A 230,686-nucleotide genomic window follows, 5' to 3' on the forward strand; every position below is an offset into this window, starting at 1 on the left:
TCGCGGGTTTTCCTCCGTGTTCGAATCGTTGTTTGAAGATCTGTCCGTCCCGGTGAATGATGACATCTAACCATTCAGAAAGCGCATTTACAACGGAAGCTCCAACACCGTGAAGTCCGCCACTCGTTTTATAGCCGCCTTGGCCGAACTTTCCCCCAGCGTGAAGGACAGTCAATATGATTTCTGTTGTAGGTCTTCCCGTTTTATGGGTACCCGTTGGCATGCCACGTCCGAAATCCCGGACGCTGATGCTGTTATCAGAGTGGATCGTGACATTTATTTCAGATCCGAATCCACTAAGTGCTTCATCGACCGCGTTATCGACAATTTCGAATACAAGGTGATGCAATCCTCTTGCATCCGTTGAACCGATATACATTCCCGGTCGTTTGCGTACCGCTTCCAAGCCTTCAAGCACTTGGATTGAATCATCATTATACACATTCAATTCTTTTTGTTTCGTCAAGATGAAACCTCCATCAAACAAATGTTCTTATTTATCTAATGATACGTCGCCAAATTTTTCATGTCAACAAGACACGTCGGCGCTTTGCTTAAATAATTGTATAGAAGAAACTCTTTTATTGCAATGACCGGCCTAATAGGATTTATCGGTAATTGTTGTTCAGTGCCGGTTCTGCTAAAATGAAAGGGATACATATTTTTTCACGAAGGGGCATGTCATGGAAATCATTTTATTACTGGTACTCGCATACTTAATGGGTTCTCTCCCGTCGGCGCTTTGGATTGGAAAACTGTTTTTTAAAACAGATATACGAGAACATGGCAGCGGAAATATGGGAGCAACCAATACGTTTCGTGTTCTTGGCAAGAAAGCCGGAATTGCCGTCACTGTGTTTGATATTTTAAAAGGAACAGCTGCTGTACTTCTAGCATCTCTCCCTTATTTTGCTGATACGCACATTCATCCGTTAGTCGTTGGTGTAGTTGCAGTCGTCGGTCATATGTTCCCTGTTTTTGCAAAGTTTAAAGGCGGTAAAGCCGTTGCGACTTCAGGCGGTGTGCTGCTTGGTTACAGCTGGCCGATCTTTGCGCTGGTTATACTCACGTTCTTACTCGCATTGAAAATTACCAAGATGGTTTCCCTGACATCCATGATTGTCGCAGTAATGGGCGTTATCTATGGAATCATTTACTATTTCATAACAGGGGATTTCTACTTGGCATTGGTCATCTTTTTAATGGGAGCATTCATTTTTTATCGTCACCGAGCCAATATTGCACGTATCAAAGCAGGAACTGAGCCAAAAGTGAAGTGGTTGTAATATAATTTAAGGCATTCCAGGAAGGCGGGTTTCAACTATGGATATACGCATTTCAAACGAAGCAGCTCAGTGGTTTATTGAAGAAATGGATGTTGAAGCTGGAGATTCCATACGATTTTTCGCAAGATATGGCGGCAGCAGCCCGCTGCATGAAGGGTTTTCCTTAGGCGTGATTCGTGAACAGCCGGATGAAGTCGCAGTAGAAACCGTTTTGGACGGCGTCCGCTACTACGTGGAATCTCGTGATCTCTGGTATTTTGACGGGCATGATTTGCAGGTCGGTATGAATCGTGACCTTGAAGAATTGCAGTATGACTATGTAAAGCCGGAGTGAGTTGGCGGGTTTTACAGCAGCCCCTAACTAGACAGATAATTCTTCTTTTGGTATAATAGTCATGAAAAATGGATATTGTAAAAAGACCAAGAAGATGTGATGATCTTCTCGGCCTTGTAATAGAATAGCGTTCGCTTCAAAGGCGAATCGCACAGTGCGAAGTAAACCGCTCCATTGCTTGGAGGCTCATGGGCGGTTTACTTTTTTCTTGAAAAAGTATATGACAAAGCAAGAATGGCCACGATCAGGCTTCCAAAGCCGATCATGAGACTCAGTGCTTCAAATGGTGTCATACGCATCACCTCCTCCCGTTCCCTGATACGTTCTTTCAGGAAAATGGGATTGCAGATCTGCGAACCGCCTATGAGCTCGTGCTATTCTAGTACATGCTTAAGTATAACATATTTTGATAGTTCGTACATATGTTCTTGTTGGCCTGGATAGGGCATTTGTTTACGGATTACACACCTCGAATTGGGTTTTCGGGGTGTGTTTTTTTGTATGGCTGGGATGTGATTACATTTTGGGGATTTATGAGCGGAGATTACGGTGTTATGATCAGATTTCGAGGTTTATGAGCGAAATCCCTGGCTTATGATCATATTTTGAAGTTTATGAGCGGATCCACAGACTTATGATCACATTTTGAAGTTTATGAGCGGAATCCCTGGCTTATGATCATATTCCGAAGTTTATGAGCGGAATCCCTGGCTTATGATCACATTTTGAAGTTTATGAGCGGAATCCCTGGCTTATGATCACATCCCGGAGTTTATGAGCGGAATCCCTGACTTATGATCACATTTCGAGGTTTATGAGCAAAATCACAAGTTTATGATCACATTTCCAGTTTTATGAGCGAAATCTGTAAGTTATGATCACTTCATGCTTCCCTGCCGCCACGTGTGCATACAAAAAGGCTCCCTGAGCACTCCAGGAAGCCTTTTTCTTTAATTAATCGACTCTTTTTGCGATTTCGGCATACTTTGCATCCCATACGGGGTCTATTTTTCGCAGCGAAACGGGTCGGAAGGTGTCTTTTCGTACCACAACATGTTCCGAAATTGCGGTCGCTGCCACCGTGCCGTCTGGGTGCAGGATTTCATAGCCATATGTCGTGCGTAATTTGCCATGGGATTCAATCCATGTACGAACAGTGGCGGTCCCGCCATACCGCATAGCGGCTTTGTACTTGATGGATAGATCTGTGACGGGTGATAAATACCCATCCGCTTCCAGACCCGCATAAGTAAATCCTAGGTCCTCAATCAGCTTCGTTCGGCCAATCTCCATCCATACTAAGTAATTTGCATGGTATACGACGCCCATTTGGTCGGTCTCTGCATATCGAATTTCAATTTCCTTTTCACTGACAAACATTTAACGTCACCTCTTCTATATAGCCAAGTATACAAAAGTCCGACAAAAAAATCAGGCATCAAGATTCTAAAAAACCCCTTACTGACCTGAGTCAGTAAGGGGAAAATATCGATGATGATCAGCCTTTCATCTTGTCGCGAAGTACCATCTGAAGAATGCCGCCGTGACGGTAGTAGTCGATTTCGACTTCTGAATCGAAACGCGCGAGCGCATCGAATTCCGTTATAGTGCCATCTGCAGCAGTTGCAGTCACTTTCAAGATGTCGCGTGGCTTAACGCCTTCTGCGATGTTGACGCTGATTGCTTCTTCTCCTGTTAAACCAAGAGATGCTGCACTTTGTCCGTTAACGAACTGAAGTGGAAGCACACCCATCATCACAAGGTTAGAACGGTGAATCCGCTCGTAGCTTTCTGCGATAACTGTTTTAATGCCTAGAAGAGATGTACCCTTCGCAGCCCAGTCACGTGAAGAGCCCATTCCGTAATCTTTACCAGCGATGACTGCAAGACCTGTACCATCTTGCTGGTACTTCATGCATGCGTCATAGATTGGCATGATTTCTTTGTTTGGCCAGTAAGTTGTGTAACCGCCTTCTGTGCCTTTTGCGATTTGGTTACGGATACGGATGTTTGCAAATGTACCGCGCATCATTACTTCGTGGTTACCGCGGCGTGAACCGTATGAGTTGAAGTAACGAGGCTCTACGCCGTTTTCACGCAAGTAGATGCCTGCTGGTGTGTCTTTGCCGATTGCTCCTGCCGGTGAAATGTGGTCCGTCGTAATGGAGTCGCCAAATTTACCAACAACGCGCAAGTCTTTTAATGCACCGATGTCTTCTGGCTCTTTTGAAAGACCTTCGAAGAATGGCGGGTTTTGAATATATGTTGAGTTCTCATCGAAATCATACAATGCATCATCCGTAGTTTCGATTGCGTTCCACGCTTCGTTTTCAGTGAAGACGCGTGCGTATTCTTTACGGAAGAGTTCAGGAGTGACCGTTTTTTCGATCATTGCCTTTACTTCTTCAGTTGAAGGCCAGATGTCCTTGAAGAATACATCTTTGCCATCTTTAGATTTACCGATAGGTTCTTTTTTGAAGTCGATATCCACTGTTCCAGCGAGTGCATATGCAACAACTAGTGGCGGTGAAGCCAAGTAGTTCGCTTTTACGAACGGGTGAATACGTCCTTCAAAGTTACGGTTACCGGAGAGAACGGATGAAACGAGCAAGTCGTTGTCGCCGATTGTTTTCTCGATTTCCGGAAGCAATGGACCGGAGTTACCGATACATGTTGTACATCCGTATCCAACTGTGTTGAATCCGATTTGGTCGAGGTACTTATCAAGACCAGAGTCTTGTAGGTATCCTGTAACAACTTTTGAACCAGGTGCGAGTGAAGTTTTCACATATGCAGGCGGTGTTAGTCCAAGCTCAACTGCTTTTTTAGCAACGAGGCCGGCACCGAGCATTACGTATGGGTTCGATGTATTCGTACATGAAGTGATTGCTGCAATCGCTAGATCGCCTGTTTTCATCTCCATTTCCGTACCGTTTGCGAACTTGATTGTACCGCTCTTCTTCATCTCTTTCGGCGTAAGTCCGAATCCTTGGTTGCCTTCAGGTGCGACAACTGCATCATTGAATTCACGCTTCATATCTGAAAGTGGAATCATATCTTGCGGACGTTTCGGTCCAGCAAGGTTTGCTTCTACTTGAGTTAAATCGATTTCGATACACTCTGTGTAAATTGGATCTTCTTTGTCTGTCGTGAAGAACATGTCGTTTTCTTGCAAGTACTTTTTCACGACATCGATATGTTCTGAGTCGCGGCCAGTCAAACGCATGTAGTTTAGTGACTCTTCGTCTACTGGGAAGAAACCGCATGTTGCGCCGTACTCAGGTGCCATGTTCGCAATTGTTGCACGGTCAGCAAGCGGCAATTGTGGAACGCCTGGTCCGAAGAACTCGACGAATTTGCCAACTACACCGTGTGCACGCAATGTTTGCGTCACTTTTAGTGCAAGGTCAGTTGCAGTTGTTCCGTTTGGAAGTTCACCTGTCAGCTTCACACCGATAACTTGTGGAATTGGGAAGTAAGAAGGCTGTCCAAGCATTCCTGCTTCAGCTTCAATTCCGCCAACGCCCCATCCGAGTACGCCGATTCCGTTAATCATTGTTGTGTGAGAGTCTGTTCCGACTAACGTATCTGGATACGCTTCGAATGACCCATCTTCGTTTTCGATTGCATGGACAACACTTGCCAAGTACTCAAGGTTTACCTGGTGAACGATACCAGTTGCTGGCGGAACTGCACGATAGTTGTCGTATGCTTTTTGTGCCCAGCTCAAGAACTGGTAACGCTCAGCATTACGCTCAAACTCGAGTTCCATATTTTTCTGAAGTGCATCTGAAGTGCCGTAGCTGTCAACTTGAACCGAGTGGTCAATGACAAGGTCTACGGGAATTTCCGGGTTAATCTTATCTGGATCTCCACCCATTTCTGCCATTGCAGAACGGAGAGATGCCAAATCGACAACAACAGGAACACCTGTGAAGTCTTGCAAGATTACGCGGGAAGGTTTGAAGGGTACTTCCGCATCCGCATCCGCGTCCTTGCCCCATTTTGCCAGGTTGTTTACATGATTGTCTTGGATGACATATCCGTCATGCTGGCGCAGGACAGATTCTAACAGTACTTTGATCGAGTAAGGCAATCGTGAGACCTTTGCAATGCCTGCGTCTTCAATCGCTCCAATGCGGTAGTAGTTGTACTTTTTACCGTTCAGATCAAACGACGAGCGGCTGTTATGAAAATTGCTCTTTGTCATTGTTGAATTCCTCCTTTACGTACTGAAAAGGCTCTATAAATAAGCATCTTTTCTCTACTCCATCATATAACAGCAAAGTCTATAAGTAAATTACATTAAATTTATAGTAATCCATAAGAAAACACGATAGATAGTTCAAGAGAAGAATAGATGCATATTTTCCCCTGTCTGTGCATAATGGAATCAGAACATGGAAAGGACGTGCTTACGTGAAGAGAGCGTTATTGGTGATTGACTATACGGAGGATTTTGTTGCAGAAGATGGGGCTTTGACTTGCGGGGAACCTGGAATTGCTTTAGAAGCGTATATTGAGCAGCTGACTAAGAAGTTTATCAACAAAAATGAGGCGGTCGTATTTGCAGTAGACGTTCATGACGAAAATGATCCGTATCATCCGGAATCACGTCTTTTCCCTCCGCATAATTTACGCGGAACTGCGGGGAGAGAACCCTTTGGATCGCTGAAACAGCTATATGAAGAAAACCGCGAAGCGATCTATTGGATGGATAAAACCCGGTACAGTGCATTTGCAGGGACCAATCTTGAAATTTGGCTACGCGCGCGCGGGATTCAGGAACTCCATTTAGTAGGTGTCTGTACAGATATTTGTATCCTGCACACTTCTGTAGACACCTATAACAAAGGGTTTACAACAGTGATCCATGAACGGGGTGTTGCAAGTTTCGACGCGGCCGGACATGACTGGGCACTGCGTCATTTTAAAAATACACTGGGAGCTGAGATAATTCGATAAGTCTGTGTAAAATCCGATCATTCTATGCAAATAATTTTAGCGAATATGTTTCAACTAGGTCAATTACGGTTATTATAAAGACTAGAACAGACATACTATATAGCTAAAAGGAGAGGATTTCAAATGAGTATCATTTGGTTCTTAATTATCGGAGGAATTATTGGTTGGGTTGCCGGACTTATTCTAGGGAAAGATATCCCAGGTGGAATTATTGGTAACATTATTGCAGGTATCGTAGGTGCATGGGTTGGCGGAATGCTGCTCGGCTCTTGGGGACCTAAAGTTTCGGACTTCTATCTCGTACCAGCAATCATCGGTGCTGTCATTCTTGTCTTCATCGTCAGCCTCATTATGAAAGCTATGCGTAAAGCTGCATAACAAAAAGGACTTCGCTCTTCGCGAAGTCCTTTTATTTTTGCGCTTGCTGGGTTTGCTGTGCTTCATATTCTTCGAAGAACCAAAGAACATCTTCTACATATTTATCACTATGATTGTAGTGGAAAATGGCCTTCTCGATTTGCCCATCAGCTGCCCCGCTTTGTGCTAAGTAGTTAGCAGCGCTATAGATGGCATCTTCTAGGTTGTATGGATCTGCAATTCCATCCCCATTTCCATCGACTCCGTATCCGCCATATTTTGCAATGACATCTGGATTGGTTTTATCGTCTTCAGGGATATTTCCTTTGCCCAGGTCTGTACAGCCGGGATAGCCCCAGCCAACGAACGTGCACGGCATGAATTGCATATGCCCTTCGGCTCCTGTTGGGGAGACCATAGTTTTCATTGTAGAAAAACGTGTTTCCACTCGATGATGTGCAGCTAACAGCGTCCATGGAATGTTGTATTCCTCCGCTGCCGCTTTGTAAATGGGAATGTATTCGTCGGGAATCGTCAGCCCGCCATGCCGTTCGTGCAAGTCCATCAAAGTACTGGCGGATTTTTGAATCACATCCGGATGGCGAATGCTTGTCCAAATAATCGCAGTTAACGTGAAGAGGACGACTGAAACAGGAATCAGCAGCACGATTAGCAAGATTTTAGCTTTCGCCGTTAGGCTGCGTCTCTTTTTCTTCACTCGTCCCTCTCCTCTTTTGTGTGACTTAGTCTTTTTTATTTAGTGCTTTCATGTCTTTTACAATTGTATCATAGGGAACGTCTACATTACCCGGGTAGGATTTAACGACTTTTCCTTCTTTATCGACCAAACCAAATCGGGATCCGTGAATCACCTGGTCAGAATTTGGATCGTCAATAACAGGCATTTTAAAGGACTTCACTGCAAGATCACTTATGTCCTCCATCTTATAACCCGTGAGCATTTCCCATTTGGATGAATCCGGAACATCGAATCCTTCCAAGTATGTGCCTAGTTTTTCAGGAGTATCGACATCAGGGTCTACACTGAAGGATACGATTTTGTAGTCTTCAATCCCTTTAGCTTCCAGCTTTTCTTGAATCTCCGCCATGTTGGACATCATAGGCGGGCAAACAGTCGTACATGTAGTGAATACAAACTGTGCTAGCCAGATTTCACCTTTTAAATCATCCAATGAAACTTTTTCGTTGTTTTGGTTCGTGAATTCGAATGGCGCGATGCTGTAATGATGATCCGCTTTGAATCCGCCGGAGCATGCACTCAATACAAGTGCCATCATGAATACGCCAAAAATGATTGCTTTTTTCTTCATTACACTTCCCCCAAACCTATTGTGTTTACCTTATCATATTCTACAAACGAACGCCAAACAACCAGGGAATCATGTGTTGTTTGGCGTTTGTTTGTCGGTTATGTGAAGACTACTTCACTTTTAGCGTAACGAGCGCTCCGTGGATTGCTTCCAGCTTCGTTTCCAGGCGGTGGAGCAGGTAGAAGGAAACAAAAACCGGAAAGCCCACCTCTTGGATGAATCCCATTGTTTGTTCCAACAATTGTTCCATCACTTTCGCCTCCTTTAATTGTGTATGCCATGCAAGTTTTATGAGATGGTTTTAAAAAAGCCGATCCCTGTCAGCTGACGAGGGACCGGCTTACGTGCTTTTTTCGTATTATTTGCTGCTGATCAGGTCGCTTACCGAGCGATCGATAATCCGTGCGCTTTTGACAGCGGTAAGAACGTCCCCATCTTTTTTGAACACGCCGGAAGCAATGATCTGTTCCATCGCGGTCTTCACCTCAGCGGGTGTAACCCCCGGACGCGGTTCATCGACAGTTAAGACAAAATCTTTTCCATCTGATTTCGTAAATACGAGTTGAAGTGTGAGTGGCATTTCGAATTCCTCCTTTTCCTGTTAGTTAGTTTGTGATTTCGGATGTGACGATTTTTTCATAAGACATGACCGTCATTGCTGACAGTTGGCCAAGTGAAGCAAGTGCAAGCTGTAAATTGGCGGGTGTTGCGTTTTGTTCGACGAAACGGTAGCTTTGCGACTTACGGATAAGACGGCCATCTGGTGTTGAACCTGCGTTGTAGAAAATTTTGCCGACCGCTGTTTGAAACTCAAGTGCTGCTGCCATGTGCGTTCCCCTCCTTTCACAGTCTAGATAGACGAAACTTGCAGAAAAGGATACAATGTTCGTGAAAGTTTTTAAGTTTACGGGTACAATTGATAGCGTAGAGAGTCATAAAGAGGTGAACGTATTATGCCAGGCTGGTTTATCTGGTTTATTGTATTTTGGTGTGTCGTCCTAATCGGCTTGTTTGCGATTGGCGGATTTTTCATGTTCCGTAAGTTCCTGAAAGTGTTCCCAAAGGAAGATGGCAAATCGACATTAGATTGGGAAGAATACTACGTGGACCGTTCGCTTCATCTCTGGAATGCTGAAGCCAAGGGATTATTGAATGAACTGGTGCAGCCGGTTCCTGAACTTTTCCGTCCGGTAGCGAAGCAGAAGATTGCGGGCCGTATTGGTCAAATTGCTTTGGATGAGCATGCGAAGACGATTGAATTCGATCATATAATTCGCGGCTACATCGTGGCAACGCCGAAACGCGACCACAAATTCTTACGTAAGAAGCTCACGACGATGGATGTCGACATGACACCATATGAGCATCTTTTTTAACACAAAAAGAGAGAGACTTGGTCAGTTGACCGTGAGTCTCTCTCTTTTTTTTAGGTTGTTGTATTTGATGAGCATTCCAATTCGCCATGGGACGATCATCGCAAATGCGAGGATGAAGAACATACCGGCAAGTTCCCCGACGTCGATGGAATTGCTGAGAATCAGTTTTGCGACCAGTCGGAAGATGAGCAATGCCGCCAAAATGACGATGAATGCTTTCGATCGTTTCACAAACAATTGACCATTCTTATGTTCAAAGTTTGTTGTAGCAATCAAAATCGTCGAAAAGAGCAGCCCAACAGCTGCGGCTTCCATCACCTGACTCCACGGAACCTGAAATTGAGTAAACAAAAACATGAGCATTCCGGAAGACATAAATAGGGGCGGCAGTATAATACGAATCGGTGAAATCGGGCGTTCTGCCGCTTTTGAGCGGACAATGAACGCTAAGATTCCCATGAAGAAAAAGGCAGCGGTTGAGCCGACGATTAAATAGACGGGCGGGATTTCATTGAAAATCATATCAATCCATTCTTGAAGCTGACTCATCCGCGCGCCTCCTTCAGCTCGTCCAATCGTTTACGAAGTTGCTCCATTGGAACAAACCTCGCAAACCGGGTCGTTTCTTTTCCATGTTTGAATAACAATACAGCAGGCGCTGCAAATAAAGACAGCTGCCCTGCCATTTCAGGTACTTTCGCGACATTTACATAATAGAACGGAAATGGATACTGTTCAGTCAACACTTCCACTTGTGGATATAGCCCATCACATACAGAACAATGATCGGTTTTCACGAATAATAGCATCGCCTCATGTTGTGTTAAAAGTTCTTGCCATGCTTGAAAAGACATAACTTCGTTCATTGTTCAATCCTCCTTGATGGTCAAAAACCTTGGAAATCTCCAAAGATCGGGCTAAGTAAGCTGATTAAGAATGTCATACCGTCGAAGAATAGCACGATACCGAAAACAATCATGAAGGCTCCGCCAATCCGCATAATCGTCTGGTTGTGTTTACGAATCCAGCCAAGACGAGTGACGAAGAACGACAGCACAAAGAATGGAATCGCGAATCCAAGGACGTAGGTCATCATGTAAAGCATACTGGAGCCTGGATTAGATGCTGCGAGTCCGATGATTGCTCCGATGATCGGTCCCATGCACGGCTGCCAGCCTGCTGAAAATGCAAGTCCGATAAGTGCAGATCCTAAGTAACCCGAAGGCCGGTTCTTAAATTGAAGTTTGCGTTCTTGCATTAAAAACTTCGGTGTAAAAATTCCGACTACCATTAAACCGAATAACACGATGAAAATGGCGCCAACCTGCCGAAGAATATCCATGTATTCGATAAAGAAACGACCAATGAATGAAGATCCGAATCCAAGGAAAATGAATACAACAGAAAATCCTAGAAGGAAAAATAACGTATGTAACATTCCGTTTCGGCTCATCCGTTTCTTGTCTGAACGTAAATCATCGATTGACATCCCAGTAATGTAAGAAATGAATGCCGGATACAGCGGCAGGACACATGGGGAAATGAAACTTAAAAATCCCGCTCCGAATGCAAGGAATATGTTCACATCTGTTGCCAAGGAACTTCCCCCTTTTATATTTTTTTCTATCTCCTCTTCATGGTATCAGAACGAGTCATTCAATATGTACTTTTTGTCTGTGAACAGTTTATGACACATTACAAAACCGTACGGCTGATATCGTGTACGGTTTTGTAAGCATTTGTTTAATCAAGCTGTCTGCCCATTTTGAAGCTGATACATTTTATAGTAAAGTCCTTTCATACTTAGCAATTGCTGATGGGTTCCTCGTTCAGCAATCTCTCCTTTATGCAGCACTAATATGAGTTCTGCATCTTGAATCGTACTAAGCCGGTGGGCAATGGCAATAGTAGTCCTTCCTTTTCGCATCTTTTGTAAACTGGCTTGGATTGCAATTTCCGTTTCTGTGTCAATATTGGCGGTTGCTTCATCAAGTACAAGGACCTTCGGATCGACTGCCATAGTTCGTGCAAATGCAATGAGCTGCCGCTGTCCGCTTGATAGGGTCGATCCGCGTTCCATCACTTTGTGTGCGTATTCACCTTCTAACTGTTCAATGAACTTATTGGCTTGGACAAATTCCGCTGCTGTCCTTACCTTTTCTGATGTCATCGATTCGTTATGCAGACGGATATTGCTTTCAATATCCCCATAAAACATGAATGGGTCTTGAAGGACGAGCCCGACTTTGTTCCGTAATTCCTGCATTGGATAGGACTTCAGTGATCGTCCGTCAATGGTAATAGAGCCATGCTCGTACTCATAGAACCTCATAAGCAAGTTAATGATTGAACTTTTTCCGCTGCCTGTATGTCCGACCAGGGCGACGGTTTCACCGGCATTCGCCGTAAACGAAATATCTTTCAATACATCGGTTTTGCCATCATAACTAAACGTAACGCCGTCAAAGATGATAGTTCCTTCTGTAATTTTTGAATCCTTTTCCAGCAGCTGAACAGGCTCCATGTCCGGTTCGTCAATGAGTGTGAAAACCCGTGATGCTGAAACAAGCGCCTGCTGGAAAATAGACATTCGGTTCATCACTTGCTGGACGGGCTGGAACAATCGGCTTAGCAATGTCGTAAATGCATAGATAATCCCCACATCGACCGCAGTTGAAAGCGAAGTGAACCCAAAGTATGCCAGCGTACAGACCACTGCTGCCGCATATAACAAGTCGATGAACGGTCCAAGCAGAATACTGTCGAACTTAATGTTTCTTATTCCCGCTCGATAGTGCCCGTCATTGATTGACTTAAATTCATCTGCAAGCCTCTCTTCTTGGCGGAATGCTTGGATCATGCCCATTCCTGAAAGGGATTCGGATATCTTTCCATTCAATTGACTGAGTCGTTCCCGGATATCTTGATAAAAGTCTGCGCTGTAATACCGATAGACCGATATCAAAATTATAAACAGCGGCAGCAAGACCATTGAATACATCGCAAGCTTTGCATCCAGTGAAAATAACGCAATGTAAACGCCGATGATTCCGAAAATCGCCTGCAAAAACGTGACAACAACACTCACAAACATTTCTTTTATGGCTTCTGTATCGTTTGTCACACGCGAAACGATTGCACCGGCAGGCGTTTTGTCGAAATAGCGCATCCCGAGTCCATGCACTTTAGTAAAGGCATCGATTCGTATTTGCTGGATGATTTTAAGCGCGATTCGCTGAAAGCGCAGCGATTGGAAATAGGAAATGACTACGACTGTCACTTGAATTGCAACATAGGAAACGAGTAAGCGGATAATACTCGTGCGTTCGAAATTCAACGTGACGAGATGATTGTCGATGAATGATTGAATGAGAAGCGGACTTACGATGCTTCCAGTTATCGTGAGCGCTAGGAGCAGCAGCGCAATCGCAATCGACAGTTTATGAGGCTTCAAGTATTGGAGAAGACGAACAAATACTTCCCATTGTCCCCGAGCTGATAGTTTTGTCTGCTTCACTTCTGCCATTACGCCCCGCCCCCTTGTTCTACAGACGCTTCAAGTTGTTGCAAATCGTACATTTCTTTATAACTCCCGTTTAGTGCCATCAATTCTGAATGGGTTCCAGACTCTGCTATTGTCCCTTCGTCCATGACAATAATTTGGTGTGCATGTTGAATGGCGCTTAACCGGTGAGACGTAATGATTGTTGTTTCTCCGCTGCGTGTTTCTTTTAAAGACCGAAGAATCGCTTCTTCGGTCTTTGCATCCACTGCAGAAAGAGAGTCGTCTAAAATAAGCAGCTCAGGCTGCATGAGCAATGCCCGGGCAATCGATATCCGCTGTTTTTGACCTCCGGATAAGGAAACGCCCCGTTCCCCTACAATCGTACGATAGCCTTCTGCAAACCCTTCAATATCTTCGTGGATGTGGGCAAGGCGTGCAGCGTTGTGAATCTCTTCGGACGGAACCGTTGGATTCGTAAAGGCAATGTTTTCAGCCAGTGTCGTTGAAAATAAGAAGTGATCTTGCGGGACATATCCAATCGATTCCCGCAGCCGCTGCTGTTTGTATTGATGAATCGAATGTCCGCCGTACGATATGATCCCTTCATAATCATCAAATTCCCGCAGCAGCAGCTTCAAAATGGCGGTCTTTCCGGAGCCGGTTTTACCGACAATCCCGAGCGTTTCTCCTTGTCTCAGCGTAAAGTGAACATCACGGAGTGCCGGGTTCGGATCCCCGGGGAACGTGAAGCTGTCAATGTCGACAGAAAGATCTCCCCTTGGCCGCTCATCAATTGCACCTTGTACATCAACTACTTCTGGGTCCACTGAGAGCAATTCACGAATTCGCGTATACGAAGCGCTTCCCCGTTCTACAATATTGAAAAGAAATCCGAACGCGAGCATTGGCCATGTCAACAATCCAAGATACGTACTGAACGCAACTATATCACCTATACTCATTTCCCCGGCATTGATAAAGCGAGCACCAAAGATAAACGAAATAATAGAAGAAATCGCAAAGATCCCGCCGATCGTCGGGTCAAACAGTGCATCTACACGGGCAACCCGCATGTTCTTCTCTACAACTTCCTCCGATAGTTCCGTGAAGTCTTCGATGTCCTCTTTTTGCTGTCCGAACGTTTTAATGACTTTTACGCCTGAAATGCTCTCTTGAGTCTTATCGTTCATGCTGGAAAAGGCTTCTTGAGCAGTGCGGAAATGACGGCGCAGCAATTTACCATAAAAACTTGTCAATACAATCATGATAGGAATCGGAATAAGTGCAATCAACGTCAACTTCCAGTTAATCGTTAACGCCATCGTCAAGATAACAAAACCGCCTGTTGAAATGGAATCGAACAACGTCAATACACCCATGCCTGCAGTTTGCTGAACTGCACTCACGTCATTAGTTGCGTGGGCCATTAAATTGCCTACTCGGCGTTTTTGATAAAAAGCGGGTGACATCTTTAAAAAATGATCGAATAATTGCTTGCGGATCGTACGTGCAAGTACAATCGATGAACCGAAAATCATGACCCTCCAAAGATAGCGGAATGCGTACATTGCAATCCCCGCGACTGCAAGAATGACGAGCCATTTCGTCAGCTGGGAGCCAGTTAACGTTCCTTTCGTAATGTCATCGACGATATAGCCGATGATTTTAGGCGGCAGCAGCTGCAATATTGAAACAAGTACAAGTGCTGCAATTCCAATTGCGTATTGCTTTTTTCGCTGTTTAAAAAACCAGCCGAGCTGAATGAGTACGTTCAATAAATTCCCCTGCCAATCTATATAGGACTTCGAATAGTTTAGCAGACTCTTACATAATTCGGAAAGTATTTGTTTCGAATTATCCGATTTCAGAAATAGTTTCAATATCCAGGAGTGAAAGAATACGTGCTCGGCCGTCAATCGTTACAACGCGCAACTGTTTTCTCTCTGGTTCTAGACAATGAACGTAAAAGTCATCGGTTGCGGGTTTATCGGTTTGCCAATGCGTAATGGTGATGGCTCGATGAGTCTCCATCGCACTAGCGATGATGTAATTCCATTCCTCCAATTGCTGTTCATCAGGTTCGCTTCGCACCTGAATTGCATCTTCTGCCTGCCATGCGCGCAATCGCTCAACGTGTTCGGGCAGCATCAGTGCAGTCCATTTGATTTTCCCGCGATCTCGTAGCATAGTATCATCTCCTTCCAGCTGCCAGGTATCGCTACTTCACATGCCCGCCAATCAAACCGGCCCGATGACGCGCTGTTCCCGCATCGGTATACGAGACTGCACGTAAAACGGCAGCAGATCCATATTTACTGCGGAGTTCATCCACCGTCTCACCAAGCTTTCGTTTCTTCCATTTATGCTGGTCAAACAAGCTCAGCTGCATCGAATGCTCTTCAACTAAATTGGATAAGCTCAACGAAAGCTGGCGAACCGGGCGTCCATCGTGAAATGTGTCGAATAGTTCTGTACAAAGTTTGTAAATCTTCATCGTATCGTTCGTCTCTTCTACAAGGGATTTTGAACGGCTGAATCCCCCTCCTAACGCATTTTTAGAGTAGCCAACGGACAAATGGACTGTGCGGCCAGCGCGCCTGGCAGTGCGGGCCCGCATCGCGACGTCTTCACACATTTCAAGCACTACGGCAAGCACATCCTCACGGCGGCAATAATCCCGGAAAAGAATTTGCCCTTTGCCGTAACTGACCTGCCCTTCGATCAAAGGCGCCCCAAGATCGGACATATCAATCCCATGGGCATGATGGTAAAGCTGATTCCCCATGACGCCGAACTTCTCTTCCAGCTGAATAAGTGAAGCGTGTGCGAGATCACCAACGGAGTAAATCCCCATCTCATTTAAAGTGTGTTCAGTTCTTCTCCCGATGCCCCACATTTCACTAAGCGGTGCGATTGGCCATAATTTCGCTGGCACATCCTCATACCCCCAATGAGCAAACCCTGTTTTCTTTGCTTCCAAATCCAGCGCAAGTTTGGACAGCAACATGTTGGGCCCCATTCCACACGCAGAGTGCAGTTGGAATTGGCGAAGTAAATCATCTTGAATGCGCGCCGCGGTTTCTCTTGCGGAACCCCAGAGTTTCTCTGTTCCATCCAAGTCGACGAAGCTTTCATCAATGCTGTACACATGTATCGCTTCTTTTGGAACGTATTGGTTCAGCAGATGAGTGATCTCCATTGAGACTTTTATATAAAAGTCCATTTTAGGTTCAATCAATTGTATGGAGGGATCATCTGGTATTTCAAAAAGGCGCATCCCCGTCTTAATACCAAATCGTTTTTTGAGCGGAGGCGATGCCGCAAGCACCACGCCCCCTTTGCGCTCTTTGTTCCCAATAATGGCGATTGGCGTTTCCATCACATCCAATCCTTCCATCACGGCTGCACAACTTGCATAAAAGCTGCGCATATCGATGCAAATAATTTTACGTTCAGGCAGCTGTTTCATAACGTCTCCTCCTAGGAACATCTGTTCCCTTATTATATGACGAACAAACTCGTTATACAACAGCCATTCTCTGCCAATTGCAGTGAGACGTTGAGATTCAGCTTCCAAACTTCCCATAATTTATTTTCGTTTTTTAGGGAAATGACATGAAATTGCCACCCCTTTATATAAAAAACTATTGACTCAGAGTGGTGATAATGATTATCATTGAGAAAAAGACGGAAAGTAGGAAACAATCTTATGAAATCACACGCCTTGCTCGCTTCACTACTCGCAACAGGTCTCATCCTCTCTGGATGCGGTTCTGATAAAGCAGCAACTGAGAAAGAACCAGCAGAAACCGCAGCTGCAGCTCCAACTGATCTACAACAAGAAACAGATGCCTATAAGCAATTCGCTTTGGAGCAGATGGATCAGTTTGTTGTCGAAACAGACAAATTTGTCAGTGCTGTAAAAGAAGGCAGAATTGACGACGCAAAGGCAATCTATCCCCTCGCCCGCATGTACTTTGAACGTTCTGAGCCGATTGCCGAAAGTTTCGGAGACCTCGATCCGCGTATTGACGCACGTCTCGCGGACTTGGAAGACGAAGGTCAAGGTGAAGAAGAATGGTCTGGATACCATAAGATTGAATACGGCTTATGGGTCGATAATACAACTGAAGGGTACGAAGACGTTGCCGATCAGTTGTTGAAAGATGCAAAAGAATTGCGTGCGCGTGTAGAAACCGTTGAAGTTGGCGCGGATTTGATGATCACAGGCGCTGTTGACCTGCTTAACGAAGTCTCTACATCGAAAATCACGGGTGAAGAAGAAATCTTCTCTCACACCGACCTATATGATTTCAAAGCAAACGTTGAAGGTGCAGAAGAAATCTTCCATATCTTCGAAGCGGTCATCAAACAAAAAGATGCGCAGCTTGCGACTGATTTGACGAATAAGTTCTCAACATTGAATGGACTTCTTGCAAAGCATGAAGATGGAAACGGCGGTTATATTTCCTACGAGGAATTGACGAAGGAAGATACGAAGCAATTAGCAGATGCAGTAAATCAACTCGGTGAACCATTGAGCATGATGGGCATCGTAATGGAGTGAGAATCTAATGGCAGAAGAAAAGTTATTTGATAAGAAAATCTCCCGGCGTCAAATGCTGAAACTGACAGGCGCTGGAGCTGCAGGTGCAGCAATTGGCGCTTCCGGACTCGGTGGTCTTCTTAATGTATTTGGGATGACGACGGAAGAGGATAATCCTTCGTCCAAAAACAAAATTAACTTTTATGGTGCGCATCAGTCCGGCATCATCACGCCTGTGCAAACTCACGTCTATTTTGCATCACTTGAAGTTCTTGTGAAATCCCAAGGCGAACTGAAAGAGCTGTTCCAGCAATGGACACCGATGGCGGTTCGTTTAATGAATGGCGAACCCATCGGAGAACTTTCTTCCAATGGATTTATCCCAGCAAAAGATACAGGCGAAGCGGGCGGGCTCGATGCCTCTGGTCTTACGTTGACGTTCGGCGCAGGCCCTTCCCTATTTGATAAAAACGAACTGGGGCTTTCATCGAAACGTCCTGCAGAACTCAAGGATCTCCCCCACTTCCCGAAAGATCAGCTCGATCCTGCGTATACAGGAGGAGACATATGCATTCAGGCATGTGCAGAAGATCCGCAAGTAGCGTTTCATGCAGTGCGCAACTTGATTCGCGCTGCTTCAGGAAAAGTCCGGTTGAAATGGTCTCAAGCGGGTTTCAACTCTTATCCTGAAAAAAACAAGAAACGCGAAACGCCGCGGAACTTGTTTGCCTTTAAAGACGGTACTTCAGGACCTGACGCTGCGAGCAAACAAGCGATGAACGATGTTGTCTGGGTGCAGCCTGGCGAGTCAAAAGGATGGCTTGCTGGAGGCAGTTATATGGCAGTCCGCCGCATTCAGATGCACTTAGAGACGTGGGATCGAACAGCGCTCAGTGAGCAAGAAGCGACATTTGGCCGTCACCGTGAAACAGGTGCTCCTATTGGATTAAAAGGCGAACACGATGAAGTTCCGCTTGACCAGAAAGATGCATCAGGTGCACCCGTGATTCCCGTCGATTCCCATGTGCGTCTTGCGAAAGAAGCGAAAGCACAAATCCATAGACGTTCTTTCTCCTACTCTTCCGGGACAATGGATGCAACGGGTGCATATGATGCCGGTTTGCTATTCATCTCCTATCAAAAAGATCCGGAGCAATTTATCGCCATCCAAAAAAGTTTCGGCCGTGCCGATAAATTGAATGAGTACATCACACACCGCGGCAGTGCCTTATTTGCCTGCTTCCCTGGTGTTCAGAAAGGAAGCTATATCGGTGAAGCGTTATTCAAAACTTTGTAAGCAGGCACTGCTCATCGCAGTCCTGCTTTTGTCTCTTTTACCCGCATCCCTTGTTCACGCGGAGGCACCTTCTTATAGTGACTTGTATATCGCAATCGGCGACGCCATTATGGCTTCCAAGCAAGACGATAAGCAGGCCGCAGAGACCGCGCTAGAAGAATTCAAGGCTGCATGGGAGCAAGAAGACCACCCTGCAAAAGAAAGTAAGCAAGTCGAGAGTACGCTGAAAGAAGCGGAGCAAGCAAAAGGATCTGCGCAGCGTCTGGAGGCGTTAACAGCACTGTCAAAAGCACTGCATGCATTAGAGAAAGCTGAAAACCCAGTGGATGAGCAAGCGGAACGTCTCGCGTTTGAAAAGGCAGTTACGCCGGATCTTGAAGAGCTCGGAGACGCCATTCATTCAGGAGATATGAAAGCAATCCGGGCTTCCGAAAAGAAATTTCTAGCTACTTGGACACGTAACGAACGCCCAGTGCGCGAACAAAGTATCGCGGCTTACGGGACAATCGAAACTCAAATGGCGTTCTTGCGCATTGCACTTGCAGAAGATGCTCCAAGTCAGACAGATCTAGAACAGACATACACGGCGCTCGAACAGGCCGTTACATCATTCGCAGCAGGAGAAACGGCTCAAGGATCCGCTCCTGTTACGAAAGACTCACTAGATACGCTGACTTCCCTTTTAGCAGATAGCCGTACGGCGCTTGCTAAAGATGATGCAGATACAGCGGTCGCGAAACTTCGTGAATTCATCACAAGCTGGCCGAATGTAGAAGGTCAAATCCGTACAAAAGATGCGGCACTTTATACGGAAATTGAAAGTCAAGTGCCGTTGCTGGCAGGAAAACTTACGAGTGAAAAAGCAGATGTTAAAAAAATATCGGGTGAGATCGCCAGTCTGCAACAGCAGATCGAACTCGTTAAAGAAAGTACATCGTATACATTTTGGGATTCAGCACTTATTTTACTGCGTGAAGGATTAGAGGCACTGCTCATCATTATCGGTCTGGTTGCATTCCTGAAGAAAGCCGGACAACCTCAGCTGGCTAAATGGATCTACACAGGGTCGGCCGCAGGGATTATCGCAAGTATCGTTGCAGCCGTCCTGATGACGACCATTTTAAACTCCGTGACGATTGGAAGCAGCCGTGAAATCATGGAAGGTGTAATCGGACTCGCTGCCGCTGCGATGATGATTGGAATGGGCGCATGGCTTCACCGTAAATCGTCTGTAACCGCGTGGAATGACTATATCGCGCGTCAGATGGGGACAGCCGTTTCCAGTAAAAGTGCTTGGGCGATTGGATTGCTCAGTTTCCTAACAGTGTTCCGTGAAGGTGCAGAAACCGTCGTGTTCTATGTAGGAATCGCGCCAAACATGAAATTGTCCGAGTTTCTGCTCGGCATCGCTGCAGCGTTAATCATATTAGTCGCTGTTGCTGTTGTGTTATTAAAAGCCGGAAATCGTATTCCTATTCATCGATTGTTTGCGGTGGCAACGGTATTCATCTATGCTCTCGCGTTTAAAATTATTGGTGTAAGTATCCATACACTTCAATTAACGGATATCTTCCCTACTTCTATTGTGAACGGACTTCCTGTCGCAGCAGCAATCGGATTTTATCCGACATGGGAAACCATTGCAGGACAGCTGGTGTTAATAGTAACCGCAGTAACAATATTTGCAATCAAAAAACGATTGCCTGCTCGAAATGCCGTTTCCTCTTAAGGGAGCGGTATTTTCAATCTTCGATAGAATTCGAGCATAGATATTGACCGTAACTTCCAAACTAAGGTACACTTCGCTAAATAAGTAATCAATACATACGAATAGGAGAGAACCGATGTTATCGAAAATATGGCGTGGCTATCGTGATAGCTCATTTGTACTTAAAATGTCCATCGGATTTATTGCAGGAATTGCAAGCGGTCTAGTTTTCGGACAAAAGATGGCCTTTTTCCAGCCACTGGGTACATTACTCATCAATCTACTTAGTCTCGTTGCCATCCCAGTGATTTTTTTAACTGTTGTACTTGCTGTCGATCAAATGAGCATGAAACAGCTGGGGCGGATGGGCTGGAAGCTTATTCTTTACTATATGGCGACCACAGCGGCAGCCGTTGGAATTGGTGTCGGTCTTGCCCTCTTGTTCCAACCGGGCCAGTATTTAACTCTTCCCAATACACAAGTGGATACACCAGCAGCACCAAACTTCTCTGATGTCTTATTGCAAATGGTTCCGTCCAATATGTTTGAAGCCTTTTCCGGCGGTAATGTAATGGGTATTATTTTCTTGGCTGTCATCATTGGACTAGCTATTTCAGCAATGAAGTTTTCAACAGAGAACGAGATGCAAAAGCATGGTCTATTGTTAGACCGAATTATCATTGCGCTAAAGGAAATGTTTTCAAAACTTCTAACGGGAGTTTTACTGTATGCACCAATCGGCGTGTTTGCGATCAGTGCGACTGCATTCGGGAGTCAGGGATGGGAAACGTTCAAGTCCCTGCTTACATTCACCGGAGTATTTTACTTGGGTGTGGTCCTTCTCTGGTTGTTCGTCTATACAGGATTCCTGCGGTTATCAGGGAATTCCGTTTCTAATTTCTTCCGTTCAACTAAAGAAGCCTATACAACGGCATTTTTCACATCTAGCAGTATCGCGTCTTTGCCGATTGCCATCAAAGCAGCGCAAAAGGCAGGTGTCTCTGAGCGGACAGCAAACTTTGCGCTCCCTCTTGGCGCTGTTTTCAACTCAGATGGCGGTGCGCTCCGTATGGGTGTATCGATTGTATTCGCAGCAAACATTACAAATCTTGAACTCTCCATATCGCATTTTTTCATAATTGTGATCATCGGGACACTGTTGTCGATTGGAACTGCAGGCGTCCCTGCAGCTGGCTTAGTAACCCTGGCAGCAGTATTGACGATGTTCGGCCTTCCGCTTGAAATCGTCGCCCTCATCGCTGGCGTAGACGCGATCATCGGCATGGGTGGAACTGCTTCGAACGTTGTCGGTGACATCGTAGGTGCAGTCGTAGTAGACAGTTCGGAAAAGAAACGAGCGACGACTTAAACATGAACTCCAACTATAAAAAGACCGCTAATTCAATTTGAATTAGCGGTCTTTTTGGGTTGAATAGGTTTACCCTGACGTTCCAATGCAAGTTACCTTGCGATACATGCAACACACCGGAATTGTATTGTAAGCCCCCAATTAAATAACGCATAGGCAACGCAGCACCCCGCTTGGTACGATATTCGTATCAAACAGGAGGTGCTTTCTTTGTTTTTAAACCCTTTAACGATAGTCCCCGTTTCCTTACAACCCACCAAAAGTGAACAAACTCCAGCAAATCCAACGAAGACCTCCGGTCACTGTCAAATCAAGATTGGTAGCGCTGAAGTCACACTCCAGAATGGCGTGGATGAACGGATTATCCAAGTCATTATACGGGAGCTGATGAACCAATGAGGCAAGATTATACAGATGTTCAGAATATCTATATTGTCTGCGGAAAAACAGACATGCGAAAAGGAATTGATGGACTCGCTACACTCATTCAAGATTCCTTTGATTTAGATCCATATGGTGATTCTATTTTTCTGTTCGCAGGTGGAAAAAAGGATCGATATAAATGTCTATATTTCGATGGTGATGGTTTCGCTATGTTGTATAAAAGACTCGATGCCGGAAAACTTCAATGGCCACGTAGTGAGCGGGAAGTGAAAAATCTAACGCAGCAAGAACTTCGTTGGTTGCTCGAAGGGTTAGCTATTCAGCAGCCAAGAGCGATTGCTCCTTCATTAAAAAGCTCCTTTTAAAAACTTCTGTTCATGGGCTCCGCTATCCGGTATACTACGTTCAACAAGAAAGAAAGCGGTGAAGGAAATGGCCAATCGTACCTCTGAACAAGCATTGGAAAAAGTCATCAGTATGTTGGAAGAGCAATTGGCGCATTCCAATCAACAGAATGAACAGCAGTCCAAGCAAATCGAAAAACTAACTGAGCAGGTTCAGCACTTGACGAAGATGCTTTTTGGATCAAAATCCGAGAAATCAAGATACAATGTGCCCGACGGGCAAAGCTCTTTGTTCGATGAGGAAGAGGACCCTTTTCACGATTCTGAGCAAACAGAAGATCAAAGCCAACAGGTGATTTCTTACACTGTTGTTCGTAAAGCATCGAAGAAGAAGCGGAATGACCATTTTCATGAAGGTGTGGAAACGGAAGTTGTTCATCATTATCCTGACCTACTCACCTGTAGCTGTTGTCAAAATGATTTGGCAAGAATCGGTGGGATAGTCGTTCGAGAAGAAGCAGAATTCATCCCTGCCAAACTGAAACGTATTCAGCATATGGAGCACTCCTATGAATGCAAACACTGCAAACTAGATAGTTCTATAGCAGCCAACATCGTGCGCGGAAAGGCACCTCAACCGGTGATTCAACGGAGTCTCGCAGGTCCAAGTGTGCTAGCCAAGGTCATATCAGACAAATATAATCTTTATCTTCCTCTATATCGTCAGGTAAAAGAATGGCTTCGTCATGGGTTGGAAACGAATGATAAAAATCTATCCAACTGGGTGATCAAGGTTTCAAATGAGTGGCTATTGCCTTTATACCAACGGATGACTTCACTAGCGATGCGAAGGACTGTCCTACATGTTGACGAGACAACAGCGCAAGTGATTTATCGGCCTGATGGAAAGCCTGGGAACACGAAGGCATACAATTGGGTCTACAAAACTGTTCCCTGCCAAGGACCTGTGATGGTGCTTTTCCATAGTTCGCTATCGCGAGCACGAGAAGTTCTGAAGAACTTCCTTGGTGATTACAAAGGAACAATCATTTGTGATGGCTATTCTGCATACGGCGGTTTACCAGGTGTCACCTTTGCCAACTGTTGGGCGCATGTTCGTCGTTATTGGCTGAAAGTCGACAGTAAGAATGGTAGGATTGGCGTCGACTATTGCAATCAACTCTATCGACTTGAGAACAAATTCAGAGAAATGCGTCCTGGCAAAAGGCGACGAATGCGAAAGAAGTATTCCAAACCGATTGTGACCGCCTTTTTTAAATGGATAGAAGAAAGTCATTTCTATGGGAAGAATGCGATTGCCACTGCAACTGACTATACATTGAAAAGAAAAGATGAACTCCAACGTTTTCTTTTCGATGGGCGGATTGAAATTGATAATAATCCAGCTGAAAATGCCATCCGTCCCAATGTTCTGGGTCGGAAAAACTGGCTTTTTTCTGTCAGTGAAGCAGGTGCTCAAGCAAATGCGATCTGTTTGAGTTTGGCTGAGACTGCAAAAATCCATGGAATCGATTTCTATGCATATTTGAAAAAAGTATTAACGGATTTGCCGTCTCTTCATTTCCAGCAGACTTCTGAACTATTGGATGCTTATTTTCCGTGGTCGCCGCAAATTCAAGAAACATGTAAATTGAGATAGCCCTTCGTCTTCAAATTATTGAAGAGAAGGGCTATTTGTAGAGCATGCCGAAAGGCTGTGCTTTTTTATATTACGGGCTTACATTGTATTGTTCTCCACTTGATGAAATGGTACGATTCATCAGATTAATTAAAGGATTTTTTCCATATGAGTTTAAAGAGCAGCTGAAAGATACGTTTTTAAAGGGAGTCAGTAAAAACTGCATTGATTCCGCTTCACGTTTTATATTTCCAAACTGTCGAAGCTAATGCTGCTGCCTTTATGAAGCGAAAACGATCTTAACAGGTCAATGTCTAAATCAGCATGACAGTAGAAAACAGACAAAGGTCTTCTGCAACATCTGCCTTAAAAGACTTTAAGAAGAATCGGCACTGGTACAAATATGCCGCTGTTATTTCTGGTTCGCGCCTATAAAGTTAAGACTTGATTGAATCCAATCAAAAATGGCACATTCTCTTTTTAAGTCCTCTATATTTTTAGGTAACACAAGCCATTGGAGTTCATTTGGAAGCGCATGGATGTGTTTTCTTAGAACTGTATTATGTATTGCCTCATCATCAATAAAGAACAATTCATAATCACCTGAGAGCTTTTGATAGACGCGTGTGGAATATTCCTTTCCATTAATAGTAAGATCATAATGTCCCCGGGCATATGGACGGCATCTAATATGATTCCCTTTTAATTTTGACAGGGAATATTCAAATGCCAGAAGATGTGCTTCACTGATGATAAATTCCTCTAAGTAATAGTTATTGTCTACATGCTTTTTCCAATTTACATCGTACATCATGCGAATCGATAAATCGTTTGAATTTCTTATGTTCACTTTATTTTCCTGGAGTGCGAAAGGCATTAAGCGCTCCTTAACCAGAAAGTCAATATTGCTATGATCCAAATCACATCCGTAACTAAGAAGAAACATGTTCTCTAAATTACTCACTCCATACTGACGCATATTTCTTTTTGTATTTTGGATCATCTTCTTTTTCAATCAAATCCAAGGCAAGCTGCTTAACTTGCTCATCCTTCAGTTCAATATAAAGCTTCCGGAGGCTTTCAATGATATCAAAGCGAATCAACGTATAGTTTTTTTCATCAGTTCCAGTTATGAATCTGTCGGTAAGCTGGTTTAAAACCAATTCTTTTTGCTCAGAACCTGCCAAGGCAATTTTCCAAATGGATTTCAGGCTATGTCGGGCAGTAACAAATTTATTGTCTTTTGTCACAGCCCAAACGGTTGGAAAATCCTTCAAAATTCTTTTTTCGGGATCACTTTTTGCCAAATTGCATAAGAATTGGACAGCTCTTGATCGTTGATGGTTATCGCCTTCTGTTACGTCCTTCAGTAATTGATCCCAAACCTCATAAGCCCAGTGTACTTTCTCATTCGTACTATCAAGCAATTTCATAAATGATTCGTATTGTAAGTCCTTATCATCATCTTTAAGGTTTTCAAAAAGTGTTTTTATTGTACGATCCATTAGACTGGCTCCTTTTGATCTTCAAAAATTGCTGCCATTCTTAAAATTTAACAGTCTGGTGTGATTTTAGCCCTGACATTATACTTATTAGGAATTAATCATATAACCAAGACTACTCTGCCCAAACTGAAAAAAGCAAACTCTGTAATTCTACGTCATGTAATGCCCTGTTAGCTTTAAATTTCTATAATCGTAAGGCCATCTTGCTGCTGAGTTTTTCCATTGCACAGCTTTCATAAAAAGTAATAGCTTTCTTGTTAAATTCCCACACAGTTAAATCTAATGAGGAGGCTCCTCTGTTTTGAGACCATTCTACGCAAGCTTCAAATAACGCACTGCCAATACCTTTCCTTTGATAACTATTTTTTACACCGAAATCATTCATATAGGCAAAAATTCTTCGTGTCATAGACTTAAATGATGGTGATTCGTGTAGTTCCATTACCGCATACCCAACTACATCTGCGCCTATTTTTGCAACTAAAATATCGATATTCGGATCTTCCATTAATTCTTTAAAGTAACTTTCAGGCATCACGGGATCCACCTTAGAAAAGATATGTGGTAATGCATCTGAATGTTCATCATGTCCTTCTTTTACAATCAAATTAATGTCTTTAAAGTCATCAATATGGGCAATCCCTAGATTAATATCCATTCGAATCCACTTTCGCTAGATCCAAAGTAAATATAAGACATTCCCCATAATCTGGCTCTAATGTAGATCAGAACAAGTCCGGTTCTGGAATCTTTACCTACTCTAAAATGTTATCTTTGCGAGACACAAAAGATATAAAGATCCTCGTAATAAGTACGAATAACAGCATACCGGAACTAATTACAGCTATCCCCATTCCTGTCCAGGCACCAATAACAAATGAGCTCAGAAGGGTTATCCCAAAAGCAATTGAACAATTGAGTAATGACTTTTCGTTGCTTTTCTTTACACTTTTAGATATAAGGAAAACAAATAAATTCACTAAAAAACCTAATCCAATTGGTATTAGTATATCCATTCAATCCCCCCCATTTGATGAGGATTGGATTAATCTGCTTATTGTTTTGCAATTGGAGATTCTTGTTTTTTCCATTCAGCCGATCCCTCGCTTTGCTCAATGAGCTTCTGCCAGTAACTGCCCGTTTCTTTATCAAATATAATTATGTTTCGCTCCCCTACTGCAACAAACTCATATCTATGCTTTCTTCCCTTTGTTTTATCAAGTGAATGAGCTATTAAACCAGATCCTATGATTATACTTAACCCTATAAAAACAAAAGCCATGTTATCCCTCCTTCTCATTAAATTTGCCCGATTGAAGCACGGAACTTTTCTTGAATTGCCCCCTTAAATTGAACATAGCACAAACATATTTACTGTTATAGTTGGACTGCGTTTGTCCCCATTTCAGGTTATAAATTCCATTGGTTCGTTACAATTTTTATAATATCCGTTTCTTGTATAAAAATCAATACTTGTGTCACTTGTCCACACTATAATAAATTCGTATTTTTTCTCTTTTGACCATTCATTCACCTTGGCAATCAATTGGCCACCGATTCCCTTACCACGTATTTCAGGTATAGTATAGACGTTCGTCATATAAGCAAATGGATAAGTGATTCTACCCGGCCTTGGTACCTTTTGTATCAATTCGACATATATGTGAGAAACAATCTTCCCTTTATCTTCTGCCACCCAAATAAACCAATCGTTACCTTGAATCGCTTTCAATAAAAATTGCTTGCATTCGTTTTTAAATTCCTCATAATCTTCTTCATTTATGTGACCATCATAGTCCTCATCTTCTAAAGTAAAGTCCCATCTCATTTTAATAAGTTGATCGACATCTTCTGGCATTGCAAGTCTAATTCTCATTCAAACACCTCCACTATTATCCAGTTAAATGGTCCTTTTGATGTACTTTCCTAATCACCCAAACGCCCCCGTTAGCTATACAAGCGACATTTAGAAGATCGTTTTTTTATAAAACTCAAAATTGGCAAAGCAAAGAAATAGCCTACAAAGAAACCAATGTTATATAAAACAACATCAGATAAATCGAATGCTCCAACCTTGAATTGTGCTTGTGATAATTCAAATAAAAATGCCACGATTTCAAAAACAATTAACCTTGTTGCAAAGGTTTTCAGCACATTTGTTTGAGCCAACAAAAAATACATTGGCATAAAGATAATAATATTAATAAGCATAACAATTAACGATCCTGTATCCCCTTTTATATCAGATAAAAATCCAACTGGGTTCCAGGAGTATACTCCAGTATCACCAAATTTTTTTTGGTCTGGTCTTAATAAACCTAATACCAAAACGATTATGTACATTCCCAACAGTAAATATCGATCAAGACTTGTATCACGGTTAAATAAAATTTTCAGTAAAGTATATATTGATAAAAAAATGATGAGAACCGCTAATATATTTTTTTCGATATTCTCCATGTTGGCAAAAAATCTTGGCAAAATATCCATGAAAAAACCTAAATATAGCCAAATTCCAATACCAGTACTTATCACAAATAAAAGAATGTTGAATGTCCATTTCGATTTTAAAAATGACTCTATTTTACTTTTCTCATTAATCATAAACACCCCATCATTATAACGATATTCAACTACCTGGCCCTTTAACGGCATAATCCTTATTTCAGAATCGCACGCGATAGTTCAAAGATTAAAAGTAATATCCTTAAAGAATATTAGTAAAAATATAACCCAAATAACCATCAAAATATTAAATAAGTATTTTTTGTACCGTGGGCTATCCTCGTCAAAGGCTCTAAACCATTCACCTAGATAAATAATTACAAAAATAAGAAGTACATAGATTACTAACTTGGTCACACTTAATGCTTGTTCATGCAAGTAAAAATATTTGGTAAAGTACAACACAGCTAATATAAAGAAAACTAAAAAAAATGTACTTAAATAAATGAGACGTTTTTTTCGAGTTATCACTATGCTTCCTCCCAATTAATCTGACCCGTTTGCGGAATGGGTACGATTCTTTGTAAAGCAATCGTTTGCGATAGGTAAGCCTTTGAAATCATCTCCAGCTTTTCCCCCGCTCCACACAAAGCGTGCAAGTTTCCTTGCACTTTGCGTTCCATCTATCGATGGATACTTGATTATAAGTTCTTCGTTCCATTTTGACGTGAGATTATACTACCGTTTCAAGCCCACATTCCATTCGGTATTGGTTTAGTTTCTTAATCATTGAAGAAGTAAAACCAAATTTCCTTATTTCAGATGTGATGATTTCTGTATCTATACGATGAACTAACCGGTGGATATCTTTATGAAGAATACGGAGATTTCGAAACTCATCCGTTCCTCCAAGATGTTTGGGTCTATAATGATGGCAATGAACTTCACTAGCAGTTAAATTCCAACCTGTAAGTTCACATTTCCCCATCTTCATACTGAAGCGACTAATGCGATTATCCATGTATTCAACCGTTCGGTTGGGAAGAACAGCCTTCATTATATTACTAATTTCCAAACGAACATCCGGCTTTAATTTATCGTAAATTTTCTTTCTGCCTTCCTCCGTGAAGAGTGATAATGTCGGACTAAAATTCATCGTATTTACTGTCCGTACATCTCCAACGGGAAAAAGATGAACCCCCGCAATCTCAAATGTTTTAGACCTTGTGCTAAAGTACTTCTTATAAGTAGTACTCGGTCTGATTGGGCGTCCGTATTTCCCTACAGGACGAAGGCGGTTATACAGAAAGGCTTGTAAATCGTAAGCAAGACGTGAGAATTCTAGATTGACATGTGTAGCTCCCTTAAAATAATTGTGAATCCCTAAAACAAAACTATTAAAGCGTAAAGCATTTTGAGTGGTTGGGGAGGCTTTTATCCGTAAGATATGGACTTTTGCTTGTTCTTTGAGTTTCTCCCGCTTTTTCTTTTTAACGCCCGTATGGGCAACCCTTTTATTTCTTTTCTTATTCGCTTTTATTGTAAAACCTAAGAATTCAGACTTTCTTTTCCGCAAGTTCACAATTTGTGACTTTTCAGGTGAAATATCTAGTTTTAAACGCTCTTTGAGATACAACTTTACTGCGTGATACCACTTATGAGCTGTTTTCCCATCTCGGCAAAGAATTTTAAAATCATCTGCGTAACGGACAAGATATCCTTCTTTTAAAGCGGTACGCTTCTTAGCGACCACTTTACCTTCTCTTGTTTTATAGTTTTTCGAAAGAGGGAAGAATTCCCACTGACCCGCAACCCACTGGTCAAGGTCATTGAGCACCACGTTCGATAATAAAGTCGATAAAATTCCACCTTGAGGAACACCTTTAGATGGGACGCCCTCTTTATCAATCTCGGCTTTCAGCATTTTGGATATACAAGCCAATATTTTTCTATCCTGAATGCCTAAGTTCCATAATTGTTTGATTAGAAGTTTATGATTCACATTATCGAAAAACCCTTTAATGTCAACATCCACAATATAATGCAAATTAGCAGTATTGACTAAATGTTGTACTCTAGCCATGGCATGATGAGTAGACCTTAATGGTCTAAATCCATAGCTGTGTTTGTAGAAATGGGCTTCAGCTATTGGCTCTAGAACCTGTTTAAAACACTGTTGAATGACGCGGTCAAGAATACATGGAATTCCAAGAGGTCGGTATTGACCGTTCTCCTTTTCAATCCATACTCTTCGGACTTTCTTAGGTCGGTAGTTTTCTAGTTTTGTTTGAATGGTTTTCACCAATTCATTTTCCGAAAGCTCTTTAATATCTTTGATGGTTTTCCCATCAGTACCAGGGGTCTTTGACCCTTTATTAGATTTAATCGTTCGAAAAGCTAAGAGAATGTTCTCTCTTGAAGTCACCGTCTCGTAAAGACGACTGAACGTATCCTGTTGACTAGCTCTTTCGTATAAATCCGTGAAGATTCCCGTCATATTGTAGTAATCCCAATATCTCAAAGTTGACACTGTGGCATCCCTCCAAATGAGTGATGTTCCCACATTCTTACCCGATCGGTGTCATTCACGTGAAGAAAATAATCGTTCTCATGGATAGACTTGGGGCTGTTCCTCCATTTCCATTACAGAAGATTCATCAGTCGTGCCCCTACCCTCACAAGGATAAATGCATTTCGGCTTGCGCCTTATAGCAACCGTTTTAGATGACAGTCCTTATTTCAACGTTCCTTGGCTTTCCAAGTCCCTTACAACATAGCTTTCCGTTCTAGACGTAGGTGTTTCCTGTAAGCCTGTGAGCTGGATACCGCCTTTGTTCGGTATAGCGTATTTCAGAGGGCGCACTTTTACTCCACACCACTCACCCCATCGTTGGATGGGCCATAGCTTTCACTATGTTCAATCTGTAGACCCGTACCTTCAGAAATTTGTCAGTTCCTTTAGACTGGAACATTCTCACCCTATCTAGTTTTTCAGCCACCCGGCATATCCGTTGGCATACCTTTTCTAACGAATGGCTCTAGCCTTCATTCTGCCGACTCTACCTGAGCTTCGAACCCCATGAACTGTCACTCATGACGCACGCAGGAGTATCGGTGAGATAGTTTCGGAATACATGGTTTCCTCATTCCTATCTTCTGTTGTAAAGTTGAAATTTGTATTATAAATTCCCTGTGTTTTCATGCCGAAGGCATTTATCACAGAACTTGTCGCGCGCACCCGATAATGGAATAATATAGATTGGTGATGTGTCTTATTTCATATCCTCTTTACAAAGAAATGTTCAGAAAAACCATCATCTTTATTTTCGTAAAATCCAACTTCCTCATATCCCAGTGAACGATAAAAATCTCTACCCTGCCAGTTAAATGTATCTAACCTTATCATATTTGCTCCTAATAATTTTGCCCGTTTTTCTATCTCTGTCATTAGTTTTGTGCCAACTTTATTGTTTCTGTAATCCTCATCAACAAATACAGTGGAGACATACAAAACCTTATATGCTGTCATATCTGCATCTGCACCAGCAATTAATTTTTCTTCATCCACTACCCCGATTTTTATATTACCTTGAATTTCATAAGTAATATGATTTTTATCATATTGTTCAAGTCTACTTTCTATGTCTTCCACCTGTGAATCGTTAAGTTCAATAACTTTGTATTTCATAAATTCACACTCTCCTAAAGGAATATCCATTTAATTTTTTATTCTATAACTCTTCTCATCAATCGCACCCTGTTAATGGAAAAGTGAAAGGCTCTGAAAAAGTGAAACTGTAATAATTAATGCTGATAAAGTACCGAAAGAAGTTAAAGTAATGATTTTTCGGTTATTCTGCTCCTTTGAAGGCTTAATCAGTTCGTAAATTGCCGCGATCCATATAAATACAGATGCAATTGCAATGATCCCCATAGTCATATAACATACACCCCTTTCTTTTTTTATCCTGTCAGTAAAACATTTGTACCGCAAAATGGCTCATTTGGTGCGAAACAAAACTTAATGAATAGGTTAGTCGCTTTCTTCTAAGTAGAATGTCTTTTTATTATCTTTCAGAACGAACCATACATATAAAACAGAAGTAAACAGCATTACGATCGCTAGTGTAGCTATGACAATGCGTAAAGATAATATGTCCCCCAAGAAACCAATAACCAGTATAAATACAACCTGCACTGTACTTTGTATGAGCTGATAGATGCTTGTGACTCTTCCCATGACATGGACAGGAACATTATTCTGATAAAAGGTCATGATTCCAGCGTTTAAAAACACGTTAAAGAATCCTAGAATTAAAAAACCAATCACAATTGATAAAAATGACCAAGAAAATGCATAAATGATATATCCTGCAGTCGTCATGAGTAATCCAATTGAAATCATATACCTTAAAGAAAATTTAGAGGAAAAGATCGTTAGCAAAATAGCACTAAACAAAGAGCCTATCCCAGTAATACTAACAAGCAAGCTGTAATCAATTTCAGATAGACCAATGACTCTTTGGGTAAAAACAACTTCCTGGGTATCCATAGCAAAAGAGAAAATCATAATCAGCGTAAATCCTAAATAAATTACAGATACATACCGATTCGCCATGACGAAGTCCTTCACAACAGTGAAGTCACTCCTTATTTGTGAAATCGTCAATGCAGGGATATTCTTCTTATCAATCGACTCTTTTTCTGGTAGTACTAGCAGCAAAAGTGCTGCTGCAACAAATAGTAAAGCATTGATCCATAATGTAATTTCGTAGGAGTATAGGTAGAGCAAGGTACCTCCTATAGCGGGTCCAATGATGAAAGCACCTGAACTTGCAAAAGAACGCATTGAATTAAAACGCTTTCTTTTTTCAATAGGAATCATAATGGTTGCGTAGGTTGTAGACGCAGGATGAAAGAAAGAATTCGCCACGCTGAGAACAATTAAAATTCCATAGACCATGATCATATTGGGAGCAAAAGGGATAAGACTAATGAATACAGCGCGTATCACATATGTACTCATCATCACTTTCCTCTTACTGCGATAATCTATAAAACTACCCGTCCAAAACTTAGTAACAATATTCGTAAGTGGACTAATAATCCAAAGTCCCGCGACAGCTGCAGCGGAACCAGTCAGTTGAAATACAATGATATTAATGGCGACTAGATAAATAAAATCACCGATATTAGAGATTGCGATTGAAGATAATAATACGCCCGGATCCTTCCATTCTTTTAATTTACTCACCATAACACGACTCCTTTACCCAGAAACCCGTTCGCTTTTACAAATCAATTTAATTTCTTTTGTTCAGTACATTTTGAATGGTATCCATAGAAACGGGCCCTTTTTGCATAGGAGGAGGACATAACCGATTATATTTAAAGACTTTTAAGTTAATTTCCTTTAACCGTTCTTCTATATTAACAGTAACGTTCGCTTCATAAAAATCAGCGAGTAGTAGAACATCCTCTCGAATTTCTTGTTGCAAATTCAGCCAGTGAGGCTTGTAGCCCGCATCCTTAGCAATTCGCTGAAAGTGTTGAAATGTATCTCCGGAAAAATAATCAGGGTTCAACGGTTTACCTTTCCCCGGTAGATTGTCCATTCCCCCTTCTTTCTTATGCTTTTTAATAATATCCCCCATTAAATCTCGATAAGGCTCTTGAAAATCATTCTCCTTCATCCGTTTCACAGTCCTTCCCTAAGCTTTTATAGGTCCAACTAAGTGATCTACTCGTTCGCTGACGTACTTTATCACTTGCGGTAAATGCATACTTCAAACAGAGACTGGTCCGATTACTGATTCAGAACAACTTATTAATCCCGCCAACGCACTCGATTTTGTTCTGTTAAATAATTAATCACTTACAGTATTTAGGGTTACAATATTTTATGTAAAGGACTTTATATTTATTGAAGTCCACCAGAGAATTTTGCGAAGTAAATAAGGCCATAACTTTCAACTTGATAATTTTCCAAGACACTATCTGTAGCTTTTTCTAACGGTGGGTTAGTAAGAGTATAGGCTTTCGTATTAATTTTTTTGTATTCCTTTTTATCACTTTCACTATAACCTGCATCTTCTTCGATATCAGAAGTAATTGCAGCCACTGGATGCCCTGTAAAAAATACACACGTTCTAACTGCCATATTAGGTGTCGAATGCAATAAATAAAATAAAACGACTAAACTAGCAAGACCTATCACTACCCTTTTTCTGAACAGTATTTTCTTTTGTTTGGCTCCCATGTGCATTTACCTCTTACCTTTCTAGTTTTTTTATAGCAAAGACTCTACTCTTGCTCAAGCCCGGCCGCCAATTGTCCCCGTTAGTTTTTAAAAGTGCATACTTTATTCGGAAAAGGCAACGGTATAGTAAACAAGACAAAAACTTAATGGGGTGTATTGAGGAAAATGAAAAAGATGCTAATCGGTTTTATCCTATCTCTGATTCTTATTCTATCCCTAGTGCTTAGTACTTCTGATCAAACAAGAATCGTATCCTCAGCTGAACCAACCCAAGACTCTGAAGACCTTAGACTGCAGGATATGCTCATGGTTATGCTAACTCCTTATATTGAAAACGACTTAACTAACTATTATTATCCGGAAATTGTAAAATCTTTTTCACCTCATGCAGCCCCTTGGGATATTGAAGTGATAGAAACAAAAAGGGTCAATGGATTTCGTGGCTTTCAATTGCAAATTACTATTGAAATTGAGCCTACCGATGGTGGACAATGGAGTCCAATAGGGAAAGATCGAATGACCTATGAGATCTCTGCTGGACCGACAGTTAAATTGATAAATCACAAGCATTTGAAGACGTATGAATTTCCTTCTGAGTCATAAAATCCATTAGTTGGCCAGTTTGCAGCAGGGATCTAATTCGTATAATGTCCCTGGTCATTAAGTAATCGGTTCTCATTAATTTTTCATTAAATAGATGTAACTCTCACTTCTATCAACCTGAAAAGTTAAATCGTCTTGTGCCCTGAGCAGAGAAACAGATGTTGAATCGATAGAACTGTCATCCATGAAATAAATACCATATCCATTATTCGAAGGGTATCCATATAAATAACAAACCACTTTTCCATCCTTCATGAAAACCAATTGATTCATACCCTCACTTACTGTTTCACTGATTCTGCCCCACTTGTAGCCGACGGTTTCATAGATGATGTCTTTAGATGTATATGGGTCAAACGAATACAAGAGATCCCATTCGAACGGAGTCACATCAGATAAATTTACCGATTCTGCGGATTCTTCAATGCTCAGCACTTCCTGTTTCAACAGCGTTTCATTTTCTTCCCATACATCTTTTTTAATTACCTTTATTAATAGAGCTGCGAACAGTATTATGGCCATTAGTATTAGCATTTTTTTCTTTGTCACACTGATTTTACCCTCACTCTCAAAACTGACAAATTCTTCATTCTCAATCTTGGCTGTTGCATTTGTGCAGCGGAAATGGGAGACTTCCGCAGATAGCATACAGGCACAGTTCTTCTGCAACAATTGTTTGCGATAGGTAAGCCTTTGAAATCATCTCCAGCTTTTCCCCCGCTCCACACAAAGCGTGCAAGTTTCCTTGCACTTTGCGTTCCATCTATCGATGGATACTTGATTATAAGTTCTTCGTTCCATTTTGACGTGAGATTATACTACCGTTTCAAGCCCACATTCCATTCGGTATTGGTTTAGTTTCTTAATCATTGAAGAAGTAAAACCAAATTTCCTTATTTCAGATGTGATGATTTCTGTATCTATACGATGAACTAACCGGTGGATATCTTTATGAAGAATACGGAGATTTCGAAACTCATCCGTTCCTCCAAGATGTTTGGGTCTATAATGATGGCAATGAACTTCACTAGCAGTTAAATTCCAACCTGTAAGTTCACATTTCCCCATCTTCATACTGAAGCGACTAATGCGATTATCCATGTATTCAACCGTTCGGTTGGGAAGAACAGCCTTCATTATATTACTAATTTCCAAACGAACATCCGGCTTTAATTTATCGTAAATTTTCTTTCTGCCTTCCTCCGTGAAGAGTGATAATGTCGGACTAAAATTCATCGTATTTACTGTCCGTACATCTCCAACGGGAAAAAGATGAACCCCCGCAATCTCAAATGTTTTAGACCTTGTGCTAAAGTACTTCTTATAAGTAGTACTCGGTCTGATTGGGCGTCCGTATTTCCCTACAGGACGAAGGCGGTTATACAGAAAGGCTTGTAAATCGTAAGCAAGACGTGAGAATTCTAGATTGACATGTGTAGCTCCCTTAAAATAATTGTGAATCCCTAAAACAAAACTATTAAAGCGTAAAGCATTTTGAGTGGTTGGGGAGGCTTTTATCCGTAAGATATGGACTTTTGCTTGTTCTTTGAGTTTCTCCCGCTTTTTCTTTTTAACGCCCGTATGGGCAACCCTTTTATTTCTTTTCTTATTCGCTTTTATTGTAAAACCTAAGAATTCAGACTTTCTTTTCCGCAAGTTCACAATTTGTGACTTTTCAGGTGAAATATCTAGTTTTAAACGCTCTTTGAGATACAACTTTACTGCGTGATACCACTTATGAGCTGTTTTCCCATCTCGGCAAAGAATTTTAAAATCATCTGCGTAACGGACAAGATATCCTTCTTTTAAAGCGGTACGCTTCTTAGCGACCACTTTACCTTCTCTTGTTTTATAGTTTTTCGAAAGAGGGAAGAATTCCCACTGACCCGCAACCCACTGGTCAAGGTCATTGAGCACCACGTTCGATAATAAAGTCGATAAAATTCCACCTTGAGGAACACCTTTAGATGGGACGCCCTCTTTATCAATCTCGGCTTTCAGCATTTTGGATATACAAGCCAATATTTTTCTATCCTGAATGCCTAAGTTCCATAATTGTTTGATTAGAAGTTTATGATTCACATTATCGAAAAACCCTTTAATGTCAACATCCACAATATAATGCAAATTAGCAGTATTGACTAAATGTTGTACTCTAGCCATGGCATGATGAGTAGACCTTAATGGTCTAAATCCATAGCTGTGTTTGTAGAAATGGGCTTCAGCTATTGGCTCTAGAACCTGTTTAAAACACTGTTGAATGACGCGGTCAAGAATACATGGAATTCCAAGAGGTCGGTATTGACCGTTCTCCTTTTCAATCCATACTCTTCGGACTTTCTTAGGTCGGTAGTTTTCTAGTTTTGTTTGAATGGTTTTCACCAATTCATTTTCCGAAAGCTCTTTAATATCTTTGATGGTTTTCCCATCAGTACCAGGGGTCTTTGACCCTTTATTAGATTTAATCGTTCGAAAAGCTAAGAGAATGTTCTCTCTTGAAGTCACCGTCTCGTAAAGACGACTGAACGTATCCTGTTGACTAGCTCTTTCGTATAAATCCGTGAAGATTCCCGTCATATTGTAGTAATCCCAATATCTCAAAGTTGACACTGTGGCATCCCTCCAAATGAGTGATGTTCCCACATTCTTACCCGATCGGTGTCATTCACGTGAAGAAAATAATCGTTCTCATGGATAGACTTGGGGCTGTTCCTCCATTTCCATTACAGAAGATTCATCAGTCGTGCCCCTACCCTCACAAGGATAAATGCATTTCGGCTTGCGCCTTATAGCAACCGTTTTAGATGACAGTCCTTATTTCAACGTTCCTTGGCTTTCCAAGTCCCTTACAACATAGCTTTCCGTTCTAGACGTAGGTGTTTCCTGTAAGCCTGTGAGCTGGATACCGCCTTTGTTCGGTATAGCGTATTTCAGAGGGCGCACTTTTACTCCACACCACTCACCCCATCGTTGGATGGGCCATAGCTTTCACTATGTTCAATCTGTAGACCCGTACCTTCAGAAATTTGTCAGTTCCTTTAGACTGGAACATTCTCACCCTATCTAGTTTTTCAGCCACCCGGCATATCCGTTGGCATACCTTTTCTAACGAATGGCTCTAGCCTTCATTCTGCCGACTCTACCTGAGCTTCGAACCCCATGAACTGTCACTCATGACGCACGCAGGAGTATCGGTGAGATAGTTTCGGAATACATGGTTTCCTCATTCCTATCTTCTGTTGTAAAGTTGAAATTTGTATTATAAATTCCCTGTGTTTTCATGCCGAAGGCATTTATCACAGAACTTGTCGCGCGCGCCCTGATTGTGGAGTACTTTAGGCAATAGGTGTCCCATTTTTAACAGGCTGCTCTGGTTTCAGAAGAACCACGTCATCTTCTCCGGGAACACCGCCAATTACTAACACTTCAGATTTAAAACCAGCTATCCTTCTAGGAGGGAAGTTTACTACCGCAACCACTTGACTCCCAACAAGTTGTTCTGGCTCGTATCTTCGTGTAATTTGAGCTGAAGAACGTTTAATCCCCATATCACCAAAATCAATTTCTAATTTTATTGCGGGTTTCCGTGCCTCGGGAAATGGCTCTGCCTTAGTCACAGTGCCCACACGAATATCAAGTTTTAAAAAATCTTCAATCGTTATCATTAATATCGCCTCTTTTTCTACCCTGATTTTGTGATGCAAGTGTGCGACGTCATGTTTACCGTTATTTTCAATCCTCAGGTAATTTTTGTAACTGCCGTATTCTCAGATTGCGAAGATCTCAGTGGTTTTTTATTATTTAACACAATGAAAAATAAAAGATTTCGCTTTTTCAGTTGCCTGTTTGAACTCCCAGTCTTCATATGCCTGAATCTGGGAAAAGCCCCCCTGCTGCAGTGAATCATAAATTTCCGTTAAAGTTCGAAATTTTAATTGGATTTTTTCTTGAATCATTACTTCACCCGTTTGTGCATTCTTAACAGTTTCAAAAAAAGTGAAAATGCCTTCTTTAAATCCTTCGTATTCCGTCCAAACTTCAAGAGGTTCTCCGGTTGCAAAATTTGTTGCAACATCAGGTGTTAAATCTTTCTCCCATTGTTCCCACACTTTTGCTAATGGGTTCCGGGTATCAAATATCATATGACCTCCAGGTTTTAATGCACGGTATATATTTGAAATCGTGTGTTGCCAGCTTTCATCCGTAAGAAATACTTGTGCAACGTTTGCAGTCATAATAACAGCATCAAAAGCCTCTGTTTGTAAATTAGAGCTATCATCAATAATCCAAGTCAATTCATCTGGATAATCTTTATTTTTAGCATATTCAATTGCTTCTTCATTCGGATCAATCGCTGTAATATGATATCCTTCTTTGCCAAGATGCGTTGTTAATCTCCCTGTTCCACACCCCAAATCAGCTATTTCATTAACGTTTAATTTCTTTAAAAGAGCTAAGAAGAAATCATCATGTCTACCCCAAGCATTAACCTGGTCATATACTAACGAAATCATTTGTTCACTTACTTTCTCTGCTGTATTTTTTGCCAATATATCCAGTTTAAACAACGGCTCTCTGAGACAACCGCAACAATACGCGAATAAAGTTTTGGCATTTAATCTGGTCCAAACTCAACCTGCATAAACAGGCAGAGTCTGCAGAAGATTTATCTATTTGGTATGATGATTCATTTCTTTTAATTGCTTTTTGATTTCTCTAAGCTCCATTTTTATTGCTTTCACTTGTTTCGAAGTGTCGATCCCATATCGGACACCGTATGTAATGATGAATAACACAAGGGCTGCACCTATTAGCCAGTAAAGCAACATCGTATCCTCCCTCTCTTTTTGAGCAGTTACAATCGCAATCATTTATTCACGTTTAGTTTGAGAGGATACAAAAAGCATTAAACCGAGGAAACTAATATTGATGAAAAATTGAAATTCGCGAACATCCGGATAATCTTTGATTAGCTCATCCTATAATTGAAGCTGCACTCGAATAGAAGAGAATCTGTTGAATGGTCCCCATACCTCAGCAAAGGGTTCATCTTTTTCCCACCCAATAGTTGCTATGATTTCGCCGGTATTACCTCTCTTCCCAAATCCTCTAAGTAATAGATTGCAGCTTCTTCTGTTTCTTTTTATAAAAATACCGCCAAATAAAAAAGATGGCCCAAGAAACTAGTGGAAAGAAAACATTGATATAACTATTTGGAGTTTCAGTAAGTAGAATAAAAGCGATTTCTGCGATCAACGTTGGAATCATAATGGCTACCCATACTCGAACTTCCTTGTTTTTAAAACTCAACTCAAATCGGTTATTCATAGATGCCACCTCTTTTCCTATTCAGGTAAAAAAATTAAAAGTCAATATAAAAAGGATGTGTTGAACCGTCTAAACAGTATTCAATCCGCTGTTTAAAGTTTTTCCAAGTTACCATTTCCAGCGCAGTCTCTATTGGGAAAAACCCTACCTCTAAACTCTCAGGACTGGTGGCAGGCTGTCCCCCAATCGCTTTGCCCAAAAAGAGCGTATTGCAAATGGACCGTTCTACATTTTGAAAGATCCCGCAGAACTTGATGATCTCTATTTCAATCCCCGATTCTTCTTTTGTTTCTCGGACTGCAGCTTCCTTAATGGATTCCCCTTCTTCGAACTGTCCGCCCGGCATCTCCCATCCCCTGCGCGGCCCTTTTATTAACAGAAGTTCATTCCTATCGTTTAAGACAATCGCTGCGGCTGAAACAATATGTTTGGGTGGTGACATTCTGCTTATCTCCTTTCCCATCTGTTTGTTTAAAGTGTGGGCTGACTAAAGCCCACCCCTCATTTTTCACTGCACCATATGTGACTTGCGGTTAAAAATAAAGAGCGGCAAAAGTTTAAACTCTTGCCGCTCGAATTTTCATGCCGTAATAATGAATATGCCGCCACAATGTGAGATCGGATAGAACTCACACGGATGCTGTAACGAAGTAATGATTTCATCCTGTACAAAATAGAATTCATCGTTATCCCAGGATTCCTTATTTTGCTCCCTACACCGATCCAAGAGTTCCCTATTTTTAAATGCGATGTCACCAATAAACAGTTTACCTCCCTTTTTCAGAAGAGGGAGTAAGCTGGAGATAAACGCTATTTTTTCATCATCGGGCAAATGGTGTAATGTGTAGGTGCTGATAATGGAATCATACGTATTTTCAAGAAAGTGTGGAGGCACTCCTGCTGAAATATCCCACTCAAATAAATTAGCAGCGGGCATTTTAGATTGAGCAATGGAAATCATTTTCGATGAAAAGTCTATCCCATCAATTTTATGTCCATGTGCATACAGTTTGCTTGATAAGACACCTGTTCCAAATCCAATATCTAAGACTTGAGACTGCTTCTTTTGCATGACTTCATTAAAAATAGTATTGAGTATTTCCTTATACCCGGCAAAGGGATAACTATCATTTTCTTCACTGATTTGCACCGTTTGGTCATAATTATCTGCCCATAAGTTGAACCCTTGATTTGTTAACATGAATGCTCCTCCAATAATTATCAAATTAATGAGCATCCAATGAAATCGTTCATTGAATTACTCGGTAGATCCTCCGGTAGACAGCCTTTCTTGATTACAATTAAATTTATAGTGCATTTTCATCACACCTTTCAATAATATAGTTTAAATTTTACCATAAATTTCGGAATATTACATCTGATTATCTGAGTAATCAGCAAATATGTATTAATTCACTCTATGAAAAAAGTGATAGTAATTTATAGAAATAAGACCATTAAGTCTTCATCAAAATAGCGATTGTCCAGTTTTAATGCCCGTTTCTCAATACCGTAAGTTTCAAATCCCAATGAAGTATATAGGTTTTTTGCTGATTTGTTTGTCGTAACCACGGTTAAATAGACTTGCTCTACACCTTCCAATTCTTTTGCCGTCCTAATTGCTTCATTCATTAAAGCCTTCCCATTACCTAAACCGCGTTTACTTGGCGAAACGTACATGGCCACAATAGACATTCGATGGCGCAGTTTAATCCGCGGTTCTTTAACTAATGTAATAATCCCCACAAGGATATCATCTTCAAAAGCACCAAATGTAAAGGAGTCTTGTGATTGAAATCTAGTTTTGTATTTATCGACAGAATGATCTTTTTCTTCTTCATATGTAGAACCGAATGATTCAGGACTGTTTTGTAAAGCTTCTAATCTTAATGCAAGGTAGTTTTCTGCATCCTGTTCAACTAAACGTTTTATCACGATATATTCCCCTAACACTTATAGAGTTGATAGTTCAAGGCTTATTAGTGCCTCATCACACCTGTTCAGTCACTGTCAAATAGGGTCTGTCTTGGGACCAGTTTACCGATACTGAGACGTTGAATGTTTCAGTTACAAGCTCGTCTTGCAGCACTTCTGCCTTGGGCCCTGCTGCTACGATTTCGCCGTCTTTCAACAGCAGCACATGAGAAATTTCTTTTACTAGCTCTTCAATGTGATGTGTCACATAGACAATATGACATCCGCTTGACGCAGCTTTTTCCAATGAATTCAAAAACTGTTCGCGTGACAAAATGTCTAGACCTGAGCATGGTTCATCCAAAATAAGCATGTCAGGATTACTCATTAGAGCACGTGCTATGAGAACTCTTCTTTTTTCGCCTTCTGATAATAAGTTAAGCTTGTTGCTTGTCATCTCTCTTCTGATACGTAATAAGCGCAGGGCAAGGGGCAAATGGAAAACGCTTCAGCACTTCCATCGCATAGGGATCGGTTGTGTCAAATTCTCCCGTCAGAGTATGGATATTGAGGGTAACCGAATATTGAATCTGATGTATCACCAGCTGCGGCAGAAGAGATTTGTACTGGTCGTCCAAGTAGCCGCACCAACCGAGCTCATACACTCCTTCCCTGTCTGATTCGTGGAGAAAAGAATACGCAAGGACTTGATGAGTATCCACATTCACATAAACCAAACTGCCTTCAGCTATCGTATCCTCCGCAAAAACGAGTTGTTCCCACTCCTGTATTCCCTTGTCCGCAACTGGATTAACGGAATGCGTCTCTTTGTAAACCCTTTTCACTAAGCGAACCAATTGCTGAACTTCATCTTCTGAAAGAGTTTCCAGGCACTTAACAACAAGTCTTTCAGTTGTTTCCAATGGCAGTTCGTCACCCACAGCAAATGACAAGTCGAGATCCGATATATAGGTTCTTCTGATTTCAACGAAACCTTCCTTCTCGTAAGCTATCTTCAAAGCAAAAGCGGTTTCACAGATTGAGGTTTGCAATGGATATTGGAGTTGTTCACGCGTTGCTGTCTGCACAAGTAAGTCTTTAATGATTCCGTCTGAAGGAACAATTGGATCGATAACAATACGGAAATATGTACAATTTGGATGAAAACCGCTTTTCCAGCCGAATATTACACCTGTAAGTTGTTCATTAATATATGCAGAGTAGGCAAATTCAGATCTGGGCTTCTTCAATAAAGTGAACAGATTTTCGTTTTCGAAAGAGCGAGTGAATAATTTCCTCACGCTTCCCTCTTCTTGTTCATTGTAGGCATCTATCCTTATCGGCAAAGTCATTCCCCCCTCGTCTGTTGCAGTCATACTGGTATCCTTAGATTACTTGCTAAATTGTATATGCTGTCCAATTATTAGCTGCGCCTAGCATCCACCCGGTCTAAAAAATCACGAACCCGCTGAAGCAGAAGATTTGCTGTTTCAGCATCGTATGCTTGCAGACTGTCATCGACGATAAAGTGCTGATCTCCTTTGTACACAAAAAGTTCAGCGCATTCAGATTGAGCGACAAGTTCCTGTGCCGCCTCAAGATCTCCCTCTTCAGCGAAGAAGGGATCTCGATCCATGCCGTGGATCTGCACGGGCAGCTCAGCCGGCCATGGCGAGCCGAATGCCGAGGATGGCGCGCAAGAGGAGATGAACAGTGCTCCTTGTCCGCCTTTTCGGGTTGACGCGAGTTTCTGGGCTGCCATGACGCCGAGTGAAATTCCAGCATAGACGATGTCACGCGACAGCAAATTTGCTTCTTGCTCGGCACGCTTTAAAATTGCGTCAAAACCGATTTCATCTACATAAGCGAAGCCGTCTTCAATTGTTGAAAATGTACGGCCTTCGAAAAGATCCGCGACATGGACTGTGTGCCCTGTCTGTCTTATATGCTCAGCAAAGTGATGGATTCCTTCAGTGCATCCAAGCACGTGATGAAACAAAAGAACTGTTGCCATTTGCTTTCCCCCAGTTTAAAAGTAAATGTTTATAGAGTTAATCCCAAGACTGTAATTTCGTCATTCAGTGTAATTGTATTCATTGTAATTTTCTGAATCAGGAGGAGATGCAAAGACGTTTTCTAACGGCTTACTGCGTTTAGCATCAGATTACCGGCATTGATTCTTCTTTAGTTCAATCAATAGGGAGATCAAGTTGCCAGGAAACACCGAAACGGTCATTCAGCCAGCCGAACTTCTGGCTGAATCCATAGTCGCCTAATGGCATGAGAGCTTGTCCTTCAGCCATCAGCTTTTCATACAAAGTATCAATTTCAGATTCATTATCACAAGTGATGAAGATTGAAAACGAAGGAGTGAAGGCAAATGCATGGTTCAGATGACTGTCGATACACATGAATTCTTGACCTTTTAAATTGAATAGTGCACGTACTACAGTCCCTTCTGGTCCGGCTTCATTGGCTTTGTAGCGAGTGATGCTTGTAATGCCTGAATCCTCAATGAGGGATGTGTAAAAGTTCATCGCTTCTTCTGCTTTCCCGTCTTGAAACATCAAAAATGGAGTGACTTTTTTCATTGCAAAACAATCCTTTCCTTTAATTATCGGTTTTAGATATTCAATTGCTGTTCCTTCCCCTCTGGAAGAGTAAACGAATGCTTCCAGATTTGAGTTGCAGCTAGTCCCAATTGTATCATTCATGAGCAACGCCGTTCATTTCAAGCAGGTCCAATAAGTTTTCTGGAACAAGACGAAGCTCTCCTGATTGAAACGTCTGTATCGGCAGACGGAGCACTTTGAATTTTTCTCCGTTATCTTCTATGCCTTCAAACGTACTCGCTTTGTTGAAAGAGTTATCCGTGAAAGATGCATCATAGACCCTTACAATCTCATGTTCTATATTTCCGTTGAAGCTGAATATGTTTTCTAGCGTTCCTAAGTAGACAAGCTTCGTGTAATAAAGTACAGAAAGGAATCACTAGAATATAAAAAACAAGAGCAGTAACACGTATTCACCCCTAAATAATTTCGTCCAACCTGATCGTATGAGAACGTTCTATTTACAAAAAGATGAACTTTTAGCTTTTGACAAAACTAATGAGTAATGGTGTGATTAGTAAGATGAAGGAAAGTAAAATTAATACAAATGAAACAGCTTTAGGGAGTTTCTCTTTACTATTTCCTTTATACCATCCTGAAAACTGTAATTTGTTTCGATATAAAACAAACAGCGAAAGGAAAACAGCGATTGCCCCCATCCACATGGTGTCAGCATCTGCATTATTCATTATGTATAGGTTTCTTGCAATCATCCATCCTATTCCTCCGCCAAATACGAGGATGATACATACACGAAGCAATTCAAATAAAGCGCCCATTAACGCACTTCCCCCTCCCGAAGAATAGATTTTCTAGTTTGCTTCAAATAGTGGTTGCTGGAATTAATCCCACAGCTCATTTTTATTTTCTTTATTCTTCCAAACTATAAAGAGCAGTCTTCCAAACGCAATAACGGCCGTTAACCCGAGAATTTTGACAATCCATGAACCAAGCCCCATCGTTATTCCGCAAACTGCATAAGTAATCCATATAAGGATGACAAATGCTAATAATCCAGGGCGGCTTTTGTTCATATTACTCCTTTTATTACTCCTTTTATTACTCCTTTTATTACTCATAAAATCCCTCCGATTCGTAAGCTGCATCGCTGATGAGTTTCATACTAGAAGCACCTAAGATAGGTTAAATATGGCGTTTTTCTGCCTTTAAATTTTTGCGTCCGCTCATTTAAAAATCAGAACATAAATAGCAGGCACGAACAAAGCGATTAAGAGGCACACCATAGCTGCTGTCTTCGATTGTTTCGTAATCCGCTGGTCATCTTTATGCAGACTTTCGATAAATGAGAGTGTGAAGTAAAAACAAAGTGCCAAAAATGCGATCGAACTGATTCCGATCCATCTGGAAATTTCTAAGGTAATTGGAATCGCCCCTTACATATGTTGTGAATTACGTGAAATGATGTGGATCACTAGTCAGTTATGTGCACATATTAATTCTTAAAGTTGTCTTCTAATTCTTTTTCGATTTCTTCATCACTAATCGTAACCTTCTTTTCTTGAACGCTAAACTGAGTTTTGATGAGCTGACCAACTTCTGACTTGTCTATCCCATCCTTTACTGCAGAAAAAATGACAACATACAAGATAAACAAACTTGCAATGGATAGCAGAATCGTTCCCCATACCATTTCCTCTGCACCACCTTCTAATTTTTCAACCAATCAATCTGAATGACTACACAATCATTACTTTCTCAAAAAACTTGATGAATGGGAACTTCCACTACTAAAGACAAGTTTCATAAATTCCATTCAAACCATCTTCCATGTCCATCTGTATCGCCAATCGTATTCTTAAATTCTTCTCCATTTTTGTAATAATCGAGGTGGAGTTGCCGGTCCCACATATTATTGTATATGTGAAAGACATCTCGTTCTCTTCCGATTTCCGCAATCTTTTCGAGCAGTTCATATTTAGATTCAGCTGGGATCTGGTTTGCGACATGGGTGTGAAAAATACAGATTACAGAATCCTCGGGCATTGTTTGAGCAGCGTCACGCAGTAATTGTACTCCATCGCCTTCTACAAGTTTTACTGGATGTTCTTTCAAACATTCAGCAGCATTGTGGAATAACTCCAATCGTTCTTGATGTTCTGGCCAAATGAGTGCTTGTAACCACAAATAATCTTCAGGATTGGACAAATCACTGATAGTTAGGTCGAGTCCGATTTTTGATGCGATGGGAGGACTTTCAGAACGCAATTTTGGAAAATGGTCTCCTCTGACTTCTGAAGTAATGTGCAGATGGGCGTCTTTAGTGCCGAACGTTTCGGCAGTTCCGTATGAATAGCTGTAATGATCCCACAAAAGCTGCAGACCTGCACTTGTACCGATTTCTATAAGTGACAACGGTTTTTCTGTTTCGTTGTAGATCCAGGAGAAAATAGGATAAAGATAGCCGCATCGTCTAACTTCATTTGTCTGAACCCTTTTACTTTCTAAAATTGAAATGATTTCATCACGATACTTATTACAAAAATCTTTGAAACTGCTAAAAGTTCTGCTGTCTATATCTTTGGACGGATTTGTGATGCTTGGATAATAACTTCTTAATAGATGTTCATTCCCTTTTAATAGAAGATAATGAACTGCTCCAAATAAAAGGTTAGGTACAGGCTGTCCCTTTTGAACTGACTGGCACAAATCGAGCAGGACATCGTCTTCTGCGACCTTCAAAGACAAAAATTCATAAAGTTCACTGGAACCCTTGCATTCTGTTTTTGCAAAGTTTATAAAAGTTCTGGTTAGCTGTATATCCTGCATCTTATTTCCCCCTCAGTAGATCATCTATAATAACTCCGAAATCCAACTTGGTAATTTTATTCTTGATTACAATTTTTCTATCTTCTCTGCAATAGTTCTCAAAATTTGATTTTTCTCTTTCTGTAATTTAATGAAAGCAAGTAAAAACCAAATAATGAACACCAGTGGTACTAGATAAAAAAGCAGTGAAAGAATGGGTAATATTGAAAACATCATGCTCGTTTCCATCAGAATTCCTCCTTACAAGTTGAGAGTTCATTAAAACCTTCTATAAATATGTATGAAAAAACAAGAACATTTTTCCGAATGTTAACTCTTTTGTTCCGGATAATTATACCATATTGTTTCCAAGGATTACGTAAAGATTGGAAAATTTTGCGTAACCGTAAATCATCACGTAATTTGTAATGCTGTGTTTATGTAGCGTTCATGTTGGAAGCGTAAACTGAAGGTAATCAATAACGGAGGTGTTTTTCATGCAAATGGCGTGGAAAGAAGTTAAAAAAAGTAAAATGAAATTCTTGATACTCGGTTCAATCATCTTCCTGGTCAGTTTCTTGACGTTCATCATCTCTGGGCTTGCAAACGGATTGTCAGAAGACAACGCAGCCCTCATTAAAAACGTACCAAATGGTCAGTTCTACTTAAATGAAGATGCAAAGCAAACGTATAACCTTTCTAAGATCGACACGGAACAGCAAGACAAGATGCTCTCAGACTATAAAGGTGCGACGGCAATGTCCATTCAAATGGGCTTTGTCAACGATGCAGAAGACAAGCAGCACAGTGTTGCATTTGTGACGTCTACTGACAGTGAGTTATTTCCGAATGTCAAAGACAATGAAGTCGTGTTAGACGCTTCAATGAAAGATGAAGGAATCAAAGTCGGCGACATTTTGACGAACAACCAGTTCAGTGGAGAGTTCAAAGTTGCTGGATTCGCTGAAAAGCAAACGTATAGCCACGCACCTGTTGCGTTCATCAGCATGAAAAATTATCAAGAAATGTATCGTGTGATGGAAATGCAGACGGTTTTCATTCCAGGATCGGATAGCCCTGATTCTATTAATGGACTGGAAGCATTCAATAATAAAGAATTCTTGAACACAATTCCAAGTTATGGTGCTGAACAAATGTCACTTAATATGATCATTTGGTTCCTTGTTGTTATTAGCGGTATGCTGTTTGCGATTTTCTTCTATATGATGAATGTACAGAAAATCGGATTGTACGGTATTTTGAAAGCGATCGGTGTGAAAACCATTTCGCTATTCAGTATGATGTGGTACCAAATGCTGCTTATTACAGCTGTTGCGCTTGTATTATCTGTTGGGCTCAGCCAAGTGTTCAGTATGGTTGCTCCTGCAGGTATGCCGTTCAGCTTGCCGCTTGAGACTTCATTGTTATTGTCTGGTGTATTCTTAGTCATCGGATTTATCGGAGCGACCATTTCCGGATTCCAAATCAAAAAAGTGGAGCCGTTGCAGGCAATCCAACAAGGAGAGATGTAAAATGGCGATTTTCACAATTGAAGATGTCGAAAAAACATTCAAAACGGGTGATGTCAGTGAGAAGATATTAAAAGGTGTGGATCTTGACTTAAATGAAGGCGAAATAACTGCTCTCGTTGGTCCATCTGGTTCGGGCAAGTCAACAATCCTGACGATTGCAGCAGGGTTGCAAAAAGCAACCGGCGGTCAAGTACTCTTTGAAGGTCATGATATGACGCAAATGAGTCAAGAAGAAATCCGGAAAATCCGTTCAAGCGAATTCGGATTTGTGTTCCAGTCTTCACACCTCGTTCCCTTTTTGACAGTAGAAGATCAGCTGCTGCTCATGCTGGATGTGGCAGAAACGAAGTTGAACAAAAAAAAGCAAAAGCAAGAAGTAGCAAAAGTGCTTGATCTTGTCGGCATGTCGCATAGGAAAGAGGCGTACCCTTCTTCCCTTTCCGGAGGCGAAAAGCAGCGTGTCGCAATTGCACGTGCCATCATCCACCAGCCGAAAATGCTGTTTGCAGATGAACCAACAGCAAGTCTTGATTCTAAACGTTCCAAAGAAGTGATGGAAATCATCCGAAACTTAACTAAAACACTTAAAATCACAACACTTATGGTCACGCACGATGAAGAAATGTTACCTTATGCTGATCGCATTGTAACGATGAAAGACGGTTTGATTGCCTAACATCCAAAACCCCCTGCTCCTGACGTTCAGGATAGGGGGTTTTTGGGTATTCTAGTGAATAAGGAGAACATCTGATTTAGAGCCCAACACCTTGCTTCTTAAAATCAGACAGGATAGACGCAAATCGTTAAATGAATGGAGGCAGACGAATGCGCAATATCTTTTCAATTTTTAAACGGGATGTGCGCAACATCTCTACAAACTGGGTCGCTGCTGTGTTAATTGGCGGCTTAATTTTCTTGCCTTCTTTGTATGCATGGCTCAACATTTATGCATCTTCGGACCCGTACGGCAGGACTGATAAATTACCAGTTGCTGTCGTCAATGAAGACAAAGGAGCGGATGTGCAGGATAAACATATCGATACGGGTGCAGAAATCGTATCCACGCTAAAGAAGAATCCATCAATGGAATGGCATTTTGTTTCTAAGAAAGAAGCAATGGACGGCGTTGAGTATGGAGATTATTACGCCGTAATGGTGTTGCCGGAAAATTTATCGGAGCAGCTTGCTTCTGTCGTTTCCGGGAATCCTAAGAAAGCGGAGATCGATTACTTTGTGAATGAGAAACTTAACTCGATTGCACCTAAAATTACTGAAAAAGGTGCGACAGTCATTGTCGAAAAAGTGAGCAGTCAGTTCGTATCTACAGTGAACGGCGTGATTTTTGATTTACTCAATTCGTTAGGACTCGAATTGCAAGCTGATTTGCCAGACGTACAAAGATTCGAAAATTATATATTTGAAGCAGAAAAAAGCTTACCTGAAATCTACAATCTGCTGAATCGCGGACTTGGTGATGCAACAGACGCTCAGTCGATTATCCAGGAAGCTCAAGGGAAACTGCCTGAAGCGAAACAAGTCACTGATAACGGTCTCGGCCAAATCAATCGAACGGTTGGTTACTTAAACGAAGCCGAACAAAAGTTAGATGAAATGTCGCCGAAGATTAAAGCCGATTTGAAAAAAGTCACAGATATTTCGAATCAGGCGAATGATTTTTTAAAGCAACTTCAAGGAATTCAGTTAGATTTCACGGAACTCGACAACGCTAAAAAGACGCTGGACGACCGAATGACAGCGAGTATTGAACGGGTGGATGGCGTCAAGCAAGATCTTATTCGCCTGCAAGAATTGGTTCAGCAGCTGCCGAAACCGAATGAAAAACCTTCACTTGGTACTGATGAAGAACCGGACAGCGAACTGCAGCCAACCCCTTCCCTTCCATCGTCTAACTTGTCGGGGAAATTGAATGAGGCGATTACAAAAACGGACAATCTGAAAAAGTTGCTGCAAGAAGCGCAAACGAATGCTCGATCAGTAAATACCGTGGTTACAGGAAAAGCTGAAGAATTGGACCAGGCAGTCGATGACTTACAAAAAATCGCAGGAAATACATCTGTTGAACTGGATGCATTTATGAAAGAATATGTAAATACTATTGAACCTACTGTAAAGAAAGAAATCTCAACGGCCAAAGGAACTCTCGGACAAGCCAAAGGACTTTTAACGGAAATCCAGTCCACTCTTCCGAAAGTGCAAACAATTCTAGGTAACTCGGATAAGGATTTAGCAGAGGGAAAGGAAACGATTCAAAAAGCTGTGGCAGAGTATCCTTACGTCTCTGAAAAAGTGAATCAGCTGGCGGACAAAATTCGCAGCATTCAAGGTGAAACAAATATAAATGAAATTATTCAATTGCTGCAAAATGATCCAAACGCTGAAAAAAGCTTCTTTGAAGAACCGATTCAGTTAAAAGAAAACCGGCTGTATTCGATTGAAAACTACGGAACCGGGATGACTCCATTCTACACTGTCCTTTCCCTATGGGTAGGCTGTCTCCTCCTCATCTCATTGTTGTCGACAGATGTGCATGGAGAGGAGTTCACAACACGACAAGTCTATTTTGGACGGCTTCTGACATTTGGATTAATTGGCTTACTGCAAATGCTCATTGTCGTTTCAGGTGATTTGTTACTGCTTGATGTTCACATACGTGAACCTATCTGGTTTGTGGTCTTTGGAGTGATTATTAGCGTCGTCTTCATGTCAATTGTTTACACGCTCGTTTCAGTCTTTGGAGATGTTGGTAAAGCGATGGCAATTGTCATGCTCGTCTTGCAAATAGCAGGATCAGGAGGAACGTATCCAGTTGTCTTACTGCCGGACTTTTTCGGTATCATCAATCCGTTTCTTCCATTCACGTATGCGATCGATGTCATGCGTGAAGCAGTTGGCGGCATCGTTTGGGAACGCGTAGCAAAAGACTTGTCGTTCCTGGCTTGCTGTTCAATCGCCTTTATCCTGTTCGGGGCATTTCTCAAAGAACGCATCAATAAAGGAACGAACAAACTCTTGAAAAAATCGAAAGAAGCTGGGATTTTCCATTAATTCAAAAAAAGCACTTCAGGCCTGTCTAACTGACAGCTGAAGTGCTTTTTCTATAAAATAGTCTGCCTTTCAAATTTGAAAAGGATACCTAACACTGCTCCGAAAATTGCGTGACCGATGAGCCAGTAAAGCAGTGAAATACCGTCCGTTAGCGCTGGAGTCCGGTCGGATAGCGCTGTAGTCGGAAATAGAGCAATTCCTATAATTATGCTGCCTACAGTACAAATCGTAAGAGCATGTTTTTTCCATAAGGGGCGCAATAGGTACATCACATAAAATCCAATTGCCACTAAAACTGAGACAACGAGATGAAAGAACACTTCCAGCCACTCTGGAAATGCAATGTTCCCTACTACAGGTATGTAATCTACGTTGAGTAAGAATGTATAGACCTTCTCACCTGTAGAAGATTCAATCCATTTAAACAGGAAGGTTAGAATCAACCCTCCAATTAGTCCGTAGATCGTTGCACGCAGAAATTTCTTCATCTTAACTCCTCTTTCTTGCCTTTTATGAGCGCATACGCATCAAGCGCACGCGCTCGGGCGGCAGAATGGTCGACAATTGGAAGAGGATATGTCTCCCCGAGAACTACACCTGCTGTCATTAATACATCTTCAGATGCTGTTTGCGGCTCGTGAAGATGGACATCTGGTAGTTTGGCTAATTCGGGAATCCATCTTCTAATATATTCTCCGCTTTTATCGAATTTCTTACTTTGAGTTGTTGGATTAAATATTCTAAAATACGGAGCTGCATCAAAACCAGAGCCTGCAACCCACTGCCAGCCTAATGTATTATTCGCAACATCATAATCAATGAGTGTTTCACGGAACCACTCCGCACCCATTCGCCAATCGACCAGTAAATGTTTAATAAGAAAAGAAGCAACAACCATTCTTACGCGGTTGTGAATGGTGCCGGTCTCCCATAATTCACGCATTCCCGCATCTACGAGCGGATACCCGGTCTTACCGGCTTTCCAAGACTCAAATTCTGATGAATCATTAAGCCAGGGGAAATTGAGAAATTCTGATCGCAGCGGCCGCTCGGTAATGTCAGGAAAATGAAAAAGCTGGTAATATGAAAATTCTCGCCATGCAAGCTGTCTGAGGAACGCTTCAGGTTGAGGCGCAATTCCATCTTCTTGTGCACGCTTCACTGCATGCCAAAGAGCTCGAATACCCATATTTCCCGACGCCAAATATCCAGACAGTCTGGATGTACCGTTCAACGAAGGGAAATCACGTTTGAAATCGTAAAACTGAAGCCTTTTGTCGCGAAAAGTTGCCCATTGCTCAAAAGAAGCAGTTTCACCTGGTTCCCATGCTTGTTCAAGTGTTGCATCCCAGTTAAATGGGGAGCGTAAACCGGATTCTTTTAAAGGAATGGAACCTGTAATCTCGTGCGCCCAGTTCGTCAAAGAAGCTGGAGCAGCGGTCGGCCAAGGAATTTTCTGCTGTTGCAAAGATTTCCAAAATGCACCGAAAACTTTATACGGCTGACCAGCTCCTGTTTTTAAATGGGAAGGATCCAGCAGCATATTCGGATCAAAACGTTGAATATCCACTTTGGATAAAGATTCGAGTTCAAGCAGCACCATCTCTTCTTTTCGAGAAACAGGATCCACTTGCCCATTGAAAAATATAGCGTCTGCTTGTGTTTCTTCCGCTAGCAAGGATAGTGTGCTTGAGGGATTACCTTTTAAAATTGTCAATTCACTTCCTAACTCGACTAGCTTTAGCTGAAGATGCGTTAGAGATTTATACACCCACCAATCAGAGGCTGTTGGAAACGCCCGGTCAGGGAGTATGACGACAGGAAGAACTTCACCACATTCAGATGCATTTTTCAAAGCAGGATGATCATGAACGCGTAAATCATTTCTAAACCAGACAATTGTTTTCAAGAAATCCCTCCTAAAAAAGGACCGCACATTTTGGCGGTCCTTGAATTCCCTCTATTATAATGGGGATGGAGCAGGTTTTCCAAAAAAGTAACCTTGAAACAGCTGGTACCCTTTTTCTTTTAACCATTTAAAATCTTCTTCCCGTTCGATTCCTTCTGCAAGCGGCACAGATCCGCTCTCTTTAGCTTTCATCAAAAACATTTCTGCATTCTCTTGTTTTTTACTATCCAAAGCAACTCCATCTACAAATGACCGATCTAGCTTCATATAATGAGGTTGTAAATCAGATAACAATTCCACTGTACTATACCCTTCGCCTACATCATCGAGTGCATAATGGAATCCTTTTTCACGATAATATCTTAATATCGTCTTCAGATGTTCAACATCATCTACTTTGTCTGTCTCAACTACTTCAAATACGAGTTGATAAGGATCTATATTAAACTGATTCGCGACTGCAACCGTTGACTGCAAACAAAACTCAGGCGAATAGATAGAAGTAGGTACAAAGTTAATAAATGCTTTTTGATTGATAAGAGGCGCTGCATGCCGAACTGCGGTAATTCTGCATAACCGATCAAGCGCATAAAGTCTTCCACGCGCTCTTGCTGCCGCAAAAGCTTCATCGGGATAGATCATTCGACCTTTTGGCGAGTGAAAACGAGCCAGTAACTCATACCCGTAAACAGCACGGTCCGCATCGACAATGGGCTGATAATACGAAATAACACGTTCTTGCTGAATGAGATCATCAATCCATTGGGATGCAAAAACTTCATCCACTTGTGCAAAGGTTCTCCATTCTGTCTCCCCTGCGATTCTAAAGAACATTTGTGTGACATCCAAATAATCTTGAGCAAAGTCCGTTAAGTCTCTGAGTCCGGCTTCTGTCACAGTGAATACTGAGCTGCCTTCATTATTTTTATCAAAAGCTGACAGAACCTTGAGTCGTTCCATATGCTCTGTTAGCATCGTATGTTTTGTTGGGTCATCAACCCTAACTTCTATTTGTAATTCCGTAACTATACACGCGGTTCTGCAAGCCATATCAAACCCTCCGTCCTATTAAACAATTGGAAAACACCTAATTTATTATTAATTGTAATCGATTACTCCTAGTAATGGCAAGTATTAACCTACGAAATGCCTATAATTGACTGAAAATAACAACATGCCCCATCGTACTACGAGGGACATGCTGTCATCTTAAAATTATATGTCGAATTACGTAGGAAGACCTGTTCCCGTTGTATCTGTACTTTTCGGCTTAGGCCGCTCCGTTTTCACTTCTACAGTAGTATCAACTTCAGACTCTATTGTCTTCCCAAGCATATAATACTCTGTTTCTTCCTGGGTTAGACTATTATAGCGCTTCTGGATGACACTATAGAAAATACCTCCAAGTACTGCCCAGCTGACTAACAGAATATAAGATGGTGTTGTCAGGGAAGCCGGAGAAAATGGTATGAGCAATAATAGTAAGAACGCGATACTAGCCACTATTCCGAATAACGCCAGTCCTTTTTTAATGGGAGCAATTTCACGATTGGCTTCTTCAGCACCCCAAGCGAGTACTTTATACGCAGCGATACATGTAAACATGTATGCGACTGATACTCCTGTAGAAGACATATCGACAATCCAAGATAGTGCTTGGCGTCCGAACCAAGGAGTAGGAAGAGTAATGAGCGTTACAAACCAAATCCCCCAGACAGGCGTCTGATTTTTCTTCGAAATCGTTCGGAACATATCAGGCAGTGCACGTGCGCGCGCCATGGAAAAGAGCAAGCGGCTTGAAGACATATAGAAGCCGTTTAATCCTGTGAAAATCCCCATCATAATTGCAACAGCCATTACGATTAGACCGCCATAACCGAGTGCAGAATTCACGACTTCACCTGTCAGCCAAAGACTGCCATCCCCTACAGAAGAACCTGCAGGGAATGTCCACGCCGTAAGACCAATCATTACCGCATAGATAAGGAATGATGCAAATAATGAGGCTACAATGAGCATTGTCGCTTTCCGCGGTGAGAAATTAAACTCTTCTGCTGCTTGAGGAACATTGTCAAATCCGACATATGCCCAAGGAGCGATTGCCAATATGACCAGAATTGATGTCAGAATAGATTGGCTGCCGCTGAAAAGCGGTTTCATATTTTCAAATGGTGCTTCTGTTATACCAAATGTAAATGCTCCAAGCAGTACAACACCAGCAACTAATAGAATGCTGAAGTAAAACTGAATACGGCCTGAAATGTTAGTACCTGTTGAATTAATGAAAGCGAACAACAAGATGATTACTGAAGATATAATAACTTCTGGCAAATAGACATCCCAGCCAGCAACACTATATAAATAAAATTGCTTCATGAAACCGGGTGCTAAAAACTTGAGAAGCAATGAAAATGCAGAGGCGTTCAATGCAACAATCGATATGTATCCAAGTGATAAAAACCACCCGCATATAAATGCCCAAACTTTTCCTGCCCCTATAAAGGCATATGTAAATCCTCCCCCGGAAACTGGGAATTTCTTAATCATTACTCCGTAGCTTGATGCGATGACCATCATCACGAGCGCTCCGATTAGCAAACCAATCATAGCGCCAAGTGGACCTGATTCTCCTATCCAATCACCTGGAAGGATAAAGGCTCCCCACCCAACTGAAGATCCCAGCGCAATTGCGAAGACCCATGATGGTTTAAGCGTTTTCGTTAACTTCCTGCGCTTCTGATGCGCATCTGTCTGATCCATATGTAAGTTCCCCCTAAAAAATCTTTCTTAGTTTTATTCCCTACTCGTCAGAACTAAAACCTGTTATTCAATAAAAAATAATTTTTAAAACTTCTTCATCTAGATAGAACGTTCAAATTATGAAATGTGGTGATTGAAAAGGTTTCAGAAAGTACGGCACGGGTATTCTCAAACTAGCAACGAATTCTATCAGTAAAAATTCCAGGAGGCGGTTCAACATGGTAAAACGACAAGTAGTAGGTTACTATAACAGTGAAAATGATGCGATTTTAGCAATTGAGGATTTAAAGCGACAAGGCTATTCTTCAGATGAAATTTCAGTGATTAGTAAAGAACGCGAACAAGTCGATACAGTGGTTGAAGAAACTGGAACGCACGCTACAGATGGCGCAGCTACAGGTGCAGCAACGGGCGGTGTATTAGGAGGTCTGGGCGGTGTTCTTGCGGGCATTGGAGCTCTTGCTATTCCAGGAATTGGACCGATTATTGCTGCAGGACCGATTGTTGCAGGAATTACCGGAGCAGCTGCAGGTGCAGGAGTCGGCGGTTTAGCTGGCGCACTTATCGGCATGGGAATTCCTGAAGAAGAAGCACGCCAGTACAACACACATTTCGATGAAGGTAAAATTTTAGTACTTGTGGATGGAGATTATCCGCGCAGAGCTGATCATGATTTAGACGAGTACAATCGTACGATTTTATAAACCAGAAACAGTAGTCCCCTTTTCCGTTAATTCGGTTAAGGGGTTTTTGTATGGATATCGAAAAACAGACGGATGCGTGATATACTATAGCAATGGCATGGAAAGAACGGAGGCGGAATGGAATATGCAATATAACCAGCAGAAGATGGCGCAGCTTGTGAAAAAGGAGCCTGAACTATCTACACGGTTGACTCAGATTATGAAAGAGCATGAGCTGGAGCGGGCTTTCGCGTTGAAGGCGTTGTATCACGCGGAAGTGAAGGATAGCGGACGGTTTATGAAGCCCTATCAGGAGTTGTAAGATGAAAAAGCACGGATACCCATTATTAACGGGGTGTCCGTGCTTTTTCGACTATAGATAGCAGATGGTGTTGCTGATGATGGTCTATTCCTTTAAACGATAACTTAGTAATAAGGAGAAATGAGGAGATAGACTAAAACGCCGGTGAAACTGACGTAGAGCCAGATCGGCATGGTGAAGCGGACAATTTTACGGTGGCGTTCGATTTCTCCGTTCCATGCACGGGCTACGCTAGTTAATGCCAGCGGTACAATTGCTGCTGCTAGAATAATGTGCGTAATAAGAATGAAGAAGTAGAATCCTTTCATGAATCCGCTGCCGCCGAATGGTGTTGATTCCGCTAAGAAGTGATACATGACATAGGTGATCAAGAAGAAGAACGTTGTCACGAATGCAGCGTATATGAATCCTTTATGTACCTTGATATTGCGTTTTTTAATGGCAATCAATGCGCCTACTAAAAATAGAAAGGTAAATGTGTTGAAGATGGCATTGAGCATTGGAAGAATTGTAATATCAAATGCATCAAAGTTTTTAGCACCGGGAATTCCTGAAAGGATCCCGATTGCACCGATTAGTATGACCGATACAATGATGATGAACGGCTTGTAATTGCGTTTTTTTATAGGCGTTTCAATTGTAGAAGACGCGTTTTTCAACGTTACCACTCCATTGCTAGTAAATTGTCGTACCTTTCCAGTTTATCATACGAGGAAAGGCCGAGCCACTTCACATCAGCTCAAAGTGCGCGCTAAGAACGCTTTTGTCCGATCATGTGTCGGAATTGTTAACATCTCTGCTGGTACACCTTCTTCGATAATCTGACCATCCGCCATGAATAACGCTTTTGTTGCAACATCTTTCGCAAACGACATTTCGTGAGTAACAACAATCATCGTCATATTCTCTTCTGCCAGCTTTTTCATAACTTCGAGCACTTCCCCGGTCAATTCTGGATCGAGTGCGGATGTTGGTTCATCGAACAAAAGAATTTCTGGTTCCATCATTAGTGCACGAGCAATCGCAACGCGTTGCTTTTGTCCGCCAGACAAATTCGCCGGATACGCATCGACTTTATCCGCAAGGCCGACTTTAGCCAGAAGTTCTGTAATTCTTCCAGTGAGTTTTTCTATGGGTTCACCCTTAACCAGTTTCGGAGCGAGCGCCAAGTTCTGTTTCACTGTTAAGTGCGGGAACAGGTTGAAGTGCTGAAACACCATTCCAATACGCCTGCCAATCTTACGGATATCGGCAGTGCTCGCATAGACACCGTCATGTACAAGCGGTTCCCCGTCTATTCGGATTGTTCCGCCTTCAATTTCTTCTAGATGAGCGAGACTTCTAAGCATTGTACTTTTACCGGAACCCGAGGGCCCGATGACAGCTACTACTTCGTTTTTCTCAACCTGGAATGTTATCTGTTTCAAGACTTCAATATTCCCAAATGATTTTTTCATATCGACTACGTCAATCAATGCCATTGTTATTCACCTTCCTCATACATAATGGAATCGTCGTTCCAGCCACTTGAACACGAGTGTCAATACTGCGGTAATCAGCAGATAGATAATACCCGCCATTACGAATGGAACGATTGTAAAGTCCCGGTTAACTGCAGTCTGCGCAAAGTGCAGCAATTCTGGTACAGCCACTGCATACAATAGTGCCGTATCTTTCACGAGTGTCACCGATTCGTTTGCAAGAGCTGGAAGCGCAATTCGAATCATTTGAGGAATGACTATTCGAGTTGTTGTCTGCCATTTGTTCAGTCCAAGGACTTGAGCAGCTTCATATTGACCCTTATCAATAGAAAGTAACCCGCCGCGGAAAATTTCTGCGAAATACGCAGCATAATTCAGGACGAAAGCCAGTGCAGCCGCTGCGAAGCGATCCATGACGAGGTATTCCCCGATAACCGGGATGAGCGGCAATCCGAATACGAAGAACAGCAATTGCAGCAAGAGCGGCGTTCCGCGCATGAGATAAATATATGTGTTCGCCAGCCACGACAGCGGTTTGAACTTGCTGTTAACCGCAAGTGTCAGCAAGAACCCCAGCGGAATTGAAGCAACAATTGCAATCACAAACAACAGAATCGTTGCACGCGCCCCTTCAAGCATTGGTTTTAAAATCGATACTAAATAATCTGGTGACATGAAGACCCCTCCAACCTAACTAGAAACCGTGACTTACTTTAAAACTTTGTTTTCTCCAAACCATGTTTCGGAAATTTGTGCTGCTGTTCCATCTTCGTTCATTGTATCCAGCGCATCTTGCAGTTTTTTCAATAAATCGTCGTTCCCTTTTTTCACACCGACACCATATTCTTCTGGAGCGAGTGTTTCGTCAAGTACTTTAAACGTACCGTCTTCTTTAGACATGTAATAGTCGATTACGACTTCATCGATAATGACTGCTTCCACTCGCTTGCTTTTTAAATCAGAAAGTGCCAATACATTATCTGCAAATTCGGTTTTGTTCTTCACTTTATCAGCAATTGGATTGGCTTCCAGCGCATCAGCTGCTGAAGACAACGCTTGAAGTCCCACTGTTTTACCTTCAAGATCTGCTAAGTCCTTAATGTTCGAATCTTTTAGAACAGCAACTACTTGTGCGTTACTTAAATAGGGTTTTGTAAATAGAACTTTCTTTTTACGATCGTCTGTAATCGTATACCCGTTCCAGATAAGATCGATTCGTCCGCTTGCCAATTCTGTTTCTTTCGCTTTCCAATCGATTGGCTGGAATTTCGCTTTCATACCCATGTGCTTTGCAGCAGCTTTTGCATAGTCGATGTCAAACCCAGTAAGCTCATTGGCTTCATCTCGGAATCCCATAGGAGCGAATTTATCATCAACCCCGATAACTAACTCCTTTTCACCATTTGCAGCTTCTTTAGAATTACCGCATCCCGCTAAAAGTGCAATGACACCAATACTTGCTAACGCAAGTTTCAACTTTTTCATCTTCATATCAGTTTCCTCCGCTTCACTGCTTTAGTCCGTTAAAGTATTAATAGAATATCATATAATTTTAAGAATGCAAAGCAATATCTATTAAAAAATAGATTCTTTTTTTGAAACCGTTTGCATGGGAACTCGTATATACTAAAGAAACAGGAAGGCGGTTTGAGTATGGATCCTTTTGATGATTCTTCCTTTGGTGGAGTCCCGCCCTTTTTCGCAGTTATCTTTTGTATTGTCGTGGGAGTTATTCTGTTCACAATAATTAAAGGAACAGCAGAATGGGGTAAAAACAACAACTCCCCTCAGATCACCGTTGCTGCTCATGTGAAAACGAAACGCACCAAAACGTCTGGCGGAACTGGTGATACAGGTGCAACCACCTCCTACTATGTGACGTTTGAATATGAAAGCGGTGACCGGCAGGAGTTTAAAATGAGCGGTAAACAGTACGGAATGTTAGCTGAGGGAGACATTGGCAAGTTAAGTTTTCAAGGTACTCGTTTTCTTGGATTTGAACGGGTTCTTTCTTAAAAAAACGGCTCTCCGTCTGCTGGAGAACCGTTTTTTTATTTATTGAATAACCGGACGCTTTTTACGTCCAATTAACAAGTAAAGAATAAGCGCTACTACAACCAAACCTGCGAGGATCATATATAAATCTCGATACCCATAAGCAGTTGCTATGTTACCTAAGAAGTATGGACCTAATCCAAAACCGAAGTCTAAGAAGATGTAAAACGTAGACGTTGCGATTCCGATTCGTTTAATTGGTACACCGATGAGTGCAATGGCCTGGGCACACGATTGGAAGTTCCCGAAACCGAGTCCAATAATGGCACCTGCAACAAGCAGGATAAGACCAGTATGTGATTGACTCAATAGTAATAAACCGCCTGCAAACAAAACTAAGGATGGTACGACAACGAACGTTCCCCCTTTGCGGTCAAGCAGCTTCCCTGAAAACGGACGGGAAACTAAAATGGCAAGTGCGTAAATCAAGAAGAAGAAGCTGGCCGCACCGACAAGATTTGCTTCTTTTGCATAAAATGACAGAAACGACAAAACTCCTGAATATCCGATACCTGCAAGTAATGTGATTACCGCAATCGGCAATGCAGATTTTTCGATGTAATTCGCTAGCCCTTTAGGTGCTTCTTTTGTTTCGACAACTTCCTGCGGTGCTTCTTCCGGACGTTTATCGACAAAGAAGAACATTGCCAAGCCAATAATACCAAGTACTAAACTGAATATGAAAATCCATGTGAAATCTGTGTGCTGACTTAAGTAAATCCCGAAGAACGGGCCGATTGCAGTTGCAAGAACGGTACTCAAACTGAAATACCCGATTCCCTCACCTCGTCTGGATGGCGGAATAATTTGCGCAATGACAGTCCCCGTTGCGGTTGAGGCAATTCCGAGTCCAAGTCCGTGTATAAAGCGGACGATTAAAAGAACGGGCAGTGAGTGTGCGATGAAATATAATGCAACCCCTACAACAGATAGAATCAGACCAAAGAACAAGATCCTTCTGCTGCCGATACTTTCAATAACACGGCCCGTAGCCAGACGAGCTAATAACGTACCAATAATGAATATACCTGAAACCAGCCCTGCCATACTTGCAGAGGCTCCGTACTCTTCAACTGCAAATGGAGCAATGGTTACCATTAACATATACATGACGAGCATTAAGAAAAAGTTAATGATTGAAATAAAGATAAAGTCCTTTGTCCATAAGTTTTGTTTCTTTTCCATATAAAGACCCTCTCCATTAGTTCGTTAAATTTTGATATGCGTGATCTAGCACCTGTTTTGCAGCGTGTATCTCTTGCTCAGGAATACCAGCTAAAATTTGTTCATAAACCGGAAGCAGTTTTTCTTGAATTTTTTTCGTGATCTGCTGACCTTCACTTGACAAACTCAATAACTTCTCACGCTTATCTTGCCCTTGAGTTACATCAAGATACCCCATTTCATGGAGTCGTTTCACTACTTTTGTAACAGATGGTTTTTCCATCATCTGTTCTTCAGCAATTTCTGCGGAAGTCATCTCACCTTTTCGTGACAACAAGCTCAGGATTGTCCATTGCGCGTTATACAAATCGTAATGCAGCAACAGCTTATTTAGCTGATTCACCACAGGTCGATACAGTTTGACATAGCTCCTGAAGAACTGATGTTCAATATGCATTGTCTCGCCTCACTTCAAGTTTTAAATGATTAGTTAGCCTATCTAACTATTTAAGTATACGCCTTTATTTTTTGTTTGTAAACGTTGAGGATTCAAAAATTCAACGTATATACACAACAATATATGTTGAACTTTTCGAGTTTTAGAATATTACCTTTTAGGTTAATTAAAACAAAAAACGACCACCCTTAATAGGAAGTCGTTTGTTGTAACTAGATAGATCTTAGTAGGAAGACCAGCCGTTGTCTGCCTGCATAATCACACCGTTTACGTAAGAAGATTCGTCTGATGCTAAGAATAGAGCGATGTTCGCGATTTCTTCTTTCGTACCTGGACGGCTTAATTGGCTAACACCTTTCATCGCTTGTTCCATGCCATGCTTGTCTGGCTGCACTAAGTTGTTTGTGATATTCGTCGGAACGGTTGCTGGTGCAATCGCGTTACAGCGGATATTCAAATGAGCGTAATGAGATGCTACGTTTTTCGTCATCCCGGCAACTGCGTGTTTAGAAGCTGTGTATGCAAGTCCGCCGCGCCCGCCTGTAAGTGCAGAAATGGAAGCCATATTGACAATTACGCCGCCTTGTTTTTCTTCAAAAATGGATAGCGCCTTACGTGTTGCTCGCATGACTCCTGTTGTATTAATCGCCAATACTTTGTCCCACACATCATCAGTGATCGTTCCAGCTGAATACATGTTGTCCATAATTCCGGCGTTATTCACTAGAATGTCAAGTGTGCCGAACGTTTCAACAGCTGTATCGATCATGCGCTGTACGTCTTCTTCAGCAGTAACATTTGTCTTTACTGCAAGTGCTTCCCCGCCTGCAGCTTTAATCGTTTGAACGGTTTCTTCCGCACCTTCCATATTCATATCTGCGATGACCACTTTTGCTCCTTCACGTGCATACAGTTCTGCAATCTCGCGTCCTAGCCCGGAACCTGCACCTGTGACAACTGCTACCTTGTTTTCTAATCGTTTCAAAAAAATCTCCTCCTAAAAGTATGTAGTACCTTCATAATCTCAGTATACGCTTTAATGCTAAACTATTGAAATAATTTGATAGGAATGATTGATAAACATGGAATGGTTGCCGATATGGAAATTTTGCCGTATACTAATATAGTTAAATCCCAAATGTCTCAGTAGCTCAGGGGATAGAGCAACAGCCTCCTAAGCTGTGGGTCGCAGGTTCGATTCCTGCCTGGGACGTATTGAATAACGCTATATCATTAAAGTCGGGTATTTCTTCATCAAATACACTGGCAAATTGATATAGCGTTTTTGTTTGATCAAATTCATTGTTTTATCAATCAAAAACAGATCCTAGTGCAGTCACATACAGAATTCCAAACGTCCAGTGATGATAGGCAGCCCATTTCATTGCACTCATTTCTTCCGGCCTGGTTCCATTCTTTCTTAGTTTGTAACGCAGTATTCACGCAACTGGCAGAGCCGCGAAAGTGAGAATAGATGACCATGACAGCGCATAGTAATTACAACTTTAAGTATTGCGTGAACTCTGTATGTCTATACATCTGTTTTCTCAATAGATAGTTTCCATTTATCAAGATCTTAAGCGTTCATGAAATCAAAATCCCGCCTGCACAAGCAATTCCAAGCCATACATGTATGTTTAAAACTGCTTGATATAGATATGGATACATACGTTTATATAAGAAATATAAAACATACGAAGACCTATTCATTCATTAAAGATCTCCAGTTTCTATAGTGAAGGGAACGGCTAAGGTGACTTCATAATAAGGTGCTTGCGGTTTTTGAAATATCTTAACGAGCCGATATTCGCCAGGAACCAAACGGACTCCGAGGATTTCTGTTTTAAAAGTTTGTTCCACAGTGTCTCCCGCCGGCAGCAATTTTCCTAGGTTCGTAAATTTAGGATTTTCAAGAAAAACACTGTCAGAGTGGGTCATTATATACCACTGGTTTTCTTTCCACACCTCTATGTGATAATACTCGCCATACTCAAAGCTAATCTCACTTTGGTTCTTCAGTGTAGTTTTAAATTCAGGCGCGGTGTCAGCATAATGATCTTGCAAAATAGAAAGTGTCAGGCCAGCCTGGGTATCAGATAGCTGCTGATCGGGTGTTGGATCGATAAGCGTTGGAATACCAGCTTCTTTACTGCAAGCAGTTAGAAACAATAAGAGTGTGAGCAATAACGTATATTTCATAGAATTACCCCCTATCTTCATTTTACTTAACATAAATAATCGATTCCTTGACGTACATCAAGATTTTAAAATAAAAAAAGTCCTTTTTGGATTTTAGTATCCGGAAGGACTTTCTGCAGTAATAACCTATATAGTTTTTAGAATTCAAGTGGAAGTCTCAGAAATGTTTTGTCATGAAAACTTGAGACAATGAAGTTTTCTCAAATCCACTTTCCAATAAAGATGAAACTACTCGGCCATCCCCTTTTAAGAAATTATAAGTTGTGCGGTTGATAGATTGGTCATATTCTAACGCATACGCAAGGAGTTTGTTGAGAGCATCTTCATTCCCGTTTTCTTTCACCTGATATAAAGTAATGCTTTCCGCGTTAATGCCAAATACACATTGTTTTCGGATTATACAAGCTCCCTGTACTACGCCATTTTTTGAAATCATCACAGCTTCTCCGCCTATTTTTGACGTGTATTGAGCATCCGTTTGCCAGGGAACAATCTGTGGAAATAGATCGGATCCAATGGATTGTTCAGCAGGAATTCTGGAAATTTCATAACCCCCAAGGTCTGGTAACGAACTATTTAAAATCGTATCTGCACGTAAAAAGAGTAAATCGTCTTCTACTATGTAACCGCTGCGTTCATATAAAGATATAGCTGCTAAATTTTCAGACAAAGATTCTAAAGTTGCGACAGTTACTTTTTGTTTCTTTATTAGTTTTTCAGCTTCCGCCATCATGGAAGCGCCCAATTTTTTCCCCCTGTATTCAGGAATAATCCCTGTTCCGCCATTCCATGAAATCATTTGATCATTCACTTCTCTAACCCCTTGGAGCACAAAGCCGATCGGTTCTGATCCATCATATGCAACGATGGATAATGCCGGTGATAATCCAGCATTCCCAAAACGACTAACGAATGTATCAAACGATAAATGCATCGGCACTAAATAGCCTTCAAATCCTCGATTAAATAAGACATGCGCGTCTTCAAAGCTTAATGAAGACATCAATTTATATGAAATGTTCATGCTTACCCCTCACTCTTCCAAAAAAATTAAAAAAGAAACGTGAATGTTAACAAACACGATCGTTTTTTGCGATGATGCTCGTATTGACAAACTCCCGTTCAAAAATTGTACTCTAAAATTGCCCCTCGTACTCATCAGGAACGATTATTATTAAATTATACCTCTTTGATTTTTTCTTCAACTTATAACTTATCGTGTAATTTTGATTGACTTCCAGTAAAGCCCATATACTAAGATCTTCTATATAAACTTTCTTGTCGTTGGAAAGTACGATCCATCGTTCACTAGTATTTTTATCTTTGTTAATTATTTCAATGTTTTCAGTGGTGCTTTCAAGAACCGGATCGTAAATAGAAAACCGTAATAAAAGAAATAACCCCATTAAACACATGAGGGACAGTACTATGATTTTGCTTTTCATACGTTTCTCCTTTGAAATAGATAATAGTTCTTCTAAGAGAATTGCATTCGTTAGGTGAGGAATATGTAAGTTGAAGCTGAAAGTACGAGTACTGATGCAATAAATGAAATAAAAGCATGTTTCTCTCGCTGCAGCTTCAATTCATATAAAGCACCGACTAATGTCATAAGCCTTACAAGTAACAACATATAAGGAGAAAAACTTTTTAGACCTTTTATAAAAGCCCAAATTACATTCAAAACTATAAAATAGAAAAAAAGGATTCTAATGATTCTCACCTTAAAACCTTCCGAGATGATTGTTCTAAATAAAAATAGAAGACTAGCTTTTCAGAAATAAGAGTTCCGATTACATGACGCACTTTGCTATTATTAAAAATCAAATCGTTATATTTGTCGTCTTCCAAATATGTCTGAAACCAATTTTCTTTCATTAAAAAAGAAAGATTCTTATCAATTTCCTCTTCTGTAATCTCCTTTAAAAAAGAAAGGATCATTATACTAATATTACCAATCAATTCAATTATGGATTGCATGAAACAGCCCCCGTATCTTTAGCAGCTATTGGTGTATTCATAAAATCTTACCCGATTCCTGAAAAGGGAAGAGTAAAACTGAAATCATTAATTCAGCAAGCCGTATATTTCAATAAGTTTGCCCGTATATGCATCCATAACAACTGTTTGCTCTGTGCCCTCATTTCTTATCGTGATTTCCCATTTCATTTTATTCGTTAAGTTACTCCAAAAATTCCTCTTTTGAGTTAGCGATACATCAATGTTTTCTAATGGAGTGTCACTCCAATCATAGTCTGCAAATGAATTTCCCCATTCTTTTGGCGGGTTTTGCAAATGCTTTTCAGCACGATTTATCGCTTCCCCAGTACTCATAATTGGCAACTGATAGGAGTATGAAACAAACATCGCAATAATAATAACTAAACCAGCTAACAATTTTTTCAAGTGCTCACGCTCCTCCAGTGATGTAAAACTTTACAGGGTTATCAATTGCCCGTTCCGTTACAGGCACAATCGTTATTCGTTTAGCTGTCACTTAATCCATTCGCATCATTTTTACTTTAATGTCGATTTTGCTATTAATTTTTTCATCAACATAAATATCGATCAGTAAGAGATCGAATTGAATATCTACTATATTATACCAAACTTCGATTGAATTGTCAGAATTTATTTGAATGAAAGATTGAATACCCAGGTTAACAAAACTTGCTTGTGAAACGAGATTCTAACCAACTAACAATGACAAAAAATTACTGTCAGCAAACAATGCTTCCCCTAGAAATGCGTTTCATAATGAATGAATCTCAGCGTTTTGAAGGTACATCATACGAGATTGCACAGTGTCCTAAATCAGTTCTTCACAATGATTTCTGAACATCCACTCTCTTAAAACTAGAATGGGACCATTTCTGAACATCACCTTTTAGCTTTGTAACAAAATGATCCTTTAAAAGTATTCAATCAGTTAGATTCGCAGCAACCCAGTTGCTTGTCGAGAAAGAACACAAAAAAACATCGAGATTTCAGCCATTATTGGCTCATATCTCAATGTTTTTGGTGAATAGGATCGGTACATTCGCATTCTGCACTGAAAAGAAACTTCGATCGCACAATTGCTTGTTATGCTTTTGGAGGTGTTCCTTCTGCGTTGCCTGCAACTGCATCCATTTGGATCAAAGCATCATTCGGTAAAGCTGATACGCCAACTGTTCTGCGTGCAGGCACTCCGCCTGGGAAGAACGTTTTGTAAACTTCGTCCACTGCATCCAGGTCTGCAATATTTTTAACGAAGATATTTACTTTCACTACATCTTCCAAAACGTGGTCGATGCTTTCAACAATTGCTTTAATATTATTCAAGCACTGTTCGGCTTGCTCTTTTATACCGCCAGCTACCAATTCACCCGTTTTTGGATCCAACGGCAATTGAGCTGAAAGGTGATTGTAATGAGAGAATGCTACAGTTTGAGTAGATAAAGAGCTCTTTGGTGCATTTTCTGTGTTGTTTGCCCAAATAACGATTCCATGTCTGTCTTCAATCGCTTGCGGAGGTGTGCCATCACCGTGTGATACCACTGCTTCAACTTGTACTAAAGCCCCCATAGGTAAAGCTGCGGCTTCAACTGTTGTACGTGCAGGTACATATGCTACAGCTCTAGCGATAGCTGAATCTGGGAAAAATGTATTATAAACTTCGTTTACAGCTTCAGTATCCGAGAGGTTTTTAAGGAAAATATTGATTTTAACAATATCGTCAAGTGGAACGTCGATGCTTTCTAAAATCGCCTTGACATTTTTCAAGCATTGTCCAGCTTGCTCTTTTGCACCGCCTGTTACCAATCTGCCCGTTTTCGGGTCGATTGGCAATTGAGCTGAAAGATTATTGTAATGAGAGAACGACACGGTTTGTGTTGACAATGCACAGGTTGGAGCATTTGCCGTGTTATTTGTAAGCTTAATAAGATCGCCTGCTTGAGGAACATTAGGAATTGTCCCTTCGCCGTGTGTAACTAGTGCTTCAACTTGTACCAAAGCATCCATAGGCAAAGCGGCAACTGCAACTGTAGTCCGTGAAGGGACATAAGTTGGGAAGAATGTTTTATAAACTTCGTCTACAGCGTCAACGTCTTGAATATCCTTCACGAATACAGTAATTCTAACAATATCGCTCATGACATGGTCGATGCTGGTTACAATTGCCTTGATATTATTGAAGCACTGTTCAGCTTGTTCCCTTATACCACCTGCAACCAATTTACCAGTTTTGGGTTCAATCGGCAGTTGAGCGGATAGGTTATTGTAATGAGAGAAAGCTGCAGTTTGTGAATATAATCCGTTACCGCTTGGTGCGTTTTCGGTATTCTTTGCTGATACTGCATTGTAATTTGTCATTAAAATATTCCCCTTTAATATGATTTTTATATACATATTTAGTAACTCATGTTTCAAACCTCAAAAAAGGCTATATTGCAAGTTCTCTTTACTGAAGAGTTCCATTGCAATAATGAGTATTCAATCTTCGTACATATCTCCGTTAGAGCCTCTAATTCTGTATATAAAATTACCTTACCACGGAAATTTCAATAATCTATAAGTTTACGAAATTGCAAGACTTTTGAAACTGATTTTAATGTTTTTAAGTTATAACATGCGATGCGTGAAATATAAGTACACGTTTCATCTCGACAATGACAGCATAATTAAACAGCAAAAAAGCACAGGTTTGATTTCTGTGCTTTTAAAATTCATATTTAAATTCGGTCGTTAAGGATTTTTTACCTCGTATCATTTTCGAAGCGGCATACGCTGTTATCCCATTAATGGATTTGCTTATTTTTAATATATTCCATGCCATTCGCCGTTATTGCTAATACTAGATTATCCGATTCTCCCCCAGTATCCACGGCGTATTCCTTTTCAATAAGATATTCAATAGCTAATTTGCTATTGACGTCAGCACTTAGCATAGCTTTTGGAAGAGTGTAGCTTTCTCCGTTATAAGCAAAATGATAATCATAAAGACTTTGCAACAGCATATCCGATAGTTTGTTTACGTCTTCATTTGTCATAAGTAATCCCTCCTGAATTTTACATTTCGATATAAGAGAGATGAAATCCTCTAATTAAATAGTACAATGCTGTGATAGAATCTCAAGAAAAATCATATTGAATAGCCTGATGCCCAATATCATTTCTCCAAAATACCCCATCCTTGTGAATCTTCTCTAACTCTTTATACACCAACGCTTTCGCAGCAAGAAGATCCTTTCCTTTCGCAGTTGCCAGCAAGACTCGGCCGCCATTCGTCACATAGTCCCCGTTTTCATTCTTCGAAGTACCAGCGTGAACAATATCTACATCCGAACTAATCGTATTCAACCCGACTAGCGGAGTTCCTTTACTATATTCCCCTGGATACCCTTCAGCTGCGACGACAACTCCAATTACAGAGGCATCATCCCATTCGAGTTCGTATGGCTCAGCACCGAGAACAGCGAGCAGGGTTTCAACCAAATCATTTTTTAATCGCGGCAATACGACTTGTGTTTCGGGATCACCGAACCTCGCATTAAATTCAATTACTTTCGGTCCTTTCACAGTTGCGATGACACCTGCATAGAGAACGCCAGTAAAAGAATGATCCTCTGCTACTAATGCGTACGCAGCAGGCTCCAAGATCAGTTCGATGGCGTCAGCAATAACTCTTTGAGAAATTTGCGGAACTGGAGAATAAGCGCCCATTCCTCCTGTATTCGGGCCGGTGTCTCCGTTAAATGCCCGTTTATGGTCTTGAGCAATCACCATCGGATAGACATTCTTGCCATTCACAAAAGCCATTAATGAGAACTCTTCCCCTTCTAGGAATTCTTCCATAATCACAGATGCTGAAGCTTCCCCGAATTTTTCCTGTACAAGCATTTCTAGGAGCGCTTCAACTGCCTCTCCTTTCGTGTGGGCAACGACAACACCTTTTCCAGCTGCAAGTCCATCAGCTTTAATCACAATCGGAACCCCGACTTTATTTAAATGGTTCATTGCAGATTCAAAATCTGTAAAAGTTTCAAAGGCAGCTGTTGGAATTCGATACGTCTTCATGAGTTCTTTTGCAAATGTCTTACTTCCTTCGATAATGGCAGCTTGTCTGTCAGGGCCGAATATACACAGTCCTGCTGCTTTGAATTCGTCCACAATGCCATTGACCAAAGGGGTTTCAGGACCAACAATTGTTAATGAAACATTATTTTCTTTAGCGAATGCAATGAGATCGCAGTGATTTTCTTCTGAAATTGAAACGAGTTCAGCCACATCTTCCATCCCTGGATTGCCGGGTGCAACAAATACAGTTTCGACACGGTTACTCATCGAACATTTCTTCGCCAGCGCATGCTCGCGACCGCCTCTGCCAATCACTAATACGTTCATGGAATCACCTCTAAGTTTAGTAGAAATATGTAATGAGACCTCTCAAAGAACTTAGTGTTTAAAGTGTCGGAAGCCTGTAAATACCATTGCGATATCGTATTCATCGGCTTTTTTAATCGAATCCTCATCACGGACAGATCCGCCTGGCTGAATAATCGCAGTAATCCCAGCTTTCGCTGCAGCTTCGACTGTATCATCCATCGGGAAAAATGCATCGGATGCAAGTGCAGCACCAGCTGCCTTCTCACCTGCTTGCGCGAGCGCGATGTTTGCTGCACCGACGCGGTTCATCTGTCCTGCGCCAATCCCATAGGTCATCTGTTCCCCGCTAACGACAATCGCATTAGACTTCACGTGTTTCACAACTTTCCACCCTAATTTCAATGCCGCCCATTCTTTTTCAGAAGGCTCGCGTTTAGTAGGAATTGAGAGTGCTGCCTGATCGAAACCATCTGTATCTAAATCCTGAATCAGTAATCCGCCTTGGATCGAAGTAGTCTTTTTCTCTTTTTTCAGTTCTCCTTCAAAATCGACAGTCAGCAGGCGAATATTCTTCTTAGCCGTTAAAACTTCTAATGCATCCTTCGTAAATGATGGTGCAATGATGATTTCTAAAAAAATTTCTTTTAGCAGTGCTGCTGTTTCTGCATCTACTTCACGATTCAATGCGATGATTCCGCCGAAAATCGATGTCGAGTCTGCTTCGTAAGCCTTTCTGAATGCTTCAGCAAGTGTTTCACCGACTCCCACCCCGCATGGATTCATATGCTTCACTGCAACTGCCGCGGGCTGATCAAAGTCACGGACGATGAGCAGTGCTGCGTCTGCATCATTAATATTGTTGTAAGATAGCTCTTTGCCATGTAACTGAGTAGCATAGGCTACAGAAAATGTTGAGCCTAACGGTTTCTGGTAAAATGAAGCTCGTTGATGAGGGTTTTCTCCGTATCGAAGTGATTGTTTTAAGTTATAAGTCAGCGTTACGCTTTCAGGGTTTTCTTCTTCTGCAAGTTTTGTCATATACTCAGAAATAGCTGCATCGTAGGCAGCTGTATGACGGAATACCTTTGCCGCAAGCTGGCGTTTTTTCTGCCCAGAAACTTCACCGTTTTCTGAAAGCTGAGCGAGTAAGATGTCATAATCTGACGGATCTACAACGACTGTTACGAATTCGTGGTTTTTTGCAGCAGAACGCAGCATTGTCGGGCCGCCAATGTCGATGTTTTCAATCGCTTCATCAGGAGTGACGTCAGGTTTTGAAATGGTATGCTGAAATGGATATAAATTGACGCAAACTAAATCGATCGGCTGAATATGATGCTCTGCTAATTGTGCGAGGTGTGCGTCATCATTTCTTTTGGCTAATAATCCGCCATGAACATTCGGATGCAGTGTTTTCACTCTGCCGTCCATAATTTCAGGGAATTTCGTGATTTCCTCAATCCCAATCACTTCTATTCCTTTTTCAGCCAGCGTTTTCTTTGTCCCTCCAGTAGATACAAGTTCATAACCTGCCTCTCTTAAGCCTTTCGCAAACTCAACAATCCCTGTTTTATCTGACACACTAAGCAATGCACGTTTCATCCGAATTTTCCTCCCTGTATATGCGCGATTGTGTTATCTATCCCTTACTGATTCAATGACTTTCCATGAAAATTACGGAGCAGCATTCGTTGTTTCCTTGGTGAACAGCTCCTGGAGTACTTTGGGGTAGCAGATATGCTCTGCTTGTTGAATTCGTTTTTGTACATCAACTATTGAATCATTTGCATGTATCTGAACTTTGGTTTGAGCAATAATTGGACCTGTATCCATACCTGCATCGACATAATGTATAGTCAAACCAGTTACTTGAACACCGGCATTCATTGCTTGCCCGATAGCATCTTTCCCTGGAAAAGCCGGCAATAAGGATGGATGGATATTAACAATTGACGCTGGATATTCCTGCAGAATTGGAGATCCAATCAGTCGCATATATCCAGCCAGCACAATGAATTCAATGCCTCGTAATCTGAGCTGCTGCACAATTTCCTTTTCAAATGCTGTTTTGTCAGCGAAATCTTTAGGAGACAGGCAACAGCTGTCAATCATTGCTTTTTGAGCTCTTTGCAAAACAGCCGCAGATGGTTGATCACAAACTAACAATCGGATATCGGCATCCAGCGTGCCAGCGTTAACTGCATCCACTATTGCTTGGAAGTTGCTGCCGCTCCCTGAAGCGAATACGGCAATTCTTTTCATGATTCACCTATGAACGTGACACCGGATTGATTGACAACTTTCCCGATTCGATAGGCTTGTTCGCCATGCCTTTCAAAAAAAGCAACGAGTTCATCGGCTGATGCCTCATTCACTGCAAGCGCCATTCCAATCCCCATATTAAAAATATTGTACATATCCTCTCGAGGGATATTCCCAGTCTCTTCTATTAGACGGAATATAGGATGGATTTCCCAAGAACCAGACTGGATTTCCACTCCTAAATCTCCTGGCATCATTCTAGGGAGGTTTTCAATGAATCCGCCACCCGTGATATGGGCCATTCCTTTAATTTCAAACTCTTTCAATGCAGCTAAAATTGACTTTACGTAAATCTTCGTAGGCTTTAAGAGTTCTTCTCCCAATTTACAGCCGAGTTCAGGCATGAATTCAGAGAGGTCCAGTTCTGCATCTTCTAACAAAATTTTGCGCACTAGTGAATAACCGTTACTGTGAATGCCGCTTGAAGCCAGTCCGATCATGCAATCGCCTGCTTGAATGTTTTTACCAGTAATCAAATCTTTTTTCTCACATGCACCTACTGTAAAACCTGCTAAGTCATACTCTTCTTCATTGTATAGTCCGGGCATTTCTGCTGTTTCACCGCCGATTAATGCGCATCCTGCTTGGCCACAACCATCCGAGACTCCTTTTACGATACTTTCAATTTTTTCAGGTGCTGCTTTCCCGCAGGCAATGTAGTCTAAAAAATACAGAGGTTCTGCACCTTGTACGATAATATCGTTCACACACATAGCAACACAGTCGATGCCGATACTCTCATGCTGATCCAACATCATCGCAAGTAAAAGCTTCGTTCCTACTCCATCTGTACCTGAAACAAGTACCGGTTCACGTAAGTTTAGCTGGGATAAATCAAACATTCCGCCGAATCCGCCAAGTCCGCTCAGTACTTGCGGCCGCATCGTTTTCTGTACATGTTTTTTCATGCGAGAGACAGCTTCGTATCCTGCTTCAATGTCTACTCCCGCCGATTTGTATGCATTTGACATGGATTAGGTCTCCTTCACTCAGCATTTTATGAAATCTATTTCTTGATCGGAATAGATTTCAGTAGGATACTTTCCGTTAAAGCACGCGAGACACTGCCCTCGGTTTTCCCCTTCAAACGGTCTTCCTATCGCTTCGACTGTGCCCTCAACACTTAAAAATGTGAGAGAGTCCGCTCCAATAAGTTCACGGATTTCTTCAACAGATTTTTTAGCGGCAATCAACTCATCTTTATCGGAAGTGTCAATCCCGTAAAAACATGGATTTTTAATAGGTGGCGAGCTGATGAGGACATGGACTTCTGTCGCGCCCGCCTCTTTCAACATTTGCACGATCCTCTTGCTGGTCGTGCCGCGGACAATCGAATCGTCCACCATGACAACTCTTTTTCCTTCAACAACCCCGCGAACAGGAGACAGTTTCATTTTCACACCTTGTTCTCTTAACGATTGAGAAGGCTGAATGAATGTCCGTCCGACATAACGATTTTTCAGTAAGCCCATTTCGTATGGTATGCCGCTTGCTTCCGCATATCCGATTGCTGCGGAATTGCCGGAGTCAGGAACACCTGTCACAACATCCGCTTCAATTAATTTTTCAACAGCGAGCTGCTTGCCAAGATTTTTGCGTGCTGTATGAACATTAATGCTATCAATGTTGCTATCAGGACGAGAAAAGTATACATACTCCATCGTACACATGGAACGTTGTTTGCAAGCGGCGAACCGTTCACTCGTGATTCCCTCATCATTAATAATCAGCAGTTCTCCTGGTTCAATATCCCGGAGAAAATCCGCTCCTACAATATCCAGCGCACACGTTTCGGATGCAACAACATAAGCGTCACCAAGCAGCCCAAGGGATAAAGGTCTGAGTCCGTTCGGATCCATTGCAACGAACAGTTCAGATTCCGTCATGATTAAGTACGCATAAGCACCTTGCAGTGTGTTCAGTCCAGTTTTGATACGTTCTTTCAACTCTGAAGAACCGCCTTTTCGAATCAAATGTGCGAGAACTTCGGTATCTGATGTACTATGAAAAATACTGCCTTGTGCTTCCAGCTGCGATTTCAACTGATCCGCATTCAAGATGTTTCCATTGTGAGCCATCGCCATTGATTCATTTTGAAAGTTAAATAACAGTGGCTGGACGTTTTCGTACCCTCCTCCGCCCGCCGTTGTATAGCGGACGTGGCCAATTGCTGCATTTCCAGACAACGTCTGCATTTTCTCTGCAGTGAGGACTTCCGTTACTAATCCTTCACCTTTTTCACTGAACAGCTTTCCGTCTTTCGCTAAAACCATCCCTGTTCCTTCTTGCCCCCGATGCTGCAGGCTGTGCAATCCGTAATAGGTTACTTGCGCAGCATCCGGGTGTCCCCAGATGCCAAACAAGCCACACTCCTCATTTAATCCCTTTAGTTCAGCAAGCATGGAATCGCACCTTTCCAAGCCTGCTCTAATGTTGGAACACTTGTCTCGATCAACAGTCCGTCTTGCTCATGGGAAATGGTCAAGTGATTATTATTCGTGACCGTCCCAATACACCTGGCATCCTGAACAATTCTTTCAAAAACATCTCGTTGTTCAGGGGCAACCGATACAACAAATCTGGATTGTGTTTCACTGAATAATTCCGTAACTGCTTCCATGTGAACAATAATACGAGCGCCCAAATTTGTTCCAAAAAGTGATTCTGACAATGCTACTGCCAGACCGCCTTCTGAGAGATCGTGAGCCGAAGCGACACATCCCTTTTGGATGGCTCTTAACAGCTGTTGCTGGCGCAGCTTTTCCAATTCCAAGTTAATAGAAGGAGATTTACCGAAGATTTTTCCTTCCGTCATTTTTTGTAACTCACTGCCCCCGAATTCTGTTTTCGCATCCCCGATAACATAAATCAGATCGCCTGAATTTTTGAACTCCTGCGTTGTAATATGAGTGAGATCTTTTATAAGACCTACCATTCCAATAACAGGTGTCGGATAAATCGCTTCACCATTTGTTTCATTATAGAGAGATACGTTGCCTCCAATAACTGGCGTACTCAAAACTTTGCACGCTTCACTAATTCCATCTGCCGCTTTCTCGATTTGCCAGAAAATCTCCGGCTTTTCAGGATTACCAAAGTTCAAATTGTCCGTAACCGCTAATGGTTCTGCTCCTGAACATACGATATTGCGAGCAGCTTCAGCCACAGCAATTTTCCCTCCAACTTCTGGATCCAGGTGAAGATAACGGGCATTACAATCTGTGGTCATGGCTAACGCCTTGTTCGTTTCGCGAATTCGTACAACAGCCGCGTCGGAACCTGGAGGGACAACTGTATTCGTCCTCACCATAGTATCGAACTGATTATAAACCCACTCTTTACTTGCAATTGTGGGCTGTGAAAGCAAACCAACTAAAGTTTCCTTGTAGTCATCAACCATGGGCGCAACGTTTTCCATTCCTTTAAAGTCTCGGAAATATTGTGGTTCAGTAGAGGGTTTGTAGTAAACGGGTGCTTCTTCTACCAATGCATCCACTGGAACGTTTGCAACAACTTCACCTTTATGAGTAAGTTTCAGCATCTTCTCTTCTGTAACAAAACCGACAGCTACTGCCTCAAGATCATATTTCGAAAATAGAGTTGCAATTTCTTGTTCGCTTCCCTTTTTAACGACAATAAGCATTCTCTCTTGAGATTCTGATAGCATCATTTCATAAGCAGTCATTCCGGGTTCACGCTGAGGTACCAGGTCAAGATTCATCTCAATTCCCATCCCTGCTTTACAAGCCATCTCCGCAGACGAACTTGTAAGACCTGCTGCCCCCATATCCTGGATCCCAACAAGTGCTTCATGCTGAATCAGCTCAAGGCAAGCTTCCATTAGCAGTTTTTCTAAGAAAGGATCTCCAACTTGAACTGCCGGACGATTTCCTTCAGACGAATCCGTCAATTCTTCCGATGCAAAAGTGGCTCCATGAATGCCATCACGACCTGTTTTCGCTCCAACATGCATGACACTATTGCCGGCTCCGCGGGCTTGACCTTTTTGAATATCTTCATGATTGATCAACCCGACGCACATGGCATTGACTAATGGATTCCCCTCGTAAGAAGGATCGAATTGAATTTCGCCGCCGACTGTCGGAATGCCGATACAATTCCCGTAACCGCCAATTCCTGCAACTACTTCTTTAAACAAGTACTTCACACGAGCACTTTCCAATTCACCGAAACGAAGGGAGTTCAATAGTGCGATAGGCCGGGCACCCATTGAAAACACATCACGGATAATCCCGCCGACTCCAGTTGCTGCACCTTGATAGGGTTCAATTGCAGATGGGTGATTGTGACTCTCGATTTTGAAAACGACGGCTTGCCCATCACCAATGTCAACAATTCCTGCACCTTCCCCCGGTCCTTGAAGCACGTGTTCCCCCGAAGTTGGGAATTTTTTTAATATAGGCTTGGAATTTTTATAGGAACAGTGCTCTGACCACATGACGGAAAACAAACCTGTTTCGGTATAATTAGGTGTGCGTCCTAGCATATTTTCAACCATTGCAAACTCTTCGTCTGTCAGACCCATAGCTGCATATTCACGCTGTGATTTAATCATTTCCGGACTTGGCTCAAGCAGTAACGACATAACTTTCCCTCCAATTTCTTACGATTGATTGAAATAGCTTTAATCCGTCTTCACTTCCAAGTAACTTGTCGACAGCACGTTCCGGATGAGGCATCATCCCTAATACGTTTCCGTTTTCATTTACAATTCCCGCGATATTCTCTAAACTGCCATTTGGATTATTCATATGATACGTAAATGCAATTTGATTGTTTTCCTTTAATCGTAAAAACGTCTCTTCGTCGCAATAGTAATTGCCTTCACCGTGAGCAATTGGGAGAGTAATCGTTTCGCCGTTTTCGTAGCCGGTCGTAAACGTCGTCGTATTGTTCTCTACTTTCAGCTGTGTCTGTTTACAAATGAATGCCAAATCACGGTTTTTCCGCATCGCTCCCGGTAATAATCCAGCTTCCAACAAAATCTGGAAACCATTACATACACCTAGTATGGGAACGCCTGAGTCAGCGGCTTTTACTACTTCCGCCATTACTGACGAGAATCGAGCAATCGCGCCTGTGCGGAGATAATCTCCATAGGAGAAACCACCTGGCAAGAGAATTGCGTCAAAGCCCTCTAAGCTATCCGCTGTATGAGGGACGTATTCCACTTCTTCACCTAATTCGTCCTGAATGGCATGAAACATATCGATATCACAGTTAGATCCCGGAAAGACAATCACAGCAAATTTCACAGCGCGACTACCTCCTCGATGTCGTAGCGATAATCTTCAATCACTGTATTGGCTAAAAGACGTTCACACATTTCCTTAACTGCTTCATCGATGTTTTGATCAGTCTTTTCGATTGTCAGCTCCATGTATTTACCAATCCGGACGTCACGGACGGCCTCAAACGCCATACTGTGTAAAGCAGACTCCACGGCTGTACCTTGGGGATCCAGAACATTTTCTCTTAACGTGATAAATACCTTTACTTTATACATATTGACGCCCTCCCAGTTTTGAATAGATTGTTTGATAACCATTCACTAAATTCCCTAGATTCCTGCGAAATATATCCTTATCGAGCTTTTCTTCTGTTTCAGCGTCCCACAATCGGCACGTATCCGGTGAAATTTCATCTGCCAAAATAATCTCACCATCAGCAAGTTTTCCAAACTCTAACTTAAAGTCTATTAAACGAACTCCTATTTCAGCAAAAAGGCTTGATAAAACTGTATTTACATCCAAGGCTTTTTGTTTCAAGAGTTGAACTTCTTCTTCAGTTGCGAGGTCTAATTCTTGAATATGTGCTTCGGTTAACAAAGGATCACCAAGCGCATCATCTTTATAATAAAATTCAACGATTGGCTGCTTTAACGGCTGACCTTCTTCTGCTCCAAGACGTTTGGACAGGCTTCCAGCCACTATATTGCGGGTTACCACTTCAAGAGGAATGATCGTGACTTTCTTGATGAGTTGCTCGGTATCGGAAATCTGTTTAATAAAATGACTTGGAATTCCAGCCTCATGAAGCTTTAAAAATAGCAGGCTAGTAATGCCGTTCGTCAATACACCTTTACCAGCGATTTCTTCCTTTTTCTCACCATTCAATGCTGTTGCAAAATCCTTGTATTCTGCCCATACAACGTTCTGATCATCTGTTGCATAAATTCTTTTGGCCTTTCCTTCATATAGCAGTTCACGCTTTTCCATCTGAAGAACCTCCGCAGTAAAGAATAATGTACTTTTTAAGATAATATCTGAACGCCTTGTCTCAATTAATGATTCCAAATCCTGCTCTGCGTGATCTCATCGAGTGCCTGATCCACCGAGTCTCTCAACACATTTACATGACCCATTTTTCGTTTCGTCATCGCATCTTTCTTGCCATAAAGATGAACTTTCCAATCCATTACTTCAGGAATCACCTTTAGAAGGTTCTCCATATGCTCACCGAGTATATTGACCATCACGACAGGATTCATTAAATCAGTATTTCCCAGCGGCCAATTGCACACTGCTCGGATATGCTGTTCAAATTGCGATGTCTGACATGCTTCCATCGTGTAATGACCGGAATTATGAGGGCGAGGTGCCAATTCATTTATGAGAATCTCTTCCTGTTCGGTTACAAACATTTCAACACCTAACGTACCGACAAGATTTAGCCGCTCCGCTAATTGCTCTGCAATCTCTGTCGCTTTACGAGAGAGATGTTCATTGATTCGTGCAGGAACAATACTTTTATGCAAAATGTTCTCTTGATGGATATTTTCTGCGACAGGGAAACATTTCATTTCTCCTGTTGTTTTTCTAGTGACGATTACAGAAATTTCTTTGGTAAATGGAATCCACTTTTCAATGACACATGTGCCGTTTTTCAGAAGGTCAGAAGCTTGAACAATATCAGATTCGGACTGAATCACAAGCTGTCCTTTTCCATCATAACCGCCACAAATTTTTTTCATCACACATGGATATCCTAAACTAGCAATAGTGTCATAAATATCTTGAGTTGTTTTAACGACTCCGTATGGGGCAACCTTTGCTCCTGTTCTCGTAATTGCTTCTTTTTCTGAGATTCGATTCTGTGTAGATTTTAAAAGGCCTGCTCCTTGCGGCAAGTTACCATGCTCTTCTAACCACGCCAATGCTTCAAAACTTACATTCTCAAATTCATACGTTATGACATCGCTCACTTCAGAAAGATGTTGAATCGCTTCTAAATCATCATAGGCGCCATTAATTTCTATATCAGCAACTTGCCCGCATGGACAGTCCTTTATCGGATCTAATACTGCAATACGAAAACCCATAGCCTTCGCGGACAAAGCCATCATTCTTCCCAGCTGGCCGCCGCCGATGATGCCAATTGTTTGTCCTGGTAAAATTACGTTAGGTAAGTTGGTCATTGCTTTCTAACACCTTTACTTTCGTTTCATTTCTCATTGTTTCTAATCGATCCGCAACTTCAGCGTTAAAACTGCCAAGAATCTGTGCCGCTAATAACCCTGCATTGGCGGCACCTGCTTTACCAATTGCAACAGTTGCAACAGGCACTCCGCCAGGCATCTGAACAATTGAGAGTAATGAATCCAATCCATTTAACACTTTTGTTTGAACAGGGACGCCAATTACAGGCAATGTTGTTTTTGCAGCTGTCATGCCTGGCAGGTGGGCTGCTCCGCCAGCTCCAGCAATCACAACTTTTAACCCGCGTTCTCGTGCAGATTCAGCGTATTCAAATAACAATTCAGGTGTACGATGTGCGGAGACTACTTGTTTTTCATAAGGAATCCCGACTTGATCTAATGCTTCACAGCAATGTTTCATTGTTTCCCAATCGGAAGCACTTCCCATAATGACTCCAACTTGTGCGTTCACTGTCTTCCCTCCCTCATTTGCATAAATAGATAATTTGTAGAAATAAAAAACGGGCAGGGAACTTTCTCGAAAAAGAGAAAGTTCCCTGCCCTGGATAAGTTGCCTTTTACAAAAAAGGACAGACTGATCCTAAGTAAAGGGTGCACTTTCTCTCATAGTCCGATAATTTACGGTTATCGGGTAGAAACGTTCGGGCCATATTCCCGGAGATATATGAGAGATATAAGTAAGTTCGTAATCATCTTAACAATCGATTAACATAACGTCAACATATAACCGTACGTTTTTTAAGTATTGACTAAAATGGTTCGCGTTTGAATGTTTAAACTGAGTAAAGTACATCTTTTATGGAAATCACTTTATCTTTTTCGCTAAAAGTCGACAAATTATGCTATGGATGAACTTTTCTAAAAGACTAAAGTATTTTCACGATTATTGAAACTGCTGTTGACTATATTCCTGGATTAATAGAAACTGCATGACTAATATAGTAGTATAAATACTTTAATCCCTGCTGATTGCTGAAGGAGTGCCATCCGTTGTATGAAAAAAGGTTTAAACTTATCTATGAACTTTTGATGTTTTCACTAGCCATCTTTTCTGTATCTTTTATATGGATTAAAAATGAGTCTTTACAATATATTGATAAGATCGTGTGGTTCATCTTCTTTGTGGATGTCTCCATTCGTTTCTTCAGAAGTAAGAATAAGTTGGAATTCATTAAGAAAAATCCATTTGATATCATTGCAATTATTCCGTTTGATTCGGTTTTCAAGTTAGCTCGATTAGCCCGCCTAATCCGTGTGGTTCGAGCATTTACGATAGTAAAAAGGTATGCTAAACCTGCGCTTGCGATTTTAGAAATTAACGGATTACAGCGGATTCTGACATTTACCGTGATTCTAATATTTGCAGCAGCAATTCCCATCCGTTTTATCGAACCGTCCATTACCACATATGAAGATGCATTGTGGTGGAGTGTCGTAACTGCAACTACTGTGGGCTATGGAGATATTTCAGTGGAAACTGGTCTGGGCAGAATCATTGCCATTGTCTTAATGGTTTTCGGAATTGGTTTACTTGGAATGATTACAGGTTCAATTGCCACCTATTTCATAAAGGAAACCGAAAGCGATGATCCGACTACTGCTTATTTAAAAGGTCAGTTGGACCGGCTGGATGAGTTATCTAAAAGTGAGTTAGATGCATTCATAGCGATATTGAAGAGTAAGAAGGAGAATGCGGGAGTTGTTGGTATAACCAAGGACACTGAGAAACTTTAACGCTTTCTCATTAAAGATGTTAAAGTAACCACTCAGTGCTGCCTATCAGGAAGCACTGAGTGGTTACTTTTTTCATTTATGCTGCATTTGAACGCGGGTATACGGCAAGATTCACCTTGTCTCTTTGATACCGGGTACTCGCAAAACTAAAAATTTCCACTCCTGCTGATAATAAATTGTATACATACTGAAAAAGAGACCCATTACTATACAAATGAGTGAAAAGGATGTTGCGAATTATGGACTTGAGTTTAATATGGAAATCCGTGTTAATTATTGTTGTCGGGATTCTGTTTATACGTTTTTCAGGAAGACGATCCATATCTCAAATGACCATTTCACAAACGGTTATTATGATTTCGATTGGAACCCTTCTTATACAACCGATTTCCAATAAAAATATTTGGACCACTTTTGGTCTTGCAGCTATTTTAATACTCACTTTGTTAGTGATCGAAGAAATTCAATTGAAATGGGATATTGCGGAAACGTTCTTTACTGGCAAGGCGAAAATTGTAATTGAAAATGGAGTGTTAAATGAAAAAAATCTGAAAAAGTTACGGCTGTCTGTAGATAAGCTTGAAATGAGATTGCGGCAGAGCGGGATTGAAAAGATTTCGGATGTCCAGTGGGGAACGATAGAACCTAGTGGACAATTAGGATATTCTCTAGTAGAAAAGAAAAAGTTTGCAACGAAGGAAGATACAGAAAAACTACAAAAGGACCTGGATCGTATTTTAGAACACCTCAATTTAACCGAATTCCCTGCAACACCGAAAGAAAATGAATCAAGATCAAACATATTTTCTGAAATAGAGAAAGGTCATTTTCCACCAGTAGATGACCATCTCCAATAAAGAAAGCTAAGTAAGCTATTGCTTAGCACATCGTTTCTTGTCGTTCAATTTGATTTGCATTTTCCCTATAAAGTAAGTGCAGTCAATTAGACTAATAATCGTTGTCAGTTAAAAGGACCGGGTGATTGATCACCCGGTCCTTTTACTATTTGTTTACTTAAGCCCTTTTACTTGGCAGCCAATAATTTTTCCAGCTGTTCTCCCATCATCGTCCAAGAATATTTAGCACCCTCGATTGCTCCTTGGCGTGCTTTTGTTTCTTCACTGAATCCAGATTGTTCGAAATGCAGATCTGTTCCGCCATCTGCGCTTTCTTTTAATGTCCAAGTGACAGTAGTTGTTTCTCCTGCACTTGCCCACAAGTAAGAAAGTGTATGAGGCTTGTCCACTACTAGTACTTCACTATCTACAATCCCATTCCACCATTCGTTTGGCTCAGCACGAAATTGAAACTTATGTCCAACTTCTGGTTTGAAATCATTATCCCAGATCCATTTTGCCAGCTGTTCTGAATCGGTTAACGCAGTCCAGACTTTATCAATCGAACTTTTATAGTGAAAATCTAACGTTACATCAGGTTTCATAATTCTTCCTCCAATAATTTGTGTAGTTTTGTAAATCGGCCTTTCCAGAATCCTTCATAGAAGGATACCCAGTCTTGAATCTCTTTCAATGGTCCCGCATTCAGCCGGTATCTCGTTTCCCTGCCAACTTTTCGGGCATCTACGAGACCGGCTTCTTTAAGAATTGCTAAGTGTTTGGAAACGGCTGTGCGGCCCATTTGAAAATGAACCGTTATCTCGTGTAACGGCAACTCCTCAACCTCAGCCAACAGTCCAATTAATTTCCGCCTTGTCGGATCAGCAACTGCGCCATACACGTCTGTCACTGATTTTTTTTCGTCCAAAATCAACCCCCTCCCCCTCGTATTATTCTTCCTATAGCATGACTGATTATACATAGTAAGCACTTAAAAGACACCATTTATTGTCCTATTTATTATAGGACACTAAATGGTGTCTAGTCAAATTTCTATACAAAAATATACCCACTATTTACTACGTTTTAAGAATCTTCTCGGAAACTAATCGCAATCTCGTTCTACGTAATTTTTCAACATAGCCAGCTGATCATGCCAATAGGCTTCAAAAAAGTTTGACCACTCCTTTAATTCCATAAGCGGTTTAGGTTCCTGTAAAAAACGGGTTTCTCTCCCCGCTTTACGACTTGTTACAACCTGCGCATTGGAAAGAATCGTTAGATGTTTAGTAACAGCAGTTCGGCTGATCGGGAAGTGATCGGCTATTTCAGCAATGAACATCTCCTTCTACGCAAGCAGGTTCAGAATTTTGCGTCGTGTTGGGTCGGATATTGCCTGGAAAACATCGTGATCCTTTTGTACGGACATATTAAGCCTCTACATATGCTGGTAATTTGTTTTTTACAATGTTTTCCCATCCACCATTCATCGTTACACGGTTTGCTTCTTGTTCTGCGGTCCATCCCGAATGGATGAGGGTAAACTCTGTTTGGTGCTCGCCCGCTTCTTTTAGTTCAAACGTCAGGTGCCAGCCTTTGTCCCAGTCAAAACCTACATGATACGGAGGTTCAAGTTCCGTGACTGTACATGGTGAATCCCCATAGGGTCCTGCGTGAAGGACAAAATTCTTTCCTATCGAGGGTTCAAACGTATTCGCCATCCACCATGCAGCTAACCCTTCAGATGTGGCAACGGCTTTCCATACTTTTTCAATTGAAGCGTTCAGCACGATAGTTTTACGGATTTCAGGCAGTCCATTTTGTGTATTCACGTTTTCATTCCTCCTAATTCAATATGGCATCTTGTAGTGTTGCGTCAGATAGTAACTTGAAATGATTCACCTCGCAATTATAAGTAAAGTTTCAGACATTTGTTATACACACATTAGAACAGTTCTGCTATACTAATAGTAGAACAGTTAGGAGGTAGCCAGTTGTTCATCCAAATCGAACCATCATCAGATATTCCAATTTACACGCAAGTAGCCAATCAGATTATCGAACTAATTGCACGCGGTCAATTAAAAGGAGGCGATACCTTGCCTTCCGTGAGAGCTCTTGCTTCCGATCTCAGTGTGAATATGCACACCGTCAACAAATCCTATCATGAGCTGGAGCAGAAAGGGATCTTGCGGATTGTGCCTAAATCCGGAGCTGTCATTAATCCTATAGTTCAAGAGTGGTTGACGAATGAGAACAGCCGCAAAATCATCGGGCAGCTTAAGCCCATTATCGCAGAAGCACTTGTGCTCGGCATGAGTCCTGATGAGATCAGGCAGCACGCTTCATCAATTCTTAATGACTTAAAGGGGGAATAACCATATGCCTTTAGCGATTTTTCTTATCACACTTGCTTTCCTTATTGTCGTACAATCAGCTATTCCATTTTTGTTGAAACGCACGATTGTCTTTGGAGTTACCATCCCCGAAGAACATGCAATGGATTCATCACTTGTTTCGTTTAGACGAAAATACTCTGCAGCAGTTTTCATTATAGGGACCATCTCACTGATATTTTTAGTACTTTGGTCAGCTAATGCTTCAGTATCTGAGAACCAACTTGTGATCACTGGGTTAGCAATCCAAACAGGTCTTCTATTACTAAGCATGGCTTTGTATCTCTTTTTCCATGCAAAAACGACGAATTTGAAAAAAGTGAAGGATTGGAATTCCCGCTTCACACAAATCCGTGTAGCTGATTTGCAAAGTCATTCAAAAGATTCGATACTGCCGAATTTCATGTATGTACTTCCAATGTTCGTGACGGTCGGGCTAATCGTGTACACAGCGAGCCAATACAATTTACTGCCAGATCAGATTCCGATTCATTGGGGCCCTAGTGGAGAACCTGATGCGTTCAGTCAAAAAACTCCTTTCTCTTCGATTGCCTTATTGCTCATGCTCTTGGTTCTTCAAGTGATGATGCTAGGAATCAATGCGGCAGCTAAACTTTCAGGAGTTAAATTGAATGCAGGCAAAAAGAAATCTTCTCAGCTGCAGCAACTGGCATTCCGCAAGTACACGAGCTGGTTTTTACTGTTAACCACAATCCTTTTGACAATTCTATTCGGATTCATGCAGTTAACTACCATTCATGGCGCATTACAAAACGATACGCTGATGATGGCACTGCCTCTCGGTTTTCTAGTTCTCATGCTGGCTCTCTCAGCGGTCTATGCGTTTAAAGTCGGCCAAGGCGGTTCACGTATTCCAGTCTCTATTGAGGAAGATGAAACTTCTTCCGTTACAGATGATGATATGGATGATCATTGGAAACTTGGTGTCTTTTATGTCAATAAACAAGATCCTTCTATCTTCGTAGAAAAACGTTTTGGAATTGGCTGGAGCATCAATTTCGGCAATCCAATTGGTTATCTTGTCCTATTCGTTCCTATAGTGCTGATCTTGCTCATTGCCTTCTTTGTTTAAAATCCTTGCTGCATCCTTGTCTTCCTTACTACTAGACAAGGGTGTTTTCTATTTCTGTTCTGACTTATCTCGTGTTCGCAGATTTAAACAAGCATTCATTTATAATGATTGCTACATGAAAACAAGGGTATTGGAATCTTTAGTAGAAATAGTACTCAAACGAATTCAAGGAGAGGTAATTATGTGTACAACTATCGGATTTTCTTATAAGGAAGGTATTGTATTTGGCAGGACGTTAGAGGTTGGGATGCCATTGGACAACCATATTCTTTTTGTCCCAAAGAACCTTAGGGGTTTCATTCAGACAGCAGAGACAGACTTCCCTTCAAAATATGACGTTTTAGGAACTGGTTTTTTTAAGCAGCCTTTGTTCGGTGATGGCATTAATGAAATGGGGTTAATGGGATCGAATAATTTATATCCAGGATACGCAACGTTTGCCGAGCATCCTGTTGAAGATAAAATCAATTTAACAATTGCGCCTGCATTCAATTATTTGCTAAACCGTTGCAAAAATGTTGAAGAAATTAGAGTGGAGTCAAAAAAGTTGGTCATCCTGGCAAAAGGAAAATCAAAGGATGATGTTTCCACACAGCAGCACTTTTTCTTCATGGATGCGGATGGCAATGGAATCGTACTGCAGCCGAAAGAAGGACTATTGCTAACTCATGACAACCCCTACGGCGTTCTGACGAATGCACCTGAATTCCCCTGGCACGTGACCAATTTACGCAATTATATTCACTTGCAGCCTGAAAACGTTAATCAGAACAACATGAATGGTGTCTCGATTTCAAAATTCGGAGAAGGGAGCGGAATGGCTGGGCTACCCGGTGACTTCACCCCCCCTTCCCGATTCGTTCGGGCGGCTTCGTTTGTATCGGCTACGCCAAAAGATTTGGAGCGCAACGCGGCAATCTTGCAAGGATTCCGGATTCTGTCACAAGCGGACATTCCTACCGGTGCGGTTATAGATCCTGTTGAGAAACATCGTGATGAAACCCTCTATACATCCATCATGGATACGAAGAAAAAAGCATATTTCATAAAATTTCATGACAATATTAATATTCAGCCGTTCTATTTGGATGATTATAAGGATGAAAAAGAAGCGTTGTTCCTAACTATCGAAAAAACGATGAATCTTTAATTCAAATGGGTCAGGTGTGATTATGTTGAATAAATGTTATCTTATGAGGCATTGTGAAGCAGAAGGACAGGCTGGCGATGCACCTTTAACCGAGAAAGGTATGAAGCAAGCTGAACTTATAGCGGATTTCTTCTCAGCCATACATGTTGACAGAATTATTTCAAGTCCCTTCAAGCGTGCGGTGCAATCCATCGTCCCTTTTACAGAAAAAGCTGGAATTACGCTAGAAACAGATGAACGATTGACAGAACGCGTGTTAAGTACCGAAAATCTTCTGGATTGGTTAGAGAAATTAGAAGCGAGCTTCGAGGATATGGGGTTACGATATGCTGGCGGTGAATCAAGCCTGGAGGCAATGAAAAGAATCATTGAAGTGCTTGAAGAAATTGATCAGAGTGATGCGAAGACTTCAGTCGTTGTAACACACGGCAATCTCTTAACCCTCGCATTGAAGTATTATGACAGAGAATTTGGATTTGGGGATTGGAGAAATCTCAGTAATCCTGACATCTTTCTACTGCAGGTTGATAGTGATCGGGTTGTTATTCAGCGAGTGTGGGAACCCGTGAATATTTAAGGGATAAAGTTATTACAAAAGCTAATAAAATGTAGCTAACAGAACTAGATTCATTATGGACATCCGAAACTAAATTTCGGTGCACCGTTTCCATTCGATTGTCCGTCTATATACGAGGAGGCATAACATGAAAAAATCACTATTAATTATTATGTCATGCTTAGTGATAATTGTTGCAGGTTGCACAGCACAGGAAAAAGATCAGCCATCACCTGAAAACGCCAATTTAGTTGCTTCAGAAAAGACGTTGCCGAGTGATTTCGAACATTTGGCAGAATTGCAAGAGCCCGAAGGCTATATTGCAGTTCGCGTCCAAAATCAGAAGGGATTCGAAGCAATGTGGCAGAAATTTCAATTCGAAGGTGAGATTCCTGAAATTGATTTAAAGGAAAATGATCTTTTCTTCATCGGGATGTTCGAGTCCAGCAGCTGTCCATATGAAATTGACACGATGAATGTTGAAGCTGTGTCAAAAGAATTAACCGTCAACTTCTCCCCATTGGCTGAAGCATGTACTGCCGATTTGAGTCCTAGAAATTTTGTAATTGAAGTCCCAAAAGAGTTCTCCAGTGACCTTGATTCAATTCTATTCGTCTCCCAAGAACAACAAACAAAAGTACCGATTCAACTTGAAGAAGAAATACTAAAAATGCCTTAACTCTTTCCGATAAGCAGAAGAAGAGAACCCCAATCATGCTGGGTTCTCTTCTTTTTTTATATTCGTATTTCATCTTTGTTGAAGTACTTGCTCTCTAAATCCCAACTCTTCACAAGCGGGTCCGTTTCCTTTGCAACTAAATTGAAATACTTCTTGATTTTTTGCCGTAGTAATTTCTACGATATAATCAAAAGGATGGTCAAAACCCCCTTGTTTCGGATCTCCAATAATATGAACGTTTTGAAGATCTTCAGACGTCAAGTTAAGTTGTTGATAATCAGAAGATCCCGCTAATAGTAGTAGTAACTTATTTTGTTCATTTGATAAATACTTTGGTTCCTGAACATAAGCTTCATAACTAATGAAAGAAACTTGCATAACCAGCAAAGTGGTGAATACTGCTTTTATGGATTTGGATAGAGTTCTCCGTACTTTCCACAAGACTACTATCAAAAATGAGCTAAGTAAGAAGAGAACCGTGTATTCTAGCATGACATCATGCATTTCAATTCCATTTCGAAAAAGGATCAAACTATAAAGTACGAGTAATGCAATTACGATAACCGCCATGTAACCCCTCTTTTCGATAGATATTTCGCAATCCATTCAAGAAAAGTCTGCATCAAAAAAATCTTGAAAACAGAAAAATCTCTCTGTATAATTAGACTATTCATACACATTATACCTTATATTGGTTTTAGCGATTACTGTTTTACTTTAAAATTTACAAATTGATTGGAATGGTGATCATGTGAAGACTAAATCCGAAAATCGAGTAATCCATAATACAACCAGCCGGCTTTTTAAACTATACATCTTCATTTTGGCAGCTATCAATGTTGCCTATATCGCTATTCAGATGTACAAATCTAAGGCCAGTCAGCCATTTCTTACTACCGGTGAAATCACAAAAGCGGAGTTCCTAAAACTGGATACGCTGCTCAGTTATTCGGTTCTAATCGAAACATCTCTAATCGCTTTAGTTGGACTTTATGCATTATTCATTTTCACAAAGAACACAAATACGCTGTATTCTTTTGTGGTAACCCATATCCGAATTCTCATTCTGTTTTTTGCGATCAGCTATGCACTTTCTTGGATTACTTCTGCATCCGTCGAAAGCCTAAGCGGACATTTACTAGGCCCTTTCCTTATCACTTTGGCGGTTTTTGGATACTATTTAGTAAAGCGGCTGCCAAAAAGAGTTACTGTAAAAAAAGCTTAAGACTAAAAACCAACCTGTTGCGTGCGCAGGTTGGTTTTTTCATGTTCACTTAAGCTCTATAATGGCTGGACTATCCTGCTCTAAATAATTTGGATATCCATTGATTTTTAAAGTAATCGGATTTTTTATAGGAGAATCTGGCAGTTTCATCATCAATGTGGCCTTCTCCTCGCCATTCGGATGTCCGCTCCAATACTCGAATTGGCGTTCTTCATTTTGTGAATCCATGAAGTTAATACTGACGGGATAATTATAAAAATCACTCTCACCTTCAAAGTCAATATTAAGCTCACCGCCTCTGACCTTTACATTGCTGAATCGTTTATCTTTTGGCTGCTTCACGATCTTTTCAGATTCAGTATCAATGACTAACTCTGTTTCTTGTTTGTCGAGTGCCATCACTTTTCCGATTTCAAGCTTAAGCTTTTTATTATTTTCAAAGTAGCTGCTTTGCAGATAATAAGTTACACGATTCGGGAAATCATCTGTAGAGCTTGAAGTAAGACCATTTTTTAATGGTTTCCACTTTCTTCCCCACTTCCCTTTAATCGATAAATGCTCAATCCCAAATATTTCTTTTGAATTATTCGGGTCGTACTCGATTTCAACGGACGTAATGACTGGATTGATCGTAACTTGTCGAACAAGCAGTGATTGCTCATCAATCGTTACTTTTTGATTCACCGCATACGTGTAGTTCGGTACATCGTCAACATTTATCGTAAAGGGCAGCTGAATCGTTTCCTTCTCCCCATAACCGCCGATGAAATCAAACTCTAATACGGCCTCCTTCTTAGATATCGGTTCATTGAAATCAACTGAAATTGCATTTGTAGAGGTATTCGCTGTCTCGTAATCTTCTGAAGGAATCTGCCACACAGATGCAAGACCCAGCTCTTCTCCGTTTGCCCCTCGAATCCAAATGTTTTGCAGAAAATCACTGCGATGATTTTTTTTATAGGTGATTGTATAGAACAATACTAGGTTTTGTGAGCTTGGGATCACACCGTCTAATGTAATTTGAACGCCTGACGTCTCATCCGATACACCGATTTTTTGAAAATGCTTATTCTTGATGGCTGACTTTAATCCTTGGTCGTCTTGAATGAGTGCGACAATTTTTTTCATTCCTGGAAAAGCTGAGACTGCATCTGCAAAAGCCGGTGAACTGCGAATCGTTGTGACAAATAGAAGGCACATCACAGCAACGGCAAGTCCGGCAATAAGCGGTCGTTTAAAACGTTTCTCCTTTTTCAACGGATATTGCCGTCTCGCTTGAAGGACTCCTCGATGAATTGCATTATCCAAGTCGACTTCTGGTATTTCGCGGTTCTCCAGAGTTTTCTTCCAAATTTCCAACTCGTCATCCTTGTCATGCATTGTTTCTGCCTCCTTTCACTTCAATAAGCTTCCTCAACTTTTTGACAGTTTTGTACAATCTTGTTTTAACTGTACTTTCTGGTGTAGAGGTCATTGCTGCAATGTCTTTCAGCTTGATGTCATGTAAATACTTGAGATGGATTAAGTTGCGCTCTTCCTCTGATAAACGATCTAACGCTTCTTCGACTTCGAGAAAGGTGTAATCATCATTAATTGCAGTTCGAACTGACACTTCTCCATCCAAAGTCATACGTCTGCTCATCTTCAACACATCGTTGCAATAGTTCATCATAATTCGGATCAGCCATGTTTTTGCATATTCCGGCTTTCGCAGGGTGTGTATGGTTTGAAATGCGCGAACCGTCACTTCCTGTACAGCTTCAATCGCATCGGAATCATTCTTTAAATAAGATAACGCGGTTCGATATAAGGCCACTTTATGAAGATGCATCAGCGTTAGAAAAGCATCTTCATTCCCCTGACTTGCTTGTTTTGCAAGTTCGTAATCCTCCACACACTCACCCCTCTTTCTATACATTAGACACTGAGGCAGAGAAAAAGTTTTAAAAGATTTATTTATTGTAAGTTTCTATTAAGAACGCAAGAATGGTCTTAACTGTGAGTTCATAACGCAAAAGAGCAGCTGCCCGCGCTGCACGTGAAATCTTGCGGGGTAGCTGCTCTTAATAATACAGTACATACTCTTTTTTAGAATAGCGGACTGTATCTCTTATATGGCATGTTCTGTTTTTCTTGAAAAGTTTTCGATTAGCTAGTCAGTCTGCAAAAACTACTTACTTCCGCAAAGATTCCCGCAACAAATTCTCCAAATAAGTGACATCTGTAATTTTTTGATTGCATTCATGACTGTCTGCACAAATCAGATTGCCAATCGTTCTGAAGTAATCGGGATTGTTTTGTTTTTTCTCTTTAGTTATCGTAGAGAAAAAAGTGTCAACATACGATGTAAATGATGTTGCTTATGGGCATACTTCCAGAATAAAACAGTCATTGGTTCAGTATTATACGTGCCGATTGAAAGTAGGAATTTCTCATGAAAGTTTTCAATATCCATCCATTTGATATAGATGCAGAACGCTTCCCTGAAATTCAATCTGTTCTTTCTGAGCGGGTTGTATTAAAAGATTCCTTCAAACGCAATGACATAAGGCTTGTTGCAGGTGTAGATGTTGCTTATTGTACATTGAACGGTAATGAATACGGTATATGTTGTATTCTGGTTATCAATGTGGACACCATGAAGGTGATAGAAAGAACGGTTAGTGCTGACCAAGTGACGGTGCCGTACATTCCAGGATATTTAGCGTTTAGAGAACTGCCTTTGATTCTTAAAGCCGCTGAAAAACTTACCTGTACGCCAGATTTATTTATGTTTGACGGGAATGGAATATTGCATCCGAGAAAGATGGGAATTGCCACACATGCCTCTTTTTTCTTAAACAGACCGACAATTGGCATCGCAAAGAGCTACTATAGAATAGCTGATGTCAGCTTCACGTCTCCAAGTAATGCAAACAAGTCCTTTGAAGATATAGTCATCGGGAACGAAGTGTACGGTAGAGCGCTCAGAACCCACAAAGATGTAAAACCCATATTTGTTTCCTGTGGTAATTACATTGAGTTATCAACTGCTGCAGAAATCACGCTACACTTAATTAATAGAGAAAGCCGTCTGCCCATCCCAGTGAGATTAGCGGATATAGAAACGAAACGACTCAAGCGTCTTCTCGTTTCGAAAACATAGTAACTTACTCTTTCATTCGCAGATCAGTGTATGCTTACTTTATTTTAATCTGATTTCATAAAAAGTATATTCATTTAAGAACTGGGTATTCCCTAAATGGCAGACTCCCACTTCATTTAAGCGTATTCTGCAGAAATTGCTGGACTTTTTCTTTATATTCCTCAGGCTCTTTAGCATAGGATTCCCCATGATTTGCACCATCTACTAAGAAGAGCTCTGTGCTGCTTGAGGTTTTCTCATGCAATTCAATTGCATTTTTTACGGGAACGAACGTGTCCGCTTTTCCATGAATGTAAAGAATTGGAACATCCGTACGCTGCACTTCCTTCAAAGCGCTGGCTTCCCTGAATAGATACCCTGCACGTGCTTTTGTAACAAGGCTTGTGCTGTCGAGCAATGGAAAAGCAGGTAAATGGAACATGCGCTTCATTTGATAGGCGAATAGCTGATAGACGGATCCATATGGACTGTCGGCAATGATCGCCTTCACTTCTGATGGTAACTCTGCTTCCCCGCTTGCCATCAGGACGGTTGCTGCCCCCATGGATAATCCGTGATAGACGACCTCTGTATCTTTTCCTAGTTTCTCAACTAGTAAGTCCGTCCAGTCGATCAAGTCTAGTCGGTCTGGCCAGCCGAATCCATAATAATTCCCTTCACTTTTGCCATGTCCCCTAGCATCGGGCATGAAAATGTTATAACCCAATTCTTGATAGTAAAAAATACCGAATAAGCCCATCTGTTTAGCATTGCCAAGATAGCCATGTGTGAGAATGACTAGTTTGTTGGTTGGCTTTTCAGCGGGTAAATAATATCCGGATAACTTCAGTCCGTCACGAGATGTCTGTGTAAGTGTTTCAAAGTTCTGCTCTGCTACCCATTTTGTCCAATCTCCATTGATGTAAAGATCCATGGTATCGTCCGCCACTTCTAAGTCTGCATTGTTTTGTAAAAAATCTTTTGGCCCGCGTTTAATAGCTAAGTCATAGAAAAAGATTCCGCCAATTATTTGTATACTAAAAAACAAGATGACTGCTAATATCAGAAGTTTCTTCCAATTAATGTTGATTTTCTTCATTTACTTACCCTCAGTTCGTTCGACTCGGTTTACTATTAGTATACAGGAGAATGGGTGACTGTATGTATTCGAGATTTTGGAAAAAGAGGGATATTATTAAGTTTGTTGTCACCCATACCGAATATCGTATTTTGCTGAAGAACAAAAAGCACTTTCCGAAGTTCCAGGAAAGTGCTTTTTTACATTGTATATTGGAATGATAACGATTATGTTAATGCGGCACTGCTGGGTAATCCCCAGTCGGAATAGGCTGCGTATTCTTTTCCACCTTCTGCCGAAAGTGCCCCAATCGCGGGACAGAGAGGTGCCGCGCCTCTGTGATTACTAGTATATGCGGTAATCTATTCACTTATACGAAGTATGATCCATCATTTACGTACATAGATTAGATTTCTAACTCGCAATTTCTTTCGGTTTAAGAACCTTGATAAAGGGAAATATCCAAAAAAGAGTTTAAATGGAAAGGAAGTAAACGAATGATTCAGACGAAAAAAGCCCTATTAGTTAAAGAAGATTTTCAAACAAGAAAAAATTTACCTGACTGGCTATTAAAAGAATATAAAACTTTCCACGATACTGTGACTGACAAGACATTTCCTTGTTACTTCGGTATGGGCGGCGAATTGAAAGGTGAATTGCGATATGCTTATATTACTCGCGATGACTGGAGTAATCTGCCGGAAGCCTTGATAGATTTTCTAGCGTTATTCGAAGACCCAAAACATAAACGGCACGGTCTTTTTGTATTTGTTGAACCATTTGAAAAAGAAGGCTCATTAGAGGAGTATCGTCAGCAGTTTTGGGACATTCTACAGTACGTACACGAACAGGACACTATAGAATGGCCTGCAGAAAGTCCCCGTGACCCCGATCACTATTTATGGGATTTTAGATTCCATGGCGAGCCAATATTTGCCTTCGGTAACACTCCCGCTTACAAGCAGCGGAAAACAAGGGATTTAGGAAATGCCATGGTAATAGGATTCCAGCCGCGTAAAATTTTTGAAGGATTGAAAGGTACAGAAAAAGGCGGGGTGATGTCACGGGAAAAAGTAAGGGAGCGAGTCGAAGCATGGGATCACTTGCCCAAACATCCAGATATCAGCCACTTTGGAGACCCGGAACACAACGAATGGAAACAATTTTTCATTGGTGACGATAGTGAACCGATTCAAGGAAAATGTCCTTTCACACATAAAGAAATGTAAAGAAAGCCGTCATGACAGACGGCTTTTCTATTTGCAGTTATGTTTGATTCATTTATTTACTATTTTATTATTGGTGATCTAAAATCTCTTTTAACACAGCTGCTTGGTTATGCTTTACATCTTTAGCCGCAAAGACAAGTGTTAGTTCTTTGTCGTGTTTTTTTGTCCATTGCTTCAGCTGCTCCAATGCTTCTTTCTGTTTATCATTACTGTTAAGTTCCTTTTTATACTTTTCTTTAAATTCATCATACCTTTCGGCATCATGGTCAAACCATTGTCGAAGCTCTTTACTTGGCCCGACTTCTTTTGGCCATTCATCCACTTTTGCATCTTCTTTACTTACGCCTCTTGGCCATATCCGATCCACTAGGACACGCAGGCCATCATCCTTCGTCGCTTCTTCGTACACACGTTTAATTTTTACAGGCAATAATACTCCCTCCAAATCTCGTTGTTTCCTATCTATACCCTATTCGGGGGTGAGGTAACAATTTCACTGCTAGTATGCAACCGCATAATGACTATTATGTATTCGGACTGGAGCGGAATTATGTCGCAGTTATCACAAAACTGTTCAGTGAAAGAACGTCGTCTTGAGGTTCATTCATTAACTCATAATAGCTTAATAAAAATGGTTTTAAATCGGGTGCAGCAACTTCAAGTTCCTTATGAATTGTATTTGCATAGTCAATTTCCCATTTCGCGTCCGGTAAAAACGTTGCATCCACTGTCATTTGTTTTTCAATATGAAAGCCCGCCTGTTCAAGAAGCTGTTGGATTTGAGTTTTGTTAAATAACGTCTGTACATTGCTCTCATTTTCTACAAATTTTGAGTACAGCGCGAGTATTGAAACGGCACAGAAATGTGATCTTTGCTCCATTTCTGTATAGTGAAGATCCCATTCCGCAAAGCAAATACGTTTTGTTAGCAGGCGAAGTCTTGTGAAAAAACTTAGTAACTCATGGGGATTTTTAAAATACCATGAAGAGTGCGAGAACACAGCAACGTCAAATGGTGTTGAAACTTCAAATTCATTGAAATCTGTTTCTAAGTGAAAGGAAATTCTTTTCCCTAAAGAAGACTGCAAGATATAATCGGTTGCCTCGCCCAGAGTGAATGGCGTACCATAATCCCGACTGGCATTGTCGATAGCGACTACTCTTCCTTCTTTTCCAATTATGTGCGCGATTGCCATGGTCGTATCTCCTTGCCCGCATCCTATTTCTAAGATTCTGCCGCCTTTGGGCAAGTGGAACGCTTCTGCCAGGCTAATTCGATGCTGCAATTGAATGTGTTGGATTCCATCGTTTTCGTAAAGTTTGTGCTGGACTAGAAATTTTGTCGTCTGTTCATTTAATTGAACTGCTGTCATGGATTTACCTCCAGTTTTCAAATCTAATATTGCATTCTATCTATACACTTCTAAAGTAACTTCATTTCGGGTTAGTACTAATAGTATAAAGTAAATGAATAGTACTATGTAAGTGAAAGTTTAGTTTCCCCTGATATTTTTGTACAACAAGTTTACGAAGTGATAGACTCTAAAAATAGAAAGGTAGGGGTTGGACCCATGGATGAGCTAGTCATCTATCCGAAAAGAGGAAGAATGTTAGGACTAGGATTAATTAGTCTATTGTTTTCAATGTTTGGATTACTATTCATCTTACTCTTAATTGCCGGAGAGGCTTCAGTAGGTACGGGGCTAATTGGATTTGTCGCGCTCGTGTTTTTCGGTTTGTGTTCTGTTTACCTTGTTAAAAGAGCAATTGTTCATCAACCCGCGCTAATCATTTCGTCTGAAGGCATTACAGATAACTCCAGTTATATTGGTGCCGGACTTATTGAATGGAAAGATCTGAAAAAAGTCGATATGATTGAAATGTCCGGACAGCTTTATTTAGCGCTTTATACATATGATCCTAATCTAATCGTAAATCGGTCACATGCTGCGAAGAAAGCCGCCAATAAAGTAAACCGATTTCTAGTTGATTCACAAATCAATATTCCAGTTAATAACTTGGCGTATCCTCTAGACCAACTGCTGAGTAAAGTCATCGAAATAGGTGAGCAAGAAATGAAAAAATCCCCGAAGAAGTAAAGGAGTTGAAGTGTATGGAAGAGTTAGTCGTCTACCCGAAAAGAGGAAGAATGCTTGGATTAGGAATCTTATGTTTAGTGCTGTCTGGATTCGGATTGTTATTAACCCTGCTTTTAATAATAGGACAAGCACCCTTCTATATTGGTTTAATCGGAATATTTCTTTTTATTGCATGCGGTTTAAGTGCGTTTTTTTATATTAAAAGAGTAATAATTCATCAACCTGCACTGATTATATCTGATGAAGGCATAACCGACAATTCAAGTTATATTGCCGCAGGTTTAGTTGCATGGCACGAAATTGCAAACGTTGAGATAATTGAAGAGTCTGGACAGCCTTTTTTAGCAATTTATACTTTTGATCCAGATTTGATTATTAATCGATCGGACACTGCGAAAAAGGCGGCAAATAAAGTAAACAAGTACCTGCTTCCTTCTCAAGTGAACATACCGGTTAACAATTTATCTATTCCAATCCGAGACCTTCTTAATAAGATTGTGGTGTTTTGGGAAAGAAGTGCTGAAACGATGTTATAAAAGAAAGGAATGCTGTCACATAACGTGTCTCGCATTCCTTTCAACAAGTTCTTTCAATTTTGTGTACTGTTCTATTATTCTTGACTATTTTGAATCTTATTGGAAAGAGTAGAATCCGTGTTGAATTGACCGAAGTGTAGATCACCGATTTTACCCTCTTTAGTAGAGAAGATAACCTTTCCTTCTAGCTGATGGAGAGAAGGTTCTTCATCTGGCGACGAATATTCAACGGTAGCCTTTATGTGATACTGATTACTTGCCGTATCTATTTCGCTCTGCTTCACTTCTGTCTCTATCAGTTTGATCTTACCTTTTGAATCCGGTTCGAATCGATACTGATAGTGGTAGATCATATTCGTACTTTGCGCCCTTTTATAGCCTTCTTCCGTGTAATAGGGTAAAAACTTCTCTTTCAAATAACTATCCAATTTCATTTCATACTCTTTTTGCTTTACACTATCGAGTTCATTGCCGCCCATCGCTTCCTCTGACAATTGTATGAATTGTTCATCGGGACCATTCAACTCTTCTTGAAGTACTGCCTCGATCATTTGAATTTCTTTTTCCGGATTCGATACAGATGCTGTTTCTGTTTTAGGTACAGTATCTGATTCGGTTTTTTCAGTTGCGGCCCCTTGTTAACTGCATCCAGCGGCCAGCATACTAACTATAGTCGCTGCAGCCAGTAATCCCAAACGCTTCTTTTTGACTCTGTTGTTCATAGCACTCCCTCTTTTCGTTTAAGTATATTCCTCATTTGTAAAATCGTTCCTGTAATTATATGTACGTTTTATTGCAGGATAAGTTTCAATTTTCCGTATTTTTAATCCAAAAAAAGTCATGTACTGAATTAGTACATGACTTTTCTTTTACAATCCAATTACCCATGTCACAAAAATGATGACAATCGCAGCTGGAGCAATGTATCGTACCAGGGTTTTCCATATCCTATGTATGGTTGGATTCATATTTAACTCTTCCGCTGTGTCTTTCTGGCTTAACACATAACCAGCGAAAATTGAAACCGCTAACGCTCCAAGCGGCATGGCGATTCGACTTGTAATGAGATCTGCGAAATCGAAAATAGTTCCGCCGAATAGTTTAATGTCACCTAGAATTCCGAATGACAATGCACTCGGAATTCCGACTAAAAAGATCAGTGCTCCAAATATCCAGGCTGCTTTTTTTCTTTGATTATGTTTCTGACGAATTCCGGTAGAAACAACAATCTCCAGCATTGCAATCGCCGACGTCAATGTTGCAAATAACATGAGAATGAAGAAGACAATCAAGAAAAACCCGCCGAATGGAATTTCATTGAAAATTGCAGGCAGCACTACAAAAATAAGTCCAGGTCCTTCAGTTGGCGATTGGCCAAGCGCAAACACTGCAGGGAAAATGACGATTCCCGCGAGCAGCGAGATGACGATATTCAATATGGACACATTGAGTGCAGATTGACCGAGTCGCTCTTCTTTTTGCAAATAAGAAGCATAGGTCATCATTGCTGTTACACCGACGCTCAGTGAGAAGAATGCCTGACCGAGTGCCAAGAGAACTGTTTTACCAGTCAGGTAACTCCAATCTGGAACGAATAAGAAACGAATCCCTTCCATAGCCCCTTCAAGTGTAAGAGACCTGACAGCAAGCAAGATGAAAAAGATGAATAATAAAGGCATCATCCATCGGCTTGCACGCTCAATTCCGCCTTTGATTCCGCTTTGAACAATCCACACGGTAATCGCAAGGAAAGCTGCTTGCGCAATAAGTACTTCCATCGGATCCGCAATGATGTCGTTAAATAAACCGCCAAAGTCAGCACCAGATAGGCCGCCTGTTATCGAACGGATGAGATAGGATAAAATCCAGCCTCCTACCACACTATAAAACGATAAAATAATGAACGATGCGATAAGACCCATCCATCCTACCCAATTCCATTTCTTACCCTTAGATAGCTTTTCGAGAGAAGTGACGACATCCGCCTGTCCCCGTCGTCCAATAACAAATTCAGCCAGCAAAATAGGCAATCCGATTAGCAGTGTGCTCACTATAAACAAAAGAACAAAGACGCTGCCGCCGTTCATTCCTGCCATATAAGGGAATTTCCAAATAGCACCCAGACCAATCGCACTTCCAGCGGCTGCTAATATAAAACCAATTTTAGATGTCCATTGTTCCCGTTCTTTCATCTTCAAACCCCGTTTCAAGCAAACCAAAAAGTTTACAAATCGTTTAGTTGTTTCAGTTCGCCTGTCACGGCATCTACACATTCTTCAGAATCCAGCAATCCGCATAGTCTGTAGATTCCTGATTCTTGATGGAACACATATTTAGGATCGAGTGTAATAAACGAAACCATTTTTTCAAAAGCTTCTTCCTGAGAGACCGTTTCGACACGAGGTTGTGTGAACCCTTCAAATAGATGTGTCATTTCATTTGAATCCATGAAATTCATGACTCCATATGTATCCTTATTAAGCATGACCAAAATCTTTCTGCGAAGCGGACCTGCAATCTCCCCTAATTTCCGGCAAACTACTTCTATATTTCCCGGCTGCTGCATTATGCGATAGATTTCCCATTCGCCTGATTCTTCAGGAATCTCAGAAGACAAAAATGCAGTCACTGATTGTATACAGTGTTTAACAGCATCATCTGATACAACATTATCGGGATGGTTCAGAATTGCAAAGGCTTCTTCAGAACTCAATTCACGACTGAATGGCTGAACGGGTATTCTGTCGAACTGATAATTTGAAATGGATTCCCATCGCAGTACGGTTCTTGGATAATGCGCGCTCTGTTCATTAGAAAAGTACGGTAAGACTGTCCCATCTTGTGCGATGTACACTTCATCAATTGCATAGTAATCTGCAAAGCGGGCTTCATCTTCAATGGGCAAGCGAATTACAGTAAGCTGCTGTCGTACCAGCGGCTCAATTGCTTCAAGCGTCATAGAAAAAGGACCTTCTTCAAAATTATTCGTTCCGAGAATCGGTAAAATGCAATGAAGCAATCTTCCGGATTCATCCCATTGAAGCTCTACAAAGCCGTCCGTTTGAACAGGAATACCTTGATGCATGACATCGCCATCAATTCCATTTCGTGTACGATTGGTTAAAACAATGGTATCTCCTGAACCGAATCCAGTCTGTTGTTGCACCCATTTTAAAAATGCTTCTTCATTTGCCGCAATAGGGTCAGCAAAAGATTGCTCACCTTGAGTTGACGAATTCTGCAGTTGCTGAAAACGGAGTGAATACCGGGTAGAAACTGTTCCATCCGGGAGAGTGTCAACCTCATCGGGTGCCTTTGCTGCAGGCGGAAGCCAGTCTGCATTCAGCAGAATATCAAATCCGCCGAATGCAGACACTTCTTGTGAAAGAGTGTATGTGTGAAGAACAAACTTGTTAAGACCAAGCATTGATTTCAGTTCTTCTAGCACAGTTTCAATTCGTTGATCCAAAGTGCTCGCCTCCCTGCTTTACTCGAAAAAGACTTTATCTGTGTTGTACTTAGCACGCATTGTATTAATGATGTAGGTTTCGTAAATTTCACGTTCCATTGCATCATCAACGTTGATTACAGCAATCTTATTAATTTCTTCACGATGCGGTTTTAATGGTGATACGTTGTCTTCTAAGTGCTTTTTCACTCGCGGACGCAGCTTCCGTGCTTTACCAACAAAAAGCAATTCGTCTTGTTTGTTGTAGAATAAAATGATTCCGCCTTTGTCGCGCGGAATTTCATGCAAGTCGACAAATCCGCAGATGGGTTTGATGGGTACAATATTCGCCAATACTTTTTGGAGCCGTTGTTCAATTTTTACGTCAATTTCAGGAATAGTTATTGAAATCATTCATGTCACGTCCTATCTAGTTTTGTTATAAATCCTACCACAGTTTCATTCAGAATGCGATTTGTCAATATATTGCGACGAAAAAAGCGTCCCATGTAAATGGACGCATAGTTAAAAGTATCATTTTTCAAAGACTTCATGAAGCACTTTATCTGGTGTCGAGTTATTTAAATTTTTATGAAGCACACTTTTAGGTTTTTGATTCATCGCAGCGGCGAAAGACTGAGAAGACTCGGCTTCACCGATAACGTGGATTTCATCCCAATGACGTTCTTTTTTCATTTTATCGATATCGGATGCCATGGATTTATAGAAACGCTCTAGATTTTCTTTTAGTCTCTGATCCAAATCATCAACATGACTGCCGCCTGTTCCTCTATTCCCCGATGGATTCATACCTTTTTGTTCTCGCCACACATCGAGTCCTGAGTCAAAATAATAGACGAGATCATCTGCTACGTAGCCCATAGCGGTGTCGATTATTCGCACATTTCCAACACTTGGCATTATGACTCCCGAATTTGGATACGCTTTCAACATATATTGCAGCTCGTCAATCACTGGATGGTTCTCCCAATGAAAGCTCGTCTTAACTGCAATTTGGACATAGTGGACTGACCACAGGTCGGGATCATCCGCTGTGAAAATAACGACTCCTTTTTTCAAGTCGTTTTGGTTTTTTTCAATTTCTTTCGTAACTCTTTCTTTTGCTTTTTTAAATGCTTCCATTTCTTTCTCATTTGAAGCTTCTAAGTATTCCTCCAGACGCTTTAATCCAGATTTTAAATGGATTTTCCAAGCACCTTTCTGCTGATCAGGATCAGCTGGATTCGTATTCAAATACACACTTAGTACACAACGGTTTTCACAATGGTAATCTTTCAGAGTTTGAAGTTCTTCACTTACTGACATTATCGCTTCGACCTCCTCATGATCTGCTTCTCTTTGTGTGATACCCTTCCAATCAAAAGTTAAACGGAATAAAAATTAATTATGGAAAGGCACAAAGTGGTAATCAATTTAGTGTATGCGGGTAATGAGGAAACACCGTTCTTTGATTTGAAAGCTTGTTTTAAACGTGATGGGAATGCTATACTTTTACAAACAAATTTGAAGACAGGTGATGTTTCGATGAATTATGATGTTTTCCTTTTCGATCTGGATGATACCCTTTTAGAATTTAATACAAGTGAGCGGAACGCATTCCGCAATGCATTTACACAAGCAGGACTCGAAGAAGGAATAGATGGGTACAGAACTGAATACAAAGCAATTAGTAAAGTGCTTTGGCGGCAATTGGAAGAAGGCACAACGACTATGGATGAACTGAACGTGAGCCGTTTCCGCCAATTATTTGATAAATTCGGGATTGAGCTGGATCCTGTAAGTTTTTCTGACACGTATCTAACTTTACTTGGCAAGGAAGCTCATTTAATAGATGGTGTCTTGGAAATGTTAGATCGTTTAGGTGATGTCCGACTAGCCATTGTAACCAACGGGTTTGTAAAAGCACAAATTGCCCGCGTCGCATGTTCAGCACTAAATAACCGTTTTGAAACAATTGTCTCTTCTGATGAAGCCGGTTTCCAAAAACCGCGGCCGGAGATTTTCCAGGAAGCGCTGGATCGTCTCGGCGTGACTGACAAGTCCCGTGTGTTAATGACCGGTGATTCTCTCACTTCGGATATCCGTGGAGGCATGAATTACGGGGTGGATACATGTTGGTATAACCCAGATGGATTGAAAAATACAACGAATAACATTCCGACTTATGAAATAAGTAATTGGGCACAATTTAACATCAGAGAAAAAACAACGAATTAATTTAAGAACAGTTGCTGGATGTCAGGTTTTCTGATGTCAGCAGCTGTTTTGTTTGTAGGAGGAATATTTTTTTAGCGATTGTTATCATTTCTTCAATCTAGAGTCCAATTGACGGCAAGTTATTAACTTGTGCATTTAAAAAAGCGAAGCGTTACCAATTAATCCTTTAACGATATTTAAATGTGAATGATTGAGCATCAAACAGCCTAGATTATCGATTCACCGTTGGGGCTTTTGCGTTGTTCACCGTTGGGGCTTTTGCGTTGAATTGATGAATATGGCTGGCGTTTGTTTGGGGACGTGAGATGATTGGTGGATTATGAGCGCTTTTTGTGGTTTATGATCACTTTGCTATGTTTATGATCACTTCCCTGGCTTTATGAGCGCTTTCTCGGGTTTATGATCACTTCCCTGGCTTTATGAGCGCTTTCTCGGGTTTATGATCACTTCCCTGGCTTTATGAGCGCTTTCGCGGGTTTATGATCACTTCCCCGGCTTTATGAGCGCTTTCGCGGGTTTATGGTTCTTACGCGAAAACGGGGAGTTAGCCTCTAACCTATTACGTCTTGAATGATTACTTTTTGAAAATAATTACAGGTGATACAATACTCGCTTTTCCAAGACCTTAAAGCCTGCTCGACCATACATTAAGCGCTTAAGTGTCTTTAATCGATTGACATTTCCTTCTGTTGGACCATTGCTCCAATGCAAACGTATCCCAAGCAGAATGGCGTCTAAATCGTTTTTCACTCCTTGGAAAAACGATTGGATAGATTTATTTTCAAAACCCTTATGGTTTTCTATCCATTGTGGCAATTGGTCAGCTGCTTTTTCTTTGATCAATGATCGAAATGAATGAATTAGCTTACTTAATTCTTTTATCAAAGGGAATGTTGACAGAAAGTCAGGATGGAAGCTTTGTAGTTCTTCAAGAACGTCTTCATTATCAGGATTCCATAATAACCGTAAGGTCTTTTGCCGAAAAGACAGACCTGGGGTTTCCAATTTAGCAGAGCGATTACGTGCGCTCGTAATCATTCCAGTCAATGTATCCAGGGATCCAGTATACCCTTGAGATCGGCATGTCTCCTCAATTTGGTCGGAACTCATTTTATCTTTCACCAGTGAAGAAACCAAGGGATAGTAGGCGGTATCCGGCGAAGCACGTTCCTCATAAGGAGGCACTGTCTGATTTAAGTCGGAGTAGACGGTGTTCCTTACAACGCCGAGTTTCCGTGCGATAGTTGCGACACGATATCCCTCTGAAAATAACTGCTGGGATTGTTGAATACGCTGCCATCTTTCTTCAGACCGGTTCCATGGAACCGAATCAGACTCTTGGGCTAAAGTCGTTTCAACTTTTTTATCCTCGGTTATAGAAGATGCGTTCCACTTCCTAGGGATACACGAATAAATGGCTTTTTTTGACGCTTCGAACAGCTGATGAAGTACATGCCAGCGATCAGCCACCTGCTGAATAGTAGGCGAAGCATCATGAACTGCCTTGGCATACCCTCTTGATCCGTCCCGAGTAATAAGACAGATTTCCGGATGGCCTAAAAGCCACTTCGTGACTTCCGCTGAATCTCTTGTCGGTATCAACCCTAGCGGCTTGTTTGTCTCCAAATCAATAAAAATCGTTCCATAAGATAGACGCTTCTTGAACGCGAAGTCATCAATTCCTACAAAAGGGAGAGCCCTCAGGCTTCTCTGGGGTAAATGATTTGTTTTTTATGGATCGTAAAATCGTGTCATGACTGACTGGAATGTGAAGAGAGCGGCAGATCTTTTCCGCAGCCAGGCAACTCGTCGAAAATCCGATGGTCTCAATCACTCTTTCTAATCGTTCTGTTCTTCTGTGATAAGGTTGTAGCCATGAGATTCGCTCAGTGAAAACCCGTGCGTCACACTCGGTATTTTCGCAGAACCACTTACTTGTAATCACCTGGATTTCGACCGGAGTGTCTGCATTAGCTAAATCTTTCACCAATCGAGTGTATCGGCTATGGCGACGATGGGAAGTTTCCTGGCACTTTGGGCATTTGGAAGAACTAGAACGAAGTTCAATAATAAGAAAAATCACATCATCTGTCTGTTTGAAATACAAGAGTTGATCTTTTTCTATGAACGGAAGTGTTAAATTCGTTAGCAATTCCATAGGGAGCCACCCTTTCGTTTTTTCTAAAACTATACCCAGAAAATGACGAAACAAATCCTCCCCAAACCACCGTAAGAACCGGGTTTATGATCACTTCCCCGGCTTTATGAGCGCTTTCGCGGGTTTATGATCACTTCCCCGGCTTTATGAGCGCTTTCGCGGGTTTATGATCACTTCCCTGGCTTTATGAGCGCTTTCGCGGGTTTATGATCATTCCCCTGGTTTTATGAGCGCTTTCGCGGGTTTATGATCATTCCCCTGGTTATATGAGCATTGTTCACTCATAAGAATACCCTCCCCCAAACATTCCCCACAGACAAAACGAAGCCCATGCTCAAAATTGAGCATGGGCATCTGATCATTATTCATTCATTTTCGTTTCAGTATACTCTGTGATACCGTTGTAATAACGGTTTAAAGATGACGGGGATACACCGAATTCATCAGCAATCGCCTTCACTGTAAAGTCGAGAGTTTCAAACAATCCCTTTTCTTGTCCGTAACGGATGGCGCCAGCTGCAATGGCGACATCTTTGCGAGCGTTCGGTTGTTCTTCGACTAAATAGTCTTCAATTAACTCCAAGAGTTCATCCGATTTACGAGCATGTGCTTCTAGGAATGAGGCAATTCTTGCTAGGACGCCTTGTTCGAAATCTGTGAACTCTTCTCCTTTATATCCATTTTCCGCTAACTGTTCCCACAAATTCACTGAATGATTCTTCATGTATGTTTCTGTATCTTGATCCACATTGGTAAACGCTGTTACAAATTCATCAAATACAGAACTTTGGTCGACTGGGAAGAAGATAAGCGTTGAGACGGCGAGAACTCCATCCACACCGTCCGGTAACGTGAAACACCAGAGATGAACATCTTCTGGTACTGGCTTATCTGACTCTCTGCGCAACAAGACCGTCCGGTTATTCAGCCGGTCGTAAACGGTTAAGTAGGATTCTTCCGTCTTAACCACTTGTCCTAGTAAAGTTTGTGGCACTGTCCAGCTCTCAAGAACTTTAATAACGGATGGACGAACCGCTTTCTTCAATTGCTTTCGCGCAAAACCTTCCCAGATATCCGTCCGATTATGGAAGAAGAATTCATCTAATGCTATCGCTTCAATCATTTCTTCTGAATACGCTGCAGAAAGTGGAAGTTTCCATTGGATGGCGAATTCACGATAATCCCCAAAGTCTTTTTGCTTTGGATATTCATCATAAAACGACTGCAGAGTGCGTTCCAATTCTTCCGCTTGAACGATTTCTACAGTGAGCTCTTCTTTACCTGCACAACATTTCTTATATTTCTTTCCGCTGCCGCATGGGCACGGATCATTTCTACCGATCATCTTCAACACCTGCTTCTTTCTAAGCTGTTGTCCAGTTTACCACTTTTTTGTGCTGCATGGAAGTTTGCCTACATGTGATGATTCCGGTCATTCGCATTGACGACCCGGTTGCGGCCAGTTTCCTTTGCATAGTAAAGGCATTCGTCAGCCAATTCAAGCAGTCGTAAAAAGTGCTCAGCATGTTCGGGTATATTAGCCACTCCAGCAGAAAAAGTAATCGGCTCACCGATGGGACTAACTTCAGAAAACACATTTATTCTAATAGTATTTGTTAGTTCAGTCGCTTCCGGGAATTCAATTTCAGGTAAAAGTATCACAAATTCTTCACCGCCAAAACGATAGCACATTCCTTTGTCTTTTGTGTAATGCTTTAACTTTCCAGCTAAATATTTTAACACTTCATCTCCCATATTATGGCCATATGTATCATTGACTCTCTTGAATCGGTCAATATCTAAAATCACTAAGGAAAAGGGAACTTTTTGTTCCACAAGGACTCTGGCTTGCTCGTTTAGGGCTCTCCTATTTAAAAGGCCAGTGAGGGAATCCGTAGAAGATTCTTGTATAAAATGATTAACTTTATCCTGGAACCTGCTAAAGCTGTCAGTTAAAGCGAGATCCAGCTGAATTGCTTCATGATACCATGCACCGCTCTCTAGCGTTGAATGACCTTCTCTTTCTAATTGATGGGTCGCATAACTCGCTAATTTTTCAAGTGGTTGAGCAATTTTTGAAGCAAAATATAAAATAATCAGTGCAGATAATAGAATAAATGGGAGTGACTTTAAAATCATTTCCTTCAGCATCACTTTTGAGGAAGCCAGTGCGATTGCAGTGGGTCTTTGGGAAACGACTCCCCACTTCGTAAGAGGGACTGAGGCATAACCAGCCAGCATATCCTGATTTTTGCTGTTCAAGAGCCTCATACTGCCGCTATTTCCCTTCCTTAACTCTGCTATTACCCTGTTCTTTGTGACATACTCTCCCACACGGCCACGATCCAAGTGGTACAGCAGCATGCCTTCTTCATCGACGACATAAACGTATGAACCATCTTCATAAAAGTGTTGTCCCAATAAGTCATTCAAGATGTTTTCTTCTTTAAGATAAATACTTCCGCCAATCAACCCCATCACATGATTTGAGGCATCAAGGATCGGTGTAGATATAAAAACTACCAATCGTCCAGTTTGTGATTGGTAAGGCTTACTGATTGAAGGTTTACCTGCAGTTAACGTCTCAATTCCAACATCGTCTGTCAGCGGCTTTCCGATTAACTCTCGAATGCCTGAAGATGTTCCCCGGACAATTCCGCGGCTGTCTGCAATAATTACTGAACTTAACGAATCTGCTTGAACTACTAATCGTTCTGCTTCATGATTCAGTTTCGCAGCGTCAGCAGAACTTAATGAGAGAGACAGTTCATTCGCAGAATACGCTAGAGTTTTTTCGGTTCTTAAAAGAAAATCTTCTGTCGTTTTCGCTAACTTTTGCGCATAAGCAAAGTTTGTTTCTAACGTAGTTTTTTCAAGGGTTTGCTGATCAGCACGGTATCCGGCATATAGACTGCTTGCTAATGTTAATGTAATAGAAAGCCATGCGATGGCCAACAATAAATGCTTTAAGGATATCTTCATACCGAACACCGTCCTTCTAGCAAAGTAGTCATTATCTCTTAAGACTATTATACCAGTTCTCGACAAAAAACAACATATTTACTTACCTAATTTTCAAACTATTCTCGTTAACGAGGGTGATTTTCCCCATTGTTTTAAAAAGTTGGTAGCTGATACTTCTCCGCTAATAACTAGTGTGTCTTTTTGCTCGTCTGACAAATCGAATTGCACTGCGGAGATTCCGTCTGTCGGAATGAAGAGAACATCTTTTTCTAATCTTTTAGAAACGTGTTTTTCATCGTGAGCGTCCTTCATCGTCGTAAAGAGTGCTTCGTAAAGTCCCAATCCATTTCGGATAACTGTTTTTTTCTTATCTGCTGGATTGTGACTCAATTTCATACCAACAATCGGGCGGATTTCTCCATTTTCAGGCTCATTGAATACCCATAAAGGAAAATTGCTAAGCACTCCGCCATCTACGGTCACTGAGTTTCCTGCTAATGAATGCAGGATAACCGGTTCGAAAAAGAAAGGAATACTTGTGCTCATTCGTAACGCACGGGCAACAGGGAAAAAATCTGGTCTTAACCCGTACTCTCCTAGATCATCAGGCAGCACAATCAATTTTCCATTAGTTAAGTCAGATACAATAATTTTAAGGGAGCCTTCCGGCAGATCTGCAAATGTATAAACTCCTTTTTCTGCCAGGATGTCACTAAACCAATTTTCTAGTGCCGTTCCTTGATATAGCCCCATACGCCAATAAAGCTGCAGCCACTTCATAAATGGAATCGGGATAAATGTCTTTCTTGCATCTAGCAGTTCGGGAAAGTTTTGCTGCTGCATGATGTCTTCCATTTCAACCGCCGTGTATCCGGCTGCTAACATTGCAGCGACAATGGCTCCTGCACTCGTGCCGACAGTACGCTTAAACGTGTAGCCATTTTGTTCGAACACTTTACACGCGCCAACTAACGCAAGCCCCTTTAATCCCCCGCCTGAAAAGACGCCGTCAATTTCCATGCAATCTCCACCTTTCTGCAGCCATATAGCTTACTGTAAGAAACATCCCTTTCTTTTAGAACCAATTCATCCAATAAACCAAGCCCTCTAAATCAATTGTTGACTGTCTCACGTTAAGGTGTTATGATTATTAAGTTATAACCAGTTAGCTGATTCTTGAATACTGGCATTCTGCGGAATGTTTACCCATTATACGTATTCAAACTGGCGCGGCTATAGGGCCGCAAGGACGCAAAAGTAGGTAGGGTTTGCGTTGCTTATGTTAGGAAACAACTGCTGAACAACGACCGCGGCAATGATCGTTGTGAGTAAATACACAATTCTAGATGATAATAGAAGTAACATTTTCTGATATTCAATAATCGGCTATACAAAAAAACAAAGGGATGCCCCAACCGGGCATCCCTTTTCCAATTCCTCTATTCAGTTTTATCCCCTATTAACAATGCCAAAATGATCATACCGATAAATAGTGAGGCAAATAATGCGATCGTCACTTGATGGTTATTGGTTGCATCATATAATACTCCGATTAGTAACGGCAAAATTCCGCCGATAATGTATCCGCCTGTTTGCATCATCGCTGTCCAAGAATTAGTTTCTGCTGCATTCTCAGTTTCATCTAACGGCAGGACAAGTGCAATCGGGAACATGCCTCCTAACGGCACTCCCATTAGAAGCGCACCAACCCACAAAAACGGTACATGCCCTGTCGCAAACATTCCAACTGCAACTAACCCAATTAGGAGAATAAACAGCAGCCACATTTTTCTGCCGGGATAACGTTCCATCATAAGTGGAATTGTAATATTCAAAACAATTTGTACCGCCGTCATAAGACTGACCAGCGTACCCGCTTGCACAATTGTCATCCCTTTCGAAATTGCGATTGGCGCAAGCCAGATAACGATTGAGAAAAACGCTGCTGACTGCAAACCGAAGAAGAATAGGAATAACCACGCTTTGCTGTTTTTCCAAGGTGAACGGAATTCGCTTACTTTTTGTTTAGATGACTTTCCTGCTTGTTGATGTACGACTAGCTGATCAGTTGCAGAAGCGAGCCAAACTGCAATTCCTGCAAATGCCAGAACTGCCCAAATACTGAGCGCAAATGGGTAGGAGCCGGTCAATTCGTAGAAATATGCGGATAATCCCGTACTTGCAGTAGCTCCCGCTCCGAGACCGAAAGAATAAATTCCAATTACAGGACCAGCACGGTGAGGAAAGTTCTGCTTAATCATTGCTGAAAGTAATGGACCGGCGATGGCAATTGCAATCCCTACTCCAATAGAAGAAACTAGGAGCATTGTATACGTTGGTATGAAATCACGAAGTGCAGTCATTACACCAATGACTGCAACCATGAAAATCATCGTTGCATTCAAACCGAATCTCCTATTTAGCACTGGAGCCAATGAAGCAAACACGCCCATGCAGATGACGGGCAAGGCCGTCAGAAGGCTCACTTGTGCATTCGTCAATGACAGTTGCCCCCTAATTAAGTCAAGGAGCGGACCAATTGATGTAATGGCTGGCCGCATGTTTAAGGACACTGCAAAGATTGCAAAGATCAAGAGTACTGTTTTTTTTGTTGTGAGTTGGTTAGGATTCATAAGGATTCCTTTCTGATATCGGCATCGAACTTGCGTTTGGTTTCTTCTAGTCGTATAATTTTCTGTGAAAGGATGAAGTCTATGAAACTAATTCATTGGTCCTATACACGGAAATATCAGGTTAAAAGTGTATTCGACATGTTTCCTGACACCGTTGTTGTGTTCCGCCAAATCAATGGGTATTACTTCATTAACACGATGAAAGGGCTGGATCCGCTTGGATTACCCTCTCGCAAACATTATGTACAAATGGAGTATTTGATCAATAAAGAACTTGGCACATTGCCAGCATATAAAAATCGCAGAGCTCTTCAAAAGAAAGAAAGTTCTTGAACAATTTAGACGATATACCCATAGATGTATTGTAAGCTTGAAATTTGAATTTTGCCACTGTAAATTCCCCCACCGTAACGACAATCCGTGCTATAATGGGCAAAGTGTGAATTTTAGGAGGTCAATTATGTTAGCAGTAAGTAATGTAAGTCTTCGATTTGGAGACCGTAAACTATTTGAAGATGTTAATATACAGTTTAACCCTGGGAATTGTTATGGGCTAATCGGTGCAAATGGTGCCGGTAAATCAACATTCATTAAAATACTTTCCGGTGAAATCGAACCGCAAACCGGGAACGTCATTTTAAATAATGACGATCGCCTGGCAGTACTAAAACAGGATCACTTCGAATTCGAAGAAGTGCAAGTTCTTGAAACTGTGATTATGGGGCACAAACGGCTCTATGATATTATGACTGAAAAAAATGCGATTTATATGAAAGAGGACTTTTCAGATGAGGACGGCATGCGTGCTGCTGAACTTGAAGGTGAATTCGGAGAGCTAAACGGATGGGAAGCAGAATCCGAAGCAGCTATCCTTCTTCAAGGTCTTGGAATTTCTGAGAAGTTTCATACAATGAAAATGTCAGAACTTAACGGTTCCGACAAAGTGAAAGTTTTACTTGCTCAAGCTCTATTTGGTAAGCCAGACGTCCTGTTACTGGATGAGCCGACTAACCACTTGGACTTGAAAGCGATTCAGTGGTTGGAAGAATTCCTGATTAACTTCGAGAATACAGTTATCGTTGTTTCTCACGACCGTCACTTCCTAAACAAGGTATGTACACATATTGCGGACTTGGACTTTAGTAAAATCCAAATCTATGCAGGTAACTATGATTTCTGGTATGAGTCTAGTCAGCTGGCACTTAAACTTTCTCAGGAACAAAATAAGAAAAAAGAAGAAAAAGTTAAAGAATTACAAGCCTTCATTGCACGTTTCAGTGCGAACGCTTCCAAATCGAAGCAAGCCACTTCACGTAAAAAGACGTTGGATAAAATCGATATTGATGATATTAAACCATCATCACGCCGTTATCCATATGTGAACTTCCAGATGGGACGTGACATTGGTAATGATGTGCTAATGGTTCGCGACCTTTCTAAAGCTCAAGAAGGCGTTCAATTGTTGAAAGATGCCTCGTTTACATTGAACAAAGAAGATAAAGTTATTCTTATCGGAAATCCACTTGCTAAGACAGCTTTACTTGAAGTTTTAGCTGGCGAACAGGAACCTGATGCAGGAACAGTTAAATGGGGCGTCACAACGTCACAGGCTTATTTCCCTCTCGACAATAGCAAATTTTTCGAAGGCAATGAAAAGTCACTTGTTGAATGGCTCCGTCCTTACTCACCAGAAGATGAAACCGAAACGTTTTTACGCGGATTCCTCGGAAGAATGCTTTTCTCTGGCGAAGAAGTGAACAAAAAACCATCAGTTCTTTCAGGTGGAGAAAAAGTTCGTTGTATGCTGTCTAAAATGATGTTGACACATTCAAACGTCATCTTATTAGATGAGCCGACTAACCACTTGGATCTTGAATCGATTCAAGCATTGAACAATGGGCTAATTGCATACAAAGGCGTAATGATCTTCACTTCTCATGACCATCAGTTCATCCAGACAATTGCCAATCGCGTAATTGAAATTAATGATGATGGAACGATTTTCGACAAGATGATGAGCTATGATGAGTATTTGGAATGGAAAGAAACACAGCCCTCTGTAAAATAAGTTTAAAAACATTTCCAATTGAAATAGGAGCAGCTGCTTTTTTAGCAGCTGCTTTTTTCTTTGAGTTTTTTAATACAAGAAATAAACACTATACATACATTTTTGAAAAACGGTAATACTATTGGAAAAGGAGTGATTGACTATGAAAAAGGTTCCGTTTTTGTTTTTCTTACTCATTAGTCTCCTCGTCGTCTCCGCTTGTTCCAAACTGAACGGTGAAGATGTCACTGCTCCGGATAATTCCGGGAATAGCGGCCAAACAACTCCCCTTGACAAAAATGATTCCGATGCCGGAGGTGAAATCAAGGACAAGGATAAAGACAATGATGGCGTTGAAGAACTTGATGATCCGAACGCAGAAATCAAAGATCCTGCAATGCTTGATTATTTGCTCCCTGACAGTTCCAAAGCCCATTATGAAGGTGCTGGAAACGAGTATGCAGAGCTAGATGTTCAGGTATATCACCCTTACGAGGAATATGTGATGATTTATGAAAATAATGGCGGATCGATGGTGCGGAAACTTTATAAGGTGGAAAAAGATCGAATTTTAACCTTGGAGGAAAAGCATGTTGATGTGACGGAGAACGCTCCGCCAGTGGCTGAAATTGAAAAGATGGCAGTGACGGGGGTTTATTTGCAAAAGCCTTTTGAAAAGGGTGCAACATTCGGGAAATGGACGGTTGTCGATACAGATGCGACTGTGGATACTCCCTATAAAAAATTTGAACATGCGATTGTGATTGAAGAACAAGGTGACTCATACATTAACCGAAAATATTTTGTGGAAGGTTTTGGAGAAGTTAAACGAGAATCCGTGATGACGGTTAAAGGAGAAGATGATTTATTGGTCACCTCATCTATGGAATCCGTAACGAAACCATAAAGCGTAAAGAAAAAAGGAGACCCACTCGGAAAAGTGGGCCTCCTTTTGTTTGTTATTAGAGTTTAGTAACGTTTGCAGCTTGTAGACCGCGGTTACCTTCAACGATTTCGAACTCAACCTGCTGGCCTTCGTCCAAAGATTTGAAACCTTCGCCTTGAATAGCTGAGAAGTGTACGAATACGTCGTCTTCTCCGTCAACCTCGATGAAACCGAAACCTTTTTCTGCGTTGAACCACTTAACTGTACCTTGTTTCATAAATGAAAACCTCCAAATAATAATTGCTAATACATGAACCTGCTACAAAAAAGAAAATTCACGTATTACGAAAAGTACCGACGTCGCCGATCACTTTTTGTAATAGGTGAATCCGTTTCTCGTCGCGAGCACTTGCTATTAACCTTTGTTCTACTATACCATACCACTTTTAAATGTCAATTAAACATTATGAAATATTCCAATTACTTTCTTCTATAAAGGAAATCGGTTCACTGCCACGCAATAGAAAAACACCATGATATAATTGCATGTCATCATCGCATCCGTCACAATACGTTCTTTCACCAGGATTCCAAAATGCTGCGAATGTTCCCTTACGAGTTTTTTCTTTTTCAAAAAATCGGCGCATTTCATTCATAATAGAGATCGCAAAATCAATTGCCTCTTCTAAAGCATCAAATGTTTTTCTTAAACGGACCATCTCTTCCCATCCTTCAAACATCCACCAAGGTTCATAATCTGCTTTCATATAAATCACTTCGTACATGCTAAAACCTCTTTTCCTATACAGTTGACAATTATACAAAGCACTTCGGGTTTTTCCAAGCAATCTGTACTAATCTGCATTTCAAATGTTCGTCTGAATGGTGCTTATACGGTATACTAAAGAGAGATTAATGAGTCGATGAAACTTTTCCTGGTGCTTACACGTAATAAAGATATATATACTAACGATAAGGAGGGCTGACCGAAGATGAAAAAAGTCAAACAGTTTTTTATGCGGCACTTCATCGTGGCGCCCGTCAGTTTTGGAACATACCTCTTTTTACTGCTAGGAACCGGCATACCTTTTTTGGCATCAACGGGTATTCTCATCGCGATGTACCTTGGAGGTACTTTTGCCATTAAACAAGTCCAAATCAGCTCATCAGTGAAAGAACTTGGAATGACACGTTCTGAGTATCGACATATTGAATTACAACTTCATGAAGCCAAGCAAAAAATTAAAAAGTTGAATAGTCTATATGGACAGGTTCGCTCGGTTCAGGCTTTTCGTCAAGTGTATGAGCTGAGTAATCTTTCTAGAAAAGTGCTTACGATTGTACGCAACGATCCAAAGAAATTTTACCAGACCGAACAGTTTTTCTACGCACATCTGGATTCCGCAGTTGAACTGACTTCTAAATATGCACTGCTTGCCAATCAGCAACTGAAAGAAAAAGAAGTTCGTATTGCCTTGCAGCATACTCGAGAAACCATTACTGATGTCACCCATCAGCTGGAGAGTGATTTGCAGGATGCCCTAGCCACTGATTTAGCAGCCCTGCAACTTGAACTTGACTATGTAGATATTACAATGGCACGTAAAAAATCCTTGCCGAACACGAAAGGGGAAACATTAGATGACCGAAAATCAGCCAATGAATAATGACGTGAAATCTTTTGATGATTTACTCAGCAGTCCTTTTGATAGAAGTGAACCGATGCTCCCTAAAGAAATGCAAACAGAGCAAACTGAAAACAATGCTTCTGTAGCACTAATGGATCGTCTGTCACCTGAAGAACAGCAAAAAGCTAAAGAACTCGCCGATCAAATTCCTGTTGGTGATTATGAAGCGATATTAACTTACGGAGCTTCAGCACAAAACGAACTGTCTCGTTTTTCCCATAAAATGCTGGATCATGTTCAAAGTAAAGATATTGGTCCTGTCGGTGATGTCTTAAACGATTTAATGGGTAAGCTTTCTGAAATCGACCCTGATGATCTATCTGAAAAGAAAAAGTCCGGTTTGAGCCGCCTTTTCAATAAAGCATCCCGTTCTATACAAGAAATGATGACGAAGTATCAAAAACTAAGTACACAAATTGACCGGATCGGTGTGCAGCTGGAACACTCTAAACGAGGGTTAATAGAAGATGTTCATATGCTCGATAATCTATATGAACAGAACAAAACATATTTTCAAGCTCTTAACGTCTATATTGCCGCAGCTGAAATAAAGCGTGATGAACTTGCAAACATTACGATTCCACAGATGCGCTCAGATGCGCAGCTATCTAATGACCAGATGGCTATACAAGAAGTAAACGATATGAGTCAATTTCTCGATCGTTTGGAAAAACGTTTATATGACCTGCAGCTTTCCCGTCAGCTTACCATTCAAAGCGCACCGCAAATCCGGATGATTCAGCAGACGAACCAAACACTTGCAGAGAAAATACAATCATCCATCATGACATCCATTCCTTTATGGAAAAACCAAATTGCGATTGCGTTAACATTGAATCGCCAAAAGAAAGCTGTTGAATCGCAGCGCCTTGTGACGAAGACAACAAATGATCTATTGCTTCGTAATTCTGAAATGCTAAAACTGAATTCAATAGAAACCGCAAAGGAAAACGAACGCGGTATCATTGAAATCGATACGCTGAAAAAGACCCAGGAAAACTTGATCCAGACAATTGAAGAAACTCTTGTCATCCAAGCAGACGGCCGCGTGAAACGGAAAGAAGCAGAACGTGAAATCGGCAGAATGGAAGAAGAGTTAAAGCAACGCCTCCTCAATATCCATGAAAAAACGCAAAACCGCCCATTATAAGGTGGTTTTGCGTTTTTCATTGGGCTGCTATCGCGAGCAATTTTCTCAGGATACGAAGTGTCTGGCTCGCAAATTCTTCTACAGAATCAGAAGATGCGGTTTTATTGCCAAACATTGCAGCAAATAATTCTTTTTGGTTTTCAGTGGGCTGTTGACCTGATAAAAATAGATGGACAACAGAAATCCCTTGCTTCTCTGCCTCCCACACAGCTTCTGCAGTGTCGATAATTCCATTGCGATCGTATCCGAACGCAGATGGTTCCCCATCAGAAAACACTAGTAAAAACTTGTGCTGTTCAGATCGCTTCGCCAAGCGTTTGGCCATCCACCGAATCGCAAATCCGTCGCGATTGTCTTCGTGTGCTTCAAAGTTCATAATTGCTGGTCCACTGTCGATATTTGTTTCTTCGAACGTATGCATCACTTCGAAAAAGTTCGGCTGCTCTTCTTTTGATGCTTCAAATGCATCTTCGTAGTACGCAGTAATTTCATGGGATACATGAAGTTTTCGTAAGACATCATGGAAAAGAACAACCGCTTCTTTAGTCTCATCGACTTTATCAATCATGGATGCAGAGCCATCTACGAGTAACCCGAATACGGCATTGAGCTCCGGTGAAGGTGCTGATTTTCGATAGAATGGTTTTGGCCGCTCATCTGTCAGCATCGTGGTTAACTTTGAGGACAGTCGTCCTTTCGTTAAGTTCTCACGCTTTCGTTGTTTTTTGCGCTCCAGTCTTTTTTTCATCTCGGTAACAAGTGCGCGAACAATTGGTAAATGTTCGGTTCGCCATTCATTGAGCAGGATAGCTGAGGATGCCTCACCCGCATTTGGCATTTTTGTTATTTTAAACGTGACATGAGTATGCGCTGAACCATAATCGGAGCCTGCTTTAGCTGTTGTCTCCTCTGACCTGTCCCCCGTTAGATCTGCCTCTTGCTTTGGCATCCCCTCTTTATCGTTACCTTCCGAGCTTCCCATTCCGAATTGTTGAACCTCTGTGTTGTCATCACCCGGACTCGCTTCCGCCGCATCTGCAGCACCTTGAGTTCCTTGCTGCAGCTCAAATTCCAGATAAGTTCCCTTTTCTTCTTCAGTCTTCTGATGCCACGTACGAAACTCTTCCTCAATCGTCTCTTTCACATCCTGATTCTCTAACTCATCCGGATCAGACATTGCTCGCACATCGGTATTCATCTCTGTACCATCTTCGAAAGATTCTCCAAATGTGTATAAGGGAAGTATAACGTCCCCAGTCAATTGCTCTTCCACAAGTTCTATAATTCTTTTTGCTAGAAATGCACTTTGACTGGTAGTTTTTAATTCATATGCACTCTGTATAATTTGCCGAATTCGTTCCATCGGAATATGATCGAACGATTCGTGAGGTGAGGCTGTCATTCCTATATGAATGTCTAAAAATAATTGATTAATTAACGCGTCCGCACCGAACCCGCGTTGTGCATTTGAAAGAAGTCGATCCTTATGGAACTCCGCGTAGACTTCACTTCGTACTGCAAAAGCCTTCTGAGTCCCAATCCGTGTCTTTTGAATCGATTCCATTAATCTAAATTCTTCAAGCATCATCAGTAGTTGACCTGCTAATTTAGGATGATGGCTGGACTTCATTTCCAGCGTGAACGCTCTCCAGGCTGCTAAGTCAAATTGCCGATAAAAACCTGCAGCAAGCAGATAGATATCCGAAAGACGACCTAAATGTGTTACCCGCTCTGTACGATGCCGCCAAAATACACTCATCGCAAGAGTTGCATCTTTTGGCTGATACTCGATTAACTGACGCTCCGTGATTTTTACAAAAGGTGCGTTTGCCAATGACTGCGCAATCCTTTCGTAAAGCAAGATTTTTCGTGTTTCAACGGATTCGTCATTAAATTGTATGAACCGATTGACTTTATCCATCACGATCCCTCATTTCACCCAAGTAGCTGTCAATTCGTTCACGAGATCCCGTTCCATTTTATCTTCCAGGAGTTCAGCGATTGCATACATTACAGCACGATTAACAGGCATGTGGACAGCGAGTTGAAGTGCATCGATCAGACTTCTGACCGAAGCTGCTTCGTCGGCAAGGAGGCCATTAGCAGCTTGTTTAGACAGATCCCCTGATAGATTCATAATTGTATCCACTACAGATGCTTCCGCTTCGGGTACTGCATCTTCCAATACCTTTCGTAATTGCGCTGCTTCTAAGTAAGGGATGGAAAACGATACAAAACGGTTTTTTAGTGCTTCGTTCATGGGAGAAGTTCCAATGTATCCTTCATTGATGGCCGAGATGACGGAAAAGTCTTCATGGGCTACGATGACTTCCCCTGTAAATGGATTCGTCAGCATTCGACGATGATCGAGCAGACTATGTAAAATCGGCAGCGTTTCCGGTTTAGCCATATTGATTTCATCGATATATAAAATATGACCGCGCTTCATAGCAGTCACAACTGGACCGTCTATAAATTCAATAACACTTTGACCTTCTTTGGTGACAATCGTTTTAAAACCTAACAACGCCTCAGCATCCAGATCTACAGAACAGTTGACACTTTGCATTGGCTGCTGGAACAACGCCGAGATACTTTGGGCAAGGCGAGTTTTCCCACTTCCAGATGGCCCTTTTAAAAGAACCGGCTTCTTTAATGAAATGGCAATTAAAATATCATCAAACAAATTGCGAGTCGGGCTTACATACCCACCCTCTTGAATAAGTAAATGCTCTTCCTCCGAATACGTCCTATTTAAACGCGATGCTTGAATTTGTTCAATTAATTGGTTCATGAGTACTTGTCTCCTTCTATATAAAACGGCCTGATGCAATTATAGCATCAGACCGTTTTATTAATCAGTGTTTACTTATAGCTACCTGCAAATCACTCGAAATATGTTTTGTAATATCCGCCGACTTTGCCTGTGTTGTCAACGACGAAAAGAAATTCTTCCGTTTCGTTTTTCACATCATAGGTTTTGCCAGGCGTGAGAACGTTTGTTACTAAATATTTTTCAGCGTCTGCGTGTTTGCAGACGACTTGCCGGATTGCCGGTGCGTGAAGCCATTCTTTGAACGAAGACATTCCAGGACCCCGCCCTTCCTATAAAAAAGTGTAAGAGTAAATCTGTCCGCAGCAATGCGGACAGGTTCATTACTTATGATCCAAGAAGAAGATCTTCTGGATTTTCGATTAATTCCTTGATCATTTTCAAGAAACCAACTGAATCTTTACCATCGATGACACGGTGGTCATAAGAAAGAGCCACATACATCATCGGACGGATTTCAACATTATTCCCGACAGCAATCGGACGTTTTTGGATCGTGTGCATTCCAAGAATACCAACTTGAGTTCCGTTAAGGATTGGCGTAGATAGAAGTGAACCGAATACTCCGCCGTTCGTAATTGTGAATGAACCGCCTGACATATCAGCTAGCGTCAATTTGTTATCACGCGCTTTTTTAGCAAGTTCTCCGATAGTTGCTTCGATTTCAGCGAAGTTTTTACGGTCTGCATCGACGACATTTGGTACAACAAGTCCGCCATCAGTGGAAACAGCGATACCTATATCAAAATAGTTTTTCATGATCAACTCATCGCCATCCAGCTCTGAGTTAACTTTAGGATACTTCTTAAGCGCAGCGACAACTGCTTTTGTGAAGAATGACATGAAACCTAGACGGACATCATTCTTATCAAAGAATTCGTCTTTCTTACGTGAACGAAGTTCCATCACATTTGTCATATCAATCTCATTGAACGTTGTAAGCATAGCTGTGTTTTGCTTAACTTCAAGCAAACGTTTTGCAATCGTTTGACGGCGACGGCTCATTTTTACGCGTTCTACGCGGCCATCGTCCACTTTTGCTTCCTGTTTAGCTGCAGGTGCTGCAGGTTGTGCTTTAGGCGCAGTACCGTGTGCCTCTACGTCTTGAACGCGTACACGCCCCATTGGATCTACAGGTGAAATCTCGGCTAAGTTAATGCCTTTCTCACGTGCTAGTTTACGTGCAGCAGGACTTGCAATCAAACGATCTCCTGAAGTTGCTTCTTCAGCAGGTGCTTGCGCCGCAGCTGGTTCAGATACCGCTGGTGCAGTCTGTTCTTGTGCAGATGGAGCGGGTGCAGCCGGCTGCTGTGCCGGTGCTCCCGAACCTGCTCCAACAATTGCAATGACTTGACCGACTTCAACTGTGTCGCCTTCAGCCGCCATTAGCTCTTGAACTGTTCCAGCTTCTTCTGAAATCACTTCAACGTTTACTTTGTCTGTTTCAAGTTCAACGATGAATTCACCTTTGTCTACGGATTCACCTGGTTGTTTCAGCCACTTTGCAATTGTTCCTTCGGTAATCGATTCTGCCAGTTCAGGTACTCGGATCTCTGCCACAATAATTTCCTCCTCTAATATCGTTCAATCATTTAAGAATTGCTGTTATTAGTTTTTAAGTGCTTCCTCAATAATACGCTGCTGTTCAAGTTTATGCATTGTGCCATTTCCTTCAGAAGGACTTGCACGATGAATACGCCCAACGTAATTCACTATCAAACCTTGAGAAATTTCATACAGATATGGCAATGCGAATGACCATGAGCCCATATTCTTCGGTTCTTCTTGAACCCAAACGATTTCTTCGGCGTTTGGATATCGTTGAATGATTGCAGCCAGTTTGTCAGATGGGAATGGATATAATTGTTCCACCCGTGCAATATGCAAGTGGTCGAATCCTTCACCGTCTTTCACTTTCTCTGCTAGGTCAATTGCCATTTTACCGCTAGTCATAATCACTTTTTTCACGCTATCTGCGTTTTTACCTGTATTCGGTTCTTCGAGTACTGTTTCAAAGTGACCTTCCGTCAAATCAGCTAGATCCGCACCAACAAGCGGATGGCGCAGCAGTGATTTAGGTGTTGCAATGACGAGTGGACGTTCAGCTTCTTCTCCAAGTATTGCAGCTTGTCTGCGAAGTACGTGGAAGTAGTTTGCTGCACTTGAAATGTTCGCAACTGTCCAGTTGTTTTCGGCACAAAGCTGTAAATAACGTTCGATACGGCTGCTTGAGTGTTCCGGACCCTGTCCTTCGTAACCATGCGGCAGCATCATGATTAAACCAGACTGCTGACCCCATTTCGCGTTACTGGAAGAGATGAATTGGTCATACATCACTTGGGCCATATTGGAGAAATCTCCATATTGCGCTTCCCAAATTGTAACAGTCTTCTCTTCTTCAAGATTATAACCGAATTCATATCCTACGACACCAGCTTCAGTCAACGGACTGTTGTAAGCGACAAACGACGCGTTTGAATCACTGATGTGATGCAGCGGAACAAATTCTTCGCCTGTTTTTTCATCGTGAAGAACAAGATGACGATGTGCAAACGTACCGCGCTGAATGTCTTGACCCGACATCCGGATTGGCTTGCCGTCTTGAAGAATTGAACCGAATGCAAGCTGTTCAGCATGCGCCCAGTCGATTTTCCCTTTTCCGTTGAACGGATCTTGACGACGTTTCAAAATACGATCCAGCTTACCGAAGACATTGAAGCTTTCCGGGTATGAGAGCAATTCTTCGTTCATACGGCGAAGACGTTCTTCAGAAACACCTGTTTGAAGGTCTCTTGGATATCCCGCAAGTACAGCATCAGGCGTTGCATTAGAACTATTGCTAGTATCTGATGACGACTCTTTTACTTTGTCATAAGCACGCTGCATCTCAGCAAATACTTCGGCATCCAAGTTCTCAACGTCTTGAGCGGTTAAAATGCCTTCTTTTGCTAATTTTTCTCCATACAACTGACGAGCAGTCGGATGGTTGTGCACGTCATGATACATAACAGGGTTTGTAACCATCGGCTCATCCATTTCGTTGTGACCGTAACGACGGTAACCGAGAAGATCTATTAGAATGTCTTTACCAAACTTCTGCCGATAGTTGAACGCGAATAATGCTGCGCCGATAACATCTTCCGGACTATCTGCATTCACGTGCAGAATCGGCACTTCGAATCCTTTTGCCATATCCGAAGAGTAGTGGGTTGAACGCGAATCATAATACTCTGTTGTAAATCCGATCATATTATTTGCGATCACGTGAATGGAACCGCCAGTCTGGAATCCGCGAACCCGGCTGAAGTTGAATGTTTCCTGTGTAATCCCTTCACCTGGGAACGCAGCATCTCCGTGAACCATAACTGCGTATGCAGCATTGGTATCTTGTACGGGGATACCGGGATGATCTGTATTTTCTTGTGCAGCACGCGTCTGTCCTGCGATTACAGGATTCACAACTTCCAAGTGGGATGGGTTGTACGCTAGGAATCGATCCATACCCGTTTGACCTTTATATAAAGCACCAAGGTGATACTTTACGTCGCCAAACCAGCCGCGAGTCACTTCTACTGAACCATCTTCCGGCAGAAACGGACCTGATGGGACGCCCGCGAATTCTGCAAACATCATTTCATAAGGTTTGTTAAGGATGTGCGTCAGAACGTTCAAACGTCCTCTGTGCGCCATGCCAATCAACATTTTCTTCGTATTTGCTTCCTCAGAACGCCTTACTAATTCATCTAGGAATACGACCAGCGTGTCAAGACCTTCAATCGAGAATCGTTTCGCTCCTACAAATGTTCTGTGTATGAACTTTTCGAAGCCTTCGATTCTAGTTAAACGATCTAACAATTGTTTTTTATCGTCAGCTGTAAGGGAAATCGTTAATTTTCCAGATTCAATATTTTCTTGAATCCATAGCTTTTCCTCTTCTTCAATCAAGTGAGCAAACTCATAAGCGATTTTGCCCGTGTATAAGGATTTCAAATAATTCACAGCGTCGAGTGCATTCTCCACTTGAGAAGGAACTTCTTTTAAGAAAAGTGACGCTGGCATCGCTTCAAGATCACTTTCAGATAGATCATAAGCTGAAAGTTCAATACGTGAAGCGTCTTTTGGACGGTCATTCAGCGGGTAAATATCAGCGTTTAAGTGTCCGTATGCCCGAATTGCATCCATGAGTTTGTATGCGGAAAGAACTTTACGGAAATCAGCTGGACTTCCTTGAGTTCCATCTGCTGTTGCTAAACTTGAGGTATGATCGCCTCCCGTTTCAGGTGTACCGTTTCGCTTAAAGAATTCAGCAAGTTCCGGATCGATGGATTCTGGTGCATTTTTGTAAAGCTCATACATCTCCATTACATAGCCAAGGTTCGGACCTGAAAAAGCTGCATACGGTGAACGCTCGGAACCAACACTGTTCGACATGAGTTATTACCTCCACATTTGCCTTTTGGCATGTTGCGCAAATTTTTTATATCCTTCTTCATGTTACCATGCAAACACTTGAACTGAAAGGGTTTCGTTCTAGTAAGCACATGTATTATCCGCGGACTAGTTTACACCTTGCAGACTCGCTATGCAAGAGTTAAAAAAACGCAAGTGTCCATTTTGTGGATTAAAGTTTATGAGTTCGTTCTATACGAGAGAATGAGATTCGCCATTTCTTCGGGCGTTTTGGTTGCATCCGTTTGTTCCATTGTCGAAATGATGATCTTTTTGTCCTCTGCAAGGTCCACAAGACCAGCTAATAATGACACTTCTGTAATGTCCTCCTCATTCAGGACATGTGCAAAACCAAGTTTCTTAAAATGTTCAGCATTCAGAATCTGGTCACCCCTGCTTTTTTCAGCAGACAATGGAACAAGGAGCATCGGTATACGGACCGCGAGTAATTCAAATATCGCGTTTGAACCCGCACGAGAAAGTGCCAGTTCAGACGCCGCCATCAAGTGCGGCAGCCCCTCAGTCACGTATTCAAACTGAATATACCCTTCTGTCTGGTCAAGGGATTCATCTAAATTCCCTTTTCCGCAAAGATGAATAATTTGGAAATCTTTTAAAACCGTTTGCAGGTTGCCTCTTAGTGCATCATTGAGTACTGCAGAACCTTGACTGCCTCCCATTACGATGACGACTGGCTTATCTCCAGATAACCCAGACATGCGAAGACCGGTCTTTCGATCTCCTTCAAATAGTTCAGGACGGATAATTGCTCCTGAACAAGAAGACTTCTCCGAAGGGACATATGAAAGTGTTTCTTCAAATACGGTAAAGATATGCTTTACAAATGGCAGTGCGATTTTGTTAGCGAGTCCAGGAGACACATCTGATTCGTGTGCAACGACAGGAATACGCGCAAGCTTAGCAGCAAGCACAACCGGTACCGACACAAATCCGCCCTTGGAGAAGATAATCACAGGCTTTAATTTACGCAAAATCGAATATGCCTGTAAAACACCCGCACCTACGCGAAAAGGATCCGTAAAGTTTTTCATTGAAAAATAACGTCTTAGTTTACCACTATCAATTGCATGGTAGGTCACTTCTGGATGACCTGTGCCGATTAGGTCCCGCTCTATTCCTTCATGGGATCCGATATAATGAATCTCGTATCCTCTTTCTAAAAATGCAGGGATAATCGCCTCGTTAACCGAGACGTGCCCAGCCGTTCCTCCGCCTGTTAATACGATTACTGGCCGTTTCATTAGGGCCGTTCACCTCTTCTATCATTAAAAAATAAAGTCAATCTCATTTGTTTCTTTTGATAGTATACCAAAATAAGCATGATACAATAAGGATTGAAACAAAAAAGGAGGGAAATCGATGGAATCTTCTCTTCCTGTGGAAAGAAAATCATTCCGTTTTGCCAAAATTGTTATGCCGATTTTAATCACACAGGTAGCACTCTACTTAGTAACATTCTTTGATATCCTTATGACCGGAAGATACAATACATACCATTTAGCAGGAGTAACAATTGGTTCATCTTTCTGGGTCCCTGTTTATACGGGTCTTGCAGGTATCCTTATGGCGCTTACGCCGATTATTGCCCAGCATGTCGGAGCCAGACGGAACGAACATGTCCGCCCCTCTGTTCAACAAGGAATCTATGTATCCGTTGCGTTAGCCGCAGTCGTTTTTGGATTAATTCTTTTCGTATTCTTCCCAATCATCCGTACGATGTCACTTGAAACACCCGTGAGTATTGTAGCGATTGACTATTTAAAAGGGATGAGTGTTGGGCTTGCACCATTGTTCGCATACACCGTATTACGATCGTTCTTTGACGCACTGGGTTCTACTCGTGTGTCGATGTTCATCATCTTAATTTCTGCCCCCATTAACGTGCTCTTGAACTACTTATTAATCTATGGTCACTTTGGCTTCCCTGAGCTTGGGGGAGCTGGTGCTGGTTATGCTTCAGGAATTACGTATTGGATTGTGTTTGCTATTGCCGGAGTTGTAGCGGTCGCGGGTAAACCTTATCAGAAATATGAGCTTTTGCATCATTGGCAGCTGCCGAGCTGGCCCTATTGGAAAGAGATTTTGTTCATTGGTGTACCCATCGGAATGTCCATATTCATTGAAACCAGTATTTTTTCAGTAGTTACGTTATTGATGAGTTCCTATTCAACTGAAGTAATTTCTGCGCACCAAGTCGCACTGAATTTCACTTCCCTGCTGTATATGATTCCGCTTAGTATATCAATGGGAGCGACCATATTAGTCGGGCAATCGATAGGGGCGGGTCAATCCAGCGATGCAAGAAAATACAGCTTGCTTGGTATAAGTTTCGCCGTGATTTTCAGCTTTATCGGCATCGCCATATTATTAGGGTTCCGCGAACCAATCGCTTCGTTATACACGACAGACAAGTCGATCATCACTCTGGCTGCCCAATTTTTCATATTTGCAGCGTTATTTCAGTTATCGGATGCTGTTCAAGCACCTATACAAGGGGCACTGCGGGGTTACAAGGATGTCAACATCACATTCCTGATGGGCTTTATATCCCTATGGGTGATTGGACTTCCTGTTGGCTATGCCGCTGCCACTTATACCGGTCTCGGCCCTTACGGATATTGGGTCGGGTTAATTGCAGGGTTAACGGTTGGAGCAATTGCACTGAGTATTAGACTGCGAGTTGTTCAGAAAAGACATGATCTTTCTATTTGATAAAAAACGCCGGTTCAGCAATTTTTTTTGCTGAACCGGCGTTACTTTTTATTTTTGAATAAATTGCTGTGTCCAATAGTTACCTCTTGCATCGTAACCGATTCCGATGTGCGTGTAGCCAGGAGTCAAGATGTTTTCACGGTGTCCTGGGGACGCCATCCAACCTATAACGACTTCTTCTGCACTTCGTTGACCCATTGCAATATTTTCAGCAGCAGCGCGGTATGTGATACCGTTCGCTTTCATCTGATCAAACGGTGAGCCGTATGTCGGGCTTGTATGAGAGAAGTAATTCTTTGAAGCCATGTCTGCAGATTTTGCACGTGCAGTCTGCATCAATTTCTCATCCATTTGAAGAGGTTTCAAACCTGCTTTTTGACGTTCTGCATTCGTAAGCGTCAAGACTGCTTGTTCGATTTGACTCGCAGAAACTTGACCTTGGTCAGGTGTTTGTTCTGGTTTTTCTTGCGGTGCCGGCTTAGCAGGCGGTGTCGGCACTGGAGTAACGTCCGGCTTTTGCTCAGGCTGTGGTGTCGGCACTGGCTTTTCAGCTGCTGGAGGCGTTGGTTTTTCCGGTTTCACTTCAGGCACCGGCTTCTGATCCGGCTTTGGTGTCGGTGTTGGCTTTTCAACTGGAACATCCGGCTTTTCTACAGGTTTTTGCTGCGGTTTCACATAGTGTTTCATTAACCAGCTGGCTAACCCATTGTAGTAAGCTTGCAGATCCCCCTTATTGTATTGAAGCTGTGTCGGGAGCTGTTGCAAATTCCCCTCCGCGGTAATTGTTTTTACTGCTTTGTTCACTTGGACAGAGTCTAGAGTAGAAGCTTCTGCCTGGCTAGTGTTCGGCAATACGAGTGCCGAACCGAGCAAGATGACTGCTATCGATTTTTTCATCTTGTACGCCTCCCTTCGAAAACTATCGTAAACGAAGAAGGCTGTCGCAAAACTGGAATACATTGGAGACATCTCCACTCCCTATCTCTTTGTCTTTAAAAATAGAGTTGAAGAATGTTCTCAATGGATATCAATGGTATTGGGATGCATTATTGGATAACAAATCGTCTTGACAAGGCATGAGAAAGCATCTATTTAATCAATCCATTCAATTTGTTCAATACCTTCGCCAATCACAACAAGACGTTCAGGCATCTTTACATATTCCGGCATCCAGTTCACCATACCATAGGCATATTGGAACAGCATCGGATTTTTCACACCCTCAATTGGGATATATCCTTTCATGCGATATACGGTATCAGGAAGTGAAGCCGTCCATGATTCAACATCCTCTTTTTTCACTGGATTCAGGAACAGTATGACTTTCGATGAAAGCGGTAAGTTCTTGCCTGAAATAATCGGCTGCTGTGCAGACTTCTCGGCTGACAATGTTTTTTCAATGAATGAGAAATCTAATTTCCCTTTGACGGTCTGTACAATAGGTGCAGACGTGTTCAAGTTCGCAAGTTCCATTGAAATGGTTGCTAATTGCGAGTCCGTCACTAAGTCAGACTTATTTAATGCAATAATATGCGCATGCCGGATTTGTTCTAACATCAGAGAGTGGATTCTAGGTGAAAGCTCTTCCCGATTCAGCCACCTGGGTGCATCTGCCACTGTAACAATACCTTTTACTTGAAGGCGATCTGCAAATAAGGGTGAATACACGGCGTCCAAAGCTTCCACTGGATGTGCAGCACCCGTAGTTTCAATCAGAATGACATCAATGCCTTCGTAGTCTTCCAAGAGCGCTTGTAATTGCGCCTCTGTCTTCTCAGAACCCGTACAGCAAATACAGCCGCTCAGCAGTTCTTTTAACGGAACATCCCCTGATGCGGATACAGAATCTGAATCCACGGGCAATTCTCCAAACTCATTCATCAAAACAGCCGGTTTCTTGCCCGCTGCTTTCAGTTGAGCAATTGAATTTAGCAGAAGTGATGTTTTACCGCTTCCGAGAAAACCACTATATAAATATACATCTATCATTGTACCCCATCCTTTCTAGTAGAGAAGGCGCCCAATCCGGTATGGATTGGGCGCCTTCAGCTCATTTACCGATTTTGTCGAGCACAACTTGTTTAGCTTTCAACAACTGTGGATCGTCTTTTTCGATTTTTTCACGCAGCTTGTTCATAAGACCAATTGCTGTATCACCTGACAAAACACCATTTTCTTCAAGTTTCAAATCAGCTTGAAGTTTTTTAACAGCTTGGGTCATCGTTTCATCGAAGAGACCGTCAATTTTACCAGCGTCATAGCCGACTGCTTTCAACATTTCTTTAGCAGTTTCCGTATTAGCCGAAACCTGTCCTTCTTTCATCTCTTCAGAAGGGTCTAAGAAAGGCAGCATCGCATAGGATGGATAATCGACTTTAACGTCAGGCTCGATTCCTTTTTTATGAATCCAATTGCCGTCTGGTGTTAACCATTTCGCAGTTGTGATTTTTAAATTGGAACCGTCTTTCATATCTAGTGGAGATTGTACTGTCCCTTTACCAAATGTCTTAATACCGACCAGTGGAATATCTGAAGACTCTTTCAGAGCGCCCGCTAAAATTTCAGAAGCGGATGCACTTCCGTCATCAACCACGAGTGCAACAGGCACTTCCACTTTCCGTCCTCCAGATGCAGGATAGAGGACTGGTTTCTTACCCTTTTCTTCGGTTTGAAGGACTGTTTTTCCTTTATCCAGGAACAGATCGGAAATTTTAAGCGCGCCATCTAGAACACCGCCGGGATTCTGCCGGACATCAAGTACGAGTCCCTTCATTCCTTTAGCTTCCATTTCGTCAAGAGCAGTTAGCAATTCGTCATACGTATGTTCCGAAAACGTCGTCATTCGAATATGCGCAATCCCGCCGTCTAACATTTCTGCATAAACGGTTTCAATCGGAATATCGTCTCGTTTAATCTTCACTTCGAAAGGTTCTGCTTTTTCTCCGCGTTTGATTGTTAACGTAACAGTTGTCCCTTTTTCACCACGGATAAGCATTACAGCTTCTGAAGAAGACATGCCTTGTATGCTTTTGCCATCAACCGATTGAATCAGGTCGTTCGGCAGCAAACCTACTTTTTCAGCAGGTGAATTTTTAATGGGTGAAACCACTTTGATATACCCTTCTGCTTCTTGAATTTCTGCACCAATACCTTGGAAGCTGGAAGAGATATTCTCCATGAGGTGTTCAGTTTCTTCTGTATTCAGGTAATCTGAATAAGGATCGTCCAAAGCATCGACCATCCCATTAATGGCACCATCAAGTACTGCTTTATCGTCAATATCTTCAAAATAGTTTTTCTTGATTTCGTCATAGGCGTCATAAAACTTTTGGAATTCCTGACGATCTGTTTTTTGAGGACTTACCACTTCAACAACTTTATCATCACCAAATGTAAGTGCAAAAAACGTAATTCCTGCAGTAAGAATGACTAATGTGAAAATCAGCATGACGAATGAGAACGGTTTTATCTTAAAATATCGATTGTGAGCAGGGTGTTGTTCCGGCTCTTGCGGCCGGTTCTGCTCTTGTTGTTCATTTTCGTCCATTCGCGATCCCACTTTCTGCTTCGCAGTGCGTATTTAGTCAAAAAAGGGCCGCTGACTTGACCGCGGCCCCATTTGAATTATTCCTGAATTGCTGCTTCTAAAGCAACTTCAATCATGTCATTGAACGTTGTTTGACGCTCTTCAGAAGTAGTTGCTTCACCCGTAAGAATGTGGTCGCTAACTGTAAGAACAGAAAGTGCCTGGCAACCGTGTTTAGCAGCAAGTGTATACAATGCAGCTGTTTCCATCTCTACAGCTAACACTCCATAAGATGCTAGTTTTTCGTGTTCAGCGTGCTCATTGTAGAAGAAGTCTTCAGTGAAGACATTTCCTACTTGAAGATGTAAGCCCTTTTCTTTTCCTGCATTATAAGCTTTCAGCAGCAAATCGAAGTTGGCAGTTGGCGCATAATCCACGTCATTGAAGAAAGTGCGGTTGATCGGTGAATTTGTAGTTGCACTTTGTGCAAGAATGACGTCACGAACTTTCACGTCTTTTTGAATTGCGCCGCAAGTACCAACGCGAATCAGTTTTTTTACGCCAAACTCTTGCATAAGTTCAGTTGTATAGATTGAGATAGATGGTACTCCCATTCCAGTCCCTTGAACGGAAATACGTTTTCCTTTGTATGTTCCAGTGAACCCGAACATGTTACGTACTTCGTTGTATTGAACAACGTCTTCAAGGAAAGTTTCAGCAATATACTTCGCCCGGAGTGGATCTCCAGGAAGCAGAATCGTATCGGCTACATCGCCTTTTTTCGCATTAATATGTATACTCATCTCTACATAGCACCTCTTTTTTCATTTTCTGTACTTATCATACAGTTAAACAGGCGGTATTGCAACGGTTCTACCGCCCGCTTAAAGGAATCGATCTTCGAAATGCCGATACAGTTCGTCAAAAAGAACAGACGGCATTTGAGGATCAGCTTTTTCTTCGATATAACGTGATAGCGTATCGAACGATCTCTCGTATCTTGGAAAACTGTGATCATTAAACATACTTTCCGCAAAAATTGTATGTGGATCGTTTTTTTCGCCGCCTCGATAAGATAGTACAAATTGATAAAAGGAACGGTCCATCCGCGGACCCCCTTTCTTATTGGAATTGAGCTTTGTAGTCGCCCAGACCTTCTTCGTCAAACTTTTCAACAGGAACAAAGCGGAGTGCCGCCGAATTAATGCAATAACGCGTTCCGGATTCCCCAGGACCATCAGGGAAGACATGTCCTAGATGTGAATCTGCTGTTTTGCTGCGTACTTCTGTTCTGCGCATTCCGTGTGTCGTATCGAAGTGCTCTGTAACTTCTTCTTTTTCAATAGGCTTCGTGAAACTTGGCCAGCCGCAACCTGCATCATACTTATCCTTTGAACTGAAAAGCGGCTCTCCAGATACAACGTCTACATAGATTCCATCTTCAAAATGGCTGTCAAACTCATTGCGGAATGGAGGTTCAGTTCCGTGTTCTTGCGTTACGTGGTACTGCATTTCGGTTAATCGATTTTTCAAATCCTCTTTCATGATTACTCACTCCAATTCTCTGATTTAAATCGTTCCCTGCCAGACCCCGCTGAATAGCGGTTATAATGTCCTGGGTTTTTCTTATAATAATCTTGATGCCCCTCTTCTGCCAAATAAAACGGTTTCGCGGGTAATATTTCTGTCGCAATTGATTTTGTGAATTTTCCTGACTTTTCTAGTTCAAGCTTGGATTGTTCAGCTTCTTTCTGTTGCTCAGCTGAATGATAAAAAATTGCGGTTTGGTAAGACTCTCCTCGATCGAAAAATTGTCCGCCGCTGTCGGTAGGGTCAATCTGACGCCAGAAGATATTCAATAATTCCTGATATGAAATGACTTCATCGTCGAATTCAATTTGTACCGCTTCCCGATGACCTGTTGTTTCTGAACAGACAAGTTCATACGATGGGTTCGGCACGTCGCCGCCAGTATAGCCGGAGACAACTGAATGGACGCCATCGTACTTATCAAAAGGTTTCACCATACACCAAAAACAACCGCCTGCAAAAGTTGCATATTGCTTCATGACGTACACCACTCCTTATTTTTTGAGGATGGACACTTCGAGTAAGATTTCATCCTTTTCTAGGTTGAACGATTTTGCTCGTACCGATACATCCTTTGCAACAGGTACTTTCGATAAATCGATAAAAAGCTCTTCCTCTTTTGGCCGGACAATCATCCATGAAGGTAATTTCACTGAATCACGTAAAACCTTAAGAACGGTTGATGGTGGAATGTTTAATTGACCTAGTTCCATGGAAGACTGTTTTAAGATCAAGTTCCCGTCTTTTTGGACAATAGGATCGAAATGCATAACTACAGGCAATGTAAAGGAAAAAACCGTTAACTCGGAGTACAGGATTACGTCGTCTTTAACTTTCATTTGTACCGGAAGTTTCTCACCTTTCATTGCTTCCCGAATATACGTATTCGCGATCCCTTCAAAATCTTTTTTTGTTGTACGGACTGTCAGGAGATTGGCATCCCCGTCTTCAATCACTTCTGTTGAAGGTAACGGCTCTGAGGTTCCTGTCGAACCTAGTAAAAAGAGAACACCTGCAAATCCTGCTGCTACCATTCCTGATAAAGTGAAAAAAGCGATTTTCCATCGGTTCAAGCAATCATCTCCTACCTGTCCATTTCCCCTTGGAACAGTTCTGGCAAACCAAACTCCTCCAAGTATTTTACATAACGTTCTTCCATCAGCGCATACCCTTGAGCATTCGGATGGAAAAAGTCCGTATGATAGACAATATTTGTATTTTCTTCGAACAAATCTGCTACTGGAACGAAACAGCTGTTTCCGTCCAATTCAATTCTGTTTTCGATGACTGCATTCCAATCATCAATAATCTCGTCAAACTCTTTTACTTCATCCGTTATTAACAAGATTGGATTGTACAATCCGGACATCACGATAGGGGCATCTGGATTAAGTGCACGGATTGTTCCAAAAATCTCATCCAGCCGCTTTTCATAGCTGTCCATTTCTTTATAAAACGGTTTTGTTTTCAGTTTGAACAAATTGGCTTTCAATACTTTCATAATATCATTGCCGCCAATGGTTATAAAAATCACGTCTGCATCTTTAATAGATGCCTGAATATCAGCTTCTTTCAACTGCGTTGCCAGCTGATCGCTTCGACGGCCGCGTTTTGCCAAGTTTTCCGTTTCTACAAAAGAAATCCCTTCCCATTCAGTCAGGTCTGAAGCTACCCGTTCAAAATAACCGCCCTTTTTCTCCTCGTCACCCACACCCTGAGTCAAGGAATCTCCCAATCCAACTACGTGAATAGACCTTGGCACAAAGCTAGTTGGAATATCCCAATTCGCAAACTCGAAGTTTCGTCTTTCAGTAAAAGGTTCTGCATTATTTCTGAACACCTGATCACACCCCGTCAGCACCAATGAGAAGGCAAGTAATACTATCCATGCTCTTCTTCTCATTTTTAAAGTTTCCTCATTTCGTATGATTTGTCAAACCCATGACCCGCCAATAAATTCAAGGTCTCATTCAGTGTAGTACATAAACCCGATTGCACCTGCGCCAGTGTGTGTACTGACTACTGGTGAAGTGAAAGAAAAACGGATATCTTTAAAACCGCTTTCTTCGATAAGGCGCATCAATGGTTCTGCCATGGCTAATCCTTGTGCGTGAGAAATACCTACACCTTTTACTATTTTCCCCGCTGTATCTTCTTTAAACGAGGCAAAAAGTTGTGCTGCGACTTGTTTATGACTTCTTGCTTTTCCAACAGGAGTATAAACACCGTCTTGAAGGGAAGCGATGGGTTTAATGTTAAGTAAAGATCCAATAATCGCTTTGCCTTTTCCAATCCGTCCGCCTTTTACAAGATTATCTAATTTATCAACAACAACGAACAGCATTGTTTTAGAACGCACTTCGTTCAAGTGCTGAACAATTTCATTCATCGTTTTGCCTTGCTGGGCTAATTTTGCAGCTTCAAGCACTTGAAATGAAAGAGCGTGAGAAATATATCGTGAATCAATCACTGTTACGGAAGTGTCCGTCATCTCAGCTGCTGCTTCTGCTGATTTCACTGTACCGCTCATTCCACCCGTCATATGGATAGAAATCACTTCACTTCCATCTTTACCAAGTTCATTATATAACTCCGTAAATGTACCGGATGATGGCTGGGAGCTTTTAGGCAGCTCATCAGAAGCCGCCATTTTCTCTAGAAATTCCAATGGTTTAATATCGATTTGGTCTTGGAAGACGTCTCCGTCAATATGTATCGACAATGGAACAACCTGGATTCCATATTTGCTGATTTCTTCTTCTGTTAAATCTGCCGTTGAATCGGTAACGACTTTGATTTTGCTCATTACATTCTCTCCTCTGTCAGTGGAAACTGTGTTTCTATTTTAGTATAATGTACGAAAAGGAGGCACTCGCCAATGGAAAGCGCGTTTGACTATAAAACCCGCAAAGAGGAACGGTGGAATGCCATAACACATGGCATTGGAGTACTGTTAAGTATTCCAGCTCTCGTTTTCCTCATTTTAAAAGGGGTTCATCAAGACAATGTCCTTGCGCTCGTCAGTTATAGTATATTCGGTGTGTCGATGATATTGTTGTATACGATGAGTACACTTTTGCATAGCTTACCTGAAAAGTTCAAGAAACTGTTTTCGATATTCGATCACTCAGCAATCTACTTTTTGATCGCAGGTACGTATACCCCATTCGTACTGGTAGCGATCGGCGGTAGTTTGGGCTGGACTCTGTTCGGTATCGTATGGGGGCTGGCTATTTTTGGAACATTGTTTAAAGTGTTCTTCATCCACCGGTTTGAAGTCGTTTCCCTCATTCTTTATATCGTGATGGGATGGCTGATCATTATTGCAATAAAACCATTATACGCGACACTTACTGGTACAGGTATTACGCTGCTTGTTGCAGGCGGTGTGTTGTATACTCTTGGTGCTTTAGTGTATGCATGGCGCAGTCTCCCGTACAACCATGCAATTTGGCATCTTTTCGTTTTAGCTGGGAGCGCTTCCATGTATTTCAGTGTTTTGTTCTTTGTATAGGTATGTAAGGCAGCCATAATCGGCTGCCTTTTTTTATGCTGCTGTTTCGCGTTCGTAAATGTGATAGGCATAAGCGAGACCGTCTTCTGTGCGGTGGTCTTTAGATTCTGAGATCAGTTTCCATCCCATACTGTATGGAGGGAAGAATGTGTCACCTTCATAGGTACGGCGAATGATTGTCGTGTAAAGACGATCAGCATAAGGCATGGCCATTTCAAAAATTTGAGCTCCGCCAATTATCATAACTTCTTCTGCATAGCTTTCAGCACGTGCAATGGCTTCTTCTAACGAATGAACAATGACGACGCCTTCAGCTTGGTAGTTCTTGTCGCGAGTCAAAATAATATTAAGACGTCCCGGCAACGGTTTGCCAATGGATTCAAATGTTTTTCTGCCCATGATGATGCCTTTACCCATCGTCTTTTCTTTAAAATACTTTAGTTCCTCGGGGATATGCCAGGGCATTTTATTGTCGACTCCGATGACTCGGTTTTCATCGTGCGCTGCCAATAATGAAATCATAAGTATCCTCCTTAGTTAAACAGCAATCGGTGCTTTGATTTTCGGATGCGGGTTGTAATTCGTTAAGACAATATCAGATGTCGTCAAATCGAATATTGATTTCCCTTCCATATTGACACTAATTGTTGGTAATTCACGAGGTTCTCGAGTCAATTGCTCTTTTACTTGATTGACATGGTTTGAATAAATATGAGCGTCCCCTAATGTGTGGATAAATTCTCCTGGAACCAAGCCTGTCTCGAGAGCAATTAAATGAATGAGCAAAGCATACGATGCAATGTTAAATGGAACACCAATGAAGATATCTGCGCTTCGTTGATAGAGCTGGCACGATAGTTTCCCATCTGCTACATAAAACTGGAACAGTGCATGGCAGGGCGGCAGCGCCATATCTTCAATTTCTGATGGATTCCAAGCGGTTACGATATGTCTTCTTGAATCGGGATTGTTTTTCAGTCCGTCGATCAGCTGGGCAATCTGGTCAATCGGCTGCCGTCCTGTTTCAGTCGCGCCGGTTCCAAAGCTTCGCCATTGTTTCCCGTATACGGGTCCCAGGTCACCATACGTTTCTGCAAATGCATCATCTTCTGCAATTCGTTTTTTAAAGTGTTCCATTTCAACTTTATACTGAACACGGAATTCTTCGTCCACGGGTGCACGTCTTCCGAAATCCGTCATATCAGGTCCAGTATACTCTTCACTGTTTACCCATTTCTCAAACGCCCACTCGTCCCAAATCGGGTTGTTTTCTTCTACCAATGTGCGGACGTTTGTATCTCCTTTTAAAAACCAGAGAAGCTCTGAGACAATTAAACGAAATGCTGTCTTTTTAGTCGTCATTAAAGGGAACCCTTTTTGTAAGTCGTAACGCATCTGGTAGCCGAATACACTTAATGTGCCCGTTCCAGTGCGATCCCCTTTTTGAATTCCTGTATCTAATACATGCTGGCAAAGATCTAAATATTGTTTCATGGTTCAGCCCTCCTGTTACTCTCTAGTCTTACTATACCAAGTGAAGGTTACCTATTACAAATTTCAAAAAGTCAACAAAAAACCACCAAGACAGCTGTCAGGACAGCCACTTCGGTGGTGTGTTTTTGGACCAGTAGACGTCGCCCAGCGTATGATGCGCTTGGTAATCGTCTTCCGGAAGATGGTAATGGAAGTTAAAGAAGTATCCATCTTGCGGCCGTTTCTCTGTTCTGACATGAAAGAGAAGCAAATTTTTATCTGCATCGACATCTTTAATATTAAATATCTTTTCAGAAGTTCCGCCAGATGGATGTTCTGAAATGGCCAATTTCCGATTCATTTGCACGTGTTCACCAATCTTTTCACGAATGACTTGTTCGATTTGGGGAAAAATCACTTCGTCAAACTCATCTTCAATAACAGGACCGATTTTTGAGCCGAACTTTGTGAATGCGAGCGTGCGGGCACCATTTACAAGTTCTTCTTCAGTAAGTATGTCTTCAGAAGTAGTAATTCCAGTAAAATACGGGTCATCGAAATGAACGGCATACTGTGTTGTATGCTGTGGATGTTCAGCTTCTTTTACATCTTCTTTGTCATGTAGAGTCGACCAGATTTCGTGATTCGGAGAAATGACTCCGAATGTCACAAAAGCGACTGATATGATCATCAGTTGCTGTAACCATTTTTTCATATCTCATCACCTGCACTTATGTATTTTAAAAGAACCGCTTTCTGAACAGTACGAAAAATAACCGAAAAGGTTCCCTCTTTTCTAATTTCATTGTACAATAAACTTTAGAGTACGTGTATGTTTTTTTAAGGAGGTTACTCAGATGGATGTTCAATTAATCGCCGGGATCGGCATGCTGGTATTCGTCCTATACTTAAGTTCACTCAATTTCACGCATTAATTCACAAAACGCCAATCGGTTTCTTACGAGACCGATTGGCGTTTTATTTTTCTATAAACCCAAAATGGAACTTGGTATTGGGTCTTATTAGCTGCGTAAAGTTGAATTCTCCGAAGACCGGATCGCTAAAATGGGCTTTTACTACAACTCGTTTTCTGGCTACCCGTTTCGCCTCCGCCACCCACTCTTCTGTCAAACTCCCATGAACCCCTGCCTGCCGAAGCGGAGCAAAGCTAGTTGACTCAGATATCGTTTGAGAAAACATCGGATCCAAGTATACAATATCCCACGACTGTTCAGGCAACCCCGATAAAAAAGAGCAAGCTGAGTCCTGGATGACAGAAATTCTGCGCATCGCATCTTGCAGTTCTTGAAACTTAGGTTCAAATTGTGACAATCCTGTTGCGGTAATGAAGGCAACATCGGGATCAGCCTCAATTCCTTTTACCTTGCCTTCAGTCCCTGCTGCAAAAGAAGCGACAATACTATCTGTCGCTAAACCAAGTGTGCAGTCCAAAAATGAGCTGCCCGGTTCCAATTGACAAGCGTCAATGAGTGGATCCGATTCCCCTTTCATCAATCGCTTGAGACGGAAAGCGGCAGTATCCGGATGAAAGAAAAAGGGCTCACTCATTTCCTGTCTGAATAATTCATAGCGTTCTTTTCCCGCTACAAGGAGATCGCTGGAATAGGTTTCCATAATTTTATTCACAGAACGTTTGCTGCGTGGAATTATTGAGTATCCGAGTGCCTGGTGTGCAGCATGTGCACGAGCTTCGGTTACCTCATCCGGTCGGCCAGCAGTTGTAATGAGGACGCGATTCATGCCGTAGTGACTTGGTTTAAGGCACCTGCCAGGTGGTCTCTTACTTGTTCCATTTCAAATCCTTCGATTTGCTCTCGAGGTATGAAGTACGCAAGCTCTCCATTTTTTACAATTGCAATGGACGGTGAGCTTGGCGGTACGTCAGAAAAATAAGAACGCATTTTTGCAGTCGCATCTTTTTCCTGCCCAGCAAATACAGTAAACAAGTGGTCGGGCTGCTGATCCGCTTGACTGAGTGCTTCTCGTACAGCAGGTCTGGCGAGTCCAGCAGCACATCCGCAAACTGAATTGATCACTACGAGTGCAGTTCCCTTATGATCTTCCATCACAGAGGTAACATCGTCTTCTGTAAGCAGTTCCGTAAAACCGCTTGCTACTAACTCTTTTCGCATTGGTTGTACAATTCCTTGCATGTATTCTTCATAAGCATTCATTGGAAATAGCCCCCTAATAGGTATTGGTGCTCTATTCGATACACCGTCATTCTTATTCTACATGGAAAACACCCGAATGAAAACGAACGGCATTTGAACCAGACTTGCGTCATCCTGTGATACACTACATACAGACTTTACACGCAAGGAGAATTCTTATGGATATCAAACACCAGCAACTGAATGCTTATTATTACAAACGATTCACTCAACGAAACTTTGACGAAAAAGATGTACTTGGATTTTTAACGGCAGCAGGGAGTGATCCCCAGTTTGAAGTTTTGTATGCACTAAAGGAACTTGTCACTTCTCGTGATACAGCAGCCAGCTCAGTTAAACCCTATTTTGACCGTGCCCAAGAAATTATTAGCCGGCTGGGGTCAGGCGGAAAAAAAGAGAAGATCGAACTTCTATACTCATTCAAAGAAATCCGCAATGGACTGAACCTATACTTTACTGAACATGGATTCGACAAGCTGCCAATTGGAACAATTAGTGATTTGTTGTTGTGTTTCATATCACTTTTACAAGGAATACAGATTCATAGCGGAAAAAACCGTCGCGCAGTCGGAAGTTTATGCTTTGGAGCCTCTCATAAAGAGCTGCTTCTGATGGGTACCATTAAGACAACTGTACGCGGTCGCTCTGTACCTGTTACATTTCCGATACTAGCGGTAATGAACGAGTATGAAAAGATTCAAAAACAAGATGACATGGATAGTCCATACCTCTTTGAAACAACCGTTGCAGAAATCGTCACGAATGAAGGCAGCCTAGTCGTTACCTTCCCGGAAATACCATCCCAATTATAAAAAAAGCAGCGCCACCTGAATTTGATCAGAGGGCGCTGTTTTTGTAATTAAGCGTTTGTTGCTTGCTGTTCAGCGATGAAAATATCGAGATGTCTCGAAGTGCACACTACCCCCAAGACCCTCTATAGCTTTTCCGCCTTCAATTTGTTGTGCTTCTCAATTCAGTCATTTGCTTCCAAATGGAACCTTTTGCATCTTCACCTTCTTCAATACGCTCAATTGCCATCTTGATTTGTAATTTCACTTCAAACTCTGGGTCCTCAACAGCTTCACGCAGTGCAGGTAACGATTTTTCTGTTCCTGTTTCATATAAGAACATTGCGGCACGCCAGCGGACTAGTTTGTTTTTGTCTTTCAACAGCTCCATTGCGGCTGATTCGAATTCAGCGAATCCTAGATCGCTCATGCAATCCCCTGCCGTCCTTCGCACAGCCCAGCTTTTATCATGCAAAGCCTTCTCAATATATGGAACTACGTCAACTGACTCAATCATCCCTAAATATACAGCTGCAAGTCGTCGGATCGACATTTTTTCATCAGTTAATGCACGGTCGAGCAACGGCAAATCTTGAATTGCAGGGTCTGCCATTTGGTCTAGTAACCGGAATCGTGTTTCCCATTCCTGCGTTTCAAATTCAGCTAATGAAACCTTGAACCGTTCTTGGCCGCTTTGAGTATTGCCTTCATGTGAGTTGTTCACAATTGCAGCCAAACGTTCTTCAGGGTATGCAGCCTCCACTTCTTTAACGACGGTCTCTCCTATTTCTTCTTTACTGCCATATCGAATACCGTAATCAGCCCACTTGCGCAAGAGAATATAATTCTCGACTTCTGCGCTATGAACTTTTTCCATAGCTGATACAAACCGCTCACTTAAGCCGAATCGCTGTTCACTCTCACTGTCGAACACTTTAACTTGGAGCGGGATATCTTTATACGTCTGAACGTGCACATAGACTTCGCCAAAGTGCTCAGCTGCTTCGGAAACTTCTTCAGTCTGCTCTGAAGTTTCCTTGTTAAAAACTTTTCGAACTTCCGCCAGAATCGTTTCCCACTGAACATTTCCAACACGTTCAACCGCCATGAAATTCATGACATGATAAATTCCTTTGATTCCTGTTATTTGAAGCAATTGAGCGACTGGCTCAGGCGCAGTCGCTGCATCTTCTTTTTTATAATTGTGCGTTTCCAGCATTGGCAGTTCCGTATCCAGCACAATTTTCATCGAGTTCGGACTTGGTGTTGGTTCAATTGTTACTATATTCATCACTTGGTACCTCCTTTAATTGTCCATCAATTCTTCTAAAATTGACCAGCGTTCAATTAAGTACTCATACTTTTCGTTCAGCGCATCCAGGCTTTTTGTCAGATCCCTTAATTTATCATAATCCGCACCGCAAGTACTCATTTCCGTTTCAGTGGCCGCAATTGCTTGTTCCGTTTCTTCAATATCTTTTTCAATGGTTTCCCATTCACGTTTTTCTTTGTACGTCGGCTTCTTCTTAGCAGGTGTTTCAATTACAGGTTCTGCTGTGCGTTCTTCGGTCATTGCAGGTTCAGAGACCGGCTTTGAAGTTTCTTTGAACCGTGCAACTTCTAAATAATCGGTATAGGACATGAAAACCGTCTCTATATTCCCCATCCCGTCAAGGACCCAAAGTTTGGTGGACGTACGATCCAAAAAGAATCTGTCGTGTGAAATCGTAAGTACCACGCCAGGGAAAGTTTCTATGAACGTTTCAAGAACGGACAACGTCTCCAAGTCCAAATCATTTGTCGGTTCATCCAGCAAGAGAACATTTGGCTGTTCCATAAGCAGCTTCAGCAGATATAAGCGCTTTCGCTCGCCGCCTGATAATTTGCCAATAGGTGTTCCGTGTGCAGAAGTTGGGAACAAAAAGCGTTCCAGCATTTGAGAAGCCGATATTCGGTTGCCTTCTCCATCTTCAATGTCATTAGATGTTTCCCGAATGTATTCAATAATACGTTTGTTTTCTTGCATTTCGGGTAAATGCTGTTTGAAGTATGCAATTTTAACTGTTGTTCCCCGTTCGATGATTCCTTCGTCCGGTTCAAGTAAACCGTCAAACATGTTGACCAAGGTTGTTTTACCGGCACCATTCGGACCGACTATAGCAATGCGATCTCCTGATTGAAGAAGCGTTGAAAATTGATGGATAATTGTTCTGCCGTTGAATGACTTGGAGATGTCTTTAGCTTCCAAGACTTTTTTCCCTAATCGGGAAGTTTTAAGCCCGGCATCCATCTCTTCTTTCACGGAACCGCTCTTCACTTGCTGCTCAAGCTCTTCAAATCGTCCAATTCTGGCTTTCTGTTTTGTAGATCTCGCTTTAGCACCGCGCCGTATCCATTTTAGTTCTGAACGATAGCGATTTTTAAGCTTATCTTCCGTTGCGGCGTTCATTTCCTCACGAAGCGCTTTCGCCTCTATATAATCGCCATAGTTGCCTTTGTGCGCATAAAGCGTTTGGTCTGCAAGTTCGAAAATCGAAGTGGAGATTGCGTCCAGGAAATACCGATCGTGTGTCACAAATAATACAGCGCCCGATAAATTCTTAACGAAATCCTGCAGCCAAGTAATTGAAGCGACATCCAAATGGTTCGTTGGCTCGTCAAGGAGCAGCAGATCTGCAGGTTCAATGAGTGTTTTCGCAAGCATGACACGCTTCCGCTGACCGCCTGAAAGTTCGCCCATTTTTTTGTCATACGTTTCAATTCCTAATTTTGAAAGAATCATTCGGGCTTGTGTATTTATATCCCACGCATTTTGCTCATCCATCTGTGTTTGATAGGTCGCAAAACGGGCCTGATTTTCTTCAGAGTCAGGATTTTCCGTGAGCGCCTGCAAGGCGTGTTCATAATTTAAGTTTAATCGAATAACGGAGGCATCACTTTGAAACACAGCTTCCATTACAGTTAAGGATGGATCGATGATTGGATCTTGCGGCAGATACGCGATCCGATAATTATTCGGATGATCTTTAGAGATGGTATCTGCATCTTCAGTACCGGCGATTATCGAGAGCAACGTAGACTTTCCCGTTCCATTTATGCCAAGCAGGCCCGTTTTCTCTCCTGATGTTATGGTGAAATCGATTGCGCGAAATAATGTTTTTTCACCAACCGTTTTTGTTAGATTTTCTATAATCATTTGACTCATGACAACACTTCCATTCTATAGCCTGTTCTTTTCATAATACCTTATATTTGTCCGCTTTTGTAGAAATAGCCTTATCGCTTAAGTGTTTCAGGGTTTTCTATTTTGGGGGCACTCCCTGAGATTGGGAATTTGACAGCTTTTATTATCTGAAAATAGCTTCGAATCGCAATTCTTTCTATTCAAATAAACATAAAAGTCAAGGAAATCAATATTATAAGACTTATTTTATTTTCGAATATATTATTTTCAGACTACCACTAAAAGTGGTACTATGTTCTTCATAGATAAAAGGAGGATTTCTCATGTCACAGCTGTCAAAAAAGGAAATCGTTGAAAGTGTCCCTCAAAAAGGCTTCTTCGGTCATCCAAAAGGACTGTTCTCGTTATTCTTCACTGAATTTTGGGAGCGCTTTTCTTACTACGGAATGCGAGCTATTCTCGTCTTCTATATGTACTACGAAGTTTCAAAAGGCGGTCTTGGAATCGATCAGGGAACTGCTCTTGCAATTGTTTCCTTGTACGGATCACTCGTCTATATGTCAGGAGTTATTGGCGGCTGGTTAGCAGACCGGGTATTCGGTACGTCACGTTCTGTCTTCTTCGGCGGAATTTTCATAATGCTCGGGCATATTGTTCTTTCTTTCCCCGGAGGCCTTGGAATGCTCTTCTTCTCCATGGCGTTAATCGTCATTGGTACAGGGTTACTGAAGCCGAACGTATCAAGTATGGTTGGAGATATCTATCCTGCAGGTGACAATCGTCAGGATGCTGGATTCAGTATCTTCTATATGGGTATTAACCTGGGTAGTTTCATTGCACCTTTAACTGCCGGAACTATTGGAACAGAATACAATTTCCATTTAGGATTTAGTGTCGCTGCTTTTGGTATGTTCCTAGGACTGGTCATGTTTGTCGTAACAAAGAAAAAGAACTTAGGTCTCGCAGGAACTTATGTGGCAAACCCGCTTTCTCCTGCTGAGAAGAAAAAAACGATCAAAATTGTCGGAATTGCAGTTATTATATTAGCAATTCTAGTGGCAATCGCAATTCCAACTGGATATCTAACATTGAATTCCTTCACAGCTTTAGTTGGTATTCTTGGATTCGCTATTCCAGCTGCGTATTTCATCGTTATGTACCGAAGCCCTAAAACTACAAGTGATGAAAAGTCCCGAGTTCTGGCTTACATACCACTGTTCTTAGCAGCTGTTATGTTTTGGTCAATTGCAGAGCAAGGATCCACAATTTTAGCACTCTATGCAGATAAAAGAACGAACTTGGATTTCTTAGGCATTCACATATCACCTGCTTGGTTCCAGTCATTGAACCCGTTGTTCATCATCATTTTCGCGCCGGTGTTTGCATGGCTTTGGGTTAAGCTTGGAGACCGTCAACCTTCAATCCCTCATAAGTTCTCGCTCGGTTTGCTATTTGCCGGTATTTCATTTATCGTCATCTTGCTTCCTGGTGTCTTGAGCGGTACGGATGCTTTAGTTAGCCCGATTTGGCTGGCATTAAGTATTTTCACACTTGTACTTGGTGAATTGTGTATATCCCCAGTGGGATTATCCGCGACAACTAAACTTGCACCTGCTGCGTTTACTGCACAAACCATGAGCCTTTGGTTCTTGTCGAATGCAGCAGCTCAGGCATTGAATGCACAGCTTGTTAAATTGTATTCTGCAGATACTGAAATGCTTTATTTCGGAATTATCGGCGGAGTTGCAATCGTACTTTCAATCGTTGTATTCTTTATCTCGCCAATCATTTCTCGTTATATGAAGGGTGTTCATTAAAAGAAATTCAACAAAAAAGCGGTTTCCATTACGGAGACCGCTTTTTTTGTGTCCTGTGATTTAACAAAATGCAGTTGCATACTTTAAAGAACTAGATAAGTTTTGTTAAGCGAGGGATCGTCTATGATATTGATTTTGCTCATTCTGCTTGTTGCTGTTCTATTTGGACCTTTTGTATTGCCATTTGCAGAACGTCAGTTGGAATTCTACCTGTTTACATTAGGAATTCTCTCCGTATTCACAGCAGGCATATGGAGTGCGTCAATTGTTCATACGGTACTTACCGATCCTATCGCAATCACATGCGCTGTATTCGTCGCAGGAATGCTATTCCGTATCTTCGAGCGGCCATTCAGCCAGTTAATACGCTTTACGGAGCGTCTACTTCCCTCCCGTATTTTTGTCGCACTCATCGTGATCGGGATTGGGTTAGTCTCAAGTTTCATAACAGCAATCATTGCAGCAATTCTTCTGGTCTCAATCGTCAGCTTGCTCCATTATGACAGACAAACTCAAATACGCCTGGTCATTGTCTCATGTTACGCCATCGGGTTAGGTGCCGTGCTGACACCACTAGGCGAACCTTTGTCGACCATCGCAACCAGCAGACTGAACGAATCCTTCTTTTACTTATTTTCATTGTTAGGAAGCGACGTTATCACCGCTATCGCTTCATTAGGAGTTTTTGCGGGAATCGTCATTCCTCCGCCAAATAGGAAGCGCACTATCGATAAGAAAGTAAAACGTGAATCGTGGAGCGCAATTGTTGTGAGAAGTATTAAAGTATACGTATTTGTGATGGCACTGACTCTGTTAGGAGCCGGATTCGAACCACTGCTGAGTCCTTTTTTGGAAGGGAAAAGCCCTGCGGTCCTTTATTGGATCAATATGATCTCTGCTGTTCTGGATAATGCCACATTAGCTTCAATTGAGCTCAGCCCCGCTATGGATGAACCCACGATACGGGCCATTCTAATGGGCTTGCTTATAAGCGGAGGCATGTTGATTCCCGGTAATATCCCAAACATCATTGCAGCTGGAAAGTTATCAATCACCAGTAAGGAATGGGCACGCTTCGGCTTCCCGTTCGGACTGTTAGCGATGCTCGTTTACTTTTTTGTCGTTGTGTACTGACTATATACCATCGAAGTGGCGGCGCATGTTCTATAATTCTTGCGACTAAAAAAGGCTGCTCGGAAATCAGTTTTCACTGAACTTCTGAGCAGCCTATGTTGTTTCTATTACTTATTTCGTTTCGTCATGCGGCCAAGTGCAAATGCACCCGCAGCCAGACCAATTAGCGTGTTGGTCTTTTTATTGAATACTTGCTTCACAATCAAATTCATGTTTTGAGGACGCTCTGCAAGACGGCGCATGAAGTACCCATACCAGTCTTCTCCAAAAGGAACGTACGTCGTGAAGTTGTAGCCTTCCTTGGCAAGTTCTAATTGCATATCTTTACGGAATCCATAAAGCATTTGGAATTCAAACTTGTCATAAGAAATATCATTATCTTTCACAAATTGCTTCACATGATTAATGACATGGTGATCATGTGTTGCAATCGAAGTGAACTTTCCGTTCAATAAATGCCATTCAATTAATTTAACAAAGTTTTCATCGATATCCGCTTTGTCTTGATACGCAACTGCTGGAGATTCTTTATAAGCTCCTTTTACAATGCGCAGACGGAAATCTTGATGCTGTTTCATATAGTCTTCTGCTTCGAAGAAGTATGCTTGAATAACTGTTCCGACATTTTTATAGGTCTTTGATAAGTCATCAAGTAAATCGAATGAAGGCTTCAATCGATCATAGTCTTCCATATCAAAGTTAACAAAAATATCGTAGTCGTTCGCTTTACTTACGATTTCCCGCAAATTTTCTTCACAGAAACCCGGATCGATATCCAGTCCGAGCTGAGAAGGCTTCAGTGAAATCGTAGCATCGACACCGTTTTCATGAATTGCTTCAATCACACTTAAAATTTGTTTTTTTGCAGCAGTTGCTTCTTCGCGATTGTAAACGAACTCACCAAGATTGTCGACAGTACAAGAAATACCGTGCGCATTCAGTTCCTTAATACTTTCAATTGTCTCAGGAATATTTGTTCCTGCTACTACGTTTTGAGCTCCCAGCTTTAGACCGTATTTTTTTGCTGCGCTGTTTAATGTCTGGTTTTGGGAAAGACCCATAAATAAATCTTTTAGCATGTCGATAACTCCTCAGAACTAAAATTTTTCACTACTTCATTATATCATATATCGCAAGGATACAACATGATCTGACACGTAAAAGACGTTCCCTTTTAATTCCTATAGCTTTATCCAAGTTCTTTATGGTCGCGTTGCTGAGTCCGCTGCTTCCTCAGCCATTCTAAACAGCTGCACACTCGTATCCAATTCATCTGCAAGTCGTTTCATTTCGTTAGATTGTTCAGCTACATCAGTAATGGTTGCGGATGTCTCTTCACCTGATGCTGAAATATTTGATGTCATTTCTTCTAATGATCGAAGCGCATCCGACAGCATTTGGATATGACGTTCAGCCTCTCCAGATTTTTGTGCTTCTCGCATTAGACTTTCAGAAATCGCAGATACTTCTGCAACGGTTTCTTCAACAGCCGTGGAAATACCGCTTAATGTCTGCGCAGTTTGACGGACTGTTTCTGACCCTGTTTCAATCAGTTCACCGCTTTCTTCAGTAGAATGCACCACATCTGCAATGCTGGTAGAAATATCTTTTATCAGCTGTCCAACTTCCTGGACGTCCTGATTAGATTGCTCAGCGAGTCGGCGCACTTCATCAGCAACGACTGCAAACCCTTTCCCATGTTCACCTGCTCTAGCTGCCTCGATAGAAGCATTCAATGCGAGTAAATTGGTTTGGTCAGCAATATCTGAAATCGACTCTGTAATCGTTTGTATCTTCTTTGCGGAATCTATAAGACCTTGAATTGCTGATTTCGTACTGGAAGAGGATAGTGAAATCTTCTTCATATCATCACTTAGTGATACAGCACGTTCTCTGCCTTCTTCGGCCAACACCATCGTGTTTGATGAAATCGATGTTGCTTTCTTTGCGCGGTCATCCGCCAGGTGAAGATCATTCGCTAAATCTTGGATAAGAAGAGCAACTTGACCGGCACTTGCATTTCCGTCTACTACAGAACTAGCTGCTTCATTAATATTTTCTGATACCATATGCGCTGCGCCTTCCATTTCTTTCAAGGAGTCCACAGTTTGTGTAGTGCTTAGAGTTAATTTAGTTGATGTTGTTTTGACGGTTCCGATCATACTCCGCAGATTGGATGCAAGCGTATTTAAGGTAATACCTAAATCCCCAACTTCATCTTTGCTTGAAACCTGTACGTCTGCAATCCCTAAATTACCGTCTGCGAGCTGTTTCGAGTGTTCTATCAACTCCGAAATCGGTCTTGTTTTTTTACGAAGCAAGAAGATTGTCAATAACGCTGCGAGCAATAACGGCACGATGCTGATCAATATTCCGTTACGAACAACTCCCCATGTGCGGGAAGTAACAATTCCAGCATCAAAGTCGATTACACTTACAGCGATCACTTCTTTTGAAGGATCCTGATCTTTGAAAATAGGCGCATAGCCGGACAGCCGTTTCATTCCTGCAAAGTTATATGCTTTTGAATATGTTGGATGCTTCATTTCTTTAAGCATAGCAATCGCTTCTTCATCTACTTTGAACTTATCTCCCGGTTTGAAACCGTTGTTTTGGAGATTGTCATCGACAGCAACTAATGTACCGTCTAAATCTACAATATATTGCGTTTCAAAAATATCTTTATGAGCGGTTGTCCAGTTAAGCTGCTCGCCCACTTTGTCTTGAGTGGAGCTGTCGCCTTCGAGAACTTTGTCCATATCTTCCGGTAATATAAGACCAGTTGTTATATTTGCACAACCATACGCTTCAATTCCAGCTGCTTCAAAAAGCTTGTCATATGCAGTCTTGTAGGTAGCTACAGAAGTGATTGCAAGCATGACAATAAGAATTCCAATAATCAAACTCCCCAGCTGGAACGTTAATGACCTTTTCATCTTCATGATTCATAATACCTCTTTCTAATTTCACATAATAAGGACTTTATTACTTTAAACTTTACCTCAAAACTCCTAGAAAAACTATACATACATAATTATTTCACATAACCTTCACGATTCCTGCATATCTCTTATCGACTAAAATTTCAGCTTTCGAAGTCATTTTTCTCTATTTTTTATTTCACTTGGGGTATGATTAGTTAGTATTTCATTTTGAATAACCTGTTATGAATCGCATTTCAGGTATATTACTACCGGAGGTTTACACAATGTCTGATACTAACGATAAAAATATTTTTGAATTACTTCATACGATTGAAAAAATCAGCTATCAAATGGTTATTAAATGGCAGCAGCGATCCAATAACGACTTAGGTATTTCTCATATCCTTGTCTTGCAGGAATTGGTGAACGAGGGAGAAAGCCGGCCTTCTGATATTGCGAAGAAATTAAACTTTACACCCGCTTCCCTCACACACCTTTCAATGAAGCTAACGAAGCAAGGTTTAATTGAAAGAAGACAATCTGAAGAAGATAAGCGCACTAAATATTTATCCATCACCAATGCTGGCAAGGAGCTTGTCGAAAAAGCGTATAATGACGGTATCGAAGTCCGCCGTGAATTATTTTCACATATTTCTACAGAAGAACAGCAAAAAATGCTGGAGATTTACAGAAAGTTGGATGAAGCACTTATGAAGCCCTCGAAATAATTTAGTGGAGATGAGGTATGGCCTATGTTTGCACTTATTGTCAATCCTTCTTCCGGCCGCGGTCGGGCAACCTCTCTATTTCAACAAGTCGAAGAAAGACTAATCCAACACGATTTAGCTTATACGACTCTGTTAAGTGATTCTAAGGACGCTTCGATTGAGTTTCTTAAACGACTTTTAGATGACTATAGACTAACAGCGATTATTATCATTGGCGGTGATGGTACTGCGGGATCTGTCGTTCAAGTCGCTTCAAATTACGCTATCCCGCTCGCTATTCTTCCCGCAGGTTCCGGAAATGACGCCGCAAGAGCGTTTAACCTTACATATGATCCAAATGTTTTCGTACAAAAACTAATCCACCTTTCTACGCAACAGGTCGATTTACTCAGTGTAAATGGAAAGAAAGGAATCACCATTGCGGCTGCAGGGGTGGATGCAGAGATTGGAGAAGCGGCAAATCACTCCTTTTATAAATCCTTCCTGAATAAATTCGGGATAGGAGGAGTCGCTTATCCAATCGCTGCGATTCATACACTCTGCACCTTTACACCATTTGAAGTCAGGTTGTCCATCGACAACACCCCTCATGCTTGGCACCGCACGTGGCTGATTGCTGCAGGCAATACTCCATCTTACGGGGGTGGATTGCGTGTCTGTCCGGAGGCGTTGCCAAATGACGGTGTGCTGCATATTACCGTGGCACATTCCGCTAGCAGGACATCTTTACTTCTTCGTTTGTTTCCGAAACTGCTTCAAGGTAATCTGATTCACAGCCCTTCCATCAGTTATTTAACAGGTACCGCCATAACGCTGCAAGCCAATCGAAATATTCTTCTTATACTCGATGGTGAACCTATCCATTCGCCACAGTTCACAATTTGTATAGAAGCGGGTGGACTAAAGCTTGTAAACAGCAGCGAATAACTCATATTTTCATAAAGAAAACGCTTTCATATTATTCTCGGACTAAATGTTCTAACTATTTAGACTAAGTTGTTGTATTCTCCCTGCTCCTCATGGTAGTATTGAAAAATGCTAGTGTTGAGGAGGTCGCCCCATTGACAAACGTTCAAGAAGTAGAAAAGAAAAGTTTAGGTATTGAAGATATTTTGATAGCGAATCAGGTGTTAAAAGATATCGTGGCACATACGCCTCTTCAGAAAAACGAGCGGTTGTCAGAAGAATATGGATGTACCGTTTATATAAAACGAGAGGACTTGCAGCATGTTCGATCGTTCAAACTCAGAGGCGCTTATTATAAAATCAAGCGGATTGAATCCGCTGCTTTAGAAAAAGGAATTGTTTGTGCGAGTGCTGGTAATCACGCTCAAGGAGTAGCCTTTGCATGTGCGCAGCTAGGAATTGACGGGAAAATCTTTATGCCCTTAACGACACCTAAGCAAAAGGTGGATCAAGTTAAAATGTTCGGTAAAGGGTTTGTTGAAATCTTATTAACGGGAGATACGTTCGATGATTCCTTTGACAGTGCAATACTTTGTACAGAGGAAGAGGATCGAATATTCATTCATCCTTTTGACGATTTCGACATTATTGCCGGTCAAGCTACGGTGGCTGTGGAAATTATGAATGACATCGAACAGCCGATTGACTATGTATTTTCAAGCATCGGCGGCGGCGGACTTATGTCCGGTATGAGCACATACATTAAGAATTTATCTCCGTTAACGAAGATGATTGGTGTTGAACCTGCTGGAGCAGCGAGCATGAAATCCTCTTTTGATAATGGAAAGCTTACACCGTTAGCCTCGATTGATAAGTTTGTTGACGGCGCTGCAGTAAAGTGCCCTGGCCAGAAGACGTTCGATATTTGTTTTGAACTGGTGGAAGAAATCGTAGCAGTTCCAGAAGGTAAAGTATGTACAGCAATTCTTGAACTGTATAATAAGCACGCAATTATTGCAGAACCTGCAGGAGCGCTCCCGATTGCCGCACTGGATTATTATAAAGATGAAATTAAAGGAAAATCGATTGTCGTTGTCATTAGCGGCGGAAATAACGATATCGGCAGAATGCAGGAAATCAAAGAGAAATCATTGATTCACGAAGGATTATTGTATTATTTCATAGTGAATTTCCCTCAGCGTGCAGGAGCACTGCGTCAATTCCTTGATAATGTTCTCGGTCCGAATGATGATATTACCACATTTGAATATACGAAGAAAAACAACAAAGAAAACGGCCCGGGACTCGTAGGAATTGAGCTGAAGCATCCTGAAGAGTATGAAGGACTGCTAGACAGGATGCGATCGAATGGTTTCTCATTTACTGAAGTGAATAATGACAGCACGTTGTTCGATTTGCTAATTTAGTGAAACAAAAAACAGACAAAGCTCTAAATCGCTTTGTCTGTTTTTTGTTTTCACAATCCCACTGAAATGTATTTCACTTCTACAAATTCTTCTATCCCTTGGCGGCCCCCTTCTCTGCCTAAACCGCTTTGTTTAAATCCGCCAAATGGTGCTTGCGGTGAAGAGGGTGATCCGTCGTTCAGACCGACAATTCCATATTCAAGCTGTTCACTCATTCGGATTCCTCTGCTGAGGTTTTCGGTGAAGAGATAGGCTGCTAGTCCGAAAATGGTATCATTCGCCCGTTGAATTGCTTCCTCTTCTGTCTTGAATACAGAAATCGGAGCAACGGGTCCAAATGTTTCTTCATTCATACATAACATATCTTCGGTTACACCTGTCAGCACAGTCGGTTCATAGATCAGTCCATCTAACTTTTTACCGCCTGTCGCAACTTTGGCACCTTTGTCGAGTGCATCTTTTACATGTTTCTCTACTTTTTCAATCGCCTTTTCATCAATCAATGGACCAATTTTAGTACCCTCTGCAAGACCATCCCCTGTCTTCAGAGCCTGAACCTTAGCAGTGAATATTTTTGTAAACTCTTCGACAATCGACTCTTGGACATAGACGCGATTCGCACAGACGCATGTTTGACCGGCATTTCTAAACTTCGTAGCAATAACACCATCCGCAGCTTTTTCCAGGTTACTGTCTTCCATCACAATCGCAGGTGCGAGCCCCCCAAGTTCCAGTGACACTTTTTTCACTGTATCCGATGCTTTCTTCATCAAACCTCGTCCAACTTCCGTGGAACCTGTAAACGTGATTTTTTTAACACGACCATCTTCGAGCCAAGCATCGCTAATTGTTTTTGAATCCCCCGTGACAACATTCACGACACCTGGAGGGATTCCCGCTTCCAATGCGAGTCTTCCGAGCTTAATGGCAGTCAGAGGGGTTTGACGGGATGGTTTTATGACGACTGTACATCCCACCGCAAGCGCAGGTGCCACTTTCCGTGTAATCATTGCAGCTGGGAAATTCCATGGTGTAATGGCAGCGACGACACCGACTGGTTGTTTAGTGACAAACATGCGCTTATTTTGTTGTGTGGCAGGAATCGTTTCCCCATAAAGACGCTTCGCTTCTTCTGCATACCACTCGTTGAAGCCATTTGCATAATCGATTTCACCAACTGCTTCTTTTGTTGGCTTCCCTTGTTCCAGCGTCATAGTTTTGGCTAAATCGTATTTGTCGCGTTCAATCAGATCATGCCATTTCATGATCAGTTCGCTGCGTTCATACGCAGAGAGTGCGGCCCAGTCCGGAAATGCTTTACTTGCTTCATCTACAGCAAGAACCGCTTCTTTTTCCCCGCCGTTTGGCACATCTGCAATCTCTTTTTGAGTGAATGGATTAACAATAGAGATTTTCTCCAGTTTGTCACCGAAGTCCGGTTTTCCAATAATCATTTCGTAGCTTTCCATTTAAAATTCCTCCTTCAAAATCGATGGTTCCTATCAACACGAATCCTCACATGAGGTGTGATAAACATAAGATTTGACGGTTGTTCTCAGTTTTTGAATGCTTCACAACAGAAAACTGAGCGTTTTGTGATAAACTGAACGATAGCAAGCTTTTCGGGCTTACTGAACAAAACAAGAATTGTGAGGCGACGTACACATGGAAACAACCGTTAAACTAACGACACTTACAAAAAAAGGAGGCTGCGGCTGCAAAATCGGACCAGCAGATTTAGCTGAAGTTTTGCGCACGCTCCCTACTGCTACACCGAATCCAAACCTATTGGTAGGATTGGATACAAGCGATGATGCCGGTGTTTACAAGTTAACAGACGATCTTGCAATCGTGCAAACACTGGATTTCTTCACACCGATCGTGGATGACCCGTACGACTTCGGTCAAATTGCTGCAACTAATGCGATCAGTGATGTCTACGCAATGGGAGGAACTCCAATAACTGCCCTTAATATAGTTGCATTCCCTATTGCAGTACTCGACAAAACAATTTTGACAGAAATTCTTCGCGGGGCTGGCGACAAATTGAAAGAAGCTGGCGTCGCTCTGGTCGGCGGGCATTCGATTGACGACCAGGAGCCGAAGTTCGGTCTCGCAGTGACAGGTACTGTTCATCCGGATAAAATCCGACCGAATGCAGGGGCGCTTCCTGGAGATATTCTAATTTTAACAAAGCCAATCGGAGTAGGAATTTACACGACTTCATTGAAACATGGCGAGCTATCAGAAGAAGAAATCAAACACGTGACCTCAATCATGACAACATTGAACAAAACAGCTGCTGAAACGATGGCTGATTTCGATGTTCATGCAGTTACAGATGTGACTGGATTCGGTCTGCTTGGGCATACTTCTGAGATGGCGAAAGGTAGCAATGCGGGCATCACAATTGAAGCGAGTGCGGTTCCAGTCCTCCCCCGTGCTAAAGAATTAGCTGAAGGCGGCCACGTCCCGGGCGGAACCAAGAACAATTTCGCACATCTTGAAAATGATGTTACATTTGCAAGTCACTTAAACCAGATCGATCAATACATTTTGTGCGATGCGGTTACTTCTGGAGGGTTGCTGATCGCAGTTGCTCCTAATGAGGCTGATGAGCTGTTATCTGCCTTGCAGAAGAATGGTGTAGATGCAAAACAAATTGGTAAAGTTACGTCTGAAAATCCCGGACACATTACAGTCCAATAAGAAGGTGCATGTATGTTTCGAGATATAACGCTGCGAGATTTAATGGGGCTCCACGCCAAAGAGCCCCATACAATGATCGATGTCCGATCTCCTAAAGAATTTGCAGAGGCAAGCATTCCAGGCGCCTTGAATATTCCTGTTTTTAATGATGAAGAGCGTGCAGAAGTCGGAACGATCTATAAGCAAGTGGGTCAAGCCGAAGCAAAAAAACGAGGACTCGCTATTTTTGCTGAAAAACTCCCTGATTTCATTGCTGAGTTTGAAAAGATTGATACGTCTATGACCGTTTTTTGCTGGCGCGGCGGGATGCGCAGTAAGACTGCAGCAACGGTTCTCGATCTCATGGGAATCCACGCGCATAGACTTACAGGAGGCATTCGCACATATCGCCAATGGGTGGTCGAAGAGCTGAATGCAATCGAATATAAACCTGAGCTGATTGTGTTAAACGGCTATACGGGGTCCGGCAAAACGGTGATTTTGCATAAGTTAGCTGAAGTGAACGAACCGATTATAGACTTAGAAAATTTAGCCGGCCATCGCGGGTCGATTTTCGGTCAGATCGGGTTAGAAGGCAGTAATCAGAAAAACTTCGAATCGTTGCTTTTACATGATTTAAAACGGACCAATGATGAGAAAGTTGTATTTATCGAAGGCGAGAGTAAACGGATCGGCAAAGTAACGATGCCTGGTTTCTTGTTTGATAAAAAAGAACACAGTCGGCAGCTGATCATCAAACTCCCCATTCAAGAGCGTGTGAGAATTACGCTGGAAGACTATAAACCAGCAGAGCGGCCAGAAGAGTTTATAAAGGCATTTGAGCAAATCCGGCGTCGGATCCACGTACCGATTGCAAAAGAAATTGAAGTTGCGCTGGATAACGGTGATTTCGAGACAGCTACCCTGTTACTCCTTGAGCATTACTACGATCCTCGCTATCAGCATTCTACTGGAAAAGTGGATGATGAGTTAAAAGTGGCGATTGAAGCGGATACTGTGGACGAGGCGTTCGAAAAAGTACTGGCGTGGAAAAAAGAATATATGAAGTTGATATAAGGAAAGCATGCACACCGTTGGGGGTCGTTTGACGACACCCTGGCGTGCATGCTTTTTTTGTTGTGTTTTAAACGAAATGTGGATGTGTATGCTGCAGACGGACGCTTATCAAAACAAGTAAGTATAATCAGTGTGCCGCTTGGAAATTGGGTTGTGGCTTAGATACACAGTTCGTGAATTAAGTGCACTTAACCAATCAAATCTCTTATGTTTTTTCATTTTGCGTAGATTTGGGATACCGGTTCACCAGTTCCATTATGAAAGAAATTAATTGGTAGCGCTTCGCTTGATTTTTCGCGGGCTATTGCTTCAATTTCAGGTGTTAGAGATATTGGTGGATTTATGAGTGCATTTTAATTGGGTTGTGAGCGCTTTTCTTGGGTTATGATCATATTTTCAGCTTTATGAGCACTTTCTCTGGTTTATGGTCACTTTTCCAGGTTTATGATCACTTCCCCTGGGTTATGATCACTTTTCCAGGTTTATGATCACTTCCCCTGGGTTATGATCACTTTTCTAGTTTTATGAGCACTTTCCCAGCTTTATGATCACTTTTCCAAATTTATGAGCACTTCCCCTGAGTTATGATCACTTTTCCAGGTTTATGAGCACTTTCCCTGGTTTATGATCACTTTCACAGATTTATGATCACTTCCCTAGCTTTATGAGCACTTTCCCTGGTTTATGATCACATCGCCAGAGATATAAGCATATTCCACCACCTCTTCAGCCACCCTTACTTCTTCGCGTCGCTCACCCGCTCCAGCGGGATATCTGCTGTGATATCATTCAGTACCCAGCTTGCGCAAACGAGGCCAGCTACAGATGGACAATAGGAATTCGAGGCAGGCGGCATTTTCGCTTTACGGATTGCGGCTTCCGGCTTCCCTACCGTCTCTGCCACATCAGGGCGCACGATGATCGGGCTTTCATCCGAAAATACAACGGGCACCCCTTTATAGATACCCAGTTTTCGCAAACGCGTCCGAATTACTTTAGCAATGGGATCTGTATGCGTTTTAGAGATATCTGCAATTCGGAACCGAGTCGGATCAATTTTGTTGGCTGCGCCCATGCTTGAGATGATTTTAATGCCCCGTTTGTGACATTGTTCAATCAAGTGAATTTTGTAACTGATCGTATCCGATGCATCAATTACATAATCCGGCTTTTGATCGAAAAAGCGCTCTGCTGTCTCTTCCGTATAAAACATATGGAGCGGGACAATTTCGCAATTCTCGTTAATGTCCTGAATGCGCTCAACCATCACTTCCGCTTTCGAGCGTCCAACGGTAGATAAATAGGCGACTAGCTGCCGGTTGATATTGGTAATGTCCACATCATCTTTATCTATTAAAATGATTTTGCCGACACCGCTTCTTGCGCAAGCTTCGGCTGCAAAAGATCCTACCCCTCCTACCCCTAAGATTGCGACGGTTGTGTCGCTCATCCGCTTGACGCCTTCTTTGCCTATGGATAATTCGTTTCTTGAAAACTGATTCAGCATTTTCTAACGACCTTTCTTTTTAGAAATTCACAAATAAAAACCCCTCAGCAAGACTGCCGAGAGGTGAACATTCACATAAGAAACAAATCCCGAATGTGCCGTCTTTGTAATATCGTTTTGAACCCGCATACAGCAGGTGGGTGTCCGATCTTCTTACTTCTGAGGTCCCATGACAGGCATGTCATCATAAGAAGAATCTAGACTCCCGACGATTGAAGTGTTCGGTCAAAACTGTCTGGCAAATAACGAACACCTCAGGATTTGTTGTTAGATGTATCATATCATACGACTTCTTGAGATTCAATAATTTGCACGAAATATTTCTTGTTTAATTCAGAAAAGTCCTAATTTCCTATTTTTGTTCGTCCGCCAATTGGATGTGAAGTTCTTTCAATTGTTTAGGATCAACCGCATCCGGAGCTGCTGTCAACAAGTCTGTAGCACTTGCTGTTTTCGGGAATGCAATTGTATCCCGCAAGTTAGTAGAACCAGAGAGCAGCATGACAAGACGGTCGAGTCCGAAGGCGATTCCGCCGTGCGGGGGCGTTCCATATTCGAATGCATCGAGAAGGAATCCGAACTGCTCGCGCGCTTGCTCTTCAGTGAAACCGAGTGCTGCGAACATTTTCTCCTGAACATCACGTTCGTAAATACGAAGTGAACCTCCGCCTAACTCGTAGCCATTTAGCACTAAGTCATATGCTAACGCTTTGACAGTTTCAGGACTTGATACGAGTTCTTCCACGTCAGCAGGCATCGTGAACGGATGGTGTGCTGCGTAATAACGGCCGTCTTCCTCGTCGTATTCAAACAACGGCCAATCCGTCACCCATAGGAAGTTATAAAGGGACTCATCAATTAATCCGCGTTCACGGCCGAACTTCATTCGGAGTGCACCGAGTGTGTCTGCGACCACTGATTTTTTATCAGCAGCGAATAACAGCAAGTCACCTGGCTGTGCATCTGCGGCAGTTTTAAGTGCTTCTGCAGTCTCCCCTTCGAAGAACTTGGAAATCGGACCTTTGAGACCGTCTTCTTCACATTTCAACCAAGCTAATCCTTTAGCGCCGTAGACTGCTGCGAATTCACCGAATCCATCGATATCTTTACGTGAATAATCAGCTGCAGCACCTTTTACGTTGATTAATTTTACTTGGCCGCCATTTTCTAATGCGCCCGTAAATACTTTGAATCCTGTTTCTTTAACAACTTCAGATACATCGATTAGTTCCATCGCGAACCGTGTATCCGGCTTATCTGAACCGTAACGGGCCATTGCGTCTGTATACGTTATCCGTTTAAATGGTCCGTCAATTGTAATATCCTTCACATCGTTCATAACTTTTTGCATGAGACGTTCGTTTAACTCGATAATTTCTTCAATCGACATGAAACTCATTTCCATATCAATTTGAGTGAATTCCGGCTGGCGGTCTGCCCGTAAATCTTCATCACGGAAACAGCGGGCAATCTGGAAGTAGCGGTCGAAGCCGGAAACCATCAGCATTTGCTTGAACAGCTGCGGTGATTGTGGAAGTGCATAGAACTCTCCGTCATGCACACGGCTAGGTACGAGATAGTCACGCGCGCCTTCAGGTGTGGACTTAGTCAGGATTGGCGTCTCGACTTCGAGGAAGCCTTCACCATCCAGGAAGTTTCGGACAGTCTTTGTAATATCCGAGCGCATTTTGAATGTACGCGCAAGTTGCGGACGTCGAAGATCGAGATATCGATATTTCAAACGCAGCTCTTCACTGACATCTGTGTCATCTTCGATTAAGAATGGAGGATTCTTCGCTTCGTTAATAATTGTCAGCTCAGTTACTTGAACTTCAATTGAGCCTGTTTTCAAATTCTTGTTTTTCGTCCGTTCGTCACGTTCTACTACATTTCCTGTAATCGAAATGACGAATTCGCTGCGCAGCTTTTCTGCCGTAGCGAGAGCTTCTTCAGAAATTGCAGGATTGAAAACCGCTTGGACGATGCCCGTGCGGTCGCGCATGTCAACAAAGATTAACCCTCCGAGATCACGCCGTTTTTGGACCCATCCTTTTAACGTAACTTCTTGACCGATATGTTGCTCGTTTAGTTCTCCACAATATTGTGTTCGCTGCATCATTCAACACTGCCTCTCTTCAATTAGCCTTTGATAAGTTCAATTAGTTCTGTAACGCTGACGGATTGTTGTGTACCTTCCGCCATGTTTTTAAGCTGGACGATTTGTTGTTCGACTTCTTCTTCTCCAATAACGGTAACCCATTTGGATTGCAATCGGTCTGCTGATTTCATCTGAGCTTTCATCTTCCGGTCGAGATAGTCCATATCTGCACGGATGCCTGCTGCGCGTAATTGCTGAAGAACTTGGAAGCCTTCTTGCTTCGCCGCTTCACCCAGTGTCACGACGTACACGTCCAGCGCGTCATCATTTGTCAGCGGGACTTGTTCCGCTTCAAGTGCCAGCAGTAAACGCTCGATACTCATTCCAAAGCCGATACCAGGAGCTGACGGGCCGCCAATCTCTTCAGAAAGTCCATTATACCGGCCGCCGCCGCATAGCGTTGTAATTGCGCCGAAACCTTCAGCGGTGCTCATGATCTCAAAAGCAGTGTGATTGTAATAATCAAGGCCGCGTACTAGATTTGGATCTAATTCATAAGAGATGCCCGCTTTCGATAACAATTCCTTCAGCGCTTCAAAATACGCACGGGATTCATCATTCAAGTAGTCGGTAAGCGATGGGGCTGTTTTCATGAGCGGGTGGTCGCGGTCTACTTTACAATCCAAAATTCGCAAAGGATTTTTTTCTAAGCGAGTTTGGCAATCCCCGCAAAACTCATCAATATGAGGAGTAAAGTGTGCAACTAAAGCATCTCTATGTGCTGTGCGCGAATCTTTATCCCCTAGAGAATTCAATACCAGTTTGATGTCTTTCAGACCCGCACGTTTATATATTTCGAGTGCCAGGGCAATTACTTCAGCATCGATTGCTGGATCAGCACTGCCGATTGCTTCTGTTCCAAATTGAACAAATTGGCGATACCGTCCTGCTTGTTGTCGTTCGTAACGGAACATCGGCTCAATGTAGTACAATTTGACAGGCTGGTCGACCCAGCCAAACATCTTATGTTCAACAAACGAGCGAACGACTGGTGCTGTTCCTTCAGGACGCAAAGTCATGGAACGATCTCCGCGGTCTTTAAATGTATACATCTCTTTCGACACGATATCTGTTGTATCGCCAACCGCTCTTTGGAAAAGTTCAGTTTGCTCAAACATCGGAGTGCGAATCTCTGAATAGCGATACACTTCACATGCTTCGCGGATAAGCTGCTCTACTTTTTGCCACTTCCAGGATTCGGAAGGCAGAATGTCTTGTGTTCCTCTTGGCACTTTAAACTTCATTGGTAAACCCCTCTCGTTTGTTTCAGTTAAACGGAAATACAAAAAAGCCCCCATCCCTTGCGTATGCAAGGGACGAGAGCTTGTAATCAGCTTCCGCGGTTCCACCCAAATTGACGTCAAGGACGTCCACTCGTATCCGGATAACGGCCGGCTCCGTCTTTACCTAATATGCCCCTCGGACGTTTCAGTAAAGAGTCTCATTGGTGTTGTTCATCAAGTTAGTCTGCAGGGGGATTTCAGCCACGTCCGCCCTTCTCTGGTCAGCCACGATCTTGATTACTTTCCAAGTCATCGACATGAATTCATCATGCAGTTATCAATAATAGTACCATCTGGTGAAAATGTGTCAACCTTTTTCATTTCCTCTAGTCTTTTTCGACAATCTCTTTTACAATAATGAGAAAGGAGAGTGATCAAATGCCGAAACTGGCAAAACTAGTGGCCGCTGTCCTGTTGGTGTCATTTACGCTGTTGGACGTACGACCTGCTGTTGCTGATTCTTCAGGACAAACGGCAGTTGTCGATTCTCCGACACTAAATGTCCGTTCTGGACCGGGTCTCACCTATTCTTTAAAGGGGAAATTGAAGGATGGACAGAAAGTAAAGATCATCGACAAGTCAGATGATTGGTATCAAGTATCGATAAATGGTGAAACAGGATGGATAGCTTCTTGGCTAACCAAATCTGATGAGCAAGGTTCTAATGCAGACAAAACAATTGTCTCACGTGTTGATTCACTAAATATCCGTTCGTCTCCTTCGATCACTTCTGCAGCTATCGGAAAGTTACGTTCCGGTGATCTTGCACAACTCGTCGAATACCAAGGAGAATGGGCTTCGATCATCGTAGATGGGATGGAAGGCTGGGTTCACACGACATACATAACTGAAGTTGATTCGGATCATGTGCAAAACATATCAGAGACGGACAAACCTGCTGTTACGAACGCAAATACATTTACTGTAACTGTGAATAAATTGAATGTCCGAAAAAAACCCGATCAAACTTCAAAGAAAATCGGAACGGTAAGTAAGAATGACACATTCCCGATTCAGAAAATTGATGGCAATTGGGTTAAGATTTCATTGACAGGCAACCAATCAGGTTGGGTGTATTCGTTTCATGGTGAACTTTCAAGCAAAGCAGCAAGTACTTCAAGCAAAACGGATCAAACCGTATCAATTGTCACAAATGGAACTAATATTCGAGTGGAACCTGCAACCTCTTCAGAAGTTGCTCTGCGTGCGGACGCGGGTGATGTGTTCCAAGTAGTTGAAAAGAAAGAAAAATGGTATGAAATTCAACTGCCTGCTGGCGGTACTGCATATGTTGCTGAATGGGTTGTCAATTCTTCCGATACATCCAGCGCTTCCACAACTGCTGTTCCTGAAAAAAAGAAACGTGTACCGGGAACTTTGAAAGGGATCACCATCGCACTGGATCCCGGACATGGCGGGAATGATCGCGGCACGACAGGTACACGCGGCACCGATGAAAAGAATTTAACCTTACAAACAGCAGAGCTTTTAGCTGGTAAGTTGAAAGATGCAGGAGCGATCGTTGTCATGACACGAAACTCGGATACGTATGTGTCATTGCGGAAACGGACGTCCATAGCTCACCAGGAAGGTGCAGATGCGTTTGTCAGTCTGCATTATGACGCAAATCCAGATCGCTCGATTACTGGATTTACCACATATTATACGCAGTCTGCCCAACAACCGTTTGCTAAAGCTGTGAATGAAGGACTTTCTTCAACCATCGACTTAACGAATCGCGGAACTCAGCCGGCGAATTACTTAGTTCTTCGTGAAAACAGATTACCTGCAGTTCTCATTGAATTAGGATTCTTATCGAATTCATCTGAAGAACGTGTGCTGACAAGTTCTTACTTCCGGGAACAAGCATCTCAAGGTATTTATAAAGGATTACTTCATTACTTTGACGCACAATAAAAAAACGTCCGCAGCATGCCAATCATCTGGCTGCTGCGGACGTTTTTATTTGGATTCCACAATAATCGTCACAGGTCCGTCGTTCACAAGCGAAACATCCATCATTGCGCCGAACACGCCCGTTTCCACTGTTAGCCCATAACTGCGAAGCTGTTCGTTGAAATAATCGTAAAGCGGCTGAGCAGTTTCAGGTCTGGCAGCCTCGATAAAGCTCGGACGTCTCCCTTTCCGTGTATCCCCGTAAAGGGTAAATTGGGAAACCGACAGAATCGCTCCGCCCGTTTCGTCAATGGATCGGTTCATCTTCCCGTCCTCATCTTCGAACAATCGGAGACTCGCGATCTTCTTAGCCGTATACGCCGCGTCTTGATGCGTATCCGTATGCGTCAGCCCGACAAGAAGAACATACCCGTGATCGATGGCACCCGTTACGGTACCATCGACTGTGACGGATGCCTTCTTGGACCGTTGAAGCACAACTTTCATGTGAGGACACCTCTTTGTTAATTAATAATACGCTGAACGGAATATATGTCCCGGACTTGCTTGATTTTATCGACAATCCGTTGTAAATGCTGTAAATCCGTAATTTTGATAGACATACTGATGTGAGCAATTTTTACACGGTCCGCTTTACCGGAAACAGCCACAATTGGGGTTTTAGTATCCACTACAGCCATCATGACTTCGTTTAACAAGCCTTGCCGGTCATAACCCGTGATTTCAATATCGACCTGGAATTCCTTTTTAACGCTTTCAGTTCCGGAAACAGCCCAATTTACGTCAATTAAGCGGTCTTCTTGCTCTCCGTCTGCATGGATATTCGGACAGTCCACGCGGTGAACGGATACACCGCGGCCCTTTGTGATGAATCCAACAATCTCATCTCCCGGAACCGGATTACAGCATTTTGAGAGTCGGATGAGCAGGTTTTCCAGCCCTTTGACGACCACTCCGGATTCGGTCATTGGCTGGGTCGGCTGCGCTTTGATGTCAGAGACGATCCGGTCGATGGCATCCTTCTGTTCCCGCTCTTTACGGATTTTATCTGTCATCCGATTGACGACTTGCTGAGCGGTAATTCCGCCAGAGCCGATGGCTGCATACATGTCTTCTTCAGATGTAAAACTATATTTATCGATGACACGCCGTAAACTTTCTGGTGTAACTACTTCACGGAGGATAAATTCTTGCTGCTTCACTTCTTTTTCCAGCAGCTCTTTGCCACGATAAATATTCTCTTCACGCAGCTGCTTTTTAAAATACTGGCGGATTTTGTTGCGCGCTTGAGAAGTGTTCGCGATTTTTAACCAATCACGGCTTGGCCCAAACGACTGTTTAGACGTCAGCACTTCCACGATATCGCCGGTAAATAATTCAGTTTCAAGCGGCACCATTTTGCCATTCACTTTGGCACCGATTGTCCGGTTTCCGACTTCTGAGTGAACACGATAAGCAAAGTCGATTGGAATGGAGCCTTTCGGGAGTTCAATGACGTCTCCTTCAGGGGTAAATACATAGACCATGTCCGAGAATAAGTCGAATTTCAAGGACTCCATGAATTCTTCTGCATTCGAAGACTCATTTTGCATTTCTAATATTTCACGGAACCAGGTCAATTTCGAGTCGATGGTATCAGGATAAGAGGCAGTGATTCCCTCTTTATATGCCCAGTGGGCAGCGACTCCGAATTCAGCAATTTTGTGCATATCTTCCGTACGGATCTGCACTTCCAGCGGATCTCCCGCAGGACCGACAACAGTAGTATGCAAGGATTGGTACAAGTTCTGTTTTGGCATCGCAATATAGTCTTTAAAACGGCCTGGCATCGGTTTCCACAGTGTGTGAATGATGCCGAGGACGGCGTAGCAATCTTTAATGCTTTTGACGACGATCCGGACCGCAAGCAAGTCATATATTTCGTTGAATTCTTTTTTCTGTAAAATCATTTTCCGGTAAATGGAGTACAAATGCTTCGGACGGCCTGATAATTCAGCATGAATATCCATCGTTCCAATTTCAGTATTAATCTGTTCCATGACATTTTTCAAATAGTTTTCACGTTCAACACGCTTCTGTTTCATGAGGTTGACGATGCGGTAATATTGCTGAGGGTTTAAATAGCGAAGGGCAATGTCTTCGAGCTCCCATTTTATCGCAGATATTCCGAGCCGGTGCGCAAGCGGTGCAAAAATCTCAAGTGTCTCCGCAGAAATCCGACGTTGTTTTTCTTCTTTCACATACTTTAACGTCCTCATATTATGCAGACGGTCTGCCAATTTTATAAGAATGACCCGTATATCCTGTGCCATTGCGATAAACATTTTACGATGATTTTCTGCTTGTTTTTCTTCATTTGTTTTAAATTTCAGCTTTTCAAGTTTTGTAACGCCATCGACAAGCATCGCGACTTCTTCCCCGAAGTCCCGTACGATGTCTTCTCTGCCGATTTCTGTATCCTCTACAACGTCATGTAAAAAGCCTGCAGCCACTGTCGAAGGATCCATTTGTAGTTCTGCAAGAATTCCAGCTACTTGCACTGGATGGAGAATGTAAGGTTCTCCAGAACTTCTGAACTGACCTTCATGCGCTCTCTTTGCAGCTTCGTACGCTTTTTCGACAAATGCTACGTGTTCATTGTTCATATAGGAACCCACGAGTTCAAATATATCCTCTGCCGTTAAATCCTGATTTTTCGCCATTCTCTCACCTCTTTCAAGCAATTTCCGAAAAAATAAACATACCTCTATTGTATGGCGAAAATAGAAGATTTGTAAAGAAATGAATTCAATGAGTTTCGCTCACTGTGTCAAAAGCATGTCTATTCAAATTTTATTTCTACAAATAAATACAAAAACTCCCCCGCTAAATTGCGAAGGAGAGAGATATTAGTATTTCATTAGCGAAAGAACGTTATGGTTTTCCAGTTTTCTTCGGCCATCCAAGTAAGTGAGTTCGATTAAGAACGCACATCCGGCAACGACACCGCCAAGTTTTTCAACAAGTTCCACTGTTGCGCCAACTGTTCCGCCAGTAGCTAGAAGATCGTCTACCACAAGAACGCGCTGACCAGGTTTGATTGCATCTTTATGAATCGTTAACTGGTCAACACCATACTCTAAATCATAGTCGACCGCGATTGTTTCGCGAGGTAATTTTCCAGGTTTGCGGACCGGTGCAAAACCGATTTCAAGGGCATAAGCAACCGGACATCCAATGATGAATCCGCGTGCTTCAGGACCAACAATCAGTTCTGCGCCCATTTCTTTTGCGTATTCAACGATTTGATCCGTTGCATATTTGTAGGCTTCACCATTATCCATGATTGTTGTAATATCTTTAAAGCTAATCCCTTTTTTCGGATAATCGGGAACTACTGTTACGAATTGTTTCAAGTCCATACTGTTTCCTCCTTGACGGCTATCTCCTGATGCACCTTTTGAAACCATTGTTTCAGCTCCTGGTAAGGGGCATACAGCATCCGTTCTTCCATTTCAATCTGTCTCTTCCGTTCCTTGTAAGCAGGTGCTTCGGCAAGATCGCGTTTGCCTGCCGTTGGTTCGATTATAACAACACCATTCTCTATCTTAACAAATCCTAAATCAAAAAACACTTTCGACATGAAATAAATCGTGTCTAATTTCCAACCTTTGTGTTTTGCAAGCTGCTCTGCTTGTTTATCCAAATCGAACGTACCCCGTTTTTTCAAGAAGCTGAAGTACCATCCGAACTCTTTACGATCCGGAATACCGTCAAAATAACGCGAGTCCGGTGCATAGAAGTGAGCATATATTCTGCCAGGATTGTATTCACTCAGTAATGACTCAAGCTGTTCCTGCTGTTCAGGCATATCGAGTAACACAATGTGTTCAATGGCCGGATCTGCCTGCCGTTCATCATATAAAACGATGTCGCTGCCTTGTAGAATCGGGAGGAAGTGCGCTTTCGTTTGCGGCTGGAATGCAATATAAAGTGCATTGTCCTTCGGAATTGTGTGAATCCAGCGAAGCGGATCCCGAATTCCCCTTAAGTCGAATACTTGCCGCTCATCAGAACGGATATCTTGAAGGAGAATTTGCGGCTTTTTAAAATTATTCCACTCATTCACTTGCAAGTCCCCTGTCACCATCAGCGACATGCCGTGTGTCATTTCATCTGCAAGTTCACCGGATCCGAAACTGATGGCATCCAGTTTACTTGCCCCATCTTCCAGCTCAAGTTTCAAATGATTTTTGGCAGCGCCGATTTTTCTAATGGACCCGACTGTGATCTGTTCAATCATATACATCGGTTTCGGGAATGCCATTCCAAATGGACGCAGCTGTTCCAAAGATTCCAATACGTCCACTTCAATTTCATCGATTGTCAGAGGAACGTCAATTTGAACAGTAGCGATAAGTTGTTCATCTGTTAATACTTGAATCGCCTGCTCGTTAAGACGATCACGTAACGCCTCGACATCTGATAGGGCAAGTGTCATCCCGGCAGCCATTGCGTGGCCGCCGAAATGCGGAAGCAGTTCTTTGTTTTTTGACAGTTCCTGATACAGGTCAAATCCTTCGATACTGCGTGCAGATCCTTTCGCTGTTTCTGCGGCAGGGTCAATGGCTAATACAATGGACGGCCTATGGAACCTCTCCGTTAATCGAGAAGCAACGATTCCGATGACGCCTGGATTCCATCCTTCTTTCGCAAGAACAAACACATGCGGAATAGTTGAGCCGTATTGTTCTTCAATCATGGTGAGCGCTTCTTCTGTAATCCCATTGACGAGTGCTTGACGCTCTTTGTTAAGGCGATCCAGCTCGTTTGCAATTCCTGTTGCGACTGCACTATCCTCTGCTTTTAATAGTTCGACAGCAGGATCTGCATCCCCTAAACGGCCGGGTGCATTCAGACGCGGTCCAACCATGAAACCAAGTGTCTCTTCTGTAAATTGACGCTGCTCAGTTCCGCCGATTTTAGCAAGCGCTTGAATTCCCGGACGGCTTGACATGCGAAGCCGGCGAATGCCTTCTTTCACGAAGAACCGGTTTTCATCCAAAAGCGGTACGAGGTCAGCGACTGTGCCGATTGCTGCAAATTCGAGCAAGTCGAGGGGGGCATCACCCAGGAGTGCAGTCGCTAACTTAAACGCAACTCCCACCCCTGCAAGCTCTCCAAACGGGTAGTTCCCTTCTGGATGTCTTGGATGAATGACAGCATCAGCCTGAGGCAGCGAATCACCAATTTCATGGTGATCGGTAATGATAATATCGAGTCCGATCGATTTCGCAAATGCGGTCTGTTCTATACCTGATACACCGTTATCCACTGTAATGATAAGTGATGCGCCAAGATCCGATATTTCTTGGAACAGCTCACTGTTCGGACCGTAGCCGTGTTCAAATCGATTCGGAATGATAAAGGATACATCCGCCCCAATTCTTTCTAATGCAGTTGTCAGGACCGAAACACTAGTTACCCCATCCGCATCGTAGTCGCCATAAACAACAATATGCTCGTGGTTCTCGACAGCTTTTCGGATGATGGCGACGGCTTTGTCCATGTCATACAAGAGAAACGGATCGTGCAGAACGGCTGCATCCGTCTTTAGAAACGCTTTGACAGCTGATGGATCTTGAAATCCTCGTGATGCCAAAATTTTTGCATGGAGCGAAGGCAAGTTCAATTCTGTCATTAGTTTTTCAACTGCAGATTCGTCTGGTCTATGTACTTTCCAATTCTTGTTTGATTTAATCAACGATATCACTTCCTCATAAGCATTATACCGGTTGCAGATGATTACTTAAAGGATTCTAGCCGAAAGAAAACGTCCTACGCGTTTTAGCGAGGACGTCCGCTGATATCATTTTTTAGCATCGTATTCATCATTCATGACTTCGTTTGCTAATTGAGGGGATTTTGCGAGCATGGCAATTTCGTTTTGCTGGTTTGCGATAATCCCTTCTTTTTCGGTAACCAGTTTTTGCAGCATTTTAACTTGCCTTCTTGTCTTGACAGATCGGAAAACAGTAAACAAACCGCTAGCGACAGCCCCTAGTAATGCTGAACCGACTATGACTAGAACAAGCGGCCAGCGCGCTTCTCCAAATCCATAATTAACTGGGACTTTATCAACATTGAAAACAGCAAACACTGCGATAATGAGCGCAAATAATAGTCCGAATAATAACATCCATTGCGATTTCATCTAGAATTCCTCCTTAAAAAAAGATGATTGCTGTAAAGCTTCTCTTCGAACTTCAAATGTTTTCGTCTGCCAATATCGCGGCAGCAATGAAGAACAGCGGGTAAAGCGTAAAAAACAGGTATACCTGAGTATACCTGTTAGTGGAATCCTTGAAACGTATTAAACGACGGGTTCGTCTGATCCCCATTGTTTCTTTTCTTTCGTTGTTTTGAGCTTGCCATGCTTCTTGATTTCACGCTTTTTCAGGTCGAACCAGATTTGTGCGGAAATGTAGATTGATGAATACGTACCTGCGATTAGACCGATCAGCAATGCGATTGAGAATGGTCGGATCGCTTCTGCACCCAATGCAATCAGTGCAACGACGACAATCAGTACGGTCAATACTGTATTCACAGAACGGCCAAGCGTTTGACGCAGTGACTTATTGATAATATTCGCCAAGTCATCTTCGTTATCCAAGTGTCCAACCTTATGAAGATTTTCACGAATCCGGTCAAACGTGACAATGGTGTCGTTAATAGAATAACCGACAATCGTCAGTACTGCCGCGATAAACGTGATATCCACTTCCAGTCGCAAGATACTGAAGATCGCAATCATGAAGAACGCATCATGCAGGAGACCTAGAATCGCTGCTACACCCATCCGCCATTCGAAACGGAATGCGACATAGATAATGATTCCGATTGCTGCATAGATCAATGCAAAGATTGCATTTTTCGCTAATTCTTTACCGACTTTATCCGATACTGTAGAAATATTCGGTTCAGAACCATATTTTTCAGCAACTTGTGTTTTGATGTCACTGACTTGTTCTTGACTGAACTCATTCTTGAATCGGGCAACACCTATATTACTTTCGTCGCCAGAGATCACGATATCATCCGTAGGATAACCGATATCTTCCAAATACGTGCTGATTTCGTCTTTCGTCAGTGCACTCTCTGAAAGAATTTCTGCACGTGTACCACTGGAGAAGTCAATACCCAGGTTCAATTTGAAGATTCCTAAGATAATCGCTCCTGCAATCAGCAATACGATTGAAAGCGTGTAGAATCGCTTACGGCTGTGAACAAAGTCGAATCGGTCAAACTTCGTCGTCAATTCCAGCGTATCTACGTTCTCTTCTGCAGGATGAACGCGTTTCGGAGAAATTCCGAACCAGCTCGTCTTCCCGTCAAACATTCCACTGTGAACGAGCAATCCGAGAAGCAGACGCGCTCCCCATACCGCAGTGATAAAGCTGACCGCGATACTGATGATAAGCATTGTCGCAAAACCTTTAACTGAACTTGTCCCGAATATGAACAATACAATCGCTGCAAGGAGTGTCGTAATGTTTGCATCTAAAATTGCCGTGAATGATTCTTTCGCACCGCGAGAGAATGCGGTTTTAATGGAACTGCCCACGCGCAATTCTTCTTTGATCCGCTCATAGGTCAGGATATTGGCATCGACGGCCATACCTACACCGAGCAGCAGCGCCGCAATACCCGGAAGCGTCAGCACACCGTTAATAAGTGTGAAGACAACCATGATTAAGAAAATGTAAACAGACAATGTAATGACTGCCACAAGTCCTGGAAGACGGTAGTACACGAGCATGAATAGGAAGATTAACGAAACACCAATAATACCAGCAGTAATCGTTTTATTAAGTGCTTGTTCTCCGAATTGTGCTCCGACAGAAGTTGAGTACACCTCTTGAAGATGAACCGGCAATGCACCTGCGTTCAAAATACCCGCAAGATCTTTTGTCTCATCGACTGTGAAACTGCCGGAAATTTCTACGTTGGATGAATTGATCGTTTGACGTACAGATGGTGCTGAAATGAAACGCGGGTCAGGCTTTTTCATTTCTTCTTTGTACGAATCTTTACCTTCTTCAAAGTCCAGCCAAATGACCATCACGTTTTCAGGTGCTTTTGCAGCAACTTCAGAAGTTACTTGTGCAAACTTTGACGGGTCTTTCATCTCGAGTGTAACGACAGGATTGCCGCCTTCACCGAAGTTCGCTTTCGCTTTACCTGCTTTTAAATCATCTCCGTCAAGCAGCAATTTATCATCCGCATCACGGAAAGTTAAATTTGCTTGTGTGGATAAAAGCTCACGTGCTTTCTTCTGGTCATCTACACCAGCAAGTTGAACGCGGATTCGATTGTTGGATTCAATCTGAATACTTGGTTCACTGACACCGAGAACGTCAATTCGGTTACGAAGCGCTTTCGCAGTATCGGCAACGACGTCTTCTGTGATTTTTTGATTGTTAGATCCTGATTTCAACGGCTGCACTTCATACAAGACTTCAAATCCGCCCTGCAAGTCCAAGCCTAGCTTTACATTCTTCAAAATTGGGTTCGCTGTACTGCCAATCGTTGCTGCAAAAATCACTAGCAACAATAAGAAGGCGACCAGCCGTCCTCTTTTCTTCATGATCCATTTTCCCCCTCTATATGTGAAGCGGTGTTACTTTGGTATGTACGAAAGAAACATCAACACAACAATTATGAGACAGTGAGCTCCTTGTGTCAAATGCTAATCCGACACAACCTAATTTTCTGAATTCTTTTTTGGGGAGAGTAATAATTGCAGCTCTTCGCTATTTAAATCTGAAAACCAATCAGATCCCCGCTGTTCTTCAATTTGTGTGTATGTCATGTATTCTGCCGGTGTAAGTTCCATGACATCATTAATGAGCACATACGTCCTCATTTCACTGATATTCCGCTTCCGCCACTTTTTCTGGACACAGTATTTCCAAATGTCTGCTTCCGTCACGGTTGTATAGCCGTAAAAGTGAAATTCATTCATCTTACTTTCAATTGCAGGGCGGACATGGTCAAACAATTGCTCATACTTGTTATCCACTCACGTTCATCCCTTCTTTAATAGAGAGTTGTAAATGTACATGTTTCCGCATACTAGTAGTGTATATGAATTGGTTGGACTTGAGAAGGAGTTGTTTTCATTGTCGTCATTTATTCGGGGTACTGTAATTTTAATGATTGCCGTTTTCATGACAAAACTACTTGGATTTGTTTATCGGATTCAGTTTATGCGAGTTGCCGGCGAAGAAGCGGTCGGCATTTATATGACCGCTTTTCCCGCTTTCATCTTCTTTTTATCACTCGTTCAGCTTGGGGTCCCCATCGCTATTGCGAAAGTGATTGCTGAACTGAAAGCAAAAGGTGAGACAGCCCGTTTCTCACAAGTAATGCGCACATCGACATTCATCACCTTGTGTACGGGATTCATCTTTATTCCTTTATCAGTATTATTCATCCCGTTTTTATCGGGTACGCTGCTTGGTAATTCTGCCACTTCCATAACGCTATATGTAGGGGTTGCCATCATACCAATCGCTGCAATCGGCGGGATGGTGCGGGGGTTCTTTCAAGGAATTGCACGGTTGGAAGAAACCGCTTGGTCACAAATCATTGAACAATTCATCCGGATTATTTTAATTACTTGGCTGCTTCCTTATTTCTTAGTAGAAGGGAATGCCCCACTGAATGCCGCGATCGCGATGGCGATTACACTCCTAGCTGAAGCAGGCTCGGTATTCTATTTATGGTTGAAGTACAAAAAACACAAAAAAAATAACCCTGTCGCGCGCGACAGGGATGGGCAGTACCCGCTAAAACCATTGCTTTCTGTTGCCTTGCCTTCATCTGGAAGCCGCTTATTCGGAACGTTTACATGGTTTTTAGAACCCATCATCTTTTTAAGGGCACTTGCTGTATCCGGAATAACGGCTGCAGCCGCCACGTCCCTTTATGGAGTCATCTCTGGAGTGCTTATTCCACTGCTGCTGTTCCCGTCGTTTATCTCTTACGCACTCTCAGTAGTCCTTGTACCCGCAGTAAGCGGCGCATCTGCTTCAGGCAATATTAGCAAGCTCCAGGAGCGGATTCACTTATCTCTTCGGCTTTCGGCATTGACCGGAGCCTTTGCAGCTGCAGTGTTCTTCATTCATGGTAAAGAAATGGCGGAAGCACTTTTCCACATTACTAAAGGTGCATCCTATATGACCATTCTTGCACCTATCTTTTTCTTTTACTACATTCAAGGGCCACTGTTTTCCATCTTGCAAGCAACAAATGAAGCCAAAGCGGCCATGATGAACTCCGTGTATGGCGGAATTGCCAAGCTGGTTGTCATGTTTGTACTTGCTTCACAGCCCGGCCTTCAAGAAACTGGAGCGATCCTCGCAATTGGATTCGGTGTTTTAATCACTTCGTTCCTACATATCGCAACACTAAGGAAAAATAGAAAAACCGATACCGGATTTACGATGTTTGCGCTTCCTTACGCGTCATTCATCATGACTGCAGTCATGCGTCCGATTTTTTTCCCGATCGGCAACTACGGTCTTTGGGTAGAATGCGGAATTACTGCAATCTTCCTCGCAGTTGTTCTATTTTTCACAGGTCAGTTACAGCGAAGCGATCTTCGCCATTTCAAAAAACTTTTTGCCCGTTACAAATAAGCTTGTTTAAGTTGAACGATAAGTTCCTCGTCTTCATAGGAACAGTAGAAGACCTGCTTCGGATCTTCAATCCCTTTTTTACGAAGTTCCTGCAGCAGCCATTCTTCCGTTTTGTCATGGATTGACAAATGCCGCACGTCAATATCTCCATCTGAAATAAAAGGAAGAACCGGTGCCGTTTCTCCGTATTTGAATACTGATAAATTGCCGGATGGCTCTAGATACGCATAAGCGACTTCGAAAACTGAACCGATTTGCTGTTCACGTAATTGCTGAAGCAAATCATCTAAATTATAGCGCTGTTTTCGCATCTCTTCTTCTAATATTTTACCGTCTTGGATAATGACGGTTGTGTCCCCATCAACGATGTTGCGAAACTTTTTGTTTTTCAATGAAACAAAAGATGAAACGAGCTGAATGATCAGCAGAACGAGCATTGGAAGGATTGCGTTAATAAGTTTCGAATCCGGTGAATCCAGAGCAAATGCTGCGACTTCAGCGATAATGACAAATACAACGATGTCAATAACACCCAGTTCACCGACTTCTCTTTTCCCCATTACTCTTAAAATGATGACTATGAGCACATACATCAGTATTGTGCGAAAACCAATAATCATTAAATCATGCATGCCGACACCTTCCTTATCGGTCACAGCATGCCCACAAACTCATTTGATTAAACGGATTTTCCGCATAAAAACAGACCTGCCATAGCCATGGCAGGTCCTAACAATTTCAGTATTAAATCGCGGTTGAGCTATCTGTAACTCGACCGACAGCTTGACGATCAAATTGCATGACAGCACCATCTGCAGTTTTCAAAAATACAGAAGTTTCGTCTACTGCGTCAATTGTCCCGTGTAATCCTCCGATTGTCACGACACTATCTCCACGCTTCAAGCTTGTCTGCATTTCTTTTGTTTGCTTTTGGCGTTTTTGTGCCGGTCGAATCAGCAAGAACCACATAATTGCGATCATCGCTACGAACGGCAGCAAGTTCACTAAAGTTGCACTCATCTAAAATCCCCCCCTACTTTGACTAGTATACAAGAATTAAAAGTTTTTTGCATTTGGTTTGTTGAAACCATATTGTTCGAAAAACTCTTCACGGAAATCGCCGAGACGATCATTCCGGATTGCATCTCGTACTTGCTCCATTAAATTAAGCAAAAAGTACAAGTTATGATATGACGCGAGACGCAGACCAAAAGTTTCGTTGCACTTTATTAAATGACGCACGTATGCACGACTATAGTTTTTGCATGTATGGCAATCGCAATTTTCATCGATTGGACCGAAGTCTCGTTCATACTTTGCGTTTTTAATGACTACGCGTCCGTTGCTCGTCATTAAAGTTCCATTACGGGCAATACGAGTCGGCAGCACACAGTCAAACATATCTACACCGCGGATAGCACCGTCGATTAGAGAGTCTGGTGACCCAACCCCCATTAAGTAACGCGGTTTGTCAGCAGGCAGCAAAGGCGTCGTGAATTCAAGAACACGGTTCATAATATCTTTCGGTTCCCCGACTGAGAGTCCGCCGATAGCGTAACCCGGGAAGTCGAGTGACGTCAGGTCCTTTGCACTCTGTTTACGCAATTCTTCAAATTCCCCGCCTTGGATAATTCCGAACAATCCTTGATCATTCGGGCGCTGATGCGCATTGAGACACCGTTCTGCCCAGCGGGAAGTACGTTCAACACTTGCTTTCATATACTCATAGGTTGCCGGGAAAGGCGGACATTCGTCAAATGCCATCATAATATCCGAACCGAGTGCGTTTTGAATGTCCATCGCCTTTTCAGGACTGAGGAAAAGCTTACTTCCGTTCAAATGATGTCTGAAGTGAACGCCTTCCTCTTCGATTTTACGCATATCACTTAGCGAGAATACTTGGAAACCGCCTGAATCCGTTAGAATCGGACGATCCCAGTTCATGAATTTGTGAAGTCCGCCCGCTTCACGGATAATTTCGTGTCCTGGACGGAGCCACAAATGATACGTATTGCTTAAAATAATACCTGCGCCCATCTGCTTCAAATCTTCAGGTGACATCGTTTTTACAGTTGCCATCGTTCCCACTGGCATGAATGCTGGTGTTTCGAAAGAGCCGTGGGGTGTATGGACAATTCCTAAACGCGCTCCTGTTTGTTTACATGTTTTAATATGCTCGTACGTTACTGCTGGCATGAGTCATTCTCCTTTTTTCTTGACGGTCGGATGAACATTGCATCTCCAAAACTGAAGAACCGGTATTCTTCCTCAATCGCCTGGTGATAAGCATTTAAAATATATTCCCGAGTGGATAGGGCAGAGACAAGCATCACTAATGTAGATTTAGGCAAATGGAAATTTGTGATGAGTCCATCTACTGCTTTAAACTCATATCCCGGGAAAATGAAAATCGATGTCCAGCCTGAACCTGCAACAATTTTGCCATCATGTTCACTGGCAATGGTTTCAAGCGTACGAGTGGAAGTGGTACCGACTGCAATTACGCGTCCGCCTGCTTCTTTCGTCTGGTTAATCGCAGCTGCTGTATGCTCGGTTACTTGATAATATTCCGCATGCATTTCGTGATCCTCAATGGAATCGACGCTGACAGGACGGAATGTTCCAAGACCAACATGCAGGGTGATGAATTCCACGCCGACACCTTTAGCCCGAAGTTCATCTAAAATTTCTTCTGTGAAATGCAATCCTGCCGTAGGAGCTGCTGCAGAACCTCGCTCTTTTGCAAATACAGTTTGGTAACGTGATTGATCATCCAAAGATTCCGTAATATACGGAGGCAGCGGCATTTTACCAAGCGCATCCAGTAATTCGTAAAAAATACCTTCATACGTAAACTTGAATGTGCGTCCGCCTTGATCAGCTACGCCGATACATTCCGCAGTCAACCGCCCGTCCCCGAACGTAATAATCGTTCCTGGCTTCACTCGTTTCGCAGGCTTGACGAGCGTTTCCCATTCATTGTCACCGGTTTCTTTCAGCAACAGCATTTCAATTGAAGCACCCGTCTCTTCTTTCACACCGATCAGACGTGCCGGCAATACTTTCGTGTCATTCAGCACAAGCATATCGCCTGCTTCTAGTTCATCTGTAATTGCACGAAAGTGTTTATGAGCAACTACTCCTGTTTCACTATTCAACACCAGCATCCTGCTTGCAGTTCGATCCGCAAGCGGAGTCTGAGCGATCAGTTTCTGTGGTAAGTCAAAGTCAAAATCATGTACATCCATTTCATTTAATCTCCTTAATGTCGTAAAGTCAGTGCTGCTCCGGCAGTGGATAGCCAAAGTGTTCATACGCAAGCGGCGATGCGATTCTTCCGCGCGGTGTCCGCTGTATGAAACCAATTTGCAATAAGTATGGTTCATAGACGTCTTCGAGCGTGACCGACTCTTCCCCAATACTTGCAGCCAGTGTTTCCAAACCGACAGGTCCTCCCCGGAACCGCTCGATCATGCCTGTCAATAACTTATGGTCAATGTGATCAAGTCCAAGCGAGTCTACTTGCAGCATTTCCAGTGCTTCTTTTGCAATGTCGATAGAAATTGTACCATTGCCGCGCACTTGCGCATAGTCTCGCACCCTGCGCAATAAACGATTGGAAATACGCGGGGTTCCTCTTGACCTGCGCGCGATTTCTACCGCCGCCTGATCATCGATTTTGACATCGAACAAACCCGCGCTTCTCATGACGATTTCTTTCAGCGGATCGATTTCATAGTATTCAAGACGCAGCGGAACACCAAATCGATCCCGAAGCGGTGCGGAAAGTGACCCTGCACGTGTTGTCGCCCCGATCAATGTAAACGGAGGCAGGTCAAGTCGAATCGATTTAGCAGAAGGTCCTTTCCCAACAACGATATCCAGACAGAAATCTTCCATTGCGGGATACAGTACTTCTTCGATCGCACGATTCAAACGATGGATTTCATCGATGAATAAAACATCTCCAGGTTCCAATGAAGACACTACTGCAGCCAAATCACCCGGCCGTTCTATCGCCGGGCCGCTTGTCATCCGCAGATTGACACCCATTTCATTCGCGATGACCGCAGCAAGTGTCGTCTTTCCGAGCCCGGGAGGACCATATAACAGCACGTGATCCAAACTTTCACTTCGTCCGCGTGCAGCTTCTATGAAAATCGATAAATTGTCTTTTACTTGTTCTTGTCCTATATAATGCGCTAACCGCTGCGGGCGCAGTGATTGTTCAAATCCTTCATCAAAATCCGAAAGTTCACTTGAAAGTACGCGTGAATCCATTGTTCTCCCTCCTTTTCAACTGAACGCAAGAGTTACAGACTTCGTTACTTTTGTTTCAGCAATAATTGCAGTGCACGTTTCATATAACCTTCTGTTGATAGTTCTTCGTTCTCAAGAGATTTTTTCACTTTCGCGATTTCTCTCGCAGAATAACCAAGCGCCTCAAGTGCAAGCATAGCTTCTTCTAGCGCCCCATTTTCTGTAAGTGTGAACAATGTATTGCCATCATCTTCCGGCATGTCCAACTCTGTAAAGAGATCCACCAATTTGCCTTTTAAATCAAGAATCATTTGGCGTGCGGTCTTCTTGCCGACACCCGGGAATTGAACAAGGAATGCCTCGTCTTCACGCTCAATTGCGCTGATCACTTGTGATGGAATGCCGCTTGAAAGAATTGCCAGTGCACCTTTAGGACCGATTCCTGATACTGTGATCAGCTTCCGGAACAACTCCCGCTGCTCTAACGAAAGAAACCCCATGAGAAGCTGTGCATCTTCTCTCACATGGTGATGTATGAAGATTTGCTGCTCTGTTTCCGTCACATGAAATGCATAGGGATTTGGTGTTAATACTTGATAGCCGATTCCTCTATTTTCAATCGTAATATATTCTGGTGTCACTCGGGTAACGAACCCTTTTATGTAATCATACAATGCCACTTACCCCCTAGAGTCTTATCGTTAAGTATACCACATGACCGGACAATACAACGCTGTCAAACCACCAAAAAGAACCGCCAGACGTATCACAGACGACTTCTGGCAGTTCTTATGGGAGATATCGATTGTGTTCAAGTAAGTTGTTGGAAAACCGGCAAAGTTCCGGCCATCGATTCAAAGCCTGTTCCGTAAAGGGAATGAGTTGCTGCGCTAATAGGACTCTGCGTTCTTCAGGCAGTGTCGTTAAATATGACCATTCACGCAACATTTCATTAGGATATTGGAGCATGGCAATCGCCTGCTGGCCCAGAACTTGCAATCTAGGTTCTTCATCAAACAATAATGCCGCATTGTAGTCTGCTTTCGGAAGCACTCGATGCAGCCATAATGCAATTTCGACGTCAGGATGGCCCGTGCATGCTAAATCGAAATCAATCAAGGTAACAGTACCTTCGGCTGTTTTTAATAGATTGTGATGAACCACATCCCCGTGAAGAAGCGTAGTGGGTACTTCTCGAGCAGGTGCAGTGCGTAAGCAAGCAAGTGCTTGCTCGCTGTATAGTTCCAGCTGATCAACGACGTTCTCCCCTAAATAAGAAACAATGGTTTGGCGATTGTTGCGAAAACGTTCCAGTCGCCAATTCCATTTATCCAGCAACGCATAGGGTTTTAAAAATGGCAGCGACTCCCATTTCACAACCGTCTCGGTCTCATGAAGAGCTTCCAGTGTTTTTAAGGAAGCTCTCCGATCTGATTGCTTAGAAAAATCTACTGGAAATCCATCAGTCACCCAGGGCTGGACGACAATGTGTTCATTCCCTTTCTCAGAGATAGGTGCACAATAAGGGAAATCCACTGTTTGTAACAATTCATGCAAATTACGTATCTTAATGGCATCACGAACATCCGCATAACGCTTTACCGAGTATTCATTCCCATTCTCTTCTAATCGCCACACATTTTCTTTAATACGGGAAAATTTCTTTTCAACTTTCACGCCCGGTCAATACGAACCCATTTGGTTTTGACAATAGTGACCAGGATGCGGCGGCCCCATTTGCGGATAACCTCCGTAAATAGGCTGAACTCCCATCATTGGCATCCCGTAATACGGGGTTGGAGACATGTTTGATCCGCAAGACGAGCATAAATGCATATATTGCGGATGCTGAGCGGCTTGAATCCCTTGCATTTGAGGCTGCTGATTGTTCGGGAACTGTTGCGGGTACCCTGATTGAGGCATCTGCTGCGGGACATACCCTTGCTCCGGCGGACAGTACGCAGGCGGTGATAAATCAAATGTGGACGACTCAATGTTCGGCATTTGAACACCCGGCGATTCCCACGTCTTCATACTGTCGCAATGGTTCGGTGACACGCCGGGACCTTGGCCAGCCATAATTGGTGATTCATCTTTACATTCCATTGTTTCCGGCTGCATATTCCACATTGGCGGCTGTACAGGTACTTGCGGCATCATTGGGGGTGCCATCGGGTAATGCATATGATGCTGCATCGGATGCGCGCACGGGTGGCAATCCGCATCGTAAATCGGCATCCATCCACAAGGAATACCTATGAACATCGGATGGACCATCGGCTGTTGCTGCACCGGCGGCAGCGGCGGAGCGGGCGGTGCTTCGCAAGCAGGCGATTCCGGTTTAGGTATCGGCTTCACTTCAGGCATTGGCGGCGGCATTGGCTGTGGTTTCACTTCCGGTTTTGGAGCAGGCTGCGGCTTCACCTCAGGCTTAGGTGCCGGTTTTGGCGGTGGCGGCATTGGTGCTGGTTTTGGCGGCGGTGTCGGAATCGGTTTCTGTTGCGGCGGTTTTGGCGGCGCAACTGGTGGGACTGGCGGGACTGGTTTTACCGGTTTCTCAGGATGCTTCTCGTGAGGCAGCGGGTGCTTTTCATGAGGCAGCGGATGCTTTTCCTTCCCCCCATGCTTTTCAGGATGCTTTGTTCCTTTTCCTTCGGGCAAGAAGATTTTCATGCCAGGCACAATGTAGTCCGGATTGGCTAAGTGTGCGTTCACCTTTTTCAGTTCTTCAAACGATATCCCATACTGACGCGCTATTTTCCAAAGCGTGTCACCTTTTACAACGATATGGACATTCACTCTGTAAAGTCCCCCTTCCATCGACTCATCTTATGAACGGGTGCCTGGATGTGTGACCAATCACTAAGTCAGGCACCTTCTCTTTCAACTATACGAATCTGAAGAGACAAATAGTACTTCATCGCAAAAAATACCTGCCGGTTATTTCCCGGCAGGTGATTGTTGCAAATATGTACTATATGATCCAAACGATGTAACATCACAATGCAGCGCTTTCAGTTCTTCCAATGCACCTTTCATCATTGGATGATCTTCCGTTTCTGCAACGTCGATTATGAAAAAATAATTACCGAGACCCGTTTTCAATGGACGGGATTCAATTTTACTTAAATTCAATCTGCGCCATGAAAACACTGATAAAATCTGATGGAGCATTCCTGGCTGATCATCTTCTGGTAATTTAATCATAAGAGTTGTTTTCGGTATGCCCGCACCTTCGTATGATAATGTTTCCTTACGTAACGACAGGACGACGAACCGCGTATGATTAAAATGAAAATCATGAATCGATTCTTCAGCAATATGAAGTCCATATGTATCAGCAGCCAGCTGGTTCCCAATCGCTGCAATCGGCAGCTCAGGATGCTCAGACACGTATTTCGCTGCTGCTGCAGTTGAAGAAGTTTGAATAAGCGGTACTCTTCTAAAGTGATACTGCAGATATTTGTGACATTGTGCCAGCGCATGAGGATGAGAGTGAATCGATGCCAGTGAATCGATGGATTCGGATTGTTCAGGATGCACCATTAAATGTTGCCGGATGGGTGTTGACAGTTCAGCATTGATGAACAAATCACTGCCATGGAACAAATAATCGATCGTGAGCGGCACAGATCCTTCTAACGCATTTTCAAGCGGGACAATCGCATAGGCAACATGACCTTCCGTCACCGCTTCGATACAATCAGGAATCGACCGATACGGCATGAGTCCATCCGTCCCGAAAAAGTCTGTCGCAGCAATATGTGTAAATGAAGCTTCCGGTCCTAAGTAAGCAACGGATGGTGTTGAAGATTCCTGTTTCATCGTCAAATTCTCCTCTCACAATGCACCTGAACTAACCAAATGGACTGAATCTACAAAGCTCGGCCCATTCAGTTTATGGATGAACGCCTCCATTGAAAGGTTCATCTCAGTTACGTCCAGTGATAACGTAATGTTGGCACGCCCTTGTACGGGTATGGTTTGGTGAATCGTCAGTACATTGCAATGTGATGAAGAAATCAGCTCCATCAGCACCGCTAGTGAACCTTTCAAGTCTTCCAATTGGATGAAGACCGTTAGTACCCGTTCACGAGCAATCGCTTCGAATGGATATACCGCATCTTTATACTTATAAAATGCACTTCTTGACAATCCAACCCGGGCGGTCGCTTCTTGAATCGTTGTCGCTTCACCGGAAACCAGAAGCCGTTTCGCTTCCAGCATCTTTTGCATGGACTCCGTCAAGACATCTTCACGTACCAAATAGAACTGGTCTTCCCCCAACTGCTTCATCGTCAATCCCCCTGCAGCCGCAGAACGGCTCTTCATTACTCGATAAATTCAAACTCGAAGTCAAGAAGACGAACGATGTCTCCGTTTACCGCACCGCGTTCACGAAGTGCATCATCAACACCCATGCCTCGCATTTGACGGCCAAATTTACGGACAGATTGGTCGAAGTTGAAATCGGTCATCTTGAATAAGCGCTCGATCCCATATCCGGACAATACGTAAGCCCCATCGTCATCGCGTGTAATTTTGAAATCAGGTGTTTCCGGTTCGTATTTATAAAGAACGGAGTGCTCCTCTTCTGTTTCCTCCACTTCATGCATTGGGAATTCTGACGTCAATTCAAGCAGGTCTGCAATCGCAAACAATAGTGAATCTAATCCTGTACGTGTAATGGCTGAGATTGGGAAGATTTTGTGTTCCGTTTCTCCAAGTTTCTCTTTGAATGCTTTTAAGTTTTCTTCTGAATCCGGCATGTCCATTTTATTGGCCACAATAATTTGAGGACGCTCCATTAAACGCATGTTATATTGTTCAAGCTCTGCGTTAATCGTTTCGAAGTCTTCAAACGGGTCTCTGCCTTCTAAACCTGACATATCGATAACGTGCACGATGACACGAGTCCGCTCAATATGACGTAAAAACTGATGTCCAAGTCCTACTCCTTCGTGAGCACCTTCAATAAGTCCCGGCAGATCCGCCATGACAAATGTCCGGTGATCTTCTGTTTCAACAAGCCCCAAGTTTGGAACGAGTGTCGTGAAGTGATAATCTGCGATTTTAGGCTTGGCAGCAGATAGTACAGATAGAAGCGTAGATTTACCAACACTTGGGAATCCAACAAGGCCCACATCAGCGAGGACTTTCAATTCAAGCATGATGTCACGTTCTACACCTGGTTCTCCTTTTTCTGATAGCTCAGGCGCTGTGTTTTGCGGTGTCACATAACGGCTGTTCCCGCGTCCTCCGCGTCCTCCGCGTGCGATCACTGCAGTTTGTCCATCTTCCACTAAATCTGCGATAATTTCTTTTGTTTCTACGTCTGTCACAATTGTACCAGGCGGAACTTTGACAACCATACTCGTGCCTCGACGGCCATGCTGGTTTTTGTTGGCTCCATGCTCCCCGCGCGGAGCTTTAAAATGGCGCTGATAACGGAAATCCATCAATGTACGCAATCCTTCGTCTACGACGAAGATAACGTCTCCGCCATTCCCGCCATCGCCGCCTGCCGGACCGCCAAATGCAATATATTTTTCACGGCGGAACGCAACGATTCCATCGCCGCCGTCTCCACCTTTAACGTAAACTTTTACCTGATCGACAAACATGTAATTTCCTCCTATTGTCCACGGAATGTGAACGTCCAATACTCATTATCTACAGACAGCTTTGCTGTCCAGTCCTTCTCATATACATCATTCCATACAATCGGCGCTGTTTGTCCGGGAAGCGAAAGGGATACTTCCCATTCGTCGCTTGTGGTTTTCACAAAGATATTGACCTCACAGTCAGCGTAAGGATCTGCACCATTCACAAGCTGCTGACATACGTCGTCCAATACTTCTGCAATTGCCCGGCCATCTGCTTTTCGTGCAGATTTTCCAGGAACCATTGAAGTTTTTACTACTTTGCTGAACGCTATGTAGTTCCAGTCAAACGTTAACAGCCACGTTTCAAGCGCAGGCATGTCCAGTCCGCTTATTTGGGAGTCAATACGCATGCGTTCTGTAGCATCCAGAAGTTTGCGCCGTGCTTCGGGGACATTATTGAGGTCCATGTGCATGAGGATGAGCTGAAGCTCATTTAAAAAGTCATGCCGGGCGAATTTCATCGCATCCCGGACAGTCAACTCCGATTTTTTCAAGATTCTTCACCGCCTGCTGTTTCGTTCTTTACAGTATAGCATTATGAGGGTGTTGTTCGTCAAAAAGTTTGGGCGAATCTTTGTTGATTGCCAATAAAAATGGATCTTGGAATGACACTAATTTGTATCCGGATTTTAAAAATAAAAAAAGGACTGCACACTTGGCGCGTGCAGTCCTTTTTGGATTCAATTCTTATGCTTCCTGCACTGCAGGATACACACTTACTTTTTTCTTATCGCGGCCAAAACGCTCGAAGCGTACTACGCCGTCAACTTTAGCGAAAAGAGTATCATCGCCTCCGCGACCTACGTTTTCACCTGGGTGAATTTTCGTTCCGCGCTGGCGGTAAAGAATAGAACCACCAGAAACGAATTGTCCATCAGCACGCTTAGCGCCAAGACGTTTCGATTCGGAGTCACGACCGTTCTTTGTAGAACCTACTCCTTTTTTCGATGCGAAAAACTGAAGATCTAAACGTAACAACATGTGTTCCACCTCCTACTTGGTAAAGGTTATTTTTATAAACTGCGCATAGTCTTGTTCAATCGTCTGCATGGAAACAATCATCGCACGCATGATTACTTGCTGATCATGATCCTCTTCCGTCTCCGGAAGAACGACTTTCAGATAGCCGCCATCTTCTCCTTGCTGGATCGCTGGCGTTACCCCAGTGAGTGAAATAATTGCATTAACAGCGCCAAATGACACGGCAGATGCAGCTGCACACACTAAGTCTTTCCCATGTTCTGCGTAATCAGCATGTCCGCTCATCTCAAAAGAGCTGATACGGCCAGATGCTTGTTCCTGTACGGTGATTTGAATCATAACAGCTTACAGGTTGATGCCTTCGATAACAACCTTAGTATAAGGCTGACGATGACCCTGTTTTCTGCTGTAGTTCTTTTTCGGCTTGTATTTGAAGACAGTGATTTTTTTGCCTTTGCCCTGTTTAACGATTTTCGCTGTTACAGAAGCACCATCCACGAATGGAGCGCCAACTTTCACGTCATCTCCACCTACAAAAAGAACTTTGTCAAATGTTACAGCCTCATCAGCTTCTCCCACCAATTTCTCGATGAAGATCTCCTGACCCTGCTCAACTTTGATTTGCTTTCCACCAGTTTCAATAATTGCGTACATACTTGCACCTCCTCAAATAGTCTTAGACTCGCCTTCCCAGGTGATCCATACGGATACTTGTACCTGGTTCAGTGCGGTTGCAGCACGGGTGCGCTACAAACATAACATTAGAATAATAACATGCATAGAAATTCAAGTCAAGTTGTTTCTTTTCAATTGCTCATAAATCCTTCGATATCTTCTGAATCGAAACACGCTGATATTTTGCAAACATAAAAAAACCGCAAGACTTATTAAAAGTGCAGTTTCAGGCAAACCTGTCAGTAATACAGCAGCTCCCACAATCAAAAATCCGATTGAAAACACTAGAAATGCGGTTTGATCGAAATACCGGCTCTCTTCACGTTCAGTTAAAGCGAGCAGCGCCTGTCCGCCATCCAGCGGCAAAATAGGAAGTAAATTCACAAGTAAAATCAATAATTGAATACGGATCACATCCATTGAACCCGGAAAAGATAGGACAATCGCTGCTGCAAGTACCAGTGTCGTTGCAATTGGCCCCCCAAGCGCTAATAGCACACGCGCCCTGCGTGAATGCTGGGAGGGATTCGCGATTTCCATTTCCCCGCCATAAGGAAGAATCGTTATGGAACGGACACGCATACTTTGCGCTTTTGCAGCCGCTAAATGTCCCGCTTCATGAATCAGCAGTGATCCGAAAACAATCGCGTATGCAGCGAGTCCTCCCATGACTGCAAGCAAAATGAAGACCGGCAGCAAAATCGGATGCAGCCGGAACTTCAAGGACTTACTTCCGAAAAGAACGCAGGCAATAACGTGGAGTCAAGCACAAGTCCATCCCGTTTCACTTTTAAATACATCGTTCCTTCTTCCATCACTGCAAGCGTGTCCCCTTTGTTGACAGCTGTATACGGCAGCTTTGCAAAAGAACCGACAAATCCATAAGTAACCTCATCCCCATTGTCATATTGAACAGTAAGTGTTTTGCCAGATTGTCTTGTGAACCCTGTAAAAACGATTAAACCGCTTCCTCGAGCCGCAATCGGAAGTGCTTCAGGATAGGACAGTATGACACCTGATTTATACGGCTGCATCGATTCATAAGCAGCAAACGGATCAACACCTTCTACATCCCCGCTCACTTGAATCATTCCCGACTCCTCAGAGTCAATCATCGATGCTACCCATTTTTTCATGGCTACAAAATCTTGACCCGTTGAAATATATTGAGTGACAGGCCGCTCCATTACGCCCAGTTGCTCTAGTTTGGCAACCCCGAGAATCGAAATCGTAAATACGATTGCTAACATCCATTTCGTCTTCCCTCTCAACACATGCCCCCCTTTTTTTCAGTATATGAAGCACATCACTTGAATAGTCGGGTTACCTTGTCTTTTACGGACATTCGGAACAGCTGCCAAACTGCAAAGGGTTAATCCAATAAAAAAATCCCCCGCACCAAAGGTACAGAGGATCATCCATATTATTTAGTAAACAATGATTTCAACTTCCCGAAGAATCCAGGTTTCCCTGTATCCACGGACATCAGCGGCACGGATTCGCCTAATATTCTACGTGCGATATTACGATATCCAAGCGCGGCAGGATTATTAGGATCCATTACAACCGGTTCTCCTTTGTTGGAAGACGAAATGACGTTTTCATCATCAAGAACAATTCCAAGCAAATCGATTGAGAGATGAGTTGTAATATCATTTACATCCAATGTATCGCCAGAATTGATAAGATTACGCCGTATCCGGTTAATGATGAGCTTTGGCGGCTCAATATCTTCTTGTTCCAGTAATCCGATGATACGATCCGCATCGCGAACCGCCGAAATTTCCGGAGTTGTAACGACAATCGCGCGGTCAGCGCCCGCCACTGCGTTTTTGTATCCTTGTTCAATACCTGCAGGGCAATCTATCAAAATATAATCATAATCACGTTTCAACTCGGTGATTAGGTCTTTCATCTGTTCCGGTGTGACTGCGTTCTTGTCCGTTGTCTGTGCAGCAGGCAGCAAGAACAAGCGATCTTCGAACCGCTTGTCCTTGACGAGCGCCTGCTGAATTCGGCAACGGCCTTCAATGACATCAACCAGATCGTAAATAATACGATTCTCAAGGCCAAGAATGACGTCTAAATTTCTCAATCCAATATCTGTATCGACTAGACAAACTTTCTTACCTTGAAGGGCCAATGCAGTACCGAGGTTTGCTGACGAAGTAGTTTTTCCGACTCCGCCTTTACCAGATGTTATAACAATCGCTTCTCCCACATTAGCACCCCCCTTTAAATGTTGACAAACCAGGTCTCAGAAGTCTTAGATCCTGCAAACGGTCAATGGCGATGAATCCATTGGTATGCAAGTAAGCGCATTCCATTTCAGGATGCTCAGACAAAATTGCGAGCTCGTCTGTCATTGTTTCCATTTGGTCCGCAATCATGAGGTGTGTCGCTTCCAACCACGAAGCTGCAATGACAGCTTCCCGATTCCCAGCGTTTCCTGCATGCGCTTTCCCTTTTAATCTGCCAAGTATATAAATGCTTCCTGCTGCAGAAACATGTCCGTTTGGATTCACATCACCAATGACGACCAGATCCCCTTTGGCACGAACTTCCTGACCGGAACGAACAATACCAATATACGTTTCTGACTGTTGTTCTTGCACGCGGTGGTTGCATTCTTCCATCGTAATGACATCACTTTGAATCTTTGAAACACGTAAATGCCCAGCAGACTGGACTATTTGAATAATCTCTTTGGCTGCCTGATCACTGCAATACCGTGATCCTGTATGGATTTGTACTTCGACAGCGCCTTCTAAACCTGGATCCTGTGCTTTCTTGCCTAACTCCTCCAATAAATCTGAATAGGCGCATTGATCGTCCAGCCGCAGGATGAGTCCATCTTTGGTCCCTTTAATCGTTACTACTTGCTGTTTCGACACTTGCGTCACCCCGCCCTATGCGAAAATTACATACCGGCTTGCTTCTCTATGACTCGTTTATAAATCAAGTTTCTGAACAGCCAGCCAAACAAGACAATGAATATCAAGTTAGCAATCACTGTTGGAACGAGTCTCGCTGTCATAAATACTTCAAAACTAATCGACGTAAGTGCAATCAGACTAGCAAATAGATATGACATCATTTCTAGCAGCACGACCATAAACAAAGACAAGAGCATTACAGTCCCGGTAGACCGATGAACTTGACGAATGATCACATAAGCTAAGAAACAAATCAGCGGATAAAGAAACGTATATATCCCAATAATATCAATGTGATACATATCATACAAGAGCCCAAAGAATAAACCATAGAGAACTGACTTGCGAAGATCATAGTAAGAAGCAATGAATACTAAGTAAACAATGACAAATCTCGGAACGAGCGTATAGCGGACATCTCCCAATTCAATGGGGGAAAACAAACTGAAAACCGGTTCCAGAAAAAACAGAACGACCGCAATAAGAGGAATGATGAACCGTTTCATGATCCATCCTTCCCCTCTGTTGCAGACGTTCCAGGGTCATCTGTCCCTTTCACAGTAGCAGATTGTCGTTTTGCAATCATAACGTGATCGAGCATTGAGAATTCTGCTGCCGGACGGACGTAAGCTAACTTTGTGAGCCCATAATCATCAGTCGACACTTCAGTCACTTCTCCAATTAAAAGACCTTTAGGGAAAATTCCGCCAAGACCGGAAGACATAACTTTTTGACCCACTTTCACTTCAAAACCGGAATCGATCCGTTTCATAATCAATTCGCCACGTTCAGGATCGTATCCTTCCATCAGACCAAAAATATCTTTCTTCCCGGGAATCATGGCAGATACACGGAAATTCTGGTTTTCAGTCGACAACAATTCGACTGTGGAAGTGAACGGTGTCACGAGGACAACTTTTCCGACAAGCCCATTGGCAGTCAGCACGGCCATGTTGAGTTTCACACCCTGGCTTTCACCTTTGTCGACAATAATTTTCTCTTCCCATTGATCGGGATTCCGTGAAATAACAGTCGCTTGAATAGGATCATACGCACGCAGATCATCTTTTTTATCGATAATCTTACGTAAACGCTCATTCTCTTCTTTGATGTCTGCAAGTTCCACTTCAGTTGAAGCATATTCGGTCAGACGAGCTTTTAACGTCTTGTTTTCTTCATATGTATTCAAAATTCCATCAATGTCATCGAAAAATCCGGTAATGGAGTGGGCCGGTTTGGAGAATAGAGATTGTCCAAAACCGACGACATCCTTCACCATCTTTTCAGGGAGGTTGGCGCTTTGCCGGTCTTTAAGAGAAAAAGCTATCAATGCCACCAGGACAATTACGCCCACGAGCAGTAAAATTAAACGTTTGTTCGAAAAAAATCGCGGCATTGCCGATATCCTCCCTCAATTATTTCGCTTGCATTTTTTTAATGACGTCAAAATTATCAAGTGCTTTACCTGTACCGATCGCCACACAATCCAAAGGATCTTCAGCGATGAATACCGGCATATTCGTTTCATCAGAAATCACCTTGTCCAAGTTGCGCAAGAGTGCACCGCCGCCTGTCAGGACGATTCCGCGTTCCATGACATCTGCAGACAATTCTGGCGGTGTTGTTTCTAATGTCTTTTTCACACCATCGACAATTTGCAACAATGATTCGCGCAGTGCTTCGACAATTTCGTCTTGAGAGATTTCAAGCGTTTTCGGAAGACCTGTCAACAAGTCCCGTCCGCGGATTTCCATTTTCTCAGATGTCTCAAGCACGCTGGCAGAACCAATTTCGATCTTAATCGCTTCAGCTGTGCGTTCCCCGATTGTTAAGTTATACGTTTTACGGATATAACTGATGATTGCTGCATCCATCGTATCACCACCGACACGAATCGACTCACTCGTTACGATTCCTCCTAAAGAAATCACCGCAACTTCAGTCGTTCCGCCACCGATATCAACAACCATACTTCCAGTAGGTTCCCAAACTGGCAGATTGGCACCAATTGCAGCTGCAAACGGCTCTTCAATCGTGTACGCATCTTTCGCGCCAGCTTGACGAGCTGCGTCAATAACAGCGCGCTGTTCAACGGATGTAATTCCGTAAGGCACACAAACCATAACGTTCGGCTTTTTCCATGCGCCGCCAGAAGCTTTAGTCGCTTCCTTCATGTAGTGCTCAATCATTGCTGTTGTAATATCAAAATCAGCAATAACTCCGTCTTTCATCGGGCGTGTTGCAACGATCGATCCTGGCGTACGGCCGATCATATTTTTCGCAGCACTACCTACAGCTACGATTTCATTTGTCATCGTATTTTTCGCAACTACGGATGGTTCCCGCAGAACAATTCCTTTTCCTTTGATGAAAACCAACGTATTGGCGGTGCCGAGGTCAATCCCGACATCTCTCGCTCCTAGTCCAAACAAATTCGTTCTTCCTTTCTGCAGTACCGTTTTATGAGGCTTCTTAAAAGCATACACCATAGTATAACGGAAAGGCGAACAAATTCACAGTGTCACATGTATCCCTTTTCTTTAAGGGAGATAAAGCGCTGATCTCCTATGATAATATGATCCAAAAGATCGATACCCATGAGTTCGCCGGCTTCTGCAAGTCGTTTTGTCACTTCAATATCTTCAGGAGACGGTGTTGCATTGCCTGAAGGATGGTTATGCGCGACGACTAGTGATGCCGCAGAGCGTTTCACAGCTTCTCGGAATATTTCTCTCGGATGCACAATTGAAGAATTCAAACTGCCTATGAAAATCGTCTGCTTATGCAGCACTTCGTTTTTCACATTCAGAAACAGCACGACAAAATGTTCTTGCGTCAATTTTGACATGTCAGTCATTAAATAAGCTGCTGCATCTTCAGGCGACTTAATCGCGTAGCGGCCCGTTTGTGCAACCGAGTAAATTCGTTTGCCGAGTTCAGCTGCTGCCATGATCTGCACGGCTTTCGCATCCCCTACACCTTTGACCGCTGTCAATTCTTCAATGGTGACGTCACGCAAGTCCTGGATTTTATCAAACTCAGATAATAGTTTGTTCGCAAGGACGAGGACGGATTCCTCCCGGGAACCCGTACGGAGTAATATCGCAACAAGCTCTTGATTGGATAAACTGGCTGCTCCTTGGCGCGTCATCCGCTCACGCGGTCTGTCGGCAAAATGGATATCCCGAATCATTAATGTATCTTTATAATCCACCGGCATCAGCGCTCGTCCCCTTTCAGCCAAATGAGACCACTCGCGCGCATTTTGTCTGCAAGCTCCGCAATAGGAAGACCTACAACATTATCGTAATCACCTGAAATTTCTTTAACAAGCAATCCCCCTGCTGTTTGAATACCGTAGCCGCCTGCTTTGTCCAGCGGGTCACCAGTTGCTGCATATGCTTGAATAAGTGCATGATCTAACGTCCGAAATGTCACTTCGGTAATGGATGTAAAATGGGTGACCGCGCCTTCTCTCAAAATAGTGACGCCGGTTATGACACTGTGAGTCCGTCCCGATAGCTCTTCCAGAAATTCTGCTGCTTGCGCAACAGACTTCGGCTTCGGGTACACCTTTCCGTCTAACGCGACCACCGTATCAGCTCCAATTATTAGAGACTTTGGGTGGTCTTCGTATATAGCGGACGCCTTAATGGACGACAAAACGCTCGCATAAGTTTCCGGCTTTTCACCATTTTCTATCGGACGTTCCTCCGCATTGCTTGCATGCACTGTAAATGGCATTCCTAATCGTCCAAGTAATTCCTTTCGTCGCGACGATGCAGAAGCTAGAATAAGTGTTTCATTCGTTTCAAAAAACATGGATAAATGCCCCCTTTGCCACATCATACGTCAATGTGTTTCAGAAGAAAATTGTGTGAAAAACTGCAAAATATGACTTTGACCTCTTTTTAGCTATCAAAAATCAAGTTTGACACACTCTCCTGTGTCAGCATAATGAGCTAATATATGCATCTTGATGATATTCAAATCATCTGTAAACGCAGTGATGGCGGCAATGTTAGTCGTGAATGCATCTTTTTTCTTTTCTCCTTCTGTCTGTTTTCGTGAAGCAGCCAAATCCTGAATTTCGGAAATTTGCTTAGCATTCAACACACTCCTCAAAAGTTCGCCTTCTCCACTGCTGCATGCTAACGGGGAAACGGTCACTTGTTTACGGAAAGCGCCATCCTCTCCCGCTGGATCTGCATCTATTTCAGAAAGTCCTAATGCACTCCATACATAAAATTGTCCATTCGCATGCACGGAAGCGGCTTTCGGCAAGTTTTCATCCGCTATAAACGATGCGGCTGACGCCTTTGAAGAAAACACGCCATGCTGTTTTGCATACATGGGAATCGGCGCCCCGGCCGCTGCTGTATCAGGCTTAGATTCATCTTTCTTGTCATCGGTTTGAGCCGATGCCGGCCCGTTCGCAGGCACTCCGGTATCCGGTGAAGCGGAGGTTTCAGGTTTCTCCGTCTTTAAAAGGATAAACCCGACAATCGCTACGGCTGCTATCCCTAACAGCACCCCTTGTCCGAGCGCAAGCATAATTGTCATTTTCGTATACTTTTTCTTGAAATTCATAACAATCCCCCCAGTTTCATTAACCGTACCAAAACGGACATGAAAAAGAACAAGACTGGTGTCGTCTTGTTCTGGAAAATTGTTCGACTTAAGTAAACAGCGTCAGATACCATCCGACAAGGGCATTTCCGTAAAAATAACTGATAACAGCTGCAACTGCGATGGAAGGACCAAAAGGCACGGGAGTTTTCCGGCCTTGGCGGGTCCGTCTGAGATGTATAATCCCTACAATTGAACCAATTAAAGCTGCCAGGAACAGCGTAAACAGCGTCAGCTTCGTTCCAAGTACAAGGCCGATGACGAAAAATAGTTTAATATCCCCGCCGCCCATGCCGCCCTTCGACATAATCGCGATTAAGAAGAGTACTAGGAAACCAACTGCTGCTCCAAGGAAACTATCCCACCATGGCTCTAACGGACTTACAAACCGCAATAGAGCGATTGCGATTCCAAACGGCAGCAAGATTTTGTTCGGAATCAACATATAGGCGGTATCTGAAACTGTAATGATGACTAACATCGAGATGAAGAGAAGCGCGACAAGCAGTTCAATGGAAAACCCTAAATAATAGAATGCTAGGGAGAATAACACCCCAGTAACGAGTTCCATCAATGGGTAAATTGCATTGATTTTAGTTCCGCATCCACGGCATTTCCCCCGCAGAAATAAATAAGAACCTACCGGAATCAAATCCAGTGCAGTCAGACGCCGATCACAAACCGTACAATGTGAAGGGGGCGATACGATTGATTCCTTTTTTGGAACTCGCAGCCCAACCACATTATAAAACGAACCGAATACAAGTCCGTAAATGAAGAAAAAACCAACCCAGACAGCCGTCATTCGTCTTCACCTGCACGAGTTGTCGGATCTTCTTTTCCTGCAGGCTTCGGCGCGTCCAGTTTCGGAACTTCAGGAACTAGTTCATGGAGATCAGGACGATAGAATGCTTGGAAAGAAACAGTGAGTTCAATCGGTTCTTTTTCAGCAGCCGCTTCCCGAATCTCTTCAGGTGTATCCAACTCAATCGATTGTACGACAAAAATACGTTCCGCCGCTTCCACTTCTCGTATGAATTGATCAACCTCTTCATATGTAGAAGCAGCAAGTGCAACCTCAATCGTCATTCGTTTTAGGGCAAGCGCAGGATCTTCCATCCCTGCATCCAGCTGCTCAGTTGATTCAATTGGTATTTCATTGAGATCATCTTGAGTAAACATTACATTGTTAATCAATGCCTTCGATTTCACTTCAGCTTTTTCCAGTTGGACGAGCAGCAAATCCTCCAGCGGGAGAACAGGAACTTTCCGTTGCAAAGGACGGGAGCTATTTGACTGTTCCACTGGCTTCGCAGCAACTTGCCGCTGCAGCTCAAAGATGACTTCGCGCTGATCCACGATTGAATTAACGACTCTAGTATTCTCTTCTTTTGCTGGCGCGTAAAGCTGGAACCAGCTATAACTGACAAGCAAGACAAAGAAAATAACCGCAAGAATGAGGAGGGCAACGTCTTTCTGTCGTTTAGTCAGACTCCGCATCGGATCCCTCCTCTTCTGGAACAGCGGATTCACTGTCGTCTGTATTATTGGAAGGCGCAGTGGTTTCGTCAGATGGTGCTTCATTATTTCCGTCAGAATCATTTGGAACTGGCGGTGCCGCGCCATCAATCATTTGACGTCCATCTGTAAAGAAAATCGTGTATGTAGCAAGGTAGCGCGGAAGCCAATTGCTGTCGACTCCTTCTTCTTGGTCAATTTCTTCCGCTTCAATCGATTCAATCGAAGCGGTTTCAACAAATTCAGAAGACAACATCCGTGTTAAGTAATACGCAGCCTCTGTTTTGTCATCAAACTGGACTTCGACTGTCGCTTGGTGAGGGGCTGCAAATGCGAACGAACGGAAAAACCCGCGTGTCGGCAGTTGTGCGACTAAATCTTCGAGTAAGGGAGCAGTTTCATAACGATAGGTTTCAACCCACTGAACACTCGCGGCAAGCTGATCATGCGATTGAGCCGTATCCGAACGGTTCAATCGGCCGGTTAACTCAGATTGCGTTACCTGGAGCTTCACTAACTGATTGTCCAAACGCTCTGAGTCCGCATCGACGCTGCGAGTGAGTAAAAAGAAAATGAGCCAGAAAAGAAGGGCTGCGCCAAGAAAGCCTAGCGCGACATAAAGGAGGACTGATCGCTCCTTCTCCTTTTCTGGCAATAGATTAATATCGACTAGCATGATGCACCTCTTTCAGCGCCAATCCAATTACCCGATTGAACGACGCGGGAACGATCCCGCCGTTTGAGAATTTAAGTGATTCCGGCAACAAAGGTCCGGCGATCACGTTTAAACGGCCCGATACTTGCTTCAGCAATTCATCCAATTCCTTGTACTCTCCATTTACCAGCAAATGCGTAATGGTCGCTCCGGCGTTCCACATATTGTAGCGATAGAAATTAACGAGTTTTTCAAGCTCTTGAACAATTGCACGCGGGGACAGCGTATTCGAGTCCACCGTCAGCTCAGTTGACGAAACATCCAGTTCCGTGGCATTTTCTAAATCCACAGGACGCATAAACTGAGGATAATGTTGATGGAAAATCGAAACGACAAGCTTTCCTGCTGTTAAATCCGCTAACAGAACATGCTCGTCCCCAGTAAAGTGATGCTTGTCATGCGCCAGGCGATAAAGGGCAAGCGGCGCAATATCCGCAACAAGCGGTTCGAACTTAGCATCCGTTAACGCAGATTCGTAGCCATGGAGGACACTTTCTTTAGAGGCGATTAAAATCGCTTCATGAGCATCTTCATTCGGCAAGTACGGCACAACGTCAAAAACCGGATCATCGAACGGCAAATAGATCGACGAACCGATTTCTATGAAAAAGTGCCCTTTTAATTCATCTTCCATCACGTCTTCCGGGTACGGCACTTTCCGGATCATGACATATGTATCGGGCGCAAGAAACTGGACACTGCGTTTCGCAATGCCCCATTCCTTCGCAAGCCCGTCAAGCAAAGTTGCCAGCCCAGCAGAATCGACCACGCGACCGTCATGAACGGTGTTTGGCGGCAACGGAATTTCTACCGCTTCTTCCACTGTTAATGATTCTCCCGCTTTCAGCTTTACGTAGCGGACGGCGTCTTCTTCAATTGTAAGTGAGATGGGCCGCTTTGGGCGGGAGAATGGGAATGGCATGGGTTGGCTCCTTAAATTTTTATTTAATCAAATGTTCCCACTGTACTAGTTATTAATTTGTTTTAGGGACTACCTTAGAATTTCCACTATCTGTAATCATTTTACTAGTTGCATCTTTAAAAGTTACAGTTTCTTCGCCTTTGTACTTAGCGCTACCAGAAAATTTGTTTCCTCCAGTAGCTTTTGTGACTTTTGGTTCAGCATCAATTGTAGTAGGTTTTACGAACTTTCCGATATCATCCATATAATTACCGTCAACTAAGGTCATCAAATTAACATTTGTTGCATCCGGATTTTCCGCAAAATACATATTGGCCGCTGAAATAATTGTTTGAGCATCAGCTTTAACAGCTTTAATTCGACTATTATCAATAATTCCACCAATCGACGGCACAGCAATCGCTGCGATAATACCCAAAATCACAATAACTGCGAGCAGCTCGACGAGTGTCAAACCTTTTTCATTCTTCAACTTTTTCTGCAAAAACTTCTTCATTTGTATTCCTCCTTAGTGTACGTGCATTCTTGCTTGTTGTCAGTATACCAAAAGTTCTGGTTGTGTGGAACTATTATTCTACTAATTTATGAAATTTTAATGGACGTTAAGTTTTATATGTTACAAATTATCTATCTCATTAAACAGGCTGAACATCGGCAATAGAATTGCGAGGACAATAGTCCCGACTAATCCTGCTAATAAAACAATCATGATCGGCTCGATGAGCGCTTTCAGTCTTTCAGTGGAAGCATCGACTTCACTCTCGTAGAAATCTGCGACTTTCGCAAGCATCGCATCCAAAGAACCGGTTTGTTCTCCGATAGCGATCATGTGCGGAATTAGCGGCGGAAACGCCCAGTGCCCTTCCATCGGCTCGGTCAGTGATCCGCCCCGTTCCAACGATTCCCGCGACTTAACAAGCACTTTCTTCACAACTTCATTTTCAATCACTTTTTCTGTCATCGATATCGATTGCAGAATCGGTACCGAACTCGAGAACAGTGAACTGAGCGTACGCGTTAACGTAGCCAGAACTGATTTTTTCACAATGTCACCAAATATCGGCAGCCTAAGTAAAATCGTATCCAGCATCATTTTTCCTGCCGGGTTATTTCGAATCAGATAAAACGCAATCGCAATCGCCGCGGCCGTCATTACAATAATGTACCAATAAGACAGCGCAAAATCACTGGCGCTCATGACGAAGCGGGTCAGCAATGGCAATTCTCCGCCTACACTGGCGAACAAATCTACAAACATCGGCACGACAAACGTCAGTAAGAAAATGACAACTCCGACAGCTACAATCCCAACAACAACCGGATACGAAAGTGCGGACAACACTTTTTGACGCGTCTTGTATGCTTTTTCATAGTGAATTGCTAGCCGATCCAGTGCATCATCCAACGTACCTGACAGTTCACCGGCTTTAATCATATTCACCACAAGCGGTTCGAATGCTTTCGGATGCTTTGCGAATGAGTCCGACAAAGAACCGCCTGTCCGTAAGTCTTCATTTACCTCTATCAAGATCTTTTTAAACTGTTTTCCTTCAACTTGCAGGGCCAGTATGCGAATCGCCTCGACAATCGTTACACCCGCACGCAGCAATGTAGAAAACTGGCGCAAAAACATAATGAAGTGCTGGCGTTTTACCGGCTTCCCGATATGAATTTCTTTCGTCAGCGTCGTTTCCGCCTGCTCCGTTAAATTTTTGACACGGATTCCTTCGCGTTTTAACTTTAACGCAGCATCTCTTTTGTTATCTGCAACTACGACACCTGAACGGACCGACTTGGCGTCTCGTCCATCATATTTAAAACGAGCCACAATTATGATTCCTCCTGCAAGTAAGGCTCAGCGGTGTCATAACTGATCACTCCGCCATCCAATAACTCTTTAACAGATGCATTCATCATGTGCATCCCCATGGCACGATTTGTTTGAATGACATTGGGAATCTGATGCACCTTTTCAGAACGGATTAAATTAGCGATTGCCGCGTTCTTAATCATCAGCTCTGTCGCCGCGCGTCTGCCTGATCGGTCTTTTGTGGGGAGCAATCGCTGAGACAACACGGCCGTCAGCACTCCTGCTAGCTGAACACGAATTTGCGCTTGCTGTCCATGCGGAAAGACATCGATAATTCGGTCAATCGTCGACGCGGCACTCCATGTATGAAGTGTAGCCAGTACGAGATGCCCTGTTTCAGCGGCAGTAATCGCAGTAGAAATCGTCTCTAAATCTCGCATTTCCCCAACTAGAATGACATCGGGATCTTGACGCAATGCAGCACGCAATCCATCAGCGAATGAATCTGTATCAAAACCGACTTCTCGCTGGTCGATGATGCTCGAACCATGACTATGCATATACTCAATCGGGTCTTCCAATGTCAATATATGTTTTCTAGAAGTTTGATTTAAATAATCAATCATTGACGCCAGCGTAGTAGATTTTCCTGAGCCAGTCGGTCCCGTCACGAGAATCAGCCCCTGCTTCGTTTCTGCCAGCGTCTTTAATATACCTGGCATCTGCAAGGATTCAATCGTCGGAATATCTGTAGGAATTGTACGGAACGCCAGTGATATCACTCCGCGCTGCTGGAACGCATTCACACGAAATCGTGCAACGTTCGGGACTTCATAGGAATAGTCAATTTGACCGTTCCCTTTAAAATCAGTGAACAATTTATCAGGAACTGTCGCTTCGGCAGCGCACATTGTAAACTGTTCGTCTAAATCATCACTTCCAAAACGCTTCAAATCGCCATTAATTCGAAATACCGGCGGAGAGCCAATGGTCATGTGAATGTCAGAAGCTTGAAGTTCAACCGCTTTCGTCAGTAAATCATCGACCTGTTGTTTCATCATGAAATCCCTCCTATTCCGGCAGCGCAACACGGAGTACTTCTTCCGTCGTCGTCAGTCCTTGTATGACTTTATCCAGTCCATCATCGATTAAAAAGATGGTCCCGCTCTTAACCGCAGCTTCGCGCATTTTAGCAGGTGTTGCGTTACTGTTAATCAATTCTCGCATCGCATCGTCAATCAGCAGCACTTCGTGAATCGCAACGCGGCCTCGATAGCCCGTCATGTTACAAGCTGCGCATCCTGATCCTCGATTAATTTCTTCAACCGTTAATCCGCGCTTTGCAAAAATCTCCTGCTCGCGTGTTGTTGCAGGCATTTTCTTCCCGCAGTCCCGGCACACTTTTCGAATTAGCCGCTGGGCCACCACCGCGTTGAGTGATGCCGTCACCAGGAAGGGTTCCACACCCATATCGAGCAGTCGGGTGATCGATGCTACCGAATCATTTGTATGGATCGTGCTAAGAACTAAATGCCCGGTTAATGAGGCTCTTATCGCGATTTCAACCGTATCTCGATCGCGGATCTCCCCGACCATAACGATGTCAGGATCCTGGCGCAAGATCGACCGTAAACCAGTCGCAAAAGTCAGGCCAACATTTTGATTGACCTGAATTTGATTAACCCCCGAAAGCTGGTATTCAACGGGATCCTCAACAGTAATAATGTTAACTTCTTCGCTGTTCAATTTGTTCAGCGCTGCATATAACGTGGATGATTTACCAGACCCGGTTGGCCCGGAAATCAGCACAATTCCATTCGGCCGATTAATTTCCTCTAAAAACCGGTCCAAGTTCAGCGGATTGAAGCCCAGCTTTTTCAAATCGCTTAACGAACTGCTAAGATCCAATATCCGCATCACTATTTTCTCACCAAAGATGGTCGGTAATGTTGAAACACGCAAGTCAATGGGACGAAAATCGATCGTCGTCTTAATACGTCCATCCTGAGGCAAACGCTGTTCAGTGATATCCAGATTAGCAAGAATCTTAATCCTGGCTGTCAACATCCCCTGCATGTGTTTCGGCAGAACCCGTTCTGTTTTCAGCAACCCATCTAAACGATAGCGGATAATAAGTTCGTTTTCTTGAGGATCCAAATGGATATCACTCGCCTTTTGAGCAACTGCCGAAACCATGAGCTGGTTTACGAGACGTACAACGGGAGAATCGAGATCTGTCAGTTCTTCCTGCTGTTTTGTTTCTTCAGGTTGATCAATAAAAATATCTTCGAACGATTCGTCCTCATAATACTTTGAAATTGTCCGTAAAATATCGTCTTTTGAAGCGATCGCCGTTTCAATATGGAAACCTGTCGACAAACGTAAATCCTCAATTGTTAAATAATCCATTGGATCGCTCATCGCGACAAACAGCCTGTCGCCATCCGCCTTCAATGGAACGAGCAAGTTACGCTTCGCAAAATCCTTGTGAACGATATTAAACAATTTCGGATCGAACGGATACCGGAATAAATTGATATGAGGAATCCCGAGCTGGAATTCCAACACTTCAATCAATTGCTGTTCAGTAATATATCCACGCCCAAGCAATGCATCGCCGAGACGCTGATCTTTAGGCTTTTCCGCTAAGGCCATTTCAAGCTGAACATCTGTAATGAGTCCAGACTCAACTAGCAAATCCCCTAACCGTTTTCGTGGTGCCGCCATTGAAAAACCTCCTCCAAACCAGGTGTTACTTAATCAAATTACCGCCTTTATCATACAAGTAGTCGTCATCACCAGGCATCGGTGTTTTATTCCCATTTTCTTTCCCTAAAGAATTATTTGGGTTGTTAGATGAGTCGTTGCTTCCAGAAGGTTTGTTTTCATTTGAAGAACTTTCATCAGAATTCGACTGATTACTCGGATCTTTTCCTGTGTTTGCCTCGCCATTGCTTGGATTGGTATTAGTATCATTCACGTTCCCGTCTGTTCCAGACGAATTTGTCCCTGGTGTATTTTCAGCTGGTACATCTGCTTCAATCAAAGGACGCTGTTCAACGCGGGAAACTGGCGGATAAAAGTCTTCAGATACGGGTTCATTCGTAAGTAACGAGCCATCTTCTGAGATTCTGCGCTGAACAATAATTTCGAAGCCCTCTTTGCCAGGAACTGCGTTTAAGACTTGTCCTTGCGATAGATTTTCACTATATTGAACGACAGTTTTAGGTTCAAATCGATTTGATTCAGCCACATAGGGTGTGTACTCGTATCGCAGCGGCATTCCTTCTATTGTAATAGCAAGCGCTTCACTGTCCCATTTCGCACGGACTGTATAAGAAGTATAATTAGGATTCGTCATAACATAATCTAACCCTATCTGTGCGTTAATGGCAGCTTCAAATCCAGGTTCTACTCCTTGCGTCAGTTCACGCCGAATTGTTCGATCTTCAATCCAAAAGTTCGTTTGTAACGAAGCTTGATATAACGTAGACGCGAGAATCGTCAGTTCATCTTCGTCCAATAGACCCGCTTGAGTATTCTCAATAAATTCAAGTAATGAAAATGGTGTTTTTGCTTCAATTTCGAATCCATCCAGCTCATCTATCAAATCGAGCATCGGTGCAGTCAAACCATCAACAGATGTCGTTGCAGATGCGATTTCGGTAAGGGTCTGAGTGGATTCCAGGTAATCTGTCAAAATGATAGATTGCGGCATGATTCCTGATTCCAGCTTCTCACTGATCCCCCTTGCAATCGATTGAATTTCTGTATCGCTGAAAGAGAGCATCGGCAATTGCTGGTGCAGCAATGTTCGAAGTCCATCTTGAGAAATTGTTGAAATAAGAGCGTTTTCCTCTTCAGACTGTGCTTGTTCAATGGTAGCAGAAGGGTTGTAATCTACTATTTCCGACGGCAAAGGAATGATCGCATCCTGGTAAAGTAAATCCGCCTGCAACTGATCCTGCATTCCTAACAATTCTGAAGTTAGCTTAACTTCAGCTTCCTTGTCAGTCTGTTTCGATAAATTAAAAGGCCCTGCATAGGTATGTTCCCCGAAGCGTTTACCGAAAAACAAGTTCTCTGCAGCAAATGATCCTGCGGACGCAATTCCAAAAAATAATAATGAAGCGCCCAAGATGCTTAAAAAATATGCTAGTATCGTTCGATTACCCATGTTCTGGACGCCTCCTTTTCAATACTCTTCGTAGAATCATATCATTACGCTTCTTGCCGCTTTGCTAGCAATACGGCTGTTGCAAAGGACAGTCCCAGTATGACGAGCAGGGCGTGCCAGAGTGACATCATCTGGTATGCTAATGCAGCCAGAGTTGCTATTACAGTGCTTATAAATAAGTATAGCGTTAAATTTGATGTCGTTTTTTTGATTTTGAAAACAACGAAAACGATACCTGCAATCACAGCAATTGTTAAGGATGTATATATCAGTGAAGCCATCTCCCTACTTTTCTATGATTTTATCTACTTTTATCGTATCAGAAATAATGGGCTTATATACAGGAAACTTAGGATCTTCTGGTGGATAAAATTCACCGGGATTGATATCGAACTCACCATTCTCCACTCTAGTTCCACCGCTCATAATTAAGGATTTACCGAGCACTGTCCCCTTTACCGTACCTCCACCTGATAATAAGATGTCTGCATTGGGTGCATTTAGCAGTGTATATTTAGCACTGCCTCCACCACTGATTTCTACCTTCTTACCACCTGTCAAGATGTTCCCTTGAAAACCCCCACCGCCTGAAATTTGGATATTTGTATTTTTCGCATATAAGGAACCATAGATTTTTTGGGCTCCTGACAAGCTTAATTCATTAGGTTTGATGCTTTCATTATCCAAAAAAATCTTTAAACGCTTAGAGTCCTGGGAAGTATTAACGACACTTCCAGATCCCATTGAAACTTTGCTCTTCACCATAAAAGTCAGATTACCAGTACCAATAATTTTGATTTTACCGTTGGCTACATTCAGATGATCTACTACTATTGTTCTATCGTTACTTCCGACATTTATTTCAAGAGTATTGTTCTCATCCACTTTTATCTCATTAAATTGATGATCCTTGTCTAACTCTAATCGATATCCGTCTGAAATATAGTTATCTATATAAAGACTTCCATTTTTGATTACTTCCTTTTTATTGCTCCCCTTGTAAATCACTTGGTTATTCATAAAAGACAACGGAGGATAAACAGGAAATTCCGGAAGACTGAATGTAACTTTATCATTCAATCCAAGCGGCTGATCAATATCCATCCATGAAGGCTTATCTAATGATTTATTTTCGTAACCAACCGGTACATATACTGAACCTTTAATGCTTATACCGCCAGATAAAGTTACCGAATTTGCAGCTGCTCTATTAGTTCCCACATTCCCCCAAATTTCAGCTCCCCCACTTAAATTGATAGTTCCATCTACAAAGACGGCAGTTTTTTCCGGATAGTTGAAACTTGGCGGTTTTACGGGCAGCAAGGGTTCACTTTCACCACCAGATTCTCCTCCTTCATTTATGTACGCGTACTTTATGGTTACATACTGGGTTAACGAACGTTTTTTAGTACCTATTTTACCGATGGAAGTTACTAGTATTTTATCAGAGACTTCCTTTTTATTCGTCGTTAGAGACACTGTCGGTGTAGAAGTTCCGTGCTTTTCAAAATCATACGGATATACAGGCGAGTCACTGACTGCATTTTTTACTGCCCGCAGATAGTTACCTTTCTGCACTTCCACAGATAACTTTTCCGTAGGTGCATAGTTAAGTATTTCTCTTTTCGCAATTCGTTCTATATCTTTAACAGTATAGTTCAAACCCGCCTCTGCTATATAAAAAGCTGATTTGTCATTTACTTCTTGTTTACTTAACGTATGCTGTTTAACAGTTAATCCTAGAATTGAAAGTGTTAGAACGGATAATACAAGAAGGACCATTAGGACTATGAGCAATGAATATCCACTCTCTGAAAGCTTTCTCACCTGCTGTCACCTTCCCGCAAAAATATTGAGGTTACAATCTCTTTCTCGGATCGGTCAGAGCCGTTAGTTATTATCGAGATATTAAGCGTGTCCCTGGAATTATTGAATTCCAATTTAAAGTCTTGAATGTTGTCAGCCAATATCGAGCTGTTTTTCATCAAGCCCATGTTGCTAAGTATGTAGACGTTTTTCCCAATTATTAACTCTGATTTTTGAGGATCTATTTTAATTTTATTATTATCATCTATTCTTCTAATCTCCCTTGTAATATCTTTAATAACAAACTGAAGACTTACTTCATTTGAGAACTGCTCATTCTGAGTATTATATTCTCTTTCCCCAAATAGTTGGGTCGATATTATTAGTAAGAATATCATTGATAACAGTACTAAAGCAGCTAGGACTTCAACCAATGACACCCCTCTAGAATTCATGTGTTTATTCATGACTAGTTCTCCAATATAGTAATGATTCAATAATAGAATTTGGTTTATCAGTTCCAGAAGAATAATTATTTATTATCACTCTCGTTACTCTATACCCATCTATTTTGTCTTGTTCTTCAAAGATGACTTCTATAAATCCTTTAGAAGTCGATTTATTATACTTTAAATTGGTTACTTTCTTAAATCCCTGGCCATTTAGCAAGATGCTATCTACACTTTCTAATGAACTTCCTTTTTGAGAATATGCTACAAATAACTCCATCAAGTCTTCAGCATAATTAGTATTATCATTTAGATCGTCAGTCTTTTTATTATAGAGAGCTGATTGACTAAAAATAGATAAGAAAGAAACTATAACTATGCCTAATATCACAAGGGAGGCTAGAATTTCGATAAGAGTCAGCCCGGACTCGTGACTGACATTCTTTTTATTCAACATTCGCCCACCTCTTTCGTTCCTTTTTCCTATCTCTAGCATAACGGAGGGAACCTTTGAGTTCAATAGAATTATACGTGTAAATGTTACAAAAAAAGACTGCCATGGCAGTCTTTTGTGTCCAAATAAATTTCCATCAAATTTTCAGCGGTTGCGTCAGTTCCCCTTCATAAACACCGACACGATTTCTTCCTGCCTGCTTCCCTCCTATATAAAGGGCGCGATCTGCATTTCGAAGCAGACTGCTGTCTGATTGGGTATCTTCGGGAATCGAAGAAACTCCCAGGCTAACTGTCAAGTTGATACCGATGGATTCATTATCATTCGATAAGTCAGGTTTTATCTCAAACGTGTATCTTTCGACTTCTTTACGAATTCTTTCAGCAAGAGAAACTGCCTCATCTTTTGTGAAATCAGGAAGCAGTAAAACAAATTCTTCTCCGCCATAACGTGCAAGTGTCCGCCCATCCGTTTCGTACTTTTTAAGAATTTGCGCGAACGTACATAAGATATCATTCCCGCTTTGATGTCCATACGAGTCATTGATAGATTTGAAATGATCGATATCTAAAATGATGGCAGAAAGACTTGAAATCTCTTGTTCATGGAAGAGACTGAGTTCATGACTAAGTTTCTTGGTCAAATAACGGAAGTTGTACAGATTAGTGAGACCGCATTTTTCGCTCCGTTCAATAGTTTGTTCATAATGAAACGCTTTCAATACCGCTGCTTCGAAGTAACTTGTTAGCAAATCAACCATTTTTTCATCTAGTTCTTCAAAGAAATGTTTTCTAAATGACGTCATTACCAGGTATCCTTCAATATTCCCTTGACGTTTAACCGGAGCAACCATCACACTTTCAACGGCAGAACTAAAATGGAAATTATCTAAACTCGTTAATTCTGATGATTTTCCATATACCTGAGTTCTAGTTACTGGAAGTTTCTCGAGTGTTCCTTTTTCATAGTTGAAAAATTGAGGGCTTCTTGTTAGGTTCCCTGCTTCCACACTCGAAAGCAAAACTAATTTCTGCCCTTTTCTTAAATCCAATAAGTAAGCTTGATCATAATTTACTACAGACTGGATTTTTTGCGTAAATATATCCAAGACTTCAATGGATCGCAAGCTATCCGTCAATTCATGACCAATTTCAACAGCTGAAGATAGTTTTTTATTAAGGCTATCACTTGAAAAGTACATTTTGAAAATTATTTGCATAAACAAGAAAGGGACACCCAGTAATAATACTGATTGTATTCCAAGTTTAGCAGTCAACAAACTGTAGGAAATCGCCATTGGCAATAAAACAAGAGAAGTAACAAAGTCCCATAATGCCACTGTGAAAAAATCCTTCGTTTCTTCTTTTTCAAATTTGATGAACAAGTAAATCACAATGTTATTAAGTGTTGCATAGCTAATTGCATATACTAATCCCGCACTCACGAGTTTCCAAGGTTCCAGAGAATTGTCAAAACTCCCGCCAGCGAAGTAGAACATAAAAGCACTGCCAAGCGATACGATTGTAAACATCAATGAGTTTGAAAGAAATCGATAGGATGCTGGCAAAGGAGATTTAGTCGTTAATTGCAAAATGATAATGGCAATTTGCATGAAAAGCATTTCGGTTAAAAGACCGTACTGAAAAAACACTGTGAAAATGATAAATCGCTCCAAAGAGATATAATCACCAAGAATTTTCAGTGGGAATATCATCGTAAAACATAAAATCACCAAATTTATCAAGATGAAGGATTTATTCATCTCATGGAAAGGAAAGTTCGAATAAACGAAATAAAATGCACTTGGAACTATTAATATCCAAACAAAAAATAAGATCCAATGTTTCTGACGTGTCAGATTCACTCTTGCCTCTCCTTTCCAACTAGTTTATTTCTGATATCCAGCTACACGATTCCGCCCTGCCTGCTTTGCACCGATATAAAGCGCTCGATCCGCATTTCTCAATAAGGTCATTGCTTCATCAGTATCTTGCGGGGCTGTAGAAATACCAATGCTCGAAGTAATGTGTATTGTTTTTCGATTTCTTTGGTTAGCCAGATCATCATATAGATACATCGGAGTATTTCTAATTTCTTTTCGCACTGATTCAGCAAATTCTAAAACTTGATCTTTTGAAGAGTTAGGCACCAAATATACAAATTCTTCTCCTCCATATCGTGCCAACAATCCGTCAAGAGGTATCATTTGGTTAAGCAGGTTAGCTAACTGTTTTAATATTTCATTCCCACTTTCATGACCATATGTATCGTTTACTAATTTAAACCGATCTATATCTAGCATTACAACTGACAAGTTAGTATGAACACCACTATTTAACATTTCCATGTCTGATTCAAGTCTTTGTTCAAAAATTTTATAATTATACAGACCAGTCAGTTCACATCTATCACTGATACGTTGGGCTTCTTCTATATACCGTGCTTTTTCTACTGCGATTACGAAATAAGAACTTAATAAATCTAAAATTCTAAGGTGATAGTCTTTAAAAGCTTTAACTTTATTGCTGCCTAAAATTAATACCCCTTCTATTTTGCTATTTCTTACTAGAGGAATACATAATAAACTTTCAAGATTTTCGGGCGCAGTTTTTACAGATTGATTAATCCATTCTTCTCTTTTCGAGTATAGTACCGGTTTTTTAGACAAAAGAATCTTTCCAGCAATTCCTTGTCCTCTTAATAGCTGCCCTTCTATTACTGGCACCTTACGTCTAGAAATAAGCAAATGTGTCATTTCAAGCCAGTCTTCAATATTTTTGAACATGTAGACATAGTCTGCATGAAACATATCTGAGGTTTCAGACATGAACAGATTTACCACTCTTGCTTCCTCTTTCAGTGCAGTAAGCTGTTTACCAATTTCTCCGGCTGTTTTAATTGATTCGTTCAGGTCTTCTGTTTGTGAATTTAAACGAATAACAATCGTAATAAAGAAAAAAGGAAGTCCTAGAATAACATACCCTATGAAACCATAATCCATCAATAAGAAATACAAAGATAATGATAAAGGAACAACGATAATCATTCTTAGATAATGCAAAATTGTTTCTTTGATAGTTTCCCTTTTCAAATTATGATTAATTTTACGATATAATTTAAAAATCCAATCGTAAAGGATTGAATATACAATTTGGTAAACAAGTACACACACGGATAAAAACCAGAATGAAGTAATGGCCTTTTCTCCACCGATAATATAAAAAGCACTTGCAGAACTAATTGATAAAATAAAATAAGACAGCGAATTAAACAAAATTCGTCTTATAATATTTTTAAGTTCACCATTAGTAAAAGATGCAATCAATACGATTAGTTGGGTTACAATAATTTCTATTGATAATCCATACAGCAAAAATAGGGGAAGTGTGAACCACGAAAATAAAATGATTGAACTTCCACGATATTTTACCGGGAATTGTATACTTAAAAACCCTAATAAAACTGAAAGTCCCACCCATAGCCAATTAACCTCAGGAATTGGCTGAGTAACCAGAAGATAAACGATGCCGGTCGGCACAACAAGTATCCATAGCAACAACAAGAGTAACAACGGCCGGCCATTCAACTTCATTCTCTTCATCCTTCCAATCAGCCGCTAAACGTGCGGAATTTTCTATCTATTGTTATTTACAGTATATGAGACCTTAGACTATTTAGCAAGTATAAAGAACCTGAGACTATTTTCTTTTTACCTAGGTCTTTCGATAGTATTATAGACGCATTTTCTTGTTCTGTCACCTGTTTTCTTCCAAATTCACATTGATCGTAAACGAATTGTGCAGTCGCTGCTCCGGGCACATCAAAATCAATGAAGGTAAAAGAATGTGCTACCGGTATTAATTCATTAAGTGTTTCTTTAATTTCTTTATTGGCCATCATTCCAATAACAAAATCTATTTTCTCACAGGGAAATTGTTCCTGTACGGTACGTCTGAGCATGGCAGCGGCAGCCGGATTATGGGCTCCATCGAAAAACACATCAGGTGCGACTTCTTCAAATCGGTTGGAAAGCTGTGCGTTCGCAATCCCGGATTGAATGGATTCTGTGGGAAGCTGAAGATCGGCTTTTAGCAGCGCTTCAATTGCAACTGCTGCATTGATAGCCTGATGAGGACCTTTCATTTTTCTGTCAGATAAATTCATGTTTATACTTCCGTGGAAGTGCTCGGGATTACCTTCCTTCATCCAGAAGTTGTGTCCGTATGTCATTAACGGACTGCCCACATCTGCCGCAACTTTTTCTGCAACTGCTAGTGCTTCTTCAGGTAATTGGCCACATACAGCAGGAACTCCTTTTTTAAAAATCCCGGTTTTATGCCACGCGATCTCTTCTATTGTATTTCCAAGGAATCCAACATGATCTTTTGCGATAGATGGAATAACAGAAACCATCGGAATGATCACATTCGTGCTGTCGAATCTTCCGCCCATCCCGCATTCAATGAGGACTACATCAGGTTTCAGCCGATTAAAAGTCACAAATGCTGCTGCTGTAATAAGCTCAAAGTCTGTCAACATCCCATCCAGTCCAGAATCTTTCAATGTTTGAAATGTAGCTGTCAGCTCCGCTTCAGTAATGTTTTCACCATTCAACCGGATTTGGTCATGAATATCGACCATCGCTGGAGAAGCAAAGACACCTGTACGGATCCCCGCTTCGCGAAGAATGGATTCCATGAAACAAATGGTTGAGCCTTTCCCGTTCGTTCCGGCTACGTGAATCGCCCGCAGTTCTTTTTGCGGTGATCCAAGAAGTTCCATCGCATGCTCAATCGCTGCAAGCCCCGGCTTAATTTCATTAACGCTCGTGATTTTCACTTGTTTCTTATACTCGTCCAATTTCGGTATCATACCTTTTGACCACCTTATGCTAAACTTATAGTACTGGCCTTTGGAAAGGCTTTTCTTAAGAGTATAGCACGAGGAAGAAGGGTTTTATTTGAAGAGATGCTGGATTATTTATAATGGAAGTTTGGTAAACGACAAATTCCGGGATCAGGCGGAACTTGTACATGATGCTGCTGATCGGGCAAGTGTTTCTGCAACGATTTATAAAAATTATGAAATCATGATGGATGTAACGCAAAAAGTCGAATCACTCCCTGATTTCGTCGTGTTTTTGGATAAAGATATTGTTCTTGCCACCTATTTAAAATCTCTTGGCATTCCCGTATTTAATGATCCTGAAGTGATTGAGCGCTGTGACAATAAAACGAAACAAGCGATTGCTCTTGCGCACGATGGAATTCCCATGCCCCGAACAATCATTGCACCAAAAGTGTATCCGAATTTCACAATCCGGGACAGCGGTTATTACGACAGAGTTTTACAAGAGCTCGGCCTCCCTATGATCATTAAAGAAGCTCGCGGTTCTTTCGGAATGAATGTCTATCTGATTGAAACCAAGGAACAATTTTTCGAGAAGACAGAGTCATTGCGCGGTATTGATTATTTATTTCAAGAGTTCGTCGCTTCGAGCCGCGGACGCGATATTCGGGTGAACGTCGTTGGCGGCCAGGTTGTCGCCGCGATGTATCGCCATTCCGAGACAGATTTCCGCGCAAACATTACAAACGGCGGTATTGCCGAAATCGTTGAATTGACGGATGCGCAAATCGAGATTTCATTACAAGCAGCTGAATCTGTTGGTGCAGATTTTGCTGGGGTGGACTTATTGTTCGGTAAGAATGAGGAACCGCTTATTTGTGAAGTGAATGCCGCAGCACACATCCGGAATATTTATAATGTCACGGGTATTAATGTAGCGGATGCGATGATTTCGTACATTTTAGAGGTGATCGAATGAAAGGCTATATTTATTATGAAGAGGATGATGCGTTACGCAATCAATGGTTTATCGACGAGCTGATCAAAGAAGGCAATGCAAACCAGCTGGATGTCGAATTACTGACAGGTGACGATGAACTGCCAGGCGATGCGTCGTTCGTCTTTTATCGCGCACGTGACGTTGAAAAGAGTCAGCGATGGGAACAGGAAGGACATGTTGTCGTCAATCGAAGTGAAGTGAATCGTGTTGCGAATGACAAATTTCAAACGTTCCAGCTTGCTGCGCTTTTGGGAGTCCCTTCAATTCCTGCAAGACGGGTGGATTCTGTTCAGGATATTCAAAAGTATCCTATAGTTATAAAAACGACGAATGGACACGGTGGCGCAGAAGTCCATTTATGTGAGACGAACGATGAAGCGGAGCACGTGATTTCGCTTTATCCAAATCGACAGCTGGTGATGCAGCCGTACATTCAGCACAATTCTTCTGATGTCCGACTTTATTTAATTGGCGTTGAAGTTGTGGGAGCTGTAAAGCGCACTGGAACGGATTCATTTAAGGCGAATGTTGGATTAGGTGGAACAGCTGAGCGATTTGATGTCCCTCCTCCATTGCGTGAGTTCGCTGTGAAGATTGCCAAAGCACTGAAGAGTGACTATATCGGAGTTGATTTCATTCAGAATGCAGAAGGCGTCTGGTTGTTGAATGAAATTGAAGATCCTGTAGGTGCCCGGTCACTTTACGAGACAAGTGAATTGAATGTGGCGCGGGAAGTCATGCGGCATATCCATAAAAAACTTACAAAGTGCTGATTCAGCATTTTGTAAGTTTTTTTGTTGTTTGCAAAGCTTGATTTTATTGAAGTTGTCCATCATTCCAGGTAGTTTCTCGATCACTCCGATGTTTTTATCAGACACTTAGCTGAATTTCTCAATATCGAAACACGATTTAAGAGCTTTAAGGGATTAATTGGCAGCGCTTCGCTTGATTTTAAGTGATTTTGTTGTACATGTATGAATTTAGGTTAGCGTTATGAGCGTTTTTTCGGAGTTATGAGCAACTTTGGTGTTTTATGAGCGCTTCCAGCGACTTATGATCGCTTTCCCTGGTTTATGATCACATTTTGAGTTTTATGAGCTCATTCCTCGTTTTATGATCGTTTTACAGAGTTTATGATCACCTCCCCAGTCGCATCAATAGAACCAAATAAAAAAGGGCTTTCGCTAGAAAGCCCTTCCTCACTTAAATCTCTTTTAATTCCTCGATACGGCGCTGAACGGCAGCTTGTTTTTCGAGATAATCCTGTTCTTTTGCACGTTCTTCATCTACAACAGACTGTGGTGCTTTTGAAACAAAGCGTTCGTTGGACAATTTGCCTTGAACACGTTTCACTTCCCCTGCCCACTTATCCAGTTCTTTTCCTAGACGTGCGATTTCTTCATCAATGTTTAGCAAGCCTTCTAGCGGCATGAAGAGCTCTGCACCTGTTACGACTGCAGACATCGACTTGCCTGGCGCTTGAGCGTCTACGCCGATCTCAAGAGTTTCTGGATTACAGAATTTCTCGATGTATTGGCTATTCGCTTTCAAGACAGCTGCAGTCGCTTCGTCTTTCGCGGCGATGTACAACGGTACTTGTTTGCTCATAGGCGTATTGACTTCTGCACGAATTGTACGAACCGCTTTGATGACATCTGTCAATAGCTTCATGTGAGTGGAACGCTCAACGTTCGTTAGGCTTGCATCCGCCACCGGCCATGCAGCAACAGTGATTGACTCACCTTCATGCGGCAAGTTCTGCCAGATTTCTTCTGTAATGAACGGCATGAGCGGGTGCAGCAAACGCATCGTATTGTCGAGGACATATGCCAGAACTGAACGCGTCATGTGCTTCGCTTTCTCGTCGTCTCCATACAATGGCAGCTTCGCCATCTCGATATACCAGTCACAGAAATCATCCCAGATGAAGTTATAAAGCGCGCGGCCGACTTCACCGAACTCATAGCGATCTGACAGCTTCGTCACAGAGTCAATGGTCTCGTTCAAACGAGTTAGAATCCAGTCGTCTGCAACAGATCGTTCTCCAGACAAATCGATTTCTTCATATTTCAAGCCTTCCATGTTCATCAGCGCAAATCGGGAAGCGTTCCAGATTTTATTGGCAAAGTTCCAAATCGCTTCAACTTTCTCAGTCGAGTAGCGGAGATCCTGTCCTGGTGATGAACCGGTAGCCAGGAAGTAACGCAATGCATCGGCACCATACTGATCGATAACATCCATGGGGTCTACCCCGTTACCGAGTGATTTCGACATTTTGCGTCCGTCTTCTGCACGTACTAATCCGTGAATCAGTACATCCTTGAATGGACGCTGATCCGTAAACTCGATGCCTTGGAAAATCATGCGAGACACCCAGAAGAAGATGATGTCATATCCTGTAACAAGAGCATCTGTTGGATAATAGCGTTTGAACTCTGGATCTTCCGTATCCGGCCAGCCCATCGTAGAGAACGGCCATAATGCAGACGAGAACCATGTATCGAGTACATCGTCTTCCTGGTGCCAGTTTTCGATGTCTGCAGGTGCTTCTTCTCCTACAAACACTTCACCAGTTTCGTTATGGTACCAGGCTGGAATCCGGTGGCCCCACCACAATTGACGGGAAATACACCAGTCGTGAACATTTTCCATCCACGTTAAATAAGTTTTCTCGAAACGCTCAGGAACGAACGTCACTTTTCCTTCTGCCTTCTGCAATTCAATCGCTTTTTCAGCGAGCGGCTGCATTTTAACGAACCACTGAGTAGACAAATACGGTTCTACAACTGCGCCGCTTCGCTCTGAATGACCGACAGAGTGATTGTGTTCTTCTATTTTGAAAAGAACGTCCATGTCCTGCAAATCTTTAACGATTGCTTTGCGGCATTCGAAACGGTCCATTCCTTCGTACTTACCAGCCAACTTGTTCATTGAACCATCTTCGTTCATCACAAGAACACGCGGCAAGTCATGGCGATTTCCGATTTCAAAGTCATTCGGATCGTGTGCAGGTGTAATCTTAACCGCACCGCTTCCGAAGTCCATTTCAACGTAATCATCCGCTACGATAGGAATTTCACGGCCAACAATCGGCAACTTCACAGTTTTACCGATTAAGTGCTGATAGCGCTCGTCATCAGGGTGAACAGCAACAGCCGTATCCCCTAGCATCGTTTCTGGGCGAGTTGTCGCAATTTCGATACTTCCAGTTCCATCTGCAAGGGGGTATCGCATATGATAGAAAGCACCTGCTACATCTTTATGGATTACTTCGATATCGGACAAAGCAGTTTTCGTCGCAGGGTCCCAGTTGATAATATATTCGCCGCGGTAAATTAACTCTTTTTCATATAACTTGACGAATACTTCACGGACTGCGCGTGATAATCCTTCATCTAACGTAAATCGTTCTCGGGAATAATCAAGTGCAAGACCCAGCTTTGACCATTGTTTGCGAATATGGCCAGCATATTCATCTTTCCATTTCCACGTTTCTTCCAGGAATTTCTCACGGCCAAGGTCATAACGAGTCTGCCCGTTTGCACGGAGCTTTTCTTCGACTTTTGCTTGCGTTGCAATACCTGCGTGGTCCATACCTGGAAGCCATAAAGCATCATATCCCTGCATGCGCTTCATGCGAATCAGAATATCTTGAAGTGTTGTGTCCCAAGCGTGACCCAAGTGTAATTTGCCCGTAACGTTTGGAGGCGGAATCACAATTGTATACGGCTCTTTTCCACTCTCAGGCTGAGCTTTGAAGTACTCACCCTTCAACCACCATTCATAACGATCTCTTTCAATCGTCTGCGGATCATACTTAGTCGGCATCTCCAACTGCTCTTTTTCTGTCATCACAATTCCTCCTCAATTTAAAAGTTGAACATCATAGGGATCGCTTCGCTTACTGTACGCCATTGTTTAAAACGGAAAGCGTCCGCCTTCAGTGTAAATCAACATATGTTCCCTATAAAAATCAACACAAAAAACCCCTTCGTCGTTAAAGGACGAAGGAGTCAGTTCGCGGTACCACCTTTATTCGCAACTGTGCAGAAATCGCACGTTGCCTCAATAAAAATAACGGCTTCTAACCGGCTCTCGCTACTTGAAACTAAACGTTCACGAAAACTGCTGACGGGTGACTTTCAAACTGTCGACAATAGGTCCTTGCACCATCCGGACCCTCTCTGAAAAAGTTGACTGATCTACTCTCCCGCTAAACGCATCACTATCCTGTTTCCAATAGTTTACCGGATGTATAGCGTACCCGTCAAGCCCGCTGTGAAAGGATGGTGTTATGAGAAGAGGCTATAATCCTTATTTACTTCCGCCATGGCTTAGAAGATGCCGATTTTACGGTAAAATGATCATTATTCCGATTTCCTGTTTTCAGCTCATCCGACTGTTAATCATCCCGACAACCGGAGACTTTTTACTTTTCTGCTGTCTTTGCGGATGTTGCTTCCTATTCCACAAAAACATCATTTAAACGAAAAGACGTCACCGTAACATCATCTTCTAAATCACTAATGAATGCGAGCATTTCATGATCTTCCGAATAGCCAATCGCAGTTTCAACTTGGTTCACACTGGAGCTATCCAAATCCGCAGTAGCTGCTGCGGTTTTCACTTCTTGATGTTCATTGCTTTCTGGATTAACTGCAGCACTTCCCTGAACAGGATCAGACGTTACTTCTGTTTCTGCTGCTGAAATAGCTGCAGTTTCCGGTTTAGCTTCTGTTTCAGTCAATTTCGCTTCAACTGTCCACATGACAGTCAGGGCACCGTCATCCGTAGCGGAAGCTGTGGCATCCGTTACAGTTGCTTTAAGTTGTCCGTCTGCGCTCGTTGGCAGATCCACAAGCAATGGGACTGCATACTCAAAATAACCGGACTTTTCCTGAACGTCCACATCATCGATTAGAATTGCATCTGAATCCAGCGCTATTTCTTGGCTTTCACCGTCGAATCCAACATTTGCCGCAACATGATAGATTCCAGAAAGCCGAACAGCATCCTCAGTCTGATGCTCTGTATATCCCGCGGTCACTTTCACTTCTTGTGCAGAAACTGCTTTCCCGTATTCTGCAGGAAACTGAAATGTCTCCGTTAATGTCCATTGTGTTGGCTCCATTGTTCTGCCGCCTCCTTTTATACGTTAGAGTATATGACAGCAGTCTCCATAACAGAACTATCATCCAAAGAAAAACAGCCTTTCCAAAAAGAGTCCCTTGGAAAAGCTGTTTGTGTTTTATTTTTTTAATTGACTGAAAACCTTATGGAACGCATCTACCGTTTTGGCAATATGCGCTTCTGTATGAGCAGCTGAAAGGAACATTCCTTCAAACTGAGAAGGCGGCAAGAAAATGCCTTCTGCAGCCATCAGGCGGTAGTATTCAGCAAATAACGCTAAATCAGATGTCTTTGCAGTTTCATAATCCACCACATCTTCATTCGTAAAGAAGAATCCAATCATCGATCCAGCGCGATTGACTGTATGCGGAATTCCGTTCGCAGCTGCTGCTTCACGGAACCCTGCTTCAAGCTGATCTCCGAGTTTCATGAAATGCTCATAAGATGATGGATTCAAGCGCTTCAAAGTCTCGATTCCAGCAGTCATCGCAAGTGGATTTCCAGACAATGTTCCAGCTTGATAAACCGTTCCAGCAGGGGCAATATGCTCCATAATTTCACGTTTACCGCCGTAAGCACCCACAGGCAGTCCGCCGCCGATTACTTTACCGAGGCACGTCAAGTCTGGTTTAATACCGAAATGTCCTTGAGCACAATTGTATCCGACGCGGAAACCTGTCATTACTTCATCAAAAATGAGAAGCGTACCGTTTTCCTCTGTCAGCTTGCGCAATTCTTCTAAGAAACCAGGCTGCGGCGGGACAACGCCCATGTTTCCTGCAACAGGCTCTACAATTACACCAGCGAGATCGTGGCCGTATTCTTTAAATGCGACCCTCAAGCTATCCAAGTCGTTATAAGGAACAGTGATCGTATTTTTCGCAACGCCTTCAGGAACCCCTGGGCTGTCCGGAAGGCCGAGTGTCGCAACACCAGATCCTGCTTTAATGAGCAATGAATCCCCGTGTCCGTGGTAACACCCTTCAAATTTCAAAATGAGGTTACGTTTCGTATATCCTCGAGCAAGACGCAAGACACTCATTGTCGCTTCTGTACCTGAAGAGACCATACGAACCATTTCAATAGACGGTACGCGGTCGATGACGATTTCAGCGAGTTCATTCTCAAGCAATGTCGGTGCACCGAAACTCGATCCTTTAACAGCAGCTTGCTGAATCGCGGATACAACACCCTCTTCAGCGTGACCTAAGATTAGCGGTCCCCAAGATAACACATAATCGATATACTCATTGCCATCGATATCTGTAATGATAGCTCCTTTACCGCTTTCCATGAAAATCGGATCCATATTGACTGACTTGAACGCACGGACAGGCGAGTTAACACCGCCCGGCATAAGATCTACAGCTTTACTGAATGCTTGCTTGGATTTTGTATAGTCTCTCATTTTGTCTCCTCCAACCAGCGAGCTGCGTCTTTTGCATGATACGTCATGATTAAATCAGCACCCGCACGCTTCATACTTGTCAATGTCTCTAGAACGATACGCTGTTCATCTACCCAGCCGTTCAGTGCAGCAGCTTTCGCCATTGCATACTCCCCGCTTACGTTATAAGCAACCATCGGAAGTAATGTATTGTTTTTCACATCACGTAAAATATCCAAGTAAGATAATGCAGGTTTAACGATTAAGAAATCTGCACCTTCGGCAATATCCGATTCTGCTTCACGCAATGCTTCCATACGATTGGCAGGATCCATTTGATAGGCTTTCCGGTCACCAAACTGCGGTGTAGAATCCGCAGCATCACGGAAGGGACCATAATAAGCAGATGCATACTTCACCGCATACGACATGATTGGAATCTCTTCGAAACCAGCTTCATCCAATCCTTCTCGAATTGCAACGACGAACCCGTCCATCATATTAGATGGCGCAATGATATCTGCCCCAGCATTCGCTTGTGACACAGCTGTCTTCACAAGCAAATCAAGAGAAGGATCGTTCAATACACGTTCGCCTTCGATTACACCGCAATGTCCGTGATCGGTATATTCGCATAGACACGTATCCGCAACAACAATTAGCTCAGGATGACGTTTTTTCGCAAACCGGATCGCTTGCTGAATGATTCCGTGATCATGATAAGCACCACTGCCCACAGCATCTTTTCCAGTTACAACACCAAAGAAAATGACAGAAGGAATTCCAAGTGACACGGCTTCATCAAGTTCTTCACCGAGATTATCCATCGAATGCTGATAAATGCCAGGCATAGAAGGAATCTCATTTTTAACGTTCTCACCTTCAATTACAAAAATCGGGTATATGAAGTCCGTAACTTGCAGTTGTGTTTCACGAACCATTGCACGCATTCCAGCAGTGCTGCGAAGCCGACGGTGCCGGCGGAAATTCAAGTTATTCATCAGTTAGTTCCTTCCTTTCGACTCGGCAAGTGTCCGCACGAGTTCAGGTAATGTATACGTTTCGGGCATAGCATGGACAGGCGCCCCTGCTTCACGAAGCGCCCGCTCTGTTATATGTCCGATGGCACCAATTGTAAAGCCTGTCCACCCAGTTTCAGGCGCGACACGTTCTTTAAAAACAGTTACAGCTGAAGGACTAGCAAACAATATTGAAACTGAAGCTTGGTCTTTCACGATTTCTATAATCTGATCTGCTGACGTGATCTCAGGCAGCGTTTCATATACGGTCCATTCATCGACAGTTAACGAGAGCTCTGTTGAAATGAGTGTTCCCGCCAAATTTCCTTTGATAAAAAGCGCTCGAAGCGAATCACCCTCAGGGTTAAACTGCTGAACAAACACATCAGCACTGAAAACTTCAGGAATAAAATCCACACCTAATCCCATCTGCTCGAGTGCATATGCGGTTTTATCTCCGACAGCTGCTACATTCAATTGAAAATTAGTGGGTTCCAATCCGAAACGCTGAAGCTTTTGCTTAAAAGCAGCTACTGCACTCTGACTAGTAAAAATCAGCCAGTCGTAGGACTGAGCTTGAACCAAACGCTCATGATCTTCTTCACATATCCGTTCAACTGTTCGAATGAGCGGGTACGAAACCGGACTGCCTCCAAGCTGTTTCACAAGGTCGAATGGTTCCTCTGACTTTTTAGTACTTGTAAAAATTACGGTCTCTCCTGATAATGGGAACTTATTGACCATCCATCTCAGCCTTCACTCGTTGAATGACTTCTGCTGCTCCCTCTTTACGCAAAACGTCTGAAACGATTTTACCTGCTTCAACAGGAGTTTCAGCTTTTGCCGTATGGCGATATACCTCTGAGCCGTCTGGCGCAGCGATGAAGCCTGTCAATTCAATTCCGTCAGCCTTCTGTTGTGCAAAGCCGCCAATTGGAACTTGACATGAGCCATCCATCTCACGTAAAAATGTACGCTCAGCTTCCACTTCTTTAAATGTTTGCTCGTCATTCAATTTTGCCAGTTCTGCAAGAAGTTCTGCGTCATCTGACCGGCATTCAATCGACAAGGCACCCTGGCCAACCGCTGGAATACAATCTTCAAGACTCATGTATTCCGTAACGATGTCTTCACTCCAGCCCATTCGTTTAAGGCCGGAAGCAGCAAGGATAATTGCATCGTATTCACCATCTTGCATTTTCTTTAAACGTGTATCGATATTGCCGCGAATCCATTTAATTTCAAGATCAGGCCGAAGCAATAAAAGCTGTGAACTTCTGCGCAAACTGGATGTACCCACTACTGCCCCTGCAGGCAGATCTTTGAACGCAACATTGTTCGTAGAGATGAATGCATCACGCGGGTCTACACGTGTCGGAATACAGCCAACAATCAGTCCTTCAGGCAAAACTGAAGGCATATCTTTCATACTATGTACGGCAAAGTCGATTTCTTTGTCGAACAATGCTTGCTGGATCTCTTTTACGAATAGCCCTTTACCGCCTACTTTAGACAGCTGAACATCAATAATACGATCTCCTTTTGTTACGATTTCCTTCACTTCGAATTCAAAAGGGACACCTGCTGCCTTCAATTGATCGATGAACCAATTCGTTTGTGTTAACGCAAGCTTACTTCTCCGTGAACCGACAATAATTTTTCTCAATGTAATCTTCCTTCCCTAATTGAATGATACGTAATTACTGAATTCCAGACTCTTTCACCCTATAGCCAAAAGTGGAATTGTGAAAGTTTACTGCCCAAAAAGAAATTGATGATGATTAGAACAAAGGCGAAAACCGTTGCCCATGCAAAATCTGCAGCTTTCAATTTCCCGCTTCTATTCAAGAAAAGCAATGCACTGTAGACAACTATCAAAAGGAATGACCCGACTATCTTAATATCGAAGATCGTCCAATTTGACAACGCCGTATATGCCCATTGTATCCCTAAAATCAAACTCACAAGCAACACTGGAATACCCGTATAGATTGCAGACTTCATGCCAATCAATGCATGCTGCAAAGAGGGAAGCCGGCTAAATTGGGATGTCCACTTCTTTTTCTTCAATAAATTATAAACAAGCAAATACAGAATCGCGAAAACGAATGCCATCGCAAACGCGGCGTAGGAAAGAATCGCGAATGTAATATGAATGAACAACAGTTCCGATATAAGAGATTCCCCGACACCTGAAGTATTCATTTGAGCTGGCGCAAAAATATGAATGGTCATAAAACAGAACGCTATAATATTCAAAAAGAATCCCGCATAACTGGAATGATACTTCAATTGGATGCCAAGCGATAAAGTGATGAGTACCCATGCAAAGAAATAGACGCCTTCATATAAAGACAAAACAGGCAGTTGTCTCGTCACTATGATGGCCTGTAAAAGAAATCCGGTTTGCATGATGAATACAATGACAGTCAGCCAAAATGCACTGCGCTGCGCACGGGAATCCTTGTTTAAAAAGTCTACAAAATAAAAAACCAGGCTGACGGCGTACAGAATGAGCATTGCTTCCTGAAGCCGCGCCATCGTCAACTCAACCATAGGCTACCTCTGCCTTTCTGTCAAAAAAGCCACTTCCGCATCGACCGTCTAGAGAAGCGGGATGGGAAATGACTTTGTTGGGACACACTCAATATGTCAAATCAGGTTGTAATCCGGAATTTTTGGAAGCTCCGGCTCCCTGTTCCGCTTTTTGCTGTTGTACCTGAAGGTTCTTTTCTTGCTCAACTTCCTCTTCAATACCGAAAATCGATTGGAACAATTCCAGCTTTTCCTTCGATTTTGAATCAGTCGCAAATTCCTTTGCTTGCAAAATCGGTTCTTTCAGCAGCTGATTAATAATCGACTTCGTATGTTTGCTTAACACTTTTTTCTCCCGATCCGTAAGATCCGGCATTTTGTTCTCGATACTCGCCATCGTTTCGGATTGAATACTAAGCGCTTTCTTACGTAATGCTGTAATTACAGGAACCACGCCAAGAGTCGCAATCCATTCTTTGAACATAACAACTTCGCCATGAATGATTGTCTGAATCTCTTCAGCAGCCTCTTTACGCTGCGCGAGGTTCGCTTCCACAATTCCTTGCATGTCGTCTATGTCGTATAAGAACATATTCGGTAAATCTCCGATACGCGGATCCATATCACGCGGTACAGCAATATCGACAAGGAACAGAGGACGTCCTTTTCGGAGCCGTTCCACAAACTGCATCAGTTCGTAGTCAATCACGTATTCCTTTGAACCGGTACTGCTGATTAAAATATCTACATCAAGCAATGTACATTGCAATTCCTGAAGGGATTTGGCGTAACCGTCAAACTGTGTTGCCAATTCTTCCGCTTTAGAAAATGTGCGATTGAGAACCGTAATTTTACCAACACCGCTGCCTTGCAAGTTTTTAATGGTCAGTTCGCCCATTTCACCCGCACCTAAAATCGCAATGTGCTTGTGCTTCAATGAACCGAAAATCTTTTTCCCAAGCTCGACAGCTGCATAAGAAACAGAAACCGCATTTTCTCCGATTGCTGTTTCAGCATGAGCTCGTTTTGCGACTGTTATCGCCTGTTTAAACAGCTCATTGAAAATCGTACCCGTAGTCCCGATTTCCTGTGCTTTCAAGAAACTTGTTCTCACCTGTCCCAAAATTTGTGTTTCTCCTAAAACCATCGAGTCGATTCCGGAAGCGACGGACATCAGGTGTTCAATCGCATCGTCTTCTTCTTTTATGATTAAATGGTTCACAAACGATTCTAAAGGAAGATCGAACCATTCCGCTAAAAAGTTTTTCACGTAATAACGTCCCGTATGGAGCTGGTCAACGACCGCGTATATTTCAGTCCGGTTACACGTCGAAACGATAATATTTTCTAAAATACTTTTAGTTGTTTGCAGAGTTTCCATAGCGTGCGGCAAATCAGATTCGTTAAACGAAAGTTTTTCTCTGATTTCTACCGGCGCTGTCCTGTGATTGACTCCGATAGCGAGTAATTTCACTAGGTGCTCACACCTTTCGCGTCTATTTCCTGCTCATAATTATAGCATACCCTGTATTGAGTGAATCCTTTATTTATGAACATCATATGAACGACACGGCATTCGTGTCTCTCTTTATAATAATTATAATCTATCCACACTGCGTTTTCCATCAGTATGCTTGTTGAATACCGATAGTATCGACCAAATTTCAAAAGACATAACAAGAAGCAGAGCCAACCTTCCTCTGCTTCTTGTTTCATGTATATGAGAGATCATTACATTCTGCTTTCTATCTCAGCCCAAACCGCTTCAACGCCAATGCCTTTTTCAGACGAAAAAACAAACAATGGGTCATCGCCAAGCATGTTCAATGATTCACGCACAATCTTCTTATGCTTCTCCCATTTCCCTTTAGGAATCTTATCCGCTTTCGTCGCAATGACGATGGCTGGGATATTGTAATGCACGAAGAAATTGTACATATTAATATCGTCCGCAGAAGGTACATGTCGAATGTCGACGATTTGAATCGCAGCAACTAAAGGTTCGCGACCTGTTAAATATTGCTCGATCATACCGCCCCATTTTTCTTTTTCAGTCTTCGATACACGTGCGTACCCATAACCTGGAACGTCAACAAAGAATAGCTGTTCTTCAATTTTATAGAAGTTCAGTGTTTGTGTTTTCCCTGGCTTAGACGAGGTTCTTGCAATATTCTTACGTGCTAGCATTTTATTGATGAACGATGACTTTCCAACGTTCGAACGTCCGGCAAGAGCAAATTCTGGGAAACCGTCATCTGGATATTGTTCCGGTCTGACAGCACTCATCACCATTTCAACGTTATGCACTTTCATAATTCTCGTTCCTCCAATGCGATCGCCAATACTTCCTCAGCGTCGTCAACCAATTTAAATGATAACTCCTCACGAATTTCTTCAGGGACATCATCAATATCTCGTTCGTTTTCCTTAGGTAAAATAATAACACGTAATCCCGCTCTATGTGCACTAAGCGTCTTTTCTTTCAAGCCGCCTATCGGCAATACACGGCCACGCAATGTAATTTCACCAGTCATACCCACTTCCCTGCGGATTGGGCAATTTGTTAAAGCGGAAACAAGCGCAGTTGCAATGGTCACACCCGCTGAAGGACCGTCTTTAGGAACAGCACCTTGTGGAACGTGAATGTGAATGTCTTTTGTTTCATAGAACGAAGAATCGATCCCAAGGCTTTCCGCTCTGGAACGGACATAAGAAAGCGCCGTTTGAGCAGATTCTTTCATCACATCTCCAAGCTTTCCAGTCAAAATCAGCTTGCCCTTCCCCGGAGAGAGTGATACTTCTATTTGCAGTGTATCTCCGCCTACAGCCGTATATGCTAAACCGGTTGCCACGCCGATCTGATTCGTCGTTTCAGCTTGTCCATGACTGAATTTCTTCTTACCAAGAAAGTTTTCCAGCGTTTTCGAACTAATTGTCACACTTTTCTTTTTCCCGCTGGCAATTAAACGTGCAGATTTCCGGCAGACTTTTGCTATTTCGCGCTCCAAAGAACGCACACCCGCTTCTCTCGTGTAATAACGAACAACATCTAAAATAGCCGGCTGCTGGAATTTTACATGCGTTTTCGTCAAGCCATGTTCTTTCAATTGTTTTGGAATCAGGTGATTCGCAGCAATAGCCGTCTTCTCCAGTTCGGTATAGCCCGCGATTGAAATTATCTCCATTCGATCGCGCAACGGACCTGGAATGGCACTTAAATCATTTGCAGTTGCAATGAACAGCACATTGGATAAGTCGTATGGCTCTTCTATGTAATGATCACTAAACGTGCTATTTTGCTCCGGATCCAAAACTTCCAACATAGCAGATGATGGGTCTCCTCTGAAATCATTGGACATTTTATCGATTTCATCGAGTAAAAACACCGGATTCACTGTTCCAGCTTTCTTCATCCCCTGAATAATACGACCAGGCATTGCACCTACATACGTTCTGCGATGGCCACGAATTTCTGATTCATCTCGAACACCGCCAAGAGAAATACGAACGAATTTGCGACCCAATGATTCTGCAATCGATTTCGCAAGTGAAGTTTTACCGACACCTGGTGGACCTTCAATACAAAGGATCGGACCCCGCAGCGAATAAGTCAATTGTCGGACCGACAAAAATTCCAGGATCCGTTCTTTAACGGAATCCAAGCCTTCATGATCTCGATTTAAAATCATTTCAGAACGATCAAGATCCAATTGGTCTTTTGAAGCATCTGACCACGGCAATGAAACAAGCCAGTCAATATAGGAACGGATGATTCCGCTTTCCGCTGCGGCAGATGGAATTTTCTCGTAGCGGTCCAGCTCTCTTTCAGCCGTTTGCATGACCCCTTCAGGCATTCCTGATTCTGCAATCCGCTGGCGCAGCGCTTGAACTTCAAGACCTTTACCGTCCTTATCTCCGAGTTCAGTTTGGATGGCTTTCATTTGTTCGCGTAAGTAAAACTCTTTTTGTGTGCGCTCCATTGCTTCACGGACGCGTTCGTTAATCTTTTGTTCAAGTCCCATGACTTCCTGTTCGTTATATAACCGGCTAATCAGCCATTCCAGGCGGTCATTGATATTGCGCATCTCTAAAATATCTTGTTTCGCACGAATCTTTAATGGCAAATGAGACGCTACAGTATCAGCAAGCCGGCCCGGCTCAGAAATTGCAGAAACCGAAGTGTACGCATCTTCAGTAATCCGTTTCGAAACTTTTGTGTATTTCTTAAAATGCATAAGCAGCGTGCGCATGAGAGCTTCGGATTCAGAATCGACTGCTGTTGAATCAGGGAAACCATTCACCGTTACCACCGGGTAGAGATCAGCTTCTTCATAATCTGTCCATTCTGCCCGTTCTATCCCCTCGATTAAGACCCGATAGGTGCCATTTGGCAATTGGGTCATTGATTTAACGATTGCCAGTGTACCAAGGTGGTAAAGATCTTCTGGTTGCGGATCTTCATCATTCAAATCAATTTGTGTCGCTAAGAAAATTAAGTTGTTATTTGCAATCGCGTGTTCGATTGCGAAAACCGAACGTTCCCTGCCTACATCAATATGTAAAGTCATCGTTGGATAAATCAAAATGCCTCTTAACGGAAGAAGCGGTATATTATGTCGTAAAGCCATCGTACAAACACCTCCACCTTTAATTTTACCTCATTTACTATGTATTGAATACAATAAGAAAAATAAGGAAAAAAGCTGACCCATTCAGCACAAATGCGCCTCCTCAAGGTCAGCTTCCTCCTTTAATTATGCAGTATGTTTTTCTGAATCGAGCTTCATTTCTGTACCATCTTCAAGATAGAGAAGCGGTGAACCTTCACCCAGCACAGAATCCTTGGTAATGATGCACTTTTTAACTTCTTCCAAAGAAGGAAGTTCGTACATCACGTCAAGCATGATATTTTCAATGATTGAACGCAAACCGCGGGCACCTGTTTTTCGCTCAATTGACTCACGAGCAATCTCAATGAGCGCCTCGTCTTCAAATTGCAATTCAACATCATCCAGACCGAGCATCTTTTGATATTGTTTAACAATCGCATTTTTAGGAAGCGTCAAGATTTGGTAAAGTGTATCTTCACTAAGCTGTTCGAGTGTCGCAATGACAGGCAAACGGCCGATGAACTCCGGAATGAGACCGAACTGCTGAAGGTCTTCTGGAATCATACGGGAAAGTAAAGAACGTTCCTCTTCAGCAGCATTTGGATCAGAACCAAATCCGATTACTTTTTGACCGACACGGCGTTTAATGATTTCGTCAATTCCGTCGAATGCTCCGCCGACGATGAACAACACATTTGTCGTATCGATTTGAATGAATTCTTGATGAGGATGTTTGCGTCCGCCTTGAGGTGGAACGCTTGCAACAGTACCTTCTAGAATTTTAAGTAGCGCCTGCTGTACACCTTCACCTGAAACATCACGAGTAATGGATGCATTTTCTGATTTACGAGCAACTTTGTCGATTTCGTCGATATAAATGATGCCTTTTTCAGCACGTTCCACATCGAAATCAGCAGATTGGATTAGTTTGAGGAGGATGTTTTCAACATCTTCACCTACATATCCTGCTTCCGTTAATGAAGTCGCATCAGCAATTGCAAATGGAACGTCCAAAATACGCGCGAGTGTTTGCGCGAGGAGTGTTTTACCACTGCCTGTAGGTCCAATAAGGACGATGTTCGATTTTGCAAGTTCTACGTCATCGACTTTACTGCCTGAGTTTACACGTTTGTAATGGTTATAGACCGCAACTGAAAGTGATTTCTTTGCACGATCCTGTCCAATTATATACTCGTCAAGAATGGATTGGATTTCTTTTGGTTTTGGAACTTCTTTGAATTCGAAACCTTCTTCGAGGCCGACTTCTTCTTCTACGATTTCGGCACAAAGTTCAACACATTCGTCACATATATAAACCCCTTGCCCTGCAACAAGTTTGCGGACTTGGTCCTGCGTCTTGCCACAGAACGAACAGCTCAAATTGTCTTTTTCATCGTTAAATTTGAACAAATTGCTCACCCCTATTCAGTGAAATCTTACAAGATTCCAACTGGTTTATCAACTATTTCGTTCTTTTGCTGTATGTACACGGGTTTTACCCCGCGCTTGGTGCATTGACAGATTTAAATTAGACAGTCATGATTTCCGCTTCAGGTGGACGCTTTCCGAGGGGCTTGATTTCAGCCTCCTCGGTCGCTTTGCTCCCTGTGGGGTCTTCAATCTTCGCTTATCCCTCCGGAGTCGCCACCTTGCGCTTCAATCATTAGCATATCCTTAGTTATAGAATTTATCACTGTTCTATAGTTCGACAACCTGCACTATCCTCAATATACAAAAACAAGGCACGGGGTTCCGTGCCTTGCCCAGAGCGGCTTTGGATTATTCTGCAGCTGCTTCTGTGATTTTTGCGTTGTCAACTAGAAGTTGAACTGTTTTGTTGAAACGAAGGTCGTTTTCGAGCATTTCAGTACCGCCAAGAGCAGTTTTGATTTGTTCGATGTCCATGTTGAATTGCTCAGACATTTTATTAAGCTCTTCGTTGATTTCTTCTTCAGTTACTTCAACATTCTCTTCTTTGCCGATTGCTTCAAGTGTAAGAGATACACGTACACGGCTTACAGCGTCGTCGTGCATTTGCTTACGAAGTGATGCTTCGTCTTGGCCAGAGAACTGGTAGTACAAGTCAAGGTTCATACCTTGCATTGAAAGGCGTTGTCCGAATTCGTCAACCATACGGTTAGTTTCAGATTCAACCATTTCTTCAGGTACTTCAAATTCAGCGTTGCGAGCAGCTGCTTCTACGAGGTCGTCGCGAAGTGCTGTTTCAGATGCTGAGCTCTTTTCAGTTTCCAAGTTTTCTTTCATTTTCTTACGAAGCTCGTCCACTGTTTCTACGTCTTCGTCCATTTCTTTAGCAAGTTCGTCGTTCAACTCAGGAACTTCTTTTGCTTTTACTTCGTTGATTTTCACTTTGAATACTGCTGGCTTACCTGCAAGTTCAGCTGCATGGTATTCTTCAGGGAACGTCAATTCAACGTCTTTTTCGTCACCAGTTTTCAAGCCGATTAACTGCTCTTCAAAACCTGGGATGAATGAACCTGATCCAACTGCAAGATCATAATTCTCAGCTTTTCCGCCTTCGAATGCTTCTCCTTCAGAGTAGCCGTCAAAGTTGATGTTTGCTGTGTCGCCTTCTGCGATTGCGCCGTCTTCTTTAACGACCATCTCAGCCATTGACTCACGACGTGTTTGTAATTCCATGTCGATTTCTTCATCTGTAACTTTTGTCTCTTGGCGTGTTGCTTCAAGGCCTTTATACTCGCCTAATTTTACTTCTGGCTTAAGAGGAACGATCGCTGTAAATACAACCGGCTCGCCTTTTTCAAGCTTTTCGATGTCGATTTCTGGTGATGCAATCGGCTCAAGGCCTTCTGCACGAACAGCTGCATCGTATGCTACTGGAAGAACGATATCGATTGCATCGTTATAAAGTGCTTCTTCCCCGTACATTTGGTTGAACATCTTGCGCGGCATTTTTCCTTTACGGAATCCAGGTGCGTTTACTTGCTTAACGACCTTTTTGAACGCCTTGTCCATTCCTGCTTTAAAGTCCTCTGCTGAAACTTCAAATGTTAACTTCCCTTTGTTACCTTCTTGTTTTTCCCATTTAACTGACATTTCCACATACCTCCGAATCATAGTGACGAATATATTTTGTACCGTTTATACGCCATTGACAACCATCTCAGTATATCATAGTCTCTTTATCTTTCAAGAAATTTCATTCAACAGCTTCACTGCAGTCTTGATCGATCTCAAAGATCAGCTTATGTAAAGCTGTTTGAGGAAGAGGAGTCCCTTCAAATAGAAACGTAGAATAATTTTCATAAGCACATGCGACCGTCTCTGCCGGCGCGCCCCAGTCAAGAGGGTAGCTTATTAAAGCAAACTTTTTTATAGCCTCTTCAACTAGCGAAAGCCGTGAGGGATCTTTGTCTAACGCTTGTTGGAGCAATATACAAATTTTCTTCGTAATTGCGTCTTCTCCTGGAAGCGGGAGCTGGGATGGGACGACACTCAGTCCTCTTCCGAACTTCCGGATAACAAGCGGTTCTTCATATCCTGAATTCCGCAGCAGCACCAGCGCTACAGTTCTTAATACAGGAGGCAAGTTATCGCAGGTGACAATTTCAGAGAGCAGCTCTTGCGAATCTCCGGATCCGTTACTTTCCAGTTGTGCAAGCAGCTCCTGCTGCTGAAAACGATCCATTTGTAAAAACTCCTCAAACGAAACCGTCTCTTTCAGCTGTACAGCAAAGTCATCCGAAAACCTGTTTAATAACCTTCCATTTAACTCACGCAGATAAATGAACTTCTGTTTTAACTCACCCGGAATGACCTCTTCATCCAAAAGAGCTCCAATGGTATCTTCTACTTCCTCGTAATTTTGAAGCTGCATACAAATTGCTAGATATAATTCCATCGCTTCAAAGTAATCGCTTATATCACTTTGCAGCCATTGAACGGCGTAAGGCTTCGCTTTCTCAAACTCTTTTACTTCATAGAGTGCCACTGCGAGTATCCCTGGTATTTCGGGTATGCTGGGAGCAATTTCAATAAGCTGT

237 protein-coding genes, 1 tRNA gene, 1 other RNA gene, 1 riboswitch and 3 other annotated features (2 of these 243 only partly in view) are annotated in these 230,686 nt (G+C 42.4%); of the genes, 52 read left to right on the forward strand and 187 right to left on the reverse strand.

The features are described 5' to 3' along the window. A protein-coding gene (gene parE / locus PGH26_RS07230; protein WP_323693319.1) for a DNA topoisomerase IV subunit B crosses the window boundary here: on the reverse strand, window positions 1-466 show its start. Its footprint begins 1,508 nt before the window's first position; the window shows 466 of its 1,974 coding nt (coding positions 1-466); the start codon lies at window positions 464-466; its stop codon lies off the left edge, out of view. Window positions 467-683: 217 nt separating this feature from the next. Here parE and plsY point away from each other — a divergent pair, with 217 nt between their 5' ends. Then, entirely contained in the window at window positions 684-1,286 is a 603-nt protein-coding gene (plsY, locus tag PGH26_RS07235; protein ID WP_323693320.1) for a glycerol-3-phosphate 1-O-acyltransferase PlsY, read from the forward strand. Between the two features lie 37 nt (window positions 1,287-1,323). Next, window positions 1,324-1,620: a HesB/YadR/YfhF family protein gene (locus PGH26_RS07240; protein WP_323693321.1), complete on the forward strand. Its 297-nt coding sequence runs from the start codon at window positions 1,324-1,326 to the stop codon at window positions 1,618-1,620. Window positions 1,621-1,817: 197 nt separating this feature from the next. On the opposite strand, the gene PGH26_RS07245 is transcribed toward PGH26_RS07240, so the two are convergent. The 3 genes from PGH26_RS07245 to acnA form a co-directional block, all read right to left on the reverse strand. Next, window positions 1,818-1,913 carry a putative holin-like toxin gene (locus tag PGH26_RS07245; RefSeq protein WP_231567266.1) on the reverse strand — a complete coding sequence of 32 codons (96 nt, stop codon included), beginning with the start codon at window positions 1,911-1,913 and terminating at the stop codon, window positions 1,818-1,820. 661 nt (window positions 1,914-2,574) lie between these two features. Further along, entirely contained in the window at window positions 2,575-3,000 is a 426-nt protein-coding gene (locus PGH26_RS07250; RefSeq protein ID WP_323693322.1) for an acyl-CoA thioesterase, read from the reverse strand. A 118-nt stretch (window positions 3,001-3,118) separates the two neighbouring features. Next, entirely contained in the window at window positions 3,119-5,830 is a 2,712-nt protein-coding gene (acnA, locus tag PGH26_RS07255) for an aconitate hydratase AcnA (RefSeq protein WP_323693323.1), read from the reverse strand. A 209-nt stretch (window positions 5,831-6,039) separates the two neighbouring features. On the opposite strand from acnA, the gene PGH26_RS07260 reads away from it, so the two are divergent. Together PGH26_RS07260 and PGH26_RS07265 are read left to right on the forward strand one after the other, a co-directional pair. Further along, entirely contained in the window at window positions 6,040-6,585 is a 546-nt protein-coding gene (locus PGH26_RS07260) for a cysteine hydrolase family protein (RefSeq protein WP_323693324.1), read from the forward strand. 123 nt (window positions 6,586-6,708) lie between these two features. Continuing rightward, the gene (locus PGH26_RS07265) at window positions 6,709-6,963 is read left to right on the forward strand and encodes a GlsB/YeaQ/YmgE family stress response membrane protein (RefSeq protein WP_323693325.1); all 255 of its coding nucleotides are present in this window, start codon (window positions 6,709-6,711) and stop codon (window positions 6,961-6,963) included. 31 nt (window positions 6,964-6,994) lie between these two features. Here the strand turns inward: PGH26_RS07265 and PGH26_RS07270 are convergent, their stop codons facing one another. The 5 genes from PGH26_RS07270 to PGH26_RS07290 form a co-directional block, all read right to left on the reverse strand. Then, window positions 6,995-7,660 carry a lytic transglycosylase domain-containing protein gene (locus PGH26_RS07270; RefSeq protein ID WP_323693326.1) on the reverse strand — a complete coding sequence of 222 codons (666 nt, stop codon included), beginning with the start codon at window positions 7,658-7,660 and terminating at the stop codon, window positions 6,995-6,997. A 25-nt stretch (window positions 7,661-7,685) separates the two neighbouring features. Beyond that, window positions 7,686-8,273: an SCO family protein gene (locus tag PGH26_RS07275; RefSeq protein ID WP_323693327.1), complete on the reverse strand. Its 588-nt coding sequence runs from the start codon at window positions 8,271-8,273 to the stop codon at window positions 7,686-7,688. Between the two features lie 109 nt (window positions 8,274-8,382). Beyond that, a complete protein-coding gene (locus tag PGH26_RS07280) occupies window positions 8,383-8,523 on the reverse strand; it encodes a YvrJ family protein (protein WP_431312522.1) in 141 nt (46 codons plus the stop codon). A 108-nt stretch (window positions 8,524-8,631) separates the two neighbouring features. After that, window positions 8,632-8,853 carry a DUF2922 domain-containing protein gene (locus PGH26_RS07285; protein ID WP_323693328.1) on the reverse strand — a complete coding sequence of 74 codons (222 nt, stop codon included), beginning with the start codon at window positions 8,851-8,853 and terminating at the stop codon, window positions 8,632-8,634. Between the two features lie 25 nt (window positions 8,854-8,878). Continuing rightward, a complete protein-coding gene (locus tag PGH26_RS07290; RefSeq protein ID WP_323693329.1) occupies window positions 8,879-9,100 on the reverse strand; it encodes a DUF1659 domain-containing protein in 222 nt (73 codons plus the stop codon). A 126-nt stretch (window positions 9,101-9,226) separates the two neighbouring features. Between PGH26_RS07290 and PGH26_RS07295 the strand changes: the two genes are divergently transcribed. Further along, window positions 9,227-9,649, forward strand: coding sequence for a DUF2621 domain-containing protein (locus PGH26_RS07295; protein WP_323693330.1), 423 nt, complete (start codon window positions 9,227-9,229; stop codon window positions 9,647-9,649). 21 nt (window positions 9,650-9,670) lie between these two features. Here PGH26_RS07295 and PGH26_RS07300 read toward each other — a convergent pair whose 3' ends face one another. From PGH26_RS07300 to PGH26_RS07330, 7 genes are all read right to left on the reverse strand, one after another. After that, window positions 9,671-10,168, reverse strand: a complete 498-nt coding sequence (locus PGH26_RS07300) for a CcdC family protein (protein WP_323693484.1) — start codon at window positions 10,166-10,168, stop codon at window positions 9,671-9,673. A 26-nt stretch (window positions 10,169-10,194) separates the two neighbouring features. After that, window positions 10,195-10,515: a thioredoxin family protein gene (locus PGH26_RS07305; protein ID WP_323693331.1), complete on the reverse strand. Its 321-nt coding sequence runs from the start codon at window positions 10,513-10,515 to the stop codon at window positions 10,195-10,197. A gap of 20 nt (window positions 10,516-10,535) precedes the next feature. After that, entirely contained in the window at window positions 10,536-11,246 is a 711-nt protein-coding gene (locus PGH26_RS07310; protein ID WP_323693332.1) for a cytochrome c biogenesis CcdA family protein, read from the reverse strand. A 150-nt stretch (window positions 11,247-11,396) separates the two neighbouring features. Beyond that, window positions 11,397-13,175: an ABC transporter ATP-binding protein gene (locus tag PGH26_RS07315; RefSeq protein ID WP_323693333.1), complete on the reverse strand. Its 1,779-nt coding sequence runs from the start codon at window positions 13,173-13,175 to the stop codon at window positions 11,397-11,399. Beyond that, the gene (locus PGH26_RS07320) at window positions 13,175-14,929 is read right to left on the reverse strand and encodes an ABC transporter ATP-binding protein (protein ID WP_323693334.1); all 1,755 of its coding nucleotides are present in this window, start codon (window positions 14,927-14,929) and stop codon (window positions 13,175-13,177) included. The genes PGH26_RS07315 and PGH26_RS07320 overlap by 1 nt, the downstream gene beginning before the upstream one ends. Window positions 14,930-15,008: 79 nt before the next feature. Further along, a complete protein-coding gene (locus tag PGH26_RS07325; protein WP_323693335.1) occupies window positions 15,009-15,341 on the reverse strand; it encodes a YolD-like family protein in 333 nt (110 codons plus the stop codon). A 31-nt stretch (window positions 15,342-15,372) separates the two neighbouring features. After that, window positions 15,373-16,623 carry a Y-family DNA polymerase gene (locus tag PGH26_RS07330; RefSeq protein ID WP_323693336.1) on the reverse strand — a complete coding sequence of 417 codons (1,251 nt, stop codon included), beginning with the start codon at window positions 16,621-16,623 and terminating at the stop codon, window positions 15,373-15,375. Window positions 16,624-16,863: 240 nt separating this feature from the next. Between PGH26_RS07330 and efeO the strand changes: the two genes are divergently transcribed. The 6 genes from efeO (at window position 16,864) to tnpC (ending at window position 24,462) form a co-directional block, all read left to right on the forward strand. Continuing rightward, on the forward strand, window positions 16,864-17,721 hold the full coding sequence (gene efeO / locus PGH26_RS07335; RefSeq protein ID WP_323693337.1) for an iron uptake system protein EfeO: 858 nt from the start codon (window positions 16,864-16,866) through the stop codon (window positions 17,719-17,721). Window positions 17,722-17,728: 7 nt separating this feature from the next. Continuing rightward, window positions 17,729-18,997, forward strand: coding sequence for an iron uptake transporter deferrochelatase/peroxidase subunit (gene efeB, locus PGH26_RS07340; RefSeq protein ID WP_323693338.1), 1,269 nt, complete (start codon window positions 17,729-17,731; stop codon window positions 18,995-18,997). Further along, window positions 18,972-20,726, forward strand: coding sequence for an FTR1 family iron permease (locus PGH26_RS07345; RefSeq protein WP_323693339.1), 1,755 nt, complete (start codon window positions 18,972-18,974; stop codon window positions 20,724-20,726). The genes efeB and PGH26_RS07345 overlap by 26 nt, the downstream gene beginning before the upstream one ends. Window positions 20,727-20,841: 115 nt before the next feature. Beyond that, window positions 20,842-22,074: a dicarboxylate/amino acid:cation symporter gene (locus PGH26_RS07350; protein WP_323693340.1), complete on the forward strand. Its 1,233-nt coding sequence runs from the start codon at window positions 20,842-20,844 to the stop codon at window positions 22,072-22,074. Window positions 22,075-22,469: 395 nt separating this feature from the next. Beyond that, a complete protein-coding gene (gene tnpB, locus PGH26_RS07355; protein WP_323691475.1) occupies window positions 22,470-22,823 on the forward strand; it encodes an IS66 family insertion sequence element accessory protein TnpB in 354 nt (117 codons plus the stop codon). 67 nt (window positions 22,824-22,890) lie between these two features. Further along, window positions 22,891-24,462, forward strand: coding sequence for an IS66 family transposase (gene tnpC / locus PGH26_RS07360; RefSeq protein ID WP_323691474.1), 1,572 nt, complete (start codon window positions 22,891-22,893; stop codon window positions 24,460-24,462). A gap of 391 nt (window positions 24,463-24,853) precedes the next feature. Here tnpC and PGH26_RS07365 read toward each other — a convergent pair whose 3' ends face one another. The 13 genes from PGH26_RS07365 to PGH26_RS07420 form a co-directional block, all read right to left on the reverse strand. Then, window positions 24,854-25,318 carry a hypothetical protein gene (locus PGH26_RS07365; RefSeq protein ID WP_323693341.1) on the reverse strand — a complete coding sequence of 155 codons (465 nt, stop codon included), beginning with the start codon at window positions 25,316-25,318 and terminating at the stop codon, window positions 24,854-24,856. Between the two features lie 79 nt (window positions 25,319-25,397). Then, window positions 25,398-25,946 (reverse strand): hypothetical protein, encoded by a 549-nt coding sequence (locus PGH26_RS07370; RefSeq protein ID WP_323693342.1) that lies wholly within the window; start codon window positions 25,944-25,946, stop codon window positions 25,398-25,400. 184 nt (window positions 25,947-26,130) lie between these two features. Then, complete coding sequence (locus tag PGH26_RS07375) at window positions 26,131-26,604, reverse strand: GNAT family N-acetyltransferase (RefSeq protein WP_323693343.1); 474 nt, start codon at window positions 26,602-26,604, stop codon at window positions 26,131-26,133. 97 nt (window positions 26,605-26,701) lie between these two features. Next, window positions 26,702-26,962: a YesK family protein gene (locus PGH26_RS16165; protein WP_431312523.1), complete on the reverse strand. Its 261-nt coding sequence runs from the start codon at window positions 26,960-26,962 to the stop codon at window positions 26,702-26,704. A gap of 38 nt (window positions 26,963-27,000) precedes the next feature. Continuing rightward, a complete protein-coding gene (locus PGH26_RS07380) occupies window positions 27,001-27,228 on the reverse strand; it encodes a hypothetical protein (protein ID WP_323693344.1) in 228 nt (75 codons plus the stop codon). Between the two features lie 123 nt (window positions 27,229-27,351). Next, on the reverse strand, window positions 27,352-27,822 hold the full coding sequence (locus tag PGH26_RS07385; protein WP_323693345.1) for a GNAT family N-acetyltransferase: 471 nt from the start codon (window positions 27,820-27,822) through the stop codon (window positions 27,352-27,354). Between the two features lie 71 nt (window positions 27,823-27,893). Then, entirely contained in the window at window positions 27,894-28,550 is a 657-nt protein-coding gene (locus PGH26_RS07390; protein ID WP_323693346.1) for a VanZ family protein, read from the reverse strand. Between the two features lie 574 nt (window positions 28,551-29,124). Then, window positions 29,125-30,921: a group II intron reverse transcriptase/maturase gene (gene ltrA, locus PGH26_RS07395; protein WP_323691342.1), complete on the reverse strand. Its 1,797-nt coding sequence runs from the start codon at window positions 30,919-30,921 to the stop codon at window positions 29,125-29,127. Window positions 30,922-31,668: 747 nt separating this feature from the next. Continuing rightward, window positions 31,669-32,079, reverse strand: coding sequence for a GNAT family N-acetyltransferase (locus tag PGH26_RS07400; RefSeq protein ID WP_323693347.1), 411 nt, complete (start codon window positions 32,077-32,079; stop codon window positions 31,669-31,671). A 72-nt stretch (window positions 32,080-32,151) separates the two neighbouring features. Further along, window positions 32,152-32,331 (reverse strand): hypothetical protein, encoded by a 180-nt coding sequence (locus tag PGH26_RS07405; RefSeq protein WP_323693348.1) that lies wholly within the window; start codon window positions 32,329-32,331, stop codon window positions 32,152-32,154. A 93-nt stretch (window positions 32,332-32,424) separates the two neighbouring features. Continuing rightward, window positions 32,425-33,648 carry an MFS transporter gene (locus tag PGH26_RS07410; RefSeq protein WP_323693349.1) on the reverse strand — a complete coding sequence of 408 codons (1,224 nt, stop codon included), beginning with the start codon at window positions 33,646-33,648 and terminating at the stop codon, window positions 32,425-32,427. Between the two features lie 46 nt (window positions 33,649-33,694). Then, window positions 33,695-34,084 (reverse strand): DnaJ family domain-containing protein, encoded by a 390-nt coding sequence (locus PGH26_RS07415; RefSeq protein WP_323693350.1) that lies wholly within the window; start codon window positions 34,082-34,084, stop codon window positions 33,695-33,697. A gap of 227 nt (window positions 34,085-34,311) precedes the next feature. Beyond that, window positions 34,312-34,650 (reverse strand): hypothetical protein, encoded by a 339-nt coding sequence (locus tag PGH26_RS07420; protein WP_323693351.1) that lies wholly within the window; start codon window positions 34,648-34,650, stop codon window positions 34,312-34,314. 165 nt (window positions 34,651-34,815) lie between these two features. Here PGH26_RS07420 and PGH26_RS07425 point away from each other — a divergent pair, with 165 nt between their 5' ends. After that, entirely contained in the window at window positions 34,816-35,253 is a 438-nt protein-coding gene (locus PGH26_RS07425) for a DUF3888 domain-containing protein (protein WP_323693352.1), read from the forward strand. Between the two features lie 75 nt (window positions 35,254-35,328). Here the strand turns inward: PGH26_RS07425 and PGH26_RS07430 are convergent, their stop codons facing one another. From PGH26_RS07430 to PGH26_RS07510, 17 genes are all read right to left on the reverse strand, one after another. Further along, complete coding sequence (locus tag PGH26_RS07430; RefSeq protein WP_323693353.1) at window positions 35,329-35,802, reverse strand: hypothetical protein; 474 nt, start codon at window positions 35,800-35,802, stop codon at window positions 35,329-35,331. Between the two features lie 264 nt (window positions 35,803-36,066). After that, on the reverse strand, window positions 36,067-37,863 hold the full coding sequence (gene ltrA / locus PGH26_RS07435; RefSeq protein WP_323691342.1) for a group II intron reverse transcriptase/maturase: 1,797 nt from the start codon (window positions 37,861-37,863) through the stop codon (window positions 36,067-36,069). A gap of 725 nt (window positions 37,864-38,588) precedes the next feature. Continuing rightward, window positions 38,589-38,918, reverse strand: coding sequence for a chaperone CsaA (gene csaA / locus PGH26_RS07440; RefSeq protein ID WP_323693354.1), 330 nt, complete (start codon window positions 38,916-38,918; stop codon window positions 38,589-38,591). A gap of 132 nt (window positions 38,919-39,050) precedes the next feature. Next, window positions 39,051-39,821, reverse strand: a complete 771-nt coding sequence (locus PGH26_RS07445) for a class I SAM-dependent methyltransferase (protein ID WP_323693355.1) — start codon at window positions 39,819-39,821, stop codon at window positions 39,051-39,053. A gap of 102 nt (window positions 39,822-39,923) precedes the next feature. Further along, window positions 39,924-40,082, reverse strand: a complete 159-nt coding sequence (locus PGH26_RS07450; RefSeq protein ID WP_323693356.1) for a hypothetical protein — start codon at window positions 40,080-40,082, stop codon at window positions 39,924-39,926. 533 nt (window positions 40,083-40,615) lie between these two features. After that, window positions 40,616-41,023 (reverse strand): NUDIX hydrolase, encoded by a 408-nt coding sequence (locus tag PGH26_RS07455; protein ID WP_323693357.1) that lies wholly within the window; start codon window positions 41,021-41,023, stop codon window positions 40,616-40,618. A 138-nt stretch (window positions 41,024-41,161) separates the two neighbouring features. Next, on the reverse strand, window positions 41,162-41,782 hold the full coding sequence (locus PGH26_RS07460; RefSeq protein WP_323693358.1) for a class I SAM-dependent methyltransferase: 621 nt from the start codon (window positions 41,780-41,782) through the stop codon (window positions 41,162-41,164). A 239-nt stretch (window positions 41,783-42,021) separates the two neighbouring features. Continuing rightward, window positions 42,022-42,516 (reverse strand): GNAT family N-acetyltransferase, encoded by a 495-nt coding sequence (locus tag PGH26_RS07465; RefSeq protein ID WP_323693359.1) that lies wholly within the window; start codon window positions 42,514-42,516, stop codon window positions 42,022-42,024. 55 nt (window positions 42,517-42,571) lie between these two features. Further along, the gene (locus PGH26_RS07470) at window positions 42,572-42,952 is read right to left on the reverse strand and encodes an ATP-binding cassette domain-containing protein (protein WP_431312524.1); all 381 of its coding nucleotides are present in this window, start codon (window positions 42,950-42,952) and stop codon (window positions 42,572-42,574) included. Beyond that, window positions 42,933-43,841, reverse strand: coding sequence for a hypothetical protein (locus tag PGH26_RS07475; RefSeq protein ID WP_323693361.1), 909 nt, complete (start codon window positions 43,839-43,841; stop codon window positions 42,933-42,935). Before PGH26_RS07475 ends, PGH26_RS07470 begins: the two co-directional genes overlap by 20 nt. 77 nt (window positions 43,842-43,918) lie before the next feature. Beyond that, window positions 43,919-44,509, reverse strand: coding sequence for a dienelactone hydrolase family protein (locus PGH26_RS07480; protein WP_323693362.1), 591 nt, complete (start codon window positions 44,507-44,509; stop codon window positions 43,919-43,921). A 175-nt stretch (window positions 44,510-44,684) separates the two neighbouring features. Continuing rightward, the gene (locus PGH26_RS07485; RefSeq protein WP_323693363.1) at window positions 44,685-45,086 is read right to left on the reverse strand and encodes a VOC family protein; all 402 of its coding nucleotides are present in this window, start codon (window positions 45,084-45,086) and stop codon (window positions 44,685-44,687) included. 500 nt (window positions 45,087-45,586) lie between these two features. Continuing rightward, on the reverse strand, window positions 45,587-45,886 hold the full coding sequence (locus PGH26_RS07490) for a hypothetical protein (protein WP_323693364.1): 300 nt from the start codon (window positions 45,884-45,886) through the stop codon (window positions 45,587-45,589). A 63-nt stretch (window positions 45,887-45,949) separates the two neighbouring features. Further along, window positions 45,950-46,141, reverse strand: a complete 192-nt coding sequence (locus PGH26_RS07495; protein WP_323693365.1) for a hypothetical protein — start codon at window positions 46,139-46,141, stop codon at window positions 45,950-45,952. A 419-nt stretch (window positions 46,142-46,560) separates the two neighbouring features. Continuing rightward, the gene (locus PGH26_RS07500; RefSeq protein ID WP_323693366.1) at window positions 46,561-46,758 is read right to left on the reverse strand and encodes a hypothetical protein; all 198 of its coding nucleotides are present in this window, start codon (window positions 46,756-46,758) and stop codon (window positions 46,561-46,563) included. A gap of 110 nt (window positions 46,759-46,868) precedes the next feature. Beyond that, on the reverse strand, window positions 46,869-47,894 hold the full coding sequence (locus PGH26_RS07505; RefSeq protein WP_323693367.1) for a DUF2332 domain-containing protein: 1,026 nt from the start codon (window positions 47,892-47,894) through the stop codon (window positions 46,869-46,871). 66 nt (window positions 47,895-47,960) lie between these two features. After that, the gene (locus PGH26_RS07510; RefSeq protein WP_323693368.1) at window positions 47,961-48,122 is read right to left on the reverse strand and encodes a hypothetical protein; all 162 of its coding nucleotides are present in this window, start codon (window positions 48,120-48,122) and stop codon (window positions 47,961-47,963) included. A gap of 248 nt (window positions 48,123-48,370) precedes the next feature. On the opposite strand from PGH26_RS07510, the gene PGH26_RS07515 reads away from it, so the two are divergent. The 3 genes from PGH26_RS07515 (at window position 48,371) to PGH26_RS07525 (ending at window position 52,471) form a co-directional block, all read left to right on the forward strand. Further along, window positions 48,371-49,405 (forward strand): ABC transporter permease, encoded by a 1,035-nt coding sequence (locus PGH26_RS07515; protein ID WP_323693369.1) that lies wholly within the window; start codon window positions 48,371-48,373, stop codon window positions 49,403-49,405. A 1-nt stretch (window position 49,406) separates the two neighbouring features. Beyond that, window positions 49,407-50,081, forward strand: coding sequence for an ABC transporter ATP-binding protein (locus tag PGH26_RS07520; RefSeq protein WP_323693370.1), 675 nt, complete (start codon window positions 49,407-49,409; stop codon window positions 50,079-50,081). Between the two features lie 149 nt (window positions 50,082-50,230). Next, a complete protein-coding gene (locus tag PGH26_RS07525; RefSeq protein ID WP_323693371.1) occupies window positions 50,231-52,471 on the forward strand; it encodes a YhgE/Pip domain-containing protein in 2,241 nt (746 codons plus the stop codon). A gap of 50 nt (window positions 52,472-52,521) precedes the next feature. On the opposite strand, the gene PGH26_RS07530 is transcribed toward PGH26_RS07525, so the two are convergent. The 4 genes from PGH26_RS07530 to PGH26_RS07545 all read right to left on the reverse strand — a co-directional run bounded on the left by PGH26_RS07530 (window position 52,522) and on the right by PGH26_RS07545 (window position 57,140). Then, complete coding sequence (locus PGH26_RS07530; protein WP_323693372.1) at window positions 52,522-52,959, reverse strand: hypothetical protein; 438 nt, start codon at window positions 52,957-52,959, stop codon at window positions 52,522-52,524. After that, window positions 52,956-54,380 (reverse strand): cryptochrome/photolyase family protein, encoded by a 1,425-nt coding sequence (locus PGH26_RS07535; RefSeq protein ID WP_323693373.1) that lies wholly within the window; start codon window positions 54,378-54,380, stop codon window positions 52,956-52,958. Before PGH26_RS07535 ends, PGH26_RS07530 begins: the two co-directional genes overlap by 4 nt. A 54-nt stretch (window positions 54,381-54,434) precedes the next feature. Beyond that, entirely contained in the window at window positions 54,435-55,430 is a 996-nt protein-coding gene (locus tag PGH26_RS07540; RefSeq protein WP_323693374.1) for an EAL domain-containing protein, read from the reverse strand. A 177-nt stretch (window positions 55,431-55,607) separates the two neighbouring features. Beyond that, the gene (locus PGH26_RS07545; protein WP_323693375.1) at window positions 55,608-57,140 is read right to left on the reverse strand and encodes an APC family permease; all 1,533 of its coding nucleotides are present in this window, start codon (window positions 57,138-57,140) and stop codon (window positions 55,608-55,610) included. Window positions 57,141-57,358: 218 nt separating this feature from the next. Between PGH26_RS07545 and PGH26_RS07550 the strand changes: the two genes are divergently transcribed. Beyond that, on the forward strand, window positions 57,359-57,844 hold the full coding sequence (locus PGH26_RS07550) for a general stress protein (protein ID WP_323693376.1): 486 nt from the start codon (window positions 57,359-57,361) through the stop codon (window positions 57,842-57,844). A gap of 124 nt (window positions 57,845-57,968) precedes the next feature. Beyond that, window positions 57,969-58,145, forward strand: a complete 177-nt coding sequence (locus PGH26_RS07555; RefSeq protein WP_172643578.1) for a hypothetical protein — start codon at window positions 57,969-57,971, stop codon at window positions 58,143-58,145. A gap of 104 nt (window positions 58,146-58,249) precedes the next feature. Here PGH26_RS07555 and PGH26_RS07560 read toward each other — a convergent pair whose 3' ends face one another. The 4 genes from PGH26_RS07560 to PGH26_RS07575 all read right to left on the reverse strand — a co-directional run bounded on the left by PGH26_RS07560 (window position 58,250) and on the right by PGH26_RS07575 (window position 61,111). After that, window positions 58,250-58,804 carry a DUF420 domain-containing protein gene (locus PGH26_RS07560; RefSeq protein ID WP_323693377.1) on the reverse strand — a complete coding sequence of 185 codons (555 nt, stop codon included), beginning with the start codon at window positions 58,802-58,804 and terminating at the stop codon, window positions 58,250-58,252. Window positions 58,805-58,879: 75 nt separating this feature from the next. Beyond that, entirely contained in the window at window positions 58,880-59,626 is a 747-nt protein-coding gene (locus tag PGH26_RS07565; protein ID WP_323693378.1) for an amino acid ABC transporter ATP-binding protein, read from the reverse strand. A 15-nt stretch (window positions 59,627-59,641) separates the two neighbouring features. Further along, window positions 59,642-60,301, reverse strand: a complete 660-nt coding sequence (locus tag PGH26_RS07570; RefSeq protein WP_323693379.1) for an amino acid ABC transporter permease — start codon at window positions 60,299-60,301, stop codon at window positions 59,642-59,644. A 33-nt stretch (window positions 60,302-60,334) separates the two neighbouring features. After that, the gene (locus PGH26_RS07575) at window positions 60,335-61,111 is read right to left on the reverse strand and encodes an amino acid ABC transporter substrate-binding protein (RefSeq protein WP_323693485.1); all 777 of its coding nucleotides are present in this window, start codon (window positions 61,109-61,111) and stop codon (window positions 60,335-60,337) included. Between the two features lie 168 nt (window positions 61,112-61,279). Here PGH26_RS07575 and PGH26_RS07580 point away from each other — a divergent pair, with 168 nt between their 5' ends. Beyond that, window positions 61,280-61,642 (forward strand): DUF2500 domain-containing protein, encoded by a 363-nt coding sequence (locus tag PGH26_RS07580; RefSeq protein ID WP_323693380.1) that lies wholly within the window; start codon window positions 61,280-61,282, stop codon window positions 61,640-61,642. Window positions 61,643-61,681: 39 nt separating this feature from the next. Here PGH26_RS07580 and PGH26_RS07585 read toward each other — a convergent pair whose 3' ends face one another. From PGH26_RS07585 to PGH26_RS07595, 3 genes are all read right to left on the reverse strand, one after another. After that, window positions 61,682-62,866 carry an MFS transporter gene (locus PGH26_RS07585; protein WP_323693381.1) on the reverse strand — a complete coding sequence of 395 codons (1,185 nt, stop codon included), beginning with the start codon at window positions 62,864-62,866 and terminating at the stop codon, window positions 61,682-61,684. A 16-nt stretch (window positions 62,867-62,882) separates the two neighbouring features. Next, on the reverse strand, window positions 62,883-63,302 hold the full coding sequence (locus PGH26_RS07590) for a MarR family winged helix-turn-helix transcriptional regulator (protein ID WP_323693382.1): 420 nt from the start codon (window positions 63,300-63,302) through the stop codon (window positions 62,883-62,885). A 223-nt stretch (window positions 63,303-63,525) separates the two neighbouring features. Beyond that, window positions 63,526-64,287 (reverse strand): glucose 1-dehydrogenase, encoded by a 762-nt coding sequence (locus PGH26_RS07595; protein WP_323693383.1) that lies wholly within the window; start codon window positions 64,285-64,287, stop codon window positions 63,526-63,528. Window positions 64,288-64,442: 155 nt separating this feature from the next. Between PGH26_RS07595 and PGH26_RS07600 the strand changes: the two genes are divergently transcribed. After that, a tRNA-Arg gene (locus PGH26_RS07600) sits at window positions 64,443-64,515 on the forward strand. Between the two features lie 500 nt (window positions 64,516-65,015). Here PGH26_RS07600 and PGH26_RS07605 read toward each other — a convergent pair. The 17 genes from PGH26_RS07605 to purE form a co-directional block, all read right to left on the reverse strand. After that, window positions 65,016-65,501: an immunoglobulin-like domain-containing protein gene (locus PGH26_RS07605; RefSeq protein ID WP_323693384.1), complete on the reverse strand. Its 486-nt coding sequence runs from the start codon at window positions 65,499-65,501 to the stop codon at window positions 65,016-65,018. A 157-nt stretch (window positions 65,502-65,658) separates the two neighbouring features. Beyond that, window positions 65,659-66,525, reverse strand: coding sequence for a GNAT family N-acetyltransferase (locus PGH26_RS07610; protein WP_323693385.1), 867 nt, complete (start codon window positions 66,523-66,525; stop codon window positions 65,659-65,661). 695 nt (window positions 66,526-67,220) lie between these two features. Continuing rightward, a complete protein-coding gene (locus PGH26_RS07615; protein ID WP_323693386.1) occupies window positions 67,221-67,481 on the reverse strand; it encodes a hypothetical protein in 261 nt (86 codons plus the stop codon). Between the two features lie 87 nt (window positions 67,482-67,568). Continuing rightward, complete coding sequence (locus PGH26_RS07620; protein ID WP_323693387.1) at window positions 67,569-67,907, reverse strand: PepSY domain-containing protein; 339 nt, start codon at window positions 67,905-67,907, stop codon at window positions 67,569-67,571. A 678-nt stretch (window positions 67,908-68,585) separates the two neighbouring features. Further along, complete coding sequence (locus PGH26_RS07625) at window positions 68,586-69,857, reverse strand: RidA family protein (protein ID WP_323693388.1); 1,272 nt, start codon at window positions 69,855-69,857, stop codon at window positions 68,586-68,588. A gap of 425 nt (window positions 69,858-70,282) precedes the next feature. Next, window positions 70,283-70,534, reverse strand: coding sequence for a hypothetical protein (locus PGH26_RS07630; RefSeq protein ID WP_323693389.1), 252 nt, complete (start codon window positions 70,532-70,534; stop codon window positions 70,283-70,285). 82 nt (window positions 70,535-70,616) lie between these two features. Next, complete coding sequence (purD, locus tag PGH26_RS07635) at window positions 70,617-71,888, reverse strand: phosphoribosylamine--glycine ligase (RefSeq protein ID WP_323693390.1); 1,272 nt, start codon at window positions 71,886-71,888, stop codon at window positions 70,617-70,619. A gap of 51 nt (window positions 71,889-71,939) precedes the next feature. After that, on the reverse strand, window positions 71,940-73,472 hold the full coding sequence (gene purH / locus PGH26_RS07640) for a bifunctional phosphoribosylaminoimidazolecarboxamide formyltransferase/IMP cyclohydrolase (RefSeq protein ID WP_323693391.1): 1,533 nt from the start codon (window positions 73,470-73,472) through the stop codon (window positions 71,940-71,942). Between the two features lie 72 nt (window positions 73,473-73,544). After that, complete coding sequence (purN, locus tag PGH26_RS07645; RefSeq protein WP_323693392.1) at window positions 73,545-74,132, reverse strand: phosphoribosylglycinamide formyltransferase; 588 nt, start codon at window positions 74,130-74,132, stop codon at window positions 73,545-73,547. Next, complete coding sequence (gene purM, locus PGH26_RS07650) at window positions 74,129-75,163, reverse strand: phosphoribosylformylglycinamidine cyclo-ligase (protein ID WP_323693393.1); 1,035 nt, start codon at window positions 75,161-75,163, stop codon at window positions 74,129-74,131. The genes purN and purM overlap by 4 nt, the downstream gene beginning before the upstream one ends. Window positions 75,164-75,181: 18 nt before the next feature. Further along, the gene (gene purF, locus PGH26_RS07655; protein ID WP_323693394.1) at window positions 75,182-76,594 is read right to left on the reverse strand and encodes an amidophosphoribosyltransferase; all 1,413 of its coding nucleotides are present in this window, start codon (window positions 76,592-76,594) and stop codon (window positions 75,182-75,184) included. Further along, window positions 76,579-78,798, reverse strand: coding sequence for a phosphoribosylformylglycinamidine synthase subunit PurL (gene purL / locus PGH26_RS07660; protein WP_323693395.1), 2,220 nt, complete (start codon window positions 78,796-78,798; stop codon window positions 76,579-76,581). The genes purF and purL overlap by 16 nt, the downstream gene beginning before the upstream one ends. Beyond that, a complete protein-coding gene (gene purQ, locus PGH26_RS07665; protein WP_323693396.1) occupies window positions 78,782-79,468 on the reverse strand; it encodes a phosphoribosylformylglycinamidine synthase subunit PurQ in 687 nt (228 codons plus the stop codon). Before purQ ends, purL begins: the two co-directional genes overlap by 17 nt. Next, entirely contained in the window at window positions 79,465-79,719 is a 255-nt protein-coding gene (gene purS / locus PGH26_RS07670) for a phosphoribosylformylglycinamidine synthase subunit PurS (RefSeq protein ID WP_323693397.1), read from the reverse strand. Before purS ends, purQ begins: the two co-directional genes overlap by 4 nt. Next, window positions 79,712-80,431: a phosphoribosylaminoimidazolesuccinocarboxamide synthase gene (purC, locus tag PGH26_RS07675; protein ID WP_323693398.1), complete on the reverse strand. Its 720-nt coding sequence runs from the start codon at window positions 80,429-80,431 to the stop codon at window positions 79,712-79,714. The genes purS and purC overlap by 8 nt, the downstream gene beginning before the upstream one ends. A gap of 65 nt (window positions 80,432-80,496) precedes the next feature. Then, window positions 80,497-81,630 (reverse strand): 5-(carboxyamino)imidazole ribonucleotide synthase, encoded by a 1,134-nt coding sequence (gene purK, locus PGH26_RS07680; protein WP_323693399.1) that lies wholly within the window; start codon window positions 81,628-81,630, stop codon window positions 80,497-80,499. Then, on the reverse strand, window positions 81,614-82,102 hold the full coding sequence (purE, locus tag PGH26_RS07685; protein ID WP_323693400.1) for a 5-(carboxyamino)imidazole ribonucleotide mutase: 489 nt from the start codon (window positions 82,100-82,102) through the stop codon (window positions 81,614-81,616). Before purE ends, purK begins: the two co-directional genes overlap by 17 nt. Window positions 82,103-82,237: 135 nt before the next feature. Next, a riboswitch (purine riboswitch) is annotated at window positions 82,238-82,339 on the reverse strand. 302 nt (window positions 82,340-82,641) lie between these two features. Between purE and PGH26_RS07690 the strand changes: the two genes are divergently transcribed. Further along, a complete protein-coding gene (locus PGH26_RS07690; protein ID WP_323693401.1) occupies window positions 82,642-83,385 on the forward strand; it encodes a potassium channel family protein in 744 nt (247 codons plus the stop codon). A gap of 239 nt (window positions 83,386-83,624) precedes the next feature. Continuing rightward, window positions 83,625-84,242, forward strand: coding sequence for a DUF421 domain-containing protein (locus PGH26_RS07695; protein ID WP_323693402.1), 618 nt, complete (start codon window positions 83,625-83,627; stop codon window positions 84,240-84,242). Between the two features lie 167 nt (window positions 84,243-84,409). Here PGH26_RS07695 and PGH26_RS07700 read toward each other — a convergent pair whose 3' ends face one another. The 3 genes from PGH26_RS07700 to PGH26_RS07710 all read right to left on the reverse strand — a co-directional run bounded on the left by PGH26_RS07700 (window position 84,410) and on the right by PGH26_RS07710 (window position 86,053). After that, window positions 84,410-84,826 (reverse strand): SRPBCC family protein, encoded by a 417-nt coding sequence (locus tag PGH26_RS07700; protein ID WP_323693403.1) that lies wholly within the window; start codon window positions 84,824-84,826, stop codon window positions 84,410-84,412. Continuing rightward, window positions 84,823-85,149, reverse strand: coding sequence for an ArsR/SmtB family transcription factor (locus PGH26_RS07705; protein ID WP_323693404.1), 327 nt, complete (start codon window positions 85,147-85,149; stop codon window positions 84,823-84,825). Before PGH26_RS07705 ends, PGH26_RS07700 begins: the two co-directional genes overlap by 4 nt. Before the next feature lie 502 nt (window positions 85,150-85,651). Next, window positions 85,652-86,053, reverse strand: a complete 402-nt coding sequence (locus tag PGH26_RS07710; protein ID WP_323693405.1) for an SRPBCC family protein — start codon at window positions 86,051-86,053, stop codon at window positions 85,652-85,654. Between the two features lie 162 nt (window positions 86,054-86,215). Here PGH26_RS07710 and PGH26_RS07715 point away from each other — a divergent pair, with 162 nt between their 5' ends. From PGH26_RS07715 to PGH26_RS07735, 5 genes are all read left to right on the forward strand, one after another. Further along, on the forward strand, window positions 86,216-86,599 hold the full coding sequence (locus PGH26_RS07715) for a GntR family transcriptional regulator (RefSeq protein ID WP_323693406.1): 384 nt from the start codon (window positions 86,216-86,218) through the stop codon (window positions 86,597-86,599). A 4-nt stretch (window positions 86,600-86,603) separates the two neighbouring features. Then, complete coding sequence (locus PGH26_RS07720) at window positions 86,604-87,710, forward strand: DUF1648 domain-containing protein (RefSeq protein ID WP_323693407.1); 1,107 nt, start codon at window positions 86,604-86,606, stop codon at window positions 87,708-87,710. A 181-nt stretch (window positions 87,711-87,891) separates the two neighbouring features. Next, a complete protein-coding gene (locus PGH26_RS07725; RefSeq protein WP_323693408.1) occupies window positions 87,892-88,860 on the forward strand; it encodes a linear amide C-N hydrolase in 969 nt (322 codons plus the stop codon). Between the two features lie 22 nt (window positions 88,861-88,882). Further along, complete coding sequence (locus PGH26_RS07730) at window positions 88,883-89,437, forward strand: histidine phosphatase family protein (RefSeq protein ID WP_431312525.1); 555 nt, start codon at window positions 88,883-88,885, stop codon at window positions 89,435-89,437. Window positions 89,438-89,564: 127 nt separating this feature from the next. Then, on the forward strand, window positions 89,565-90,095 hold the full coding sequence (locus PGH26_RS07735) for a hypothetical protein (RefSeq protein ID WP_323693410.1): 531 nt from the start codon (window positions 89,565-89,567) through the stop codon (window positions 90,093-90,095). Window positions 90,096-90,164: 69 nt separating this feature from the next. Here PGH26_RS07735 and PGH26_RS07740 read toward each other — a convergent pair whose 3' ends face one another. Continuing rightward, on the reverse strand, window positions 90,165-90,665 hold the full coding sequence (locus PGH26_RS07740; protein WP_323693411.1) for a hypothetical protein: 501 nt from the start codon (window positions 90,663-90,665) through the stop codon (window positions 90,165-90,167). 181 nt (window positions 90,666-90,846) lie between these two features. Here PGH26_RS07740 and PGH26_RS07745 point away from each other — a divergent pair, with 181 nt between their 5' ends. After that, the gene (locus PGH26_RS07745) at window positions 90,847-91,320 is read left to right on the forward strand and encodes a hypothetical protein (RefSeq protein ID WP_323693412.1); all 474 of its coding nucleotides are present in this window, start codon (window positions 90,847-90,849) and stop codon (window positions 91,318-91,320) included. 45 nt (window positions 91,321-91,365) lie between these two features. Here PGH26_RS07745 and PGH26_RS07750 read toward each other — a convergent pair whose 3' ends face one another. Continuing rightward, the gene (locus PGH26_RS07750) at window positions 91,366-92,700 is read right to left on the reverse strand and encodes a DUF4179 domain-containing protein (protein WP_323693413.1); all 1,335 of its coding nucleotides are present in this window, start codon (window positions 92,698-92,700) and stop codon (window positions 91,366-91,368) included. Then, entirely contained in the window at window positions 92,693-93,214 is a 522-nt protein-coding gene (locus PGH26_RS07755) for a sigma-70 family RNA polymerase sigma factor (RefSeq protein WP_323693414.1), read from the reverse strand. The genes PGH26_RS07750 and PGH26_RS07755 overlap by 8 nt, the downstream gene beginning before the upstream one ends. A 540-nt stretch (window positions 93,215-93,754) precedes the next feature. On the opposite strand from PGH26_RS07755, the gene PGH26_RS07760 reads away from it, so the two are divergent. Then, complete coding sequence (locus PGH26_RS07760) at window positions 93,755-94,465, forward strand: endonuclease V (RefSeq protein ID WP_323693415.1); 711 nt, start codon at window positions 93,755-93,757, stop codon at window positions 94,463-94,465. 112 nt (window positions 94,466-94,577) lie between these two features. Here the strand turns inward: PGH26_RS07760 and PGH26_RS07765 are convergent, their stop codons facing one another. Continuing rightward, window positions 94,578-95,543: an alpha/beta hydrolase gene (locus PGH26_RS07765; RefSeq protein WP_323693416.1), complete on the reverse strand. Its 966-nt coding sequence runs from the start codon at window positions 95,541-95,543 to the stop codon at window positions 94,578-94,580. Between the two features lie 476 nt (window positions 95,544-96,019). Between PGH26_RS07765 and PGH26_RS07770 the strand changes: the two genes are divergently transcribed. Next, window positions 96,020-96,751: a YqcI/YcgG family protein gene (locus PGH26_RS07770; protein WP_323693417.1), complete on the forward strand. Its 732-nt coding sequence runs from the start codon at window positions 96,020-96,022 to the stop codon at window positions 96,749-96,751. A 67-nt stretch (window positions 96,752-96,818) separates the two neighbouring features. On the opposite strand, the gene PGH26_RS07775 is transcribed toward PGH26_RS07770, so the two are convergent. Together PGH26_RS07775 and PGH26_RS07780 are read right to left on the reverse strand one after the other, a co-directional pair. Then, window positions 96,819-97,181 carry a DUF488 domain-containing protein gene (locus PGH26_RS07775; RefSeq protein WP_323693418.1) on the reverse strand — a complete coding sequence of 121 codons (363 nt, stop codon included), beginning with the start codon at window positions 97,179-97,181 and terminating at the stop codon, window positions 96,819-96,821. A gap of 118 nt (window positions 97,182-97,299) precedes the next feature. Then, the gene (locus tag PGH26_RS07780; protein WP_323693419.1) at window positions 97,300-98,124 is read right to left on the reverse strand and encodes a class I SAM-dependent methyltransferase; all 825 of its coding nucleotides are present in this window, start codon (window positions 98,122-98,124) and stop codon (window positions 97,300-97,302) included. A 198-nt stretch (window positions 98,125-98,322) separates the two neighbouring features. Here PGH26_RS07780 and PGH26_RS07785 point away from each other — a divergent pair, with 198 nt between their 5' ends. Then, window positions 98,323-98,850 carry an STM3941 family protein gene (locus PGH26_RS07785; protein ID WP_323693420.1) on the forward strand — a complete coding sequence of 176 codons (528 nt, stop codon included), beginning with the start codon at window positions 98,323-98,325 and terminating at the stop codon, window positions 98,848-98,850. A 14-nt stretch (window positions 98,851-98,864) separates the two neighbouring features. After that, window positions 98,865-99,386, forward strand: coding sequence for an STM3941 family protein (locus PGH26_RS07790; RefSeq protein WP_323693421.1), 522 nt, complete (start codon window positions 98,865-98,867; stop codon window positions 99,384-99,386). A 74-nt stretch (window positions 99,387-99,460) separates the two neighbouring features. On the opposite strand, the gene PGH26_RS07795 is transcribed toward PGH26_RS07790, so the two are convergent. The 5 genes from PGH26_RS07795 to PGH26_RS07815 all read right to left on the reverse strand — a co-directional run bounded on the left by PGH26_RS07795 (window position 99,461) and on the right by PGH26_RS07815 (window position 104,160). Continuing rightward, on the reverse strand, window positions 99,461-99,937 hold the full coding sequence (locus tag PGH26_RS07795) for a hypothetical protein (RefSeq protein WP_323693422.1): 477 nt from the start codon (window positions 99,935-99,937) through the stop codon (window positions 99,461-99,463). A gap of 318 nt (window positions 99,938-100,255) precedes the next feature. Beyond that, complete coding sequence (locus PGH26_RS07800) at window positions 100,256-101,578, reverse strand: sodium-dependent transporter (RefSeq protein WP_323693423.1); 1,323 nt, start codon at window positions 101,576-101,578, stop codon at window positions 100,256-100,258. Window positions 101,579-101,610: 32 nt separating this feature from the next. Further along, window positions 101,611-102,855 carry a hypothetical protein gene (locus PGH26_RS07805; protein ID WP_323693424.1) on the reverse strand — a complete coding sequence of 415 codons (1,245 nt, stop codon included), beginning with the start codon at window positions 102,853-102,855 and terminating at the stop codon, window positions 101,611-101,613. A gap of 18 nt (window positions 102,856-102,873) precedes the next feature. Further along, complete coding sequence (locus tag PGH26_RS07810; protein ID WP_323693425.1) at window positions 102,874-103,248, reverse strand: nucleotide excision repair endonuclease; 375 nt, start codon at window positions 103,246-103,248, stop codon at window positions 102,874-102,876. Window positions 103,249-103,368: 120 nt separating this feature from the next. Next, window positions 103,369-104,160 (reverse strand): VLRF1 family aeRF1-type release factor, encoded by a 792-nt coding sequence (locus PGH26_RS07815; RefSeq protein WP_323693426.1) that lies wholly within the window; start codon window positions 104,158-104,160, stop codon window positions 103,369-103,371. Window positions 104,161-104,379: 219 nt separating this feature from the next. Between PGH26_RS07815 and PGH26_RS07820 the strand changes: the two genes are divergently transcribed. Further along, window positions 104,380-105,072, forward strand: coding sequence for a YjjG family noncanonical pyrimidine nucleotidase (locus tag PGH26_RS07820; RefSeq protein WP_323693427.1), 693 nt, complete (start codon window positions 104,380-104,382; stop codon window positions 105,070-105,072). 591 nt (window positions 105,073-105,663) lie between these two features. Here the strand turns inward: PGH26_RS07820 and PGH26_RS07825 are convergent. The 6 genes from PGH26_RS07825 to PGH26_RS07845 all read right to left on the reverse strand — a co-directional run bounded on the left by PGH26_RS07825 (window position 105,664) and on the right by PGH26_RS07845 (window position 112,827). Beyond that, window positions 105,664-106,776: a transposase gene (locus PGH26_RS07825; RefSeq protein WP_323693486.1), complete on the reverse strand. Its 1,113-nt coding sequence runs from the start codon at window positions 106,774-106,776 to the stop codon at window positions 105,664-105,666. Continuing rightward, entirely contained in the window at window positions 106,748-107,230 is a 483-nt protein-coding gene (locus PGH26_RS16170) for a transposase family protein (protein WP_431312526.1), read from the reverse strand. The genes PGH26_RS07825 and PGH26_RS16170 overlap by 29 nt, the downstream gene beginning before the upstream one ends. 361 nt (window positions 107,231-107,591) lie before the next feature. Beyond that, the gene (locus PGH26_RS07830) at window positions 107,592-108,575 is read right to left on the reverse strand and encodes a YecA family protein (protein WP_323693428.1); all 984 of its coding nucleotides are present in this window, start codon (window positions 108,573-108,575) and stop codon (window positions 107,592-107,594) included. A 68-nt stretch (window positions 108,576-108,643) separates the two neighbouring features. Beyond that, entirely contained in the window at window positions 108,644-110,212 is a 1,569-nt protein-coding gene (locus PGH26_RS07835) for a sensor domain-containing diguanylate cyclase (protein WP_323693429.1), read from the reverse strand. Between the two features lie 93 nt (window positions 110,213-110,305). After that, window positions 110,306-111,214, reverse strand: a complete 909-nt coding sequence (locus PGH26_RS07840) for a patatin-like phospholipase family protein (protein WP_323693430.1) — start codon at window positions 111,212-111,214, stop codon at window positions 110,306-110,308. Window positions 111,215-111,633: 419 nt separating this feature from the next. Further along, window positions 111,634-112,827, reverse strand: a complete 1,194-nt coding sequence (locus tag PGH26_RS07845) for an MFS transporter (protein WP_323693431.1) — start codon at window positions 112,825-112,827, stop codon at window positions 111,634-111,636. Window positions 112,828-112,908: 81 nt separating this feature from the next. On the opposite strand from PGH26_RS07845, the gene PGH26_RS07850 reads away from it, so the two are divergent. The 3 genes from PGH26_RS07850 (at window position 112,909) to PGH26_RS07860 (ending at window position 115,781) form a co-directional block, all read left to right on the forward strand. Further along, window positions 112,909-113,160 (forward strand): hypothetical protein, encoded by a 252-nt coding sequence (locus PGH26_RS07850; RefSeq protein WP_323693432.1) that lies wholly within the window; start codon window positions 112,909-112,911, stop codon window positions 113,158-113,160. A gap of 127 nt (window positions 113,161-113,287) precedes the next feature. After that, window positions 113,288-114,895 carry an ABC-F family ATP-binding cassette domain-containing protein gene (locus tag PGH26_RS07855; RefSeq protein WP_323693433.1) on the forward strand — a complete coding sequence of 536 codons (1,608 nt, stop codon included), beginning with the start codon at window positions 113,288-113,290 and terminating at the stop codon, window positions 114,893-114,895. A 142-nt stretch (window positions 114,896-115,037) separates the two neighbouring features. Further along, window positions 115,038-115,781 carry a hypothetical protein gene (locus tag PGH26_RS07860; protein ID WP_323690532.1) on the forward strand — a complete coding sequence of 248 codons (744 nt, stop codon included), beginning with the start codon at window positions 115,038-115,040 and terminating at the stop codon, window positions 115,779-115,781. Between the two features lie 55 nt (window positions 115,782-115,836). Here PGH26_RS07860 and PGH26_RS07865 read toward each other — a convergent pair whose 3' ends face one another. Next, window positions 115,837-116,037 carry a cold-shock protein gene (locus tag PGH26_RS07865; RefSeq protein WP_025784299.1) on the reverse strand — a complete coding sequence of 67 codons (201 nt, stop codon included), beginning with the start codon at window positions 116,035-116,037 and terminating at the stop codon, window positions 115,837-115,839. Window positions 116,038-116,224: 187 nt separating this feature from the next. After that, a complete protein-coding gene (locus PGH26_RS07870; RefSeq protein ID WP_323690533.1) occupies window positions 116,225-116,545 on the reverse strand; it encodes a DUF1033 family protein in 321 nt (106 codons plus the stop codon). A gap of 207 nt (window positions 116,546-116,752) precedes the next feature. Between PGH26_RS07870 and PGH26_RS07875 the strand changes: the two genes are divergently transcribed. Next, window positions 116,753-117,427: a 5-bromo-4-chloroindolyl phosphate hydrolysis family protein gene (locus PGH26_RS07875; protein WP_323690534.1), complete on the forward strand. Its 675-nt coding sequence runs from the start codon at window positions 116,753-116,755 to the stop codon at window positions 117,425-117,427. After that, a complete protein-coding gene (locus PGH26_RS07880) occupies window positions 117,402-118,598 on the forward strand; it encodes a toxic anion resistance protein (protein ID WP_323690535.1) in 1,197 nt (398 codons plus the stop codon). Before PGH26_RS07875 ends, PGH26_RS07880 begins: the two co-directional genes overlap by 26 nt. 16 nt (window positions 118,599-118,614) lie before the next feature. On the opposite strand, the gene PGH26_RS07885 is transcribed toward PGH26_RS07880, so the two are convergent. The 6 genes from PGH26_RS07885 to murG form a co-directional block, all read right to left on the reverse strand. Further along, window positions 118,615-120,519: a vWA domain-containing protein gene (locus PGH26_RS07885; protein WP_323690536.1), complete on the reverse strand. Its 1,905-nt coding sequence runs from the start codon at window positions 120,517-120,519 to the stop codon at window positions 118,615-118,617. Between the two features lie 9 nt (window positions 120,520-120,528). Then, on the reverse strand, window positions 120,529-121,392 hold the full coding sequence (locus PGH26_RS07890; RefSeq protein WP_323690537.1) for an ATP-binding protein: 864 nt from the start codon (window positions 121,390-121,392) through the stop codon (window positions 120,529-120,531). Window positions 121,393-121,484: 92 nt separating this feature from the next. Continuing rightward, on the reverse strand, window positions 121,485-121,685 hold the full coding sequence (locus tag PGH26_RS07895) for a DUF6501 family protein (protein WP_025784293.1): 201 nt from the start codon (window positions 121,683-121,685) through the stop codon (window positions 121,485-121,487). A gap of 73 nt (window positions 121,686-121,758) precedes the next feature. Next, window positions 121,759-122,991 (reverse strand): 2-oxoglutarate dehydrogenase complex dihydrolipoyllysine-residue succinyltransferase, encoded by a 1,233-nt coding sequence (odhB, locus tag PGH26_RS07900; RefSeq protein WP_323690538.1) that lies wholly within the window; start codon window positions 122,989-122,991, stop codon window positions 121,759-121,761. Between the two features lie 48 nt (window positions 122,992-123,039). Further along, on the reverse strand, window positions 123,040-125,862 hold the full coding sequence (locus tag PGH26_RS07905) for a 2-oxoglutarate dehydrogenase E1 component (RefSeq protein ID WP_323690539.1): 2,823 nt from the start codon (window positions 125,860-125,862) through the stop codon (window positions 123,040-123,042). A 197-nt stretch (window positions 125,863-126,059) separates the two neighbouring features. Then, window positions 126,060-127,142 carry an undecaprenyldiphospho-muramoylpentapeptide beta-N-acetylglucosaminyltransferase gene (gene murG, locus PGH26_RS07910; RefSeq protein WP_323690540.1) on the reverse strand — a complete coding sequence of 361 codons (1,083 nt, stop codon included), beginning with the start codon at window positions 127,140-127,142 and terminating at the stop codon, window positions 126,060-126,062. Window positions 127,143-127,260: 118 nt separating this feature from the next. Between murG and PGH26_RS07915 the strand changes: the two genes are divergently transcribed. After that, window positions 127,261-128,613 (forward strand): MATE family efflux transporter, encoded by a 1,353-nt coding sequence (locus tag PGH26_RS07915; protein WP_323690541.1) that lies wholly within the window; start codon window positions 127,261-127,263, stop codon window positions 128,611-128,613. Between the two features lie 48 nt (window positions 128,614-128,661). On the opposite strand, the gene PGH26_RS07920 is transcribed toward PGH26_RS07915, so the two are convergent. The 10 genes from PGH26_RS07920 to PGH26_RS07965 form a co-directional block, all read right to left on the reverse strand. Next, window positions 128,662-129,510, reverse strand: a complete 849-nt coding sequence (locus tag PGH26_RS07920; RefSeq protein ID WP_323690542.1) for a CAP domain-containing protein — start codon at window positions 129,508-129,510, stop codon at window positions 128,662-128,664. Between the two features lie 195 nt (window positions 129,511-129,705). Then, window positions 129,706-130,602: a CobW family GTP-binding protein gene (locus PGH26_RS07925; protein WP_323690543.1), complete on the reverse strand. Its 897-nt coding sequence runs from the start codon at window positions 130,600-130,602 to the stop codon at window positions 129,706-129,708. A gap of 61 nt (window positions 130,603-130,663) precedes the next feature. After that, window positions 130,664-132,160, reverse strand: coding sequence for a lmo1851 family serine protease (locus PGH26_RS07930; RefSeq protein ID WP_323690544.1), 1,497 nt, complete (start codon window positions 132,158-132,160; stop codon window positions 130,664-130,666). A 77-nt stretch (window positions 132,161-132,237) separates the two neighbouring features. Beyond that, window positions 132,238-132,942, reverse strand: a complete 705-nt coding sequence (gene deoD / locus PGH26_RS07935) for a purine-nucleoside phosphorylase (protein ID WP_323690545.1) — start codon at window positions 132,940-132,942, stop codon at window positions 132,238-132,240. Between the two features lie 81 nt (window positions 132,943-133,023). Next, window positions 133,024-133,245, reverse strand: a complete 222-nt coding sequence (locus PGH26_RS07940) for a YozE family protein (RefSeq protein WP_323690546.1) — start codon at window positions 133,243-133,245, stop codon at window positions 133,024-133,026. Window positions 133,246-133,261: 16 nt separating this feature from the next. Next, window positions 133,262-133,684 (reverse strand): peptide-methionine (R)-S-oxide reductase MsrB, encoded by a 423-nt coding sequence (msrB, locus tag PGH26_RS07945; protein WP_323690547.1) that lies wholly within the window; start codon window positions 133,682-133,684, stop codon window positions 133,262-133,264. A gap of 2 nt (window positions 133,685-133,686) precedes the next feature. Then, window positions 133,687-134,208, reverse strand: a complete 522-nt coding sequence (msrA, locus tag PGH26_RS07950; RefSeq protein WP_323690548.1) for a peptide-methionine (S)-S-oxide reductase MsrA — start codon at window positions 134,206-134,208, stop codon at window positions 133,687-133,689. Window positions 134,209-134,223: 15 nt separating this feature from the next. Beyond that, window positions 134,224-134,802 (reverse strand): YpmS family protein, encoded by a 579-nt coding sequence (locus PGH26_RS07955; RefSeq protein ID WP_323690549.1) that lies wholly within the window; start codon window positions 134,800-134,802, stop codon window positions 134,224-134,226. Between the two features lie 11 nt (window positions 134,803-134,813). Continuing rightward, window positions 134,814-135,632 (reverse strand): SGNH/GDSL hydrolase family protein, encoded by an 819-nt coding sequence (locus PGH26_RS07960; protein ID WP_323690550.1) that lies wholly within the window; start codon window positions 135,630-135,632, stop codon window positions 134,814-134,816. A 63-nt stretch (window positions 135,633-135,695) separates the two neighbouring features. Then, window positions 135,696-136,535 carry a DegV family protein gene (locus PGH26_RS07965; protein WP_323690551.1) on the reverse strand — a complete coding sequence of 280 codons (840 nt, stop codon included), beginning with the start codon at window positions 136,533-136,535 and terminating at the stop codon, window positions 135,696-135,698. A 72-nt stretch (window positions 136,536-136,607) separates the two neighbouring features. Between PGH26_RS07965 and trhA the strand changes: the two genes are divergently transcribed. Then, window positions 136,608-137,243, forward strand: a complete 636-nt coding sequence (gene trhA, locus PGH26_RS07970; protein ID WP_323690552.1) for a PAQR family membrane homeostasis protein TrhA — start codon at window positions 136,608-136,610, stop codon at window positions 137,241-137,243. A 33-nt stretch (window positions 137,244-137,276) separates the two neighbouring features. Here trhA and PGH26_RS07975 read toward each other — a convergent pair whose 3' ends face one another. From PGH26_RS07975 to PGH26_RS07995, 5 genes are all read right to left on the reverse strand, one after another. Then, entirely contained in the window at window positions 137,277-137,765 is a 489-nt protein-coding gene (locus tag PGH26_RS07975) for a dihydrofolate reductase (protein ID WP_323690554.1), read from the reverse strand. 15 nt (window positions 137,766-137,780) lie between these two features. Further along, the gene (locus tag PGH26_RS07980; protein WP_323690555.1) at window positions 137,781-138,737 is read right to left on the reverse strand and encodes a thymidylate synthase; all 957 of its coding nucleotides are present in this window, start codon (window positions 138,735-138,737) and stop codon (window positions 137,781-137,783) included. 97 nt (window positions 138,738-138,834) lie between these two features. Further along, window positions 138,835-139,431 (reverse strand): YpjP family protein, encoded by a 597-nt coding sequence (locus tag PGH26_RS07985; RefSeq protein WP_323690556.1) that lies wholly within the window; start codon window positions 139,429-139,431, stop codon window positions 138,835-138,837. Window positions 139,432-139,694: 263 nt separating this feature from the next. Beyond that, window positions 139,695-140,477, reverse strand: a complete 783-nt coding sequence (locus PGH26_RS07990; protein WP_323690557.1) for a class I SAM-dependent methyltransferase — start codon at window positions 140,475-140,477, stop codon at window positions 139,695-139,697. Continuing rightward, window positions 140,474-140,911, reverse strand: coding sequence for a BrxA/BrxB family bacilliredoxin (locus PGH26_RS07995; protein WP_323690558.1), 438 nt, complete (start codon window positions 140,909-140,911; stop codon window positions 140,474-140,476). Before PGH26_RS07995 ends, PGH26_RS07990 begins: the two co-directional genes overlap by 4 nt. A 158-nt stretch (window positions 140,912-141,069) precedes the next feature. Between PGH26_RS07995 and PGH26_RS08000 the strand changes: the two genes are divergently transcribed. Next, the gene (locus PGH26_RS08000) at window positions 141,070-141,723 is read left to right on the forward strand and encodes a hypothetical protein (protein ID WP_323690559.1); all 654 of its coding nucleotides are present in this window, start codon (window positions 141,070-141,072) and stop codon (window positions 141,721-141,723) included. A gap of 139 nt (window positions 141,724-141,862) precedes the next feature. On the opposite strand, the gene PGH26_RS08005 is transcribed toward PGH26_RS08000, so the two are convergent. Together PGH26_RS08005 and PGH26_RS08010 are read right to left on the reverse strand one after the other, a co-directional pair. Next, complete coding sequence (locus PGH26_RS08005; protein WP_323690560.1) at window positions 141,863-142,990, reverse strand: virulence factor; 1,128 nt, start codon at window positions 142,988-142,990, stop codon at window positions 141,863-141,865. Between the two features lie 15 nt (window positions 142,991-143,005). Further along, entirely contained in the window at window positions 143,006-144,904 is a 1,899-nt protein-coding gene (locus PGH26_RS08010) for an ABC-F family ATP-binding cassette domain-containing protein (protein ID WP_323690561.1), read from the reverse strand. 302 nt (window positions 144,905-145,206) lie between these two features. Between PGH26_RS08010 and PGH26_RS08015 the strand changes: the two genes are divergently transcribed. Next, window positions 145,207-146,700, forward strand: a complete 1,494-nt coding sequence (locus PGH26_RS08015; protein WP_323690563.1) for a peptide MFS transporter — start codon at window positions 145,207-145,209, stop codon at window positions 146,698-146,700. 123 nt (window positions 146,701-146,823) lie between these two features. Next, complete coding sequence (locus PGH26_RS08020; protein WP_323690565.1) at window positions 146,824-147,834, forward strand: DUF1646 family protein; 1,011 nt, start codon at window positions 146,824-146,826, stop codon at window positions 147,832-147,834. Between the two features lie 107 nt (window positions 147,835-147,941). Here the strand turns inward: PGH26_RS08020 and PGH26_RS08025 are convergent, their stop codons facing one another. Then, on the reverse strand, window positions 147,942-148,913 hold the full coding sequence (locus PGH26_RS08025; RefSeq protein WP_323690566.1) for a proline dehydrogenase family protein: 972 nt from the start codon (window positions 148,911-148,913) through the stop codon (window positions 147,942-147,944). 123 nt (window positions 148,914-149,036) lie between these two features. Continuing rightward, entirely contained in the window at window positions 149,037-150,776 is a 1,740-nt protein-coding gene (locus tag PGH26_RS08030; RefSeq protein ID WP_323690567.1) for a methyl-accepting chemotaxis protein, read from the reverse strand. Between the two features lie 266 nt (window positions 150,777-151,042). Here PGH26_RS08030 and PGH26_RS08035 point away from each other — a divergent pair, with 266 nt between their 5' ends. The 3 genes from PGH26_RS08035 to ilvA all read left to right on the forward strand — a co-directional run bounded on the left by PGH26_RS08035 (window position 151,043) and on the right by ilvA (window position 153,819). Then, window positions 151,043-151,486 carry a MarR family winged helix-turn-helix transcriptional regulator gene (locus tag PGH26_RS08035; protein WP_323690568.1) on the forward strand — a complete coding sequence of 148 codons (444 nt, stop codon included), beginning with the start codon at window positions 151,043-151,045 and terminating at the stop codon, window positions 151,484-151,486. A gap of 24 nt (window positions 151,487-151,510) precedes the next feature. After that, on the forward strand, window positions 151,511-152,413 hold the full coding sequence (locus PGH26_RS08040; RefSeq protein ID WP_323690569.1) for a diacylglycerol/lipid kinase family protein: 903 nt from the start codon (window positions 151,511-151,513) through the stop codon (window positions 152,411-152,413). A gap of 134 nt (window positions 152,414-152,547) precedes the next feature. Beyond that, window positions 152,548-153,819: a threonine ammonia-lyase IlvA gene (gene ilvA / locus PGH26_RS08045; protein ID WP_431312486.1), complete on the forward strand. Its 1,272-nt coding sequence runs from the start codon at window positions 152,548-152,550 to the stop codon at window positions 153,817-153,819. Window positions 153,820-153,869: 50 nt separating this feature from the next. Here ilvA and PGH26_RS08050 read toward each other — a convergent pair whose 3' ends face one another. Continuing rightward, complete coding sequence (locus PGH26_RS08050; protein WP_323690571.1) at window positions 153,870-155,288, reverse strand: NAD-dependent succinate-semialdehyde dehydrogenase; 1,419 nt, start codon at window positions 155,286-155,288, stop codon at window positions 153,870-153,872. A gap of 196 nt (window positions 155,289-155,484) precedes the next feature. Between PGH26_RS08050 and selD the strand changes: the two genes are divergently transcribed. Both selD and mnmH read left to right on the forward strand, forming a co-directional pair. Continuing rightward, window positions 155,485-156,528 (forward strand): selenide, water dikinase SelD, encoded by a 1,044-nt coding sequence (selD, locus tag PGH26_RS08055; RefSeq protein WP_323690572.1) that lies wholly within the window; start codon window positions 155,485-155,487, stop codon window positions 156,526-156,528. 12 nt (window positions 156,529-156,540) lie between these two features. Further along, window positions 156,541-157,584, forward strand: a complete 1,044-nt coding sequence (gene mnmH, locus PGH26_RS08060) for a tRNA 2-selenouridine(34) synthase MnmH (protein WP_323690573.1) — start codon at window positions 156,541-156,543, stop codon at window positions 157,582-157,584. Between the two features lie 736 nt (window positions 157,585-158,320). Here mnmH and PGH26_RS08065 read toward each other — a convergent pair. From PGH26_RS08065 to hisS, 4 genes are all read right to left on the reverse strand, one after another. Continuing rightward, entirely contained in the window at window positions 158,321-159,091 is a 771-nt protein-coding gene (locus PGH26_RS08065; protein WP_323690574.1) for a tRNA threonylcarbamoyladenosine dehydratase, read from the reverse strand. An 82-nt stretch (window positions 159,092-159,173) separates the two neighbouring features. Next, window positions 159,174-159,355: non-coding RNA, 6S RNA (gene ssrS / locus PGH26_RS08070), on the reverse strand. Window positions 159,356-159,443: 88 nt separating this feature from the next. After that, entirely contained in the window at window positions 159,444-161,210 is a 1,767-nt protein-coding gene (aspS, locus tag PGH26_RS08075; RefSeq protein ID WP_323690575.1) for an aspartate--tRNA ligase, read from the reverse strand. Between the two features lie 20 nt (window positions 161,211-161,230). Continuing rightward, window positions 161,231-162,493, reverse strand: a complete 1,263-nt coding sequence (hisS, locus tag PGH26_RS08080; protein ID WP_323690576.1) for a histidine--tRNA ligase — start codon at window positions 162,491-162,493, stop codon at window positions 161,231-161,233. 65 nt (window positions 162,494-162,558) lie between these two features. Next, window positions 162,559-162,794, reverse strand: a binding site (T-box leader). Between the two features lie 116 nt (window positions 162,795-162,910). Here hisS and PGH26_RS08085 point away from each other — a divergent pair. Beyond that, on the forward strand, window positions 162,911-164,449 hold the full coding sequence (locus PGH26_RS08085; RefSeq protein WP_323690577.1) for an N-acetylmuramoyl-L-alanine amidase family protein: 1,539 nt from the start codon (window positions 162,911-162,913) through the stop codon (window positions 164,447-164,449). Window positions 164,450-164,494: 45 nt separating this feature from the next. Here the strand turns inward: PGH26_RS08085 and dtd are convergent, their stop codons facing one another. The 7 genes from dtd to PGH26_RS08120 all read right to left on the reverse strand — a co-directional run bounded on the left by dtd (window position 164,495) and on the right by PGH26_RS08120 (window position 173,513). Beyond that, window positions 164,495-164,935, reverse strand: coding sequence for a D-aminoacyl-tRNA deacylase (gene dtd / locus PGH26_RS08090; RefSeq protein ID WP_323690578.1), 441 nt, complete (start codon window positions 164,933-164,935; stop codon window positions 164,495-164,497). 17 nt (window positions 164,936-164,952) lie between these two features. Further along, the gene (locus PGH26_RS08095; protein ID WP_323690580.1) at window positions 164,953-167,151 is read right to left on the reverse strand and encodes a RelA/SpoT family protein; all 2,199 of its coding nucleotides are present in this window, start codon (window positions 167,149-167,151) and stop codon (window positions 164,953-164,955) included. Between the two features lie 186 nt (window positions 167,152-167,337). Continuing rightward, complete coding sequence (locus PGH26_RS08100; RefSeq protein WP_323690581.1) at window positions 167,338-167,850, reverse strand: adenine phosphoribosyltransferase; 513 nt, start codon at window positions 167,848-167,850, stop codon at window positions 167,338-167,340. Beyond that, entirely contained in the window at window positions 167,841-170,192 is a 2,352-nt protein-coding gene (recJ, locus tag PGH26_RS08105) for a single-stranded-DNA-specific exonuclease RecJ (protein WP_323690582.1), read from the reverse strand. The genes PGH26_RS08100 and recJ overlap by 10 nt, the downstream gene beginning before the upstream one ends. 105 nt (window positions 170,193-170,297) lie before the next feature. Beyond that, a complete protein-coding gene (locus tag PGH26_RS08110; RefSeq protein ID WP_323690583.1) occupies window positions 170,298-170,642 on the reverse strand; it encodes a LapA family protein in 345 nt (114 codons plus the stop codon). Window positions 170,643-170,801: 159 nt separating this feature from the next. Further along, the gene (gene secDF / locus PGH26_RS08115) at window positions 170,802-173,078 is read right to left on the reverse strand and encodes a protein translocase subunit SecDF (RefSeq protein ID WP_323690584.1); all 2,277 of its coding nucleotides are present in this window, start codon (window positions 173,076-173,078) and stop codon (window positions 170,802-170,804) included. Between the two features lie 117 nt (window positions 173,079-173,195). Further along, window positions 173,196-173,513, reverse strand: a complete 318-nt coding sequence (locus tag PGH26_RS08120) for a post-transcriptional regulator (protein ID WP_323690586.1) — start codon at window positions 173,511-173,513, stop codon at window positions 173,196-173,198. 100 nt (window positions 173,514-173,613) lie between these two features. On the opposite strand from PGH26_RS08120, the gene PGH26_RS08125 reads away from it, so the two are divergent. After that, complete coding sequence (locus PGH26_RS08125) at window positions 173,614-175,134, forward strand: putative polysaccharide biosynthesis protein (protein ID WP_323690587.1); 1,521 nt, start codon at window positions 173,614-173,616, stop codon at window positions 175,132-175,134. Here the strand turns inward: PGH26_RS08125 and PGH26_RS08130 are convergent. The 41 genes from PGH26_RS08130 to PGH26_RS08330 all read right to left on the reverse strand — a co-directional run bounded on the left by PGH26_RS08130 (window position 175,125) and on the right by PGH26_RS08330 (window position 211,004). Next, complete coding sequence (locus PGH26_RS08130; protein ID WP_323693487.1) at window positions 175,125-175,766, reverse strand: DUF421 domain-containing protein; 642 nt, start codon at window positions 175,764-175,766, stop codon at window positions 175,125-175,127. The two genes, PGH26_RS08125 and PGH26_RS08130, sit on opposite strands and share 10 nt — an antisense overlap. Before the next feature lie 112 nt (window positions 175,767-175,878). Next, a complete protein-coding gene (gene yajC / locus PGH26_RS08135) occupies window positions 175,879-176,154 on the reverse strand; it encodes a preprotein translocase subunit YajC (protein ID WP_323690588.1) in 276 nt (91 codons plus the stop codon). 36 nt (window positions 176,155-176,190) lie between these two features. Continuing rightward, window positions 176,191-177,330: a tRNA guanosine(34) transglycosylase Tgt gene (tgt, locus tag PGH26_RS08140; protein WP_323690589.1), complete on the reverse strand. Its 1,140-nt coding sequence runs from the start codon at window positions 177,328-177,330 to the stop codon at window positions 176,191-176,193. Then, window positions 177,318-178,382 carry a tRNA preQ1(34) S-adenosylmethionine ribosyltransferase-isomerase QueA gene (queA, locus tag PGH26_RS08145; RefSeq protein ID WP_323690590.1) on the reverse strand — a complete coding sequence of 355 codons (1,065 nt, stop codon included), beginning with the start codon at window positions 178,380-178,382 and terminating at the stop codon, window positions 177,318-177,320. Before queA ends, tgt begins: the two co-directional genes overlap by 13 nt. A 28-nt stretch (window positions 178,383-178,410) precedes the next feature. Next, window positions 178,411-179,415: a Holliday junction branch migration DNA helicase RuvB gene (gene ruvB, locus PGH26_RS08150; RefSeq protein ID WP_323690591.1), complete on the reverse strand. Its 1,005-nt coding sequence runs from the start codon at window positions 179,413-179,415 to the stop codon at window positions 178,411-178,413. A gap of 44 nt (window positions 179,416-179,459) precedes the next feature. Next, on the reverse strand, window positions 179,460-180,068 hold the full coding sequence (gene ruvA, locus PGH26_RS08155; protein WP_323690592.1) for a Holliday junction branch migration protein RuvA: 609 nt from the start codon (window positions 180,066-180,068) through the stop codon (window positions 179,460-179,462). Between the two features lie 115 nt (window positions 180,069-180,183). After that, complete coding sequence (locus PGH26_RS08160; RefSeq protein WP_323690593.1) at window positions 180,184-181,071, reverse strand: aminoglycoside phosphotransferase family protein; 888 nt, start codon at window positions 181,069-181,071, stop codon at window positions 180,184-180,186. A 6-nt stretch (window positions 181,072-181,077) separates the two neighbouring features. After that, window positions 181,078-182,193, reverse strand: coding sequence for a SafA/ExsA family spore coat assembly protein (safA, locus tag PGH26_RS08165; protein ID WP_323690594.1), 1,116 nt, complete (start codon window positions 182,191-182,193; stop codon window positions 181,078-181,080). 141 nt (window positions 182,194-182,334) lie between these two features. After that, window positions 182,335-183,219: a prephenate dehydratase gene (pheA, locus tag PGH26_RS08170; protein WP_323690595.1), complete on the reverse strand. Its 885-nt coding sequence runs from the start codon at window positions 183,217-183,219 to the stop codon at window positions 182,335-182,337. A 15-nt stretch (window positions 183,220-183,234) separates the two neighbouring features. After that, window positions 183,235-183,690, reverse strand: a complete 456-nt coding sequence (locus PGH26_RS08175; protein WP_323690596.1) for an ACT domain-containing protein — start codon at window positions 183,688-183,690, stop codon at window positions 183,235-183,237. A gap of 35 nt (window positions 183,691-183,725) precedes the next feature. Continuing rightward, window positions 183,726-185,018, reverse strand: coding sequence for a GTPase ObgE (gene obgE, locus PGH26_RS08180; protein ID WP_323690597.1), 1,293 nt, complete (start codon window positions 185,016-185,018; stop codon window positions 183,726-183,728). Between the two features lie 11 nt (window positions 185,019-185,029). Next, complete coding sequence (locus PGH26_RS08185) at window positions 185,030-185,554, reverse strand: Spo0B domain-containing protein (RefSeq protein WP_323690598.1); 525 nt, start codon at window positions 185,552-185,554, stop codon at window positions 185,030-185,032. A gap of 193 nt (window positions 185,555-185,747) precedes the next feature. After that, window positions 185,748-186,038 carry a 50S ribosomal protein L27 gene (rpmA, locus tag PGH26_RS08190; protein ID WP_025783524.1) on the reverse strand — a complete coding sequence of 97 codons (291 nt, stop codon included), beginning with the start codon at window positions 186,036-186,038 and terminating at the stop codon, window positions 185,748-185,750. A 15-nt stretch (window positions 186,039-186,053) separates the two neighbouring features. Then, window positions 186,054-186,380 (reverse strand): ribosomal-processing cysteine protease Prp, encoded by a 327-nt coding sequence (locus PGH26_RS08195; RefSeq protein ID WP_323690599.1) that lies wholly within the window; start codon window positions 186,378-186,380, stop codon window positions 186,054-186,056. A 6-nt stretch (window positions 186,381-186,386) separates the two neighbouring features. Further along, window positions 186,387-186,695, reverse strand: coding sequence for a 50S ribosomal protein L21 (rplU, locus tag PGH26_RS08200; RefSeq protein ID WP_116018978.1), 309 nt, complete (start codon window positions 186,693-186,695; stop codon window positions 186,387-186,389). 14 nt (window positions 186,696-186,709) lie between these two features. Continuing rightward, window positions 186,710-186,784: a sequence feature (ribosomal protein L21 leader region), on the reverse strand. Window positions 186,785-186,827: 43 nt separating this feature from the next. Beyond that, the gene (locus PGH26_RS08205) at window positions 186,828-187,439 is read right to left on the reverse strand and encodes a site-2 protease family protein (protein WP_323690600.1); all 612 of its coding nucleotides are present in this window, start codon (window positions 187,437-187,439) and stop codon (window positions 186,828-186,830) included. After that, the gene (locus PGH26_RS08210) at window positions 187,436-187,987 is read right to left on the reverse strand and encodes a hypothetical protein (RefSeq protein WP_323690601.1); all 552 of its coding nucleotides are present in this window, start codon (window positions 187,985-187,987) and stop codon (window positions 187,436-187,438) included. The genes PGH26_RS08205 and PGH26_RS08210 overlap by 4 nt, the downstream gene beginning before the upstream one ends. Window positions 187,988-188,139: 152 nt before the next feature. After that, window positions 188,140-188,937: a septum site-determining protein MinD gene (gene minD, locus PGH26_RS08215; protein WP_323690602.1), complete on the reverse strand. Its 798-nt coding sequence runs from the start codon at window positions 188,935-188,937 to the stop codon at window positions 188,140-188,142. Between the two features lies 1 nt (window position 188,938). Then, window positions 188,939-189,610 (reverse strand): septum site-determining protein MinC, encoded by a 672-nt coding sequence (locus PGH26_RS08220; protein WP_323690603.1) that lies wholly within the window; start codon window positions 189,608-189,610, stop codon window positions 188,939-188,941. 26 nt (window positions 189,611-189,636) lie between these two features. Then, window positions 189,637-190,158: a rod shape-determining protein MreD gene (gene mreD / locus PGH26_RS08225; protein ID WP_323690604.1), complete on the reverse strand. Its 522-nt coding sequence runs from the start codon at window positions 190,156-190,158 to the stop codon at window positions 189,637-189,639. Beyond that, the gene (gene mreC / locus PGH26_RS08230; protein ID WP_323690605.1) at window positions 190,155-191,048 is read right to left on the reverse strand and encodes a rod shape-determining protein MreC; all 894 of its coding nucleotides are present in this window, start codon (window positions 191,046-191,048) and stop codon (window positions 190,155-190,157) included. Before mreC ends, mreD begins: the two co-directional genes overlap by 4 nt. Window positions 191,049-191,067: 19 nt before the next feature. Next, window positions 191,068-192,084, reverse strand: a complete 1,017-nt coding sequence (locus tag PGH26_RS08235) for a rod shape-determining protein (RefSeq protein WP_025783515.1) — start codon at window positions 192,082-192,084, stop codon at window positions 191,068-191,070. Window positions 192,085-192,173: 89 nt separating this feature from the next. Continuing rightward, window positions 192,174-192,872, reverse strand: a complete 699-nt coding sequence (gene radC / locus PGH26_RS08240) for a RadC family protein (protein WP_323690606.1) — start codon at window positions 192,870-192,872, stop codon at window positions 192,174-192,176. Continuing rightward, window positions 192,872-193,474, reverse strand: a complete 603-nt coding sequence (locus PGH26_RS08245; RefSeq protein ID WP_323690607.1) for a Maf family protein — start codon at window positions 193,472-193,474, stop codon at window positions 192,872-192,874. Before PGH26_RS08245 ends, radC begins: the two co-directional genes overlap by 1 nt. A gap of 96 nt (window positions 193,475-193,570) precedes the next feature. Next, window positions 193,571-194,242 carry a hypothetical protein gene (locus tag PGH26_RS08250; protein WP_323690608.1) on the reverse strand — a complete coding sequence of 224 codons (672 nt, stop codon included), beginning with the start codon at window positions 194,240-194,242 and terminating at the stop codon, window positions 193,571-193,573. 88 nt (window positions 194,243-194,330) lie between these two features. Continuing rightward, the gene (locus PGH26_RS08255; RefSeq protein WP_323690609.1) at window positions 194,331-195,086 is read right to left on the reverse strand and encodes a prepilin peptidase; all 756 of its coding nucleotides are present in this window, start codon (window positions 195,084-195,086) and stop codon (window positions 194,331-194,333) included. Beyond that, window positions 195,083-195,781, reverse strand: coding sequence for a hypothetical protein (locus PGH26_RS08260; protein WP_323690610.1), 699 nt, complete (start codon window positions 195,779-195,781; stop codon window positions 195,083-195,085). The genes PGH26_RS08255 and PGH26_RS08260 overlap by 4 nt, the downstream gene beginning before the upstream one ends. After that, the gene (locus tag PGH26_RS08265) at window positions 195,765-196,475 is read right to left on the reverse strand and encodes a hypothetical protein (RefSeq protein WP_323690611.1); all 711 of its coding nucleotides are present in this window, start codon (window positions 196,473-196,475) and stop codon (window positions 195,765-195,767) included. Before PGH26_RS08265 ends, PGH26_RS08260 begins: the two co-directional genes overlap by 17 nt. Beyond that, window positions 196,459-197,436 carry a type IV pilus biogenesis protein PilM gene (gene pilM / locus PGH26_RS08270; RefSeq protein WP_323690612.1) on the reverse strand — a complete coding sequence of 326 codons (978 nt, stop codon included), beginning with the start codon at window positions 197,434-197,436 and terminating at the stop codon, window positions 196,459-196,461. The genes PGH26_RS08265 and pilM overlap by 17 nt, the downstream gene beginning before the upstream one ends. 52 nt (window positions 197,437-197,488) lie before the next feature. After that, entirely contained in the window at window positions 197,489-197,932 is a 444-nt protein-coding gene (locus PGH26_RS08275) for a type II secretion system protein (protein ID WP_323690613.1), read from the reverse strand. A gap of 120 nt (window positions 197,933-198,052) precedes the next feature. After that, a complete protein-coding gene (locus tag PGH26_RS08280; protein ID WP_323690614.1) occupies window positions 198,053-199,264 on the reverse strand; it encodes a type II secretion system F family protein in 1,212 nt (403 codons plus the stop codon). A gap of 2 nt (window positions 199,265-199,266) precedes the next feature. Beyond that, entirely contained in the window at window positions 199,267-200,304 is a 1,038-nt protein-coding gene (locus PGH26_RS08285; protein ID WP_323693488.1) for a type IV pilus twitching motility protein PilT, read from the reverse strand. 13 nt (window positions 200,305-200,317) lie between these two features. After that, window positions 200,318-201,973, reverse strand: a complete 1,656-nt coding sequence (locus PGH26_RS08290) for a GspE/PulE family protein (protein WP_323690615.1) — start codon at window positions 201,971-201,973, stop codon at window positions 200,318-200,320. Between the two features lie 25 nt (window positions 201,974-201,998). After that, window positions 201,999-203,423 (reverse strand): VanW family protein, encoded by a 1,425-nt coding sequence (locus PGH26_RS08295; protein WP_323690616.1) that lies wholly within the window; start codon window positions 203,421-203,423, stop codon window positions 201,999-202,001. A gap of 44 nt (window positions 203,424-203,467) precedes the next feature. Next, complete coding sequence (locus tag PGH26_RS08300; protein WP_323690617.1) at window positions 203,468-203,704, reverse strand: hypothetical protein; 237 nt, start codon at window positions 203,702-203,704, stop codon at window positions 203,468-203,470. Window positions 203,705-203,708: 4 nt separating this feature from the next. Next, entirely contained in the window at window positions 203,709-205,250 is a 1,542-nt protein-coding gene (locus PGH26_RS08305; RefSeq protein ID WP_323690618.1) for a DUF7305 domain-containing protein, read from the reverse strand. Then, window positions 205,247-205,696 (reverse strand): type IV pilus modification PilV family protein, encoded by a 450-nt coding sequence (locus tag PGH26_RS08310; protein ID WP_323690619.1) that lies wholly within the window; start codon window positions 205,694-205,696, stop codon window positions 205,247-205,249. Before PGH26_RS08310 ends, PGH26_RS08305 begins: the two co-directional genes overlap by 4 nt. Further along, a complete protein-coding gene (locus PGH26_RS08315) occupies window positions 205,689-206,135 on the reverse strand; it encodes a type IV pilus modification PilV family protein (RefSeq protein WP_323690620.1) in 447 nt (148 codons plus the stop codon). The genes PGH26_RS08310 and PGH26_RS08315 overlap by 8 nt, the downstream gene beginning before the upstream one ends. Before the next feature lie 133 nt (window positions 206,136-206,268). Further along, window positions 206,269-207,807 carry a GGDEF domain-containing protein gene (locus PGH26_RS08320; RefSeq protein ID WP_323690621.1) on the reverse strand — a complete coding sequence of 513 codons (1,539 nt, stop codon included), beginning with the start codon at window positions 207,805-207,807 and terminating at the stop codon, window positions 206,269-206,271. 213 nt (window positions 207,808-208,020) lie between these two features. Next, a complete protein-coding gene (locus PGH26_RS08325) occupies window positions 208,021-209,724 on the reverse strand; it encodes a sensor domain-containing diguanylate cyclase (protein WP_323690622.1) in 1,704 nt (567 codons plus the stop codon). 56 nt (window positions 209,725-209,780) lie between these two features. Further along, window positions 209,781-211,004, reverse strand: a complete 1,224-nt coding sequence (locus PGH26_RS08330; protein WP_323690623.1) for a bifunctional folylpolyglutamate synthase/dihydrofolate synthase — start codon at window positions 211,002-211,004, stop codon at window positions 209,781-209,783. A gap of 88 nt (window positions 211,005-211,092) precedes the next feature. Here PGH26_RS08330 and PGH26_RS08335 point away from each other — a divergent pair, with 88 nt between their 5' ends. Together PGH26_RS08335 and PGH26_RS08340 are read left to right on the forward strand one after the other, a co-directional pair. After that, window positions 211,093-211,959, forward strand: a complete 867-nt coding sequence (locus tag PGH26_RS08335; RefSeq protein ID WP_323690624.1) for an ATP-grasp domain-containing protein — start codon at window positions 211,093-211,095, stop codon at window positions 211,957-211,959. Then, window positions 211,956-212,753: an ATP-grasp domain-containing protein gene (locus PGH26_RS08340; RefSeq protein WP_323690625.1), complete on the forward strand. Its 798-nt coding sequence runs from the start codon at window positions 211,956-211,958 to the stop codon at window positions 212,751-212,753. Before PGH26_RS08335 ends, PGH26_RS08340 begins: the two co-directional genes overlap by 4 nt. 430 nt (window positions 212,754-213,183) lie before the next feature. Here the strand turns inward: PGH26_RS08340 and PGH26_RS08345 are convergent, their stop codons facing one another. Next, window positions 213,184-215,832, reverse strand: coding sequence for a valine--tRNA ligase (locus tag PGH26_RS08345; protein ID WP_323690626.1), 2,649 nt, complete (start codon window positions 215,830-215,832; stop codon window positions 213,184-213,186). 145 nt (window positions 215,833-215,977) lie between these two features. Beyond that, window positions 215,978-216,207 (reverse strand) — a binding site (T-box leader). Window positions 216,208-216,340: 133 nt separating this feature from the next. On the opposite strand from PGH26_RS08345, the gene PGH26_RS16200 reads away from it, so the two are divergent. Then, window positions 216,341-216,466 (forward strand): hypothetical protein, encoded by a 126-nt coding sequence (locus PGH26_RS16200; RefSeq protein ID WP_488803657.1) that lies wholly within the window; start codon window positions 216,341-216,343, stop codon window positions 216,464-216,466. Here PGH26_RS16200 and PGH26_RS08350 read toward each other — a convergent pair. The 12 genes from PGH26_RS08350 to PGH26_RS08405 form a co-directional block, all read right to left on the reverse strand. Beyond that, window positions 216,443-217,111, reverse strand: a complete 669-nt coding sequence (locus PGH26_RS08350; protein WP_323690627.1) for a hypothetical protein — start codon at window positions 217,109-217,111, stop codon at window positions 216,443-216,445. The two genes, PGH26_RS16200 and PGH26_RS08350, sit on opposite strands and share 24 nt — an antisense overlap. A 117-nt stretch (window positions 217,112-217,228) precedes the next feature. Beyond that, entirely contained in the window at window positions 217,229-218,518 is a 1,290-nt protein-coding gene (hemL, locus tag PGH26_RS08355; protein WP_323690628.1) for a glutamate-1-semialdehyde 2,1-aminomutase, read from the reverse strand. Further along, window positions 218,515-219,498: a porphobilinogen synthase gene (hemB, locus tag PGH26_RS08360; protein ID WP_323690629.1), complete on the reverse strand. Its 984-nt coding sequence runs from the start codon at window positions 219,496-219,498 to the stop codon at window positions 218,515-218,517. Before hemB ends, hemL begins: the two co-directional genes overlap by 4 nt. Before the next feature lie 3 nt (window positions 219,499-219,501). Further along, on the reverse strand, window positions 219,502-220,260 hold the full coding sequence (locus tag PGH26_RS08365; RefSeq protein ID WP_323690630.1) for a uroporphyrinogen-III synthase: 759 nt from the start codon (window positions 220,258-220,260) through the stop codon (window positions 219,502-219,504). Then, on the reverse strand, window positions 220,250-221,182 hold the full coding sequence (gene hemC / locus PGH26_RS08370) for a hydroxymethylbilane synthase (RefSeq protein WP_323690631.1): 933 nt from the start codon (window positions 221,180-221,182) through the stop codon (window positions 220,250-220,252). The genes PGH26_RS08365 and hemC overlap by 11 nt, the downstream gene beginning before the upstream one ends. Before the next feature lie 59 nt (window positions 221,183-221,241). Beyond that, complete coding sequence (ccsA, locus tag PGH26_RS08375) at window positions 221,242-222,072, reverse strand: cytochrome c biogenesis protein CcsA (protein ID WP_323690632.1); 831 nt, start codon at window positions 222,070-222,072, stop codon at window positions 221,242-221,244. Between the two features lie 88 nt (window positions 222,073-222,160). Further along, window positions 222,161-223,525 (reverse strand): glutamyl-tRNA reductase, encoded by a 1,365-nt coding sequence (hemA, locus tag PGH26_RS08380; RefSeq protein WP_323690633.1) that lies wholly within the window; start codon window positions 223,523-223,525, stop codon window positions 222,161-222,163. A 257-nt stretch (window positions 223,526-223,782) separates the two neighbouring features. Next, a complete protein-coding gene (gene yihA / locus PGH26_RS08385) occupies window positions 223,783-224,364 on the reverse strand; it encodes a ribosome biogenesis GTP-binding protein YihA/YsxC (protein ID WP_323690634.1) in 582 nt (193 codons plus the stop codon). After that, window positions 224,361-226,679, reverse strand: coding sequence for an endopeptidase La (lon, locus tag PGH26_RS08390; RefSeq protein WP_323690635.1), 2,319 nt, complete (start codon window positions 226,677-226,679; stop codon window positions 224,361-224,363). The genes yihA and lon overlap by 4 nt, the downstream gene beginning before the upstream one ends. 126 nt (window positions 226,680-226,805) lie before the next feature. After that, a complete protein-coding gene (gene clpX, locus PGH26_RS08395; protein WP_323690636.1) occupies window positions 226,806-228,071 on the reverse strand; it encodes an ATP-dependent protease ATP-binding subunit ClpX in 1,266 nt (421 codons plus the stop codon). Between the two features lie 369 nt (window positions 228,072-228,440). Beyond that, on the reverse strand, window positions 228,441-229,739 hold the full coding sequence (tig, locus tag PGH26_RS08400; protein ID WP_323690637.1) for a trigger factor: 1,299 nt from the start codon (window positions 229,737-229,739) through the stop codon (window positions 228,441-228,443). A gap of 103 nt (window positions 229,740-229,842) precedes the next feature. Then, window positions 229,843-230,686: the 3' portion of a tetratricopeptide repeat protein gene (locus PGH26_RS08405; RefSeq protein WP_323690638.1), read on the reverse strand. The gene runs 134 nt beyond the window's last position; 844 of the gene's 978 nt are visible here — the last part of the coding sequence; the start codon falls outside the window, past its right edge; its stop codon occupies window positions 229,843-229,845.

The sequence above is a fragment of the Sporosarcina jeotgali genome, from assembly GCF_033304595.1.
GTDB classification, from domain to species: domain Bacteria; phylum Bacillota; class Bacilli; order Bacillales_A; family Planococcaceae; genus Sporosarcina; species Sporosarcina jeotgali.

Excerpts from the sequence above, each read along its gene's own strand:
- PGH26_RS07570 (WP_323693379.1), bottom strand. The coding sequence starts at position 60,301 with ATGTCACCAGATTATTTAGTATCGATTTTAAAACCAATGCTTGAAGGG.
- PGH26_RS07275 (WP_323693327.1), bottom strand. The coding sequence starts at position 8,273 with ATGAAGAAAAAAGCAATCATTTTTGGCGTATTCATGATGGCACTTGTA.
- hemB (WP_323690629.1), bottom strand. The coding sequence starts at position 219,498 with ATGAATAACTTGAATTTCCGCCGGCACCGTCGGCTTCGCAGCACTGCT.
- PGH26_RS07295 (WP_323693330.1), top strand. The coding sequence starts at position 9,227 with ATGCCAGGCTGGTTTATCTGGTTTATTGTATTTTGGTGTGTCGTCCTA.
- PGH26_RS08345 (WP_323690626.1), bottom strand. The coding sequence starts at position 215,832 with ATGACAGAAAAAGAGCAGTTGGAGATGCCGACTAAGTATGATCCGCAG.
- PGH26_RS07545 (WP_323693375.1), bottom strand. The coding sequence starts at position 57,140 with ATGGATCAGACAGATGCGCATCAGAAGCGCAGGAAGTTAACGAAAACG.
- dtd (WP_323690578.1), bottom strand. The coding sequence starts at position 164,935 with ATGAAAGTTGTGCTTCAACGGTCCAAGAAGGCATCCGTCACAGTCGAT.
- purN (WP_323693392.1), bottom strand. The coding sequence starts at position 74,132 with ATGAAAAGAATTGCCGTATTCGCTTCAGGGAGCGGCAGCAACTTCCAA.
- PGH26_RS07500 (WP_323693366.1), bottom strand. The coding sequence starts at position 46,758 with ATGGTATGGGGAACGATTCTGCTATCCATTGCAAGTTTGTTTATCTTG.
- trhA (WP_323690552.1), top strand. The coding sequence starts at position 136,608 with ATGGAAAGCGCGTTTGACTATAAAACCCGCAAAGAGGAACGGTGGAAT.
- radC (WP_323690606.1), bottom strand. The coding sequence starts at position 192,872 with ATGCCGGTGGATTATAAAGATACATTAATGATTCGGGATATCCATTTT.
- PGH26_RS08260 (WP_323690610.1), bottom strand. The coding sequence starts at position 195,781 with ATGCGGAGTCTGACTAAACGACAGAAAGACGTTGCCCTCCTCATTCTT.
- PGH26_RS07525 (WP_323693371.1), top strand. The coding sequence starts at position 50,231 with ATGCGCAATATCTTTTCAATTTTTAAACGGGATGTGCGCAACATCTCT.
- PGH26_RS07400 (WP_323693347.1), bottom strand. The coding sequence starts at position 32,079 with ATGAAATACAAAGTTATTGAACTTAACGATTCACAGGTGGAAGACATA.
- PGH26_RS07380 (WP_323693344.1), bottom strand. The coding sequence starts at position 27,228 with ATGGCTTTTGTTTTTATAGGGTTAAGTATAATCATAGGATCTGGTTTA.
- PGH26_RS07785 (WP_323693420.1), top strand. The coding sequence starts at position 98,323 with ATGGATGAGCTAGTCATCTATCCGAAAAGAGGAAGAATGTTAGGACTA.
- purL (WP_323693395.1), bottom strand. The coding sequence starts at position 78,798 with ATGTCGTTACTGCTTGAGCCAAGTCCGGAAATGATTAAATCACAGCGT.
- msrA (WP_323690548.1), bottom strand. The coding sequence starts at position 134,208 with ATGAAGCAATATGCAACTTTTGCAGGCGGTTGTTTTTGGTGTATGGTG.
- PGH26_RS07480 (WP_323693362.1), bottom strand. The coding sequence starts at position 44,509 with ATGGCAACAGTTCTTTTGTTTCATCACGTGCTTGGATGCACTGAAGGA.
- PGH26_RS07540 (WP_323693374.1), bottom strand. The coding sequence starts at position 55,430 with ATGGCTTGCAGAACCGCGTGTATAGTTACGGAATTACAAATAGAAGTT.
- PGH26_RS07530 (WP_323693372.1), bottom strand. The coding sequence starts at position 52,959 with ATGAAGAAATTTCTGCGTGCAACGATCTACGGACTAATTGGAGGGTTG.
- PGH26_RS07420 (WP_323693351.1), bottom strand. The coding sequence starts at position 34,650 with ATGGGAGCCAAACAAAAGAAAATACTGTTCAGAAAAAGGGTAGTGATA.
- ruvB (WP_323690591.1), bottom strand. The coding sequence starts at position 179,415 with ATGGATTCACGCGTACTTTCAAGTGAACTTTCGGATTTTGATGAAGGA.
- PGH26_RS08330 (WP_323690623.1), bottom strand. The coding sequence starts at position 211,004 with ATGATACCGAAATTGGACGAGTATAAGAAACAAGTGAAAATCACGAGC.
- PGH26_RS07605 (WP_323693384.1), bottom strand. The coding sequence starts at position 65,501 with ATGAAATATACGTTATTGCTCACACTCTTATTGTTTCTAACTGCTTGC.
- tnpB (WP_323691475.1), top strand. The coding sequence starts at position 22,470 with ATGAGGCAAGATTATACAGATGTTCAGAATATCTATATTGTCTGCGGA.
- PGH26_RS07585 (WP_323693381.1), bottom strand. The coding sequence starts at position 62,866 with ATGGAAAAGAAACAAAACTTATGGACAAAGGACTTTATCTTTATTTCA.
- PGH26_RS08310 (WP_323690619.1), bottom strand. The coding sequence starts at position 205,696 with ATGAATAAACACATGAATTCTAGAGGGGTGTCATTGGTTGAAGTCCTA.
- acnA (WP_323693323.1), bottom strand. The coding sequence starts at position 5,830 with ATGACAAAGAGCAATTTTCATAACAGCCGCTCGTCGTTTGATCTGAAC.
- PGH26_RS08325 (WP_323690622.1), bottom strand. The coding sequence starts at position 209,724 with ATGAAGTTGAATGGCCGGCCGTTGTTACTCTTGTTGTTGCTATGGATA.
- PGH26_RS07875 (WP_323690534.1), top strand. The coding sequence starts at position 116,753 with ATGAAAAAAGTCAAACAGTTTTTTATGCGGCACTTCATCGTGGCGCCC.
- PGH26_RS08100 (WP_323690581.1), bottom strand. The coding sequence starts at position 167,850 with ATGGACTTGAAACAATTCGTAACAGTAGTTCCCGATTATCCGAAAAAA.
- PGH26_RS07730 (WP_431312525.1), top strand. The coding sequence starts at position 88,883 with ATGTTGAATAAATGTTATCTTATGAGGCATTGTGAAGCAGAAGGACAG.
- PGH26_RS07965 (WP_323690551.1), bottom strand. The coding sequence starts at position 136,535 with ATGAGCAAAATCAAAGTCGTTACCGATTCAACGGCAGATTTAACAGAA.
- purH (WP_323693391.1), bottom strand. The coding sequence starts at position 73,472 with ATGAAACGTGCATTGCTTAGTGTGTCAGATAAAACAGGGATTGTTGAG.
- yihA (WP_323690634.1), bottom strand. The coding sequence starts at position 224,364 with ATGAAAGTGCATAACGTTGAAATGGTGATGAGTGCTGTCAGACCGGAA.
- PGH26_RS07505 (WP_323693367.1), bottom strand. The coding sequence starts at position 47,894 with ATGCAGGATATACAGCTAACCAGAACTTTTATAAACTTTGCAAAAACA.
- PGH26_RS07390 (WP_323693346.1), bottom strand. The coding sequence starts at position 28,550 with ATGATTAATGAGAAAAGTAAAATAGAGTCATTTTTAAAATCGAAATGG.
- PGH26_RS07290 (WP_323693329.1), bottom strand. The coding sequence starts at position 9,100 with ATGGCAGCAGCACTTGAGTTTCAAACAGCGGTCGGCAAAATTTTCTAC.
- PGH26_RS07760 (WP_323693415.1), top strand. The coding sequence starts at position 93,755 with ATGAAAGTTTTCAATATCCATCCATTTGATATAGATGCAGAACGCTTC.
- aspS (WP_323690575.1), bottom strand. The coding sequence starts at position 161,210 with ATGATGCAGCGAACACAATATTGTGGAGAACTAAACGAGCAACATATC.
- PGH26_RS07385 (WP_323693345.1), bottom strand. The coding sequence starts at position 27,822 with ATGAGAATTAGACTTGCAATGCCAGAAGATGTCGATCAACTTATTAAA.
- PGH26_RS07980 (WP_323690555.1), bottom strand. The coding sequence starts at position 138,737 with ATGAAACAATATTTAGATCTTTGCCAGCATGTATTAGATACAGGAATT.
- PGH26_RS07495 (WP_323693365.1), bottom strand. The coding sequence starts at position 46,141 with ATGAACAAAAGCCGCCCTGGATTATTAGCATTTGTCATCCTTATATGG.
- PGH26_RS07920 (WP_323690542.1), bottom strand. The coding sequence starts at position 129,510 with ATGAAAAAATCGATAGCAGTCATCTTGCTCGGTTCGGCACTCGTATTG.
- PGH26_RS08175 (WP_323690596.1), bottom strand. The coding sequence starts at position 183,690 with ATGAAGCAGTTGGGGGAAGACCAGTTCTATTTGGTACGTGAAGATGTC.
- PGH26_RS07245 (WP_231567266.1), bottom strand. The coding sequence starts at position 1,913 with ATGACACCATTTGAAGCACTGAGTCTCATGATCGGCTTTGGAAGCCTG.
- tig (WP_323690637.1), bottom strand. The coding sequence starts at position 229,739 with ATGTCAGTTAAATGGGAAAAACAAGAAGGTAACAAAGGGAAGTTAACA.
- PGH26_RS07610 (WP_323693385.1), bottom strand. The coding sequence starts at position 66,525 with ATGAACATTTCATATAAATTGATGTCTTCATTAAGCTTTGAAGACGCG.
- purS (WP_323693397.1), bottom strand. The coding sequence starts at position 79,719 with ATGTATAAAGTAAAGGTATTTATCACGTTAAGAGAAAATGTTCTGGAT.
- PGH26_RS07835 (WP_323693429.1), bottom strand. The coding sequence starts at position 110,212 with ATGAAGATATCCTTAAAGCATTTATTGTTGGCCATCGCATGGCTTTCT.
- yajC (WP_323690588.1), bottom strand. The coding sequence starts at position 176,154 with ATGAGTGCAACTTTAGTGAACTTGCTGCCGTTCGTAGCGATGATCGCA.
- PGH26_RS07520 (WP_323693370.1), top strand. The coding sequence starts at position 49,407 with ATGGCGATTTTCACAATTGAAGATGTCGAAAAAACATTCAAAACGGGT.
- PGH26_RS07625 (WP_323693388.1), bottom strand. The coding sequence starts at position 69,857 with ATGACAAATTACAATGCAGTATCAGCAAAGAATACCGAAAACGCACCA.
- PGH26_RS07285 (WP_323693328.1), bottom strand. The coding sequence starts at position 8,853 with ATGCCACTCACACTTCAACTCGTATTTACGAAATCAGATGGAAAAGAT.
- PGH26_RS07565 (WP_323693378.1), bottom strand. The coding sequence starts at position 59,626 with ATGGCATTGATTGACGTAGTCGATATGAAAAAATCATTTGGGAATATT.
- PGH26_RS07555 (WP_172643578.1), top strand. The coding sequence starts at position 57,969 with ATGCAATATAACCAGCAGAAGATGGCGCAGCTTGTGAAAAAGGAGCCT.
- tnpC (WP_323691474.1), top strand. The coding sequence starts at position 22,891 with ATGGCCAATCGTACCTCTGAACAAGCATTGGAAAAAGTCATCAGTATG.
- PGH26_RS07365 (WP_323693341.1), bottom strand. The coding sequence starts at position 25,318 with ATGCCTTTCGCACTCCAGGAAAATAAAGTGAACATAAGAAATTCAAAC.
- PGH26_RS07885 (WP_323690536.1), bottom strand. The coding sequence starts at position 120,519 with ATGGATAAAGTCAATCGGTTCATACAATTTAATGACGAATCCGTTGAA.
- hisS (WP_323690576.1), bottom strand. The coding sequence starts at position 162,493 with ATGAAGTTTAAAGTGCCAAGAGGAACACAAGACATTCTGCCTTCCGAA.
- PGH26_RS07930 (WP_323690544.1), bottom strand. The coding sequence starts at position 132,160 with ATGGACGAAAATGAACAACAAGAGCAGAACCGGCCGCAAGAGCCGGAA.
- PGH26_RS07870 (WP_323690533.1), bottom strand. The coding sequence starts at position 116,545 with ATGTACGAAGTGATTTATATGAAAGCAGATTATGAACCTTGGTGGATG.
- PGH26_RS08195 (WP_323690599.1), bottom strand. The coding sequence starts at position 186,380 with ATGATTCAAATCACCGTACAGGAACAAGCATCTGGCCGTATCAGCTCT.
- PGH26_RS07450 (WP_323693356.1), bottom strand. The coding sequence starts at position 40,082 with ATGTTGCTTTACTGGCTAATAGGTGCAGCCCTTGTGTTATTCATCATT.
- PGH26_RS07315 (WP_323693333.1), bottom strand. The coding sequence starts at position 13,175 with ATGGCAGAAGTGAAGCAGACAAAACTATCAGCTCGGGGACAATGGGAA.
- PGH26_RS16200 (WP_488803657.1), top strand. The coding sequence starts at position 216,341 with ATGATCATTATTCCGATTTCCTGTTTTCAGCTCATCCGACTGTTAATC.
- purC (WP_323693398.1), bottom strand. The coding sequence starts at position 80,431 with ATGGAAAAGCGTGAACTGCTATATGAAGGAAAGGCCAAAAGAATTTAT.
- PGH26_RS08025 (WP_323690566.1), bottom strand. The coding sequence starts at position 148,913 with ATGCTAAAAGATTTATTTATGGGTCTTTCCCAAAACCAGACATTAAAC.
- PGH26_RS07515 (WP_323693369.1), top strand. The coding sequence starts at position 48,371 with ATGCAAATGGCGTGGAAAGAAGTTAAAAAAAGTAAAATGAAATTCTTG.
- csaA (WP_323693354.1), bottom strand. The coding sequence starts at position 38,918 with ATGATAACGATTGAAGATTTTTTAAAACTTGATATTCGTGTGGGCACT.
- PGH26_RS07985 (WP_323690556.1), bottom strand. The coding sequence starts at position 139,431 with ATGAAAAAATGGTTACAGCAACTGATGATCATATCAGTCGCTTTTGTG.
- PGH26_RS08365 (WP_323690630.1), bottom strand. The coding sequence starts at position 220,260 with ATGGTCAATAAGTTCCCATTATCAGGAGAGACCGTAATTTTTACAAGT.
- PGH26_RS07790 (WP_323693421.1), top strand. The coding sequence starts at position 98,865 with ATGGAAGAGTTAGTCGTCTACCCGAAAAGAGGAAGAATGCTTGGATTA.
- PGH26_RS07425 (WP_323693352.1), top strand. The coding sequence starts at position 34,816 with ATGAAAAAGATGCTAATCGGTTTTATCCTATCTCTGATTCTTATTCTA.
- pilM (WP_323690612.1), bottom strand. The coding sequence starts at position 197,436 with ATGCCATTCCCATTCTCCCGCCCAAAGCGGCCCATCTCACTTACAATT.
- PGH26_RS08095 (WP_323690580.1), bottom strand. The coding sequence starts at position 167,151 with ATGGCGAAAAATCAGGATTTAACGGCAGAGGATATATTTGAACTCGTG.
- rplU (WP_116018978.1), bottom strand. The coding sequence starts at position 186,695 with ATGTACGCAATTATTGAAACTGGTGGAAAGCAAATCAAAGTTGAGCAG.
- PGH26_RS08035 (WP_323690568.1), top strand. The coding sequence starts at position 151,043 with ATGTCTGATACTAACGATAAAAATATTTTTGAATTACTTCATACGATT.
- PGH26_RS07280 (WP_431312522.1), bottom strand. The coding sequence starts at position 8,523 with ATGGAACAATTGTTGGAACAAACAATGGGATTCATCCAAGAGGTGGGC.
- PGH26_RS07765 (WP_323693416.1), bottom strand. The coding sequence starts at position 95,543 with ATGAAGAAAATCAACATTAATTGGAAGAAACTTCTGATATTAGCAGTC.
- PGH26_RS07510 (WP_323693368.1), bottom strand. The coding sequence starts at position 48,122 with ATGGAAACGAGCATGATGTTTTCAATATTACCCATTCTTTCACTGCTT.
- msrB (WP_323690547.1), bottom strand. The coding sequence starts at position 133,684 with ATGAAAGAGGATTTGAAAAATCGATTAACCGAAATGCAGTACCACGTA.
- PGH26_RS07460 (WP_323693358.1), bottom strand. The coding sequence starts at position 41,782 with ATGTTAACAAATCAAGGGTTCAACTTATGGGCAGATAATTATGACCAA.
- PGH26_RS07330 (WP_323693336.1), bottom strand. The coding sequence starts at position 16,623 with ATGAAACAGCTGCCTGAACGTAAAATTATTTGCATCGATATGCGCAGC.
- PGH26_RS07770 (WP_323693417.1), top strand. The coding sequence starts at position 96,020 with ATGATTCAGACGAAAAAAGCCCTATTAGTTAAAGAAGATTTTCAAACA.
- PGH26_RS07740 (WP_323693411.1), bottom strand. The coding sequence starts at position 90,665 with ATGGCGGTTATCGTAATTGCATTACTCGTACTTTATAGTTTGATCCTT.
- PGH26_RS07880 (WP_323690535.1), top strand. The coding sequence starts at position 117,402 with ATGACCGAAAATCAGCCAATGAATAATGACGTGAAATCTTTTGATGAT.
- PGH26_RS07890 (WP_323690537.1), bottom strand. The coding sequence starts at position 121,392 with ATGAACCAATTAATTGAACAAATTCAAGCATCGCGTTTAAATAGGACG.
- PGH26_RS07720 (WP_323693407.1), top strand. The coding sequence starts at position 86,604 with ATGCCTTTAGCGATTTTTCTTATCACACTTGCTTTCCTTATTGTCGTA.
- PGH26_RS08300 (WP_323690617.1), bottom strand. The coding sequence starts at position 203,704 with ATGGCTTCACTGATATATACATCCTTAACAATTGCTGTGATTGCAGGT.
- PGH26_RS07915 (WP_323690541.1), top strand. The coding sequence starts at position 127,261 with ATGGAATCTTCTCTTCCTGTGGAAAGAAAATCATTCCGTTTTGCCAAA.
- PGH26_RS07865 (WP_025784299.1), bottom strand. The coding sequence starts at position 116,037 with ATGAAACAAGGTACAGTTAAGTGGTTCAACGCAGAAAAAGGTTTCGGT.
- PGH26_RS07700 (WP_323693403.1), bottom strand. The coding sequence starts at position 84,826 with ATGAAACCTGATGTAACGTTAGATTTTCACTATAAAAGTTCGATTGAT.
- PGH26_RS08295 (WP_323690616.1), bottom strand. The coding sequence starts at position 203,423 with ATGGGTAATCGAACGATACTAGCATATTTTTTAAGCATCTTGGGCGCT.
- PGH26_RS08010 (WP_323690561.1), bottom strand. The coding sequence starts at position 144,904 with ATGAGTCAAATGATTATAGAAAATCTAACAAAAACGGTTGGTGAAAAA.
- PGH26_RS07305 (WP_323693331.1), bottom strand. The coding sequence starts at position 10,515 with ATGAACGAAGTTATGTCTTTTCAAGCATGGCAAGAACTTTTAACACAA.
- PGH26_RS07845 (WP_323693431.1), bottom strand. The coding sequence starts at position 112,827 with ATGAATCCTAACCAACTCACAACAAAAAAAACAGTACTCTTGATCTTT.
- PGH26_RS08050 (WP_323690571.1), bottom strand. The coding sequence starts at position 155,288 with ATGGAAAGCTACGAAATGATTATTGGAAAACCGGACTTCGGTGACAAA.
- PGH26_RS07370 (WP_323693342.1), bottom strand. The coding sequence starts at position 25,946 with ATGGATCGTACAATAAAAACACTTTTTGAAAACCTTAAAGATGATGAT.
- PGH26_RS07580 (WP_323693380.1), top strand. The coding sequence starts at position 61,280 with ATGGATCCTTTTGATGATTCTTCCTTTGGTGGAGTCCCGCCCTTTTTC.
- PGH26_RS08015 (WP_323690563.1), top strand. The coding sequence starts at position 145,207 with ATGTCACAGCTGTCAAAAAAGGAAATCGTTGAAAGTGTCCCTCAAAAA.
- selD (WP_323690572.1), top strand. The coding sequence starts at position 155,485 with ATGGAAACAACCGTTAAACTAACGACACTTACAAAAAAAGGAGGCTGC.
- secDF (WP_323690584.1), bottom strand. The coding sequence starts at position 173,078 with ATGAAGAAAAGAGGACGGCTGGTCGCCTTCTTATTGTTGCTAGTGATT.
- deoD (WP_323690545.1), bottom strand. The coding sequence starts at position 132,942 with ATGAGTATACATATTAATGCGAAAAAAGGCGATGTAGCCGATACGATT.
- ccsA (WP_323690632.1), bottom strand. The coding sequence starts at position 222,072 with ATGGTTGAGTTGACGATGGCGCGGCTTCAGGAAGCAATGCTCATTCTG.
- queA (WP_323690590.1), bottom strand. The coding sequence starts at position 178,382 with ATGGATGTACATGATTTTGACTTTGACTTACCACAGAAACTGATCGCT.
- PGH26_RS08065 (WP_323690574.1), bottom strand. The coding sequence starts at position 159,091 with ATGCTGAATCAGTTTTCAAGAAACGAATTATCCATAGGCAAAGAAGGC.
- PGH26_RS08005 (WP_323690560.1), bottom strand. The coding sequence starts at position 142,990 with ATGAATATAGTAACAATTGAACCAACACCAAGTCCGAACTCGATGAAA.
- PGH26_RS16170 (WP_431312526.1), bottom strand. The coding sequence starts at position 107,230 with ATGGAATTGCTAACGAATTTAACACTTCCGTTCATAGAAAAAGATCAA.
- purK (WP_323693399.1), bottom strand. The coding sequence starts at position 81,630 with ATGACCAACTTACCTAACGTAATTTTACCAGGACAAACAATTGGCATC.
- PGH26_RS08250 (WP_323690608.1), bottom strand. The coding sequence starts at position 194,242 with ATGAATTTCAAGAAAAAGTATACGAAAATGACAATTATGCTTGCGCTC.
- PGH26_RS07695 (WP_323693402.1), top strand. The coding sequence starts at position 83,625 with ATGGACTTGAGTTTAATATGGAAATCCGTGTTAATTATTGTTGTCGGG.
- PGH26_RS08030 (WP_323690567.1), bottom strand. The coding sequence starts at position 150,776 with ATGAAGATGAAAAGGTCATTAACGTTCCAGCTGGGGAGTTTGATTATT.
- PGH26_RS08085 (WP_323690577.1), top strand. The coding sequence starts at position 162,911 with ATGCCGAAACTGGCAAAACTAGTGGCCGCTGTCCTGTTGGTGTCATTT.
- purM (WP_323693393.1), bottom strand. The coding sequence starts at position 75,163 with ATGTCAAATGCATACAAATCGGCGGGAGTAGACATTGAAGCAGGATAC.
- PGH26_RS07960 (WP_323690550.1), bottom strand. The coding sequence starts at position 135,632 with ATGAGAAGAAGAGCATGGATAGTATTACTTGCCTTCTCATTGGTGCTG.
- PGH26_RS08285 (WP_323693488.1), bottom strand. The coding sequence starts at position 200,304 with ATGAAACAACAGGTCGATGATTTACTGACGAAAGCGGTTGAACTTCAA.
- PGH26_RS08040 (WP_323690569.1), top strand. The coding sequence starts at position 151,511 with ATGTTTGCACTTATTGTCAATCCTTCTTCCGGCCGCGGTCGGGCAACC.
- PGH26_RS07990 (WP_323690557.1), bottom strand. The coding sequence starts at position 140,477 with ATGAATCGCGTCCTCATTACAACTGCTGGCCGACCGGATGAGGTAACC.
- PGH26_RS07485 (WP_323693363.1), bottom strand. The coding sequence starts at position 45,086 with ATGAAAAAAGTCACTCCATTTTTGATGTTTCAAGACGGGAAAGCAGAA.
- efeB (WP_323693338.1), top strand. The coding sequence starts at position 17,729 with ATGGCAGAAGAAAAGTTATTTGATAAGAAAATCTCCCGGCGTCAAATG.
- PGH26_RS08020 (WP_323690565.1), top strand. The coding sequence starts at position 146,824 with ATGATATTGATTTTGCTCATTCTGCTTGTTGCTGTTCTATTTGGACCT.
- PGH26_RS07895 (WP_025784293.1), bottom strand. The coding sequence starts at position 121,685 with ATGTCTTCGTTCAAAGAATGGCTTCACGCACCGGCAATCCGGCAAGTC.
- PGH26_RS07995 (WP_323690558.1), bottom strand. The coding sequence starts at position 140,911 with ATGAATGCTTATGAAGAATACATGCAAGGAATTGTACAACCAATGCGA.
- PGH26_RS08255 (WP_323690609.1), bottom strand. The coding sequence starts at position 195,086 with ATGACGGCTGTCTGGGTTGGTTTTTTCTTCATTTACGGACTTGTATTC.
- obgE (WP_323690597.1), bottom strand. The coding sequence starts at position 185,018 with ATGTTTGTCGATCAGGTAAAAGTTTACGTTAAAGGTGGAGACGGCGGC.
- PGH26_RS07860 (WP_323690532.1), top strand. The coding sequence starts at position 115,038 with ATGAAAAAGGTTCCGTTTTTGTTTTTCTTACTCATTAGTCTCCTCGTC.
- PGH26_RS07630 (WP_323693389.1), bottom strand. The coding sequence starts at position 70,534 with ATGACAAATGAAGACGTAAACAAACTATCGGATATGCTGTTGCAAAGT.
- plsY (WP_323693320.1), top strand. The coding sequence starts at position 684 with ATGGAAATCATTTTATTACTGGTACTCGCATACTTAATGGGTTCTCTC.
- PGH26_RS07490 (WP_323693364.1), bottom strand. The coding sequence starts at position 45,886 with ATGGGCGCTTTATTTGAATTGCTTCGTGTATGTATCATCCTCGTATTT.
- PGH26_RS08275 (WP_323690613.1), bottom strand. The coding sequence starts at position 197,932 with ATGAAGAAGTTTTTGCAGAAAAAGTTGAAGAATGAAAAAGGTTTGACA.
- PGH26_RS07855 (WP_323693433.1), top strand. The coding sequence starts at position 113,288 with ATGTTAGCAGTAAGTAATGTAAGTCTTCGATTTGGAGACCGTAAACTA.
- murG (WP_323690540.1), bottom strand. The coding sequence starts at position 127,142 with ATGAAACGGCCAGTAATCGTATTAACAGGCGGAGGAACGGCTGGGCAC.
- PGH26_RS07840 (WP_323693430.1), bottom strand. The coding sequence starts at position 111,214 with ATGGAAATTGACGGCGTCTTTTCAGGCGGGGGATTAAAGGGGCTTGCG.
- hemL (WP_323690628.1), bottom strand. The coding sequence starts at position 218,518 with ATGAGAGACTATACAAAATCCAAGCAAGCATTCAGTAAAGCTGTAGAT.
- PGH26_RS07795 (WP_323693422.1), bottom strand. The coding sequence starts at position 99,937 with ATGATCGAGGCAGTACTTCAAGAAGAGTTGAATGGTCCCGATGAACAA.
- PGH26_RS07800 (WP_323693423.1), bottom strand. The coding sequence starts at position 101,578 with ATGAAAGAACGGGAACAATGGACATCTAAAATTGGTTTTATATTAGCA.
- PGH26_RS07415 (WP_323693350.1), bottom strand. The coding sequence starts at position 34,084 with ATGAAGGAGAATGATTTTCAAGAGCCTTATCGAGATTTAATGGGGGAT.
- PGH26_RS07780 (WP_323693419.1), bottom strand. The coding sequence starts at position 98,124 with ATGACAGCAGTTCAATTAAATGAACAGACGACAAAATTTCTAGTCCAG.
- PGH26_RS08340 (WP_323690625.1), top strand. The coding sequence starts at position 211,956 with ATGAAAGGCTATATTTATTATGAAGAGGATGATGCGTTACGCAATCAA.
- purF (WP_323693394.1), bottom strand. The coding sequence starts at position 76,594 with ATGCTTGCTGAACTAAAGGGATTAAATGAGGAGTGTGGCTTGTTTGGC.
- PGH26_RS07735 (WP_323693410.1), top strand. The coding sequence starts at position 89,565 with ATGAAAAAATCACTATTAATTATTATGTCATGCTTAGTGATAATTGTT.
- PGH26_RS07575 (WP_323693485.1), bottom strand. The coding sequence starts at position 61,111 with ATGAAAAAGTTGAAACTTGCGTTAGCAAGTATTGGTGTCATTGCACTT.
- PGH26_RS07265 (WP_323693325.1), top strand. The coding sequence starts at position 6,709 with ATGAGTATCATTTGGTTCTTAATTATCGGAGGAATTATTGGTTGGGTT.
- PGH26_RS07350 (WP_323693340.1), top strand. The coding sequence starts at position 20,842 with ATGTTATCGAAAATATGGCGTGGCTATCGTGATAGCTCATTTGTACTT.
- PGH26_RS07905 (WP_323690539.1), bottom strand. The coding sequence starts at position 125,862 with ATGTCGAACAGTGTTGGTTCCGAGCGTTCACCGTATGCAGCTTTTTCA.
- PGH26_RS08265 (WP_323690611.1), bottom strand. The coding sequence starts at position 196,475 with ATGCTAGTCGATATTAATCTATTGCCAGAAAAGGAGAAGGAGCGATCA.
- PGH26_RS08110 (WP_323690583.1), bottom strand. The coding sequence starts at position 170,642 with ATGAAATCGCAATGGATGTTATTATTCGGACTATTATTTGCGCTCATT.
- PGH26_RS08245 (WP_323690607.1), bottom strand. The coding sequence starts at position 193,474 with ATGTTTTTTGAAACGAATGAAACACTTATTCTAGCTTCTGCATCGTCG.
- PGH26_RS16165 (WP_431312523.1), bottom strand. The coding sequence starts at position 26,962 with ATGGATATACTAATACCAATTGGATTAGGTTTTTTAGTGAATTTATTT.
- PGH26_RS07815 (WP_323693426.1), bottom strand. The coding sequence starts at position 104,160 with ATGTCAGTAAGTGAAGAACTTCAAACTCTGAAAGATTACCATTGTGAA.
- pheA (WP_323690595.1), bottom strand. The coding sequence starts at position 183,219 with ATGAAACAGGAATCTTCAACACCATCCGTTGCTTACTTAGGACCGGAA.
- PGH26_RS07240 (WP_323693321.1), top strand. The coding sequence starts at position 1,324 with ATGGATATACGCATTTCAAACGAAGCAGCTCAGTGGTTTATTGAAGAA.
- PGH26_RS07250 (WP_323693322.1), bottom strand. The coding sequence starts at position 3,000 with ATGTTTGTCAGTGAAAAGGAAATTGAAATTCGATATGCAGAGACCGAC.
- tgt (WP_323690589.1), bottom strand. The coding sequence starts at position 177,330 with ATGCCAGCAGTAACGTACGAGCATATTAAAACATGTAAACAAACAGGA.
- purD (WP_323693390.1), bottom strand. The coding sequence starts at position 71,888 with ATGAACGTATTAGTGATTGGCAGAGGCGGTCGCGAGCATGCGCTGGCG.
- PGH26_RS07925 (WP_323690543.1), bottom strand. The coding sequence starts at position 130,602 with ATGATAGATGTATATTTATATAGTGGTTTTCTCGGAAGCGGTAAAACA.
- PGH26_RS07820 (WP_323693427.1), top strand. The coding sequence starts at position 104,380 with ATGAATTATGATGTTTTCCTTTTCGATCTGGATGATACCCTTTTAGAA.
- efeO (WP_323693337.1), top strand. The coding sequence starts at position 16,864 with ATGAAATCACACGCCTTGCTCGCTTCACTACTCGCAACAGGTCTCATC.
- PGH26_RS07405 (WP_323693348.1), bottom strand. The coding sequence starts at position 32,331 with ATGACTATGGGGATCATTGCAATTGCATCTGTATTTATATGGATCGCG.
- PGH26_RS07830 (WP_323693428.1), bottom strand. The coding sequence starts at position 108,575 with ATGATCGGTAGAAATGATCCGTGCCCATGCGGCAGCGGAAAGAAATAT.
- PGH26_RS07810 (WP_323693425.1), bottom strand. The coding sequence starts at position 103,248 with ATGATTTCAATAACTATTCCTGAAATTGACGTAAAAATTGAACAACGG.
- PGH26_RS08130 (WP_323693487.1), bottom strand. The coding sequence starts at position 175,766 with ATGCATGATTTAATGATTATTGGTTTTCGCACAATACTGATGTATGTG.
- PGH26_RS07590 (WP_323693382.1), bottom strand. The coding sequence starts at position 63,302 with ATGCATATTGAACATCAGTTCTTCAGGAGCTATGTCAAACTGTATCGA.
- PGH26_RS07325 (WP_323693335.1), bottom strand. The coding sequence starts at position 15,341 with ATGCTACGAGATCGCGGGAAAATCAAATGGACTGCACTGATGCTGCCC.
- PGH26_RS07410 (WP_323693349.1), bottom strand. The coding sequence starts at position 33,648 with ATGGTGAGTAAATTAAAAGAATGGAAGGATCCGGGCGTATTATTATCT.
- PGH26_RS08290 (WP_323690615.1), bottom strand. The coding sequence starts at position 201,973 with ATGGCGGCACCACGAAAACGGTTAGGGGATTTGCTAGTTGAGTCTGGA.
- mreC (WP_323690605.1), bottom strand. The coding sequence starts at position 191,048 with ATGCCGCGATTTTTTTCGAACAAACGTTTAATTTTACTGCTCGTGGGC.
- PGH26_RS07470 (WP_431312524.1), bottom strand. The coding sequence starts at position 42,952 with ATGACAAGCAACAAGCTTAACTTATTATCAGAAGGCGAAAAAAGAAGA.
- PGH26_RS08350 (WP_323690627.1), bottom strand. The coding sequence starts at position 217,111 with ATGGAGCCAACACAATGGACATTAACGGAGACATTTCAGTTTCCTGCA.
- PGH26_RS07375 (WP_323693343.1), bottom strand. The coding sequence starts at position 26,604 with ATGGATATTAATCTAGGGATTGCCCATATTGATGACTTTAAAGACATT.
- PGH26_RS07940 (WP_323690546.1), bottom strand. The coding sequence starts at position 133,245 with ATGGACCGTTCCTTTTATCAATTTGTACTATCTTATCGAGGCGGCGAA.
- PGH26_RS07975 (WP_323690554.1), bottom strand. The coding sequence starts at position 137,765 with ATGATTTCATTATTGGCAGCGCACGATGAAAACCGAGTCATCGGAGTC.
- mreD (WP_323690604.1), bottom strand. The coding sequence starts at position 190,158 with ATGAAACGGTTCATCATTCCTCTTATTGCGGTCGTTCTGTTTTTTCTG.
- PGH26_RS08000 (WP_323690559.1), top strand. The coding sequence starts at position 141,070 with ATGGATATCAAACACCAGCAACTGAATGCTTATTATTACAAACGATTC.
- PGH26_RS07455 (WP_323693357.1), bottom strand. The coding sequence starts at position 41,023 with ATGTCACCACCCAAACATATTGTTTCAGCCGCAGCGATTGTCTTAAAC.
- PGH26_RS07615 (WP_323693386.1), bottom strand. The coding sequence starts at position 67,481 with ATGCAATCCATAATTGAATTGATTGGTAATATTAGTATAATGATCCTT.
- lon (WP_323690635.1), bottom strand. The coding sequence starts at position 226,679 with ATGGCTTTACGACATAATATACCGCTTCTTCCGTTAAGAGGCATTTTG.
- mnmH (WP_323690573.1), top strand. The coding sequence starts at position 156,541 with ATGTTTCGAGATATAACGCTGCGAGATTTAATGGGGCTCCACGCCAAA.
- PGH26_RS07750 (WP_323693413.1), bottom strand. The coding sequence starts at position 92,700 with ATGCATGACAAGGATGACGAGTTGGAAATTTGGAAGAAAACTCTGGAG.
- PGH26_RS08315 (WP_323690620.1), bottom strand. The coding sequence starts at position 206,135 with ATGTTGAATAAAAAGAATGTCAGTCACGAGTCCGGGCTGACTCTTATC.
- PGH26_RS07850 (WP_323693432.1), top strand. The coding sequence starts at position 112,909 with ATGAAACTAATTCATTGGTCCTATACACGGAAATATCAGGTTAAAAGT.
- PGH26_RS07550 (WP_323693376.1), top strand. The coding sequence starts at position 57,359 with ATGGTAAAACGACAAGTAGTAGGTTACTATAACAGTGAAAATGATGCG.
- PGH26_RS07725 (WP_323693408.1), top strand. The coding sequence starts at position 87,892 with ATGTGTACAACTATCGGATTTTCTTATAAGGAAGGTATTGTATTTGGC.